This window comes from Arthrobacter sp. 49Tsu3.1M3 (assembly GCF_900168135.1).
GTDB lineage: Bacteria > Actinomycetota > Actinomycetes > Actinomycetales > Micrococcaceae > Arthrobacter.
Window position 1 is genome coordinate 1 of the sequence record NZ_FUZD01000008.1, and the last position, 162,386, is coordinate 162,386.

The window sequence follows — 162,386 nt, forward strand, 5'->3', positions numbered from 1 at the left end:
CCGGTGCGGGGGTTGGTGGCGGTGTTCATCACGGTGATCAGGTGTTCGAACTGGTCCGTGGTGGCGAAGATTTCCAGGTGCTGGAGGCCGTGGCGGGGTTTGCGGAGGAAGGCGCCCTGGAGCTGGCGGAGCAGTTCCTCGGAGGGTTCGGCGCCGTCCTGGTCCAGGGCCTCGGCCCAGCTGCGGCTGACGCGGGCGAGGAAGTCGGCGTCGTTCTCGGCCGCGGTGCGGGTCAGGGCGTGCTCCATCGCCGCCGCGGCCTCGGGGAGGCAGCTGTGCCGGACCCGGTCCAGGGCGAGCGTGATGACGGTCGCGGCCCGGGACGCGACCTCGCCGGCCGCGACGGCGGCTCCGAGCTCCGGGTGCACGGGCGGGACCGGCTGGCCGGCGAGTCCCTGCCGGGGCAGCAGCGCGTCGGCCAGGCAGAGCCGGCGCCTGGCCTCCGCGGCGCCGATCCGCAGCCGCGCCCGCAGGAACTCCACCGTGTTCCGGTACCCGTCATCCAGCACCGATTCCGGCACCGCAGGCGCCGCCGCAACGGACGTGCCGGCGTGAGCCGAGGGGAAGGGGATTCCGGCGGAAGCCGCCCCAACAGGCGTGCCTAGGGGCGCCGCCGCGACAGCCATGCCGGCAGGAGCCGAGGCCAAAGAGTCACCGGCGGGTTCCGCGGTTCCGGGTGCGCCGGTCTGCCACCCGCCGGGGCTTTCGCGCCAGCCGGTGGTCCACGCGGTGACCGCCCCCGCCGCAACCCCAGCCGCAGCCCCCGCGGCCGCGGCGGCGGATCGCTTCCTGGTCCGGTCCACGGCGGCCGCCGCGACGAGCTGCAGATACTCCACCGTGCGGGAGAGTTCCTCCACGCTGCCGGCGAAGTCCGACGCGGCCTGGAATCCCCACGAGCCCGCATCCTGCGCCGCCGTCGAACCCACCGCCCGCAGAGCGGCCAGGGCGGCGTCCATACCGGATGGCCGGGCTGGGGCTGCACCCCGGTCCGTGCCCTGCGCCCCGTCCCCGCAGGCGGTGAATTCCCCGATGAAATCCCTGACGGCTTCCATGGCTCGAGTCTATTTGAGGGCTCCGACAGTATTACATGGACATCATTTCGTACGGCTCACTCGGCCGGACCCCAAACGAACTGTGACCACGCACCCTGTAGGGTGCGTGGTCACAGTTGCGGGCGGAAAACGGCTGCGCGGGCTAACGAGCTAGAGCTTCAGGATGCTGGTGAGCCGCTCGGTGTCCTGCCGCGTCCGGGCCTTGCCGAGATACACCACGGCCGCGATCGAGGCCGCCGTGCCCAGGACCATCGGCAGGATCCACGGGATCCAGGTCAGGCCCGGCTGGTAACCGAATCCAGCCGCTATGAAGATGATCCAGCTGAGCATTCCGACAGATGCAGCAACTCCCGCGGGGACGGCGACGCCGTACTTCTGGTGCCGCTTGTCGTTGGCCCACACCACGAAACCTGCAGCAACGGTCACCATGGCGACCACAATCAGGGAAAGCATTCAGGACACCTCACGCTGGTGAAGAAACGACGATGGAGAAACTGCGATGAAGAAACAGTCGTGGGAAAAACGGGGCTAGAGGGCACCGAAGCCGACGCGGCGGGCCTCTTCTGCGCCGATTTCCACGTAGCCCAGAACATTGGCGGGGACGATCACCAAGCGGCCTTTGTCGTCCGTCAGCCGCAGTTCGCTGCCCTTGGCGATCGCGTCGCCAACTACCTTGGCGACGGCTTCGGCGTCCTGCGCCGATTCGAGGACAATTTCGCGGCCAATGTTTTGAATACCAATCTTTACTTCCACAGCAAGGCCTCCCAGCCAATCAACGTCCAAAAAATGTCTAAGGTCAATCTCTAGTTGTAGTCTAGGTCTCTTTGGGGAAGCGGGAGATTCCGCGCCAAGCTAAACGGTAGATGAGGTCGCTGGCTACATCGAGATCCAGGTTCCCGTCCGTTTCCAGCCAATACCGGGCGCTCACGTGCGCCATTCCGGCGAGTCCGCGGCCCAGCAGCTGGGCCTCCAGTTCAGGCAGTTTGGTGTCCTCAGCGATGACGTGCGCGACGGCGTCGGCAAAGGTCTTGTTGAACGTTTCCAGCCGCGCGCTGACATCGGGATCGTTAATCAGGTCCGATTCGAAGACGAGCCGGTGGGCCTGGTCGTCGTGGGCGATGAAGCGGAAGTAGGCGCGCATGACGGCCTGGACGCGCTCGTCATTGTCGGTGGTGGAGTTCAGGGCGCCAAGCAGGAGGTCGGTCAGCTTGCTGAGGTGGCTGTCCAGCAGAGCCAGGTAGAGGTCCCGCTTGGAGGGGAAGTGCTGGTACAACACCGGCTTGCTGACGTGGGCGGTCTCGGCGATCTCGTCCATGGCGGCACCGTGGTAGCCGTTCGCCACGAAAACTTCCTGCGCGGCCGCCAGCAGCTGCGCCCGGCGTTCGTCGCGGGGGAGGCGGGCCGAGCGCTGTCCGCTCCGAGTCTGCCCTGCCGTCGGCTTGCCGGACTCGTCCCGCTCCAACGGTGCCTGATGAACCACTGTCGGCCTTCTTTCCCTTTTCACCCCATTGCGCGCAATGGCACTCGTCTGCATTTGTACTGAACTACCTTGCACTCAATTACACCTTACGCGCGGGTAATATGACCTGGCGGTATCTTCGGGCATAGATTGAAGTATGGCTTCCAAGTTCACCGCCGCCGGTGCCCCCGCAACCCCCCAGACGAAGCCGGATCCGCGGCCTGGACCGCTGGTCGACCCGGGTTCGGACCTCAGTCCGGACGAGGTGGAGCGCTACTCGCGCCACCTGATCATTCCGGAGATCGGCGCGATCGGCCAGCGACGCCTCAAGAACGCGAAAGTCCTGGTTATCGGCGCCGGTGGCCTCGGCTCCCCGGCCCTGCTCTACCTCGCCGCCGCTGGGGTCGGCACCCTTGGCATCGTCGATGACGACGACGTCGACCTCAGCAACCTCCAACGCCAGATCATCCATGGCGTCGCGGATGTGGGCCGGACGAAAATCGAATCCGCCCGCGACGCCATTACAGCCCTGAACCCGCTCGTGGACGTCCGGCTCCACAACGTCCGGCTCGACGCGTCCAACGCTCTGGAACTCTTTGCCGGCTACGACCTGATCCTCGACGGCGCCGACAACTTTGCCACCCGCTACCTCGTCAACGACGCCGCCGCCATCCTCGGCAAGCCCTACATTTGGGGATCGATTTTCCGTTTCGACGGCCAGGTCAGCGTCTTTTGGGAACAGTTTGGGCCCACCTACCGGGACCTCTACCCCGAGGCGCCACCGCCCGGATCCGTGCCGTCCTGCGGCGAAGGCGGCGTGTTCGGCATGCTGTGCGCCGCCGTCGGAGCGCTGATGGTGACCGAGGCGGTCAAACTGATCACCGGCGTCGGCCGGTCCCTGCTGGGCCGGCTGGCGCTCTATGACGCGCTGGGCGGCACCTGGCGCGAGATCAAGGTGACCCGGGACCCGGCGGCAGCACGAATCACCGAACTAACCGATTACGAGGCCTTCTGCGGGATCACTCCAACGGCGGATGCCGGTACCGAGCACACGGTGACGGCGACCCAGCTCGCCACCATGCTGGCCTCCCGCAAGGCCGGCCTCAAGGACTTCCATCTGGTGGACGTGCGGGAGCAGGGAGAATACGAAATCGTCCGCATTGAGGGGTCGGAGCTGATCCCGCAAGCCCGCATCCTTGCCGGCGAGGCGTGGCAGGAACTGCCCCAGGATGCCGAAATTGTCTTCCACTGCAAGGCCGGAACACGATCCGCCGCCGTCCTGTCCGCAGCCCGCGCCGCCGGGTACGAGCGCGTCAGCCACCTCGAAGGCGGCATTCTCGCCTGGGTTCGGGACGTGGAACCCGGGAAACCGGTGTACTGAGCCGTGGCGGGCCATATGGCCGGCAAAACCGCGATACCGCACAACACGCTCCGCCGAGCGGCGCCCTAAAACGAAAGGCTTGGTCATGAGCGAGGAAAATGCCGTTAGCCCGGACGACACAGTGACGTCCCAGCGGAAGATTGGCTCCGGGTTCGGCCGGGATTCGACGGCGGCCGACGTCATCGCCGGCATCGACCTGACCGGGAAGACCGCAATTGTCACGGGCGGCTACTCGGGGCTGGGCCTGGAGACCGTGCGGGCGCTGGCCTCCGCCGGCGCCACCGTCGTGGTGCCGGCACGGCGGCCTGAGCATGCCCGCGACGTCCTGGCCGCGGCGGGGCTGACGCCGGCAACGGCTGGGGGCGGCGTCAGCGTCGCCGAGCTGGACCTCGCGGACCTGGCCAGTGTGAAGGAATTCGCCGCCGGCTTCCTGGCCGGCCCGGCCGCCGGAACGTCACCTGCGGCGGCGCCTGACGCGGCGCCTGCAACCGGGCCGGGCTCAGGCCGCAGCCTGGACATCCTCATCAACAACGCCGCCATCATGGCAAGTCCGGAGCGCAGGGTGGGACCCGGCTGGGAATCACAGTTCGCCACGAACCACCTGGGTCATTTTGCCTTGACCAACCTGCTGTGGCCGGCGCTTGCCGCGGCGCAGGGGGCCCGCGTGGTGGCGCTGTCCTCGACCGGCCACAAGCTCTCGGCCATTCGCTTCGATGACATCAATTTCGACGCCGGCTACGACAAGTGGCGTGCCTACGGCCAGGCCAAGACGGCGAACGCGCTTTTCGCCGTCCAGCTCGATGCCCTGGGCCGGAACTTTGGCGTGCGCGCGTTCGCCGTACATCCCGGCGGGATCATGACGGAGCTGCAACGGCACCTGCCACGGGAAGAGATGATCGCCGCGGGCTGGATGGACGAGCACGGCAAGCTCGACCCGCGGTTCAAGACACCCGCGCAGGGCGCCGCCACCTCGGTCTGGGCCGCGACGGCGCCGGCGCTCCAAGGAATGGGCGGCGTTTACTGCGAGGACTGCGACATCGCCGAAGCCACGGTGCCGGGATCGCCCGAAGCCAGGATCAGGGGAGTGGATGCCCACGCAGTGGACCGTGAGGCGGCCAGACGGCTGTGGCAGGTGTCGGCCGAAATGACCGGGATCAACGCTTTCCCCGGATAATCCAGGGAAAGCCGCGGCGCGGGGAGCCACGTGGAGGCGCGGGGCAGCTACGCGGTTTCGCGGATGTCGCCCGCTGCGGGGCCGAGGTCGCCGGGGTTGTGGGCGCCCGGGCTATGGACAACAGTGTTGTGGTCCACGGGGCACGCGGCCCCGGAACCGGCTGCACCTGCAACCGTTGCGCCGGCGGTGGGCTCCACCGTGATGCCGTACAGCGCCTCAAGACCGGCAATGTAGGCGTCCTGCTGTCCGTTGGAGGCCAGTTCGCGGGCCCGGACGGTGGGGACGTGGAGAAGCTGTTTCACCATGCGGCGCAGGGCAAATTCGACTTCTTCGGCGGCAGCCGTGCAACCGTGCCGGGCCCGGACCTTTTCCATTTCCGCATCCAGGACGTTCATCGTGTGGCGGCGCAAGGCGACGATCGCCGAGTCGACGCTCCTGGCCTCGCGCTCCTGCTCAAAGGCACTGGCCGCCCCGGCCACGATGCTGCTGGCCTGTTCGAGCGACTCGGCCTGTTCCTGCGGTGCGGCCAGCCGGACCGATTCCAGCGTAAGCAGTTCGACGCCGTCGAGGTCGCCGACCGCGGGGTCGAAGTCATGGGTCAGTGCGAGGTCGATCGCGATCAGCGGCTGGGGCGAGTTCGCCCGGATCCGGGCGAGTTCGTCCGCTTCGACCCGGCTGTCGGAGCCGCTGCAGCCGATCATGACGTCGGCCCCGGCAACTGCACCCGGAAGCGTGTCCTCGTCCAGTGCCGTGCCGCCCCGGGTGGCGACGAAGCTGGCGGCGCGGCCGGAGGAGGAATAGACAGAAACGTCGGTGCAGCCGCGTTCGCGCAGCAGGGACATGGTGGCACCGGCGTAGGCGCCGGTCCCGAAGACGACAGCTTTCTTGGCGGACCAGTCCGGGTTTTCCGACAGGTCAGTGGCGAGGTCCAGGGCCACGGAGACGATGGAGAGCCCGCGCGAACCCAACGCCGTCTGGGCGCCGACGTCCTTCGCGGTCTTGGACGCGGCCTGGAACAGCCGGACCAGGCCGGAGCTGGCGGTGCCCTCGTGCTGGGCCGTGATCAAGGCGCGGCGCACCTGCCCGGCAATTTCCCGTTCGCCCACCACGGCGGAGTCCAGCCCGGAGCTGACCGAGAAGAGGTGCTGGCTGACCTCGGCGCCGGTGCGGGTGCTGAAGGCGCGGGATACGAGCTGATCGTTGAGTCCGCTGGCGCCGCTGATGTGGGTGATGAGGGCCGCCCGGGCCGCGGCGACGGCGTCCGGATGGGGGGCTTCACCATAGATTTCAAGGCGGTTGCAGGTGGCAAGGACAACGGCACCCGCCACGGCCGGCGACCCGGCGAGGGCGGATGTGGCGACACCTGAAGCACCGGTGCTCAACTGAGCAACGGTTTCGAGGTCGATGTCGGCGTGTGTAGCCACCAATGAAAAAAGAACCACAGCACCACCATCATAGCTTTTTCGCGCCCGTGTAGAACAACTGTCCGGGCGTGGGCTCAGGCACCCGGGCCTGTGATTCCCGCCACGACGCGGCACTGGGGGCCGGTGTCAGAGCCGGCGTGACAGGCTGTCGTTATCTTTTGGGCGCAAATTTGGGCACAATCGAAGTCATGACTCCAAGCGCTGCGGCACGTGCCGGCACGACCCCATTCAGTACGTCCGACAACGGCGCAGCCGGCAATGCAGCCAACGACGCCGCCGCCACAGACGGCGCCGCCCGCGGCCTCGACGCCAGCCACCCGCTGATGGACGGCCGCACCGCGGATTCCCCACTGATCACCGCCTACCGCGGCGGCAAGCCCTCCCGCCGTCCCGTCTGGTTCATGCGCCAGGCCGGCCGCTCGCTGCCCGAATACCTCAAGGTCCGTGAGGGCGTCGCGATGCTGGACTCGTGCCTGCGCCCCGAGCTGGCTTCCGAGATCACCCTGCAGCCGGTCCGCCGCCATGACGTGGATGCCGCCATCTTCTTCTCTGACATTGTCATCCCGCTCAAGCTGGCCGGCGTCGGTGTGGACATCGTGCCCGGCGTCGGACCGGTCCTGGACAAACCGGTCCGCACGGCCGCGGACGTTGCCGCCCTGCCGCAGCTGACCTCGGAGGCCTTGGAACCCATCCGCGAAGCCGTCCGGCTCACGGTGGCCGAGCTCGGCAGCACCCCGCTGATCGGCTTCGCCGGTGCGCCCTTTACCCTCGCCGCGTACATGGTGGAAGGCAAGCCTTCCCGCGACCACCTCGGCCCGCGCACCATGATGCACGCCGACCCCGGGACGTGGACTGCCCTGGCCAACTGGGCCGCCGATGCCTCGGGGATGTTCCTCCGCGCACAGCTGGAAGCCGGCGCCTCCGCCGGCCAGCTCTTCGACTCCTGGGCCGGTTCGCTGGGACTGGCCGACTACCAGCGCTTCGTTGCGCCGGCGTCGTCCCGTGCCCTGGACCATGTCCGGCACCTAGGCGCACCCCTGATCCACTTCGGCACCGGCACCTCGGAACTGCTCGTCGCGATGCGCGACGTCGGCGTCGACGTCGTGGGGGTCGATTACCGGCTGCCCCTGGACGAAGCCAACCGCCGCCTCGGCGGCACTGTCCCGCTGCAGGGCAACATCGACCCGGCACTGCTTTCGGCGCCGTGGGAAGTCCTCGAAGCCCACGTACGCGACGTGATCGCGGCCGGCTCCGCGGCGCCCGGGCACGTCCTGAACCTCGGCCACGGCGTGCCGCCGGAGACGGACCCCGAGGTGCTCACGCGCGTGGTCGAACTCATCCACTCCATCGCTCCGGAGTAGGGGCGTGGACGCAGGCGCCGCCGGGACTCCCGTGGAAGGCACCGCCGTCGTGATCGGGGGCGGGATTTCCGGACTGCTTGCGGCACGGGAATTCGCCCGGGCCGGGGTCCGCACCATCGTTTTGGAGGCCGGCGAGGCCTGGGGCGGCTGCGTCGGCAGCCATACGGTGGCCGGACTGACCCTGGACAGCGGCGCGGAGTCTTTCGCCACCCGCACCGCCGCCGTAGCCGATCTCGCCACGGAGCTGGGGCTGGCCGGCGAGATCGTCGCGCCGAACCCCGGCGGGGCCTGGGTCCAGTTGCCTGACGGCCCCCGGGAACTGCCCAAGACCGGTGTTCTGGGCATCCCGGCGAGCCCGTGGGACCCGGAAGTCCGCCGGTCGCTGGGCCTGCTGGGGTCCCTCCGCGCCTCCGTCGACGCCGTGCTGCCGGCCTCGCTGGGCACCGCCGACGGGGCAACGAGCGTGTCTGCCTTGGTCCGCCGTCGGATGGGCAGGCGGGTCCTGGACCGGCTCGTCGCACCGGTGGTCGGCGGCGTCCACTCGGCCGATCCCTCACTTCTCGACGTCGACATGGTGGCCCCCGGTCTGCGGGCCGGCATCCGTCAGCACGGTTCCCTCGCCGCCGCCGTCGCGGCCCAGCGCAGGGGAGCGGCAGCCGCCACGGGCGGACCTTCCGGACCGTCCGGATCGGGCCAGGCCGGCGGGCTCCAGAAGGCCGGTTCCGCCGTCGCCGGGCTGCGCGGCGGCATGCACACCCTCGTCGCCGCCCTGCTGGCCGATCTGCGTCAGCGCGGAGTCACCCTGCTGCCCGGCACCGCGGCCCGGTCAGTGCGGCGCACAGCCGACGGCTGGCGCGTGGCCACAGACCAGACCACTTTCGACGCCGGGCTCCTCGCGGTTGCGGTCGAGGGTCCCGACGCCGTCAGGCTGCTTGAGGAGTCCCTGCCGGAACTTGCCGGCCACTGCCCCGATGCCGGACCCGACGTCAGCCTTGTCACGCTCGTAGTGGACCTCCCGGCCCTCGACGCGGCGCCACGCGGCACCGGCGTGCTTGTTGCGCCGCAGAGCCCGGGGGTGCAGGCCAAGGCGCTGACGCACGCCACCGCCAAATGGGCGTGGCTGGCGGAGCAGGCAGGCCCGGGGCGGCATGTGCTCCGGCTGTCCTACGGGCGGAGCGCAGCTCCCGGGGCTGTTACTCCCGGTCCGGCGCCGGACTCCCGCCTCGGCGGACTGGCCGCGGCGCCGCGCTCTGACGATGAACTTTTCCGCGCTGCCCTAGCTGATGCGTCGGCCCTTCTGGCGGTGCCAGTCGGCGCCGGGGACGTGGCCGATTGGGACGTGGTCCGCTGGGCCGGCGCGCTGCCGTTTGCGTCCCTGGGCCACAGGCAGCGCGTCGCGGCCGTCCGGAGCATCTGCGCCGCGGACGGCACGCTTGCCGTAGTGGGTGGCTGGCTGTCCGGCAATGGCCTGGCAGCGATAGTGGCCGACACTCCGCAGCAGGTCCGCACCCTGCTGTCCTGACCGTTGTCCTGAACGCGGCTGCCCTGGATTTGGTGGCCCTGAATTTGGCTGTCGCGAACGAGGCTTCTGAGTCCCAAGCGCACCTTCCGTCACTGGAATCACAGCGGTTTCAAAGGCACCCTGAACCCCTCCGGTCCCGGCGGTTTCGTGCCGGAAATTCGCGGTTTTTGCAAGTTTTTCCTGCTGGTCGATTCCGGCTAGGCTCGATGACCATGTTTATTTTCAGGTCCAAGGTGTCAACAACGAAGACCGGCCGCCTTCGGGGCCTTCGAAGCGGCGCGGCGGCGGTCGTGCTCGGGGCGGCACTGGCTGGCACCGCCGGGGCTCCTGCCTCGCAGGCGGCCACCGGGTTGTCCCCGGCGGCGTCCACCGCACCTTCGGCGCAGGGTTCGCTGACCCTCGGCCTCGACGACGTGCTGAACAGCCTGCTGGGCTCGTCGACGACGCCGGGCCCCTCGCCGTCCTCCGGCTCGGGCGAGTCCTCCCCGTCGCAGCCGTCGCCCTCGCATGGCAGCAGCCCGGAACCCAGCGACCCCGAGCCCAGCGAGCCGGAACCCAGCGACCCGGAACCCAGCGACCCCGAACCCAGCACTCCCGAACCCACGGCCCCGCGCACCAGTACCCCGCCGCCGTCGAGCACCCCGCCCGCGAAGGCTGCGCCGCCCGCCGGGCCGCAGGACCCCGCCGCGCCGCCCGCCGCCCCGGCTCCGGGAGCTCCCGCTGCAGGCGGAGCCGCCGGTTCTGCTCCCACCGGGCAGGCCCCCGACCGTCCGGCACCGGGCAGCCCGGCTGCCGAGCCACGGTCCGGCACCGCGGTGCCGGACGCGGGCAACGGTGCCGGCGCGTCGACGTCGGCCTCGAAGTCGGCCACACCGCAGCCGTCCCCAACCGGTTCCAACGCGGCCGGCTGGACCCAGGCGCCGGCTCCGGCCAAGGGCCACTCCGGCAACTCCTCCCTCGAGGCAACCTCGACGTTGGAACCGGCCGGGCTGTCCCCGCTGGTCGGCTGGGGCATCGGCCTGGTGGCGCTCTCGCTCGGCGCCGGCGCCGCGGTCCTCCGGATGCGCCGGAGCTGACACGACCCGCCTCCCGCGGACCCGCCCCCGCCTGCAGACCCGCGTCCCGCGGACGGCACCCTGCCACGCGCCCCCGCCACCCGCGGATCCGCCACCCGCGTACGTGTCCCCCGCATGTGAAATAAAGCACTTCTACGCGTTGTAGAAGTGCTTTTTTTCGACTTAGCTGGGGAGAGGGGGCAGACTGGTATGCATGAGCCACACTTCTGCCGAATCTGTCACTAAAACCGGAATGTCAGCCCCCGGAGAATCAGTCGCCGGGGCATCGGCGCCCGAAGATTCAACTGAGCAGTTCTTCACCCTTTGGACCGTATTCAAGCGGTCAGCGGACATCCTGCGCGGCGCCGATGCCGCTGAGGACTTCGACGCCTTGATGAAAAGCCTCGCCGACGCCGGAGTTGTCCACCGCGGCAGCTACGACGTCTCGGCGATGCGGGCCGACGCGGACATCATGGTCTGGCTGCACGGTCCCCGGCCGGAAGCGCTGCAGCGGGCAGTGCGGGACATCCGGCGCAGCAAGCTGTTCGCCGGCACCGAGATCGTCTGGTCCGCCATGGGCGTGCACCGCGAGGCCGAGTTCGCCAAGAACCACACCCCGGCGTTCTCCCGCGGCGTGGAACCGGCGGAATGGCTGTGTGTCTACCCGTTTGTCCGCTCCTACGAGTGGTACCTGCTGCCGGACGCCGAGCGCGGCGCCATGCTCCGCGACCACGGCCTGCTGGGCCGCGACTTCCCCCAGGTCATCTCCAACACCGTCTCCTCCTTCGCCCTCGGCGACTGGGAATGGATCCTCGGACTGGAAGCCCCCGAGCTCGTGGACCTGGTGGACCTGATGCGCCACCTGCGCGCCACCGAAGCCAGGCACCACGTTCGGGAGGAAATCCCGTTCTACACCGGCCGCCGCGTCAGCGCCGCCGAGATCGCCGAGGTCCTCGCATGAGCCCGCTAGATCCGCAGGAATCCGCCGCCTCGGTTACCGCCGTGAACACCGTCACCGAGGCCGGCCGGATGGCCCCCAAGGAGTACGACGCCGTACTCCTGGCCTCGTTCGGCGGCCCCGAAGGCCAGGAGGACGTGATCCCGTTCCTCCGCAACGTCACCCGCGGCCGCGGCATCCCCGATGAACGGCTCGAAGAGGTCTCGCACCACTACCGCGCCAACGGCGGCATCAGCCCCATCAACGAACAGAACCGTCAGCTCAAGGCCGGCCTCGAGGCCGAACTTGCCTCCCGCGGCATCGCGCTGCCGGTGTTCTGGGGCAACCGCAACTGGGACCCGTACATCCCGCAAACCCTGCAGGAGATCTACGACGCCGGCCACCGCAAGGTGCTCATGCTCACCACGAGCGCCTACTCCTGTTACTCCAGCTGCCGCCAGTACCGCGAGGACATCGGCATGGCGCTGACCGAAACCGGGCTCGATGGCAAGCTCGAGGTCGACAAGGTACGCCAGTACTTCGACCACCCCGGCTTCGTGGAGCCCTTCATCGAGGGCACCGCCGCAGGCCTCGCCGACGTCCGTGCCCAGCTGGCCGCGGCCGGCACCCCGGACGCCCCCGTGCACATCCTGTTCGCGACGCACTCCATCCCGACCCGCGACGCCGAGGCCGCCGGCCGGTCCGAGGGCGAGCCGCGCACTTTTGAGGAAGACTCCGCCTACGCCGCACAGCACCTGGCCTCCGGCACGGAGATCATCCGCCGGGTGGAAGACGAGACGGGCCTGACCGCACCCTGGTCCCTCGTCTACCAGTCCCGCTCCGGCGCCCCGCACGTGCCGTGGCTCGAACCGGACATCAACGACGCCATCGAGGACCTCGCAGGCCAGGGCGTCAAGGGCATCGTGATTGTGCCGCTGGGCTTTGTCAGCGACCACATGGAAGTGGTCTGGGACCTGGACACCGAGGCGCTTGAGACCTGCGCCCGGCTGGAACTGGCCGCAACCCGCGTCCCCACGCCAGGAACGCACCGCAAGTTCATCGCCGGGCTCGTGGACCTCATCTGCGAGCGGACCGTCGCGAACAACATTGCCGAGCGGCCGCACCTGACCAAGCTCGGCCCCTGGTACGACGTCTGCCGTCCCGGCTGCTGCGCGAACTTCCGCGGCGAAAAGCCCACCATCGCAGGGGCCGACACCACCGTCGGGACCGGACACGATCTTTACCCGGCCGCATCTGTTGCTTCGGGCACGGCGGCGGCCACGGCTGCTACGGCGGCGGGCCAGGGGACCGCATGAGCGTCCGGATCGGCACGCGCGCCAGCAAACTCGCCCTGACCCAGACCCAGCAGACCGCGGACCAGCTGGCCGCCGTCGGCGGGTTCCCCGTGGAGCTCGTCCATATCCGGACCGACGGGGACGTCCTCAAAGGCTCGCTGTCCCAGATGGGCGGTACCGGCGTCTTCGTCGCCGCGCTCCGCGACGCCCTGTTGCAGGGGACCTGCGATATAGCCGTGCATTCGCTCAAGGACCTCCCGACCGGCCCGGCCCTCGGCCTGAGCCTCGCGGCCACGCCCCAACGCGTTGACGTCCGGGACGTGCTGTGCGCCCGCGACGGGCTGAAGCTCGCCGACCTGCCGAGCGGCGCGAGCGTCGGCACCGGCTCCCCGCGCCGCGCTGCCCAGCTCCGCGCCGTGCGTCCGGACCTGGACATCCGCGACATCCGCGGCAACGTGGACACCCGGCTGGGACGCGTTCCCGGGTTGTCGGGCAACACGAACGATGCCGTCGTTGTCGGCAAGTCAAACGACCTCGACGCCGTCGTTCTCGCAGCCGCCGGACTGCACCGGATCGGCCGGCTCGACGCGGTCAGCGAATACCTCGAGACGGACATCATGCTGCCGGCCGCCGGGCAGGGTGCCTTGGCGATCGAATGCCGCACCGCCGACGCTCCCCGCAGGGCCGGGTCCACGGAAGGCTCCCAGGGCGTGCTGGCGCAGGCCCTCGCGGCCCTCGATGATCCGGACACCCGGCTCGCCGTCACAGCTGAACGGGCTTTGCTGGCCCGGCTGGAGGCCGGATGCGCCGCCCCGGTGGGCGCCTACGCCTACCGCAAGGGCAGCATGCTGTATCTCGAAGCGGTGGTCTGCGCCGTCGACGGCACAGCAACCGTCCGCGACAAGAAGGCCACCGACGGCCTCACCGAGGTCGGGGCAACGCTGCTCGGGATCGAGCTGGCGGAAGTCCTGCTGGCCCGCGGCGCCGCGGACATCGCAGACCTGGCAGCTTCCTGAACCGCGGATCCACCACCTCATGGCACGGCACAGCGACCGCAACCACACGGCCGGCCCAACCGGCATGAGGGTGCCGGAGGGCGCCCGCGTGCTGGTTGCCCGCAGCCCGGACCGCGCGGGGGAGCTCGTCACGGCCCTCCGCCGTGTCGGTGCCGAGCCGTTGCTGCTCCCGCTGATTGACTTTGAGCAGGCCAGCGACCAGCACTCCCTCGACGTCGCCTTCGACGCACTCGGCGCGGGGGCCTACACGTGGCTCGTGATCAGCAGCGTGACCACGGTCCAGGCACTTGAGGCGAAAGCCGCGGAACGCGGCGCCTCCCTCAGCAGCTGGCTGCCCGGCAGCATCCTTGTGGCCACGATCGGCCCGGCGACCCGCCGTGAGCTGGAGTCCCGGGGCATCAGCGTCGACCTTGCACCTACGGGCCAGCAATCCGGCACGGGCCTGCTCGACATCTGGCCCGCGAACCAGGGCAGCGTGCTCCTGCCCCAGGCGGACATAGCAGACCCGCGGCTCCGCAAGGGCCTCGAGGGCCGCGGTGCGGCCGTCCAGGCCGTCACCGCGTACAACACCGTCGACTATCCTGCCGATCCGCGCCGGGCCCTGCCCGCATTCCCGCCGGCTGCGCCGCAGGCGGCCTTGACGCAGGGGAGCAGTCCGGCCGGGCAGGGCGCGCCGCCGCCCACCGTGCTCACCACGGCCGAGGCGAAAGCCGAAATCGGTGCCGGACGGCTGCACGCCGTCGTCGCCGCCTCGCCCAGCGCCGCCCGCCGCATCCACGCGGACCTTGCTCCGCTGGGCACCTGCCGTTTCGTCGCCATCGGACGCTCGACGGCGGCCGAGGCGGCCTCCCTCGGACTCAGCGTCGACGCCGTCGCCGAAGAGCCGACGGCGTCCGGCCTGGTTGCCGCCGTCGTCCGGTCCCTTGACCACCAGCAGGCCCCACCTCATCCGTCAGCCGCAGAGCCCTCAGCAAAGGACACCATATGAGCTTCCCGACCCACCGCCCCCGCCGGCTCCGCACCACCCCGGCCATGCGCCGGCTGACGGCCGAACACCGGCTCTCAGCCTCGGAGCTCATCCTGCCGGCCTTCATCCGCGAAGGCCTGAATGAGCCCAACCCGATCGCCTCGATGCCCGGCGTGCAGCAGCACACCACCGATTCGCTCCGGCGTGCCGCGGCCGAGGCTGTCCAGCTGGGCGTCGGCGGCATCATGCTGTTCGGCGTCCCCGCCGTCCGGGACGCGCGCGGGACGGCGTCGCTGGACCCCGACGGCGTGCTGAACAAGGCCATCCGGGACGTCCGCGCCGAAGTCGGCGACGAGCTCGTGGTCATGAGCGACGTGTGCCTCGACGAATTCACCGACCACGGCCACTGCGGTGTCCTGGACGCCAACGGCTACGTCGACAACGATGCCACCCTGGAAATCTACGGCCAGATGGCGGTCGCCCAGGCCGACGCCGGCGCCCACGTCCTGGGACCGTCGGGCATGATGGACGGCCAGGTCGCCGTGATCCGGCAGGCGCTGGAGGACGGCGGGCACGCCAACACCGCGATCGTGGCCTACGCCGCGAAATACGCCTCCGCGTTCTACGGCCCGTTCCGCGAGGCCGTCGACTCGCAGCTGACCGGCGACCGCCGCACCTACCAGATGGACGCCGCCAACCGCCGGGAGGCCATCCTCGAGGTGGACCTGGACCTGGCCGAAGGCGCCGACATGGTCATGGTGAAGCCTGCCATGAGCTACCTGGACATCCTCGCCGACGTCGCCGCCATGAGCCCGGTCCCCGTGGCCGCCTACCAGATTTCCGGCGAGTACTCGATGATCGAGGCTGCCGCCGCAAACGGCTGGATCGACCGCCGGGCCGCCATCACCGAGTCCGTCCTGGGCATCAAACGCGCCGGCGCCAACATGGTGCTGACCTACTGGGCAAGCGAGCTCGCCGGCTGGCTGAAGGAAACCCGATGAGCACGGCTCCCGAATCCGCGAACGCCCCGCTCAATTCCACACCCACAGCGCCGGTGGGGCCCAACCGCATCCTCCTGGGCCTGAACACCTTCGGCGACGTCGGGGTCTTCCCGGACGGCCATCCCGTCCCGCACGCCCAGGTGCTGCGCCAGCTCCTGGAACAGGCTGAACTCGCGGACCAGATCGGCCTGCACGCCTTCGCGGTGGGGGAGCACCACCGCCGCGACTTCGCGGTCTCCGCCCCGGAGGTGTTCCTGGCCGCGGCGGCCGCCCGCACCAAGAACATCCGGCTCGGCTCGGCCGTGACAGTGCTCAGCTCCGATGACCCGATCCGGGTGTTCCAGCGCTTTGCCACCGTGGACGCCATCTCCGGCGGCCGGGCGGAGGTCATGCTGGGCCGGGGGTCCTTCATCGAGTCCTTCCCGCTGTTCGGCCTCGACCTGGCGGACTACGAGGTCCTGTTCGAGGAAAAGCTCGAGCTCTTCGACAAGGTCCGGGCGCAGAAACCGGTCCACTGGGAGGGACGTACCCGGCCGGCCATCAGCGGCCTGAGCGTCTATCCGCCGCTGGAACACCACCTGCTGCCGACCTGGATCGGTGTCGGCGGGACCCCCGAGTCGGTGCTGCGCTGCGCCGAGTACGGCTACCCGATCATTTTCGCGATCATTGGCGGGCAGCCGCGGTCCTTCGCGCCCCTGGCCAACCTTTACCGTGAGGCCATGGGCAAGTACGGGCATCCGATGCAGCAGATGGCCACGCATTCGCCCGGCCACGTTGCCGCCACGGATGAGGAAGCCCGCGAGGAGTTCTTCCCGCACTGGCTGCAGCAGCGGAACCGGATCGGGGCCGAACGCGGCTGGGGCCCGGCCAGCCGGGGCGAGTTCGACGCGATGTGTACGCCCGAGGGAGCCCTCTACGTCGGGTCGCCGGAAACCGTGGCCGCGAAGATCGCCCTGCTCAAAAAGAACCTGGGCGTGGACCGCTTTGATCTCAAGTACAGCAACGGCACCCTGCCGCACACGGCCATGATGCGCTCCATTGAACTGTTCGGCACCGAAGTGGCGCCCCGCGTGGCCGCGCTTCTGGCCGGGAACTGAACTGGCCGCGAACTGACCTCGCCGCGAACTGAAAGAATAGGAACCATGACTTCCAGCATGCCTCGCAACGAGGAACTCTTTGACCGTGCTCGCCAGCTGATGCCGGGCGGCGTGAATTCACCCGTGCGCGCCTTCGGCTCCGTGGGCGGGACGCCGCGGTTCATGGTGTCCGCCAAGGGTGCCTACCTGACCGACGCCGACGGTGCCGACTATGTCGACCTCGTCTGCTCCTGGGGTCCGGCGCTGCTGGGGCACGCCCACCCGGAGGTCCTGGCAGCCGTGCACGCCGCCGTCGACCGCGGTCTCTCCTTCGGCGCTTCCACGCCGGACGAGGCCAACCTTGCCGCAATCGTCAAGGAGCGCGTCCCGGCCGCCGAGCGCGTCCGGATGGTCTCCACCGGCACCGAGGCGACCATGACGGCCGTCCGGCTCGCCCGCGGCTTCACCGGCCGCAACCTCATCATCAAGTTCGCCGGCTGCTACCACGGCCACCTCGACGGCCTCCTCGCCGCCGCAGGCTCCGGCCTGGCGACCCTCGCGCTGCCCGGCTCGGCCGGTGTCACCGCCGCGACCGCCGCCGAGACGCTCGTGCTGCCCTACAACGACCTCGGCGCCGTCGAAGCCGCCTTCGCCAAGCACGGTGACAGCATCGCCGCCGTCATCACTGAAGCCGCGCCCGCCAACATGGGCGTGGTCACCCCCGGCGAGGGTTTCAACGCCGGCCTTTCCCGCATCACCCGCGAACACGGCGCCCTGCTGATCCTCGACGAGGTCCTGACCGGCTTCCGCACCGGCTACTCCGGCTACTGGGGCCTCACCGGAGGCGCCGCCGACGCCGCCGAGCCGTGGACCCCGGACCTGCTGACGTTCGGGAAGGTCATTGGCGGCGGCATGCCGACTGCCGCCCTCGCCGGACGCGCGGAGGTCATGGACTACCTGGCGCCCCTGGGCCCCGTCTACCAGGCCGGGACGCTGAGCGGCAACCCGGTGGCCATGGCCGCCGGGGTCGCGACCCTCACGCACGCCACCCCCGAGGTCTATTCGTTCGTGGATGCCCGCTCGCTGGAACTCTCCGCGGCGCTGTCCTCCGCACTCGATGCGGCCGGCGTGGACCACTCCATCCAGCGCGCAGGCAACCTGTTCTCCGTGGCCTTCGGCACGGGCGCCCGGGGTGTCCACAACTACGAGGACGCCCAGGGCCAGGAAGTGTTCCGCTACGCCCCGTTCTTCCACTCCATGCTGGACTCCGGGGTCTACCTGCCGCCGTCGGTCTTCGAGGCCTGGTTCCTCTCCGCGGCGCACGATGACACCGCGATGAACCGGATCTTCGACGCCCTCCCGGCCGCGGCGAAGGCGGCGGCCGGCGCCAAGCCGGAGCCTGCAGCTCTTTAACGAGTTAATGACTGATGGCACCCGCCGCGGCGGGTGCCATCAGTCATTTAAGCTGCCTTGGCGCTGGCGAACTACAGAACGTCCGCGAGGAACCCCTGCAGCCGCTCGGTCCGCGGGCTGGTAAAGATCTGTTCGGGCGGACCGGACTCGACGACGACGCCCGCGTCCATGAACGTCACGGTGTCCGAGACATTGCGGGAGAAGCCCATCTCGTGGGTCACCACCACCATGGTCATGCCGCCCTTGGCGAGGTCGGCCATCAGCGCCAGCACACCCTTGACAAGCTCCGGGTCGAGGGCGGAGGTGGCCTCATCGAAGAACATCACCTCCGGCTTCATGGCCAGGGCGCGGGCAATGGCGACACGCTGCTGCTGGCCGCCGGAGAGGTTGGCAGGACGGGCGTCGGCCTTGTGCTTGAGCCCCACCAGGTCGAGCTGCTCAAGTGCCTCGGCCCGTGCCTGCTCGGCCGGCAGCTTGCGCAGCTTCCGCAGCGCCAGCGAGACGTTGTCCACCACGGTCTTGTGCGGGAACAGGTTGAACTGCTGGAACACCATGCCGATCCGCTGGCGCAGCTCGTCCGGGTTGTCCTTCAGGACCGAGCGGCCATCGAGCAGGATGTCGCCCTGGTCCGGTTCGATCAGGCGGTTCATGACACGCAGCAGCGTGGACTTCCCTGAGCCGGAGGGACCGATGACCGAGGCCGTGGTGCCCGTCGGGACGTCCAGGTCGATGCCGCGGAGGACATGGTTTGAGCCGAAGGACAAGTGCAGGTTCTTGCCGGTCAGCGAGCCGGAGGCGAATTCGCTCATGGCTGTGCTCCCTTCCCGATCAGGGCCGCGGCGTCGTCAGGCTGACGTTTCTCCGGACGGCCGGTGCGCAGTCGCTTGTCGATGTAGTTGACCAAGTGGGTGAGCGGAACGGTCAGGATGAGGTACATGAACGCGGCGGCAACCAGTGGCGAGAGGTTTCCCGTGTTGGCGGCGGCGTCGTTACCGATCCGGAAGATCTCGCGCTGGCTGGCGATCAGGCCCAGCAGGTAGATCAGGGACGAGTCCTTGATCAGCGCGATGAACTGGTTGACCAGGGCCGGGAGCACGCGCCGGACGCCCTGTGGAATCACCACGAGGCGCATGGACGAGCCGTAGCTGAAGCCCAGGGCCCGGGAGGCCTCCAGCTGGCCCTTTTCCACGCTCTGGATGCCAGAGCGGAAGATCTCGCCGATGTAGGCCGCCGCCATGAGCGTCAGGGCGAAGATGGCGAGCGGGAATGGGTTCGTGGATCCGGTCGCTACCCGGACTATGGGTCCGAGCCCGAGGCCGATGAGGAGGATGATGACAATAGCCGGAACGCCGCGGAAGATGTCCGTGTAGATCCGGGAGAGCCACCGCAGGGGCGTCAGGCGGGACGTGCCCATGACAGCCAGGACCATGCCCAGGATGCACCCGAGCACACCCGAGGAAACCGCCAGGATCAGGGTGTTGGGCAGGCCGAACATAATCATGTTCGGCAGGACGGCTGCCATCGCCTCCCAGTCAAAGAAGGTCTTTACGAGTTGATCGAGTGCATCCATGGACTAGGACTTCGGAACGGTGACGGCCTTGGAACCCGGGGACCACGTGGCCGGGGTCTCGCGGTCCGGGTACCATTCCTTGGTCAGCTTGGACCAGGTGCCGTCAGCAATCACGGCGTCGAGGCCGGAGTTCAGCGCGTCAATGAGCGGCTGGTTTTCCTTGTTCACGGCGTACGCGGTGAAGTTCTGGGTGTTCACAACCGACTCGGCGATGACCGTGCCGTCGCCTTCCTTGACCTGGCCGGTGGCCTGCTGGGACGGAGCGACCCAGGCGTCAACCTGGCCGTTCTTCAAGTTGGCATACGCGGTGTTGTAGTCCTCGAAGCGGACGGGTTCGATCTGGAGGGTGTTGGTGACGTAGTCATCCTGCACCGTGCCCTGGACCACGGCGATGCGGGTGTCCTTGGTCAGGTCCTTGAACCCCTTGATGTTGGAGTCCTTCTTGGCGACCACGGCCATGTAGCCGAAGTCGTAACCGTTGGTGAAGCCAACGGTCTTTCGGCGCGCGTCGGTGGTGGAGATCGAGGAGGACCCGAGGTCGAACTGCTTGTTCTGGACCTGGGCGAGCAGCGAGGCGAAGCCGGTCGCCTTGAACTCAACCTTGAGGCCCAGCTTGTCCGCAATGGCGCGCAGGAGCTCGTTGTCGTAGCCGGTGAACTTGCCCGACTTATCGATGTAGATGTTCGGCGGGGCGTCCGAAAGGGTGCCCACAGTCAGGGTTCCCTCGCTGATCAGGCCGAGCTTGGACTTGTCAATCTTGTCCAGGGGAGTGACGTCCTTGGTGGTGTACTTGTCCAGGGACTTCTGGTCGCTGCCCTGGAGGGCATCCGTCGATGACGCCGTTGACTGGGCCGAACCGCCGCCGCAGGCTGCAAGGGAAACCGCCACGGCGATGGCCACGGGAACGGTGGTCAGCCACTTCAAGGCTTTGCTTTTCATCACGCAATCACTTTCGTCTGAAATTCAGTGGGTCGCGGGAGGCTCATCGGGTCCCCGGCCGCTGGCTTGGGCGCCGGGTGGAGCAGACACGCCGCGAAAGATAATTGTGTCATCCGACGCGGACGCCCATTCAATCCGAACAAATCAGAGCTGGCGTGTGCAATCTGCGAACTATCTTCAGGTTCATGCCTGATTGGCGGTGATCCTGATAGTGCTGGCGGGGTGACGCGGAATCATCGGCGCCGGAGCGGGCGGCAGGCGGAAGTCGCGGGCGGTGTGACCTCCGTCGCAATCACTGGATTTGCGCTCAGCGGGGGACTAGTTAAGTCGTTTCGCCGGCGAACGTTTCGTTTTAAGAAGTTACCGCGCCGGCGCCCGGGCACCCGGAGTCCCGGCGTTCCGAAATCCTAGAAGTCGCCCCGGCTGGCGTCCTCGGGAGGCAGGACGGGCCAGTCGCCTTCGATCACGGCGGCCGGCTTCGTCTTGCGCAGGTAGCTTTGGAAGTCCGCGGCCTGGGCAGAGGCCCATTCGACCTGGAGCTGGTGCAGGTTGCTCGCCGGCATCCTGAGCTTGGGGAATTTTCCGGCCATGGCATCGAGCATCCGAAGGGTTGCCAGAGCATCGGCCGCGGAGGTGTGCGCGTTGTCCAGATTGACGCCGTACTCCTCGCACAAGGCGGTGAGCGTGCGCTTACCTTTGCGGTACCGGTCCACCTGTTTGTTCATGACGTACGGATCCAGCACGGGGAAGCGGCTCAACTGCGGGACGCCGTAGCGGGCCGACTCGGCGGCGAGCACCGTGAAGTCGTAGCTGGCGTTGAAGGCGATGACCGGCACACCCGTGTCGAAGAGCTCCTGGAGCACGGCTGCGACCTCGCGCGTGACTTCCGCGGCGGGGCGGCCTTCGCTGCGGGCCTTCTCGGTGGTGACGCCGTGGATATCGCTGGCCTCGGTAGGAATCTCGACACCGGGGTCGGCGAGCCACTCGTGTTCCTGGACGATCCCGCCGTCGGAGTCCACCACGGTGATGGATGCTGTGACAATCCGCGCCGCGCGGGAATTCCGCCCGGTGGTTTCGAGGTCGAAGGCTGCGCGGGGGAGGGTGTTCCAAGTGCTCATGCTTCAACGGTAACTGCTGCCACTGACAGTTCCTGACCGCGTGCCGCGTGCCGCCCGGGCACAGTTCCGGAGTCCGGAACGGCTAGGCTGGACCGATGCGGACGGAGTATGTGGAGGCGGTGCTGGAGCTCGTGGCGTTGATCCCGGCCGGCACTGCTGTGGCCTATGGCGACGTCGCGGAACTCCTGGGCGCCGGCGGCCCGCGCCAGGTCGGATCGGTCATGAGCCACTATGGCAGCAGCGTGCCCTGGTGGCGCGTCCTGAGATCCAGCGGGGACGCCCCGCCCGGCCTGGAGCACGAGGCATTGGGCCTTTATCTGCAGGAGGGGACGCCGCTGCTGGGCCGCTACGAGGACTTCCGCCGGACCGGCGAGGGGCGCTGGCGTGTTGACCTGGCCTCCGGCCGGTGGGCACCCACCGACGCCGATTTCGACCTGATCGATGCCATCGCGGAGCGGCTCGAGCGGGAGTCGCATAAATTGTCGGTACCCGATGATGAAATGACTGTGTGAGTACGCCCAGCCACCTCGAACCAAGCCTGCAGCGGTCCGGGTCCCGTCCCCTTCCCGGGGCGGGACGCGCAACGGGAACAGGGCTGCGCCTGTTGCCGCCCCGGACCCAGCACAGCACGGTGCCGGTGCTGTCAGCGGACCAGCTCGCCGCCGTCGAGGTCCCGCCCGGCTCCGGCCCCGTCCTCGTGCCCGGCGCGCCCGGCACCGGTAAGTCGACGGTCCTTGTCGAGGCCGCCGTCCGCCGCACCCTGCGCGATGGCCTGGATCCGGAGCGGATGCTCATCCTGGCTCCCGGTCGGCTCGCCGCGGATACGCTCCGCGACCGGTTCACTGCCCGCCTGGACCGGAGCCTGAGCACGACGCCGGCGCGGACCTGGGCGTCATATGCCTTCGATCTGATCCGCCGTGCCAAGGCCGAAGGCCTCCTGCCGCTTCCGCGCCAGCCGAAGCTGCTCTCCGGCCCGGAACAGGACCTGATCCTCAAGGAACTGCTGGAGGGCCATGCGCTGCCCGGCCTCGAGCTGCCCTGGCCCGAGGACCTGGACGCCGCCCTGCAGACCCGCGGTTTCCGGCAGGAAGTGCGCCAGCTCTTTGACCGGATCATCGAATCCGGGCGGACCGCCGAGGACCTTGTGGCCTTGGCCCGGCAGTGCAACCGGCCGGACTGGATTCCGGCGGCCGCCCTGTATTCCGAGTACCGCGATGTCCTGGACCTGCGCATGCCCGAGGCCTTCGACCCCGCCGGCATCATCACGGCCGCGCGCCAGATCTTCCAGGACTCACCCGATTTCCTCGCCGCCGAACGCGACCGCCTGCAGCTGATTCTCGTGGATGACATCCAGGAGGCGAACCCGGCGGTCTTCGAATTGCTCGCAGACATCGCCGCCGGCAAAGATGCCATCATCACCGCCTCGCCGGACACCGTGGTTCAGGGCTTCCGCGGGGCACGCCCCGATCTCGTGGCGGAGCTTCCCGGCCTCCTGGCCCCTGACGGGACGATCCTGGAACGGTCCCTGTGGACGGCGCATCGGCAGGACCCGGCCGTGGCAGAAGCATGGCTGTCAGTGGCCGGGCGCATCTCCCGCAGGTCCGGCGGCCAATCCGCCCGCCGGCTCGAACAGCCCGGACCAGTGCCGGCGCCGGACGGGCAAGCTGTCCCGACACCGGAAGGAGCCGCCGGCGGCCGCGCGGGGACGGTCGAGGCCCATCTGCTGCCGTCCCCGGTCCACGAGCTGCGGTATGTGGCCCAGCGGATCCTCGAAGCCCAGCTGAACGACGACCGGGAACTCGGGGACATCGCCGTGATCGTGCGCAACGGCGGCCAGCTCAGCCAGTTGCAGCGGTACCTGGCCGGCCAGGGGATCCCGGTCCGGATTCCCGTCGCCGAATCCGCCGTCCGGGACGAGGTCGCGGTCCGTCCGCTGCTCGATGCCTATGCGGTGGCCCTGGACCCTGCCGTGCTCACACCCGAGTCAGCGGTGTCCTTGCTGACGTCCCGGATCGGCGGCGCCACCGCGATTGAACTGCGGAGGCTGCGGCAGTCGCTGCGCCGGGAGGAACTCCTGGGCGGCGGCGGCCGCACCAGCGACGCGCTCCTGGTTGAAGCCCTGCTGGAGCCGGGAGCGCTCACAACGCTGGGCATCGAGGGTCACTCGGCCCGCCGGATTGCCCGGATGATCGCAGCGGGCCGGGACGCCGCCGGTGCCCCCGGCGGCAACGCCGAGACGGTGCTCTGGGCGCTCTGGCATTCCACCGGCCTGGCTTCCCGCTGGACCGACGCCGCCCTCGCCGGAGGACCAGCCGGTGCCCGGGCCGACCGTGACCTTGATGCCATGATGGCGCTGTTCCATACCGCGGAACGTTTTGTGGACCAGCTGCCGGGTTCAGGCCCGGAGCAGTTCCTTGAATACCTGCTCAGCCAGGAACTTCCCATGGATACCCTGGCCGCCCGGGCGCAACTGGAAGACGCGGTGGAGCTCATGACCCCTGCCAGCGCGGCCGGCCGCGAATGGCCGGTGGTAATTGTGCCCGGACTCCAGGAAGGCGTGTGGCCCAACACCCGGTTGCGCGGCGAGCTGCTCGGCAGCACGTTGTTCGCCGACGCCGTCGAGCACGGCGTGGAATATGCCTTGCGACTGGATCCGCAGAGCCGGCTGCGTGAAATCCGTTATGACGAGCTCCGGAGCTTTTCCACGGCCGTGTCCCGCGCCCGGGAGGTGCTGATCTGCACCGCGGTGTCCTCGGAGGATGAGCAGCCGTCCTCGTTCCTGGACTATGTGGCGCCTTTGCAGCCGGGGCAGGACCGCCGGGGGTTTACCCCGGTCGAGCGTCCGCTGACCCTCCGGGCGCTGGTCGCGGAACTGCGGCAATACGCCCAGCTCGACCCGAGGGCGGCCGAAACGGCGGAAGCCGCGGCCGTGCTGGGAGGCCTGGCCACGGCGCAGCCGCCGGTTCCGGGCGCGCACCCCGCGAGCTGGTGGGGTCTGGCGGAGTTGTCCTCGGAGGAGGCGGTGGTTCCGCCGGGCGGTACCGTGTTCGTGTCGCCCTCGAAGGTCGAAACCGTGCAGAAATCTCCGCTGGACTGGTTCGTCCAAGCCGCCGGCGGTGAAGCCGCAACCGACTTTGCCCGCAGCCTCGGAACGCTGGTCCACGCCATCGCGCAGGACCTCCCGGACGCCTCGGGAAGCGAGTATGTCGCCGAACTCGTCCGGCGCTGGCCCACGCTGGGGATGAAGGACAACTGGGAAGGCAAACTGGACTTCCAGCGAGCCGAGTCCATGGTCCGCAAGCTCGCCCAGTATGTCCTCGTAATGCGCAGCGAGGGCCGGAGCCTGGTCGGCGTCGAACAGGACTTTGAGGTGAAGCTGCCGGACGTTCCAGCGGAGGCCACTTCCACACAGGCCGGATCCGATCCCGGCGACGGCGGGAGCACCGGTCCGGCGCGGCCCGCCGTGCTCAGGGGCCAGGTCGACCGGCTCGAGATCGACGCCGAGGGCCGGCTGGTGATCATCGACCTCAAGACCGGCAAACGCCAGCCCGGCAAAGCGGATCTGGACCGGCACCCGCAGCTCGGCGCCTATCAGGCCGCCGTGCTGGCCGGCGGCTTCGCGGGTCCCGACGACGGTCCGCCGCCGCTGCCGGGCGGCGCCGTCCTGGCCCAGCTGGGGACCACAACCAAGAGCCCCGGCATCCAGGCCCAGGCGCCGCTGGATCCGCAGGACAACTGGGCACTGGAGATGGTCGGCGACGCCGCCCGCGTGATGTCCGGCAGTGTTTTCCAGGCCCGCCACGATCCGTCCAAGGGAGGCCACGGCGGCCACGGCTGCCGGCTCCCTGAAGTGTGCCCGCTGTGCGTGCGGGGAAAGCAGGTTACTGAATGAGCCCCGAGGCGCCGGCAAGCGGCCCGACCGACCCGCATCCGGCACCAGCTCCCCTTCCCGCGCCGCGGTTCAGCCCTGAAGAGCTGTCGGCACTGCTGGGGGAGGGGAACAGCCCCACGGCCGAACAGTCCCTGATCATTTCGTCGCCGCTCACGCCGCGGCTCGTGATCGCCGGGGCGGGCTCGGGGAAGACCGCCACCATGGCGGACCGGGTGGTGTGGCTCGTCGCCAACGGCTGGGTCCGGCCGGAGGAAGTTCTCGGCGTCACCTTCACCCGCAAGGCCGCCGGCGAACTCGCCTCCCGGATCCGGGCCAAGCTGGCCGCGCTGGCGCGCATCGCGGCGGCCGACACCGGGAACACGCTCTTCCCGGCCGGGCTGCTGAGCGCGGATGCGCTCGAACCCAAGGTCTCGACCTACCACTCGTATGCGAGCGGCATTGTGTCCGACTACGGTCTCCGCCTCGGCGTCGAACGCGACGTCGTGCTGCTCGGCGGCGCCCAGTCGTTCCAGCTCGCCAGCGAGGTGGTGGAAGCCTTTGACGGGGACTACGAACACTTCCGGTCCGCCAAATCGACGCTCGTCAAGGCCGTGATCCAGCTCGCGGGAGAGTGCTCCGAGCATTTGCAGGACCCGGCCCAGGTCCGTGGCTGGCTGCTGGAACGGGTCGCCGAGTTCGAGTCGCTCCCGTACGTCGCAGAAGCCAGGAAGAACCCCACCCAGGCCGCGGGCGAGCTCAGCGCGATGCTTCGCACGCGGGCCAGCGTCGCGGACATGGTGGGCCGCTATTCCGAGGCGAAGCGCGCCCGCGGCGCCCTGGACTTCGGTGACCTGGTGGCCCTGGCGGCGCGGGTGGCCAGCGAGATTCCGGTCGCCGCCCAAACGGAGCGCCAGCGTTACAAGGTGGTGCTGCTCGATGAGTTCCAGGACACCTCGCACGCCCAGTTGGTGCTGTTCTCCCGGCTCTTCGGCGACGGCCATGCGGTCACCGCGGTGGGGGACCCGAACCAGTCCATCTACGGATTCCGGGGCGCGTCCGCCGGGCAACTCTTCCATTTCGTCCGCGAATTCCCGATCCTCGTCAGCGGCGACGGTACCGACACCGCCCACGGCGGCGAGGGGGACCGGAGCAGCGGGCAGGCCCGGCGCTTTGCCGTGGCGCCCACCTCCTACTTGACTACAGCGTGGCGCAACGGACGCAACATCCTGGCCACCGCCAACCTCATTTCGGCGCCGCTGAGCAAGGCGGCGGCGAACCTCGGGGCCGCCGGCGCCCGGGAAAGCGCCGACGCCGTCGAGGTCCCGCCACTGCAGCCCAGCCCGGCCGCGGTGGACGGCAGGGTGGTGATGGGACGGTTCGCCACGGACGAAGCCGAGGCCGCGGCGATCGCCAGCGACGTGCTGAAATTCCGCGTGACGGACTTCGACGCCGCGCACTCCGCCGACCCGGTCCCGCCGGCCATGGCTGTCCTGTGCCGGCGCCGGGCACAGATGGAATGCATTCGCCGCGAGTTCGAAGTCCGGGGCATTCCCTACGAAATCGTTGGGCTCGGCGGGCTGTTGGACACGCCGGAAATCGTCGATCTTGTCGCTACGCTCCGGGTCCTGGCCGACCCGGGCCGCTCGGACTCCCTCATGCGCCTGCTGGCCGGCGCGCGGTGGCGGATCGGCCCGGCGGACCTGATGGCCCTGCGGGACTGGTCCAGTTTCCTGGCCCGCCGTCGGGGCCGCCCCGGCGGCCCGGACGCCGGTGAAGCCGGACAGGGTGCCGGGGATGACGGGCGTGCCGCCGAGGACGCGATCGACGACGCAGTGATTGAAGGCGACATCACCGATTCGGCCAGCCTGGTCGAGGCTCTGGACTGGCTGCCCCGCGAGGGCTGGATCTCGGCGCACGGACGCGGACTGAGCCCGGAGGCCCGGGACCGTCTGCAGCGGCTCTCGGACGAGCTCCGGCAGTTGCGCAGCTACATGGGGGACGACCTCACCACTTTGCTCGGCGAGGTCGAACGGGCGATGCTCCTGGACATCGAAGTTGCGGCGCGGCCCGGGATCAGCATCCATCAGGCCCGCCGTAACCTGGACGCCTTCCAGGACGCAGCGGCCGGGTTCCTGCACACCTCCCAGCGGGTCGACGTCCTGGCGTTCCTCGCATGGCTGGAAGCCGCGGCGGCCGAGGAAAACGGTCTGGATGCCGCAGCGCCGGAGGTGAACCACGAGGCCGTGCAGCTGCTGACAGTGCATGCCTCCAAGGGGCTGGAATGGGACGTCGTGTTCGTTCCCGGGCTCAATTCCGGGGCGTTCCCCAGCAGCCGGGACTCGCGGTGGAGCAGCGGCAGTGCGGCATTGCCGTGGCCGTTGCGCGGCGACCGCGCCGACTTGCCCCAATGGGATCTGGACCAGCCGGACCAAAAAGGCTGGCTTGACGCCGAAAAGGAGTTCAAGTCTGCCGTCCAGGCGCACGGCGAGGCCGAGGAACGGCGCCTGGCCTACGTGGCGTACACCCGTGCCAAACACGTGCTCTGGCTATCGAGTGCGGCGTGGGTGGGGTCCCGGGCGGGTTTGGCGGAGATGTCTCCCTTCCTTGCCGGGCTCGAGGGCCTTACCGCCGACGGCGCGGCCGAAATCCATCCGCTGTCCGTCAGCGAGGACGCGCTGCCGGCCGAAAGCCCCCTGACCTCCGAACTCGAAGTCGCCGCCTGGCCCTATGACCCGCTGGAGGGCCCGCATGACCCCCGGACGGGTAAACGGCTGCGGCTTGTCCCGGGCCGGCGGGCGGCTATGGAATCCGCAGCGGCCCGCGTCCTGCAGGCAATGGACGCCGGCCCGGATGGCGCGGAGGCCGGAAGACGTCTAGTCCTGCGCGGTCCTGCCGCCGGGTGGGCGCAGGAGGCGGCCACTTTGCTGGAACGCCGCTCCCGGCGTTCGGTGGTCCAGGATGTGCATCTGCCCGGGCACATCTCGGCGTCGACTCTCGTGGACCTGGAAGATGACCCAGGCTCCGTTGTGTCCCGCCTGCGCAGGCCGATCCCGCGCGAACCGGGGATGTCGGCCCGCAAGGGCACGGCCTTCCACGCCTGGGTGGAGGAATACTTCGGCGCCGCCGGGATGCTGGACCTGGGTGAGGCCGCCGGCGCTGACGACCACATCGACGAGGCCTACGGCCTGGATTCCATGGTGGAAACTTTCCGCCAGTCCGAGTGGGCCCACCGCGCCCCCGCCCACGTCGAGGTCCCTGTCGAGACGCGGATCGGCGACGTCGTGGTCCGGGGCAGGATCGACGCCGTGTTCCGCGACGCCGACGGCCGCTGGGATCTTGTGGACTGGAAGACCGGCCGCCGCCCCTCGGCGGCCCAATTGAAGGTCAAGGCAGTCCAGCTCGCCGTCTACCGGCTGGCCTGGGCCCGGCTCAAGGGAGTCCCGTTGGAGGACGTCCGGGCCGCCTTCTACTACGTGGCCGACAACCAGGTGGTCCGCCCCCACGACCTCGGAACGGCGGAAAAGCTTGAGGAAATCGTGGCGGCGGCGCTGGGGAGGACGGCGAAGTACAGCGGCGCCTAACGGATGTCAGCCGGCCGGAGAAAGCCCGCCGAACGAGCCGGCCGGGGCATTACACCTAAACCGGCCGGCAGCCGGCGCTAGCGGGACGCGGAGTCGACCACCGTGATCGCGGCGGTTGACGTGTTGTCACCGGGCCCGGGCTCCGCAGCGGTCTCGGGCTGGACGACAGAGTCGGGCTGAACAACGGAATCGGGCTGGACGACAGAGTCGGGCTGAACAACGGAATCGGGCTGAACGACGGCGATCGATTGCGTCGACGTGTCGGTGCCGGCGGGAACCGCCGCTCCCGCGTCGCTGTCACCGGCCTCACGGACCTCCCCGGCGTCCGCAGCCGCCGCCTGCGGGGCGCCGTCTGGCGCGGCAGCATCGTTGGAGGTCTCGGAGGTCTCGGAGGTCTCGGAGGACTTCGCGGCGCCGGGGATTGCGGTGATGTCGTCGGACCCACCTGCGGCCTGACCGGCGCCCGGCCCGGCGGTTGCCTGCTCGCCTGCGTCAGCGGCAGCGGCTGTGGCTGTGCCTGCGCCAGCGGCTGTGTCTGCGACAGGCTGGGGGACAGCCGCCGGTTCGTCAGCCCCCGTTTCGCGGGGGATAGGCGTGACGTGCACGGCGGGCCGGGCACTGATGCCGGCAGTGGCATCATCAGCCGGAGCGCTGCCCGGGACCGGCTCCATGGGCAGCAGCGTGACCTTGCTGACGGCGGACTCCGTCCCGTTGGCCGCAGGGGCCGGCGGGGCCGGTACCGTCGGTGCATCGACATGAGTACCGGCGTCGGCAATGGCCTGTTCGGTGCCGGGTTCGGGTGCCGCGACCGGCTGCGGCAGCGGTTCGACGCTGATCGGCTGGCCGCCGTGTTCCGCCACGTCCTCGGCCAGTGTGGCGAGCATGGATTCCGCCTCGTCGATCATTTCCTGGTTGCCGGCGGCCATGCCCTTGACCAGATACTGCGCGAGGGCGAATTCGGCGGAGAGCGCGGCCCGCCGCAACAGGTGCGCGTCGGGCACGTCGCGCCGGCTGGAGGTGTAGTGATCCAGGACCGCGTTCACAAAGTCCTGTTCGTTGGAGGCGACCAGCCAGGCCATGTCGTCCGCCGGGTCGCCGATGCGCAGGTCGGTCCAGCCCGTCACGGCGGTCACACGCTCACCCTCGACCAGGAGGTTGTCCTCGTGGAGGTCGCCGTGGACGACGCAGGGATTGAAGCGCCAGAGCGAGACGTCTTCCATGGCGTGTTCCCAGCGCCGCAGCAGCAGCGGCGGGATTTTTCCGGTCGTGGCCGCCTGGTCCAGTTCGTTGAGGCGCCGCTGGCGGAATTCGTTGGGCGTGTAGCTGGGCAGATCGGCGTTGCTCACGATTGACCGCGGGAGGTCATGGATCGCGGCCAGGGCCGCCCCGATTTCGCGGGCCAGCGCGGGCGAGCCGGTGCTGAGCTCGTCCAGGGAGCGGGTGGCGCCGGCCAGGTGCGAATAGACAAACGTGCTGAGCTGGCCCTGGCGGACCGTTCCCGCCACTGTGGGCATGAGGAACGGGAGCTCGGCCCGGATGCCGGGAGCGAAGGCCCGCAGCACCAGGAATTCGGTTTCCAGCCGGGCGCTCGCTTCGGCATGCCGGGGGGAGCGGACGCGCCAACGCTTGCCTTCAGAGTCCAGCAGGAGGGCCGCGTCGAAGTCCGCCGGATCGTCGGGCGCAGAGCTGACGGCGGTCGGGGTCAGGCCGGGTACCGCCGCTGTTGCTACAGCTGCCAGTTCGATTGGTTTCCTTCTCACCCTTCCACGGTAGATTGAGCGGCGCCCAAGTCGGCGATGCACTCCGGCGAGTCTTGAGATCGGGGACAAATCGGAGGGAAAAGGCGCTGAATCCGGGGCAAGCGGCCTGTCCCGCACACGCTGTGGAGCACCCGGCGGCAGGGTCGGCAAATGTCAATTGTCTGCCCGAGTCAGTACGGTGGGTGTATGAGTCTTGCGGAGTCAGCGGCATCTTCATCGGCATCACAGCAAACACCCTCCGAATCCCCGGCACCCGACGGTGCGGCCCCGCGGGTACAACTTCTGCCGGCAAACCACCTCATGGAGACTGTCCTTCCCGTGCGCCCGGCCCTGATCGACCGCGGATCCGCGGCGCGGGTGAAACCCGGAATGCTCGCGGAGCTGGTCCGTTCAGGCGCGGCGCGGGCCGTGGTGCTCTCCGGCCGGCAGGCCCTCGTCAGCGGCAACAGCCTCGTGCTCCTCAACGCGGCCGAGCTCTCCGGGCACCTGGCCAACACCCCGTACGCCCCCGAACACATGATTTACCTCGGTTCCGCCCTGGCCGGTTCGGACCTCGACGCCGGCACCGAACTTGTCCTCTTTGTCCTCCCGCTTCAGTTCGAAGTCCAGGCCGAGGAATTCGAGGCCCACGTGGCCGGCGTTCCCAGCGATGCACAGTGGGTGGGTTTCCGCGAAGTCGCGGCACGCCTGAATGCCACGGACACTGCGCTGTTCATCGAAGCGAGCGCCATCGCGAACTGGCACTCCACCCATACGCACTGCCCGCGCTGCGGCACTCCCACGCAGCCGGAAGCCGGCGGCTGGGTCCGGCGCTGCCCGGCCGATAACTCCGAGCACTTCCCCCGGACGGATCCGGCCATCATCGTCACCGTGGTCGGCCCCGACGGGAGATTGCTGCTGGGCGGAGGCGGCCCGCCCGACGCCCGGAACTATTCGACCCTCGCCGGCTTCGTCGAACCGGGGGAGTCGCTCGAACAGGCCGTGCAGCGTGAAATTGGCGAGGAAGTCGGGGTCCGCGTCACCGCGTCCCAGTACCTTGGATCGCAGTCCTGGCCGTTTCCCGCCTCCCTGATGCTCGGCTTCACGGCCACCACGCCGGACACCGAAGCCCGGCCCGACGGCGTCGAGGTCACCAGGGCACGGTGGTTCAGCCGGGGCGAACTGCAGGACGCCGTCCTCAGCGGCGAGATCGTCATTTCCAGCAGGCTCTCCATCGCCCGGTCCCTTATTGAACACTGGTACGGCGGCGTCATTCAGGACGCCGCGGACAGCGCCTGACCAGGCCTGCCCCTATCCGCAGGACACCGACTACCGACTGAGCAGCAAAAGTGACCACAGAGAAATTGAACTTCAGCACCATCGCCGGCGGGGAACCGTCGGGCGGCCCGACGTCGGGCGATGCCCCCGAACCCGACGGCCGCTCGCTGGAGGAACGGATCCTCGGCGGCCTCGACGCCGAGCAGCGCGAGGTCGCCAGCACCCTGCAGGGGCCCATGTGTGTCCTGGCCGGTGCCGGCACCGGCAAGACCCGCGCCATCACGCACCGGATCGCCTACGGCGTGCACTCAGGGGTGTACAGCCCGCAACGGCTCCTCGCTGTCACCTTCACGGCCCGGGCTGCCGCCGAGATGCGCAGCCGGCTCCGCGACCTCGGCGTCGGCAACGTCCAGGCCCGCACCTTCCACGCCGCGGCGCTGCGCCAGTTGCAGTTCTTCTGGCCGCAGGCGGTCGGCGGCACGTTGCCCAACCTGCTGGACCACAAGGCACAGATGATTGCCGAGGCCGCGCGCCGGCTCCGGCTCAGCACGGACCGCGCCTCCATCCGGGACCTCGCCTCCGAAATCGAGTGGGCCAAGGTATCCATGCTGACCCCGGCGAACTATCTGGAGAACGCCCAGGGCCGGGGCAATCCGGGCGGTTTCGACCTGACGGCCGTGGCACGGGTCTTCCAGTCCTATGAGGACGTCAAGACCGACCGCAACGTCATCGACTTCGAGGACGTGCTGCTGATCACCGTGGGGATCCTGCAGGAGGACCCAAAGGTGGCAGCGACCGTCCGGGAACAGTACCGGCACTTCGTCGTCGACGAGTACCAGGACGTCTCGCCGCTGCAGCAGCGGCTCCTGGAGCTGTGGCTCGGCGGACGCGACGAGCTCTGCGTCGTGGGCGACGCCAGCCAGACCATCTACTCCTTCACCGGCGCCTCCCCGAAGCACCTGCTCGGGTTCAAAGCGATGTATCCCGAGGCCCACGTCGTCAAGCTGATCCGGGACTACCGGTCCACGCCCCAGGTAGTCAGGCTCGCCAACGACCTCCTTGCCGGCCGGCGCAGCGGCGGCCCGGTGGCGGACGCCGCCTGGGCCACGCCTCTCCAGCTCGTGGCGCAACGGCCGGCAGGCCCGGTGCCGCGGTTCACCGAATGCTCGGATGACGAGGCGGAAGCCGCCACTGTCGCCGCACGGATCCGCGAACTCCTCGACGCCGGAACTCCGGCGAGCCAGGTCGCCGTACTTTTCCGCACCAACGGGCAGTCCGAAGCCTACGAACAGGCGCTGGCCTCGGCGGGGATCGGCTACCAGCTGCGCGGCGGCGAGCGGTTCTTCGCGCGGAAGGAGGTCCGGGACGCCATCCTGCAGCTCCGGGCCGCCACCCGGGCGGTGGCTGAAACCGCCACGCCCGAGCCGCTCGGGCAGCTGGTCCGGGACATCGTCGCCTCCCTCGGCTACACGGACGCGGCGCCGCACAGCGGCGGCGCTCTCCGTGAACGCTGGGAATCGCTGGCCGCACTCGTGGCGCTGGCCGACGAACTCGTGATCAGCAGGGGCCCGCAGTTCTCGCTCCCGGACTTTGTCAACGAGCTCCAGGAACGGTCCCTGGCCCAGCACGCACCGACCGTGCAGGGCGTTACCCTGGCATCACTGCACGCCGCCAAGGGCCTGGAATGGGACGCCGTGTTCCTGGTCGGGCTGAGCGAGGGCCTCGTGCCGATCTCGTTCGCGGACACTCCGGAAGCCGTGGACGAGGAACGCCGGCTCCTGTACGTCGGAATCACCCGCGCCCGCGAACACCTGTCCCTGTCCTGGTCCACTGCCCGGACACCCGGGGGACGCGCCAACCGCAAGCCCTCCCGCTTCCTCGACGGCCTGCGCCCCGACTCGGTGGCCAGCTCCCACCTGCGGGGCAAGGGCCCGGCGCCGCGGCGGAAAGCGGCCGTTCCGGCGTCGTGCCGGGTCTGCGGCAGCATGCTCTCCAGCGGCGCGGAGCGCAAGGTGGGCCGCTGCAACCAGTGCCCGCCCACTTACGAGGAACAGACGTTCGACGCGCTCAGGCAGTGGCGGAAGGACGTGGCCCTCGAGGCCGACGTCCCGGCATTCGTCGTGTTCACCGATGCCACCCTGACCGCCATCGCCGAGGCACGCCCCGAGTCGCTGGAGCAGTTGGCCAAACTCGCCGGCGTGGGTCCATCCAAACTGGAGAAGTACGGCGAGGCCGTTCTGACGGTCCTGGCCGAAAGCACGGTTCAGTGAAGTCTGGGGGTTCAGTGATACCTGGTTCAGGGAAGTCCGGCGCAGTTCCGGCGGCCACACCGCTGACCACCGCCGACGGCGCCCCGGTAGTGGTCCGCCGCTCTGCGCGCCGGCGCCGCACGGTCGCCGCGTTCTGGGAGGACGGCACCGCCGTCGTCGCCATCCCCGCGTCCTTCAGCAGGGCGCAGGAACGGGAGTGGGTCCATCGCATGCTGGAAAAACTCCGGCGCCAGGGGGACCGGGCGGCGCGGGGTTCCGGCCCGCGCCGCCCCCGCAGCGATACCGACCTTGCCGCCCACGCCGCGGATCTGTCGGCGAAGTACCTGGGCGGCAGGGCGGTGCCCTCCTCGGTCCGTTGGGTCACCAACCAGAATTCGCGCTGGGGTTCCGCGACGCCGTCCGAAGGCACCATCCGGCTCTCGGCGAAGCTGCAGCCCATGCCGCAGTGGGTGATCGACTACGTGCTGCTCCACGAACTGGCCCACCTCCTGGTGGCCGGCCACGATGCCGCCTTCTGGCGGTTGCTGACGGCGTACCCGCAGACTGAACGCGCCAAGGCCTTCCTGGAAGGGGTCTCCTTCGCGACCTCACGCGGCCTTGCGCCCGACGGCGGATACGACGAAGCCCCGGACGGAACCGAAATCCCGGCCGGGGCCCACTAGCGTTCGGCTAGGCCTTGGGCGTGCCGCCGTCGTCCGGTCCGCCGTCCTGACGGTCGTCGTCGTCCTTGGCCGCCGGTTCGTCCGTGCCCCCTGAATCCGGGGCGCCCCCTGAATCCGCCGTGCCCTCTGACTCCGCGGTGCCCGCGGTATCCGTGGCGGCGTCGTCGCCGGTCGGCTCATCGAACCCTCCGCTCAGCAGCTTCTGCAGGGCATCATCCACTTCGCTGTCGCTGGCTTCGGCGAGTTTGCGGCGTTCGCTGAAGCCTTGCGGATCTTCCAGGTCCTCTGCCGTGGGCAGCAGGTCGGGATGCTGCCAAACGGCGTCGCGGCCGTCCACCCCGCGCTCTTCCTTGAGCAAGGCCCACAGCGTGGCGGCCTCGCGGAGCCTGCGCGGCCGCAGTTCGAGTCCCACGAGGGAGGAGAACGCGTGCTCAGCGGGACCCCCGGTGGCCCGGCGCCGCCGGACGGTTTCGCGCAACGCGGCGGCGGACGGCAACATCTTCTCGGTCGCACCCCAGGTGAGTTCGTCCACCCAGCCCTCCACCAGGGCCAGTGCAGTCTCCAGCTTTTCGAGGGCCTGTTCCTGGGCGGGAGTGCGCTGCGGCATGAAGACACCCTGGGAGAGCGCCTCCTGGATGCCCTCGGGGTTGCTGGGGTCGATCTCGCGTGCCAGTTCTTCGATCTTGGACGTGTCGATGTGGATGCCGCGGGCGTAGGCCTCGATCGCGCCGAGCAGGTGCCCGCGCAGCCAGGGGACCTGGACGAAGAGGCGGGCGTGCGCCGCCTCGCGCACGGCCAGGAACAGGCGGATGTCGTTCTCCGGCAGGCTGAGGCCCTCACCGAATTTCGCCACGTTGGCCGGCAGGAGAGCCATTTCAAGGTCTGCCAGAGGTACGCCAATGTCCGTCGAGCTGACCACTTCGGCCGAGAGCGCGCCGATCGCCTGGCCGAGCTGCATGCCGAAGATCGCCCCGCCCATGTTCTGGATCATCGAGGAGGCGCCGCCCATCATGGACTTCATTTCCTCGGGCATCTGCTCGGTCATGGCGGCCGAGAGCGCATTGGCAATGCTGTTGGCCACGGGCTCGGTCAGCCGCTTCCACGTCCCAAGGGTTTCCTCGACCCATTCGGCGCGGGACCACGCCCGGCCGATCAGTCCCGTGGCCGGAAGCCCGGTGACCTGGTCGAGCCACAGTTCGGCCAGCCGAAGGGCCTCATCGACCTCCCGCGACTGATGCGCCGTGACCGAGGGATCGGATCCGCTGGCGGCGACGCGCCGGGCGTTGTCGTGTGCCAGTTGCCAATTGACGGGCCCCTCCGAGGGGGCGCTCATCATCGCCTGCACCTGGGAGAACATCTGGGCCAGGAGGTTTGGATCGTCCGGCAGGCCTGCTGCCTTGGCGAGCTCGGCGGGGTCGATATTGCCCATGCCCTGCCCGCCCATCAGGTTTTTGAGCATTTCGGCCAAGGGATCCTTGGGTTCCTCGTCGCCATTGGACGGATTGAGTGGGTTGGAGGTCATGATCCCGCCGATCGTCGGTGTGGCTGCTTCTCAACTTCACGGTACCCCTGTGCAAGAGTGGCTGTCTGCCGAAACGGCGCCACGTTCGCTGTAGGCAAAGAGCGGTCCGGGGTCCTAAGCGCGTAGGCTTGGAAGTTGGAATATTTGCACGCGGCAGCCTCGGGTTTGGCTGCAGCCCTGGTGCGTGGTCGCGGTGTCCTCTCGGGCTTGTCCCGGCAGGGCCGCAGCCCCTCGTGCCGGCACGGAGAGGTCTTTCAATGACAATCACCCACGGTGAGCAGCCCGCCAGCGACCCAGCGGCCGGCCCTGCCCGGGGCAGGAGGGCGCGACTGGCTGGCGCCGGCGTGCGGCGCCCGCGCAACAACCGGTCATCAGCCATGCTGGTTTCGGGGCTGCTTGCCGCCGCGCTGGGCATCACTGCGGTGAGCCTGCCCGTGCCCTACGTGATCGAGTCTCCCGGCCCTACCTTCAACACCATCGGCCAGGACAACGGCAAACCTGTGATCAGCGTCAGCGGCCATGAGTCATTTCCCGCCAAGGGCAGCCTGGACCTGACCACTGTCTATGTCGACGGCGGTCCCAACGGTCCGGTCAGCGTCTTCGAGGCATTCTCGGCATGGCTGAACGGGACCAAGGCCGTCTACCCCCAGGAACTGCTGTTCCCCACCGGCGTCACCAAGGAACAGTCCCAGCAGGAGAGCGCCACTGCGATGACCACCTCCCAGGAGAACGCCATCGCTTCGGCACTGAAGGAACTGAAGATTCCGTTCGGGCAGAAAATGCAGTTGGCCGGGCTCCCGGACGACTCTGCCTCGAAAGGACTGCTGCAGGCGGGGGACGAACTTGTCTCCATCAATGACAAGCCCATCACTTCGCTCGGCGTGGTCCAGGCGGAACTGGCCGCCGGCAACGGCAAACCCGCCAAAGTCATCGTGGAACGCGCCGGCGCCCGGGTGCCAGTCACCATCACGCCGGCCAAGAACAGCGCGGGCCGCTACATCCTCGGTGTCTTGCTGCAGTACAAATTCACCTTCCCGTTTGATGTCACCATCTCGCTCGACAAGGTCGGTGGCCCCAGTGCGGGCATGATGTTCGCGCTTGGCATCATTGACACCGTCACTCCCGGGGACCTGACCGGCGGCAAGCACATCGCCGGAACCGGAACCATCACCCCCGACGGTGCCGTAGGACCCATCGGCGGGATCGCCCAGAAGATGCAGGGGGCGCGGTCCGGCGGGGCCACGCTGTTCCTGGCCCCGGCGGCCAACTGCGAAGACGTCCTGAGGCACATCCCCGACGGCCTGCAGGTGGTCCGGGTGGAGAACCTCACCGAGGCCCGCAAGGCAGTTGAGCTGGCCGCGTCAGGCGGCGACACATCGGGCCTGCCGGTCTGCACCAGCAACTAGACTGGCCGCGGAACTAAGCGCCGGTCCCACTCGTGGCACTAATTGACGGCCGCGCCGTCCCGCCGGGACCCTGCTGCAGGGCCCTGACGGAACGGCGGTGACGGCCGTTAGAATGCATCAACCTGCAACACCGGCACTTGGTCGCCAGACTGAGCCACAGCAGCGACTGATAACTAAAAACCAGCAGTAGACGACCAGCTATGAGGTACCGAGTTTGTCCCGTCCCGCCAGCACTGTCCCGCCCGGAAGACCCCAGACACGACGCGGCGCCCTGACGCCGACGCTGATCATCGTGGCCCTGATCGTGGTCGGATTCATCTTCTTCGCCAATGTCTGGACTGATGTCCTCTGGTACCAGCAGCTGGGCTACTTCGAAGTGTTCCTGACCGAGAACCTGGCCAGGATCGTGATCTTCCTGACTGGTTTCGCTGTCATGTTCCTGGCCGTCTTCTTCGCCATCCGGATTGCCTACCATGCGCGGCCGGTGTACGCCCCCGATTCGGAAATCCGGGACAACCTCAACCGCTACCAGGCGCAGCTCGAACCGATCCGCCGCGTCGTAATGGTGGGGCTTCCCATCCTCTTTGGCCTGTTCGCCGGCAGTGCCGCGGCCAGCCAGTGGCAGAAAGTCCTCCTGTTCCTGAACCAGGAGGCATTCGGCCAGAACGATCCGCAGTTCGGGCTCGACATCAGCTTCTATCTCATGACTCTCCCCTTCCTTGGCTTCGTCACCGGGTTCCTCATCAGCGTCACGGTGATCGCCGGCCTTGCCGGCATCCTCACCCACTACCTCTACGGCAGCATCCGGATCATGGAACGCGGGATCTTCACCAGCCGCGCCGCGCAGATCCACCTGGCTGTCACGGGTGCCGCCTTCCTGGTGCTGATGGGCCTCAACTTTTGGCTGGACCGCTACTCCACGGTGCAGAATAACGGCGGGCGCTGGGCCGGTGCGCTGTACACGGACGTGAACGCCGTCATCCCGACCAAGGCCATCCTGGCCGTGGCCGCGGCCATCGTCGCCGTGCTGTTCATCGTCGCTGCGGTCATCGGCAAGTGGCGGCTGCCGGTGATCGGCACCGCCATGCTCATCATCACGGCCATCCTGGCCGGCGGGGTCTACCCGTGGGTCATCCAGCAGTTCCAGGTCCGGCCCTCTGAGCAGACCCTGGAGAACGAATACATCAAGCGGAACATCGCGATGACCCGTGCCGCCTACGGCCTGGATAAGGTCCAGGAAAAGCGGTACAACGCCACCACCAACGCCACCACCGGCGCGCTGGCCCCCGATGCGCAGACCACCGCCAACATCCGGCTGCTGGATCCGAACCTGATCTCCGATGCGTTCTCGCAGCTCGAACAGTACAGGCCCTACTACCAGTTCCCCAGCGCCCTGAACGTGGACCGCTACGAGATCGACGGCAAGATCCAGGACACGGTCATCGCCGTCCGCGAACTCAACCCGGACGGTCTCGCCACGAACCAGCAGTCCTGGCTGAACCGGCACGTGGTCTACACCCACGGCTACGGCGTCGTCGCCGCCAAGGGCAACAAGTTCACCGTGGACGGCAAGCCGGACTTCCTGCAGGCGGGCATCCCGTCCACGGGCGCGCTCGGCAACGATTCGACCTATCAGCCCCGCGTCTACTTCGGCCAGGACTCGCCCGACTACTCGATCGTGGGCGCCCCGGACGGTGCACCGCACCGTGAGCAGGACCGGCCCGCGGCCAAGGAAGGCGACGGCGAGACGCAGTACACCTTCACCGGCAACGGCGGCCCGAACGTGGGCAGCTTCTTCAACAAGATCCTTTACGCGATCAAGTTCCAGTCCTCGGACCTGCTGCTTTCCGACGGCGTGAACGCCGAGTCCCAGATCCTCTACGACCGCAACCCGCGGGACCGCGTCGAAAAGGTGGCGCCCTACCTGACTGTTGACGGCAATCCGTACCCCGCCGTCGTCGACGGCAGAGTGAAGTGGATCGTGGACGGGTACACCACCAGCCCGTACTTCCCGTACTCCCAGCAGGAGCAGCTCTCCGCCGCCACAGCCGACTCACAGACCGCCGCGAACCGGACAGTAGCCCTGCCGAACAGTTCTGTGAACTACATCCGCAACTCGGTCAAGGCCACTGTGGACGCCTACGACGGTTCCGTGACGCTGTACGCCTGGGACGACCAGGATCCGGTCCTGAAAGCCTGGCAGAAGATTTTCCCGACGTCGGTGAAGCCGTATTCGGAGATGTCCGGTGCGCTCATGAGCCACGTGCGCTACCCGGAGGATCTGTTCAAGGTCCAGCGCGAGCTTCTGGGCCGCTACCACGTGACCAACCCGGACAGCTTCTACACCAACATTGACGCCTGGTCCGTTCCCAACGACCCCACCGTCAAGGACGAAGTCAAGCAGCCGCCGTACTACATGTCGCTGAAGATGCCCGACCAGGACAAGCCGGCGTTCCAGCTGACCTCGTCGTTCATCCCGCAGGTGGTCAACGGCAACGCCCGCAACGTGCTCTACGGCTTCCTGGCCGCGGACTCCGACGCCGGCAACCAGAAGGGTGTCAAGGCGGACAGCTATGGCCAGCTGAGGCTCTTGCAGATCCCGCCGGAGACCCAGGTCCCCGGACCTGGGCAGGCGCAGAACAAGTTCAACTCCGACCCCACTGTGTCGCAGGCCCTTAACCTGTTGCGCCAGGGTGCGTCGGCGGTGCTCAACGGCAACCTCCTGACCCTGCCGGTCGGTGGCGGCATGGCGTACGTCCAGCCCGTCTATCTGCGCTCCACGGGGGAGACCTCCTACCCGACGCTGCAGCGGGTCCTGGTGGCGTTCGGCGACAAGATCGGGTTCGCGCCCACGCTGGACGAGGCCCTGAACCAGCTGTTCGGTGGAAACTCGGGTGCCGCAGCAGGTGACTCGGCGAACAAGGGACAAACACCGGCCACTCCCACTACGCCAGGTGGGGCCACCCCGCCGCCTGGCACTACGGACGCGAAGGCAGACCTGAAGGCCGCGCTGGACGAGGCCAATGCCGCGATCAAGGCCGGCCAGGACGCCCTCGCGAAGGGCGACTTCGCGACCTACGGTGACCAGCAGAAGAAGCTCGCTGCCGCCTTGCAAAAGGCACTCGAGGCCGAAGCGAAGCTGGAAACCCCGGCCGCCCCGGCCGCCCCGGCGGCCACCGCCACACCGACGCCCACGCCGTCGGCGACGGCGGGCAGCTAACGCTGCGCAGCTGACGCCGGCAGGTCCTTACGCGCTGCGAGAGGGCCGGGCACAGCCTGTGAACGGTGCAACAGGCCGGGTTTGCCTCCTACGGAGGGGGCAAACGCGGCCTGTGGCGTCGACGGAGCGGATTCGATCTCGGTGCGCCCTTGTGCGGGAGGGCCGGGGGACCAGGGCGGACGCTCCCGCGGGCGGCGAGATACACATCACGTCGCCTCGATTTGGCCTCAAGTTCACCGGCAGGTAGAGTTGATCTTGCGACGCGGGGTGGAGCAGTTCGGTAGCTCGCTGGGCTCATAACCCAGAGGTCACAGGTTCAAATCCTGTCCCCGCAACTGGAGAAAAAGGTCCGGAACACTGGAAACAGTGTTCCGGACCTTTTGCTTTAAGCCGCCGGGGAAGGTGCGGAAGCCGGGAACCGGGAAACCGGGTCATAGGACAAAAGGGGGCGACCGGCTCGCCCCGCAGTCCAGAGACCTGAAGGGGCCGGGCTGCACGGGTCGGGCTGGACGGCAGCTGGGCCCGACTGGGTAAGTGGTCAGGGCGGTCCGGAAACTAGGGTAGAGTTGATCAAGCGACGCGGGGTGGAGCAGTTCGGTAGCTCGCTGGGCTCATAACCCAGAGGTCACAGGTTCAAATCCTGTCCCCGCAACTGGAGAAAAGGTCCGGAACACTGGAAACAGTGTTCCGGACCTCTCGCTTTAAGCCCGCGGCGGCGGCCCCCGGCGGGCAAGGCACCCAACGCACCCAAGGCCCTGAGCCCCAGCCCAAGCAGCCAGCCGGCCAGCGGCAGCCCTGAGCCTCCGGCCGCCAGCTACGGCCGTCAGCCCCAGCCCCCGCCTGCGGCCCGCCCCTGACCGCCCTAAGCCGGCTCTCACCCGTCCTTGAGCCGCTGATAGGTTGCCAGCGCCCGCGCCCGGGACTCGGCAAGATCCACGATCGGTGCGGGGTAGCCGGGGGCGGCGCTGCCGGCCTTCCAGGGCTCATGGACGGTTTTGTCGTCCAGCGCGGAGAGCTCGGGAATGTATCCGCGGAGGTAACGACCGGCGGCGTCGAACTTCTTGCTCTGCGTGACCGGGTTGAAGATCCGGAAATACGGCGACGCGTCGGCACCCGAGCCCGCGACCCACTGCCAGTTGGCCGGATTGCTCGCGGCATCGGCGTCCACCAGCGTGTCCCAGAACCAGGCCTCGCCCAACCGCCAGTCGGCCAGCAGGTTCTTTACCAGGAAGGACGCGGCCGCCATCCGCACGCGGTTGTGCATCCAGCCGGTCTGCCAGAGCTGGCGCATGCCCGCGTCCACCATCGGGTAGCCCGTACGGCCCTGCTGCCAGGCCTGGAGCTCGTCGCCCGACGCCGGCTGCCACTGAAAGCGGTCGAACTCCGGCCGGTAGTTCTGTGTCGCCAAATCCGGATTCTCGTACAGCAGCTGCCAGCAGAATTCCCGCCAGCCAAGTTCGGAACGGAAGATCCCGACGTCGGCCGGCGCCCCTGCCGCAAAGCTGTGGCGCAGCGTGTGCCAGATCCGGAAGGGGCTGATCTCGCCAAAGCGCAGATGCGGGGAGAGCCGGCTGGTGCCCTCGACGCCCGGGACGTCGCGGCCGGTGCCGTATTCTGCGGCCGGGCCGTCCACGAAGTCCTCGAGGCGGCTGAGGGCGCCGGCTTCTCCCGGCGTCCAGGTGTCGGCCAGCCCCGGGCTCCAGTCCGGGCTCCGGGGGAGCAGGCCCCAGCTTTCGAGCGTTTCGCTCGCCGGCAGGCCGCCGCTGCGGGTGCGTGCAGGGCCCGGCAGCTGGTCCGGTGCCGCCAGGGGCTGCCGGGGCTCGGCACCGGCCAGGCAGGCCTTCCAGAATGGCGTGAAGACCTTGTAAGGGCCCCCGCTGCCGGTGCGCACCGTCCACGGCTCGAACATGAGGTTCGCCTGGAAGCTTGTGGCGTTGAGGCCTTCGCCGCTGGCCCAGCCCTTCAGGCCGGCGTCGACGGCGCGTTCAGGGCCGCCGTAGCGGCGGTTCCACAGCAGGGCGTTTGCCGACGTTTCCACCGCGAGGCCCTGGATGACCCGGGCGGCGGGGCCGCAGCGGAGCACCAGCCGCGAGCCAGTGGCCTCCAGCGCGGCGGCCAGGGCGGCCAGCGAATGGTGGAGCCACCACTTCACCGCGCCGCCCAGCGGCCGGATGCCGGGTGACTCCTCATCCAGGACATAGACGACGGTCAGGGGTTGGTGCAGGGCAGCGGCCTCCGCCAGGGCCGGATTGTCATCCAGCCGGAGGTCATCACGGAGCCACACAAGGGTCGCAGACATGGATCCACGGTACACGCGCCGCCGCCGCGGGTGCCGGTGCGGTCAGACATGGGGCCACACAGGGCACAACGAGGGCCGGGCCCCGGCGGGCATACCTGAGGTGTCAGGTTTGCCCGACGGGGCCCGGCCCGGGCCTGGAGCGTGCAGCAATCCTGCGGAAGGGCCGGACCGTCGGGTCAGAGCTTGTCGAAGTCGGCCTCGTCGACCGTGGAACCGGACTCGGCGTTCTTCTCGCCGGTGCCGATGGCGGCGGGGGAGCCGCCGGACTTCAGCGCTGCCAGCCGGGCTTCGATCTCGGTCTGCTCGCCAAGATCTTCAAGCGAATTGAACTGGGCGTCCAGGCTCGACTCGGCGAGCTCCTGCTGGCCGCGGACCTTGGCTTCCTCGCGGCGGATCTTCTGTTCGAAGCGGCCCACCTCGGAGGTGGGGTCCATGATGTTGATGCTCTTGAGGGCGTCGTGGACCTGGCTCTGGGCCTGCACGGTCTTGGACCGGGCCACCAGCTCATTGCGCTTGCTGGTCAGTTCGTTGAGCTTGCCCTTCATCTGGTCAAGGCCGTGCTTGAGCTTGTCCACCACCTCGGTCTGGGACGCGATGCTCGGTTCGGCGGCCTTGGCCTCGTTCTCGGAACCCATCTGGCGCTGTAGGGCCACCTTGGCCAGGTTGTCGAACTTCTCGGCATCGCCGACGTCGCCCTTCGCCCGGTACTCGTCGGCCTTGCGCGAGGCTGCGAGGGCCTTTCTGCCCCAGTCCTGGGCGTTGCGGACGTCCTCGTTGTAGTCGTCCTGGAGCATGCGCAGGTTGCCGATGGTCTGGGCCACGGCGGACTCCGCCTCCGCGATGTTGTTCGTGTAGTCACGGACCATCTGGTCCAGCATTTTCTGCGGATCTTCGGCCTGGTCCAGCAGCGAATTGATGTTTGCCTTCGCCAGCTGCGCCATGCGGCCGAAAATGGACTGCTTAACCATGGTGTTACCTTTCGTCCTGCTCCGTTGTCTCACTGATTCCAGTGATCGATGATGTATCGCATCTATCCGCTGTCCGGGCCGTTACGGCCGGCGCGTGGTCTGTAGAGTTTCCCGCTACTGCTTCCCGCCATTGTTTCTTGGGGGCGGACAGGCTAGAAACTTCCGGAGTCCCCGCCGCCGAAGTCTCCGCCGCCGCCAAAGTCGCCGCCGCCCCAGCCGCCGCCGGAGTCATCGCCGCCTCCGCCGCCCCAGCCGCCTCCGCCGCCGCCCCAGCCGCCGCCTCCTCCGCCGTGGAGGATCGAGTTGATGAGGATTCCGCCGAGGATCGCACCGCCGAGGCCGCCCCCGCCGCTGCCGCCGAACATGCCGCCCCGACCGTAGCCTTGGCCCTGGTTGGCGTAGCCGCCGAACTGGTCGACGTCGGACTGGGCCAGCTGCGCGGCCTGTGCCGCCAGCGCGTAGGCCTGCTGCGCGTACTGCAATGCCGTGACGGGGTCGGTGCGGGAAATGGAGAGCGCATAGTCCAGGTTCCGCTGGGCTTCCGCCAGGCGTGTGCGCGCATCGGTGCCCACGCCGCCGCGGCGGGCGGTGATGTAGTCCGACGTCGCGCTGATCTGGGCCTGGGCCGACATGATGCTCTGCTGCAGTGAGGCCTGGGCCCGGCGCGCCTGGTCCTGCTGGTCGCGGATTCCGGCCAGAGACTGGTCGAGTGCCTGATGGGCCGAGACGACCCGTTCCAGCGTCGCGATCGGATCAATCTTGCCGCCCTGGATTTCCGCCTTGACCTGGGCGAGCGCGGCTTCCGCCGCAGCCACGGGGCCGGCAAGTTCCGGATGGGCGCCGGACTGGATCATCGCCTTCGCCTGGGCCAGATCCTGCGCAGTATCGACGACGGCGGCTTCCAGGCTGTTGCGTGCCTCGTCGAGGCTGCCGGCCACCTTGGTGATGGCGCCGATCAGCACGTTCGTCTGGTGCAGGCTCTCCTCGGCGGCACGGACGGCGACCGCGGCGAGGCTGCTTTCACCCGCGGCGAGCTTTTCCTGCGCCGCTGTGGAGGCATTCTGCACGAAGTCGAGACGTTCCTTGGCCTGTTTGATGTTGTCCGCGACCTGGACCAGGGCGCTCTCGGCGTACTTGGCCCGCAGATCGGTCAGCGACTGTTCGGCGGCGGCAAGCTTTGCCTGGGCGTCCGCGGCGCCGGCGCCTACGGCGGCGAGCGCCTGCGGGGCGTTCTTTTCCAGCTCCCGGAGGGAATCGAAATCGGCTTTCTGTTCCTGCAGCGATGCCAGCGCGGCTTCGGAGCGGCCGATGATTTCCACGAGCCAGCTCCGTTGCTGCTCCTCGGTGTCGGGGATGTGGTCGTCAAGCTGCTGCTGCAGCTTGAACGATTCCGTCATGTGGCCCTTGGCCTCCTGCAGAGCCTTGGTGAAATTGCCCACCGCGGCGTCCCCGTATTGGGCCTGGGCGAATCCCAGCTCCTGCTCGCTGGACTTGATGGCGTCATCGGCCTCGATCAGCAGCGAATCGCTCTTCCGGCGCAGCTCGGCCACGCTGAGCCCTGCCAGCGGGTCCGGCTGCGCGTCCTGGGCCCCGGCTGACGCCCCCGAACTTTGCAGGGCCTTCTTCCGGCGGCTGCGCAGGTACAGGTACGTTCCCGCACCGCCCATAGCCACGACGCCGACTCCCACGAGGACCGCGCTGCCTGCTCCGGCGCCGGACGGCACCGTTCCGCTGCCGCCGCCCGCTGCGTCGCCCACCGCAGCGGCAGTATCAATGGCTGCCTGGGCGAAGTCGCGCTTTCCGCCGGCCAGGTTCGGCACGATGGCGTTCTGAACGATGTTGGACGTCTTGGGATAGATGGCGCTGGCCGAGCTGGGGGAGAAGTAGTACTTGCCGTCGTCGGACATGGTCAGGATGACGTCGGCTTTGCCCATACCCTTGTTCGTCGCGACGGCCTGGGCCCATCCCTTGGGGTCGGCCGGATTCTCGAACGTCTTTGCTGTGATGACGTAGAGGTTGTACTTGTGGTCCTTGAGGAGCTTCTGGATGGCGTCCTGGACTTCGGCCTTGCGGCTGCCGAGCACGTTCGCGCTGTCCACGATGTTCTGCCCGGACGGAATGGTCACCGGATCTTCGGCCAGGGCTGGAGCGGCGGGGAGCGCCAGCAATCCAGCGACGCCAAGGACGGCGAGGAAACGATTCAACTTAGACCGCATGTGCAACCCTTCAGCACTTCTGGGACCGGTTCGGTCGAACCAGCCGTCACAGAATGCAGCAGCGCCCCCACGCAGATGTAAAGCCGCAGGTCGCTGTGGCATTTCCATTTGATTCTATGGTGCACCCAAATGGCAGTCCACCTAGGGGAATATGCCACCAGCGAAACGCGCTTAACCAGGGAAACACCAGTTCGCGGCCCGCATACTGTCCGTTCAGGAACCTCCCAGCAAATGTCCGCTCTAGTGTCAGCCTGAGCGTCCATAGTTAAGGGCAGACGAGGATGAAAGGAAGTCTCATGACTGAGAACCCAGTGCCGGGTGTGTCACCGGAGCCGACACCACAGAACCAGGAACCGGCGGGAGCGCAGGAGGGCTCGCCGGAGCAGCCGCATGCCGGCCGCACGCCTGAGGCGGCACCGGGAAGCCCGGTATCCGAAAGCCCGGCGCCCGGGAACCCGACCCTCCGGCTGGACCGTGCCGAGGACGGCGCGCCGCGTCCGGTGTACCAGCAGAACCAGCCCTCCGCGACGGACACCCAGCAGATCGGCGCCCCGGCCCAGCACGCAGGCCCCTATGGCGGAGCAACGCAGCCCGGCCAGGGCCAGCCTGCCCAGCCCGGCCACCCGCCGTACGGCCAGTCCCAGCAAACCCAATACGGCCAGTCGCAGCAAGCCCCGTACGGCCAGTCCCACTATGGCGCCAACCCTTACGGCGTCCACTCCGGCGGCCAGCCGCAGCCGGGTCCGTCCTACCCTGCCGGTCCCGGCTTTGCGAACGACCCGGCGCACGCCCCCAAGCGCAAGGCGGCCTTCGGCGTCCCCACCCTCGTGGCCAGCATCGTGGCCGCCGGCCTCATCGGCGGCGGCGTGGTGGCCGGCAGTAACGCCCTGCTGGGCGACCGCCTCTCCCCGTCCGCCGCCAGCAACACGAGCCAGGCGGGTCCGGTGATCGTCAACAACAGGGAAGACGTCAACGCCATTAGCGCCGCAGCCCTTAAGGCGTCCCCCAGCGTCGTGACCATCAAAGCGACCAGCGGCAGCGACGGCGGCACCGGCAGCGGGATCATCCTCGACACCCAGGGCCATGTGCTGACCAACACCCACGTGGTGACGCTCGACGGCAAGGCCGCGAACGCCACCATGGAGGTCCGGACGAGCGACGGCAAGGTCTACTCCGCGAAGATTGTCGGTACCGACCCGCTTTCCGACCTCGCCGTGATCAAGATCGACAACCCCTCGGGGCTGGTCCCGGCAACTCTCGGTGACTCGGGCAAGCTGAACGTCGGTGACACCGCCGTCGCCATCGGGTCGCCGCTGGGCCTCACCGGCACAGTCACGGACGGCATCGTCTCAACCCTGAACCGGACCATCAGCGTGGCATCCTCGGCTGCGCCGAAGGGCGGTGCGGACAACTCCCAGGGCGGTGACCAGGGCTTCCAGTTCGCGCCCCCTGGCGGCGGCGAGACTCCGAGCACCGCGGATCAGGGATCCATCTCGATCAACGTCATCCAGACGGACGCGGCCATCAACCCGGGTAACTCCGGCGGCGCGCTGGTGAACACCAAGGGCGAAATCATCGGCGTCAACGTCGCGATCGCCTCCGCCGGCGGCGACGCGGCCAGCGGAAGCAGCAGCGGCAACATCGGTGTGGGCTTCAGCATCCCCATCAACAACGCCAAGCGCGTGGCCCAGGAGATCATCAGCGCCGGCAAGGCGACCCACGGGCAGTTCGGCGTGAGCGTGAAGCCGAAGGCCGCAGGCTCGTCCTCCTCCGGGTTCTCCGTGGGCGCGGAGGTCGCGACCGTCGAGTCCGGCTCGGCCGCAGACAAGGCCGGCATCAAGGTCGGCGACGTCGTGACGAAGTTCCAGAACCTGACCATCAGCGATCCCAACCAGCTGACCGCGGCGGTGCGGGAACAGGCCGCCGGGGCCACGGTCAAGGTGACAGTGCTGCGCGGCGGCCAGCTCAAGGACGTCGACGTGACGCTCGGCGCCGCAGCCGAGCAGTAGGGCTGGGCGGCCGGAAGCCAGCGCAGCAATAAACGGAGCAACTGTAAATCGCAGCTGTAAATCAAAGCAGCAACAGATATCGCGCAGTACAGGCAGGCCGGGCGGCACCGAAAAGGTGCGGCCCGGCCTTTGCCGTCCCGGGCCAGTCCACTGACACAGACGTTAACCGTGGCCGCGCTGCCCGGCGGCTATATGGTTAGCTAGGAACAGCCCGGCTGCCGGGCATTCCGTGGCCATGACCCCGTCAGGGGCGGCTGTCCACCCGCATGGAAGGCTGCTGTAGACACAGTGGAAGAAACTCTGAAAATCATTGTGCTGGTCAAGCACGTCCCGGATGCGCAGTTCGACCGCCACCTCGCAGGTGAGGCCAACACGGTGGACCGCTCCGAAAGCATCCTGTCCGAACTGGATGAATACGCCCTGGAAGCTGCGCTGCAGCTGACCGAGGCCCGCGGCGGAGAAGCAGCCGGCAACAAGGTCATTGCGCTGAGCATGGGTCCGGCCGGGGCGGTCAATGCGGTGAAGAAGTCCCTCCAGATCGGCGCCACGGAAGGCGTGCACCTCAGCGATGAGGCCCTGGCCGGTTCGGATGCCGCGGCCACGTCGCTGGCGCTGGCCGCCGCGATCCGCCACCTGGGCGCGGACGTCCCCGCGGACCTCATCCTCACCGGAATGGCCTCCACGGACGGCGAGACCTCGCTGGTTCCGGCACAGCTCGCTGAGCGGCTGGGCCTCCCACAGGTAACCTTCGCCGCGTCCCTCGAGCTTGACGCCGGCAAGCTCACCGCCCGCCGCGACGGCGACACCCACGCGGACACCATTGAGGCCACACTGCCGGCCGTCGTTTCCGTCACCGACCAGATCAATGATCCGCGGTACCCGAACTTCAAGGGCATTATGGCGGCCAAGAAGAAAACCATCACCACCTTGAGCCTTGCCGACATCGGCGTGGACGCGGCCCAGGTGGGCAAGTCCGGTTCCTGGACCGCCGTCGAGACGGCAGAGGCCCGCCCGCCTCGGACGGCCGGCACCATCATCACCGACGAAGGCGACGCCGGCATCCAGCTGGTCGAGTTCCTGGCCGCCCAGAAGCTGCTCTAAAGGGGATTATCCGAACATGGCAAAAGTACTCGTTTTCATCGACAACCCCGGTGCGGCGCTGAAGAAGTCGAGCCTGGAACTGCTCACCATCGCCCGGTCCCTGGGCGAGACCGTCGCGGCCGTCAACGGCGAACTGCACGACGACGCCGCCTCGACCCTGGCCGCGTACGGTGCCCAGGCACTGTACCGCCCGTCCGCCGCGGACCTCGACGACTACCTCGTCGGACCCAAGGCGGCATTCCTGGCCGCGGCCGCCGACGCCGCCGGTGCGGGCGTGGTCCTGGCCGAGAACTCGGCCGAGGGCAAGGAAATCGCCGCCCGGCTCGGCATCAGGCTCGGCGCCGGTGTCATCACCGACGTCGTGGCCGTGGACCCCGACGGAACGGCGCACAAGTCGGTACTGGCCGGGTCCTACACCAGTACCGCGAAGGCGGTGACACCCGTTTCCGTGCTGACCGTGAAGCCGAACAGCATCACGCCCGAGCCCGCGGTCACGGGCACGGCACCGGAGAGCATCACTGTCCAGGTCCCTGACGTGACCGCGGCCGCCGCCCGGGTTACGGCGCGCACCGACAAGCCTGCCAGCGGACGCCCCGATCTGTCCGAGGCACGGATCGTCGTGGCCGGCGGCCGTGGCGTGGACGGCAACTTTGGTCCGCTGGAGGAACTCGCCGACGCCCTCGGCGCAGCCATCGGTGCCTCGCGGGCTGCCACGGATGCCGGCTGGATCGGCCACGACGCGCAGATCGGCCAGACCGGCAAGACCGTCGCGCCGCAGCTCTACATCTCTGCGGGCATTTCCGGAGCCATCCAGCAGAAGGCCGGCATGCAAACCGCGAAGGTGATCGTGGCCGTGAACAAGGACGCCGAATCGCCGGTTTTCGAGATCGCGGACTTCGGCATTGTGGGCGACCTCTTCCAGGTCCTGCCGCAGGCCACCGCCGAAATCAAGAAGCGCAGAGGCTGAGCGCATGAGCACCACCGCCGTCCCGGCACAAAGCCCGTTCGACCCGGAGACCACCCGGATTGAGCGGGTGCTTTGTTTCACGGCCCACCCGGACGACATCGATTTCGGCGCCGCCGGCACGGTTGCGGCCTGGACCGCCGCCGGAGTCCAGGTCAGCTACTGCATCATGACCGACGGCGACGCCGGCGGCTTTGATCCCGAGCAGCGCGAGGAAATCGTGCGGCTGCGCGTCGCGGAGCAGCAGCGCGCCGCCGCCCTGGTCGGCGTCACGGACATCCATTACCTGCACCAGCGTGACGGCTACCTCGAACCCTCGCATGAGGTGATGCGCGAAGTGGTGCGCCTGATCCGTCAGCTCCGGCCCGACGTCGTGCTCTCCATGCATCCGGAACGCAACTGGGACCGGATCCAGAAGAGCCATCCGGATCATCTGGCTGTGGGGGAGGCGGTGACCCGTGCCGTGTATCCCGCGCTGGAAAACCCATTCGCATACCCGGAACTGGCCGAGTCCGGGCTGGAGGCCTACAAATTGCCCTGGCTGTGGCTCTTCGCCGGGCCGGAAGAGCACGAAAACCACTTTGTGGACGTCACCGAGCATGTGGAGAGCAAGCTGGCAGCCATTCACATCCACGTCAGCCAGCACCCCGACGTCGACGCAATGGAGCGTACGGTCCGCGGCCTCATGCTCGGCACTGGGGCCCGCGCCGGACTTCCCGCCGGGCGCAGCGCCGAGGCCTTCCATGTCGTAACAGTCAACGGCCAGGGGACCATCGCCGGCTTCTAGTGTTGCTGCAGCACAACCTCTGCCATATGCTGGCCTCTGTTTAAATCATATTTATTTGATGGAAGGCAGACTTTGATGGCGAAGACTGCGCAACACCCCGTTCTTGTGATCATGGGCGTCTCCGGATCCGGCAAATCAACTGTCGCGGGACTTCTGGCCGGCAGGCTGGGCTGGGACCTGGCCGAGGGCGACGACCTGCACCCCGAGTCAAACGTCGCGAAGATGCACGCAGGACAGCCGCTGACCGACGAGGACCGGTGGCCCTGGCTCGAAAGCATTGCCGACTGGATCCGGGCCCACACCGCGGCAGGGAATCCGGGCGTCGTGACCTGTTCGGCGCTGAAGAAGCGCTACCGGGACGTTCTGCGCGGCGAAGGCGTGGTTTTCGTGTTCCTCGAGGGATCACGGGACAAGATCTCCGACCGGCTGGCCTCCCGCCACGGGCACTTCATGCCCCCGGCCCTGCTGGAGTCCCAGTTCGACGCGCTCGAAGCCCCCACGGCAGACGAAAACTTCATCTCCCTGTCCGTCTCCGCAACGCCGGCGGAAGAGGCACAGGAAATCATCACCCGACTTAATCTCGACGCCGCCGACGCCAGGCCCTGAGCCTTCCCGCGTTTCGCCGCGACCAAGGAATTTTTGTGAAATCACTGATAGCAATGCAGCTTCCGGCTGCCGTTGAGGCCGGGACCGGCGTCAATACCCAACTACTGATCATTGCGGGCCTGGGCATCGCCCTGCTCGTGGTCCTGATCGCCAAATTCAAGTTCCACCCCTTCCTGGCCCTGATTCTGGGGTCCGGATTCGTCGGCCTCGCCGCCGGCGTGGAACCGGCCAAGGTGATCGCCAACTTCGAAGACGGTGTGGGCGGCGTCCTGAAGGAAGTCGGCCTGCTGGTCGCCCTCGGCGCGATGCTGGGCAAGCTGCTCGCCGACTCCGGGGGCGCCAACCGGGTGGTCGACACCCTCCTGGCCAAGGCCACCGGAAACAAGCTGGTCTGGGCCATCACCCTCGTGGCCGTGATCATCGGCCTGCCGATGTTCTTCGAGATCGGGCTCGTCCTGCTGCTGCCGGTGATCGTCCTGGTCACGCAGCGCTCCAAGATGCCCCTAATGCGCATCGCCATCCCGGCGCTGGCCGGTCTGTCCGTGCTGCACGGGCTGGTGCCGCCGCACCCGGGACCGCTGATCGCGATCAGCGCCGTCAAGGCGGAACTGGGCACCACCCTGGCCCTCGGCATCCTGATCGCCGTCCCCACGGTGATCATCTGCGGCCCGCTCTTCTCCCGACTGGCGGCCCGGTGGGTCCCGGTGGGCGCCCCCGCCGTCGCCGGCGGCGTCGACACCGTGCACGGCGCGGACATGGAAGGCGTCAAGCGCCCGCCGAACTTCATCGTCACGCTGCTGACCATCATCTTCCCGGTCGTCCTCATGCTGCTCAGGGCCGTCGTGGACATCATCTGGCCGGACCCCAGGACCGCCCCCGCGATCCGGATGTTCTTCGACTTCGTCGGGCAGCCGCTGGTGGCGATGACCCTGGCCGTCCTGCTGGCCATGGTGACCTTCGGCTACGCCGTGGGCCTGAACGGCGCCAAGATTACAAGCAAGATCGCCGCCAGCCTGGGCCCGATCGCGGGGATCATCCTGATCGTCGGCGCAGGCGGCGGCTTCAAGCAGACGCTGATTGGTGCCGGCGTGGGTGACTCGGTGAAGGCTTGGGCCGAGGGGACCAACATGTCCGTGCTGTTGCTCGGCTTCATCGTGGCCGTTGCCCTGCGCCTGGCGACAGGCTCGGCCACCGTCGCCACCGTGACGGCGGCGGGCATCGTGGCACCGCTGGCCAGCTCGCTGTCGCCGACGCACGCCGCACTCCTGGCCCTCGCGATCGGCGCGGGCTCGCTGTTCTTCTCGCACGTGAACGACGCCGGGTTCTGGCTGGTCAAGGAGCTGTTCGGACTCACGGTGGGCCAGACCTTCAAGACCTGGTCCGTCATGGAAACGCTGATTTCCGTGGTGAGCTTCGGCCTGGTCATGCTGCTCTCGCTGGTCATATAGCCGGGCATGACATCGGCCGGACAGGACGTCCGCCGGTCACAACACAAAGCCGCCCGGGCCTTGAATCCTTCTACGGAAGGAGCCAAGGCCCGGGCGGCTTTGTGTATGCGGGGCTTGCTGTGTCCTGCGGGTGGCTAGGCGTTCAGCGGTGCGGCGGCGACGGTCGGCAGGGTAGGCGACGCGGATCCGCCTGCGGGTTCCACGGTGATGCCCAGCGCGGCCGCGGAACCGATGCCCTTGACCACCGCGGGCTTGGACAAGGCTTCAGCGTCCATGAGGCCCTGGGAGACCGGGGCAGAGCCGTCCTTGGGGATCAGCCACATCTGGTAGACCTTGCCCGCGGGCGGGGCCGGGACGCCGTTCATTTTGACGACGGCGGCATCCTTGGACGGGGAAATCGACACGGTGGCGGTGCCGCCGCCGTTGACGTCGACGGTGGCCTGGCGGACGTCGCTGGCCTGCATCACCTGATTTAGCGGATCGTTCTGGTTGGCCACGTAGGCTCCGACGCCCACACCGCCCAGGGCGATCACGGCTGCGGCGGCGACGCCGATAAGCCAGTTCCGCATGCCCTGCGGGCGGCGGCGCTCTTCCCTGCGCTGGCGGGCCGCACCGAGTTCGTCGGTGGCGGGCAGCGCGGAGCCGTCGCGTGCCGGATGCGGCAGCACCGGCGTCGCGTGCGGACCCGTGCCGGGAAGCGGCACTGCGGCGCGGGACTGCGCTGCGGCCTGCTCTGCCGTCTGCGCAGGCAAGGATGACATGATCCGGTCCAGCAGCCCGGGCGGAGGCTCTTCCTCTGCGGTGAAGCTGGTGGCCAGGGTCTCCCGGGCCTGCCGGACCCGCTCGTTGAAGGCAGCCCTGTCTGCTGCCGGTGCGGAGGCGAGGAACTGTTCGATTGCGGCGCGTTCGGCGTCGTCCACCGCGTTGAGGGCGTAGACCTCGGCAAGGTCCACCACGCGGCCGGACGACAGGTCGGTGGCGATCTCGGCAGTGAAGCCGCCGGGGAGGCGGTTGTTGTTCTCAGGTGCGTTCATATCGGTCAATTCAGCTCACCCCCAAGCAGGTCTTCAGTCGGATGAGTCCATCGCGGATGCGGGACTTGATGGTAGGTACCGCGGCATTCAGCCGCTCGGCCACTTCCCGGTAGGTGAGGCCCCCGTAGTACGCCAGCCGGACGGACTCCTGCTGCGTATCGGTCAGCGTCTCCATGCACCGGACCACCGCCTCGGCCTCGAGCCGGCTGCCGACTTCGTCCGAGACGGAATCGTGGTCGATCTCCTGGCTGCTGGCACCGTATCTGGCTTCGCGGTCGGTGGCGGACTGCGAGGACCGGACCTTGTCAACGGCGCGGCGGTGCGAGATCGTCATGAGCCAGGCGAGCGGACTGCCCGCGGCGGGATTGAATTTGGCGGCGTTCTGCCACACCTGCAGGAAGACCTCCTGGGTGGTGTCCTCACTGAGTTCGGTATCGATCAGGACCCGGCGTGCCATGCCGAAGACGCGCCTGGAGGTGAGGCTGTAAAATTCCGCGAACGCCGTCTGGTCGCCCTGGGCAATCAGTGCCAGCAGGCTGCTGAGCCGGCCGTTGATGTCGGCTGAGGTGCCCGCCGGTGCGGCGGCCTCGGGGTTCGGGGCATTCGGAGTTTCCATCACTCCCAAGCATAGGGCGCTTGCAGCCCAACGCGGGCCAATCGGTGCGGCATGCGGCGAGGGGCCGGCCCCTGCCACGCGGGCAGAGGATCTGTCCAGATGTACTGTTCTCACCTGCCGCTCCTCGCTCCCTTCCGTTTCTCCCCACCATGACCGGTACGCAAAGTGAGTGGGCGGATTGGTGTCCGCCTTCAGAAGTGATTCGGCGCGGCCCGGCACCTGGATGGGCGCGCCGGGCGGGAATTCCTTCCCGCGGGCCGCCCATCGGGCCGCCGCAGGGCCTGGCGGGCCTCCTCGGCGGACCGCTACAACTTGGCCCCTGCGAACCCGTTCTGGCGCCACGCCTCGTAGACGGCGATGGATGCCGCGTTGGCCAGGTTCAGTGACCGGAGGGCTGGGAGCATCGGCAGGCGCACCCGGGACGTCACCCGGGGACTGTGTTTGACTTCCTCGGGCAGGCCTACGGATTCAGGACCAAACAGGAGGACGTCGCCGGCACGGTAGCGGATGTCGGTGTACGTGGTCTCGCCGTCGGAGGTGAAGGCAAATACCCGTTCCGGCTCGAGCGCGGCCCACGCCGCGTCGATGTCCGGGTGGACGGTCACGACGGCGAGGTCGTGGTAGTCGAGGCCCGCCCGCCGGAGTTTGGCGTCGGAAAAGTCAAAGCCCAGGGGCTCCACGAGATGCAGTTCGGCCCCCGTGATGGCAGCGAGCCTGATGGCGTTTCCCGTATTGCCGGGGATTTCTGGGGTGTGGAAGAGGATGCGGAACACCGTCCCATCCTAGCGAGCCGCCGGCGTCGAACGCGCCCCGGGCCTGCCGGCCTGGGGGCGCAGGGGGAGCGCCCGGGCGGAATCTAGTGCATTCCGCGCAGCAGGCGGGCCAGCACCGGAACGTTGACGATGTTGGGCGCCGGTCCCGAGCCGAGGAACAACTTCAGGCCGCGGGCCAGGCCCGCGGCGTTGACCACCTCGACAAGTCCCGAGCCTTCCCCGTACCCGCTTCCCTGGCCGCCGGGGGCGCGGCGGTGCCGGTCGATGACCGGTTGATGCAGATTGCCGTCCGTGCTGTGGATGACAATCCAGCCGGTGACATTGAGCTCGGGAAATATGTCCTGCATCCGGCGCACGATGTGGCCCAGCTGGGGCGGGGCGACGGAGCGTCCGCCGTGGGTCAACGTGCTGCCGTTCCATGCATAGGCACCCGGCGGCAGGAGCATGGATCCGACAATCGCGAGACGGTACCCGGCAAGGACCGCGTGGTCGATGTGGCTGTTGTCCGCCGGCGACTGCAGCCCGTTGACAAGGCGCGCCGCCGGGATGGTGGTCAGGATCTGCCTGCTGATGAGCTGCACGGTGCGCATCTCGCGTTGGATCCGGGCTTCGGCGCCGAAGATCCCGCGCTTGCGGGGCATGCCGTGGACCTGTTGCCGGGCCACGCTGGCGGGAATCAGCGGCACCGCCGACCCACCGTCAAACTGCTCGAACGGGGGAACATAGACGGGCGGATCTGCGGCCGTATTCCGCGGCGTGTTCGGCCGGCGCACGTTTGCTGAGGCCCGGCTGCCCGCGGCCGGTGCGTCGAAGTGGGCACCCTCATCGCCGGCGGGAGACGAATACGCGCCGCCGGATGCGCTGCCGTAGGAGCGGTCGTAGTCCGCGCGGCGCCTGGTGTCGATGAGTGTCTCGTAGGCGAGCGTGACGCGCCGAAACGCTGCAGGGTCGCCGCCATGGTCCGGGTGGGCCGTCCGGGCGGCCTTGCGGTACGCGACTTTGATGTCCTTCTCCGTCGCCGTCACGGGGATCCCGAGGACCTGGTAATGCGAGCTGCTGCCCTGCGTCAAACAGAGATCCTTTTCGTTGATGGTGCCGGCGGTGGAAATGCCGGACCGTTCGCGGGCGTCCGGCGTGCCCAGTTTAACCGGCTGGAGGAATAACGACTGCGTGCACAGGGATGGTTCCCGGCGGCTGGCATAATTCAGCGCATGCTGATCGCCGTCGCCGTCAACCCGCGCGCATCCTTTGGCCGGGCGCGGCACGCCGGCAAGGACGCGGCGGCGCACTTCCGTGCAGCCGGGGCGGAGGTCCTGCTGCTGTGCGCGGACAGTTATGCCGGGCTCGCGCAGGCAGTTGAGGATGCGCTGGAGCAGGGCGTGGATGCCCTCGTGGTGGTGGGCGGCGACGGCATGGTCCACCTCGGGCTCAACGCGATAGCAGGAGCGGGTGCCGGTGCCCGCCGTCGGGTTCCGCTGGGCATCATTCCCGCCGGGACGGGCAACGACACGGCCCGGGCGCTGGGCCTGCCGCTGCACAACCTCCCGGCGGCTTGCGAACGGGCGCTGGAGTCTTGGGCCGGCGGCGGCCGGATGATCGACGCCGGCAGGATCACCGCCGGCGGAACCTCCCGCTTGTTTGCGGGCGTGGTCTCGGCCGGGTTCGATGCCGCCGTCAATGAGCGGGCCAATGACTGGCGCTGGCCGCGCGGCAAGATCCGCTACCAGCTCGCCATGCTTCGGGAACTGGCGTCCTTCCGGGCCATTGATTACACGGTGACGGCCGACGGCGAGCAGTGGCAACAGGGCGCCATGCTGATTTCCGTCGCCAACGGCCAATCGATCGGCGGCGGGATGAGGATCGTCCCGGAAGCCGCCCTTGATGACGGCTACCTGGACCTCTTCATTGTCAACCGGCTGTCCCGGACCCGGCTGCTGGCCGTATTCCCGAAGGTCTTTGCCGGCAAGCACGTGGGCCACCCCGCCGTGCAGCTTCGCCGGGTCCGCACCGTGGAACTGTCGGCCGGCAACATCGTGGCCTACGCCGACGGCGAGCGGATCGGGGCGCTCCCGATGACCATTGAGGTCGTTCCGCGGGCCGTTTGCGTCCTGGCGTAGTGGCTAGGCCCGGCGTCGTCGCCCGGCTGACAGGACCAGCCGCCGGGCCCAGCCGTGTGGCCTAGCTGGCCGGCGTAGCCGCCGGCACGGCCTTGCGCGGGGACAGCCTGTTCAGGGCCAGGGCACCCACGAACAGCCCGAAGTCACGCAGAGCGACATCGTAGAAGCCGCCGAGGATGACCAGGTTGATGATGATGCCCAGCAGCCAGGCGGCCACGAGCGCCGATCCGAAGCGCGGGCGCAGCGCCACCGCCACGCCGGCGACGATTTCCACCACGCCAACGATGTACATGATCGTCTGGGCCGGCAGCGGGACCACCTGGGTCACCACGGGGGCCAGGTACATCGTCCAGTCGGTCAAGAGGTTCGTGAACTTGTCCAGGCCGAACAGGATTGGCGCAACCGTAAAGACGGTCCGCAGCAACAGGAAGGCCTGGTGGTCGGCCGTGAGCTTCTGGGCGGGAGTGGCGAGGGCTGGGGAAACTTTCATGGCTCTGCTCCTTCTAAAAATAGATAGCTCGATTTTAGAGCCGCCGGTGAGGATTAAGCAATGATTCTTGTTTTTAGAGATATTCTTGTGTCATGACCAAGCTTCCGTGGAACCACAGACTGGCGGCGGTCGCGTCGTTGGGAGACGAGAGCCGCAGGAGGCTGTTTGACTTCGTCGCCTCAGCGGCAGATGCCGTTGGCCGGGACGATGCCGCCCAGGCCGTGGGCCTGGCGCGGAGCACTGCCTCGTTCCATCTGGACCGGCTCGTGAAAGACGGTCTGCTGGCCGTGGAGTTCCGCAAGCTCGGAGGGCGGGAGGGGCCGGGTTCCGGCCGGCCCGCCAAGCTGTACCGGGCCGCTGTGGACGAGGTCGCGGCCTCGGTGCCCGACCGCCACTATGATCTCGCCGCCGAGCTGCTGGTGTCCGCGATCGAGGACGCAACAAGCGGCGGCGGTTCGCCGCGGGAGGCCCTGCTTCGGGCTGCCCGCGCCAGGGGGCAGTCAGCGGGTGAGTCGGCAGCCCGCGCAGCCGGCCGGGAGCCGGCGGGGGCCACCGGGGCGCGGCATGCGGACTTCGCCGGCAGTCCCGACGGCGCCGGCGGTCCCGATGGCCCGGGCCCCTTCGCGAACTTCCTGGCGGGGCAGGGCTACTGCCCGGCGGACGACGGCGGCGGGGGACTGGTGCTGCTGAACTGCCCGTTCCATCGACTCGCCGCCGGGCACGCAGACGTGGTGTGTGCCATGAACGGAGCCTTTCTCGGCGGGGCCTCCATGGCCCTGGGGATCGACCCGACCCGGATCGAAGCGCTCGCCATCGAAGATCTCAGGGAGCAGGGCGCCGCGCGGCCCGGGCAGTGCTGCGCCCGTATTCTTCCGTCGTGACCGGGTTGCCACCCTGACCCTCCCGGCCTGACGCGGCGTCGTTCGCCCCGGCCTGGGCCCTGCCGCTGGGGTGGCCGGCGTTGCGGGCCTGGCCCTTGATTCCGGTCAACAGCACGCCGGCGATCACCAGGAGGCCGCCTACGACCTGCACGAGGGTGAGCGGCGTCCCGAACAGCACGGTGATGATCGCGGTGAAGACCACCATCAGGTTGAGGTAGTTTCCCGCGGTCCCGGACGGGGTGGTTTTCAGCGCCAGGTTCCAGAGGAGATAGGAACCAAGCGACGGGAACAGGGCGATATACGCCATCGACCAGCCTTCGGCCGCGGTGTCGGGAAACCGCACGTTCATGGCGAGCGCGAACGGCGCCAGCGTCACGGTTGCGATCACCACCTGCACCGCTGTGGCCGCGATGGGCGGCACAGCCAGCCGGCGGGCAATAATCGTGTAGAAGCCCCAGACGATGATCGCGCCGATCATCATGAGCTCACCGGTGTTGAAGGCGAGGCTGACCACGCGGGCCAGCTCGCCCTGGGTCAGGACCAGCAGCACACCCAGCAGGCCAAGGCAGATGCCGAGCCAGCCCAGCCGTGTGGTCTTCTCGCCGAGCAGGACAATCGCCATGACCACGATGAGGGCCGGGTTTGCGGCCGTCACCAGGGAGGCGTTCATCGCGGACGTGAATCCGAGCGCGGCGTAGAGCAGCAGCGTGTAGCCGCTCATGCCCAGGACACTGAGCAGCAGAAGCACGGGCCAGCGGCGCAGCACCGCGCCCCAGTCTGGCCGTTCGATGAAATGGGCCAGAATGAGCAGCGGCACGGCGGCCAGGGCCCAGCGCCAGAAGGTCAGGTCCAGCGGGGTCATGGAGGCTCTGGCGGCCTGTCCGACGACGAAATTGCCGGACCAGAACAAGGTGGCCAGCACAAGGCAGAGTGGCGCTTTCACCGCTTGAATGTACACCAATGCCGTGCTCTTCCCCGTCCCTTCTCCGTGCCCTGCACCGTCCCTTCACCGTGCCTCCGGGCGGTGCCTTTGCCCTGGCACCGTGCCTTCGTCCGGCCGCCGTGCCTTCGCCTGGCACCGCGGCGGCCCGGGCGCGCGCAGGTAGAATTGGGCTGTGCCTGTCTACCTCGATCACGCCGCCACCACCACCCTCGCCCCGGAAGCGCTGGCCGCACTGACGCGCGAACTGGCCCGGACCGGCAATCCCTCCTCGCTGCATGGGTCGGGCCGCCGTGCCCGGCGCTCGGTGGAGGACGCGCGGGAAGTACTCGCCGCGGCCGCCGGCGCCCATCCCTCGGAGGTCATCTTCACCTCGGGCGGGACCGAGGCGGACAACCTGGCGGTCAAGGGCCTGTACTGGGCCCGCCGTGCCGAGGACCCGGCGCGGACCCGCATCCTCTGTTCCGCCGTCGAACATCACGCGGTGCTGGACACCGTCGAATGGCTCGAACGGCATGAAGGCGCCGACGTGTGCTGGCTCCCCGTGGACGCCGCGGGCGTCGTGGACCTGGCCGTGCTCGAAGCCGAACTGTCCCGGGATCCGGGCTCGATCGCACTGGTGAGCGTCATGTGGGCCAACAACGAGGTCGGCACCATCCAGCCCGTCGCCCGGGTTGTGGAACTCGCGCACGCCGCCGGCGTACCCGTCCACTCCGACGCCGTCCAGGCCTTCGGCTCCGTGCCCGTTGACTTCCGCGGAACGGGCCTGGACGCCATGTCCGTCTCCGGGCACAAAATCGGCGGACCGGTCGGCGTGGGCGCGCTGATCCTGGGCCGGGCGGTGAAGCTGACGCCGGTCCAGCATGGCGGCGGGCAGGAACGCGACGTCCGGTCCGGGACGCTGGACACCGCCTCGATTGCCGCTTTTGCCGCGGCCGCCGAGGCCGTTGCCGCGAAACTCCCCGAGGAAGCCGCCAGGATCGCGGCCCTTCGGGACCGGCTGATCGAGGGGGTCCGTGCGGCCGTCCCCGAGGCCGTCCTGCGGGGCGCCCCGGGCCCCGGGCGGTTGCCCGGCAATGCACACTTCACGTTCCCCGGCTGCGAAGGAGACTCGCTGCTGTTCCTGCTGGACCTCGCCGGTGTCGAATCCTCCACGGGCTCCGCCTGCACCGCGGGTGTTCCGCGGCCCTCCCATGTGCTGCTGGCGATGGGCCTGGACGAGGACACGGCGAGGGGGGCCCAGCGCTTTACGCTCGGGCATTCCTCGGCCGACGCCGACGTCGATGCCTTGCTCGCCGCGTTGCCGGGCGCCTACGCGCGGGCCCGCCAGGCCGGCATGGCCGGGCACGAGTCCAGCATTCAGACCGCCGGAACGGTGGCGCGCGAGGCTGCCCGTCAGGCTTCCGCAGGGAGCTAATCCAGGAGTTAGTCCAGGGGCTAATCCAGGAGCTGATCCAGGGGTAGCGAAGAGTCGGCAAGCAGGTCCGGGCTCACGGCGGTGCGGGCGTTGATGAGCGCCTTGATCGCCTTCTGCGGCTTGGCAGCGCGGGGCCAGTTGACATTCATTCCGGCGATCACGTGGCCTTCGCGCTGCCAGAACGCAATGAACTCCTTGTCCGCGAGCGAGCCGCGGATGACCGGCGGGCCGGCAACGAGCGTCGGGAAGCCCGAGTACTCCATGCTGACGTCGTATTGGTCCGTGTAGAAGTACGGGATGGTGTCCAGTGCGGCGTCGAGGCCGAGCATCGCCTTCGCTGCCACCTTGCCGCCATTGAGGGCATTGGACCAGTGCTCGCTGCGGTGGTGTTCCCCGGTGAACGGGTGCAGGGCGTTGGCGACGTCGCCGGCGGCGAAGATCCCGGGCGCCGAGGTCCGCAGCGACGCGTCGGTGAGGATGCCGTTGCGGATCCCGAGGCCGGCAGCCTCGGCCAACCCGACCTCCGGCGCAACGCCGACGGCGATGACCACGAGGTCGGCGGGCAGGACTTCGCCCGAATCGGTGACCACTGACGTCGCCCGTCCAAACCACCCCTGAATCTCGGCAGCGGACGCCGGAAGCCTGAACCGAACCCCGTGGGCCTCGTGCAGATCGCGGAAGAAGGCGCCCAGGTCCGGGCCTATCGCCGCGCCCAGCGGTACGTCCTCCAGTCCCATCAGGGTGACGGTGTTTCCAAAGGTGCTGGCGGCAGCGGCCAGTTCCATCCCGATCCACCCGGACCCGACCATGACCACGTGCAGACCACCGCCGGCAAGGCGGGCGTGCAGGCGCCGGCTGTCCTCGACCGTCCGGAACGTGCTGACGCCCTCGAGCCCGCTGCCGGGCAGCGGGATGGTCCTGGGCCGCGCTCCCGTGGCAAGCAGGAGCGAGCCGTACTCCAGCCGCCGCCCGTCATCCAGAACCACAGCCCGGGCGGCCGGGTCCAGCGCCGTGACCTGGACGCCGAGCCGGAGGTCGACGTCGTTCGCGTCGTACCAGTCCTCGGGTACCACCGGCAGGGCGTCCTCGCCTGCCTTGCCCAGCAGGTATTCCTTGGACAGCGGCGGGCGCAGGTACGGCTGGTGGGACTCGGCGGCCACCAGCACCACCGGACCGCTGAAACCCTCCGCCCGCACTGTTTTGGCGGCGGTGGCGCCGGCCAGTCCGCCGCCCACGATCACGATGTTCCCGACAGCCATGTCCGCTCGTTTCCCGCGTCGGCGCGCTTCCGTTTTCTAAAACCGCTTGTCCTGACGCTAGAAGGGGGAGACGGTCCCGTCAAGGCCTTTTGGGGAGGATTCGGCGTGGCGATAGAATGGCGGGGCAGGCATTGTGCTATTTCCGGAGGCCAGCAGCAGCACTGCGGTCAAACCCAGTAGTGAAAGCCCGGCAGTAAAATCCCGGCAGCACCGCAGCTGCGAACAGCAACCCCGGAGCCTGTGCCACCCCGAACCCTAGAGAAAGCCAGTATGCGAGTTCTTGCAGCCATGAGTGGCGGCGTCGATTCCGCCGTTGCCGCCGCCCGCGCCGTCGAGGCGGGGCACGACGTCGTCGGCGTCCACCTCGCGCTGTCCCGGATGCCGGGCACCCTGCGAACCGGCAGCCGCGGCTGCTGCACGATCGAGGACTCCCGCGACGCCTGGCGTGCGTGCGACATCCTCGGGATCCCGTACTACGTCTGGGACTTTTCCGAGCGGTTCAAGGAAGATGTCGTCCAGGACTTCATCGATGAGTACGCCGCGGGCCGCACCCCCAATCCCTGCATGCGCTGCAACGAGCGGATCAAGTTCGCGGCCCTGCTGGAGAAGGCCATCGCCCTGGGCTTCGATGCCGTGTGCACCGGCCACTATGCGAAGGTCATCACGGATGCCGACGGCAACCCCGAACTGCACCGCGCTGCGGACTGGGCCAAGGACCAGAGCTATGTGCTGGGCGTGCTGACCCACGAGCAGCTCAAGCACTCGATGTTCCCGCTGGCCGAGACGCCGTCCAAGGCCGAGGTCCGCGCGGAGGCGGAGCGCCGCGGCCTCTCCGTGGCGAACAAGCCGGACAGCCACGACATCTGTTTCATTCCCGACGGCGACACCGCCGGCTGGCTCGCCGAGAAGATTGACATGACCACGGGGGACATCGTGGACGAATCCGGCGCGAAGGTCGGCGAGCACCCGGGCGCCAACGCGTTCACCGTGGGCCAGCGCCGCGGGCTGAAGCTCGGCACCCCGGCCGCGGACGGCAAGCCGCGGTTCGTGCTGGAGATCCGGCCCAAGGAGAACAAGGTGGTGGTGGGCCCGGAGGCCCTGCTCGCCATCGACGAAATCCGGGGCATCAAGGTCTCCTGGGCGGGGCTGCCCATCGCCGAGGTGGCGACCGGCGAGGAGTTTGACTGCTACGCCCAGGTCCGCGCCCACGGCGACCCCGTCCCTGCCCGCGCGCACATGGCGGACGAAGAGCTTGTGGTCACCCTCACCGAGCCGCTGCGCGGCGTGGCCCCCGGCCAGACGGTGGTGCTCTACCAGGGCAGCCGCGTGCTCGGCCAGGCCACGATCGATGCCGCGCGCTCACTGCAGCGGGCCGCGCTCTAGCCGCCCGCCCCACCGAATTCAGCGAAGGGTCCCGCCAGATGGCGGGACCCTTCGTCGTTGTGCCCACGGCCGACAGGCCAGCGACCCTGCCGAAGATCCGGGCGGAATCCTGAAGAAAATGAGAGAAACCTTCGAATCGTGTAAATTTTGTGTCTCAACTCACAAAATGCAACGTTTTACCGAATGATTGTCTGGTTGAATCTAGGGATCAGCAAAGCGTGCCGCCCGACGAGTCCTTCGTTTCACTTTGGGCTGCGCTAGAACGCATCGAACAGAAAGTTCACAGATGGCAATGAACAAAAAGGCCTGGCAGAGCGTCATCGCGCTGGCCGGGGTTTCCGCCTTTGCACTGACGGCCTGCACCGGGCCGACCGGCGGCTCTGGCGGGTCATCAGCCGCGGCAAGCGGTCCGATCGCCTACGGCACCACGGACAAGGTCACAGCCTTGGATCCGGCTGGCGCGTACGACAACGGTTCGTTCATGGTGATGAACCAGATCTACTCCTTCCTCCTCAACTCGAAGCCCGGCGGCGCAGATCCCGTGCCCGACCTGGCCGAGTCCGCGTCCTTCACCTCTCCGAACGAGTACACGGTCAAGCTGAAGCCGGGCCTCAAGTGGGCCAACGGTCACACGCTCGACTCCAAGGACGTCAAGTTCTCCTTCGACCGGCAGACCAAGATCAACGATCCCGCCGGTCCCGCCAGCCTGTTGACCAACATCGAAAGCATCACCGCCCCCGATGCCAACACCGTGGTCTTCAAGCTGAAGCAGGCGAACGACCAGACTTTCGCGCAGATCCTCAGCAGCCCCGCCGCGCCGATCGTCGACGATGAAGTCTTCCCGGCCGACAAACTGCTCGATGACGACTCGATCGTCAAGGCCAAGGCCTTCTACGGCCAGTACACGATCGACACGTACAAGAAGAACGAGCTGATCAGCTTCAAGGCCTTCCCTGACTACCAGGGAGTCCTCGGCAAGCCGGCCAACGACGCCGCCACGATCAAGTACTACGCCGATCCCACCAACATGAAGCTGGACATCCAGCAGGGCAACATCGACGTCGCGAACCGCAGCCTGAGCGCCACCGACGTCGATGACCTCAAGAAGGACTCCAAGGTCAAGGTCAACGTTGGCCCCGGCGGCGAAATCCGCTACATCACGTTCAACTTCGACACGATGCCGTTCGGTGCCAAGGCTGCCGACGCCGATCCGGCCAAGGCGCTCGCCGTCCGCCAGGCCATCGCGAACCTCGTTGACCGCCAGTCCATCGCGGACCAGGTCTACAAGGGCACCTACCTGCCGCTGTACTCCAACGTTCCCAGCGGCTTCCTCGGTGCCAACGAATCGTTCAAGGACGCTTACGGCGACGCCGGCAAGCCGAGCCTGGACAAGGCCAAGAAGGTCCTGGCCGACGCCGGTGTGACGACCCCCGTTTCGATGAACCTGCAGTACAACCCGGACCACTACGGCAAGTCCTCCGGCGACGAGTACGCCATGATCAAGGACCAGCTGGAGAAGTCCGGTTTGTTCAAGGTCAACCTGCAGTCCACCGAATGGGTCACCTACAGCAAGGCCAGCCGCGCCGACGAATACCCGCTGTTCCAGTTTGGCTGGTTCCCGGACTTCAGCGACGCCGACAACTACCTGACCCCGTTCTTCCCGGAGGGCGGCTTCCTGAAGAACCACTACAACAACCCGACCGTCAACGACCTGATCAGCAAGCAGCTCACCACCGTCGATAAGACTGAACGCGAGTCCACGATCAAGGATGCGCAGAATGCCCTCGCCAAGGACATCTCCACGCTTCCGTTGCTCCAGGGCGCGCAGGTTGCCATTTCCGGCAGCGGTGTCAAGGGTGTCGATTCCACCCTCGATGCCTCCTTCAAGTTCCGTTTGGGAACTATTTCCAAGTAAGGCTGCACCTGTGCTGTCCTGACCAGCCTGCCAGGCGGGGCGCCCTCGAGGCGCCCCGCCTTTGCTGGTCATTGCCGCACCCTGCAGTTCACGCCGGCCCGCCCAAGGCCGCGACAGCACAATCTTAGGTACCAATGACAACATTGACTGAGGCGCCGCTCAACGACGCCGACGGACTTCTTCCGTCCAAGAAAAAATCCTCGGGTGGGGGCTTGGGGACCTACATCCTGATCCGGTTCTTCCTGATCATTCCGACCATATTCATTCTGGTGACGTTGGTCTTCTTCCTGATGCGGGTCATCGGCGACCCCATCACCGCCGCCCAGGGCGGCAGGCTTCCCCCGGAGGCGCTCGCCCAGCGCATCCACGACGCCGGCTACGACCGCCCGATCCTCGTGCAGTACCTCGAATACGTGGGCCAGGTGGCGACCGGCAACTTCGGCACCACCATCACCGACCGCCGGCCCGTGGTCGAAATGATCATCACGTTCGGCACGGCAACCCTGGAACTGGCCATCAATGCCCTCATCGTGGCGCTCCTGGTCGGCATCCCGCTTGGGCTTATCTCCGCCTACAAGCGGGATAAGGCACCCGACGCCGTCCTGCGGTTCTTCGCCATCCTCTGCTACGCCACCCCGGTGTTTTTCGCCGGCCTGCTCATGAAGCTGGCCTTCTCCGTCTGGCTCGGCTGGCTGCCCGTCGCGGGACGTGCCTCCACCAGGACCGAACTGGCCATGGGAAGCCTGGCCGCACCGACCGGGATCTACTGGCTGGATGCCTTGCGCAGCGGCAACATGACCGCGTTCGGCGACGTCGCGGCCCATTCAGTCCTCCCCGCACTCACCCTCGGGCTTCTGACGGCAGGCGTCTTCCTGCGGCTGGTCCGCACCAACGTCATCGGCACGCTCGGCAAGGATTACGTCGAGGCCGGCAGGTCCCGTGGCGTCAGTAATTACCGGCTCGTGACCAAGCATGCCTACAAGCCTGCCCTCATCCCGATCATCACCGTCATGGGGCTCCAGATTGCCCTCCTGCTCGGCGGCGCCGTCCTCACGGAGTCCACCTTCGAGTGGAAGGGCCTTGGGTACCAGCTGGTGCAATACCTGAACGCCCGCGACTTCGTCGCAGTCCAGGGAATCGTCGTAATGCTGGCGGTCATCGTTGCCGTCACGAACTTCATCGTGGACGTCGTCGCAGCCCTGATCGACCCGCGAGTGAGGTACTAGCCATGAATGCAACCAAAGTAAGTGGGCGCAAGCAGCCCCTCATCTACCGGCTGCCGGTGATCTCGCATTTCCGCTCGAGCGTCGGGCTGCAGCGCGGCATGCTCGTCACGGGCATGGTGCTGGCCGCCGTCTTCCTGCTCGTCGCCGTGTTTGCGCCGTGGATCGCGCCCTACGGGTTTGCCCAGCTCAGCGACGCCGCCGGTCCCTTCCCGACGCAGCAGCCCCCCAGCCCGGCCCACATCTGGGGCACCACGGTTGGTGGCTATGACGTCTATTCGCGGGTGCTCTGGGGTGCCCAGACGGCCGCCGTGGTGATCATCGTCGCCGTCGCGATGTCGATCTTCCTCGGCGTAGCCCTCGGACTCGTCAGCGGCTACTTCGGCGGCTGGCTCGACCGGGTGTTCGTGGTGGTCGCCGATGCGATCTACGCTTTCCCGTCCCTGCTGCTGGCCATCGTGATGTCAATCGTCATCAGCCACGGCCAGTCCAGTTTCTGGGGAGGCATTGTTGCCTGCTCCATTTCCATCTCGGTGGTGTTCGTCCCCCAGTACTTCCGCGTCATCCGGGCCGAGACCATCCGGCTGAAGGCGGAGCCGTACGTCGAATCGGCCAAGGTGGTGGGTGCCTCCAGCATCCGCATCATGGGCCGGCACATCTTCAAGAACGCAACCCGCACGCTGCCGCTGATTTTCACGCTGAATGCGTCCGAGGCCATCCTGACCCTGGCGGGCCTTGGCTTCCTGGGGTTCGGCATCGAACCGACCTCCGCCGCCGAGTGGGGCTATGACCTGAACAAGGCCATTGCAGACGCCTCCTCGGGCATCTGGTGGACCGGTGTCTACCCCGGTACGGCGATCGTCCTGACCGTGCTTGGACTGACCCTCGTCGGTGAGAGCATCAACGACCTCAACGACCCCCGCCTGCGGGGCCGCAAGAAGGCTGTCGCTGGCAAGGGCGGACCCGACTCCACCGCCGGCGCGCAGGCCGCACCCGAAGCAGAAGTGAGACTTCCATGACCACCAACATCGACAAGCCCGGAACGGGCGCAGGTCCGGTCCTGGACATCGACCATCTCAGGGTCACGTTCGCAACCGACGCAGGGGATGTGTACGCCGTCAAGGACGTCAGCCTCGAGGTCAACCCCGGCGAAGTCGTCGCCATTGTTGGTGAGTCGGGATCCGGCAAGACCGTGACGGCCAAGACCATCCTGGGACTTCTACCGGAGACGGCCATCAGCCAGGGCGCTGTCCTGATCAACGGCAACAACGTCATCAGCGTCAGCGAAGCCAAGCTGCGGGAGATCCGGGGCCGGGACGTGGCCATGGTGTTCCAGGAGCCATCCACCGCCCTCAACCCGGTCTTCACCGTGGGGTGGCAGATCGCCGAAGGCATCCGTGCACACGCCGGCAGCGGCGGCCGCAGCAAGGTCTCGGCCAAGGAAGCCAAGGCGCGGGCCATTGACGCCCTCCGCAAAGTTGGCATCCCGGACCCGGAAACCCGGGTCAACTACTACCCGCACCAGTTCTCGGGCGGCCAGAAACAGCGCGTCGTGATTGCCGCCGCGCTGGCCCTGAACCCTGGCCTCATCGTGGCCGACGAGCCCACGACCGCCCTGGATGTCACCGTGCAGGCCGAGATCCTTGAACTGCTGCGGGACCTGCGCGACAACTACGGGACCTCCATCGTGCTGATTACGCACAACATGGGCGTCGTCGCCGACCTCGCCGACCGCGTCGTGGTCATGTACCAGGGCGACGTCGTGGAGGAGGCATCCTCACGGGTGCTGTTCGCCGAGCCCAGGGAGGACTACACCAAGAAGCTCCTCGCCGCCGTCCCGCACCTGGGCCGCAACTCCGCCTCGGAGGGCATGGTCGAACGCGCCCACCAGGGCGGCAAGGTGCTGGTCGAGGCAAAGAACCTGACCATCGAGTATCCGGGGCGGCTCGGCAGCCCGGCGTTCAAGGCCGTCGACGGCGTCAGCTTCACCGTCTCCGAAGGCGAAGTCTTCGGCCTGGTGGGGGAGTCCGGCTCCGGCAAAACCACCATCGGCCGGGCAATCGCCGGCCTGAACCGCACCACGGGCGGCAGCCTGAATGTGCTGGGCTACGAGATGCTGAACTTTAAGGAGCGCACCTTCAAGCCGCTCCGCAAGGAGATCGGCTTCGTGTTCCAGGACCCGGCGGCCTCGTTCAACCCGCAGCTGACCATCGGCGATTGCGTGGCGGAACCGCTCATCATCCACTCCAACCCGACCGCGGCCGAGGCACGCAAGAGGGTCGGCGAGCTGCTCGAGTCCGTGCAGCTGCCGGCGTCGTACGCTGACCGGTTCCCGCACGAACTCTCCGGCGGCCAGCGCCAGCGCGCCTCCTTGGCGCGGGCGCTCATCCTGAACCCGAAGCTGCTCATCGCCGACGAGCCGACGTCGGCCCTGGACGTGTCCGTGCAGGCCGTGGTGCTGGAGCTGTTCAAGGAGATCCAGCAGGAGTTCGGCTTCGCGGCGCTGTTCATCAGCCACGACCTCGCCGTGGTGGACATGCTCTCCCACTGGGTCGGCGTGCTCTACAAGGGCAAGATGGTGGAGCAGGGCCTCGGCAACCAGGTAATGGGGAACCCGCAGCACGACTACACGAAGAAACTCATCGCGTCGCTGCCCGTTCCGGACCCCGACGAACAGGCCAGGCGCCGCGAGGCATTCAAGGCCGTGCTCCACAGCTAACTGCCAGAAGCGGGCACCGGCCCGATTGAGCGCGGCCCGATCCTGCGCCGGCCCGGACTCCGGCAGGGCCACAACCACTGGGCATGCCCACCGTTCGCTACGAACGGTGGGCATGCCCAGTTGTGTCTCCGCGGGCACCTGCAACGGTGCTTAACAGCGGGAGGCATTGGCCGCCGAACCCCTAGACTGGGTCAATGACCGAGCAGAACCCCACTCTTCCCGAAACCGATACCTACGACCCGGCGGCAAGCTCGCTGGCCGGTTCCGTGGATCCCGCGGTCATGGCGGAGCTGTTGTCGATCCGCTCCAGCATCGACAACATCGATGCCACCCTGGTCTTCCTCCTCGCCGAACGCTTCAAAGCCACCCAGAAGGTCGGCTTCCTCAAGGCCGCGCATCAACTTCCGGCCGGTGACCCGGGCCGTGAAACGGCGCAGATCGCCCGGCTGCGGCACCTCGCCGCCGAGGCCCACCTGGACCCGGCCTTCGCGGAGAAATTCCTGAACTTCATCATCGGCGAGGTCATCCGCCACCACGAGGCCATCGCCGAGGACCACCAGGCCGCGCAGGCCTCCGGCTCCGCGGACGCCGCCCGCGGCGCAGACGCCTAGCCATGGCAGCACCAGACGAGCCCGCACCGGGCCAGGTAACCGCGACCGCCCTTGGCCCCTGGCCGGGCGAGGACCCGGCCGAGGCCGCCCGCATCATCCGCGGTGAGCTTGGCAGCCCGCACCTGCCGTTCCTCGCCGAACTCCCGGATCGCGGCGTCGGCTCCGATGCCCTGGGCCGGACCGCCTCTTTGCTCGTGGAACTTTCCGTCGACGTCCAGCCGCATGGATGGCGGTTCGTGGACCGGCCCGGCAAGGACCTGCAGCGGGCCAAGTCGGCCCTGTCCACCGACATCAACATCCTCGCGGACGTGATCGGCGTCGAGGAAGTGCCGTCGGACGATATCAAGATCCAGCTGCGCGGGCCGCTCAGCCTTGCCGCCGGGCTGCACCTGCACAACGGAGAGCGGGCCCTGATCGACTACGGTGCCCGCCGGGACATCGCGGACTCGCTCGCAGCCGGCGTGGAAGGCTACCTCAAGCGGGTGGCCGCGGCTGCCCCCGGTGCCCGGATCGTCGTCCAGATCGACGAACCTGAAATTGCGTCGGTGCTGGCCGGCACCATTCCCACCGCCAGCGGTTACCGGACCCTGCGGTCGGTGCCGGGCCGGGAAGTCACCGAGTCCTGGCAATTGGTGATCGACGCGCTCCGGGCCGCCGGCGCCGTCGAGACCGTTGTGGCCGTCTCCGAGGTCGAGGCGCCGTTCGAACGGATCCTGGCGGCAGGCGCGGATGGAATCGCCGTGCCGCTTCGGGCCCTGACCTCGCGCCAGTGGGAACAACTCGCGGGCGCGGTGGAGGCCGGCAAGCGGCTCTGGGCCGGCGCGCTGGACGTGGCCGATCCTGCCGCGTCGCTGCCAAAGGTCCGCGATGTCGTCGAAAACGTATGGCGCCCATGGCGGCAGCTCGGACTGCCCGCGTCCACGCTGGGGGCGCTCCGGGTCACGCCCTCGGAGGGCCTGGCGCGGCACTCACCCGCCACCGCGGCGGCGGTCCTGACCCGGCTGACCCAGGTGGCGGACGGGCTCAACCAGCTCGCCCTCGGCTAGCCCGGCACCGTCGGCCGCCGGCGGCCCGTTCCGCGACCGGGCCCGCGGTGCCCACGCTGGCCCCGGTCAGACCCTGCTTTCCCAGCCGTCCGGTCGGGCGTGCCCTGGCAGGTAGCCCGGCGCCGCAATACCGGAGGGGTAGGGCTCGAGCCGGTAGTCGAAATGGCCGGCATAGACCAGCACCAGACCGAGCTGGGGCTGGATCACCTTGACCTGGATCCGGTGCCGGCCGCCGTCCTGCGGCTCCCACCACTGCTCGGCGTAGGCCTTGGCGTCGAGGGCCGCCGGCAGCGGAATCCGGAGCGGTCCCAGGAACAGCCGCGAGGCCTCGGACACGCCGCGGAGCCGGCCCTCCGGCGTGACGCTGAGGTTGAGGTCGGTGACGAGCCGCCTGTACCGGCCCACGTAGTCCACGAGCCCGGGCCCGCGCCCGCGCCCGCCGTCATCAAAGCTGGTGGTGTCCTGGAACAACCGGGTGGTGTCCGGGAAGAAGATTTCCCGGCGGGCCGTCAGGCTTGACCTGCCGAACGGGTCCAGGTGGGCGTGGTTCTCGATCCGGAAGCGGACGCCCTCGCCGTACTCGGGGAAGAAGGCCTGCTCGCCGGTGGTGAGCCGCAGCAGGGGACGCAGCCAGGCCTGCCGGCAGCCGACGACGTCGAACACCCCCTCGCCGACGCCGTAGTGGCCGGATCCCGGTGCCAAAGCAAAGTATTCTTGAAGCTCCGGCTGAAGCCGGGCAAAGTCGCTGCCCAGGGCACGCTGGTAGATCGGGGTATTCACGGGTTCCTCCTGCGGTCCGGGCCGGTTCACTGGGCCTGTCCACAGCATGCAGGACAACGCGGCAATTGTCACAGCGGCCCGCGCTCCGGCCCAGTTCCGGCGCGGTCCGGGGCCGGTTCCGGCGGGGTTCCGGCAGCGGTGGCAGGCCCGTTTGCACCATGCCGGTGGGCCGCCCGATACGACAAAGCCAATTCAATGGGGGAATATATAACTATGAAGGCACGCATTCTGGTAGTGGATGATGACGAGGCTCTGGCCGAGATGATCGGTATTGTGCTGCGCAATGACGGCTTCGAACCCGTCTTCTGCGCGGACGGCGCACAGGCGCTGGACGTGTTCCGCTCCTCCAAGCCGGACCTCGTCCTACTCGATCTCATGCTTCCGGGGATGGACGGCATTGAAGTCTGCCGCCAGGTCCGTGCCGAGTCCGACGTCCCGATCGTGATGCTCACGGCCAAGGCGGATACCTCGGATGTGGTCCGCGGCCTCGAGTCCGGGGCCGATGACTATGTGCCCAAGCCGTTCAAGCCCGCCGAGCTGGTCGCCCGGGTCCGGGCCAGGCTCCGCCCGGGTGACCAGAAGGCACCGGAAACCCTGCGGATCGCCGATGTCACGATCGACGTGGCCGGCCACCTGGTCAGCCGCGGCAACGACCGGATCTCCTTGACGCCGCTGGAATTCGACCTCCTCGTCGCCCTGGCCCGCAAGCCGTGGCAGGTATTCACGCGCGAACTGCTCCTGGAGCAGGTCTGGGGCTACCGGCACGCCGCAGACACCCGGCTGGTCAATGTCCACGTCCAGCGGTTGAGGTCCAAGATCGAACGCGACCCGGAAGCCCCCGAAGTTGTATTGACGGTCCGTGGTGTCGGCTATAAAGCAGGTTCCTGAGCCTGCGGACCGCAGTGTCCGGCAGTCCATAGCAACGGAGACGGCGCCGCCGGCCGAGTCGTCCGTGGCGGCGCCGGCCGAGTCGTCTGTGGCGTCATCGCCAGAGTCATCCGCGGCGCCGGCTGAATCGTCCGCGGCGTCATCGCCCGGGTCGTCCGCGCCCCGGGCGCCCGAAACGCCCGGCGGCGGACCGGCCCCTTGGCGGCGTCTGGCCTTCCGGACCCGCTTGTGGGCCAAACGCGCGAGGATCGTTGGCGTCCGGGTCGCGCGGCTGGTCCGCACCGGCATGCAGCGCCTGTGGCCCGGCATCCTGTACCTGCTCCGGGCGTTACAGCGGAAGTGGCGGCGTTCGCTGCAGTTCCGGACGGTCCTGACCACGCTGATGCTGGCCATGGGCTCGTTCGCGGTGGTGGGCGCCTACCTGTCCAACCAGATCGCCAACAACCTGTTCCAGGAACGGCTCGCCCAGGCCGAATCGGAGACGCGCTACAACGTCAAGCAGGTCCAGGACACGTTCGACGGCGCCCAGGTCACCGACCAGTCCAGCGTCATCACCCTGGTCTATGACACCCTGAACGCCGTCGAAGGCCGCGGATCCGTGATCCAGCGACGCTACGTCTTCGAGGCGATGCCGGAGCAGACCAAACCGCGCAACCGTTGGGTTGAATCCCGGGCCTCGGACCAGCTCACCATCGGCGTCATCCCCCCGGACCTGCGCAAGGCTGTGCAGGACTCGGGCAAGGACCAGTACTGGGCGTCCACCCAGTTCCCGGTAGGGACCGAAGACCGGCCCGGCATCGCCGTCGGCAACAAGGTGACCTTCAACGGCACCGTCTACGAGCTCTACCTCATCTATGACCTCAACACGGCGCAGAAGACCCTCGACGAGATCCAGAATGTCCTGCTGGCCGGCGGTGCGCTGCTGGTGCTCATGATCGGCGGCGTCGCCTGGTACGTGACCCGCAACGTGGTCAGCCCGGTCAGCCATGCCGCCGTCGTCTCCGAGAAGCTCGCCGCCGGCCAGCTGCAGGAGCGCATGGTGGTCAAGGGCGAGGACGAGGTTGCCCGCCTGGGCGCGTCGTTCAACCACATGGCCGCAAGCCTCCAGGAGCAAATCACCCAGCTGGCCACGCTGTCGCAGATGCAGCAGCGGTTCGTCTCCGATGTCTCCCACGAGCTCCGCACCCCGCTCACGACGGTGCGCATGGCCGCCGAAGTCCTTTATGACGCCCGCGAGGACTTCGACCCCATCAACAAGCGCTCCGCTGAGCTGCTCTACAACCAGGTGGAACGCTTCCAGTCGCTCCTGGCGGACCTGCTGGAAATCTCCCGCTTTGACGCCGGCGCCGCCACCCTGGACGCCGAGCCCACCGACATCGTGCAGCTTGTCGCGCATGTCATCGAGGGGGTGGCGCCCGTCGCCGCCGAATACGGGTCCGCCGTCACCCTCAACGCCCCGGCCGGCAGCGTCATTGTCGACATGGACGACCGCAGGATCGACCGGATCCTGCGCAACCTGATCCTGAACGCCCTCGAACACGGCGAGGGCCGGCCGGTGAACGTTTCCGTGGCCGCCAGCGGCACCGCCGTGGCCGTGGCCGTACGGGATCACGGAATCGGCATGACACCGGCTGAGGCGGCGCGCGTCTTCGACCGCTTCTGGCGCGCCGATCCGGCCCGGGCCCGCACCACGGGCGGCAGCGGGCTGGGACTGTCCATTGCCGCCGAGGACACCAAGCTCCACGACGGCTGGCTGCAGGCCTGGGGGAGCAAGGGGCAAGGGTCGAACTTCCGCCTGACACTTCCCCTGCGCCGGGACGAGCCGATCACCAGATCTCCGCTCCAGCTCGAACCGGTCAACGTCGGGCTCCCCGAGGCAGGCCGCCAGCGGACCGTGGTGTTGCTGGACCCGCTCCGGACCGCGGGCCGCGGGACCGGTGTTGAGGGGTCCGCGGACGGTTTCGATGACGGTTTCGATGACGACTTTTCTGGCGACGGCGGCAGCGGTGCCGCCGGCGGGGCTATCCCGGACGGCGGCTCGGCCGGCCCCCGGGGGACCGGGACGGAGGGCAGGGCATGAGTGGGGTTTCGGGCAGGTTTACCCGCGTGGGGGCTGCGCTGCTGGCGCTCATCCTGCTTCTGTTGACCTCGTGCGCCCAGATTCCGCGCTCAGGGCCGGTGGGCAAGAGCACGGACGAGAGTGCGGGAAACCCTAACGCCCCGGTCTTCTTTCCGGCCGCGCCGCGTCCCGGCGCCGGACCCGAAGCGGTGATCGAAGACTTCTACCTCGCCGGCAGCGGCTACGAGGACGACTACGCCGTGGCCCGGCAGTACCTTACCCAGGGTTCGTCGGTGACGTGGAAGCCGGACCAGCGGGCGCTCGTGTTCCGCAAGGCCACGGTGGTGGCCACCGGCGTCGAAAATGTCTTCAACTACCAGCTCGACCTCGCCTATTCGGTGGACGCCGACGGCGTGGCCACGCAGCTTCCCGAGGGCACCACCGAAAACATACCCGTCACCGTGACCCAGGTGGACGGCGAGTGGCGAATCTCCGATCTTCCTGACGGCACGGCCATTCCGGAAGAGACCTTCAAGGTCATTTACGGCGCGTACCCGATCTACTTCTATGACCCCACGTTCACCTACGCGGTGCCCGACGTCCGGTGGTTCATCCGCAAGAAGACCGTCAAAGCCATGACGAGCGCGCTCCTGGGCGGACCCGCCCCCTACCTCAAGGGCGCCGTCGTCAGCGCATTCCCTTCGGGCATCAAGCTGGCCCGCGAATCAGTGCCCGTGGTATCCGGGGCCGCGCAGGTGGACCTCACCGCCAAGGACCTGGTCGAGGCCTCCAACGAGGACCGGCTGCGGATGCAGACGCAACTGGCCCTGACGTTCCGCAGCCAGCCGGATGTGATCAACGTTGAGCTCCGGGCCAACCAGGACCTGGTGCGCGTCGAGGACAACGGCACGGTCCTGCCTCCGGTCCAGGACGAAAGCGTCCCGGCTTACCAGATCGCCGTCAGCAACAATGACCTGGTCCGGTACGAAAACAACAGGATTTCACCGCTCCCGGATGTCCGGTCCGTCGCAGCCCTCTCACCCCGGGCGCCTGCGGAGTCCACCGAGTCGCAGGCGGCCGCGTTCCTCAACGCCGCCCGCACCACGCTGTACTCGATCGTTCCGGGCCAGCCCGCCAGGGCGCTGACCACGCGGGCCGCGCTGTCCCGGCCTTCGTTCGGCCGCTATGACTGGGTCTGGACCGCCGGGCCGGGTGCCGGCGGCGCCACCGAGGTGGTGGCCTACCGGCCGGTCGGTGTGGCGGAGAACGCCAGCGTGCCCACGGTGACCCTGTCGCCTGGATGGCTCTCGGGCCGGACGGTCAAGGAGTTCCGGATTTCCCGGGACGGCACGCGTGCCCTCGTCATTTCGCAGCAGAACGGCAAGAGCAAGGTCCAGATCACCGGGATCATCCGGAACGCGGACGGCACCCCGAGGGACCTGACCGTGCCCCTGACCCTCCTGACTCCCCGGGATCCGGACCAAGGCGTCTGGGTGGATGACACCACAGTCGCGGTCATGAAGGCCTCAGCCAGCGATGCCGTCACCCCCGAGCTGTTGTCGCTGACCTCGGCACAGCCGCAGCAGCTGGCGCCGTGGCCGGGCCTGACCGCCCTCAGCGCAGGCAACGGACCGGCCGAGATCTACGGTCAGTCCGCGGAAGGGATCTTCCAGCGGCTGGGCAACGGCTGGTCACCGCAGCTCAAAGGCCCCATCGACCCCTCGTTCCCCGGCTGACCGAGGCCCCCTCGTTCCCCGGTCAGCCGGGGCCCCCTCGGACCACGGCTGACCGGGGCCCCTCGGACGTCGGCGACGACGACGGCGGTGCCGCCGTCACACGGATCCGGTGAAGGTTCCGCGAAGGTTCCGGCCGCGGTGTTGTCCACATAGCGGCCCGCCAGGCTACTGCCGGAGGCGCACCCGGTCCAGGATCGGAGCATGGGCAGCCACACCACCCGCGTCCAGGCAGCGGACCCTGACCTCGCCCCGGCCGCGGCCAGGGCGGCGCGACACCGCGGGAGCTACGCGCGGCCGCTGGCGAGGCTGGGCGACAGGACAGCCGAAGCGGCGGCTGAGGTGCTCGCCCTGGCCATTCCAGTGGACTGCGTCTGCTGCGGGGCGGAGGACTCGGCACTGTGCGGCGCGTGCTCCCGGAAGCTGCGCCTGCTGACGCTCCGGCCGTTCCGGGCAGAGGCCCAGGCGCCGGCCCTGATGGACATGGACGGCTCCGTGCTGCTGCCCGTGGTAGCGGCCGGGGCATACCGGGCCGAGCTCGCGCAGTGCCTGCTGTCCTTCAAAAGCCACGGGCAGGGCAGGCTGGGCGCCGAGCTGGCCCGGAGCCTGGCGCGCGCCCTCCACGCCGCGTCCGGGCCCGGGCAGGGACCCGTCCTCGTCCCCGTGCCCACGAGCGCCGCCGCCTACCGCAGGCGGGGTTTCAGCCCCGTCCATCTCCTGCTCCGTCGGCTCGTCCGCGGCGATGAACTCCCAGAATTTACCGTCGCGGACGCGCTGAGGAAATCCGTGCCGCCCGCGCGGAACACGAAACCCCCGGCTTTGCCCCTGTGGGGCCGGTTGCGGAGCGGCCCCACAGGGGCCGGCACCCTGTCCGGCGGACAGAGCGGACAGGGCGGACAGAAGGGACTGGGCCGGGGTGAGCGCGCCCGGCGCGTGCGCGGATCCATGCGGGCCAGGTCCGGTCCGTGGCCTGCACGGGTCGAAGGACGTGTCTGCATCATCGTCGATGACGTGCTGACCACCGGCGCCACCCTGGCGGAGGCGGCCCGTGCGCTCCGGGCCGCGGGGGCCATTGTCGGCGGCGCTGTTGTGCTGGCCGCGACACGCCCGCCGGCCGCCACCGATGTCGGCGCCGGCAGCCCCGCGGCGGCGCGGATGATCGGCGGGAGCCAAAAAAATAAACCGTAAAAGGATGAATAACAGGTGTCTATGAACTAACGTCGAAGATGGGTACCAAGAACAGATGTACCTGTCGATAGCGGCTCGGAAAGGGGCTCGACTGTCAGTCAGATCGGCCCCCGGGAAGTACCGCCGTCGTGTCACCGAAGTCATTTGGAGGGCACCATGGAGTTCATGATCAGCGGACGCAACTTGACGGTCTCAGACCGGTTCCGCGAATATGCCGACGACAAGATCTCAAAGATCGCGTCGTTGGGAGACAAGGTCCAGAGGGTAGACGCGAAGGTCACCAAAGAGACCAAAGCCCGCCAGACCGCCGAATCGCTCACGGTTGAGTTGACAGTCCTGGGACGCGGCCCAGTAATCCGCGCAGAAGCGAGTGCCGCCGACAAGTTCGCTGCGTTCGATCTCGCTTACAACAAGCTTCTTGAACGCCTGCGCAGGGCCCGCGACCGCAGAAAGGTCCACCACGGCCGGCATACCCCGAAGTCCGTCACCGAGGCGACGGCAGCCCTGGAGCCGGCCAGCCCCAGCGAACCCCTCTATGTGGAGGCGGCGCAGCAGCAGGAGACCCAGGCGACGGCGGCAGAGAGGTCGCCGTATGAGGTCGAGAACGATATTCCGGCTGGCGACTCGCCGGTGCTGATCCGCCGGAAGGTGTTCGCCGCGTCCCAGCTCACCCTCGATGACGCCGTCGACAACATGGAACTTGTGGGTCACGACTTCTATCTTTTCGTGGACAAGGAGACCAAGGCGCCGTCGGTCGTCTACCGCCGTGACGGCTGGACCTACGGGGTCATCTCCCTGGACCAGACGTGCGAGCCCGGACATTCGAGTCTGGAAGACAAAATCCTGGCCTACCGTTCAGAGGATGAGCCCGCCAGCGCATAAGCTGGTGCAGACTTTTCCGACGAAGGGACTAACGTGCAAGCATCGCTGAGCCTGGCACAGGCACGGCGGATCGCGTTGGCAGCCCAGGGACTGGAGAAGGAACGGCCCGCCGGACCCGTGAGTGCACGGGCGGTGGGCCGTACCTTTGCCCGGCTGCACCTGGTTCAGATCGACTCCGTCAATGTCGTCTCCCGCAGCCATTTCCTGCCCTTCTTCTCGCGGCTCGGCAACTACGACCGCACCATCCTGGCGCGCATGGCGGGAACCCACCCGCGCCGGATGATGGAGTACTGGGCCCACGAGGCCTGCTTCATCCGCCCGGACCACTTCCACGACCTCGTGCAGTGGCAGAGCCGCAAATGGGTGGGGGCGCACGCGATGGACCCCGAGCTGCGCAACGGGGTGGCGGCCAAGATCCTCGACACCCTGGCCGGCGGGAAGCCGCTGACCGCCGCCGAACTGACAGCCCGGCTCGGCCACGTGGAAGACCAGCAGCGGGACAACTGGGGCTGGAACTGGAACGCCGTCAAAAGGGTGCTGGAACATCTCTTCGAAGAGGGACTTGTCTCCGCATCCTCGCGGACCGATTCCTTCGAACGGCGCTACACCCTCACCGCCCGGGTGCTCCCCGGACCGGGCCAGGAAGCGGCGGCACCCGAACCGGATGCGGCCGCCGCCATGGACCGGCTGATCGACGCCGCGGCCCAGGCCCACGGTATCGGGACGGTGCGATGCTTCGCCGACTACTTCCGGACACCGCAGAAGGACGCCGCCGTCGCCGTCCGGAACCTCGTGGACAGCGGCCGGCTGCAGCCGGTCACGGTCACCGGCTGGGACCGGCCCGTCTACCGCCACGTGGAGGCGAAAATGCCGCGTTCGGCCACGGGCCGGGCGCTCCTGAGCCCCTTCGACTCCCTCGTGTTCGAACGCCGGCGGCTCGAGGAGCTCTTCGGGTTCCACTACCGGATCGAGATCTACACGCCCGAGCCGAAGCGGAAGTACGGCTACTATGTGCTGCCGTTCCTGCTCCGCGACGCGATCGTCGCACGGGTCGACCTCAAAGCGGACCGGGCCGGCGGACGGCTCCTTGCCAGGGCCGCCCATGCCGAACCCTGCGCGCCGGAGGACACCGCCGTCGAACTCGCCGCGGAACTGCAGCTCATGGCAGAGTGGCTGGGACTGGACGACGTAGTTGTCTCGCCAACGGGGAACCTTGCGCCGGCGCTCGCCGAAGCCGTGGCTGCCCGCTAAACCGCACTATCCGCTGTGAGGGAACAGGCGCCACCGGCCTTGCGTCTCTCCCGTAGACTAAACACGCCAGAATTCGGCAGCTTGAGACTGGGAGCAACTTCACGTGGCATCACTTATCGAAAAACTTCTCCGCACGGGTGACAAAAAAACCCTGCGGCAACTGCGGAACTATGCCGATTCCATCAATGCCCTGGAGAGCTCCTTCCAGACCTTCACGGACGCCGAGCTCCGGGAAGAAACCGACCGGCTGCGCGAACGCCACCAGGCCGGCGAGAAGCTCGACGATCTGCTGCCCGAAGCGTTCGCGGCCGTGCGCGAGGCCTCGTCCCGTACCCTCGGCATGCGCCACTTCGATGTCCAGCTCATGGGCGGCGCCGCCCTGCACCTGGGCAACATCGCGGAAATGAAGACCGGTGAAGGCAAGACCCTGGTGGCCACCGCTCCGGCCTACCTCAACGCCCTCACCGGCAAGGGCGTCCACGTCGTCACCGTGAACGACTACCTCGCCGAATACCAGTCAGACCTCATGGGCCGCGTCTACCGCTTCCTCGGCCTCACCAGTGGCTGCATCCTCTCCAACCAGGACCCTGCGCTGCGCCGCGAGCAGTACGCTGCGGACATCACGTACGGAACGAACAACGAATTCGGCTTCGACTACCTGCGCGACAACATGGCGTGGGACAGCTCGGAACTCGTCCAGCGCGGCCACCATTTCGCCATCGTCGACGAAGTGGACTCGATCCTCATCGACGAGGCCCGCACCCCGCTCATCATCTCCGGTCCGGCCCAGGGGGACACCAACCGCTGGTACAGCGAGTTCGCCAAGGTGGTCACCCGCCTGCAGGCCGAGACCGACTACGAGGTCGATGAGAAGAAGCGCACCGTCGGTGTCCTCGAGGCCGGCATTGAAAAAGTCGAGGACTACCTCGGCATCCACAACCTTTACGAGTCCGCCAACACGCCCCTGATCGGCTTCCTGAACAACGCCATCAAGGCCAAGGAGCTGTTCAAGCGCGACAAGGACTACGTCATCCTCGACGGCGAGGTGTTGATCGTCGATGAGCACACCGGCCGCATTCTCGCCGGCCGCCGCTACAACGAAGGCATGCACCAGGCCATCGAAGCCAAGGAAGGCGTCGAGATCAAGGCCGAGAACCAGACCCTCGCCACCGTGACGCTGCAGAACTACTTCCGCATGTACGACAAGCTCGCGGGCATGACCGGCACGGCCGAGACCGAGGCCGCCGAGTTCATGAGCACCTACAAGCTCGGCGTCGTTGCCATCCCGACCAACCGCGACATGACACGGATCGACCAGGCCGACCTCGTCTACAAGAACGAGACCGTCAAATTCGACGCAGTCGTCAAGGACATCGCCGAACGCCACGAAAACGGCCAGCCGGTCCTCGTCGGCACCACCAGCGTCGAGAAGAGCGAATACCTCTCCCGGCTGCTGGCCAAGGAAGGCGTCCGGCACGAGGTCCTGAACGCCAAGAACCATGCCCGTGAAGCCTCCATCGTGGCCCAGGCCGGCCGCAAGGCCGCCGTCACGGTCGCGACCAACATGGCCGGCCGCGGTACCGACATCATGCTTGGCGGCAACGCAGAATTCACCGCCGTCGCCGAGATGGCCAAACGCGGCCTGGACCCGGAGGAGAACTCCGAGGAATACGAGGCCGCGTGGCCCGAGGTCTTCGAAGCCGCCAAGCAGGCCGTCAAGGACGAACACGAGGAAGTCCTGAACCTGGGCGGACTCTACGTCCTCGGCACCGAACGGCACGAGTCCCGCCGCATCGACAACCAGCTCCGCGGCCGTTCCGGACGCCAGGGCGACCCCGGCGAGTCCCGGTTCTACCTCTCCCTGACCGATGACCTGATGCGCCTGTTCAACTCCGGCGCAGCCGAACGGCTGATGAACAGCTCGGTGCCCGACGACGTCGCACTCGAATCCAAGCTCGTCTCGCGCGCCATCGCCTCGGCCCAGGGCCAGGTGGAAGGCCGCAACGCCGAACAGCGCAAGAACGTGCTGAAGTACGACGACGTCCTGAACCGCCAGCGCGAGGCGATCTACGGTGACCGGCGCCGCATCCTCGAGGGCGATGACCTCCACGAGAAGGTCCAGTACTTCCTGGAAGACACCATCAACGCCTTCATCGACGAAGCCACAGCCGAGGGCACCGGCGATGACTGGGACTTCAACCTCCTGTGGTCCAACCTCAAGACCCTGTACCCGGTGAGCTTCACCCCGCGCGACGTCATTGACGAGGCCGGCGGCAAGTCCCGGATCACGGCCGAGTTCCTCCGGGAAGAGATTCTTTCCGACGCCCGTCTGGTCTACCAGGCCAGGGAACAGGCGATTGGCTCCGAGAGCATGCGCGAACTCGAGCGCCGGGTGGTCCTGTCCGTCATCGGGCGCAAGTGGCAGGAACACCTCTACGAGATGGACTACCTCAAGGAGGGCATCGGGCTGCGCGCCATGGCCCAGCGTGACCCCCTGGTGGAGTACCAGCGCGAGGGCTTCATCATGTTCCAGGCCATGATGGAGGCCATCCGCGAGGAGAGCGTGGGCTTCCTGTTCAACCTCGACGTCGAAGTGACGCCGGCCGAGGATGTTGTGGTGGCGGACGCCGAGGGCCAGCACACCGAACACCACGAGCCGCAGATCCATGCTGCCGGGCTCGAAGCCCCGGAGAAACCCGCGCAGCTGCAGTACACCGCCCCTGGCGAGGACGGTGCCGCCCAGACCCGGGTCGAGGCGAAGGCCTCCGGGCGTTCGGGAAACCCGGCCAAGGCCGCGGCACAGGACATCGGCCGCCGCGCTGCGAAGAAGAAGCGGCGCTAGGCACGACGCCGAGACGGGAGGACCGGAGCATTGGCTCCGGTCCTCCCTTGTTTGCGCCTCCTTTCCCTTACCGGCCGGGCCTTCCCTTGCAGACCGGGCCAGGTTCCGCAGGTTCGTGCCCGTCGCTGCCTTCGGCCGGCTACTGGCTTCTGCGGACTCTCTGCCTGTCTTCGGCCGGCTCTCTGCGTGTTTTCTGCCTCCGGCGGCCGCGCCGTTCAGCCGATCTCCAGCACGGTGACGCGCCAGGCCGCCGTGCCGCGCTCCAGCCTCAGCGCGACCGCGCGAACCCGTGATTCCTCGACCACCACCGCGCTGGCCTCGTAGACGTCATCCGACACGCGGCAGGCCCGGACGGACCTGACGGACGGGTTGCGGTGCAACCTGCCCGCCGTCGGCGAAGTGCCGGAGGCAACCCGCCGGGTCAATGCGGCGCGGTGCTGCAGGGCCGCCAGGCAGCGCGGGTCCAACCGCCGGGAGAGCTGCTGTGCGGGCCGCGTCCCGGCCAGCACTTCGATCGCCGCCTGCACGGTGCTCCGGGAAATCGCACAGATCTCGCGGGCCTCGTCGACAACGCGCAGCGGCGGCCGGGCCGCAGTCGGGTGGTTGGCCGGTGGATTTGCCGTGCCGGACACAACCCGGAGGGCCGGGGCGTGCGGGACGGGGGTCGCCGCTGCTGAGCGGATCCCGGTGACTGCGTTCATGACGGTTCCTTTGCTGATAGCTGGTGCGGGTGACTGAAGGTCGGTGAGGGTGGCGGATGCGGGTGGCTGGTGCCGGGCGAATCTTCCGACCGGCTTCTCCTGTGGTCTGCGGTGGGGCCGGGGCTGGAGTTGCCCGGCCCGTGGTGAGGCGGCCCCCTAGTTCGGCGGCGGGAGGACCAGGACCTGTCCGGGCCGCAGGAAGTGCGGGTCGGCACCGATAGCGTCGCGGTTGCCCGCATAGAGCCGGGGCCACTCTCTGGCGATGTCGGCGTCGGAAGCCAACGGCCCCAGCGCCGCCGCGGCGATGCTCCACAGCGAATCGCCGGACCGGACCGTGACCTCCCTGCGGGCGCCGGGGATGTCTTGTGCGCGCACATGGCGGGCAGCCAGCGGTCCGGCATCCACGACCGGGCTCAGCGGCTTCCACCGCGGATCCAGCGCTGGACCGGCTCCCGGCCGTTGTGGGTCCGGTGCCAAGGCCTGCACGGGTGACGGGGTCCACGAAGCCGATACTGCTGCCGGGCCGGGTCTGTCCGGGCCGGGCCCGCCAGTGGCCGCGCTGGCCAGCGGCGCCGTCAGCAGCTGCAGTCCTACGGCGGCGAGCACGAGCCGCCGCATGAACGCCGGGCTGAACCGTCCCGTGGCGGCCGCCGCGCGGGTCCTGCCGAGGCGGTCCAGCAGTGCCGCTGCGACGGCGAAGGCGAGCGACATCACCCACCAGGTGATGACAATCAGCCCGGTCGTATTGGCCACGATCCCGAGCTGGTCCTCGAAGGACAGCGACTGCCGGCGTGCCGAGCCGGACTGCCAGCGCTGAATCAGGAAACTTCCCGTGGCCGCGAGGAAGATCCCGAGCAGCAGGATGGCGGCGGCCATGGCGGCGTCGGCCCGGACTGTTTGCCCGGGCGGCGGGACGGGCAGGGGCCGGGCTCCTGGGTGCGGCGTCGCTCTCCGGTGCATGGCTGTTCCTCCAGTCGAACTGCGTACAGTTTGATAATGTTTGATGCCATTTGAATACTTTAAATGCTGTTTAATGAAGTCTGATCCTGTTGTGCTTCGTTTGTCTAGATGCCGTCCTTGCCTGTGGATAGGGGAGGCCAGCGGATTGACCAGTGCGGGAGGCCGGCCTACGCTGGCGCCATGCGGTGGGACGCCTTGTTTGAGGACATGGAGGCACAGCTGGCCGCGCGCCAGCGGCTGGAATTAGAGGCTGAAATAGCCGAGCGTGCACTCGTGGACTCTGCGGGAGTGCAGCTCGCGGACCGGCTCCGAGGGTCCCTCGGCCTCGGTATCCGCGTGCATCTGTCCTCGGGGCGGGCGTTCGAGGGAGTGCTGAGCCACGCGGGCAGCGAAGCCCTGGTCCTTGACGAGCCCCAACACCAGGTACTCATTCCCTACGCAGCGGCCGCGCACTATGGGGGTCTTTCGCGGGTGGCGGTCTCCGAACCGTCAACCGTCCGCCGGCGGCTAGGTTTGGGCAGCGCCCTCCGGGGACTCGCCAGGAACCGTGCACGGGTGACTATCTTCGCCGGTCACGGGAGGGCGGATTCCGGGCTCCACGGCATCATCGACACGGTCGGCAGGGACTTCCTGGACCTGGCCGTGACACGGGACGGCGGGGAACAGCCTCCGGCGAACGCCCGGCAGGTGATTGCCATCCCCTTCAGCGCCCTCACGGGCATCAGGTCCGTAGGTGCCGCGGGCGGCTAGTCAGCCCGCCAGGCTCAGCTTCCGGCGGACTTCGCCTTGGCCTCTTCGATCATGCGGCTGGCCTCCGCATAGCGCTCCTGGATGTACTGCTCGAGCATCTTCTCCTCGACGCGCCACTGGCCGCGTCCGCCCACCTGGATTGCCTTCAGCTCGCCGCTGCGAACGAGCGCGTAGGCGGCCGGAGAGTTGATCTGGAGCTGCTCGGCAACGTCAGCGAGAGTCAGGAATCGGGGCATGAATCCATTTTGCCACCGTTGAGGCCTACTGGTGCCGTTGTCCACAGTTTGCACCCGTTTGGCTCCGGATCTTCCACGCGGGCGGCCCGGGCGCAACAATAGGGGTGCCCGGCATCCCGGGAATGGACGGCGACGACAGGGGGGAGCGGACGCATGAGTGGAAGCGCGGCAGCCGAAGGGGCCCGTTTGAAAAGGCCGTCCTGGAAAGACCCCCGGCTCCTCGTCGGAATCCTGCTGGTCCTGGCATCCGTGGCGGGCGTGGTCTCGCTGGTCGGCGCCGCGGACCAGACCACGGAAGTGTACGCAGCGCGGGAGCCGATCGCCGTCGGCGAGACGCTGACAACCGACAAGCTGCACCGGGTCAAGGTACGGCTCGGCGAGGTGGAACAGCACTACCTGACCCCGGAGACCGGCCTGGATGCCGGGCTCGTGGCCGTGCAGCGGATCGGCAAGGACCAGCTGCTGCCGCGTGAGAGTGTCGGGCAGCTCGACGGCCTGGACCGCAAGCCCGTGGCTGTCACCGTCGAGGAGACCCTTCCCGCCCAGGCCGTGGCGGGCTCGCGCGTGGATGTCTGGGTGGCGTTGCCGGATACCCGCAACGGCTTCAGCGAGCCCTCCCTGCTCCTCTCCGGCGCCGAAATTGCCCAGATCACCCCGGGAAGCGCAGCCCTGGGCTCCTCACGTTCCACGGTGGTCATGGTGCTCGTCCCCGACGCCCAGATGCCCAAGTTGCTTGGGGCCCAGGCCAACAAAGCAAAGATCGCGGTCGTGTGGAATCCGGGCGGTACCTCGCGATGAGCATTCCCGTGGTGACTGTGGGGGACTCCCATGATGACCTGGTCGGCGGACTGGAGCGGCTGCACGGGCCTGTGTCCGTTGTCCGGCGGTGCAGCGAGCTGGCGGAACTGCTGGCCGCCTGCCAGAGCGGGTTGGCCCGCGCCGCCGTCGTAGCGGCCGGCAGCGAAGAGCTGACGGCCTCGCTGGTGGACCGGCTGTCCGCCGTCGGGGTCGTCGTCATCGCCTTGACCGACAATCCGGAGGAAATTGTCCGCCTGCGGACAATTGGCGTGGCAGCGGAAGCCCGGGCCGTTGACGCCGCGGCCCTGGCGGCGAGAATTTCCGCAGCGGTGGCGCAGCTCAGTGGCACCGGAGAGGGGCCCGGGCCGGCCGCGGGTGACGGCGCGGCGTCCGTCGCCGCCGCAGGGCAGGTGCCGCGGTCTTCCGGGGCGCAGACCGTCACCGCAAGCCCAGGCGCGAAGGGCCGGATCATTGCGGTCTGGGGTCCGGCCGGCGCGCCGGGCCGGACCCTGGTGGCCGCCAACATAGCGGGGGAGCTGGCCGCGGAAGGGCATTCCGTGCTGCTGGTCGACGCCGACAGCTACGGTGCCAGCGTGGCCGCCCTCCTGGGTCTGCTTGACGAGGCCGCCGGGCTGGCCCAGGCCTGCCGGCTGGCAGACCAGGGCCTGCTTGACGCCGATGCCCTGCTCAGGATCGCCACGACCGTGCCGACCAGGGCCGGCTCGCTGCGGGTGCTCACCGGGATTACGCGGGCAGACCGCTGGACGGAACTGCGCGCCGCCGCCCTCACGCTGGTGCTGGAACGGGCCCGGGAGATTGCGGATGTGACTGTGGTGGACACCGGCTTCTGCCTCGAAGCCGATGACGAGCTCGGCTTTGACAGTGGCGCGCCACGCCGCAACGCCGCGACCCTGCGAAGCCTGGAGCTGGCCGACACGGTCTTTGCCGTCGGGGCGGCGGACTCCATCGGGGTGCCGAGGCTCGTCCGCGGCCTTTCCGAGCTCCGGACGGCCGTCCCGCAGGCGGCGCCGCAAGTGGTCCTGAATAAAGTCAGGACCTCCGCCGTTGGACGCTCGCCCGAACGCCAGCTGCGGGCCGCCTGGGAGCGGTACGGCCCCTCGGCGCCATTGACTGCGTTCCTGCCCTCCGACCCCGCGGCGAGCGACGCCGCCCTCCTGGCCGGGGCACTTTTGCTTGAATGCGCCCCTGAATCCGAGTTGAGGCACGCGATCGCCATTTTGGTTTGTGCACCTGCCCAGCGAAATAAGAAATCCTTTGTCTTTTATTCCACAGCACGACGCCGGGCAAAGGGTTAGTGTCAACGTAAGGGCCGCAAAGAGGCGGCTGTGAACTTCTTTTATGGAGGCGTTTCGATGTCGTCTGGGTCCAGCGTGGAGGATCAGCCCGTTTCGATCGGTAGCAGCGAAAGCTACCTCGGGGATTACTACGAGCACCTCGCGGAGGAGGATTTCCGGGCCTATCCCCAGGAAGTCCTGACGGCAAGGACCGAAACCCACCGCCAGATCGCGGCGGCGAGGAAGCCAGGCATCGCGAACATCGACCTTCGTGACGAGGCAGACTGCAGCGTCCTGTACATCGTCACCGACGATATGCCCTTCCTCGTGGACTCCGTCAACGCCGAGCTGGTCCGCCAGAACGCGCCCATCCACCTCGTGCTGCACCCGCTTTTCGTGGTGACCCGCAACCGGGAGACCGGAAACCTCGTCAAGGTGGCCCGCGTCCCCTCCCACCTTGGCATTTCCAGCGGTGACACGGCGGCCATGCCAAACTTGTCGCACCTGATCGCCGAGGGCGACAACGCCTCGCACATGGAATCCTGGATCGCCGTCGAGATCGACCTCGTCGACGAGGAGAAGCGCGCGGAGCTGGTCAAGGGAATCTCCCGCGTGCTGGGCGACGTCCGCGCCGCCGTCGAAGACTGGCCCAAGATGCGCACGAAAGCCCTTGAGATTTCCGCGGATCTGGACCGGGTGGCCAACCGCGCGCAGATTGCCGAGCTGCGCCAGGCCCAGGACCTGCTCCGCTGGCTCGATGACGGGAACTTCACCTTCCTCGGCTACCGCGAATACGACCTCGTGAACGAATCCGGCGAGGATGTCCTGGAACTGCGCGAGGAAAGCGGCCTCGGCCTGCTCCGCGCCGGCGCGGACACCCGCCAGGTCCAGCACCTCACCGAGGCCGGCCGGAAGAAGGCCCGCGAGAAGCGCGCGCTCGTGATCACCAAGGCGAACTCCCGCTCCACCGTGCACCGCCCGGCGTACCTGGACTACATCGGCGTCAAAAGCTTCGACGCCGCCGGCAACGTCAACGGGGAACGCCGCTTCATCGGCCTGTTCGCCACGACCGCCTACGCCGGTTCCGTCCGCGATATCCCCGTCGTCCGGGAGAAAGTGGCTGCTGTTCTCAGCGACGCCGGCTTCCCGCCGGACTCGCACTCGGGCAAGGACCTGCTGGGCATCCTTGAAACCTATCCGCGCGATGAGCTCTTCCAGATCGAAATCCCGGACCTCGCCGCCATCGCCACCGGCATCCAGCGGCTGCAGGAACGCCGCCGGACCCGGCTCTTCCTCCGCCCGGACATCTACGGCCGCTTCATGTCCGCCGTCGTCTACCTGCCCCGCGACCGCTACACTACCAATGTCCGCCTGCGCATTGAGCAGGAACTGCGGGAGACCTTCAACGCCGTCTCCATCGACTACGAGGCGCGCATGACAGAGTCCGCTCTGGCCCGCCTCTTCTTCCGGATCCGGCTGCCCAAGGACGCCGACGTCAGCAACGTCAACAGCGACGAACTGGAGAAGCGCCTGGTCCGGGCCGCCCGTTCCTGGGGCGAAGGCATTTCCGAAGTTCTGCGCGCCCGCGGCGACGGCGGCACCAAGGAGGACGGCGCCAAGGAACTGGCAGCCATCTGGGCCGAGGCGTTCCCGGCCGGATACCGGGTGGACTACGAGATCGAAGACGCGCTGCAGGACATCGACCGCTTCGAAAAGTACGGTGCCGCGGCCGAACGGGCCGGCGAAGCCGTCAAGGAGCACCCCGGCGTTCACGTGTACCTCCCCGACGGCGCCGGAGCCACACTGGAAGAGGACGCCCGGGTCAAGCTCTACATGCTGGAGCCGAAGAGCCTGAGCCAGATCCTGCCGTACTTCCACAACCTCGGCCTCGAGGTCCTGGACGAACGCCCGTTCGAGATCGAGACCGCGGATCACCGGGACTTCTTCCTCTACGACCTCGGCCTCAAGTACCCCGCCGGCGTGGATCCCCAAGCAACGGGCCAGCTGCTGGGCGAGTTCTTCGGCGCGGCCGTGACCGGCGCCGTGGAATCCGACAGCTTCGACCGGCTGGTGCTGCGGGAGCGTATGCACTGGCGCCAGGTTGTCGTGCTGCGCGCTTACGCCAAGTACATGCGCCAAATGGGCAACACCAACTCCTTCGGATTCCTGGCTGACACCCTGCTGGCGAACCCGGATGTCACCCGGGGACTCAGCGACCTGTTCACAGCACGGTTCGACCCGGCGCTCAGCGACTCCGACCGCGTGCTCAGGGAGGTAGAGGTCCTCGCCGGACTGGATGCAGCGATCGAGCAGGTCGCGACCCTCGACGCCGACCGCCTGCTGCGCACGTTCAAGAACCTGATCCAGGCCACACTCCGCACGAACTACTTCCAGAACAAGCCCCACCTGAGCTTCAAACTGGATCCGTCCCTGATCGAGGGCCTGCCGTTCCCGCGGCCGATGTTCGAGATCTGGGTCTACTCGCCCCGGGTCGAGGGCGTGCACCTGCGCTTCGGCAAGGTGGCCCGCGGCGGCCTGCGCTGGTCGGACCGGCGCGAGGACTTCCGCACCGAGATCCTGGGCCTGGTGAAGGCGCAGACCGTCAAGAACGCCGTCATTGTTCCGACAGGCGCCAAGGGCGGCTTCTACGCCAAGCAGCTCCCGGACCCCGCAGCAGACCGCAGCGCCTGGATGGCCGAAGGTGTTGAGAGCTACAAAACGTTCATCCGCGGACTCCTGGACATCACGGACAACCTGATCGTGACGCCCGAGGGCGAAACCGTCCAGCCCCCGGCCGACGTCGTGCGTCATGACGACGACGATTCCTACCTTGTGGTCGCGGCCGACAAGGGTACTGCGTCCTTCTCCGACATCGCCAACGGACTGGCCGGCGAATACAGCTTCTGGCTCGGCGACGCCTTCGCCTCCGGCGGCTCCGTCGGCTATGACCACAAGGCCATGGGCATCACCGCCCGCGGCGCGTGGGAGTCGGTCAAGCGCCACTTCAGCGAACTGGACCTCGACACCCAGGCCGAGCCGTTCACCGTGGTAGGCGTCGGCGACATGTCCGGCGACGTGTTCGGCAACGGCATGCTGCTCTCCAAGCACATCCGCCTGCTGGCTGCCTTCGACCACCGGCACATCTTCCTGGACCCCACCCCTAACGAGGCAACGTCCTACGCGGAGCGCCAGCGGCTCTTCGAACTGCCCCGGTCCTCCTGGGATGACTACGACAAGTCGCTCATCAGCGAAGGCGGCGGCGTCTTTGCCCGGCAGGCCAAGTCGATCCCCGTGTCCGCACAGGTCCGTACCGCCCTCGGCCTCCCGGAGGGCACCACGGAACTGAGCCCGCCGGAGCTCCTGCGCGCCATCCTGCTCGCCCCGGCCGACCTGCTCTACAACGGCGGCATCGGCACCTATGTCAAGGCCAGCACCGAAACGAATGCCGAGGTCGGCGACAAAGCCAATGACGCCATCCGCGTTGACGGCCGCGAACTGCGGGTCAAGGTGGTCGGGGAAGGCGGAAACCTGGGGATGACCCAGCGCGGACGCATCGAGGCCGCGCTGCAGGGCGTCATCCTCAACACGGACGCGATCGACAACTCGGCCGGCGTCGACTGCTCGGACCACGAGGTCAACATCAAGATCTTCGTGGACCGGATGGTGGCGGCAGGCAAGCTTGAGCCCGCCGAGCGTGCGGACTTCCTGGCCTCGATGACCGACGAGGTCGGCCGGCTCGTGCTCGAGGACAACATCGACCAGAACATCCTGCTCCTCAACGACCGGATGCGGGTCTCCGAATGGAGCCCGAGCTACGAACGGCTCATGGACTGGCTGGAAAAGTCGGCGGACCTCAAGCGGGACCTCGAGGCCCTGCCCACCACGGAGACGCTGCGCGAGCGCCTGGAACAGGGCCAGGGGCTGACCTCCCCGGAGCTGTCGGTCCTGGCCGCCTACGCCAAGATCGAACTTGCCACCGCCTTGCGCGACAGCGACCTCGCCGATGACCCGTGGTTCCGCATGACGCTGCGCGCCTACTTCCCGGAGCAGCTGCGGGAGAGGTTCGACGCCGAACTGGACACCCACCCGCTGCGCCGCGAGATCATCGCGACCGTGGTTGCCAACGACATGATCAACCTCGGCGGCATCACCTTCGCGTTCCGTGCCATCGAGGAGACCTCGGCCACGGAGGCCGCCGTCGCCAAGGCGTTTGTGGCCCTGCGCGAGGTCTACGAGCTCGACATCATGGTCAAGGAACTCAACGAACTGCCGGCGTCGTTCCCGACCGAACACTGGAGCACCGTCCACCTGGACATCCGGCGGCTGCTGGACCGCGCCGTCCGGTGGCTCCTCGGCCAGGGCTCGGCGTCCCGTCCGATCGCGGAGATCGTGGCCGAATTCAAGCCGCTGATGGATCCCATGCGCGCCCGGCTGCTCGACTACCTCCGGGGCGACGACCGCGCCCGGGTGGCCGAATGGCTGGAGAAGGCGCGCAGCTGGGACCTGCCGGAGGACCTGGCACACCGCTGGGCGGAACTGTTCGAGAGCTTCGTGCTCCTGGACATCGCCAAGATCGTCCACGGCAGCAAGGAATCCGTGGCCGATATTGCCCACGTGTACTACACGGTCTTCAACCGCTTCCATGCGGATTCCCTGCTCGAACGCATCACCAAGCTGCCGAGGGAGGACCGCTGGCAGGCCCTGGCCCGCGCAGCCCTGCGCGATGACCTCTACTCCACCGTCTCGGACATGACGACGGCGGTGCTGGAGTGCACCCCGGCCGGGACTCCCGCGGAGGAGCGTCTTGCGGTCTGGGAAGGCCAGAACGCGGAGCAGCTGGGCCGGGCGAAGTCAATGTTTGACGAGGTCAATGCGCTCGAGGCCGATGACATGGCCTCACTGTCGGTAGCATTGAGGCTCTTGAGGTCAATCGTCCGACGCTAAGGGGCTGCCGTCCCTGGCGTCGCAAATGGAGGTGCTGTGGCAATCTTTACGGACCCAATCAGGGAACATGCTGATTTTGGCCCGGGGGATGCCGAATGGCTGCATCTCCTGGTCGGCGACTGGCAGATGGTCGCCGACCTCGCGTTCGCCGACCTAGCCCTGTGGTTTCCGCACCCGGAGTTCGGCTATGTGGCCCTGGCCCACGTCCGCCCCTCCACCACGCACACGGTGTTCCACGCCGACTTCGTGGGGGAGGGGATTCGGTCGGACCTGCAGCCGCTGGTCGACAAGGCGTGGGAGAGCCGCGCGATCGAGCGCTCCAACGAGACCAACTGGAGCAGCGACATGGCCCTGCGGGTCGAGGCGGTCCCGATGGTCCGCAACGGCCGCACCCTGGCGATCGTGACCTCCCACATGGACCTGTCGAGTTCGCGGATGCCCTCCCGGCTCGAGCTCACCTACCGGCAGTGCGCCTACGATCTGCTGCGCATGGGGACCCTGGGCCTGTGGCCGGACTTCGCGTCGCCCACAGGCTCGCGCCGCGGCGCGCCCCGTGTGGGTGACGGTTTGATCAGGCTCGACGCCGAGGGGATCGTGCAGTATGCCAGCCCCAACGGGGTCTCCGCGTTCCGCCGCCTCGGCGACGGCGAGTCCCTTGAGGGCCGGTCCCTCGCCGAGGTCACGGCCGGGCTTCTGCGGGACCGGCGCATGGTCGATGAAACACTGCCGCTCGTCGTCACGGGCCGGATGCCGTGGCGCAGTGAAATCGAGTCACGCGGCGTGAGTCTTTCGCTGCGCGCCATCCCGCTGCGCGACGAGCAGCAGCGGTTCGGCGCCTTGGTACTGTGCCGGGACGTCTCGGAGCTGCGCCGCCGGGAGATGGAGCTGGTCACCAAGGACGCCACGATCCGCGAAATCCATCACCGGGTGAAGAACAACCTGCAGACCGTCGCCGCACTGTTGCGGATGCAGTCGCGGCGCATGGTCAGCGACGAGGCCAAACAGGGGCTCGAGCAAGCCATGCGGCGGGTGGCGACCATTGCCCTCGTGCATGAGACGCTCTCGCAGGGCCTGACCCAGAGCGTTGATTTTGACGAACTCATCGGCCGCCAGTTCCGGCTCTCTGCCGAGGTCGCCTCGCCCTCGCAGCAGGTCAAGACACAGCGTTCCGGCCTCTTCGGCGAACTGCCGAGCGACTTCGCCACCCCGTTGGCCCTGGTCATCAACGAGCTGGTCACGAACGCCGTCGAGCACGGGCTGGAGGGGCGCACCGGTACTGTCTGGCTCGTCGCCGACCGGTCGGAGAGCGAGGACGGGGATGAACTTCTCACCGTGACGGTGGAGGACGACGGCGTAGGGCTGCCGGACACGCCGTATGTCGAGGGCCTGGGGCTGCAGATTGTCCGCACGCTGGTCATGAGTGAACTCGGTGGCACCATCCACTGGCAGGGACGGGACGGCGGGGGAACCGCAGTCCAGATTGTCCTGAGCCTGACGCCGCGCTGACAGCCTGACGCCGCACTGATGCCGGGCGCACCGGCTTAAACGGGCAATGGCCGCGGACTGTGGGTCCGCGGCCATTGCTGCAGGGTCGTGCCATCGCTGCCGGCACTGTAGCTGCCGGTGCTTGGGCAGCAGAATCAGGAAGCGCGCCGTGCCCGTGCTGCGCGGCGCTTGAGGGCGCGGCGCTCGTCCTCGCTCATGCCGCCCCACACTCCGGCATCCTGGCCGGACTCCAATGCCCACTGCAGGCAGGTGTCCACGACCGGGCAGCGCCGGCAAACACTTTTCGCTTCCTCGATCTGCAGGAGGGCAGGTCCGGTGTTTCCTACAGGGAAGAACAGCTCCGGGTCCTTGTCAAGGCAGGCTGCGCGGTTACGCCAATCCATGCTGATCAGTCACTCCATTCCTGGGAACTCGTTAAATGCCTTTGTGAAATTATTCACTAGAGGCTTCATAAGAAAAGGGCCCATTGGGGCCCCCTCGGTCATCTGGATTAAGCGTGTCATGTTAACGCTGTGTAAACAAGGGGTAATAGAGGTCAAGATGCCTCGAGACCGTGAGCGATGCATCACATTCAGTGGCGGCTTCCTCACATCTAGACGACTATGTCCGGTAGTGTGCCAGTGTGTCAAGGCCCCCTGTGAACCCTGAAGATCCCCGTGAAAATGCCGGCGAAAACCCCGGTGAGAATCCCCGCGAAAACGCCGGTGACAGTCTCCGTGAAAATGCCGGCGGCCCTCCCGACGCAAATTCGCAGGCGAACCCGGGCGAAGCCCCAGCCGGAGGCCCTGTGCGGCCTCGGGGAATTGTTGTCATCGCCGTAGTCGTGGCACTGGAAGCCACTGCGCTGCTCGTGGCGGCCGTCTGGTACGGGACCCAGCTTCTGACCGGGGCGCCGGTGCTCTCTTTTTGGGGTGCCGTCTTTACGCTCTGCCTGCTGCTGGCCTTCTCCGTGTGGCTCTTTGCCGTCGCACGCTTTCTGCTGCGGGGGTTCCGCTGGCCGCGGGCCGGTGCCCTGGTGGCCCAAATCTTCGTGCTGACCATTGGCTTCCCCACCCTGACCGGCGGCTATCCGTTGGCCGGACTGGCCATGCTGATCCCCGCTGTGACGGCGATCGTGCTTCTGTTCGACAAGCGGGTCATAGCGTTCGCCTCACGGGCAGCCGGAGCCCCTCCCGCCCTGTAGAGGTCCGTCCCGTGCGGCGTGCCGCCCGGGGAAGAGGTGGTCCGGCCCGCCGGAGGGGCGCAGGAGGTCCGGCCGGCCGGCAGGGCAGAGCGCAGCCAGCTGGACCGGCGTCGCGCGGCCGTCGGAGATGACGACGGCGCGTCCCGGCGGAGGACTGGGCTCCGGTTCGAACCGGATCCCGAACGGCTCACTGTCCATGAGCCCCCGCGGACGTATCAGGACCGCCCGCCCCTGGCCGCGCGCGATGGCAGCGAGATCCACCCGCTGCCCAAAGCCCGGGCCAAATCCCGCGGTGAGGATCACCCTCCAGCCCAGGCTGTTCAGGGACGCCAAAGCCCTGTTGGCCTCGGGTGAGAGCAGATCGGCGTCGTCTGCGAGCGCAATCGCTGTCCGGTCCAAGGTGCCCGCGAGCGCGCTGGCGTGGAGCCCGGACCAGTACTGGCCGGAAGCGGTTCCCGGCGGCGGCGGCGCGAGCCAGACGCAAGCAGGGTTCATCCCCGGCAGCGCGGCCAGCAGCGTGCTCTTGCCCGAGCCGGGGCCGCCGAGGACGGCGAGAACGCTGCCGGAGGGCAACTGAATTCCCTGCGGCCGCAGTTCGTCACCGCCGACACCGAGGACCAAAACAACCGCGGGGACCGGGACATCCGCCGGGCCGGGGATGGCGCCGGGCGCGGCAGCAGGCGCCGGAATCCTCTGACCTGGACCGGAGCCGCACCGGGCCAGCACCTCGTCCACGGTCACCGAACCGGGCAGCGCGTCCACCCGGAAGGGCCTCGTCGAAACGGCCCCACTCGCGGGACGCCGCCCGCCCGCGGCTGCTGGTTCGAACAGCTGGGCCGCATGCCCGGCCGCCAGAGGCGTGGGGACAAAGGCGCCGAACACGGCTACGCGGCCGGGGACCGGCTCCAGCGCCGGAAGCCGCGGCCAGGCGAGGCGGCCTTCGTCGGTAGACCCTAAAGGGAAGAAAATCCGGTTGGGCAGGCCAGCGAAGAACCTCGCGGTCACGAGTTCACGCCCGCCCGAGACGAGGACGGTAACCCCTGCCCGGGAACCGTCCCGCACGATGTCATGAACGAGGTCTTCGGCCCAGGCCAGCGGCCCGGACCGGAATGCCGAAACCCAGGCGCCCCAGCCGCTGACCACCAGGACCAGCCCGGGCCTGGGCCCGCCCGCAGGCGCACCCAGCCGTGATGTGGCTTCCTCGGCGACCCGCCGCAGGACCCTGGCAGCGCGGCGCACTTCGTGCAGGCCGGCTACTGCGCCGACCCGGGTTTCCGCTGCGGCGCCGCTGAAGGCGCCGGCGGCATCGAGGATGTACAGGTGCGACTCCACACTGCCGGCCAGAAGCTGATCAACTGCGAGGGCCAATACCCGGTCGGCGGCGCCGGTTTCAGAGCCGACAAGGCCCAGATGCCCATGCCCGGAGGGACTCCAGCCCAACTCCGTGACGCGTTGCAGTTCCGGCAGGTCCACCCGCCCCAGCCGGACCATGTCCCGCCCGGCGCGCCCGAAACCTGGGTGCGGCAGCAGGGCCGGCAGCGGATCTGCCACCGGCCGGCGGGGCCTTCGTGTGCCGAGACCCTGCCACACAGCCGCAGCGGCGTCGATGAGCGCCGCCGCCCCCTGCGCCGGAGTCAATGCCGGCGTCAGTGCCGGGGCCGGAACCATTGCCGGCCCCGGGGCCGGAACGGGTGCCAGGGCCGCGCCGTCGTCTGCTTCGCGTCCGGCGGAGCCGTCGGCCTGGAAGCCGGCGGAGCCGTCGTCTGCTTCGCGTCCGGCGGAGGCGTCGGCCTGGAAGCCGGCGGCTGCCGGTGGCCGGGTCAGCTCGTCTGTGGCCGTGCGAACCGTGACCGTCCCATGTGTCCGCGGGTCGGCCCGGGGCGTCAGGGTGGCGGTCTGGAATTCCTCCGGAGCTTGTGCACCGCGGATCAGGAACGCCCGCCCGGGGCGTGCGATGGGAATCGCGGCCGCGAGCCCGGAGTCCATAACGTCGAAGGATTCGGGGCCGGACTGGACCCGGAGCGCGATGCGGGTGGTGACATTGGCTCTGATGTCGGCGTTCAGGGCTCCCTGCGGGCGCTGGGTGGCCATGATGAGGTGGATCCCCAGTGACCGGCCGATGGCGGCGATCCTCATGAGTTCGCCGAGGGCGCCGGGAGCTTCGTCCACCAGGATCCTGAACTCGTCAACGATAATAACCAGAGAGGGGACGCGCGGTCCGGCAGCCGGTGATGCCTCGTAGGCCGCGAGATCCGGGGCATTGTCCCGGGCCAGCAGTTCCTCCCTCCTTCGAACCTCGGCCCGCAGGGAAACCAGTGTGCGCTCCACCTGCGCAGCGCCCAGATCGGTCAGCATGCCGACGCAGTGTGGGAGGCCGGTGAGCGGGCCCAGGCCGGAGCCGCCCTTGAAATCTATGAAGAGCAAGTTGACCCGGTCCGGTGGATGGCTGGCCGCGAGGCCGGCGGCAAGTGTCCGCAGGAACTCCGACTTTCCGGAACCCGTGGTCCCCCCGACCAGGAAGTGCGGACCGTCAGCCTTCAGGTCGATCTGCACGGCACCCCGCACCGCCGCGCCCACGGGCGTTCCAAGCCCGGCCTCCGCGCCGCTCCGGGACCAGCGCCGGGAGATATCCTGTGCCGCGAGGGGAAGGATGTCGGTCAGGCTGCAATCCTGCGGGATGGCCGGCGGGGGAGTCGCAGGCGTACGCCGTGCGGCAGTGAACCCGCGACAAAAGCGGTCAAAGACTTCGGACGGGACCAGATCCGGCACGAAGTCCACGGGCGGGGAACCAGTCCTGATCAGGGTGCCGCGCCGGCCGAGGACAATGCCGGGGTGTACGCCGGGACCAGGCTCCGGCGAGCACTCGATCACCCTCCATCCGTGCGCCGCCGCCATTGCCCTGAATGCCGGGCCGGCGCCAGCAGCGCCAGGACCGGGCGCGGCCCCCGACTGCGCCGGAGTGTCCCAAAGAATGAGGACGCCGCGGTCGAATCCCTCGCCTGGACCCGGAGGAGCGCCGGGACCGCCGGGACCGCCCGGCTCGTCGGGACTGCCGGGACTGCCTGGACCGGCGGCCAGCACGGCCGCGGTGGTGGCGTCATTTGCGGACAGTGTGACGCCGGGCAGGAAGCGCGCCGGCAACGGCACGGTGTCCGCAGGGCCATGCAGCAGCAATCGGGTGCTGCCCGCCAGGGGATAGGCGGCCAGTTGCAGGATGAACGAGCGCACCAGTCCGGCCGTCGCGGGCGCGGAGCCGTGGACGGTCACCACCGCCGGGACCGGGTCCAAGGTCAGGGGCACCTGGCCGAGCGACGGTGGCCGGAAGCCGGCGTCGGGTGGTTCGGGCCGGATATTCGCGCTCTGCTCCGCTAGACCGAGCCGCAGGCAGATTTCCGGCGGCTCCACGCCAGGTGCACGGGCTGCCGGGGGCGCCGCAGCCGCGCAACCAATGGTCAGGTCGGCCGCGGAAGGTGCGGCGTGCCGGCGTCGTTCGCTGTCCTCCAGGGCGGCCTCCGCCACAGCGGCCCGGAACTCGCGGCGCTGGCGGCGGCCCGAAAGGAACGGGACCAGGACGGACACGCCAGAGACGGCGCTGAAGGCCAGGAACATCCACATGCCGGTGAAAAATGCCAGGCCGACGCCAACCAGGAGCGGCAGCAACGCGGCGAGCGCCATGGCGGCCCGGTGGCCTGGCGCGGCGGTGCCGCGGACAACCAGCGGCGCGGCAACGCTGGAGCCTGCCAGCAACGTCACGGGGTCCGGGGCAGCTCGGGGCACGCCGGTCGGCCCGAGCCGGAGCGAGATAGTGGAGTCGCCGCAGCGGATCGAGGACGCCGTGGTCACCGGGGCCGTGCGCACGCTCCGGCCATCGACGCTGGTGCCGTTCGCACTGCCGAGATCCATGATCGTGACGTCCGAGTCCGCGACGTCCAGGCGTGCGTGCTCCCGGGAGAGCGCGGCATCAGGGATCACGATCTCGGTGCCGCCGCGCCCGATCCGGAACCGTCCTCGCCGCAGCGCGACTAGCGTGCCCGAGCCGGGACCGCTGTCCACGGCGAGCAGCAACGTGGCTGCATGCCGTTGACCCTGCCCGGAGCTGAGTGCCGCGCCCGAGCCTGTCACCAGCCCAGCACCCTCAACCAGCACAGCACCCTGGACCAGGGGCGGCACGCCAACGGTCATGGCGGTGACCGGCGCTCCCCGGACCGACAGCTCACCGGTCCCGTAGCGCCGGGCGACGGCAGCCTCCAGGTCCGCGCCCGGGCACGGGTCGGGGACCTCGACGGACAGCTCAATGAGCTGCCCGTCCGGCGTCGTACCCGCTGCGGGGGCGCTCAGCATCCGGCTGCTGGACGCGAGAGAGCAGTGGTAAATCATCCGCGACATCCTTTCCGACCGGCCGGCCGGTTCCACAGGTCCGGTTCCGGTCCTGTTCCACGGGCCCGGTTCCACGGGTCCGGTTCCACAGTAGGTAGGCTCCGGCCCGGCTGCGCCCGGGAAAATGATCCATGTGGAAAACGCTTTGGAGCGGCGCCGCTGACCCCGCCATGATCGGCTCCCGGACCCTCGACGGGGGTGGAATCTGTTCGCGGGGCCAGCCGCGATTCGCCGGACCCCATCGGGTCTCAGGTAGGCTAGACCAGCAGACAATGCACAACATTGCGCTGCCCGCATTCGAACCAGGAGAGTTTGTGACCGCTGACCTCGTCATCGTAGGGTCGGGCTTTTTCGGCCTGACAATCGCAGAACAGGCCGCCACTGAGCTGGGCTTGAAGGTAGTCGTCATCGACCGCCGGCACCACATTGGCGGCAACGCCTACAGCGAAAAGGAAGAGCAGACCGGTATTGAGGTGCACCGCTACGGTGCCCACCTCTTCCACACGTCCAACGACCGCGTGTGGGAGTACGTGAACCGCTTCACGACGTTCACGAACTACGTCCACAAGGTCTACGGCGTGCACAAGGGCGAGGTGTACTCCCTGCCCATTAACCTGGCCACGATCAACCAGTTCTTCCGGGCCAACCTCACCCCCGGGCAGGCCCAGGAACTGATCAAGGAGCAGGCCGGCGAACTGGCCGGCACCGATCCGCAGAACCTGAACGACAAGGGCATCCAGCTGATCGGCCGCCCGCTCTACGAGGCGTTCATCAAGCACTACACCGGCAAGCAGTGGCAGACGGATCCGAAGGACCTGCCCGCGGGCATCATCTCCCGCCTTCCGGTGCGCTACAACTACGACAACCGGTACTTCAACGACAAGTACGAGGGCCTTCCGACCAACGGTTACACGGCGTGGATCGAGAAGATGGCCGAACACCCCAACATCGAGGTCCGGCTCAACACGGACTTCTTCGATGAGTCCCACGAGTACAGCAAGGGCAAGGTGGTCGGCAACATCCCGGTCGTCTACACCGGACCCGTTGACCGCTACTTCGACTACGCCGAAGGCGATCTGTCCTGGCGCACCATCGACTTCGAAGAAGAGGTGCTCGACGTCGGCGACTTCCAGGGCACGTCGGTAGTGAACTACAACGACGAAGACGTCGCGTACACCCGCATCATTGAGCCGCGCCACTTCCACCCGGAGCGCGACTACCAGACGGAGAAGACCGTCATTATGCGCGAGTTCTCCCGTGCCGCGGAGAAGGGCGACGAGCCCTACTACCCGATCAACACGCCCACGGACCGCGACCGGCTCCTGAAGTACCGCGACCTGGCCGCGGCCGAGCAGGATGTCCTCTTCGGCGGCCGCCTCGGTACCTACAAGTACCTGGACATGCACATGGCGATCGGCTCGGCCCTGACCATGTTCGACAACAAGATCCGCCCGCACTTCGAAGGCGGCGCCAAGATTGAAAGCGGAGGAGTGGACGCATGAGCGCCGCAACCGACACCCAGGTAGATTCCGCCCAGCAGTGGGACACCCTGCAGCGGGTCATCCTGCCCAACGCCAGCCAGATGGACACCGTCCCCCTGTACATGGACATGGGCACCGCCACCGGCATCCAGCTTCCTACGGTCGGCAGCGGCGACGGCAAGAAGGCCCGCGCACAGTCCTTCAGCAGCTCCACCAAGGAAGCCCACGTTGAAGACTTCCTGTCCCGCAGCTCCACCAAGGTCCGTTCGGGGGAGCGGGTATCGTTCGGCAGCTACTTCAACGCCTTCCCGGCGAGCTACTGGCGGCGATGGACTTCGGTTGACTCGGTCCGGCTTCAGGTCCGCACCCAGGGCGCCGGATCGGTCATCGTCTACAAGTCGAACGCCCGCGGGTCCCTGCAGCGCGTCGACACGCGGCGCGTCGAGGGCGCGGCGGAGAACACCTTTGAGCTGTCCCTTGCGCCCTTCGGCGACGGCGGCTGGTACTGGTTCGACCTCGTGGCGGGCTCCGAACCGCTTGTCATGGTCGACGCCGAATGGCAGGGCCCCGCTGTTGATAGCACCCCCGGGTCTGTCACCCTGCAGATCACGACGCTGAACAAGACCGACTTCTGCCTCAACAATCTTCGGCTGCTGGCCGAGAACCCGGATGCCCTCAAGCATGTCCAGGAGATCCTGCTGGTTGACCAAGGCACGCAGAAGGTCGAGGACGCGGACGGTTTCGCCGAAGTCCGTGAATCCCTTGGCGGCAAACTGCGGATCATCAACCAGTCGAACCTCGGCGGCTCCGGCGGCTTTGCCCGGGGGATGTTCGAGGCCGTCGAAAACGGCAGTGACTACGTCCTGCTCATGGACGACGACATCGTGGTTGAGCCTGAAAGCATCATCCGCCTGCTCACGTTCGCGGACCGCTGCAAGACACCGACGATCGTCGGCGGCCACATGTTCGACCTCTACAACCGGACGGTTCTCCACACGTTCGGCGAGGTGGTCAACCCCTACCGCTTCCAGCCGTCATTGCCGAGCGATGACATGGTCCTTGGGCATGATTTCCTGTCCTCGAACCTGCGCCAGACCTCATGGCTGCATCGCCGCTGCGATGTGGACTACAACGGCTGGTGGATGTGTCTGATTCCGACCTCGGTCATCCGGGAAATCGGCCTCTCACTTCCGCTCTTCATCAAGTGGGACGACTCGGAATACGGCCTGCGCGCCAAGGCGCACGGCTTCCCGACAGTTTCCCTGCCGGGTTCGGCCGTATGGCATGTCTCCTGGATCGACAAGGACGACCTCGTGGGCTGGCAGGCCTACTTCCACGCCCGGAACCGGATCGTGGCGGCCTTGCTCCACAGCCCCTACGAGCACGGCGGCCGCGTGGTGCGCGAATCGCAGTATGCGGACATCAAGCACCTCGTGTCGATGCAGTATGCGACCGCTCACGGCCGCGGCTGGGCGCTAGAGGATGTTCTCAAGGGCCCGGCCGACCTGCCGGACCTGCTGCCCTCGAAGCTGCCCGAGATCCGGAAGATGATGGCCGGCTACTCGGACTCGATTTTCCGGGCCGACGCGGACGATTTCCCGACGCCCAAGATGGACAAGCCGCCGCGCCGCGGGCACGGCGTGTCGCAGCCGTCCAGGGTCACGCTCCTTCCCTGGGCTGCCAAGACGGTCGCACGCCAATTGTTCCGCCCGGTCACCAAGACGAGTGCGGAACGTCCGCAGACCAACATTGCGCACCAGGACAACCGCTGGTGGCGGATCGCGCAGTTCGACAGCGCCATCGTCTCCAACGCTGAGGGTACCGGCGCGTCCTGGTACAAGCGGGACCCCAAGCGCGTGCGGGAAATGCTCACCGAGAGCAGCCGCCTCCACGCTGCCCTGCTCAAGGACTGGCAGTCGCTGAGCAAGCAGTACAAGGCGGCGATGCCGGAACTCACGTCCCTGGATTCCTGGAAGAAAATCTTCGAAGAGCACACCCAGAGTGAAGTGAAATAGAGTGACAACCACGATTTCCGGGGAATTGACCCGCCCGGGCCTCGGTGGTGGATTTCGGGATCTTCGCCAGTCCAGTTTTCTGCTGAAACTGCTGGTCCGCAAGGAACTGAAAGTCCGCTACCGCGGCTCCGTTCTGGGTCTCCTCTGGTCCTATGTGAAGCCCGCTGTGCAGTTTCTCGTGTTCTATGTGGCCTTGGGCGTCTTCCTGGGCCTGGAACGCAGTGCGCGGAACCCGGACGGCCTCTCGAACTATGCCGTGTATCTCTTCTCCGGAATCGTGCTGATCAACTTTTTCTCCGAAGCCCTCGGGAACTCCGCGCGATCGATCGTGAACAACGGCAACCTGATTAAGAAGATCTATCTTCCCCGGGAGCTGTTTCCGGTGGCGTCGGTCTGGGTATCGGCCGTGCATTTCTTCCCCCAGCTCGTTGTCCTGGTGATCGGGTGCGTCGTCGCCGGGTGGCACCCGGACGCGTTCCAGCTCCTGGCGGCGGTCGGCGGATTCGCCATTGTGGGCTTCCTGGCCACCGGGCTCGGGCTGTTGTTCGGGGCCGCCAACGTGTACTTCCGTGATTCGGAAAACCTCGTTGACATGCTCCTGATGGTGGCGACCTGGGCGTCGCCCGTCATGTACTCCTGGACGATGGTGGAATCAAAGCTGGGCCCGGGGTTCTTCGCCCTCTACCAGGCCAACCCCATCACGGTGGGCGTCGAGTTGTTCCACTATGCCTTCTGGTACCCCACAACTGACGGATCTGCCGCGATGCCGCCGAACCTGTTCAGCCTATGGCTGCCGGTCGGCATGATCATTTCGCTGGTGGTCCTGGCACTGGGACAGCTAACTTTTCGGCGGCTTGAAGGCCGCTTTGCCCAGGAGCTCTAAATGGCAAACGCGATTGAAGTTTCCAATGTCAGCAAGCAGTTCGTGCTCCGCCACACCCGTTCCATCAAAGAGGCGGTTGTTTGGCTCGTGAAGGGCCGCAAGGGTGATCTTTCCAAGAAGTTCCACGCCCTGAAGGACGTTTCCCTGATGGTGGAGACGGGGGAGACCGTGGCGCTGCTCGGACTCAACGGATCCGGCAAGTCCACCCTGCTCAAGCACATCTCCGGCGTGATGCTCCCGGATTCCGGCAGCGTCTATACGCGCGGCCGCGTGGCCGGGCTGATCGAGGTCGGGGCGGGTTTCCATCCTGACCTGTCCGGCCGCGACAACGTGTACCTCAATGGAGCGATCCTGGGGATGACGGAGAAGCAGATCAACGAACGCTTCGACGCGATCATCGAATTCTCCGAAATCGGCGAATTCATCGACACGGAAGTCAAGTTCTATTCGTCCGGCATGTACCTGCGCCTGGCATTTTCCGTGGCAGTCCACACCGACCCCGAAGTCTTCCTGATCGACGAAATCCTTGCCGTCGGAGATGAGCCGTTCCAGCGCAAGTGCATAGCCAAGATCCAGGAACTGGCCCGGGACGGCAAGACGCTGGTGGTAGTCAGCCACGACCTTGACCTGGTGTCGCGCATCTGTTCCCGGGGTGTCTATCTCGAGCATGGCAACGTATTATTCGACGGACCTATTCATGAGGCCGTTGCCCGGCTGCGGGCCTAGGCAGTACCGCAGCCGGTAACTGCAGCGCATCTGTTGGGACCATGTCCACTGGACATGGTCCCTTCGGGTTCGAGGCAAGCGCACACAGCGCTAAATATCGATGACGTTGTTTGAAAACAGAAAGAGAACTGTGACCTCTGTGCCGTCGGCGGCTGTCCTGCCCCAGCCCCAGGGCTCCCCCGAGCCGGCCAGGCCCGCCAGCAACACGGGCGCTTCCGGCGCGGGAAGGAAGGGCCAGCGACTGGACATCCAGGGGCTGCGAACCCTGGCGGTGGGCGTGGTGATCATCTATCACGTCTGGCCCGGCGTTCTCCCCGGCGGTTTTGTCGGGGTCGACGTCTTTTTCGTCATCTCCGGCTTCCTGATCGTGGGATCGCTCGTCCAGGAACTGGGGCGTACCGGACACATCCGGCTTTCCGTCTTTTACGCGAAACGGATCAGGCGCCTGTTGCCGGCTGCCACCACGGTTCTGCTGGCGACCATGCTGGGCGCCGTGATTCTGCTGCCGCAGAACCGTTGGCAGTCCATTTCCCTGGACGTCATCATGTCCGCCCTTCAGGTGCAAAACTGGAACCAGGCCTTCAGCGTGGACAGTTACGCCGCGGCGACCGCCCTGGTGTCCCCGGTGCAGCACTTCTGGTCCCTGGCGGTGGAAGAGCAGTTCTACCTGATCGTTCCCGTCATCCTGCTGGCGGGAGTGGCCGTCACTGTGAAGCGGCGCCTCCGGATCGAAACCGTCTCCTTAGGGATCCTGGCGGTGGTGTCGCTGGCGTCCTTCGTCCACAGCGTCGCCTTCTCGTCCTCCCAGCACGACATGGCGTACTTTGCGACCACCACGCGGATCTGGGAGCTGGGCGCCGGGGGCATCGGCGCCCTGCTGATTCCCAAATTGCGCCTGGGCCCGGCGCGGGCCTGGCTTTCAGGCTGGATCGGCCTGGGCGTGATCGTCTATTCCGCGATGGCCCTCTCCGTTGCGATGGACTTCCCGGGCAGCATCGCCCTCCTGCCCGTCGCGGGGACATTGCTGCTGCTTACCGCCGGTTCGCCGGCGGCCGCAACGGCCACTGGGGGCAGCCCCGCCGTTTACTCGGCAAGCCGGGTCCTCAGCCTGCGGCCAGTGACTTACATCGGCGATCTTTCATATTCCCTGTACCTGTGGCATTGGCCCGTCGTCGTGATCTACGTCTTCCACCTCGGGCGGGCTCCGGGTGTCATCCAGGGAACCGCCATGGTGGGCATCAGCCTGGCCCTGGCGGTCGCGTCCTACCACCTCGTCGAGCAGAAGTTCCGGCATGGAACCCCAGCCGCCCAAGGATCGCCGCCACTTGGCCGGTGGGGATTGCTGCGCCGGAATGCCTTCGTCCTGGCAGCAGGACTGATCGTGGCGTCAACGGTGGCAGCTGCGGTGCCGTGGGGCGTCGTCGAAGCCAAGTCGCAGCAGCTGAACGCGGCCTTGGACCTGCGCGACTATCCTGGCGCGACGGCGTTTGATCCCGTCCGCCCCGCCGCCGTCCCCGACGGCATGCCCGTCCGGCCCGATCCCGCCGTCGCCATGAAGGACGTGCCACTGACCTGGACGGAGACATGCGGGAAGTTCAACCCGGCCGTCACCGGGGCTGATCAATGCGTTTTCGGCGCGCCGGACGCCACCCAGACGGTCGTCGTCGTCGGGGACTCACACGCCGCGCAGTACGTGGATCCGCTCGTGATTGCCGGCGCGGCCGGGGGCTGGAAGGTACAGGCCATGGTCCGGAACGGGTGCCCCTTCACGGCAGCGCCGGCCGCCAATGGCGCCACGGTGTACCGCAGTTGCTCCGAACAGAACAAGGCCACGCTGCAGCGCATCCTGAAGCTGCGTCCACGGTTGGTGGTGGTATCGGGAATGGCGCCGGCCGGCTACCGGGAAGCCCTCAACTGGACGTGGGGCAGCCCGGAAGAACTCGTCAGCGGCTATGTCCAGCTCTTGAAGCCGCTCCGGGAAGCCGGGATCCGCGTGGCCGTCGTGCCCGACACGCCGTATCCGGAATTTTCGGCACCGGACTGCGTCCAGGCCAATGGACCAGGCTCGCCCGCGTGCCAGTTCACAACATCCGACGCCGGCACCGCCGCCGACCCCCTGCAGCTGGCCGGCGCACGCGTGCCCGGCGTCGAGGTTCTGGATATGTCCGCCTATTTTTGCCGGCAGGGGATCTGCCCGGCCGTCATCGGCAACGTGCTCGTGTACCGGGACAACCACATGACCAACACCTTTGCCAAGACGCTGGCACCGGCGCTGGCCCGGCAGCTCAGCTTCTAGGCAGCGGCCGGGTTCAGTTCCCGCAGGCGGTGACCTTGTAGAGCTTGGCCTCGCCCTGGCTGTCGATGAGCTGCACGCCGGGGTTCGCTGCGAGGTTGCGCAGCCCGGCGGGAGTGTGGTCTCCGCCGTGGACTTCGACCGGGCCGAAGTCCAGGATGTAGTAGGCGTTCGCCGCGCGGACTGCCTGGCAGACGCTGGCGTCCGTCGTCACGTTGCCCATCGAATCGTAGATCCGCTTCACCTCCGGGGAGACGTAGCTCATGACATGCAGCTGGGCGGACTTGCGCTCGCCCAGGGCATAGGACAGCGCCGCACCCGTGTAGGGATTGTCGATCAGCAGGGCATTTTCGGGGACAGTCTGGGGCAGGCGCTTCATAAGCTGGAGCTCATCGGTGGAGACCAGCGGCGAATCGGCGGCGAGCCTGTAGTTCCTCGAACCCTGCTCAACCTCAAGCTCCAGGCCGCCCTGCTGTCCCAGGGCGATGGCGGCCAGCACGACGGCGGCGATGCCCGCGGTCCGGTAGGCCGCGGTTCCGGCGCGCCCCCAGCGCGGAGAGCCGTCAAGGGCGACCGCGAGGGCCTTGGACCGGCCGCGCATCGCCAGGATGCGGCGCCCTGCCCAGTCAATGCCGACGGCGACCAGCAGGACCGCAATCAGCGGCAGCAGGGCCGCAATCCGGTAGCTGTCGTTGTACCAGACGCCGGTGAGGAGGTCCCGGGTTTCCGACTTGGTAAAGCCGGAGACCACAACGAACAGATAGGTGAACAACGCGAAGACGGCAGCGATCCACACGCGCTGCCAGCGGTCCTGGAAGCAGGCCCAGAGGCCGAGGAATACCAGCGGGGCCACGAGCCAGGCCAGTGCCAGGCCATCGGGGGAGATGGTGATGGCTTCGCCAATGGCCTTCGGAATGCTCTGGTAAGGGCCCCAGAACGAAGCCTCGGGGGGTGGGCGCAGATTGGTCCACAGCAGGTCGAATGCGACGGCGTACCCGGCGACCGGCAACGCCAGCCTCAGGACGTACGAGCGGGCGCGGGCCTGCTTCCGACGAAGGGCAGCCGCAGAGCACCACACCAGCGTCACCACCATGGGCAGGGTCCACGTCAGCCAGGCCATGAACGTCGTGGGATGGGCGACAATCAGGCCGGTGAGCGCCAGCAGCAGGGCAAGGGTCGAGGCGAGGTCGCGGCGGACAAGTCCGGGCGTCAACCCGGCACACGCCGCAGCCAGGGCGACACTGGAGGGCAACACGCTGATGGCCAGCAGGTTGGGATACAGGACCCCAAAGTCCATCATGAGCAGCGGGAAGGCGCCCAGCGATGCCGCCGCAATGCCTGCGGCGACCAGCGCGGCCGGGCGTCCCCCCACCACGGACCGCGCCAACAGGAGGCATCCCAACGGCCAGAACACGGCCGCAAGGACGATGCTGGTGATATTGACGGCGAGCGGCACGCTCGCGCCCGTTGCCATGGCGACGAGGGTGGCGACAGCGTTCCAGCCGGCCGGGTAGGCGCCGCCGTCGGTCATCGCGCCCAGGGTCAACGACGACGCCTGGCCGGTATCCAGGGCAAACCTGACCGAATTCAGGTGGAAGACGGCGTCATAAGTCTGGGAAATGGCCTGCGGGCTGCCGATGAGGTGGACGGTGTGGACGGCGAGGAGCCCTCCGGCGATGACGGCTCCGGCCAGCGCCGCGAGGTCGCCGCGGACGTCCGGCACCCTCAACGGATTCAGTCCGGTTGCGGCCGGGCCGGAGGGACGGAACCGTGCCGCCCACAAACCGAGCAGGGACAGAGCCACGGCCACCACGGCCACGGGGAGCAGCCCGAACCTCACGTTCAGGAACGGGGCCAACGTGGAGGTGATGACCACAACGCCCACGGTCAACGCGGGGGCGAGCGCCAGGGCGCTGAATCCCCTGAATCGCAGGGCAATGGAGATGATCAGCCCGGGCAGGACCAGGACAGCGCAGGCGATCAGGACCTGCGGTAAGACGGACATCCACATGGAGGGTTACGGCTCCAGGAGTTCGAGGAGGTACGCGCCGTACCCGCTCTTGACCAGCGGCTCGGCGCGCTGGCGGAGTTCATCGTCGCTCAGGAAGCCCTGGCGCCAGGCGATCTCCTCCGGGGCGCCGATCTTCAGGCCCTGCCGGTTTTCGACCGTCCGGATGAAGTTCGACGCGTCGTTGAGGTCATCGAAGGTTCCGGTGTCCAGCCAGGCCGTGCCGCGGGGCAGGATTTCGACGCGGAGCTTGCCCCTTTCGAGGTAGGTCCGGTTGACGTCGGTGATTTCCAGCTCGCCGCGGGGCGAGGGCTTCAGGTCCTTGGCGATCCCGACGACGTCGTTGTCGTAGAAGTACAGGCCGGGCACGGCGTAGTGGGACTTGGGCCGCTCCGGCTTTTCCTCCAGCGAAACGGCCTGGCCGGCGTCGTCAAACTCCACGACACCGTAGGCTTTGGGGTTCTTGACCCAGTAGCCGAAAACGGCACCGCCGTCGATGTCTTTGTGCTTCCGCAGCTGGGTTCCCATCCCCTGGCCGTAGAAGATGTTGTCACCCAGCACCAGGGCAACGGTCTCGTTGCCGATGTGTTCCTCGCCGAGGATGAAGGCCTGCGCCAGTCCGTCGGGGGAGGCCTGCTGGATATAGCTCAGGCTGATGCCGAACTGTGAACCGTCGCCGAGGAGGCGCTTGAACTGCTCGGCGTCATGCGGGGTGGTGATGATCAGGATGTCCCGGATGCCGGCCAGGATCAGCGTCGACAGCGGGTAGTAGATCATCGGCTTGTCGTATACCGGGACGAGCTGCTTGCTGATGCCGTGGGTGATGGGATGGAGACGAGAGCCGGTCCCGCCGGCAAGAATTATTCCGCGCATGGTATACATCCTCTCCTACCGGTCTGCACTGGGCCAAACCCGTGGAGGGGCCGGTGGCCCCGCGTCCCAGGCGGTGTCAGGCCGAATGCCGGCGCCCGGTCCGTCCGCGGAGTCCGTCGGCGGTGCCGCGGAGCGCCGAGCCGAGCCTGGCAGTGCGGCCGGGCGCCAGCAGGGTCACGATCAGCAGGTGCCGCAGATCGCCCCACATTCCGCCGGCCACCCAGGCGGGATACCGGAGCGCGTAGCGGCGGCCCGTGACGAGGCGGTTCCTGAAGATGTAGTAGTAGCGCCAGGTCGCGGCGGTGCGCACCTGCAGCGGGCGTCCGCCTGCCGGGACGGGCCGGCCGAACACCTTGGCCTCCACCATCGTTCCGAGGGAGTGGTCGAACTCCGCCGCCGCGAGGACGGTGGGCAGGCCCGCGGCGAGGGCGCGGTAATAGTACTCGGTGTCGACCAGGTCGATGAAGAGCTCTTCCCAGAACCCGCCAAGGGCGTCCAGCGTGCCGGCCGGGATCAGGAGGCCCGACTGGATCGGTTCCCGGCCCAGGGCGACGCCGTTCCGGGTCCCGGCGCGCAGCACCGGGTTTCCGTGGATCCTGGACGGGGAGATGAGGCCGGGCTCGACGCCGGCGGCCCGCGCGTCCGCGGCGGCACGGCGCAGCGCCTGCACGTAGCCCGCGGGCAGCAGGGAGTCCTGGTCCACGGTCAGGATGTACTCCGGGTTGCCCTGCCGGCGTGCCGTGCGGATCCCGGCGTTCAAGGCGGCGCCGATGCCGGCGTTCTCCGGGAGGCGCACGACTTCTGCGCCGGCCGCGGCCAGCGCGGCGAAGATCGGCTCGAAGCCGGGGCCGCCGCCGTCGTCAACGACCACGACGGCGTCCACCTGCTTGCGCAGCGATTCGACGTTGCCGATCAGCGCCGCCGTCGGCCGGAACGCGGTGACGACGCCGGTGACGCCCGTGGCGCCCGTGGCAGGGACGGGGGACTCGCCGGTCACGTGGGGTTCGCTCACTTTCCGAAGGAATGCCGCAGGAGGATGCCGAGCGTCCCCGAGGCACTTTGCCGGAGCGTGCCGGCGAGGATCAGGAGAGCGTGGGCGCGGGACGTGAGCCGCAGCCGGGCGGCGCGGGCCGCCTTGCGCCAGCCCTTCGCCGTGCACAGCGCCGCGGCCAGGTCGAAGAAGTCGCGCTCACCGACAAACCGGGACCCGTCGACGAGTTTCGCGGACGACGCGCTGCTGGTGTGCCGGCGGTATTCGAAGCAGATATCCGGGACGATCAGCAGCTCGGCCCCGCCAAGCACCATGTCAATGACGAGGGCGAGATCCTGGATGACGGGGAAACCGTCACGGAAGTCGTAGTCCCGGATCCGGTCGCGGCGGAAGGCCAGGGAGGGCCAGTAGAGCCAGTCGCCGTGCAGGAGGCTGACCGCCAGCCGCTCGCCGCCCACAAGCCGGGACCCGGTGCCGCGCGGTTTGACCAGCCGCTGCTTGACGATGTCCACCAGCGGAACCGAGGGTTTGCCGTCCTCGTCGATGATCTGGACGCCGGGCTGGATAATCCAGGCGTCGGGGAACTCCGCGTGGGCGCGGAGCACGACGTCCACGAAGTTCGGCAGCAGAAGGTCGTCGCATCCCATGACCACCAGGACGTCCTGGCTGGCCAGCGAGACGCAGGTCCTGAAGTTCTCGGTGATGCCCTCGTTCTTTTCCTTGCGGATATACGTGATCCGGGGATCGTCCGCGGCCTCGACGTAGCGTCTGACCTCGTCGCCCGGGTAGGCGTCGTCAACCACCGTCAGGCGCCAGTCCGGGCTGGTCTGGGCCAGGACGCTGTCGACGGCCAGTTTCATGTAGTTAACGTCGCCCCAGTAGGGGATAAAGATGTCCAGTGCCACCGGGGCCTCCTACTTCGTCGTCGGCGTCGCCGGAGCGTCGCCGTCCTGGGAGGACATGTCCTCGACCATGGTCCGGAGGATGGCCACTTCCTCCGCGAGGGTGCGGGTCTCGTCCTCGACCACGGACAGCTCCCAGGACAAGTGCAGGCAGACGCCGAGCAGCAGCAGGATGCTGATGATGAACAGCAGATTGGACGGCAGCTGGACGCCGACGCGTTCGGCCACGATCGTCAGCAGGCTCGGAAAGGCGGCCAGAACCAGCGTGCCGATGCCCACGAAGAGCCAGAGTGCTGCGTATTTCTCGCGAAGCTTCTTCCGGCGGAGCATCTCGAAGACGACGCCGACGATCGCCAGGGCGAGGAAAAAGGCGGGCCAGTTGCCCATTAGACGGCTCCTTTGGCGGCCAGCGCGGGGTCGGAAATGGTGGACCGCTTACGGGTCAGAGCGAACATGAGGGCGAAGACGGACCGGCCGAGGTAGACGGCGGACTTGACGGGGTTGTGGCTGGGAGTCCCGCCTTGGCGCGGGCGCATTTCGACCGGGACCTGGGTCACCCGGCAGCCGGAGCGGATCGCCACCACCAGGGAGTCGATGGTGTCACCCAGATACTCCGCAGGGTAGTGGTCCAGGTACTGGTTGATGGCGCGCCCGTTCGCGGCACGGAAGCCGCTGGTCACGTCCGTGAGCCGGGTCTTGGCCAGTGCTGAGATGACCTTGGCGAGGAGCTGCATGGCCCACTTGCGCGGGCCGCTGACCGAATAGTCGCCGCGGTCGGCAAAGCGGGCACCGATGGAGATGTCGGCGTGCTCCAGGCCTGCCAGGACCTCGTGGATATTGCGGGGATCGTGCTGTCCGTCGGCGTCCACCTGGATCACGCGCTGGTAACCGAGGCGCTGGGCGTACTTGAAGCCGGCCCTCATGGCACCGCCGACCCCCAGGTTGAACGGCAGCGTCAGGACGGTGGCGCCAGCGTCTTTCGCGACCGCGGCGGTGGCATCCGCAGAGCCATCATTGACCACCAGGACATCGTAGGGCCGGCCGACGCTGAGCACTTCCCGGACGGTATTCCCCACGGACTCGGCTTCGTTCCACGCCGGCATTATGACCAGCACACGGGTCGAGTCAAGAATTTTCATAGTTCTCCAATATATCAACGGCCCGGAGGCGGCTGAGGGAGTGGGCGGCGTCCGGCTCGGGATTCGTGATCACCCGGGGGAATGCGGTGTTGACGGCGGCGACCGGCCGCGGGCATCTGGCAATCACGCTGCTGATCCTACCTTCCGGCCCCGGCCGCGGGCGCCCGCGGGCAGGATCCGGAGGGAAGGACGCAGCAGGCCCAGGAACAGGAGGGCCTCGCTCACTGCCATGCCCAGGGCGACGCCGGGAACGTTGGCCGCCAGCCCGGCCGCCACCATGAGCAGCACGCCGACGACGGCGGAAACAGCGGTCCACATCAGCACCGACTTCTGGCGCTGGGCGGGGATCAGCAGATTCCGGATCAGGGGCGTCGATGAGGAGATGAAGAAGAAGGACACCCCGTAGAACAGGCAGGTCAGGGTGTCCGCGCGGACAGCTTCGCCGAACATCACGCCGGAGACCCACGGGCCGAACAGCGTGAGGAAGATCCCGCCCGCGAGCCCCAAGGCCGCGTGGGCAGCCATGGCCGCGAAGTGGCGGCGGCGCGGGTCGGCGGCATCGTGCTCCAGGGTCCAGCCCTGGAAGGTGTTGCCGAGCGCCACGATCGTGAAGAGCCCCAGGCGGTAGATGGCGTCCGCCGAGGCGAAACCGGCCGTGGCCGCGGCCGACGGCACCGTCGCGGTGGCGATCGGAACCGGGGACGAGCCGTAGGCGCTTCCCGTGAAGTTAATGCCGGCCGTGCCGGCGGTGGGAACGATCTCGCGCACGACGGTCCGCGGGCTGCGGGGCAGCCAGGTCCGGGGTTCGCCGAACCGGCGGTGGAATGCGATCAATGCCACGAGCGTCGTAAGGACCGAGACCAGCCCGTACGTCCAGACTTGTCCGGTGAGCAGGATGACCGGGGCGCTGATGATGGCCGCGAAGAAGCGGGGGAGGGTGTCGTAGACGGCGAGAATCCGGGGCTGGCCGGTGCCGATGCCGTACCACGCAGGCGAGAAACCCGTCAGCGCCGTGGCCCAGGCCATGGTGATGGCATCGAGGCGGAAACCCTCGCGGGCCACGAGCGCGACGATCACGCTCATGACGGGCAGCACGACGACCGCGAGCAGGATCCGCGAACGGACGCTCCTGGAATAGAGTGCCGCCCGCAGCGGGAAGGCTCCGGCGCGGGCAATCTCGACCGGGCCGGAGATGTTCCAGCTCCAGAGAATGATGGTCGACGCAAAGATGCCAATGGCTTGGCCAGAGGTGATGCTGGACCAGCCGGCGGCCCCCACGACGCGCGAAACGACCGGGAGGAGCAGGAACGGCAGGACCAGTGCCAGCAGCGGCAACAGGGTGAAGCCTGCAAGCCTGAACAGAACGGGTCTCATGCGGTACGGTCCTCGTGCTGGGGGGCTTGACCTAACGATGATACGTGATTGCCCCGCCCCGGCCCCTGGCCCGGCAGTCGCCTAGAGTGGTTCGCATGAACGACGAGAACGGCCCCGGCGTGCCAAAGATCAGGGCCAGCGTGTGCATGGCCACCTACAAGGGTGCGGCCTTTGTCCGCGAGCAGATAGCGTCCATCCTCGCCGAGTTGGGTCCCGACGACGAGCTCGTCGTGGTCGATGATGCGTCCCCCGACGAGACTGCCGCGATCGTGGAGGGGATCGATGATCCGCGGATCCGCCTCGTCCGCTCGCCTGTCAACCGGGGGTACGTGCGCAGCTTCGAGGAAGCGATCCGGCTGAGCCGGGGGGAGTACGTATTCCTGTCCGACCAGGACGATGTCTGGATTCCGGGCCGGCTGGAGCTGATGCTCGCTGCCTTGTCCGGTTCAATGGTGGTCGCCAGCAATTTCGACATGCTGGGCGGCGGAAACCGGCCCTGGATTCCGCGGCTGAAGTCCGCGGACTCGCGGCGGCACGTGGCAAACTTGTTCGCCATCCTGATCGGGTACCGGGCGTACTACGGCTGCGGCATGGCCTTCCGCCGGGAGGCTGCCCGCTACTTCACCCCGATTCCCGCCTACGTCCGGGAATCACACGATCTCTGGCTGGCCATCTGCGGCAATGTCGCCGGATCCATAACCCACCTTGACGAGTCGACCATTTACCGCCGGATCCACGAATCGAACCAGACGCCTGCCGGCCTGCGGTCGCTGCCCAAGATCGTCGCGGCCCGCGTGATGCTGGTCCGGCTCATGGTCGAAGCCCTCCGGAGGACCCGCCGGCGGGTCTGAGCCGGCAACGGCCTTTCGGTAAGCTGGCCTCATGCAGAAACTCCTCGTCACCGGCGGCGCCGGCTTCATCGGCTCCAATTTCGTCCACTACGTACTGGAGAACACCGACCACCACGTCACAGTCCTCGACAAGCTCACCTACGCGGGCAATGTGGAGTCGCTGGCGGGCTTGCCTGCAGACCGGTTCACGCTGGTGCAGGGCGACATCTGCGACGCCGCCGTGGTGGAGCGCCTGGTTGCCGGGTCCGACGTCGTGGTGCACTACGCCGCGGAATCCCACAACGACAACTCGCTGCACGATCCGCGCCCGTTCCTGGACACCAACATCATCGGGACCTACACCCTGATCGAGGCCGCGCGGAAGCACAACAAGCGTTTCCACCACATCTCCACCGACGAGGTCTACGGCGATCTCGAGCTCGATGACCCGGAGCGGTTCACCGAGAGCACGCCCTACAACCCCTCCAGCCCGTATTCCTCCACCAAGGCGGGATCGGATCTGCTGGTCCGCGCCTGGGTGCGGTCCTTCGGCCTGCAGGCGACCATCAGCAACTGCTCCAACAACTACGGTCCGTACCAGCATGTGGAGAAGTTCATCCCGCGCCAGATCACCAACGTGATCGACGGCATCCGTCCCAAGCTGTACGGCAAGGGCGAGAACGTCCGCGACTGGATCCACGCCAACGACCACTCGTCCGCTGTCCTGGCGATCATCGCCAAGGGCCGGATCGGGGAGACCTACCTGATCGGTGCCGACGGCGAGAAGAACAACAAAGACGTCGTCGAACTGATCCTCAAGCACATGGGCCAGGCGCCGGACGCCTACGACCACGTGGTGGACCGGCCCGGCCACGACATGCGTTACGCCATCGACTCCTCCAAGCTGCGCGAGGAACTCGGCTGGAAGCCGCAGTTCTCCAACTTCGAGGCCGGCATCGAAGACACCATCGCCTGGTACCGGAACAACGAGGACTGGTGGCGGCCCCAGAAGGCCGCCACGGAAGCGAAGTACAAGGAACAAGGCCAGTAGATTATGTCGATCGAGTTCTCGAAAAAGCTCACAGCGCACGAAACCCCGATCCCCGGCGTCGTCCTCTACGACCTTCCCGTCCACGGTGACAACCGGGGCTGGTTCAAGGAGAACTGGCAGCGGGAAAAGATGGTGGCGCTTGGCCTGCCCGACTTCCGCCCGGTGCAGAACAACATCTCGTTCAACGAATCCGCCGGCACCACCCGCGGCATCCATGCCGAGCCGTGGGACAAGTTCATCTCCGTGGCCACCGGCAGGATTTTCGGCGCCTGGGTGGACCTGCGCGAAGGCCCGACCTTCGGCGCCGTGTTCACCGCCGAGATGGACCCCAGCCAGGCCATCTTCATTCCCCGCGGGGTGGGAAACGCCTTCCAGACGCTGGAGGACAACACCGCCTATACCTACCTCGTCAACGACCACTGGTCCGCCGACGCCCAGGGCCAGTACACGTTCCTGAACCTCGCCGACGAGACCGCGGCCATCAGCTGGCCCGTGCCGCTGGACCAGGCCGAGCTCTCCGACAAGGACAAGGCGCACCCGCGCCTGGCGGACGTCACACCGATGCCGCCGAGGAAGGTCCTCGTGGTCGGCGCCAACGGCCAGCTCGGCAAGGCGCTGCGCCGGCAGTACGACGGCGACCCGTCCGTTGAGTTTGCCGGCCGGGACGAGTTCGACCTCGGCAGCGAGGACGCCTTCGCCGGACGGAACTGGAAGAACTACTCCACGATCATCAACGCCGCGGCCTACACCGCCGTGGATGCCGCCGAGTCGGCCGAGGGCCGCGCGGCCGCCTGGGCGGTCAACGTCACAGCCGTGGCGCGCCTGGCCCGCACCGCTGTCGAACACGACCTCACCCTGGTGCACGTGTCCTCGGATTATGTCTTCGACGGCACGCGCGCCACGCACGACGAATCGGAGCCGGTGGCGCCGCTGGGCGTCTACGGCCAGACCAAAGCCGCGGGCGACGCCGTCGTCAGTGTGGTGCCCCGGCACTACATTGTGCGCACCAGTTGGGTGATCGGCGAGGGTAACAACTTTGTCCGCACCATGGCCTCGCTGGCCGAGCGCGGCATCGAACCGTCGGTGGTTGATGACCAGATCGGGCGGCTGAGCTTCACTGAAGACATCGCCGCCGGCATCCGGCACCTGCTGGAATCGGGCGCCGAGTACGGCGTTTACAACCTCAGCAACGACGGCGAGCAGCAGTCCTGGGCGGACATCGCCGCGGACGTCTACGAACTCTCCGGCAAGCCGCGGGAGGCCGTGACCGGTGTGAGCACCGAGGAGTACTTCAAGGGCAAGTCCGTCTCGCCGCGGCCGCTGAACAGCGCCCTCAACCTGGACAAGATCAAGGCGACCGGGTTCACCGTGCCTTCCGCGGCTGAGCGGCTGAGCGACTACCTCGGTTCCTGATTTACGGTCTTTCAGGCACCACAACACAGACCGGCCCCCGCATGTGCGGGGGCCGGTCTGTGTTTTTGCGTTGTGCGCCGTCAGCCAGGACGGGCTAGTAGGTGAGCGTTTGGCACCCCAGCAGGGAGTTGTTCAGGCTCAGCATCGAAACCGCAACGCCGTAGGCGCACACCCGGTACTGGCCGCGCTGGGTGATGGGGACCGGTGACGTGAAGCCGTGGTTGCCGACCGTGTCGAGGGCCCGGTTGACGTCCGGGCGCTTCTGGTCGGCCATGAAGGCGTACCCCTTCCGGATCCCGTCAGGGGAGGTCACGTAGACGTGGTCCGGGATCGATGAGGCCGGGAAGGACGGATCCAGGGTCCAGCCGGAGGCCCGGATGGAGGCTTTACCGCTGATGACCTGGATCGAGGCCGCATCCAGGTACCCCATGGTGGCGGGGGTCGGGGCCGCGCTGATGGACTTGCAGCCCAGCAGGGTGTTCCCTGCCGTGACCGGGGCGATGCCGATGGCATAGGCGCACACGGTGTACTTCCCGGCCCGGGTCAGCGGGACCGAGATCTGGAAGCCGTGGTCACCGACCGTCTGCAGCGCGGCGTTGACGTCCGGGCGCGGGCGGTTCGCGGTGAAGGCGTAGCCGGGATTGGTTCCGTCGGGCGACTGGACGTAGACGTGCACGGGCACGCTCTTGCCTGGCTGCACCGGATCCAATGCCCATCCGCTCACCTGGAAGTTCGCGGCGTTGGGCGCCTGGGTGAGGGACACCGAATCGTAGGAGCCGAACGGCGCGGGGTTGGCCTCGACGTTTGTGGTCTTGCAGGACAGCAGCACGTTGGCGTTCCGGCCGATCCCGTAGACGCACGCACGGTACGCTCCCGGAACGGTGGCCTTGACCTGGTAGTCGAAGCCATGGGCCAGCCCCAGGCCGGTCGCGTCCGCGACATCCTTCCGGGCGACGTTGGCCGTCATCCGGTACCCGGTGGTCTTCCCGGCCGGGTCGGTGACGTAGGCGTCCGCATAGCTGGAGGCCGAGGGGTTGGCGAGGTCGGCCGCCCAGCCCCTGAGCTGCAACGTGACCTTGTCGGCCGTGCGGACCTGGCCGAAGCTGTCGAAGGACCCCGTCGGTGCCTCCACCCCGGTGGCCCGGAGCGACTTGCAGTCCAGGAGCGTGTTGCCGAAGGACCCGATGGCGTAGGCACAGACCTTGTACGTGCCCGAAGCCGTGATCCGGACCGTGCCGTCGAAGCCGTGCAACGGACCGTAGCCGAGGGCCTGGTCAACATCGGGCCGCGGCTGGTTGGCCTGCCAGGCGTAGCCCTTGGTGGTCCCGGACGGATCAGTCACGTAAATGTGGGTCTGGATCGAGGACGACGTCCTGGCCAGGTCTGCCGACCAGCCCCGGGCGCGCAGGGAGACCGCGGCGCCGTCGCGGGTTACGGAGAGGTCGTCGAAGGACCCGGTGGGCAGCGGCGTCCCGGCGAAGCGCTGGAGTGAGGCATAGTCGCCGTTCCAGATATTGGAGTCGCCCACGAACGGCCCAGTGCTGCTGTATTGCCACATGCTGAAGACGCTCCAGCTGGAGGGGACGGGCCCGGCGTTGTCTGTGGCGGAGAGCGGGTAGGACGCGACCCACAGCGGGTAGTCGCCGAAGCCCGCCGCGTTGGCCGTGCACTGGTTCCACCACGATGTGTTGGTGTAGATGACGGGAAGGCGGCCGGTGAGGGCCCGCATGGTGTTCCCGAAGTCGCGCACCCAGGACGTCAGCTGCGAGGGGGACATGCCGTAGCAGGTGTTGCCGAAGTAGAAGCCGTTGATGGTGCGGCCGGCGTAAGGATTGAATTCGAAGTCGAGGACCGGGGGCATGGTCCGGCCGTCGGCACTCCAGCCGCCGCCGTTCTGGACGAAGAAGCGTGCCTGGTCGGCTCCCGAGGACCAGTTAGGGATCGCGAAGTGGTAGGCGCCCCTGATCATGCCGACGCTGCGGGCGCCGTCGTACTGGGCGCCGAAGGAATCGTTGGTGAAGTAGTTTCCTTCGCTGGCTTTGACGTAGGCGAAGCGGGCCCCCATGTTCCACTGGCTCTGCCAGTTGACGCTGGTCTGGTGGCCGCTGACGTCCAGGCCTTTGACCCCGTACGACGGCGACCACGTGCCCTGCGTGGTGAGCGATTCAATCGCGGCGGACTGGGTGGTCGCCTTCAGTAGTGGCGACGGAGCGCTGACCCGGGCGGAGCGCTGGCCCATCTCGGCACCACCGGGGCCGACGGCCGCGGCCATGGCCGCCCGGTCCTTGACGCCGCCCGGCGCCGCCGCGGACTGTGCCGCTGCCTGCGTCGCGGTCGGTGAGGGTGCGGGGGCAGGGGCTGGTGCCGGGGCCTGTGCCGGTGCCGGGGCGGCCGTGGCGGCCGGGCGGGCCGTTGCGGACGGCGCCGGAACGGAGCTCGTGACCGCCGGCGACGGGCTGGCAGACGCCGTGGAAGACGCCGGGGGCGTGGCCGGCGGTTCGACGGCGGTCGCCGGCGACGGGACGCCGGTGATGGCCAGCAGGGTGGCGGCCACGAGAATGGCCCCTGCCCGGCGGCATCGGTGGCTGGTGGGGGGATATAGGGTGCGCTTCATGTTCCGCTCCGGGGCAATGGCACGCTGTGGGAGCCGCGCCACACGGTCTCGCGCCCGAGGGGCTACGAGGAGAGCTGGCCGGGCTGAGAGAATGTCTGACTTAACGCGCTCACCCTAACATCGGCCGACATCTGAGACCAGTGATTCAAGTGTTACCAAAGTGAAAGTTGTCATGTTGAAACCAGGCGGTTATCCACATACACCTTTGGCACCCCTTGCCGGGCCGGTGGCCCGCCCCTAGTTTTAACCCCATCGCGCCGGCACAGGGGCGGCAGTCATATGGGGGTCCAGGTGGAGGCTGTACGCATTGTTGAGGACGAGGTCCGTGAGCTGATCCGGCGGCGGGGCCTTGACCCCCTGCGGGAGTCCGGGGAGGTCCGGCGCCTGGTCGAGGCGGCGGTCAGCGACTACGACGAACGGGCCCTCCTGGCGCCGCTGCCCCCGCTGGGCCCGTTGGAGTCGGCCCGGAGATTCGTCTTCGACGCTGTGGCGGGCTTCGGTGCGCTCCAGCCGCTGCTGGACGATCCAGGCATCGAGGAAATCTGGCTCAACGCGCCGAATGAAATCTATGTGGCGCGCAACGGCGAATCGGAATTGACCTCCGTTTCGCTGACGGACCAGCAGGTCCGGGACCTTGTGGAGCGGATGCTGAAGAGCTCGGGCCGGCGCCTGGACATGTCCTCTCCGTTCGTGGATGCGGCGCTCCCGGACGGTTCCAGGCTGCACGTCGTGATCCCGGACGTCACCCGGCGTCACTGGGCCATCAATATCCGCAAGTTCGTGGTCAAAGCCAGCCGGCTCGAGCACCTGGTGGAGTTGGGGACGCTCACCCCGCAGGCGGCCAGGTTCCTCGGTGCCGCCGTCGCCAGCGGCCTCAACATCCTCGTCTCTGGCGCCACCCAGGCGGGCAAGACCACCATGCTCAATTGCCTCGCCGCCAGCATCGGCACCCGCGAACGGGTCATCACGGTGGAGGAAATCTTTGAACTGCAGTTGCCGCTCCGCGACGTCGTTGGTCTTCAGTGCCGTCAGCCGAACCTCGAGGGGCAGGGGGAGATTCCGCTGCGCCGTCTGGTCAAGGAGGCCCTGCGCATGCGGCCGGACCGGCTGGTGGTCGGGGAAGTCCGGGAGGCCGAGAGCCTGGACATGCTCATCGCTTTGAATTCCGGGCTTCCCGGGATGTGCACCGTGCATGCGAACTCCGCCCATGATGCCGTGACAAAAATCTGCACGCTGCCGCTGCTCGCCGGCGACAACATATCTAGCGCGTTCGTAGTGCCCACCGTCGCGTCCTGCATTGATCTGGTGATCCATTGCAGCAGGCACGCCGGCGGGCGCCGACAGGTCACCGAGATCCTGTCCCTGGGCCGCCGGGTGGAAAACGGGATCATCGAGTCTTCCATGGTGTTCACGATGTCGGACGGTCAGCTTATGCCCAAGGCCAACTCCATGCCCGCCGCGGAAAAGTTTGCCCGCTCCGGGTACGACGTCGCGGCGCTGCTGGAGCAGCGGTGATGGCGCCGCTGGTTGGGATGCTGGGCGGCGCCGGCCTACTGCTGATCTGGTGGTCCGCGTGGGAGACGCCTGAGAGCGGGCGGCGCCGGCCCCGGACCAGCCGGCTTGAGGACCTCCTGCGGTCGGCGGGCATCGAAAAGGTCAGCGCGGCAGGGCTGCTCGCCTCGTGCATTGGACTCGGGGCGTTCACGACGCTCGCGTTCTTCGCGGTTACCGGGTCATGGCCGATCTCGGGATGCTTTGGCCTCTTTGGCGGCTGGCTGCCGATGGCGATGGTCCGGTGGCGTGCCAGAAAGCGCACGGCTGTCCTCCGCCAGCTCTGGCCGGACGTCGTTGATCATTTGCGCTCAGCCATCAGGGCCGGTCTGTCGCTGCCGGAGGCCCTTATCCAGCTGGGCGACAAGGGTCCCGTGGAGCTTCGCCACGTGTTTGTGGACTTTGGCTCGGACTACCGGTCGGGAGGCCAGTTCGATCCCTCACTCACGCGGCTCAAGGACCGTCTGGCCGATCCCGTGGCGGACCGGATCGTCGAAGCCCTCCGGCTCACCCGGGAGGTGGGCGGTTCGGACCTTGGGAGGCTGCTGGGCACCCTCGCGGAGTTCCTGCGGGAGAGTGCCAGGACCCGGAGTGAGCTGGAGGCAAGGCAATCCTGGACCGTCAACGCCGCACGCCTGGCCGTCGCTGCGCCCTGGATTGTCCTGGTGTTGCTGGCCAGCCGTCCTGAGGCTGTGATGGCGTACAACACCCCGCTCGGCGCTGCCGTCCTCTTGGGCGGCCTTGCCGTCTCCCTGCTGTCCTACGCCATCATGCTGCGTATCGGGGCGCTGCCGGAAGAACAGCGGGTCCTCCGATGACCGGCCTGATGGCCGGCGCCACGGTGTGCGGGGCCGTGCTCGGGGCGGGCCTGTGGCTGTTCCTCGTCCGGCTTCCCTTCATGCGCCCAACGACGTTCGTCGAACGTATCGAACCCCAGCTGAGAACCCACAACCTCGAATCCCGGCTTCTGCGCACCGCCCCGCGGAATGTCACACCGTTTGGGCCGCTGGAACGGATCCTCCGCCCGGCGCTCCGGGACGGTGCCAGGTCCCTGGGCCGGATCAACCTTGGCGCGACGGCGTTAAACCGCCGGCTCGCCCGCGCCGGCAGCGCCAAAACAGCCGTGGACTTCCGGGCTGAGCAACTCCTCTGGGCGGCTGGCGGTTTCGTTCTCGCCGTCGGCATTGTGGCGCTCGCCGGCTCGATCGGCCGCTTCAGCCCGTTCGTCGCCGTCGTGGCCGTCGTGGGCAGCGCCGTCGGCGGATTCCTGTTCCGGGACTACCTGTTGGGCGCGCACATCAAGAAGCGTGAGACGCGGATGATGTCGGAGTTTCCGAGCATCGCCGAACTCATGGCCCTGGCCGTCAGCGCCGGCGAAAGTGCCACCGGTGCCCTGGACAGGGTCTGCCGCAGCGCGCGGGGTGAGCTCTCGCAGGAATTCGGCCGTGTCCTCGCCGAGACCAGGTCCGGTAAGCCCCTCGTGGAAGCCCTCCACGAGTTCTCGTCCAGGACCGATCAAGGGCCGCTGCTCCGTTTCGTGGATGGCATGATCGTGGCCGTCGAACGTGGAACACCCCTCGCCGACGTTCTCCGGGCGCAGGCACAGGATGTCCGGGACACAGCCAAGAGGGAGCTCATGGAGTCCGCCGGCAAGAAGGAAATCGGCATGATGGTGCCGCTTGTCTTTGGCGTCCTTCCGCTCACGGTCATCTTCGCCGTCTTCCCAGGTCTGGCCGCCATCAGTCTCGGACTCTAGGAACCCGGCGAGCGACGACGTACAGCCGGCGGCGGTCCACCGGCAGACAGTCGACGGCTGCCCGCCGGGCGGCACGGGCAGGACCCAAGAAAAGTCATACGAGGAGGGAACAGGATACGAAGGACGCCCTGCAGCTGGCCGGCCGGTCTGGGGTACACGGTGCACGATCTGCCGGCGACACGTCACGAACCATCAGATCCAAAAACAGGACTCCGGAAAACGAGAGAACCAGAAAACCAGGAAAGAGGACACGGTGAAAAACTTCGGAACCCGGGCGGCATTGGCGGCCTGCACGCTCAGCATGTTGACCTGGTGGTCTGCTCCGTCGCAACCGCGGGCGGGGGACCACTCTGACGTGGGAGTAGCCCATCCCCAGCGCGGGGACGTCCCCGGCTGGGTCATGATCACCCTCATGTCGGCAGTCCTCGTGGCCGCCCTGCTCGCCCTCGCCGGTCCTGCGCTTGAGGGCCTCTTCAACCAGGCCATGGACAAGGTCGGACAGTAGGCAATGGCAGGCCAGGGCGGGGGGACCGGGCGCCAGGTCGATAGCGGGGAAAGCCGCAGGGGCGCAGAGCGGGGCGCTGCAGTGGTGGACTTCGTGCTGATCGGTGCGTTGCTCACCTTGCTCTTCCTCGCGATCGTTCAGCTCACCCTGGTACTTCACGTCCGGAATACGCTGATCGACGCCGCCGCCTCGGGCGCCAGATACGGCACGTTGGCCGACCGCAACGACGGGGACGCCAGGGAACGGACTGTCCAGCTGATCACCGCGGCGCTCAATCCGGATTTCGCGCGGGACGTGGGGACGAGCGAATCGACGTTCCAGGGCATCCGCACACTCGAGGTGACCGTCCGGGCACCCCTGCCAGTGATTGGGTTCATCGGGCCCCGGGCGCTCTTGGAGGTGAAGGGTCATGCGGCCATCCAGCGTTGAATGGCCGGAGCACGGCGCCTCACCGGAACAGGGGAGTGCCGTGGTCGAGTTCGTCTTCCTGTCCGCGCTGCTGATGGTGCCGCTGGTGTACTTCATCATCACAGTGGGCCAGATCCAGGGCGGCTCGTTCGCAGTCGTGGGCGCCGCCGACCAGGCTGCCAAGGTCTACGTTACCCAGCCGGACGCGGCAAGCGGCCGGGCAGCGGCAGAGCAAGCCGTGCTGCTGGCGCTCGCCGATTACGGCCAGCCGGCGGGAAACGCCAGCGTCGACACCCGCTGCGAGCCTGCCGACTGCCTGGCGCCCGGCTCGGCGGTGACAGTCACCGTCCGCCTCACCGTGCCCCTGCCGTTTGTGCCGTTCAGCGACGCACTGCATCTGAACGCGAGCCAGCTCAGCGCGTCGGCAACCCAGCTGGTGGGCAGGTTCCGGTGAGGGGCCGGGCCGGGCCCCGCCGGCAGGAGGGGCAGGTGCTGGTGCTGAGCATCGGTTTCATGCTGATTGCCCTGCTGGCCGCCACCGTCGTGATGGCGGCCTCCAGCGTTTACCTGGAACACAAGAAACTGCTCTCCCTCGCTGACGGCGCCTCGGTGGCCGCCGCGGACAGCTTCACCCTGGGCCAGCTGGGCAACTCCGGCGGCACACCGTCCGCCGTCCTCAGCGGGGCGAGGGTTCGCAGCGCCGCCGTCGACTATCTGGGCCGCAACGGCGCATTCGGCCACTTCAGCGCCCTGGCGGTGGCGCCGGCGACGGGCAGCCCGGACGGCGCCACCGCCGTCGTGGTGCTGAGCGCCGCCGTCCACCCGCCGGTGGTGAACTTCCTCGTGCCGGACGGCATCCGGATCGAGGCGACGTCGACGGCGCGGTCCCGCCTCAGCCGCTGAGCTGCCGGCCCACCACTTCGGTTGCCCTATCAGTAGATGCTGCCTACCAGACCGCCAGGCAACCCAAAGGACAGGGCAACCCCAAAGGACAGGGCAACCCCAAAGGACAGGGCAACCGGCAGGGGTCAGGGGGCTAGGACACATAGCGTAGGCTTAAAAAACCATGGCAAACATTGATTTTCCCGCTGAAATCCGCGCGCTGCGGGCCACCTATGCGTCCATCGAGAACGTCTCGAACGTCGAGGCGCTCAAGGAAGACATCGCCGAGCTCAGCGAGCGGGCCGGTGAACCCAATCTGTGGGACGACCCCGCCGCGGCGCAGGTCATCACCTCGAAGCTCTCGCACAAGCAGACCGAGCTCGAGCGGCTCAACAAGCTCGTGGCCAGGATCGACGACCTCGAGGTCCTCGTGGAACTCGGCCAGGACGAGGACGACGCGGACTCCATGGGCGAGGCCGCCGCGGAACTCGAATCGGTCCGCAAGGCGCTGGCCGACCTTGAAGTCGTCACCCTGCTCTCCGGCGAGTTCGACGAGCGCGAAGCCGTGGTGACCATCCGCGCCGGCGCCGGTGGGGTGGACGCGGCGGACTTCGCCGAAATGCTGCTGCGCATGTACCTGCGCTGGGCCGAACGCCACGGCTACCCGACCACCATCATGGACACCTCCTACGCCGAGGAAGCCGGGCTGAAGTCCGCCACCTTCGAGGTCAAGGCGCCGTACGCCTTCGGCACGCTCAGCGTCGAGGCCGGCACCCACCGCCTGGTCCGAATCAGCCCGTTCGACAACCAGGGCCGCCGCCAGACCTCGTTCGCGGCCGTGGAAGTGATCCCGCTGATCGAGCAGACGGACTCCATCGACATCCCGGACAACGAGATCCGCGTGGACGTCTTCCGCTCCTCCGGCCCCGGCGGCCAGTCGGTCAACACCACAGACTCCGCGGTGCGCCTGACCCACATCCCCACCGGCACCGTGGTGTCGATGCAGAACGAGAAATCGCAGCTGCAGAACCGCGCCGCCGCCCTGCGGGTGCTGCAGTCCCGGCTCCTGCTGTTGAAGAAGGAACAGGAGGACGCCGAGAAGAAGGCGTTCGCCGGCGACGTCAAAGCCTCCTGGGGCGACCAGATGCGCTCCTACGTCCTGAACCCGTACCAGATGGTCAAGGACCTCCGCACCGAGCACGAGGTCGGCAACACCTCGGCCGTGTTCGACGGCGAAATCGACGACTTCATCGACGCCGGGATCCGCTGGCGGACGGACAACCGCAACGCCGAGAAGTAGGCCCGGCGCCCGGCCGGGCGCCTCCACTGGGAGGTCCCTGACAATCGCGCGACACACCCCGCCGTTCCGGCGGTTCCGCCGTTACCCGTGCGTATAGTCGAGGGGCCGGAGCTCTACTTCCCCCAAACGAAAGCCCTTGCGCCGGCAGCAGAACCGGGCCCTCGCGGCCATGTCCTGCAGGGTACTAAGGGCCATGATCCGTTTCGAAAATGTCACCAAGGTCTATGACCAGAAGGCGCGGCCGGCGCTGGATTCGATCAACCTTGAGATCGACCGTGGCGAATTCGCCTTCCTCGTCGGCGCCTCCGGCTCCGGCAAATCGACCTTCCTGCGCCTGGTCCTCAAAGAGGACCGCGCCTCCTCCGGCGCCGTCTACGTGGCCGGCCAGAACGTCGCCAACATTTCCAGCTGGCGGGTGCCGCGCCTGCGCCGCGGGATCGGCGTCGTCTTCCAGGACTTCCGCCTGCTGCCGCAGAAGACCGTCTTCGCCAACGTCGCCTTCGCCATGCAGGTCATCGGCAAGAGCCGCAGCGTCATCCGGGACACGGTCCCCGAGGTCCTGAAGACCGTCGGCCTGGAAGGCAAGGAAAACCGTCTCCCGCACGAACTCTCCGGCGGCGAGCAGCAGCGCGTGGCGATCGCCCGCGCCGTCGTGAACCGCCCCGGCATCCTGCTGGCCGACGAGCCGACCGGAAACCTGGACCCCACCACTTCGATGGGCATCATGGGCGTGCTGGACAAGATCAACCAGAACGGCACCACCGTGGTGATGGCCACGCACGACGACGACATCGTCAACGAAATGCGCAAACGGGTGGTGGAACTGAAGAACGGGGTCGTGATCCGGGACGAGGCCAAGGCCCTCTACACCTCCATGATTCCCGTCGTGGGCCAGTCGCGCCGCCTGCGCGACGCCAGCGGACGGGACGAACAGCCGCAGGTTATCCCGCCCCGGGCCGGCTCACGCGCCGAAGCCCGCGCCGAGTTCCGCACCGCAGGGGAGGGCCAGGCGTGAGGCTTGCATTCGTCCTGGGCGAGATCGGCAGCGGCCTGCGCCGCAACCTGTCCATGGTGATCTCCGTGATCCTGGTGACCTTCGTGTCGCTGACCTTCGTCGGTGCCGCCGGCATGCTGCAGCTGCAGATCAACCAGATGAAGGGCTACTGGTACGACAAAGTCCAGGTGGCCATCTTCCTCTGCAGTGACGGTTCGACGGCGCCCGGCTGCGCCACCGGTCCGGCGACGCCGGAGCAGGAGGACAACCTGCGCACGCTGCTGAAATCGCCCGCAGTGGCGCAGTACGTCAACGACTTCCAGTACGAGTCCAAGGACGACGCCTACAAGCACTTCAAGGAACAGTTCTCCAATTCCCCGATCGTTGACTCCGTGACCCCGGACCAGCTGCCGGCATCCTTCCGGATCAACATGAAGGACCCGGAGAAGTACGAGATCATCAGCGAGACCTTCTCCTCCCAGGCCGGCGTGGAGACCGTGATCGACCAGCGGCAGCTGCTGGAGCGGTTGTTCTCGGCCATGAACGCCGCGTCACTTGTGGCCGTCAGCATTGCCGGCGTCATGATCATTTGTGCCATCCTGCTGATCGCGACCACTATCCGGCTCTCCGCGTTCAGCCGCCGCCGGGAAACAGGCATCATGCGCCTGGTGGGCGCGTCCAAGATGGTCATCCAGCTGCCGTTCATCCTCGAAGGCGTGATCGCCGCGGTGATCGGTGCCGCCCTGGCCTCCGGCACCCTGTGGGCCGTGGCCCGCTTCTTCCTCGAAGGGGTCCTGTCCAAGCAGTATCCAGACACGGCGTTTATCTCGCCCGGGCAGACCCTGATCCTGGTACCGGCCCTGATTGGCCTGGGCGTTGTCCTGGCCGGAATTTCCTCCCTGCTGACCCTCCGCCGGTACTTGCGGGTCTAGCTTTGCGCAACGAAAAGGGAATGCTTATGACACCGATGGCCCGCCGCCCCCTCCGGCAATCCCTCCGGCTCCGCCTGGTGGGGCGCCGCAGCCGGATGATCAGCGCCACCCTGGCGCTGGTCCTGGCCGGGACCATGGGGGCCTCGAGTCCGGCGGCGTTCGCCGACGACCTTGAGGACCAGCAGGCCGCGCTGCGCGACGAGGCGGCCCGGGTCCAGCACTCCCTCGAGTTCGTGGACGGCCGGATCGCCCAGGCCGCGGCGGACCTGGTCCTGTACCAGGGCCAGCTCCCGGGCGCCCAGCAGGCGCTCACGGACGCCCAGGGCCGGGTGGCCGGAGCGGTCCAGGAAGTGCAGGCCCTCGCGGCCCGCGTGGACCTGGCGCAGCAGAACAAGGCGAAGATCACGCAGCAGCTGGAAGCGGATAAACAGAAGATCGCGGACACCCGGAAGCTGATCGGTCAGATCGCCACGCAGGCCTACAAGTCCGGCGGCGTCCCGTCCAACCTGTCCCTGTTCTTCGGCTCGAACCAGGGCGGCAGCCTGACGGACACCATCGACCTCGCGGACCAGGCCCTGCGCAGCCAGAACTCCGCGATGGACAAGCTCACCCAGCAGAGCGCCACCAACGTCAACGCGCAGGCCCGGCTGGCCGCCGTCGAGGCTGAAATCACCGACCTCAAGGCCAAAGCCGACGCCGCACTGGCCCGGGAAAAGGCCGCCCGGGACGAGGCCGCAGCCAAGAAGGCCGCCGTGGACAAGCTGATCGCCGACACCACCCGGCTCGACGCCCAGCTCCAGGCTGCCAAGCCCGGCATCCAGAACCAGCTCGCGCAGGTCAAGGCCCAGCAGGACGCCGTCGCCGCCGAGATCGCCGAACGCGACCGGAAGCTGAGGGAGGCGTGGGAAGCGGAGCAGCGGCGCATTGCCGAGGCCGCAGCGGCCGCCGCCCGGGCGCAGGGACAGGCGGTCCAGCCGTATGTCCCGCCGGCCCAGGGCTCACCGTCGGCCTTCGGGCTGCAGCACCCGTTCCCCGGGAATATTCCGATCACCTCAGGGTTTGGCTGGCGGGCGACGCCGCCGGGCACCATCGACTTCTACGGCCAGGGCGGCTATATGCACACCGGCATCGATTTCGGTGCCGCCTGCGGCACGCCCGTCTACGCCGCGGCTGCCGGAACCGTCTTCTCGGCCGGCTGGGCCAACGACGGCGGCGGCAACAACGTGAAGATCTCCCACGGGGTGGTCCAAGGCAACTCGCTGACCACGATTTACTACCACAACACGTCCGTGGCGGTCTCGGTCGGCCAGCACGTCAACCAGGGGCAGCTGATCGCCTATTCAGGCACCACCGGCAACTCCACCGGCTGCCACTCGCACTTCGAGACCTGGCTCAACGGCCGGGCCGTGGACCCGATGAACCTGCTGTAGTCCTGCCCGGGCCATCCGGCGGGCCATCCGCTGAGGCGGGCGGCCTGCCGTAAACTGGAAAGACTCCGTACCACCTGGCCGGAGTGAACCACCAACAAACCAAGGAGTCCTACCGTGCCCAAAGAAAGTGGCCGTAAGGTAGTGGCCACCAACCGCAAGGCCCGGCACGACTACCACGTCCTTGACACTTATGAAGCCGGCATCGCACTGATGGGCACGGAAGTGAAGTCCCTGCGCGAGGGCCATGCCTCGATGGTGGACGGCTTCTGCACGTTCTACAACGACGAGTTGTGGATGGAGGGCATCCACATCCCCGAGTATCACCAGGGGAGCTGGACGAACCACGCCGCCCGCCGCCGCCGCAAGCTGCTGCTGCACCGCGAAGAGCTCACCAAGATCTCGCACAAGATCCGCGAGTCGGGCTTCACGATCGTGCCGCTGCAGCTGTACTTCGTGGACGGCCGCGCGAAGGTCGAAATCGGCGTCGCCCGCGGCAAGAAGGAATACGACAAGCGCCAGACGCTGCGCGAACAGCAGGACAAGCGTGAAGCGCAGCGCGTCATGCGCGAACGCAACCGCCGCTAGCGCGCCGCAGGCTGTCACCGTCCCCGGGAATGTTTCCGGGAGGCGGTGCGTTATGATTGGTAGTCCGGGAAGGATCCGAAAGTATCCGGTCCGGGTTTGATAAAAAAATACGGGGATGATCGGTTTCGACGATGTTAGTCGCGACAGGTGAAGCGGGCCGAGGATGCAGAATTATCTCGTAAACGCTGTCTGCAAACCAATAAGTGCCGAATCAAAACGCACTGACTTCGCTCTCGCTGCCTAAGCAGTAAGACAGTCCGTCAGCCCGAGGTTGCTATTGCCCCGGATCCTGGCGTCATTTAGATAGCCACTGCTGTTTACCTCCGTCATCGGGGTAAACGGGACTCTTAGATGACTGGGCCCGGATCAGCCAGCTGTTTGCAGCATGGCTGGGGCCGAGAAAATCCAACGCAAACTGCGCCCGGAGAAGCCCTGACAACACGACATCGGACGGGGGTTCAATTCCCCCCATCTCCACATAGGGGCCCGGCAACGGCGCTCCACCCCGTATTGGGTTCACAAAACTCCCCGCCGGCTTCTGCCGGCGGGGAGTTTTGTGCGTTAAGCGGGAAGGGAAGCGCCGGCAGGCACTTCCCTTCCCGTCCGCGATACGCCAACGTCAGGTGCCGAGGACTTTCGCCTTCTGGGCCGCAAACTCCTCTTCGGTGAGGATCCCTTGCTCCTTCAGCGCCCCGAGCTGTTTGAGCTGCTCGAGCGCTTCGTTGGATATGCCGCCGGCGGCCGGAGGAGGGGGCGGTGGCTGCTGGTAGACAGGCTGCTGGTATTCCTGCGGCGGTGGCTGCTGCTGGCCCATCTGCGCATCGTAGGCCTCCTGCTGCTTGGCCGCGGTCGCGGCGTCCTTCTCGGCAAACTTGTTGGCCTGGCGGCGCTGAACCCGGCCGCTGACTGCACTGGCCGTCCCGGCAACGACTGCCGTCCGCGCCACACCCCTAAGAAGTCCCATAATTCTTCTCCTTCACATCTCGTGTTCTGCGTCAGGTCTCAGGCGTCGGCAACCGGAGGTGCGGCGGCGTCAAGGGCATCCAGTGCTTCCATCACGTCCGGCGCAGGGATCCGCGTGCTCGCGATGAGCTCGCCCCCGCTGTCCCGAACAGCCGCTACGAACGGTGCGGCCCAGGTGTTCTCGTAGACGATCAGCGCGGCCACCGTCCCGGGGAGCAACGCGGCCGAGGCCTCGGCGATGTCATCGTCGCCCAAAAGCCCGGTCCGGGCCCCCTCGAAGTAGGAGAACCCCGCCGCGGGACCGCCTGGGTCGGTAAGTTCGAGCACCTCGACAGATCCGTCGTCGTTCTTCATGACGACGAGGAGATCGAAGAGGCGGATCACGCCCTGCTCGACGAGCTTAACGAGTTCCTCACTCGCCTGTCCCGTTAGTCCCGATACGGGGAACTCCAGGAGTACGAAGTCGACCGGCCCGTGGGCCTCAGTCTCCGGTGTGGTTGTCACTGGTATTCCTCCGGTCTGTGTCGAGCACGCTGTCTGGCGCACTGGTCTTAGTGTGGGCGTTCCCCGCCGGGCCGTCACCACCCGCGTCGAATGATTCCGATGGCGGGCCGCGCCGCTCAACGGTTGGAACTGCCCCGCGGACATGGCCCCGGGATCTGACCTCTCGGTCGGATCCCAAGACCACTAAACCGCCAACGGGAGATTGTCACATCATCCATTTCGGGTGAGCCCCCAGCCCGCCGGGACGTGTCAGGGCAACACAACGAGAGGCCGGAAGCAACGGCTTCCGGCCTCTCGATTTTTCAGCGCTTCTTGATGTGTGCCACTGGGTCGGTGTGGGCATCTACGATGTGTTTCGCCTTTTTCTCTGCCCGTTTTTCCTTGATGGTTTTAACCGACTTCTTCGACACGCTCTGGTGCGGCGTCTTGTCAGGCATGGTGCTCTCCCTCACGGCAGGGGCCAGGGGTAGCCCCGTCTTTTAAGCTACGCCTCGGGAACGGCGGCGTCCACGATGCCTGCGAAACGGCTGCCGACGCCGTCGTACACACTGCGCACGAGCCCGGGCCCGAGCACCGGGATCTCGCGTGCCTCGTGGTGCGCGCAGCAGACGTAAGTGAACTCCGGCCACCATTTTTTGGGCCGGGCCGCTTCGGAGAATCCGCAGACGGCACAGGTGAGCTGGACCCAGACGGGCCGCTTGCCGGTGCGGTTTGCCTTGGACTGGACCAGCCACGCCGGCGGGTTGTCCAGCAGCTCGCCCAGCTCGGCCTCGGACAGCCGGGGCGGGATGCCGTGACGGTGCGCCATTTCCAAGGGAATGTCGAGGATCTGGGCTGCTTCACGTCGGGTAACCATCCTTCAACGATACGGGAACGACGGCGGCCCAAAGCCACCAGAACGCCCCGGTGTAACGCTCAACACACCGGCGGCTGGCTGAGGTTTTCAGCCCGCGAGGGCAAGTCCCAGCGCCGCGGCCGCGAGCCCCGCGAGGAGGTTCGAGCCGATGTTGAGCGCCGCCGCCCGGTACCGCTCTTCGCTGACCAGGCGGACCGTCGCGGTGGTCCATGAGCTGAAGGTGGTCAGGCCCCCGGCGAGACCGGTTGCGATCGCGGCGTGCCAGTCGGCGCCCAGCTCCAAGTGGCCGGTCAGGCCGACGGACCAGCCGATGATGAAGGATCCGACGACGTTGACCGTAAAGGTCGCCCAGGGCCAGTGTGGTCGGGAGCCCTGATGGTGCGCAAACCAGGAGTCGACGGCGAACCGCAAGAGTGCTCCCGCCACCCCGCACGCCCCGACCACGAGTGCGGTCATCATTGCGCACCGCCGCGGAGGTCGGCTATCGCCTTGCCGGTCTTCCAGCCGGCCGCCGCCGCTCCGAGGCCCAGGACGAGCGAGAGCCCGAGGTAGGCCAGCCACGTGGCGTGGAAGCCGCCGCGGATCTGCTGGTCAATGGCGATCACCAGCGCCGAAAAGGTGGTGAAGGACCCCAGAAGGCCGGGGCCGATGCCGGCGCGCAGCCAGAAAGCCGTCTGTGGCCGCGCGATCCAGAGGGTCGTCAGGGTGGCCAGGACGAAACTCCCGAAGACGTTGATCGTCAACGTTGTCCACGGCACCGCGCCGGCGCTTTCCGGAAAAATCAGGCCGGCGCCGAAGCGCAGCTCGGTTCCGATCAGTCCGCCGACGGCGACGGCGGACCAGGCCTTCCAGCTCGGGACGCCGGGGCGCGGCACAGCCCGGCGCTCGTCCAGCGCACCCTTCACTCAGCTCTCCGTGACGCTGCAGCCGGCGTGCCCGGCATCGCTGTGGACCCAGAGGGCCGAGGCGACCTCGTCGGCGAAATCGAATTCACGCGGTGCCGCGGCGGAACCGATCCGCACTACCATGGGGCCGCCGAAGGGACGCCGGCCCACCACCTCGACTTCGGCGTCGAGGTCGATGTCCTCGGCGGCGAGATAGCGCAGGAGCTCCGGGTTCTCGTCGCTGATCCGGGTGATCCGGCCGGTGTGGCCGTCGTCGAGTTCGCTCAGGCGGTGGGCGGCGGGCATCAGCACCGAGCCGTCGGCTGCCGGGATGGGATCGCCGTGCGGGTCCCGGGTGGGGTTCCCCAGCTTGGCCGCCATGCGTTCAATGAAGGTGTCCGAGACAGCGTGCTCCAGGAGCTCGGCTTCGTCATGGACCTCGTCCCAGCGGTACCCCAGCTCGCGGACGAGGAAAGTCTCGATCAGCCGGTGGCGCCGGACCATGGAAAGGGCGAGCCGGACTCCATCGCTGGTGAGCGTGACGGCGCTGTAGGGCTTGTGGTCTACGAGGCCCTGGTCCTTGAGTTTGCGGACCATTTCCGAAACCGAGGAGTTGGCGACGCCCAGGCGCTGCGCCAGCTGCGTGGAGGTGATGGGCTTGCGCTGCCACTCGGTGAACGAATAGATGACCTTGACGTAGTCCTCGATCGAGGAGGAGGGCGTACTGGTCTTCACAGACCTAAGCCTACCGTCAGCTGCCTCCGGAGAAAGTGAGCCACAGCAGGACCAGGTTAAGAGCCACGACGAGCACCACGCTGATGATGGCGGCGATTCGGAGGGCCGGGCCGTCGGCAAACCGGCCCATCAGGGCCTTGTTGCTGGTCAGCACCACCAGAGGGACCAGGACAAAGGGAATCCCGAAGCTGAGGACCACCTGGCTCAGGACCAGCGCCCAGGTGGGGTCGAAGCCCACCGCCAGCAGCACGACGGCGGGGATAAGGGTCACGACGCGCCGGGCCATGACGGGGATCCGGATCTTGAGCAGGCCCTGCATGATGGTGCCGCCGGCATAGCAGCCCACTGAGGTCGATGCCAGGCCGGAGGCGAGCAGCCCGACCGCGAAGATCACGCCGACGACCGGGCCGAGATTGGCGGTGATGGCGGCGTGCGCGCCCTCGATCGTGTCCGTGCCTTCTTCGCCACCGAGGGTGGAGGCGGCCAGGAGCAGCATGCCGATGTTGACCAGTCCGGCGATTGCGAGGGCGGCCACGACGTCGAACCGGGTGGCCCGGACCAGGCGCGCGATGGCCGCCGGGGGAACATGCAGGTGTTCGTCCGGCCGGTGCCGGTCCCGGGACAGGGCCGAGTGGACGTAGATGGCGTGCGGCATGACGGTGGCCCCGAGCATGCTGGCGGCCAACAGGACGGTGTCCGGGCCCTGGAAGCCGGGCACGAGCCCGGCCAGGGCGGCCCCCGGATCGGGCGGGCTGATGAACAGTCCGGCCAGGAAGCCGACCGTGATGATGCCGAGCAGGAACATGATGATGAATTCGAACGGCCGCTGTTTCTGCCGGGCCTGGACGGCGAGCAGGAGCATGGACACGGCGCCGACAATCACGGCGCCAAGGGGGAGGGGCAGGCCGAAGAGCAGGTACAGGGCGATTGCGCCGCCCACCACCTCCGCGAGGTCGGTGGCGGCGGCGACGACTTCGGCCTGGACCCAGAAGGCGCGGCGCCACAGCGGCTTGAGCCGTTCGCCGAGGATCTCCGGAAGGCTCTTTCCGGTGACGATCCCGAGCTTGGCGGACTGGTACTGGACGAGGACTGCCATGACGTTGGCGGCCACGAGGACCCACACGAGCAGGTAGCCGTACTGCGCCCCGGCGGTCAGGTTGGCGGCCACGTTTCCGGGGTCCACGTAGGCGATCGACGCCACGAACGCCGGCCCCAACAGGCCGATCAGCGCCCTCCGGGCACCCGGGTGTTTGTAAGTGGGGGCGTCCTGCGCCGGTTGCCCGTGTCCCGTTACCTCCAGCACTGCAAGCTCCTGTGATTGGCGCGTCGGCGGTGACGCGATGATCGGCGCCGGCCGGAAAACAGCCGGTGTCAAAGTTTCATGTGCCTATAAGAAATTATTAGGCATACCGAAACAATAGGCCCGGCGGGCGCTGCGTGCAATCCGGGGGAGTCCGGGGTGAGCGTGCATCAGGCCCGGAAGGCCCGCCACGTCTGGGTCAGGTAGGGCAGCCGGAGCACCTCGCCCGGGGTGTGCCCCAGGTGCTCGTGCAGGTACCAGGCGAGGTTGGCTGTGACCTTGGCCCGGGTGGAGTCCGATGCCGCGAGATAGTAGCTGCGGGACTTGGCCAGCTCCTGGATGTCCTCCGTCGTGACGGAATCCTCCCAGCGCGTCAGGTGGCTCTCCAGCCCGGTGAACTCGGCGCCCACGGCCGGACGGAAGTGCGGTTTGTGCACGTCCCCGGCGTGCATGATCCGGGAGAGCCTGTGCACCCAGGGCACGCTGGTGTCCAGCTGGTTCCAGATCAGGCCCAGCACGCCGTGCGGCCGCAGGATCCGGGCAATCTCGGTGCTGGCCAGGCCGGAGTCGCACCAGTGCCACGCCTGGGCGACCGTGACCAGGTCAAAGGACTCCGGCTCGAGACCGGTGTCCTCGGCGCTGCCCTCGATGGCCGTGACGTCCGGCAGGGTCCGGCGCAACTGCCCGAGCATGTCGGCAGAGGGGTCCACGGCCACCGTGCCCAGTCCGCGTTCCGCCAAAAGGGAAGTGAACTTCCCGGTGCCCGCGCCAATGTCCGCGGCGTCCCTGGCTCCCGCCGGGACCAGCCAGTCGGCCGACTCCTGCGGATAGCCGGGGCGGACGCGTTCGTAGTGCTCGCCGCCGTCCTGGAAGCTTTGTCCGAGTTCCTGGCGCCGCTCGCTGTGCAGTTTTGGTCCGTTGTGCAGCTTCGGTCCGCTGTGCAGCCTGGGGCCGGCGCTTGCCACGTGCGATCTCCTTCGGGAAGGTCCTGCTGGTTTCAGATACCCTTCGAATTTACCGCACCCGCGCCGGGCCCTGGTCCTGCCCTAGTCGAGGGTGCAGGGCGCAGCGCCGGCGGTGCCCGGGGTGTTCGGCGCCCAGTGCGGGTAGCTGCGGGTATCGTTGGCCGGCACCCAGCGGCCGGCGTCCACCACGTAATCCCAGCCGAGTCCGTTCTGCCGCAGCTGCTGCAGTCCGGCCAGCAGGCGTTCGGCGTCCTCCAGCCGTGAGCCGAGGCCGAAGCTGGCCCGCAGGGAACCGGCGGGCAGGCCGAGCCGCTTGAGCAGCGGGTGGGCGCAGAAGCGGCCGTCGCGCAGGCCAATGCCGTGTTCGGCCGACAGGTAGGCGGCGACCAGTCCGGCGTCGTAGCCTTCCACGGAAAAGTTCACGACGCCGATCGTGCCGGTGTCCGGGTGATCGCTTCCAGCGGAAGAAGCAGAGGAAGACCCGGACGCCGAATCGGCAAAGATCCGGTGCACGGTTACTCCCTCGATGCCCTGGAGGCCCTCGACGAGGAAGGACCGGATGGCGTCCTCGTGGGCCTGCCACTGCTCCGGGTCCAGGGCCGCAATGACCTGGGTGGCGCGGGCGAGGGCCGCCGCGCCGAGGACGTTCGGCGAGCCACCCTCGTGCCGGGCAGGCCCTGTGGTCCAGCTGACGGAGTCGAGCCGGGCATCGCGGACCGCGCCGCCGCCGGCCAGGTGCGGGGTGCCGGCGTCGAGCCAGTCCGTCCGCCCCACCAGCACGCCGGCGCCGAACGGGGCGTACAGCTTGTGCCCCGAGAAGGCGAGGTAGTCGACGTCGTCCGCGGCGATATTGATCCGCCGGTGCGGGGCGAGCTGCGCGGCGTCGACGACGATCCTGGCGCCGTATTCGTGCGCCAGGGCGGCCAGGGTGCGGATCGGGAGGATCTCGCCGGTGACGTTGGAGGCGCCGGTGACGGCCAGCAGGCTGACGCCGCCGCGGGCGAGTTCGTCGCGCAGGCGGTCCACGGTGGCCGCGAGGGTGGCGGCGGCCACGACGCTGCGGTGCGGGACATTCTGCCAGGGCAGGAGGTTGGCGTGGTGTTCGATGTCGAGGTAGAGGACCTCGCCCGCGGCCCGCCCGTCGCGCAGCGGCAGGCAGCCGGCCAGCAGGTTCAGGGAATCGGTGGTGTTGCGGGTGAAGATCACGGAATCGTCGGGCCGGCCGCCCACGAAGTCCCGCACGATGTCCCGGGCGTTCTCGTAGACGGAAGTGCTGATCTGCGATGCGTAGCCGGCGCCGCGGTGCACGCTTGCGTAGTACGGCAGGATTTCATTCAGGTAGGCCGAGACCACGGACAGGGCCGGGGCGGAGGCGCCGTAGTCAAGGTTGGCGTAGCGCGCGTGGCCGCCGGTGATCAGCGGTGCCTGGATTTCGGCCCCGGTGACGGCTGCCAGCGGGCGGGCCGCGAGGGCCTGGCGGCCATCAGCCTGCCCTGCGGACTGTTCTGCACCAGCAGCATGGAATTCAGTGGCAACGGGAAAAATGGCAGTTGTCATGGGACCTCACTCGAACAGGACCCCACACCGTGGGAATCCGCGCTTGCCGGGTCCGTTCCGGACCGGCCAGGTCGTCACCCGGGGCACCCCACCGCGACTGGAGGGTTGCCGGCCAGCAAACCGGGGTTTAGCGCTGGCACTCGTGACCTGCATCGAGCGTAGGACATCGGCGCAGCCGGGGAAAAGGCGGGCACCGATTGTGAAGCGGATTATTACGGGCGCGGTTCAGTTGTTCGGGTGCGCCTGGAAGAGGTCGTCGAGCCCGGGGTTGAGCCGCTTGAGGACTTCCGAGTGCAGGATCGAATTGGTGGCCAGGGCGTTGCCGCCGAAGGGACCGTCCTCGCCTTCGAGCGAGGTGAAGCGGCCGCCGGCCTCGGTCACGATCGGCACCAGGGCTGCCATGTCGTACAGGTTCAGCTCGGGTTCGCAGGCGATGTCCACAGCGCCCTCGGCCACGAGGCAGTATGACCAGAAGTCACCGTAGGCGCGGGTCCGCCACACTTCCTCGGTCAGACCCAGGAACTCATCCAGGTTCCCGCGTTCCTTCCAGCCGCCAAGGCTGGAGTAGGACAGCGAGGCGTCCTCGAGATTGGAGACGTTGGATACCTTCAACCGTGTGGCGGCGGCGAGCGAGCGGCCCGTGTAGGCGCCTGCACCCTTGGCGGCCCACCAGCGCTTGCCCAGTGCCGGCGCGCTGACGACGCCGACCACCGGCTCGCCCTCGTCGACGAGGGCGATCAGGGTGGCCCAGACCGGGACACCGCGGACAAAGTTCTTCGTGCCGTCGATCGGGTCGATGATCCACCGGCGGGAGCCGTGGCCCGAGCTGCCGAATTCTTCGCCCAGGACTGCGTCACGCGGACGTGACCGGGAGAGCTGGCCGCGGATGGCCTCTTCCGCGGACTTGTCGGCATCGGTGACGGGTGTGAGGTCAGGCTTCGTCTCGATCCGAAGGTCGAGCGCCTTGAAGCGGCTCATGGTCTGGGAATCGACCGAATCTGCCAGTACATGGGCAAGGCGCAGGTCATCGTTGTAGCTCGAAGCGGGTTGGCTCATGGTTCCAAACTACCGTCAAACCTGGCTGCCGGGCGGGAGGCCGCGGCACGGCGCCGCCGCCCCGCCGCCGGTCCGGCTAGGAGACGGTGCCCAGTTCCTTGGTTTCCTGCGCTTCCATCCGCGGGTCCGTGCCCAGCAGCCGGCGCAGGGACGCGAGCCTGGCCGGTCCCGAGGGCCCCGCGTGCCCGGCCGCAACCCACTTGTCGACGCCGCAGTTGACGGCCGTGGAGTCGTGCTTGCAGCCGCGTTCGCAATCATCGGTGCCGGGTTCCAGGTCCGGGAAGGAACGCAGGATCCGGTCCGGGTCCACGTGGGCCAGGCCGAAGGACCGGATGCCGGGGGTGTCGATGATCCAGCTGCCGGCCGGGGCATCGTTGACTTTGAGCGCCAGTGCCGAGGAGGACGTGTGGCGGCCGCGGCCGGTTACCGCGTTCACGCCTCCCGTGGCCCGCTCGGCGCCGGTCAGGGCGTTGACCATGGTGGACTTGCCGACGCCGGAATGGCCCAGCATCACGGTGACCTTGCCGTCGAGGTAGTCGCGCAGCTGGGACACCGCGTCCTTGTCGAGCCGGGCCGAAAGTCCGTCGTCGGAGCGGGCGTCGATGCCGGAAGCGGCGGAGTCGGCGGTCTTGGAGATGATGACGGGGAAGTCGAGGTGCTGGTAGTTGGACAGCAGCTCGGCGGGATCCTTGACGTCGGCCTTGGTGACGAGCAGCAGCGGCTCAATGCCGGCGTCGTACGCGGCCACCAGCGCACGGTCGATGAAACCGGTCCGCGGCTCGGGGTTGGCGGCGGCGACCACCACAACCAGCTGGTCGGCGTTGGCCACGACGGCGCGTTCGATCGGGTCCGTGTCGTCGGCACTGCGGCGCAGCAGCGTCTTGCGGTCCTGGATCTTGACCAGCCGCGCGAGGGTGTCGGGCTCACCGGTGACATCCCCGACGAGGGAGACGAAGTCGCCGGCAACCACCGGGTTGCGGCGCAGCTCACGGGCCCGGGCCGCGATGATCTTGCGTTCGTCCGCGGTCCCTTCGCCGACGACGGCGGTGTAGCGGCCGCGGTCGACGGTGATGATGCGTCCGGTGACGGCGTCGTCGTAGCTGGGCCGGTCCTTGGTGCGGGGCCGTGTGCCCTTCTTGTTCGGCCGGATCCGGACGTCGGACTCGTCCCAGGAATCAGTGCTGCGTGCCACCGGCGGTGTCCTCATCTGCGGCGGGTCCCTGGGCCAGCATCGCTTCCCAGAGTTGCGGGAAATCGGGCATGGTCTTGGCCGTGGTTGCGATGTCCTCGACTTCCACCCCGCGTACGGCAAGGCCCAGAATGGCGCCGGCGGTGGCCATGCGGTGGTCCGCGTAGCTGTGCACCACACCGCCGTGCAGCGGGGCCGGGCGGATGATGAGGCCGTCGGGGGTTTCTTCGGCGTCGCCGCCGAGGCGGTTGATTTCGGCGACGAGGGCGGCGAGCCGGTCCGTTTCATGGCCGCGGAGGTGGGCGATGCCGCCCAGCCGCGAGGGGCCGGCGGCGAGGGCGCAGAGCGCGGCCACGGTGGGGGCGAGTTCGCTGGTCTCGTCGAAGTCGCCGCCCTTGATCTCCGGTCCACCGCTGACCGTCAGGGTCCCGCCGTCAATCGTCACCGTGGCGCCCATAGCGGTCAGGATGCCGCGCCAGAGATCACCCACCTGGGTGGTTTCCGCGGGCCAGTTCGGGATCCGCACGGTGCCGCCGGTGGCCAGGGCCGCCGCGAGGAAGGGTCCGGCGTTCGAGAGGTCCTGCTCGATCCGGACGTCGAAGGCGCGGATCGGGCCGGGGGTGACAATCCAGTGGTTCGGCACCGAGTCGTCGACCGCCACGCCCACGCCGCGCAGCACCGCCACGGTCATGTTGATATGGTCCAGGCTCGGTACGGGCTTGCCGACGTGTTCCCGGCTTTGATGTTCCAGGTGGAGTCCCTCGGTGAAGCGCGCCCCGGCCAGCAGCAGGGCGGAGACGAACTGGGACGAAGCGCTGGCATCAATGACCAGGTGGCCGCCGCGCACTTCGCCCGAGCCGTGCACCGTGAACGGCAACGACGACGCCGGACCGCCGTCGCGTGCGGTCACTGCCACGCCCAGGCCGGCGAGGGCCTCGATGATGGTGCCCATGGGGCGTTTGCGGGCGTGCGGGTCGCCGTCGAAACGGGACTCACCGCGGCGCAGCGCGGCCACCGGCGGCACAAAGCGCATGACCGTACCGGCCAGGCCGCAGTCGATCGCCGTGTCCGCCGCCGCGGTGTCCATGCTGATCGGGACGATTTCCAGGTCGGGGCCGAAGGCTCCGTCGCCGGGCACTTCCGTGACGGTGGCCCCCAACTGCCGCAGGGCCTCAATCATCAGCGCGGAGTCCCGGGAGTGCAGGGGAGCCCGCAGCCGGGAGGGTCCGTCCGCGAGGGCGGCGAGCACCAGGTACCGGTTGGTCAGGGACTTGGATCCGGGAACGGTGACAGTGGCATCGACCGGCCGTGCGGCGAAGGGGGCGGGCCAGTGCGGACCGGCGCCGGCAGGGTGGGACGGGGCAGCTGCAGAGGGGGTGGTGCCAGTCATTACCGTCTTAGGCCCCGGCCGAGTGGTCTACGGCCTTGCGGACGACTTTGTCGGCCTTCTTCAGCTGCTTGTTGGTGGTCTTGCGGGCATCGGCGGCGAGGTGTCCGGCGCTCTTCTTGGCATCGGCGGCCAGGTGCCCGGCGCGCCAGGCCAGGCTGGGCTTGCCGGCAGTATCGACTGCGGCGAGGAGCACGCCGCCGGTGAGGGAGACGTTTTTCAGGAGCTGTTTGCGGCGGGCGTCGCGGGCTTCTTTCGAGGAGATGTCCGCGCTGCGCCATTCGACGTAGCCGTTCAGGAGCGAAATGACGGCGAGCAGGGTGGCCGCCAGCCGGGCGGACTTGCCGAGGGCGAAGCAGACGCCGGCACCGATCTGGGTGCCGCCGATCACGCGTGCCACGACTTTTTCATTTGGCTGGAACGGCAAGGCGTCGGCCGCGCGGCGCAACAAGGGGGACAGCTGCGCCGCAGTGTCATCCGCGTTCTTGAGCTTGTCCATGCCGGCGAGGACGAAACTGGAGGCGAGCATGGGCCGGGCGAGAAAGCGGACAAACGACATGAATTTCCTCCTGGATGGACGAACAGCGGCTTCACTGCGGGAGAACCGGTTCTAGTCTTGCACTTTTGCGGAATATTTGCCCGCAGGACGTGGTTGTGAAAGGCAGATCCCAGCAGGCTAACGAAGGCGAAGAATTGACTCTGGTCAAAGACAGGGCGGAACCGGAAGCCGGTTCCGGGCAATCATGGACCCTCGCGCTTCCGTCGGTTCCGGGTGCCCGGCGGAAGGTGACAGTAGACTTGAACGCAATGAGCACCATGGACCCGGCCGTTGCGGCCATGCACGAGGTTGCCGGAAACGACGCCACGCCCACTAAGACACCTGATGCCGGCACTGCCGCCGCGTTGGAGACCGAGGTGGACGGGAAGCCCCTTGATGTCTCCACCGAGTCCGCGGAAGAGCGCCGGGTGCGCTTTGAGCGTGACGCCATGCAGTACGTGGATCAGCTGTATTCGGCGGCCATGAGGATGGCCCGGAACCCCTCCGACGCCGAGGACCTGGTCCAGGAGGCGTATACGAAGGCGTTTTCCGCGTTCCACCAGTACAAGCCGGGGACCAATCTGAAGGCCTGGCTGTACCGCATCCTCACCAACACGTACATCAACCTGTACCGGAAGCGTCAGCGCGAGCCGCTGCAGTCGAATTCGGACACCATTGAGGACTGGCAGCTGGCACGTGCCGAGTCGCATACGTCCTCGGGACTGCGTTCGGCGGAGGCTGAGGCCCTTGACCACCTGCCCGATTCGGATGTGAAGCGTGCCCTCCAGTCGATTCCGGAGGAATTCCGGCTGGCCGTGTACTTCGCCGACGTCGAGGGTTTCGCGTACAAGGAAATTTCGGACATCATGAACACCCCCATCGGGACTGTGATGTCCCGGCTGCACCGTGGCCGGAAGATGCTGCGGGACATGCTGGCGGACTATGCCGCCGAACGAGGATTCAGGGCCGCCACCGAGTCAAGCGCCGCGGCCGACAGCAACAAACAGGAGAACAGGAAATGAGCGACTGCCAGGGACTGGGCGATTGCGATGACGCCCGGATGCAACGTATCTATGAATATCTGGATGGTGCGCTCACGCGTGCAGACATCGCAGAGATCAAGGACCACCTGGACAGTTGCCCGGAGTGCCTGGAGCAGTACGACCTCGAATGTGTCATCCGCGTGATGGTCAAGCGTTCGTGCACCGAAGCAGCTCCGGAAAACCTCAAGAACTCCATCCTGGACCGGATTCACTCGATCCGGACTGTGGAAGCCTGAGCCGGACCGAGGAAGCCTGAACCGACATAAACGAATGACCCCGGAATCCGTGAGGATTCCGGGGTCATTCGTTTAAAGCTGTCATTCCAAGCTTTGCTTAGGCGTTGGGGCGCTTACCGTGGTTCGCGCCGCCACGCTTACGGTCACGACGTTTACGTGCACGTTTGCTCATAGCTGGCCTCCTTAATCTTGGTACTCAAAAGAGCTGCCCTCAAGTCTCCCACATCGCGGCACCCGCCGCGAACCGGAGGCCCGTGCTACGGGCAGTGGCCGGTCGGGCCCGGCCTCAGCCCTCCAGCGAATTCCGGATCGAGATCCGGGCCTGGTCCAGCACGGTCCTGACCGTCTCAAGCGTCACGGCGGTGACAGGACGGCTCCCGGCATGACGCCGCAGTTCCACCCGCATGTCGTCGCGGAACGCCTGCACCAGCATTTCCGCCTCCTTCAACCGCCGTTCGCCCTCCGGGGAGTACCAGGGGCTTCCCGCGCTGCCGGCAGTGCCCGTCCCGCCGGCAGAACCCGCGGCGCGGGCCGAGGTCCGGGCCGCCTCCGCCGTGGCTGCAAGATCGGCCCGGAGGCCGCGCATATTGACGCGGATGTCCTGGCGCAGGTTGTCGGCAAGCCGGCGGACCGACGCCGAGATGTCGTTCTCGACGCCGGCGAGTTCGTCCCGCCGGCTGTTCAGTTCCGTCAGACCGGCCGCAGTGATGCTGTAGTTCGTGCGGCGGCCCTCCGTGCGGGTGGCGACGAGCCCTTCCTCCTCAAGCTTGCCCAGGCGCGGGTAGATGGTTCCGGCACTGGGGGAGTACGTGCCGCCGAAACGCTCGCTGAGCGCCTTGATCAGCTCGTAGCCGTGCTTGGGGCCCGATTCGAGCAGGGCGAGCAGGTACAGCCGCAGCGCCCCATGGGCGAAGACCGGAGGCATCAGAGGGCCGTTTCGGTGTCCGGGCTGGGCTGGCCGTGGAAAAGCGACGTTTTTCCCGAGACCGAGTTGGTCCGGACCAGCATCAGCTTGGCGTCCGGTCCCGCGATGGTCTGCACCGTGCCGCCGGGCTGGACGTACCTCGTGTCATCGATGACCACCGCGCCGCTGGCGGACTTGGCCACGATGTCCACGCCGATGTCGTGCGGCAGCCGGATGGTGACGTCGCCGGAGACCGAATTGGCGCCAAAGTCATGGGTAAAGCCGTGCAGGTCGAAGTTCAGGTCGCCGCTGACGGTGTTCGCCCGGATGTTGCTGAATTCGCCCGAGGCCGTCACTTCGCCGGAGACGCTCTTGGCGGTCAGGACGCCGCGGTGGTTGCGGGCGATCACCTCGCCGCTGACCGTGTTGACCGACAGGTTCCCGGCGGTGCCGTCGGCCAGCACGGACCCCGAGACGGTGTTGAGCCGGGTGTGGCCGCTGAGCCCGGAAACCATGCCGTCGCCGCTTACCGTTCCGGCCTCGACCTCGACGCCGGCCGGCAGGGCGATGCTGATGACCACCGAGTTGCTGCTGCCGTTGTTGACGGTGCTCATCAAGTTCTTGAACCAGCCCTGCGGGCCGTGGAGCTGGTGACGGACTTCCAGCCGGCTGTTGACGATCGAAACCGACAGCGGATCGCCCTCGATTTCGGAGACCTCGATCCTGGCAACGTCCTCGTCATGGGTGACGATGTCGAAGCGGCCGCGGACAATCCCGAGTTTGAGGGAGTGGACGCCGTCGACGTCGATGGTCTGCGGGCCGGTCACGGTCCACGTGTTCTCTGACATGGTTCCTCCGGAAAGGCGAAAGGGGCTGGACAAACTAACGATATATCGCGACTATGAAGTCACGATATATCGCACTTGCCGGCAGGTCAAGATATATCGCGAAATCCCCGGAGAGTGGGTTCCGGCTCGGCCGTTTGCCTGCTTGCCCCTGCTTGCCCGCCTATTCCGGGGTGTCGAGGCCCAGCCACTGGAACCAGCCGCGGTGCAGCACGAGCCAGGCCATGAGGCCATAGCCGGCCTGGCCGGGCGTGCCGCCGTTGGCCGCGAGGTCCTGGCGCCACTGCTCGTGGTTCAGCAGCGGCGAGAACGTGTCGACGTAGAGGTGCTTCCGGCGCGTCGTGACGTCGGCGAAGGCGGTGTTGAGCTCGCCGAGCCTGCGGTTCTGGGCGGGGTCAAGCGTGGGGGGCGGGCCCACGACGAAGACCTCGATCTTGTTCTGGGAGGCGGAGTCCAGGATGTTGGCCAGGTTCAGGCGGCTGCGGGCCGTGGACAGGCCGAACTCAATGTCGCGTCCTGACAGGCCGATCACCAGGCGGTTTTCGTGGTGGTTGCCGAATCGTCGGCCCGCCTCCTCGAGCCAGCGGGCCGCAATGCCCTCGGTGCCTTCTTCCGGGCATGGCAGGGAGTAGCACTCCAGGGCGACGCTGTCCTGCGGCGTGCGGGCCAGGACCCGGCCCAGCCAGCCCAAGGCGCGCGGATCACCAAGCCCGGCCAACAGCTCGTCCCCAACGGCTGCGATCCGCAGCTTCCGATCTTCCACGACTACCTCTTCACTTCAACGCTGTCCATCAAGCTGACCACTAATAGTCCATTAAACAGAACCGCCCGGCCGGAGTGTTGTTGTTTCAGTCTCCGGCCGGGCAGTAATGCCGCTATTTACGAGCGAATGCCTGCTTGAGCAAGGCGTCCTGTTCTGCCGCGTGGCGCTTCATCGACCCTGCCGCGGTGGAGGCCGAGGCGGGGCGGGAGATGAGGCGGACCCGGCGGTCCAGAGCGTCCGGCAGGTTCAGGCCGATGAACGGCCACGGACCCTGGTTGGCCGGTTCGTCCTGCGCCCAGACCACTTCCGCGTTCGGGTACTTGGCCAGCTCCGCGGCGATCTCGTCGGCCGGCAGCGGGTACAGCTGCTCGACGCGGACGATCGCCGTGGTCTTGTTCTCGGTCTTCTGCCGGGTGGACAGCAGATCGTAGTACAGGCGTCCGGAGACCAGCAGCACCCGTTCGACGGCGTCGGCCTGCAGCTGCGCGTGTTCCGGAATGACCGGGCGGAACGTGCCGGTGGTGAAGTCCTCCACGGAGGACGCGGCGGCCTTGAGGCGGAGCAGCTGCTTGGGCGTAAAGATGATAAGCGGCTTGCGCGGCCTGCTGTACGCCTGGCGGCGCAGCAGGTGGAAGTGCGAGGCCGACGTCGTGGGGTTGGCCACGATCATGTTCTCTTCGGCGCACATCTGCAGGAAACGCTCGATGCGGGCGGAGGAGTGGTCCGGACCCTGGCCCTCGTAGCCGTGCGGCAGCATGAGAACCAGCGAGGACCGCTGGCCCCATTTCTGCTCGGCCGAGGAGATGAACTCATCAATGATGGTCTGCGCGCCGTTGACGAAGTCACCGAACTGCGCTTCCCAGAGCACCAACGCATCCGGGCGTTCCACCGAGTACCCGTATTCGAAGCCCATGGCGGCGTATTCGGAGAGCAGCGAATCGTAGATCCACAGCTTCGCCTGGTTATCCGAGAGGTGGGCCAGCGGAAGCCACTCGTCGCCGTTGGCGCGGTCGTGGAAGACGGCGTGGCGCTGCACGAAGGTGCCGCGGCGCGAGTCCTGGCCGGCGAGCCGGACGGGGACGCCTTCCATGATGAGCGAGCCGAACGCGGCCAGTTCACCGAAGCCCCAGTCGATGCCGCCTTCACGGGACATCGCCTCACGCTTCTCCAGCAGCTGCTTGAGCTTGGCGTGGACGGTGAAGCCGTCCGGGATATCGGTGTGGGCCTTGCCGATGCGGGCCAGGGTCTCCGCGGAGATCGCGGTGGAGACCGGCGCGCTGACGCCGGAATCGGACTGCTGGGCCATGGGGCGTTCCAGGTCCGACACTGCGGCCGAATCGGCCGTGATGATCGGGATCGGGGACGTCTGGGCCGCGTGGGTTTCCGCGAAGACGCGTTCCAGGCGTTCCTGGTAGTCCCGCAGCAGCTGCTCGGCTTCTTCCTCGGTGATGTCACCGCGGCCGATCAGCGATTCGGTGTACAGCTTGCGGACCGAGCGCTTGGCCTCGATCAGGTTGTACATCAGCGGCTGGGTCATCGAGGGGTCGTCGCCCTCGTTGTGGCCGCGGCGGCGGTAGCAGACCATGTCGATGACTACGTCCTTGTGGAAACGCTGACGGAACTCGTAGGCGAGCTGGCCGATGCGGACCACGGCCTCCGGGTCGTCGCCGTTCACGTGGAACACCGGTGCCTGGATCATCTTGGCGACGTCCGTGGAGTACGTGGAGGAACGCGAGGACGACGGTGCGGTGGTGAAGCCGACCTGGTTGTTGACCACGATGTGGATGGTGCCGCCGGTGCGGTACCCGCGCAGCTGGGAGAGGTTGAGCGTTTCCGCGACCACGCCCTGGCCGGCGAAGGCGGCGTCGCCGTGCACCATGATCGGCAGCACGGGGAACGCCTCGCCCTGGTCCAGGCGGTCCTGCTTGGCACGGACGATTCCTTCGAGGACGGAATCGACGGCCTCGAGGTGGGACGGGTTCGCGGCGAGGTAGACCTTGGTCTCCTTGCCGTTGTCCGAGGTGAAAGTGCCCTCGGTGCCCAGGTGGTACTTGACGTCACCGGAGCCCTGCACGGAGCGCGGGTCCTGGGTGCCTTCGAATTCGCGGAAGACCTGTGCGTAGGTCTTGCCCGCGATGTTGGTCAGCACGTTGAGCCGGCCGCGGTGGGCCATGCCGATCGCCACTTCGTCGAGTTCGTCGTCGGCGGCGTCGGAGATGATCGCGTCCAGCAGCGGGATCAGGGACTCGCCGCCCTCGAGCGAGAAGCGCTTCTGGCCGACGAACTTCGTCTGCAGGAAGGTCTCGAAGGCCTCGGCGGCGTTGAGCTTGGAGACGATGCGCAGCTGCTCGTCGCGGCTCGGCTTCGAGTACGGGTGCTCCAGCTGGTCCTGGAACCACTTGCGCTCGGCCGGGTCCTGGATGTGCATGTATTCGATGCCGGCAGTGCGGCAGTAGGCATCACGGAGGACGCCGAGGATGTCGCGGAACTTGAGCATCGGCCTGCCGCCGAAGCCGCCGGTGGGCCACTCGCGGTCCAGGTCCCACAGCGTCAGGCCGTAGGTCAGGACATCGAGGTCCGGGTGCTTGCGCTGGACGTACTCGAGCGGATCGGTGTCCGCCATGAGGTGGCCGCGCACGCGGTAGGCGTGGATCAGCTGCTGGATCCGGGCAACCTTGTTGATCTCGTCGGCCGGGTCCACCTGCAGGTCGGGGCTCCAGCGCACAGGCTCGTAGGGGATGCGCAGGGACTCGAAGATCTCGTCATAGAAGTTCTGCGCGCCCAGCAGCAGCTGGTGCACGAGCTTGAGGAACTCGCCGCTGCCGGCACCCTGGATGACGCGGTGGTCATAGGTGGAGGTCAGCGTGAGGACCTTGCTGATCGCGTTCTGCGCGATGATCTTCTCGCTGGCACCCTGGAACTCGGCCGGGTAGTCCAGTGCGCCGACGCCGATGATGGCGGCCTGGCCCTTGGACAGGCGCGGCACCGAGTGGACGGTGCCGATGCCGCCGGGGTTGGTCAGGGACACGGTGGTGCCGGAGTGGTCGTCCGCGGTCAGCTTGCCGTTGCGGGCACGCTTGATCAGGTCCTCGTAGGTGTGCCAGAACTCGGAGAAGTTGAGGGTCTCCGCCTTCTTGATGTTCGGGACCATGAGCAGGCGGGTGCCGTCGGGCTTGGGCATGTCGATCGCGATGCCGAAGTTCACGTGCGCCGGCTGGACAGCCACCGGCTTGCCGTCGATCTCGTCGTAGTAGACGTTCATCGACGGGAACTGGGACAGGGCGCGGATGACGGCGTAGCCGATCAGGTGCGTGAAGGAGACCTTGCCACCACGGGCGCGGGCCAGGTTGGAGTTGATGACCACGCGGTTGTCGATCAGGAGCTTCGCCGGGATGGCGCGGACGCTCGTGGCGGTCGGCACTTCCAGGCTGGTGACCATGTTCGAGGCGATCGCCTTGGCCGGGCCGCGCAGGACGGAGACGACGTCTTCTTCGGGCGCCGTCGGGGCCTTGAGGTTCTTGGGCAGCTGCGCCGGGATCGGCGCGGTGCCGGGGCCGGCGTCGGAAGTCTTGGAGCCGTCCCGGGCGACGGTGGCCGGGGCTTTCTTGGCGGCGGGCGCAGCCGGAGCGGGCGCAGCCGGAGCGGGCGCAGCCGTGGCGGCGGGTGCTGCGGGCGCAGGTGCTGCCGGAGCGGCGGCGGGCGCTACAACGGGAAGTTCACGGGTGGCAGGATGCACAGCTGTCGCGGTGCCGGACGTTCCGTTGGCGGGAGAGGCGTCACTAGCTTTGAAGGATTCGAACAGGGGCCACCACTTGGAGTCGACCGTGTTCTTGTCCTGCTGGTAACGCTCATACAGTTCGTCAACGAGCCACTCGTTTCCGCCAAATTCCTCTGGTAGACGGTGGCTAGGCTGCTCTGGCACTTGAAATACGCCTCTTCCATGAGTTTGATTCCCTCTGGCTTCCACGGTGCCTCGGCACAACGATTGAGCCAGTCTCTGCGTCCAGTGAACCCAGACCCATGCCAGTCTAGTGAGGATTCTTGCCAAACCGCCAATAAGCGTGACCCAAATCATGATCCGCCCCGGCAGCCGCCGAAATGCGGTGAAGAAGAGTTGCAGAACCGGCCCCGGATAGGGCCCTCATGCGGTGCCCTGCGCGAGGCCGGACGCGGTGCCGGGCCCCGCCGGAAACCGCCCTAGAATCAAGTGAGAACCCGTTTGTCGCCGACGGTGCCAGCTGCGGGTGCCAGCAAAGGAGCAGCAGTGCGATTCCTGAATGAACCCACCACCGATCTGACCTACTCGGACCTCTTCCTGGTCCCGTCCCGGTCCGATGTGACCTCCCGCCTGGACGTTGACCTCGCGGCCGACGACGGGACCGGCTCCGCGATCCCGCTGGTGGCGGCGAACATGACCGCGGTCACGGGGAAGCGGATGGCCGAGACCATGGCCCGCCGCGGCGGCCTTGGTGTCCTGCCGCAGGACGTCCCGCTCGACGTCATCCGTGACGTCACAGCCTGGATCAAGGGACGCCACCCGGTCCTGGAAACCCCCGTCACGCTCGCACCCACGGACACCGTCATTGACGCCCTCCACTTGATGGGCAAGCGGCCGCACGGAGCTGTTGTGGTGGTGGACGACTCCGGCGCGGTCACCGGTGTTGTCCGGGCCACCGACTGCGAGGGCCAGGACCGTTTCGCGTCACTGGCCTCCGTCATCCGCCACCAGCCGCTGGTGCTCGACGCCGGACCGCTCGCCGGCGGGTTGTTTGGGGGCGGGTCGGCGGCCGATGCTGCGCAGGCCCTCCGCCGCGCCTTTGAAGCGATGGACGCCGCCGGAACCGACTACGCACCGGTGCAGCAGGCCGGCGTCCTGGCCGGCGTGCTCACCCGTAAGGGCGCCCTGCGCTCCACGCTCTACCGGCCGTCCCTGGACGACGACGGCCGGCTGAAAGTCGCTGCCGCCGTCGGAATCAACGGTGACGTGGCCGGACGGGCCGCCGAATTGCTGGCGGCCGGCGTCAACGTGCTGGTCCTCGACACCGCACACGGGCACCAGCAGAAAATGTTCGACGCCCTCGCCGCCGTGAAGGGTCTCAACCCCGGCGTGCCGGTGGTCGCCGGCAACGTCGTCACCGGCGACGCCACACGTGAGCTCATCGAGGCCGGGGCGGACATCGTCAAGGTCGGCGTGGGCCCCGGCGCCATGTGCACCACGCGCATGATGACGGCCGTGGGCCGCCCCCAGTTCAGCGCCGTCCTGGAATGTTCCGCCGCAGCCCGGGAAGCCGGCGGCCGGGTCTGGGCCGACGGCGGGGTCCGCTACCCGCGCGACGTCGCCCTGGCCCTGGCCGCGGGGGCCAGCCAGGTCATGATCGGCTCCTGGTTTGCCGGAACGCACGAGAGCCCCGGGGACCTCCAGCTCGACGCCTCGGGCCGGCAGTACAAGGAGAGCTTCGGCATGGCGTCCGCCCGGGCGGTGCAGAACCGCAACCAACGCGAGGGCGCCTTTGAAAAGGACCGCAAGGCCCTCTTCGAGGAAGGCATCTCCACCTCCCGCATGTACGTCGACGCAGCCCGGCCCGGCGTCGAGGACCTGCTGGACATGATCACCGCGGGCCTGCGCAGTTCCATGAGCTACGCCGGCGCTGCCGATCTCGCCGCTTTCCGCGAACGCGCCGTGGCAGGCATCCAGTCCGCGGCCGGGTACGAGGAGGGCCGGCCCGTCCCGCAGAGCTGGTGAATCCGGCGCGGCCGGTGACGCCGGCGGTCCGGGGCCGGCGTCGGTTGCTCCTGTAGACTGAAATTCTTATGGACAGTAAATCTAGGTGCCGGCCTGGGGGCTGTCAGCGGAGTACGGAAACCGTTCCCGCCCAGTCCACCCGCAGAGCCGGCAAACCCCGTTCACGCGCCCATCACTCTCCGGCCGCACGCCATTCCGGAGCTATCCAGGAAACAGGGTCGGCCGCCGCCGACCATCCTCCGCGAGGCCGGGCCTTCCCGCATTTGCGTCCCCAGACGCGGCACCTGCCGTGCGCTGCTGCGGAAGCAGGCCGCTGACATGGAATGGCTACTCCTCGCAGCAGGCCTCCTGCTCATCCTCGGCACCGGCTTCTTTGTCGCCGTGGAATTTTCCCTGGTCGCCCTGGACCAGGCCACCGTGCAGCGCGCCGTTGACACCGGCGACACCGCCGCCGAGCCGTTGCTCAAATGTCTCAAGTCACTCTCCACCCAGCTTTCCAGCTGCCAGCTGGGCATCACTATGACCACGCTGCTGACCGGCTATGTCATGGAACCGTCCGTGGGCAAGCTCCTGGAAGGCCCCCTCACCGCCCTCGGCGTCCCGCCTGCGGCAGCTGCCTCGCTGTCCCTGGTCCTGGCAATGGCGGTGGCCACCCTGCTCTCCATGGTGATCGGCGAGTTGGTGCCCAAGAACATGGCCATCGCGCTGTCCTTCCCGATCGGCAAAGCCGTGGCCCGGCCCCAGCTGGTGTTCACCGCCATCTTCAAGCCCGCCATCGTGGTGCTCAATGGCTTCTCCAACAAGGTCCTCAACGTCTTCGGCCTGGAGGCCAAGGAAGAAATCTCCGGCGCCCGCACCCCGGCCGAGCTGGCCTCGCTTGTGCGCCGCTCCGCGGCCATGGGCACCCTCGACGCCGGAACGGCCAACTTCATCGCCCGGACCCTGAAGTTCTCCGGGCGGACCGCCGCGGACGTCATGACCCCCCGCATCCGCGTGGAGACCATCGACGCCGACCAGCCGGTCTCCGATATCGTCGAGGCCGCCAAGCGCACCGGATACTCCCGGTTCCCCGTGATCGGCGAGTCCTCCGATGACATCCGCGGCGTGGTCCATATCAAGAAGGCCATTGCCGTGCCCGCGGACCGCCGCGCCAAGCTGCAGGCGGGGGCCATCATGACCGACGTGCTCCGGGTCCCCGAAACCATCCACCTGGACGCCCTCCTCGCCGAACTGCGCGAGGGCAACCTGCAACTGGCCGTGGTCCTGGATGAATACGGTGGAACCGCCGGCATCACCACGCTGGAGGACCTCGTGGAGGAAATCGTCGGGGAAGTGGCCGATGAGCATGACAAGGTCCGGCCCGGCCTGCTCCAAAGCGCGTCGGGGGACTGGTACTTCCCGGGCCTGCTCCGGCCCGATGAGCTCTCCGAACAGATCCCGGGCCTGACCGTGCCCGACGAGGCTGCCTACGAAACGGTGGGAGGCTACGTCATGAGCCAGCTCGGCCGCATCGCGGCAGTCGGCGACACAGTCGACGTCGTCGGCGGGACACTGAGCGTGACCCGCATGGACGGCCGCCGGATCGACCGGATCTGTTTCCGGCCCATCCGGGTGTCCGGCGACGGCCAGCCCGCCAGCCAGGCAGGTGCCGCATGAGCGACTGGGCAGGAATTCTCTGGCTTGCGTTCCTCCTGGTGGGCAACGCCTTCTTCGTGGCCGCCGAATTCGCCGTCATGTCGGCCCGCCGCAGCCAGATCGAGCCGCTGGCCGAGGCAGGCTCCAAGCGCGCGCAGACCACACTGCGGGCGATGGAAAACGTCTCCCTCATGCTCGCCTGTGCCCAGCTCGGCATCACCGTCTGCTCGCTGCTGATCCTGCAGGTGGCCGAGCCCGCGATCCACCACCTCCTGGCCGTGCCGCTGGAAGCGGCGGGCGTCCCTGTGGAGGTCGCGAACATTGTGGCCTTCGCCGTCGCCCTGCTGTTGGTGACGTTCCTGCACGTCACGTTCGGCGAAATGGTGCCCAAGAACATTTCCGTGTCCGTCGCGGACAAGGCGGCGCTGCTGCTGGCGCCGCCGCTGATGTTCATCGGACGGCTCGTCAAGCCCGTCATTGCGGCGCTTAACTGGTCCGCGAACCACATCCTGAAGCTGATGCGGATTGAGCCGAAGGACGAGGTGACCTCCACCTTCACCCTTGAAGAAGTGCAGTCGATCGTGCAGGAATCCACCCGCCACGGACTCGTGGACGACGACGCCGGACTCATCACCGGAGCGCTCGAGTTCTCCGAACACACCGCGTCCCATGTGATGGTTCCGCTGGGCAAACTCGTCATGCTCAAGGCGGCCACCACGCCGGTCGAATTCGAAAAGGCAGTGAGCCGGACCGGGTTCTCGCGCTTCCCGATGCTCGACGACGACGGCATGCTGGCCGGTTACCTCCATATCAAGGACGTGCTGTCCATCCCGGACGCCGGGTACCACCAGCCGATTGCGGAAAGCCGCATCCGGTCGCTGGCGAACCTCGCCATGGATGACGAAATCGAGCAGGCCATGTCCGTCATGCAGCGCACGGGCTCGCACCTGGCCCGCGTGATCGGGCCCGACGGGCTGACCCAGGGAGTGCTGTTCCTCGAAGACGTGATCGAGCAGCTCGTCGGCGAAATCCGGGACGCGACGCAGGCGACCGGCTACCGCAGGCTGGGCCAGGACCAGTAGCGGGCAGCCCAGTACCGGGCAGCCCAGTAGCGGACGGGCGCCGGCGGGGCACGCCATGTATCCCTAAATAGGAATGATTCCTATTTAGGGATACACTCGGGCTGTTGCTATTGCTCCTGATTCTCAATAACAGATCCGAGGTTTTCCGTGCGTCGTCCTGCTGCCCGAGTCCTGCTGGCTGGTCTTGCCGGCGTGGGCCTCCTGCTCACCGCGTGCAGTCCGACGTCCGGCAGCCCGCGGGGGACGGCAGGGGACGGTGTGGTCAACGTCGTCGCATCCACCAGCGTGTACGGCGACATCGTCTCCAGCATCGGCGGCGACAAGGTCCGGGTCAGCTCGATCATCAACCGGACCAGCCAGGACCCGCACTCCTACGAGGCCACCACGCAGGACAAGCTGGCAGTCTCCAAGGCCGAGCTCGTGGTGGAGAACGGCGGGGGATACGACGCCTTCATGGACACGCTGGCGACCGACACCGGACTCGACCGCGGCAGCGTCATCAGCGCCGTGGACGTTTCCGGCCTTGCCAGCGAAAGCCCGGCAGCGGCGAGCCCCGACTCCGCCGGCCACACCCACGGGTCCACGGGGCTGAACGAACACGTCTGGTACAGCCTGCCTGCCATGTCCCGCCTCGCGGACGCCTTCGCCGAGAAGCTGGGCTCGCTGGAACCGGCCTCGGCGCAGACGTTCCGGAGCAACGCGGCCGCCTTCAAGGACTCGCTCGGCGGCCTGGAAACGAAGCTCGCCGCCATCAAGTCCTCGGCAGGCCACGCGCCCGTGGCCGTCACCGAGCCTGTACCGCTGTACCTGCTCGAGGACGCCGGCCTGGAGAACGAGACCCCGGCCGAGTACACGGCGGCGATCGAGGAGGACGCCGACGTCCCGCCCGCCGTGCTCAAGACCACCGTCGATCTCGTGGCATCCCGGGGCGTAAGGCTGCTGGCCTACAATACTCAGACCGAGGGACCGCAGACGGCGGCGGTGAAAAAAGCCGCCGAGAACGCCGGCGTCCCGGTCGTGAACTTCAGCGAGACCCTCCCGGACGGCCAGTCCTACCTGCAGTGGATGGCCGGAAACGTGGAGAGCATCGGCAAGGCCCTAGGATGATCGCAACAGCGGGAGCAGCCATCTCCGCGGAAAATCGAGGAAACCCCTTTTGACACCGGTAGTGAGTTTGCGCGGCGCCTCCCTGGCGTTCGGCCAACGGACTCTCTGGGAGGGCCTGGACCTGGACATCAACCCGGGTGAATTCTTTGCCGTGCTCGGGCCCAACGGCAGCGGCAAGACCACCTTCCTGAAGGTTCTGCTGGGGCTGCAGGAACTGAGCACGGGAACGGCAGTGCTCGACGGCCACCCTGTTGAACGGGGAAGCCGCCGGATCGGCTACGTGCCCCAGCAGAAATCATTCGACCCCGATACGCCCCTGCGCGCCCGCGACCTCGTGGCGCTCGGCGTCGACGGCCACCGCTGGGGCATCCGCCTCGGCGGCGCCAAGGTGAACCGTAAAGTCGATGAACTCCTGGAGCTTGTGGGCGCCACCGACTACGCCAAGGTGCCGGTGGGGCAGCTTTCCGGCGGTGAGCAGCAGCGCCTGCGCGTGGCGCAGGCCCTCGCGACCGATCCCAAGGTGCTGCTGTGCGACGAGCCGCTGCTCTCCCTTGACCTTCAGCACCAGCAAGGCGTCAGCGCGCTGATCAACAGGCATTGCCGCGACGCGGACAGTGCCGTGGTGTTCGTGACCCACGAGATCAACCCGATCATGGACTACGTGGACCGGGTCCTGTACCTGGCTGGCGGAAAGTTCCGGGTGGGCACACCCGCGGAGGTCATGACTACCGAGGTGCTCTCCGATTTGTACGACAGCCGTGTTGAAGTCATCCAGGCCAACGGACGGCTGATCGTCGTCGGGCTGCCGGATGCCGCGACGCACCACCATCTGGACGCGCATTCAGTCGCGGGCGAGGTGGGCTAAGTGGATCTGGGCGACCTGCTGCATTCAATCTTCAACTTCGAAAACTACGGCGAGCTGCTGGTCCTGGTGCAGAACTCCATCTGGGCCGGCGCCGTCCTCGGGCTGCTCGGCGGAATCATGGGGACCTTCGTGATGAAACGCGACCTCGCCTTCGCCGTCCACGGAATCTCCGAGCTCTCCTTCGCCGGCGCGGCGTTCGCGCTGCTGATCGGCGCCGACATCATCCTCGGCTCGCTGGCAGGATCCGTGCTGGCAGCCCTGGTGCTGGGCGTGATGGGGGTTCGCGCCCGGGACAAGAACTCGATCATCGGCGTCATCATGCCCTTCGGGCTTGGCCTGGGCATCCTCTTCCTGTCCCTGTACGAGGGCCGGGCCGCCAACAAGTTCGGCCTGCTCACCGGGCAGATCGTGTCGGTCGGAACCGTCCAGCTGCAGGTTCTGGCGGTCGCCGCCGTCGTGGTGATGCTGGCGATGGCCGCCATCTGGCGGCCGTTGACCTTTGCCAGTGTCGACCCCGACGTCGCCACCGCCCGCGGCGTGCCGGTGCGGGCCCTCGCCCTTGGTTTCATGGTGCTGCTGGGGATAAGCGTGGCGCTGTCCATCCAGATTGTGGGCGCCCTGCTGGTGCTGGCCCTGCTGATCACGCCCGCGGCCGCGGCCATGCGCGTCACGTCCTCGCCCCGGCTGGTGGTCACGCTGAGCATCGTCTTTGCGATGACGGCGACCGTCGGAGGCATCCTGCTGGCCCTCGGCGGCCGGCTGCCGATCAGCCCCTACGTGACCACGTTGTCCTTCCTGATCTACGTGGCCTGCCGGATGATCGGTGACGCACGGGCCAGGCGGGGGCTCAACGGCCGGGTGGTGCGGAGCGCGGCAGCTGCGGCTTAGACGCTCTCACGCTGTGGCGGAATTTCCCCAGGGTTGCCGCCGGCCGCCGGCGGGTCCCTGCGCCCCGCCGGTGAATTCCGGGGTCACGAGATCAAAGGTGGGGAATTTCAGCAGCTTCGGCTACGGGCCTGGCTGACTGGCTGTGCATTCGGGGCACAGGCCGAAGATTTCCACGGTGTGCTCCACCGCGGTGAAGCCGTGCTCATTCGCGATCCGCGCGGCCCAGGCTTCGACCGCCGGAGCTTCGACTTCCACGGCCTTGCCGCAGTTCCGGCACAGCAGGTGGTGGTGGTGCCCGGTGACGGCGCAGCGCCGGTACACCGCTTCGCCGTCGGCGTTGCGCAGGACATCCACCAGCCCGTCGTCGGCGAGGGACTGCAGGATCCGGTAGGAGGTCGCGAGGGACACCGCGGTGCCGCGCTCCTGGAGGATTCGGTGCAGTTCCTGGGTGCTGACGAAGTCCGCCAGCTCGTCCAAGGCGGCGCTGACGGCGAGGCGCTGCTTGGTGACGCGCTGTTCCTTGCCCTGCACGGGTGCCGCGGCCGGGGTCCGGCTGCTGCCGGTGGTAGCGCCTTGGGACATCGTGGAACTCGCTTCGTCAAAAGAATTCGCGGGTGGGACTCGCTGAGGGGGCAATGTCCAAGATTACCAGCAGGGCTTCGTGGACACTGTGACGGCTGGTGCCTAGGCTGGCCGGATGAAGCTGACCAAATTTACTCACGCCTGTGTCCGCCTCGAACAGGACGGCCGGGTGCTGGTGTTTGACCCGGGTACTTTTTCGGAGACGGACCAGGCCTTGGCCGGAGCACATGTTGTGCTCATTACCCACGAGCACGCGGACCATGTGGACGTCGACGCCGTCACCGCGGCGTTGCAGTCGAACACCGCCCTTGACCTTTTCGCCCCGGAGGCCGTGGCCGCGACGCTCCGCGGCAAGGCGCCCGACGCCGGAAGCCGCATCCATGCGGCGGGCGCGGGCGAGGATTTTGAAACGTCGGGCTTCGCCATCAGGACATTTGGCGGCCAGCACGCCCTCATCCATCCGCAGATCCCCGTGGTGGCCAACGTCGGCTACCTAGTCAACGGCAACGTCTACCACCCCGGGGACTCCTTCGCGATCCCCGACGGCGTCGAGGTCAAGACGCTGCTTGTACCCATCCACGCTCCGTGGAACAAGGTGGGCGAAGTGGTGGATTTTGTCATCGGCGTCCGCGCACCACAGGCCTTCCCGATCCACGACGCGCTCCTGAACGAGCTGGGCCGCGGCCTGGTGGAGGGGCACGTGACCCGGATCGGCGCCAAGTACGGCACCGAGTACCGGCACCTCTCCAGCGGCGATACCGCGGAGGTTTAGCCTCCGGGGCGCCTTGGCGCGCCTCAGGCCGGCGTGTTGGCGGGCGGCTTAGGCTGGCCGGCTTGGGCGTGTTGGCGGGCGGCTTAGGCCGGCCAGGCGCCGGTCCGGAAGAACTCGCGCAGCACGGCCTCGTGGGGTTTGGGATCCAGGCCGTGGGTCTCCAGCCATTCCGGGTTGTAGTAATTTCCGGCGTAGCGGTCCCCGGCGTCGCACATCAGGGTCACAACACTGCCCCGGCGGCCCTCCGCGATCATCCCGGCGATGAGCTGCCATGCACCCCAGAGGTTGGTCCCGGTGGACGGACCCGCGTGCAGACCGGCGTGGTCCCTCAGATGCCGCATGGCCGCCACCGACGCAGCGTCGGGAACCTGGATCATGTGGTCGATCACGGCGGGCACAAAACTCGGCTCCATCCGCGGCCGGCCGATGCCCTCGATGCGGGACGGCAATCCCGCCGCGGGCGCGGCAGCTGTGCGGGCAGTGGCAGTCCCGCCTCCGGCGACCGTCCCGGCATCGGGCAGGCTGTTCCGCCAGCCCGGATAGAACGCGGAATTTTCCGGGTCGACGACGGCGAGGCCCGTCTCGAAGCGGTGGTAGCGCAGGTACCGGCCAATCGTGGCGCTGGTCCCGCCAGTGCCGGCACCGACCACCACCCAGCGGGGGACCGGGTGCTCCTCCAGCGCCAGCTGGCCGAAGATCGATTCGGCGATGTTGTTGTTCCCGCGCCAGTCCGTGGCCCGTTCGGCGTACGTGAATTGGTCCATGTAGTGCCCGCCCGTGCTGCTGGCCAGATCCGCGGCAGCGTCGTAGACCTCGGAGGCGTGGTCCACCAGATGGCAGGAGCCGCCGAACTGTTCTATCAGGGCGATTTTTTCGCGGCTGGTGGTCCGGGTCATCACGGCGATGAAGGGCAGTCCCAGCAGCTGCGCAAAATAGGCTTCGGAGACGGCGGTGCTGCCGCTGGATGCCTCCACGATCGTGGTGCCTTCGCGGATCCAGCCGTTGACGAGGCCGAAGAGGAACAGGGACCGCGCCAGCCGGTGCTTGAGGCTGCCAGTGCGGTGGGTGGATTCGTCCTTCAGGTACAGCTGCACGCCCCAGTGCTCCGGAAGCGGCACCGAATACAAGTGAGTGTCGGCAGAGCGGTTGTTTTCGGCGTTGATCCGGCGGACGGCCTCGTCGGCCCAAGCCCGGTCCTGCTGATGCGTGGTGTTCACCGCTACAGCCTACCGGGGGCGGCGGGACGCCAAAGATAGAGTGGGGAAATGGACACCCTTCTCGATGCTGCTGCCCTCAAGGACCGGATGGACGGCGCCCGCGCGGCCGCCCAGCGCACAGTACTCCTCGACGTGCGCTGGGCGCTGGGGGATCCCCACGGTCACGACCACTACCTGACCGGACACATCCCCGGGGCCGTCTTCGTGGATCTCGCCACTGAACTTGCCGGACCGGCGGAACCGGAACGCGGAAGGCATCCGTTGCCGCCGCTGGAGCAGTTCCAGGAGTCCGCGCGCCGCTGGGGCATCAACGACGGCGATGCGGTCGTAGCGTACGACGACAGCGGCAACATGGCGGCCGCCCGGCTGTGGTGGATGCTGCGCAACGCCGGCTTTAGTTCTGTGTACCTGCTCGATGGCGGCCTGGCCGCGTGGCGGGCGGCCGGCTTCGAGCTGGCGGCCGGACCCGAACAGCCGGCACCCGGAAACGTCACCCTGTCCGACGGCGCCATGCCTGCGATCGACGCCGGACAAGCAGCCACTTGGGGCCAGCGGGGGCTGCTGTTGGACGCCCGGGCGGGGGAACGGTACCGCGGGGAAATCGAACCCGTGGATCCCCGCGCTGGCCATATTCCTGGGGCCGTCAGTGCCCCCACGACCGGGAACCTTGGCGCTGACGGGCGCTTCCTGGCCCCGGCGGAGCTGCGGGATCGCTTCGAACAGCTCGGTTACCGGGACGGCGTCCCCACTGCCGTGTACTGCGGCTCCGGAGTGACGGCGGCACATGAAATCGCCGCCCTCGAGATTGCCGGCTTTTCCGCTGCCCTCTATCCGGGGTCCTTTTCGGAGTGGTGCCACGGTCCTGCGAACGATGTTGTCACCGGGCCGGAACCGTACGGCGAGGATGCGGCTTCACGCTAGGGCCCGCACGAGCACGGGACGGCCCGGACAGGCTACTCAGAGCGCCTCCAGTTCCTATTCGGGCAGTCAATGATTCCTAGGCTGCGGCTGGCACTTTGGGCTTGTCGCGCCTGAGCGTTTTGGCTTGGTGCCGGAGCTGGCGGCGGTGGCGGGAGCCCGGCTGGGACCCTGGCTGTTCTGCGGCTGCTGGGCGAAGCGGTGTCCCCGGCAGGGGTGGCGCGGTGGAGTGGTAGGTGTGGCCGGTGGGGGTGGTGAGTTCGAGGGTGTGCCTGCTGCGCCTGCCGTTGCCGGGTTCGGCTGCAGGGCTGGGGCGTGCTTTCCAGCCGGGGGTTTCTTTGGTGTGGTTGCAGGCTTCGCAGAGTCCGGCGGCGTTGTCCGTGGTGGTCGGGCCGCCGGTGTGCCAGGGAAT

Annotated in this window: 134 protein-coding genes, 2 tRNA genes, 1 other RNA gene, 2 pseudogenes and 1 riboswitch; of the genes and pseudogenes, 82 read left to right on the forward strand and 57 right to left on the reverse strand. The window is 67.8% G+C overall.

The window, feature by feature from the left end; all coding sequences use genetic code 11:
* From B5X90_RS10825 to B5X90_RS10840, 4 genes are all read right to left on the reverse strand, one after another.
* Positions 1-1,052 (reverse strand): DUF222 domain-containing protein (locus B5X90_RS10825; protein ID WP_143264717.1); only part of this gene is annotated, 1,052 nt, incomplete at its 3' end.
* Between the two features lie 150 nt (positions 1,053-1,202).
* Positions 1,203-1,505 carry a hypothetical protein gene (locus B5X90_RS10830; protein ID WP_079552845.1) on the reverse strand — a complete coding sequence of 101 codons (303 nt, stop codon included), beginning with the start codon at positions 1,503-1,505 and terminating at the stop codon, positions 1,203-1,205.
* Positions 1,506-1,580: 75 nt separating this feature from the next.
* Positions 1,581-1,805 (reverse strand): DUF3107 domain-containing protein, encoded by a 225-nt coding sequence (locus B5X90_RS10835; RefSeq protein ID WP_028278253.1) that lies wholly within the window; start codon positions 1,803-1,805, stop codon positions 1,581-1,583.
* A gap of 61 nt (positions 1,806-1,866) precedes the next feature.
* Positions 1,867-2,586: a TetR/AcrR family transcriptional regulator gene (locus B5X90_RS10840; RefSeq protein WP_372702886.1), complete on the reverse strand. Its 720-nt coding sequence runs from the start codon at positions 2,584-2,586 to the stop codon at positions 1,867-1,869.
* A gap of 82 nt (positions 2,587-2,668) precedes the next feature.
* Here B5X90_RS10840 and moeB point away from each other — a divergent pair, with 82 nt between their 5' ends.
* A complete protein-coding gene (gene moeB / locus B5X90_RS10845; RefSeq protein ID WP_079552849.1) occupies positions 2,669-3,892 on the forward strand; it encodes a molybdopterin-synthase adenylyltransferase MoeB in 1,224 nt (407 codons plus the stop codon).
* 85 nt (positions 3,893-3,977) lie between these two features.
* Positions 3,978-5,066 (forward strand): SDR family NAD(P)-dependent oxidoreductase, encoded by a 1,089-nt coding sequence (locus B5X90_RS10850; protein WP_079552851.1) that lies wholly within the window; start codon positions 3,978-3,980, stop codon positions 5,064-5,066.
* Between the two features lie 47 nt (positions 5,067-5,113).
* Here B5X90_RS10850 and B5X90_RS10855 read toward each other — a convergent pair whose 3' ends face one another.
* Entirely contained in the window at positions 5,114-6,508 is a 1,395-nt protein-coding gene (locus B5X90_RS10855; RefSeq protein WP_256860180.1) for a glutamyl-tRNA reductase, read from the reverse strand.
* A 305-nt stretch (positions 6,509-6,813) separates the two neighbouring features.
* Here B5X90_RS10855 and hemE point away from each other — a divergent pair, with 305 nt between their 5' ends.
* The 10 genes from hemE (at position 6,814) to hemL (ending at position 18,133) form a co-directional block, all read left to right on the forward strand.
* Positions 6,814-7,851 (forward strand): uroporphyrinogen decarboxylase, encoded by a 1,038-nt coding sequence (hemE, locus tag B5X90_RS10860; RefSeq protein WP_372702887.1) that lies wholly within the window; start codon positions 6,814-6,816, stop codon positions 7,849-7,851.
* Positions 7,852-7,855: 4 nt separating this feature from the next.
* Positions 7,856-9,373 carry a protoporphyrinogen oxidase gene (gene hemG, locus B5X90_RS10865; protein WP_079552858.1) on the forward strand — a complete coding sequence of 506 codons (1,518 nt, stop codon included), beginning with the start codon at positions 7,856-7,858 and terminating at the stop codon, positions 9,371-9,373.
* 212 nt (positions 9,374-9,585) lie between these two features.
* Positions 9,586-10,449 (forward strand): hypothetical protein, encoded by an 864-nt coding sequence (locus tag B5X90_RS10870; protein WP_143264718.1) that lies wholly within the window; start codon positions 9,586-9,588, stop codon positions 10,447-10,449.
* Between the two features lie 193 nt (positions 10,450-10,642).
* On the forward strand, positions 10,643-11,389 hold the full coding sequence (hemQ, locus tag B5X90_RS10875) for a hydrogen peroxide-dependent heme synthase (RefSeq protein ID WP_079552863.1): 747 nt from the start codon (positions 10,643-10,645) through the stop codon (positions 11,387-11,389).
* Complete coding sequence (locus B5X90_RS10880; RefSeq protein ID WP_079552865.1) at positions 11,386-12,681, forward strand: ferrochelatase; 1,296 nt, start codon at positions 11,386-11,388, stop codon at positions 12,679-12,681. Before hemQ ends, B5X90_RS10880 begins: the two co-directional genes overlap by 4 nt.
* Positions 12,678-13,676, forward strand: coding sequence for a hydroxymethylbilane synthase (hemC, locus tag B5X90_RS10885; protein WP_079552868.1), 999 nt, complete (start codon positions 12,678-12,680; stop codon positions 13,674-13,676). The genes B5X90_RS10880 and hemC overlap by 4 nt, the downstream gene beginning before the upstream one ends.
* Before the next feature lie 19 nt (positions 13,677-13,695).
* Positions 13,696-14,664 carry a uroporphyrinogen-III synthase gene (locus tag B5X90_RS10890; protein WP_079552870.1) on the forward strand — a complete coding sequence of 323 codons (969 nt, stop codon included), beginning with the start codon at positions 13,696-13,698 and terminating at the stop codon, positions 14,662-14,664.
* Positions 14,661-15,644, forward strand: coding sequence for a porphobilinogen synthase (hemB, locus tag B5X90_RS10895; protein WP_079552872.1), 984 nt, complete (start codon positions 14,661-14,663; stop codon positions 15,642-15,644). Before B5X90_RS10890 ends, hemB begins: the two co-directional genes overlap by 4 nt.
* Complete coding sequence (locus B5X90_RS10900) at positions 15,641-16,741, forward strand: LLM class flavin-dependent oxidoreductase (RefSeq protein ID WP_079552874.1); 1,101 nt, start codon at positions 15,641-15,643, stop codon at positions 16,739-16,741. Before hemB ends, B5X90_RS10900 begins: the two co-directional genes overlap by 4 nt.
* 45 nt (positions 16,742-16,786) lie before the next feature.
* On the forward strand, positions 16,787-18,133 hold the full coding sequence (gene hemL, locus B5X90_RS10905) for a glutamate-1-semialdehyde 2,1-aminomutase (protein WP_079552876.1): 1,347 nt from the start codon (positions 16,787-16,789) through the stop codon (positions 18,131-18,133).
* 71 nt (positions 18,134-18,204) lie between these two features.
* Here hemL and B5X90_RS10910 read toward each other — a convergent pair whose 3' ends face one another.
* The 4 genes from B5X90_RS10910 to B5X90_RS10920 form a co-directional block, all read right to left on the reverse strand.
* A complete protein-coding gene (locus B5X90_RS10910) occupies positions 18,205-18,942 on the reverse strand; it encodes an amino acid ABC transporter ATP-binding protein (protein WP_026538379.1) in 738 nt (245 codons plus the stop codon).
* Positions 18,939-19,703: an amino acid ABC transporter permease gene (locus B5X90_RS21410; RefSeq protein ID WP_028277188.1), complete on the reverse strand. Its 765-nt coding sequence runs from the start codon at positions 19,701-19,703 to the stop codon at positions 18,939-18,941. Before B5X90_RS21410 ends, B5X90_RS10910 begins: the two co-directional genes overlap by 4 nt.
* A gap of 3 nt (positions 19,704-19,706) precedes the next feature.
* A complete protein-coding gene (locus tag B5X90_RS21415) occupies positions 19,707-20,642 on the reverse strand; it encodes an ABC transporter substrate-binding protein (protein ID WP_218670195.1) in 936 nt (311 codons plus the stop codon).
* Between the two features lie 407 nt (positions 20,643-21,049).
* Positions 21,050-21,760: a 3'-5' exonuclease gene (locus tag B5X90_RS10920; protein ID WP_018773857.1), complete on the reverse strand. Its 711-nt coding sequence runs from the start codon at positions 21,758-21,760 to the stop codon at positions 21,050-21,052.
* Between the two features lie 95 nt (positions 21,761-21,855).
* Between B5X90_RS10920 and B5X90_RS10925 the strand changes: the two genes are divergently transcribed.
* Genes B5X90_RS10925 through B5X90_RS10935 form a run of 3 tightly spaced genes read left to right on the forward strand, consistent with a single transcriptional unit; the run spans position 21,856 to position 29,212 of the window.
* On the forward strand, positions 21,856-22,272 hold the full coding sequence (locus tag B5X90_RS10925; protein ID WP_079552878.1) for an MGMT family protein: 417 nt from the start codon (positions 21,856-21,858) through the stop codon (positions 22,270-22,272).
* A gap of 26 nt (positions 22,273-22,298) precedes the next feature.
* Positions 22,299-25,652 carry an ATP-dependent helicase gene (locus B5X90_RS10930; protein ID WP_372702888.1) on the forward strand — a complete coding sequence of 1,118 codons (3,354 nt, stop codon included), beginning with the start codon at positions 22,299-22,301 and terminating at the stop codon, positions 25,650-25,652.
* On the forward strand, positions 25,649-29,212 hold the full coding sequence (locus B5X90_RS10935) for an ATP-dependent helicase (protein WP_079552880.1): 3,564 nt from the start codon (positions 25,649-25,651) through the stop codon (positions 29,210-29,212). The genes B5X90_RS10930 and B5X90_RS10935 overlap by 4 nt, the downstream gene beginning before the upstream one ends.
* Positions 29,213-29,730: 518 nt before the next feature.
* On the opposite strand, the pseudogene B5X90_RS10940 reads toward B5X90_RS10935, so the two are convergent.
* Positions 29,731-30,972 (reverse strand): annotated as a pseudogene (locus tag B5X90_RS10940) (phosphotransferase); the annotation flags it as partial.
* Between the two features lie 186 nt (positions 30,973-31,158).
* On the opposite strand from B5X90_RS10940, the gene nudC reads away from it, so the two are divergent.
* The 3 genes from nudC (at position 31,159) to B5X90_RS10955 (ending at position 35,161) form a co-directional block, all read left to right on the forward strand.
* Complete coding sequence (gene nudC / locus B5X90_RS10945; protein ID WP_079552882.1) at positions 31,159-32,250, forward strand: NAD(+) diphosphatase; 1,092 nt, start codon at positions 31,159-31,161, stop codon at positions 32,248-32,250.
* A gap of 146 nt (positions 32,251-32,396) precedes the next feature.
* Positions 32,397-34,499 carry an ATP-dependent DNA helicase UvrD2 gene (locus tag B5X90_RS10950; RefSeq protein WP_143264724.1) on the forward strand — a complete coding sequence of 701 codons (2,103 nt, stop codon included), beginning with the start codon at positions 32,397-32,399 and terminating at the stop codon, positions 34,497-34,499.
* A gap of 17 nt (positions 34,500-34,516) precedes the next feature.
* Entirely contained in the window at positions 34,517-35,161 is a 645-nt protein-coding gene (locus B5X90_RS10955) for a M48 metallopeptidase family protein (RefSeq protein WP_079553067.1), read from the forward strand.
* A 7-nt stretch (positions 35,162-35,168) separates the two neighbouring features.
* Here the strand turns inward: B5X90_RS10955 and B5X90_RS10960 are convergent, their stop codons facing one another.
* Complete coding sequence (locus B5X90_RS10960) at positions 35,169-36,683, reverse strand: zinc-dependent metalloprotease (protein ID WP_079552884.1); 1,515 nt, start codon at positions 36,681-36,683, stop codon at positions 35,169-35,171.
* Positions 36,684-36,940: 257 nt separating this feature from the next.
* On the opposite strand from B5X90_RS10960, the gene B5X90_RS10965 reads away from it, so the two are divergent.
* From B5X90_RS10965 to B5X90_RS10980, 4 genes are all read left to right on the forward strand, one after another.
* On the forward strand, positions 36,941-38,089 hold the full coding sequence (locus B5X90_RS10965) for a YlbL family protein (RefSeq protein ID WP_079552887.1): 1,149 nt from the start codon (positions 36,941-36,943) through the stop codon (positions 38,087-38,089).
* Between the two features lie 214 nt (positions 38,090-38,303).
* Positions 38,304-41,309, forward strand: a complete 3,006-nt coding sequence (locus tag B5X90_RS10970) for a UPF0182 family membrane protein (protein WP_079552890.1) — start codon at positions 38,304-38,306, stop codon at positions 41,307-41,309.
* A 261-nt stretch (positions 41,310-41,570) separates the two neighbouring features.
* Positions 41,571-41,644, forward strand: a tRNA-Met gene (locus tag B5X90_RS10975).
* Positions 41,645-41,887: 243 nt separating this feature from the next.
* Positions 41,888-41,961: transfer RNA gene (locus B5X90_RS10980), tRNA-Met, on the forward strand.
* A 222-nt stretch (positions 41,962-42,183) separates the two neighbouring features.
* Here the strand turns inward: B5X90_RS10980 and B5X90_RS10985 are convergent.
* The 3 genes from B5X90_RS10985 to B5X90_RS10995 form a co-directional block, all read right to left on the reverse strand.
* Positions 42,184-43,608, reverse strand: coding sequence for a cryptochrome/photolyase family protein (locus B5X90_RS10985; RefSeq protein ID WP_079552892.1), 1,425 nt, complete (start codon positions 43,606-43,608; stop codon positions 42,184-42,186).
* A gap of 176 nt (positions 43,609-43,784) precedes the next feature.
* Positions 43,785-44,576 carry a PspA/IM30 family protein gene (locus B5X90_RS10990; RefSeq protein WP_079552894.1) on the reverse strand — a complete coding sequence of 264 codons (792 nt, stop codon included), beginning with the start codon at positions 44,574-44,576 and terminating at the stop codon, positions 43,785-43,787.
* Between the two features lie 152 nt (positions 44,577-44,728).
* Complete coding sequence (locus B5X90_RS10995) at positions 44,729-46,792, reverse strand: TPM domain-containing protein (protein WP_079552896.1); 2,064 nt, start codon at positions 46,790-46,792, stop codon at positions 44,729-44,731.
* Positions 46,793-47,088: 296 nt separating this feature from the next.
* Between B5X90_RS10995 and B5X90_RS11000 the strand changes: the two genes are divergently transcribed.
* The 6 genes from B5X90_RS11000 (at position 47,089) to B5X90_RS11025 (ending at position 53,707) form a co-directional block, all read left to right on the forward strand.
* Positions 47,089-48,801 carry a S1C family serine protease gene (locus B5X90_RS11000; RefSeq protein WP_079552899.1) on the forward strand — a complete coding sequence of 571 codons (1,713 nt, stop codon included), beginning with the start codon at positions 47,089-47,091 and terminating at the stop codon, positions 48,799-48,801.
* A gap of 300 nt (positions 48,802-49,101) precedes the next feature.
* The gene (locus B5X90_RS11005) at positions 49,102-49,902 is read left to right on the forward strand and encodes an electron transfer flavoprotein subunit beta/FixA family protein (protein ID WP_079553069.1); all 801 of its coding nucleotides are present in this window, start codon (positions 49,102-49,104) and stop codon (positions 49,900-49,902) included.
* A gap of 16 nt (positions 49,903-49,918) precedes the next feature.
* On the forward strand, positions 49,919-50,869 hold the full coding sequence (locus B5X90_RS11010; protein WP_079552901.1) for an electron transfer flavoprotein subunit alpha/FixB family protein: 951 nt from the start codon (positions 49,919-49,921) through the stop codon (positions 50,867-50,869).
* A 4-nt stretch (positions 50,870-50,873) separates the two neighbouring features.
* The gene (locus tag B5X90_RS11015) at positions 50,874-51,653 is read left to right on the forward strand and encodes a PIG-L deacetylase family protein (protein ID WP_079552903.1); all 780 of its coding nucleotides are present in this window, start codon (positions 50,874-50,876) and stop codon (positions 51,651-51,653) included.
* A gap of 75 nt (positions 51,654-51,728) precedes the next feature.
* Entirely contained in the window at positions 51,729-52,259 is a 531-nt protein-coding gene (locus B5X90_RS11020) for a gluconokinase (RefSeq protein ID WP_079552905.1), read from the forward strand.
* 53 nt (positions 52,260-52,312) lie between these two features.
* A complete protein-coding gene (locus B5X90_RS11025) occupies positions 52,313-53,707 on the forward strand; it encodes a GntT/GntP/DsdX family permease (protein ID WP_079552907.1) in 1,395 nt (464 codons plus the stop codon).
* A gap of 134 nt (positions 53,708-53,841) precedes the next feature.
* On the opposite strand, the gene B5X90_RS11030 is transcribed toward B5X90_RS11025, so the two are convergent.
* The 4 genes from B5X90_RS11030 to B5X90_RS11045 all read right to left on the reverse strand — a co-directional run bounded on the left by B5X90_RS11030 (position 53,842) and on the right by B5X90_RS11045 (position 57,200).
* Positions 53,842-54,741 carry an anti-sigma factor gene (locus B5X90_RS11030; protein WP_079552909.1) on the reverse strand — a complete coding sequence of 300 codons (900 nt, stop codon included), beginning with the start codon at positions 54,739-54,741 and terminating at the stop codon, positions 53,842-53,844.
* Positions 54,742-54,751: 10 nt separating this feature from the next.
* Positions 54,752-55,357, reverse strand: a complete 606-nt coding sequence (sigK, locus tag B5X90_RS11035; protein WP_018775186.1) for an ECF RNA polymerase sigma factor SigK — start codon at positions 55,355-55,357, stop codon at positions 54,752-54,754.
* Positions 55,358-55,662: 305 nt separating this feature from the next.
* Positions 55,663-56,130 carry a tRNA (cytidine(34)-2'-O)-methyltransferase gene (locus B5X90_RS11040; RefSeq protein WP_026538402.1) on the reverse strand — a complete coding sequence of 156 codons (468 nt, stop codon included), beginning with the start codon at positions 56,128-56,130 and terminating at the stop codon, positions 55,663-55,665.
* A gap of 83 nt (positions 56,131-56,213) precedes the next feature.
* A complete protein-coding gene (locus B5X90_RS11045; protein WP_079552911.1) occupies positions 56,214-57,200 on the reverse strand; it encodes a J domain-containing protein in 987 nt (328 codons plus the stop codon).
* A gap of 141 nt (positions 57,201-57,341) precedes the next feature.
* Between B5X90_RS11045 and B5X90_RS11050 the strand changes: the two genes are divergently transcribed.
* Complete coding sequence (locus B5X90_RS11050) at positions 57,342-58,247, forward strand: diacylglycerol/lipid kinase family protein (protein WP_079552913.1); 906 nt, start codon at positions 57,342-57,344, stop codon at positions 58,245-58,247.
* 61 nt (positions 58,248-58,308) lie between these two features.
* Here B5X90_RS11050 and B5X90_RS11055 read toward each other — a convergent pair whose 3' ends face one another.
* Positions 58,309-58,737, reverse strand: coding sequence for a hypothetical protein (locus B5X90_RS11055; protein ID WP_079552915.1), 429 nt, complete (start codon positions 58,735-58,737; stop codon positions 58,309-58,311).
* Between the two features lie 92 nt (positions 58,738-58,829).
* Between B5X90_RS11055 and B5X90_RS11060 the strand changes: the two genes are divergently transcribed.
* Positions 58,830-59,618, forward strand: a complete 789-nt coding sequence (locus tag B5X90_RS11060) for a helix-turn-helix transcriptional regulator (RefSeq protein ID WP_079552918.1) — start codon at positions 58,830-58,832, stop codon at positions 59,616-59,618.
* Here B5X90_RS11060 and B5X90_RS11065 read toward each other — a convergent pair.
* A complete protein-coding gene (locus tag B5X90_RS11065; RefSeq protein ID WP_079553072.1) occupies positions 59,560-60,561 on the reverse strand; it encodes a DMT family transporter in 1,002 nt (333 codons plus the stop codon). The two genes, B5X90_RS11060 and B5X90_RS11065, sit on opposite strands and share 59 nt — an antisense overlap.
* A 172-nt stretch (positions 60,562-60,733) precedes the next feature.
* Between B5X90_RS11065 and B5X90_RS11070 the strand changes: the two genes are divergently transcribed.
* Positions 60,734-61,975, forward strand: a complete 1,242-nt coding sequence (locus B5X90_RS11070) for a cysteine desulfurase family protein (protein WP_079552920.1) — start codon at positions 60,734-60,736, stop codon at positions 61,973-61,975.
* Positions 61,976-61,995: 20 nt separating this feature from the next.
* Here the strand turns inward: B5X90_RS11070 and B5X90_RS11075 are convergent, their stop codons facing one another.
* Positions 61,996-63,234 carry an NAD(P)/FAD-dependent oxidoreductase gene (locus B5X90_RS11075; RefSeq protein ID WP_079552922.1) on the reverse strand — a complete coding sequence of 413 codons (1,239 nt, stop codon included), beginning with the start codon at positions 63,232-63,234 and terminating at the stop codon, positions 61,996-61,998.
* Positions 63,235-63,504: 270 nt separating this feature from the next.
* Between B5X90_RS11075 and mnmA the strand changes: the two genes are divergently transcribed.
* The 7 genes from mnmA to B5X90_RS11110 all read left to right on the forward strand — a co-directional run bounded on the left by mnmA (position 63,505) and on the right by B5X90_RS11110 (position 72,131).
* Complete coding sequence (gene mnmA, locus B5X90_RS11080) at positions 63,505-64,617, forward strand: tRNA 2-thiouridine(34) synthase MnmA (protein ID WP_079552924.1); 1,113 nt, start codon at positions 63,505-63,507, stop codon at positions 64,615-64,617.
* Between the two features lie 286 nt (positions 64,618-64,903).
* Positions 64,904-66,532: an ABC transporter substrate-binding protein gene (locus B5X90_RS11085; RefSeq protein WP_079552926.1), complete on the forward strand. Its 1,629-nt coding sequence runs from the start codon at positions 64,904-64,906 to the stop codon at positions 66,530-66,532.
* A 134-nt stretch (positions 66,533-66,666) separates the two neighbouring features.
* Complete coding sequence (locus B5X90_RS11090) at positions 66,667-67,758, forward strand: ABC transporter permease (protein ID WP_079552928.1); 1,092 nt, start codon at positions 66,667-66,669, stop codon at positions 67,756-67,758.
* Between the two features lie 2 nt (positions 67,759-67,760).
* Complete coding sequence (locus tag B5X90_RS11095; protein ID WP_079552930.1) at positions 67,761-68,774, forward strand: ABC transporter permease; 1,014 nt, start codon at positions 67,761-67,763, stop codon at positions 68,772-68,774.
* A complete protein-coding gene (locus tag B5X90_RS11100; protein WP_079552932.1) occupies positions 68,771-70,474 on the forward strand; it encodes an ABC transporter ATP-binding protein in 1,704 nt (567 codons plus the stop codon). Before B5X90_RS11095 ends, B5X90_RS11100 begins: the two co-directional genes overlap by 4 nt.
* 194 nt (positions 70,475-70,668) lie before the next feature.
* A complete protein-coding gene (locus tag B5X90_RS11105; protein WP_079552934.1) occupies positions 70,669-71,085 on the forward strand; it encodes a chorismate mutase in 417 nt (138 codons plus the stop codon).
* A 2-nt stretch (positions 71,086-71,087) separates the two neighbouring features.
* Positions 71,088-72,131, forward strand: a complete 1,044-nt coding sequence (locus B5X90_RS11110; protein ID WP_079552937.1) for a hypothetical protein — start codon at positions 71,088-71,090, stop codon at positions 72,129-72,131.
* 66 nt (positions 72,132-72,197) lie between these two features.
* Here B5X90_RS11110 and B5X90_RS11115 read toward each other — a convergent pair whose 3' ends face one another.
* A complete protein-coding gene (locus B5X90_RS11115; protein WP_079553074.1) occupies positions 72,198-72,911 on the reverse strand; it encodes a DUF4166 domain-containing protein in 714 nt (237 codons plus the stop codon).
* Between the two features lie 213 nt (positions 72,912-73,124).
* Here B5X90_RS11115 and mtrA point away from each other — a divergent pair, with 213 nt between their 5' ends.
* From mtrA to secA, 7 genes are all read left to right on the forward strand, one after another.
* Positions 73,125-73,799, forward strand: coding sequence for an MtrAB system response regulator MtrA (mtrA, locus tag B5X90_RS11120; protein WP_026538469.1), 675 nt, complete (start codon positions 73,125-73,127; stop codon positions 73,797-73,799).
* 208 nt (positions 73,800-74,007) lie between these two features.
* Entirely contained in the window at positions 74,008-75,879 is a 1,872-nt protein-coding gene (mtrB, locus tag B5X90_RS11125; RefSeq protein WP_256860186.1) for an MtrAB system histidine kinase MtrB, read from the forward strand.
* The gene (locus B5X90_RS11130; RefSeq protein WP_079552939.1) at positions 75,876-77,594 is read left to right on the forward strand and encodes an LpqB family beta-propeller domain-containing protein; all 1,719 of its coding nucleotides are present in this window, start codon (positions 75,876-75,878) and stop codon (positions 77,592-77,594) included. Before mtrB ends, B5X90_RS11130 begins: the two co-directional genes overlap by 4 nt.
* A 201-nt stretch (positions 77,595-77,795) precedes the next feature.
* Entirely contained in the window at positions 77,796-78,779 is a 984-nt protein-coding gene (locus B5X90_RS11135; RefSeq protein ID WP_079552941.1) for a ComF family protein, read from the forward strand.
* A gap of 156 nt (positions 78,780-78,935) precedes the next feature.
* Complete coding sequence (gene hpf, locus B5X90_RS11140) at positions 78,936-79,661, forward strand: ribosome hibernation-promoting factor, HPF/YfiA family (RefSeq protein WP_079552943.1); 726 nt, start codon at positions 78,936-78,938, stop codon at positions 79,659-79,661.
* Between the two features lie 33 nt (positions 79,662-79,694).
* A complete protein-coding gene (locus B5X90_RS11145; RefSeq protein ID WP_079552945.1) occupies positions 79,695-80,912 on the forward strand; it encodes a winged helix-turn-helix domain-containing protein in 1,218 nt (405 codons plus the stop codon).
* A gap of 103 nt (positions 80,913-81,015) precedes the next feature.
* Complete coding sequence (secA, locus tag B5X90_RS11150) at positions 81,016-83,754, forward strand: preprotein translocase subunit SecA (RefSeq protein ID WP_079552947.1); 2,739 nt, start codon at positions 81,016-81,018, stop codon at positions 83,752-83,754.
* Positions 83,755-83,969: 215 nt separating this feature from the next.
* On the opposite strand, the gene B5X90_RS11155 is transcribed toward secA, so the two are convergent.
* Together B5X90_RS11155 and B5X90_RS11160 are read right to left on the reverse strand one after the other, a co-directional pair.
* Positions 83,970-84,455, reverse strand: coding sequence for an Rv3235 family protein (locus B5X90_RS11155; RefSeq protein WP_079552949.1), 486 nt, complete (start codon positions 84,453-84,455; stop codon positions 83,970-83,972).
* A 156-nt stretch (positions 84,456-84,611) separates the two neighbouring features.
* The gene (locus B5X90_RS11160) at positions 84,612-85,415 is read right to left on the reverse strand and encodes a LysM peptidoglycan-binding domain-containing protein (RefSeq protein ID WP_079552951.1); all 804 of its coding nucleotides are present in this window, start codon (positions 85,413-85,415) and stop codon (positions 84,612-84,614) included.
* 180 nt (positions 85,416-85,595) lie between these two features.
* On the opposite strand from B5X90_RS11160, the gene B5X90_RS11165 reads away from it, so the two are divergent.
* A complete protein-coding gene (locus B5X90_RS11165; RefSeq protein ID WP_079553078.1) occupies positions 85,596-86,165 on the forward strand; it encodes a hypothetical protein in 570 nt (189 codons plus the stop codon).
* A 14-nt stretch (positions 86,166-86,179) separates the two neighbouring features.
* Here B5X90_RS11165 and B5X90_RS11170 read toward each other — a convergent pair whose 3' ends face one another.
* A complete protein-coding gene (locus B5X90_RS11170; RefSeq protein WP_018775212.1) occupies positions 86,180-86,401 on the reverse strand; it encodes a helix-turn-helix domain-containing protein in 222 nt (73 codons plus the stop codon).
* A 153-nt stretch (positions 86,402-86,554) separates the two neighbouring features.
* Between B5X90_RS11170 and B5X90_RS11175 the strand changes: the two genes are divergently transcribed.
* Genes B5X90_RS11175 through B5X90_RS11190 form a run of 4 tightly spaced genes read left to right on the forward strand, consistent with a single transcriptional unit; the run spans position 86,555 to position 94,944 of the window.
* Positions 86,555-87,199, forward strand: a complete 645-nt coding sequence (locus B5X90_RS11175) for a hypothetical protein (RefSeq protein WP_079552953.1) — start codon at positions 86,555-86,557, stop codon at positions 87,197-87,199.
* Entirely contained in the window at positions 87,196-88,515 is a 1,320-nt protein-coding gene (locus tag B5X90_RS11180) for an AAA family ATPase (protein WP_079552955.1), read from the forward strand. The genes B5X90_RS11175 and B5X90_RS11180 overlap by 4 nt, the downstream gene beginning before the upstream one ends.
* Positions 88,516-88,572: 57 nt before the next feature.
* Positions 88,573-93,438 carry an NAD-glutamate dehydrogenase gene (locus tag B5X90_RS11185; RefSeq protein WP_079552957.1) on the forward strand — a complete coding sequence of 1,622 codons (4,866 nt, stop codon included), beginning with the start codon at positions 88,573-88,575 and terminating at the stop codon, positions 93,436-93,438.
* A 36-nt stretch (positions 93,439-93,474) separates the two neighbouring features.
* Entirely contained in the window at positions 93,475-94,944 is a 1,470-nt protein-coding gene (locus B5X90_RS11190; protein ID WP_079552959.1) for a sensor histidine kinase, read from the forward strand.
* 134 nt (positions 94,945-95,078) lie between these two features.
* On the opposite strand, the gene B5X90_RS11195 is transcribed toward B5X90_RS11190, so the two are convergent.
* Positions 95,079-95,327 (reverse strand): WhiB family transcriptional regulator, encoded by a 249-nt coding sequence (locus B5X90_RS11195; protein ID WP_003804966.1) that lies wholly within the window; start codon positions 95,325-95,327, stop codon positions 95,079-95,081.
* A 404-nt stretch (positions 95,328-95,731) separates the two neighbouring features.
* On the opposite strand from B5X90_RS11195, the gene B5X90_RS11200 reads away from it, so the two are divergent.
* A complete protein-coding gene (locus B5X90_RS11200; RefSeq protein WP_079553080.1) occupies positions 95,732-96,127 on the forward strand; it encodes a hypothetical protein in 396 nt (131 codons plus the stop codon).
* On the opposite strand, the gene B5X90_RS11205 is transcribed toward B5X90_RS11200, so the two are convergent.
* Positions 96,095-100,504 (reverse strand): FtsK/SpoIIIE domain-containing protein, encoded by a 4,410-nt coding sequence (locus tag B5X90_RS11205; RefSeq protein ID WP_179129114.1) that lies wholly within the window; start codon positions 100,502-100,504, stop codon positions 96,095-96,097. The genes B5X90_RS11200 and B5X90_RS11205 overlap by 33 nt on opposite strands.
* A 314-nt stretch (positions 100,505-100,818) precedes the next feature.
* On the opposite strand from B5X90_RS11205, the gene glf reads away from it, so the two are divergent.
* The 5 genes from glf to B5X90_RS11230 all read left to right on the forward strand — a co-directional run bounded on the left by glf (position 100,819) and on the right by B5X90_RS11230 (position 107,905).
* On the forward strand, positions 100,819-102,006 hold the full coding sequence (gene glf, locus B5X90_RS11210) for a UDP-galactopyranose mutase (RefSeq protein ID WP_026538428.1): 1,188 nt from the start codon (positions 100,819-100,821) through the stop codon (positions 102,004-102,006).
* Entirely contained in the window at positions 102,003-104,000 is a 1,998-nt protein-coding gene (locus tag B5X90_RS11215) for a glycosyltransferase (protein WP_079552964.1), read from the forward strand. Before glf ends, B5X90_RS11215 begins: the two co-directional genes overlap by 4 nt.
* A 1-nt stretch (position 104,001) precedes the next feature.
* Complete coding sequence (locus tag B5X90_RS11220; protein WP_079552966.1) at positions 104,002-104,883, forward strand: ABC transporter permease; 882 nt, start codon at positions 104,002-104,004, stop codon at positions 104,881-104,883.
* Positions 104,884-105,609, forward strand: a complete 726-nt coding sequence (locus B5X90_RS11225) for an ABC transporter ATP-binding protein (protein WP_079552968.1) — start codon at positions 104,884-104,886, stop codon at positions 105,607-105,609.
* Positions 105,610-105,739: 130 nt separating this feature from the next.
* On the forward strand, positions 105,740-107,905 hold the full coding sequence (locus B5X90_RS11230; protein ID WP_079552970.1) for an acyltransferase family protein: 2,166 nt from the start codon (positions 105,740-105,742) through the stop codon (positions 107,903-107,905).
* Between the two features lie 13 nt (positions 107,906-107,918).
* Here B5X90_RS11230 and B5X90_RS11235 read toward each other — a convergent pair whose 3' ends face one another.
* The 7 genes from B5X90_RS11235 to B5X90_RS11265 form a co-directional block, all read right to left on the reverse strand.
* Complete coding sequence (locus tag B5X90_RS11235) at positions 107,919-109,907, reverse strand: DUF6541 family protein (protein ID WP_143264720.1); 1,989 nt, start codon at positions 109,905-109,907, stop codon at positions 107,919-107,921.
* 12 nt (positions 109,908-109,919) lie between these two features.
* Positions 109,920-110,783: a glucose-1-phosphate thymidylyltransferase RfbA gene (gene rfbA, locus B5X90_RS11240; RefSeq protein ID WP_079552980.1), complete on the reverse strand. Its 864-nt coding sequence runs from the start codon at positions 110,781-110,783 to the stop codon at positions 109,920-109,922.
* Positions 110,784-110,859: 76 nt separating this feature from the next.
* Positions 110,860-111,795 (reverse strand): glycosyltransferase, encoded by a 936-nt coding sequence (locus B5X90_RS11245; protein ID WP_256860182.1) that lies wholly within the window; start codon positions 111,793-111,795, stop codon positions 110,860-110,862.
* Positions 111,792-112,679, reverse strand: coding sequence for a glycosyltransferase (locus B5X90_RS11250; RefSeq protein WP_079552986.1), 888 nt, complete (start codon positions 112,677-112,679; stop codon positions 111,792-111,794). Before B5X90_RS11250 ends, B5X90_RS11245 begins: the two co-directional genes overlap by 4 nt.
* A gap of 9 nt (positions 112,680-112,688) precedes the next feature.
* Complete coding sequence (locus B5X90_RS11255; RefSeq protein WP_079552988.1) at positions 112,689-113,063, reverse strand: DUF2304 domain-containing protein; 375 nt, start codon at positions 113,061-113,063, stop codon at positions 112,689-112,691.
* Positions 113,063-113,815, reverse strand: coding sequence for a glycosyltransferase family 2 protein (locus B5X90_RS11260; protein WP_043435191.1), 753 nt, complete (start codon positions 113,813-113,815; stop codon positions 113,063-113,065). Before B5X90_RS11260 ends, B5X90_RS11255 begins: the two co-directional genes overlap by 1 nt.
* Before the next feature lie 123 nt (positions 113,816-113,938).
* Positions 113,939-115,189 carry a polysaccharide biosynthesis protein gene (locus tag B5X90_RS11265; protein WP_079552991.1) on the reverse strand — a complete coding sequence of 417 codons (1,251 nt, stop codon included), beginning with the start codon at positions 115,187-115,189 and terminating at the stop codon, positions 113,939-113,941.
* 95 nt (positions 115,190-115,284) lie between these two features.
* Between B5X90_RS11265 and B5X90_RS11270 the strand changes: the two genes are divergently transcribed.
* Genes B5X90_RS11270 through B5X90_RS11280 form a run of 3 tightly spaced genes read left to right on the forward strand, consistent with a single transcriptional unit; the run spans position 115,285 to position 118,483 of the window.
* Positions 115,285-116,040, forward strand: a complete 756-nt coding sequence (locus tag B5X90_RS11270; RefSeq protein WP_079552994.1) for a glycosyltransferase family 2 protein — start codon at positions 115,285-115,287, stop codon at positions 116,038-116,040.
* A gap of 31 nt (positions 116,041-116,071) precedes the next feature.
* Positions 116,072-117,070: a dTDP-glucose 4,6-dehydratase gene (gene rfbB, locus B5X90_RS11275; protein WP_079552996.1), complete on the forward strand. Its 999-nt coding sequence runs from the start codon at positions 116,072-116,074 to the stop codon at positions 117,068-117,070.
* Positions 117,071-117,073: 3 nt separating this feature from the next.
* Entirely contained in the window at positions 117,074-118,483 is a 1,410-nt protein-coding gene (locus B5X90_RS11280) for a sugar nucleotide-binding protein (RefSeq protein WP_079552998.1), read from the forward strand.
* A gap of 94 nt (positions 118,484-118,577) precedes the next feature.
* On the opposite strand, the gene B5X90_RS11285 is transcribed toward B5X90_RS11280, so the two are convergent.
* Positions 118,578-121,097, reverse strand: coding sequence for a lysozyme (locus tag B5X90_RS11285; RefSeq protein ID WP_079553000.1), 2,520 nt, complete (start codon positions 121,095-121,097; stop codon positions 118,578-118,580).
* A 291-nt stretch (positions 121,098-121,388) separates the two neighbouring features.
* On the opposite strand from B5X90_RS11285, the gene B5X90_RS11290 reads away from it, so the two are divergent.
* The 13 genes from B5X90_RS11290 to ssrA all read left to right on the forward strand — a co-directional run bounded on the left by B5X90_RS11290 (position 121,389) and on the right by ssrA (position 131,920).
* A complete protein-coding gene (locus B5X90_RS11290) occupies positions 121,389-122,612 on the forward strand; it encodes a CpaF family protein (protein ID WP_079553085.1) in 1,224 nt (407 codons plus the stop codon).
* Positions 122,612-123,466, forward strand: a complete 855-nt coding sequence (locus B5X90_RS11295) for a type II secretion system F family protein (RefSeq protein WP_079553002.1) — start codon at positions 122,612-122,614, stop codon at positions 123,464-123,466. Before B5X90_RS11290 ends, B5X90_RS11295 begins: the two co-directional genes overlap by 1 nt.
* A complete protein-coding gene (locus tag B5X90_RS11300; protein ID WP_079553004.1) occupies positions 123,463-124,404 on the forward strand; it encodes a type II secretion system F family protein in 942 nt (313 codons plus the stop codon). The genes B5X90_RS11295 and B5X90_RS11300 overlap by 4 nt, the downstream gene beginning before the upstream one ends.
* A 301-nt stretch (positions 124,405-124,705) precedes the next feature.
* On the forward strand, positions 124,706-124,909 hold the full coding sequence (locus B5X90_RS21790; RefSeq protein WP_079553006.1) for a hypothetical protein: 204 nt from the start codon (positions 124,706-124,708) through the stop codon (positions 124,907-124,909).
* Between the two features lie 3 nt (positions 124,910-124,912).
* A complete protein-coding gene (locus B5X90_RS11310; RefSeq protein WP_079553008.1) occupies positions 124,913-125,338 on the forward strand; it encodes a TadE family protein in 426 nt (141 codons plus the stop codon).
* Complete coding sequence (locus B5X90_RS11315; RefSeq protein WP_079553010.1) at positions 125,319-125,771, forward strand: hypothetical protein; 453 nt, start codon at positions 125,319-125,321, stop codon at positions 125,769-125,771. Before B5X90_RS11310 ends, B5X90_RS11315 begins: the two co-directional genes overlap by 20 nt.
* Before the next feature lie 35 nt (positions 125,772-125,806).
* Positions 125,807-126,220: a pilus assembly protein TadG-related protein gene (locus B5X90_RS11320; protein WP_079553012.1), complete on the forward strand. Its 414-nt coding sequence runs from the start codon at positions 125,807-125,809 to the stop codon at positions 126,218-126,220.
* A gap of 163 nt (positions 126,221-126,383) precedes the next feature.
* On the forward strand, positions 126,384-127,499 hold the full coding sequence (gene prfB / locus B5X90_RS11325; RefSeq protein ID WP_018775243.1) for a peptide chain release factor 2: 1,116 nt from the start codon (positions 126,384-126,386) through the stop codon (positions 127,497-127,499).
* Positions 127,500-127,692: 193 nt separating this feature from the next.
* Positions 127,693-128,514 (forward strand): cell division ATP-binding protein FtsE, encoded by an 822-nt coding sequence (ftsE, locus tag B5X90_RS11330; RefSeq protein ID WP_043435207.1) that lies wholly within the window; start codon positions 127,693-127,695, stop codon positions 128,512-128,514.
* Complete coding sequence (gene ftsX, locus B5X90_RS11335) at positions 128,511-129,425, forward strand: permease-like cell division protein FtsX (protein ID WP_028276034.1); 915 nt, start codon at positions 128,511-128,513, stop codon at positions 129,423-129,425. Before ftsE ends, ftsX begins: the two co-directional genes overlap by 4 nt.
* A gap of 26 nt (positions 129,426-129,451) precedes the next feature.
* Positions 129,452-130,855 (forward strand): M23 family metallopeptidase, encoded by a 1,404-nt coding sequence (locus B5X90_RS11340; RefSeq protein WP_079553014.1) that lies wholly within the window; start codon positions 129,452-129,454, stop codon positions 130,853-130,855.
* A 114-nt stretch (positions 130,856-130,969) separates the two neighbouring features.
* Positions 130,970-131,440 (forward strand): SsrA-binding protein SmpB, encoded by a 471-nt coding sequence (gene smpB / locus B5X90_RS11345; RefSeq protein WP_026266743.1) that lies wholly within the window; start codon positions 130,970-130,972, stop codon positions 131,438-131,440.
* A gap of 111 nt (positions 131,441-131,551) precedes the next feature.
* Positions 131,552-131,920: a transfer-messenger RNA gene (ssrA, locus tag B5X90_RS11350) on the forward strand.
* Positions 131,921-132,059: 139 nt separating this feature from the next.
* On the opposite strand, the gene B5X90_RS11355 is transcribed toward ssrA, so the two are convergent.
* The 14 genes from B5X90_RS11355 to B5X90_RS11415 form a co-directional block, all read right to left on the reverse strand.
* Entirely contained in the window at positions 132,060-132,404 is a 345-nt protein-coding gene (locus B5X90_RS11355; RefSeq protein ID WP_256860184.1) for an SHOCT domain-containing protein, read from the reverse strand.
* Between the two features lie 38 nt (positions 132,405-132,442).
* Entirely contained in the window at positions 132,443-132,907 is a 465-nt protein-coding gene (locus B5X90_RS11360; protein ID WP_018775273.1) for a DUF6325 family protein, read from the reverse strand.
* A 302-nt stretch (positions 132,908-133,209) separates the two neighbouring features.
* Positions 133,210-133,344: a hypothetical protein gene (locus tag B5X90_RS21630; protein ID WP_018775274.1), complete on the reverse strand. Its 135-nt coding sequence runs from the start codon at positions 133,342-133,344 to the stop codon at positions 133,210-133,212.
* Between the two features lie 47 nt (positions 133,345-133,391).
* The gene (locus B5X90_RS11365) at positions 133,392-133,763 is read right to left on the reverse strand and encodes a hypothetical protein (RefSeq protein ID WP_079553018.1); all 372 of its coding nucleotides are present in this window, start codon (positions 133,761-133,763) and stop codon (positions 133,392-133,394) included.
* An 87-nt stretch (positions 133,764-133,850) separates the two neighbouring features.
* The gene (locus B5X90_RS11370) at positions 133,851-134,219 is read right to left on the reverse strand and encodes a fluoride efflux transporter FluC (RefSeq protein ID WP_026538448.1); all 369 of its coding nucleotides are present in this window, start codon (positions 134,217-134,219) and stop codon (positions 133,851-133,853) included.
* On the reverse strand, positions 134,219-134,668 hold the full coding sequence (locus B5X90_RS11375; RefSeq protein ID WP_079553021.1) for a fluoride efflux transporter FluC: 450 nt from the start codon (positions 134,666-134,668) through the stop codon (positions 134,219-134,221). The genes B5X90_RS11370 and B5X90_RS11375 overlap by 1 nt, the downstream gene beginning before the upstream one ends.
* Positions 134,669-135,382 carry a metal-dependent transcriptional regulator gene (locus tag B5X90_RS11380; protein ID WP_079553023.1) on the reverse strand — a complete coding sequence of 238 codons (714 nt, stop codon included), beginning with the start codon at positions 135,380-135,382 and terminating at the stop codon, positions 134,669-134,671. It abuts the gene before it with no gap.
* 16 nt (positions 135,383-135,398) lie between these two features.
* Positions 135,399-136,685 (reverse strand): Nramp family divalent metal transporter, encoded by a 1,287-nt coding sequence (locus B5X90_RS11385; RefSeq protein ID WP_079553025.1) that lies wholly within the window; start codon positions 136,683-136,685, stop codon positions 135,399-135,401.
* 167 nt (positions 136,686-136,852) lie between these two features.
* Positions 136,853-137,647 (reverse strand): class I SAM-dependent methyltransferase, encoded by a 795-nt coding sequence (locus B5X90_RS11390; RefSeq protein ID WP_079553027.1) that lies wholly within the window; start codon positions 137,645-137,647, stop codon positions 136,853-136,855.
* A gap of 81 nt (positions 137,648-137,728) precedes the next feature.
* Positions 137,729-139,204: an aminotransferase class V-fold PLP-dependent enzyme gene (locus tag B5X90_RS11395; protein ID WP_079553030.1), complete on the reverse strand. Its 1,476-nt coding sequence runs from the start codon at positions 139,202-139,204 to the stop codon at positions 137,729-137,731.
* A gap of 34 nt (positions 139,205-139,238) precedes the next feature.
* A riboswitch (SAM riboswitch) is annotated at positions 139,239-139,352 on the reverse strand.
* 77 nt (positions 139,353-139,429) lie between these two features.
* Complete coding sequence (gene hisN, locus B5X90_RS11400) at positions 139,430-140,260, reverse strand: histidinol-phosphatase (protein ID WP_028277489.1); 831 nt, start codon at positions 140,258-140,260, stop codon at positions 139,430-139,432.
* Positions 140,261-140,336: 76 nt separating this feature from the next.
* Positions 140,337-141,452 carry a ribosome small subunit-dependent GTPase A gene (locus B5X90_RS11405; RefSeq protein WP_079553032.1) on the reverse strand — a complete coding sequence of 372 codons (1,116 nt, stop codon included), beginning with the start codon at positions 141,450-141,452 and terminating at the stop codon, positions 140,337-140,339.
* Positions 141,436-142,839 (reverse strand): 3-phosphoshikimate 1-carboxyvinyltransferase, encoded by a 1,404-nt coding sequence (gene aroA / locus B5X90_RS11410; RefSeq protein ID WP_079553034.1) that lies wholly within the window; start codon positions 142,837-142,839, stop codon positions 141,436-141,438. Before aroA ends, B5X90_RS11405 begins: the two co-directional genes overlap by 17 nt.
* Before the next feature lie 7 nt (positions 142,840-142,846).
* Positions 142,847-143,395, reverse strand: a complete 549-nt coding sequence (locus tag B5X90_RS11415) for a DoxX family protein (protein WP_028277492.1) — start codon at positions 143,393-143,395, stop codon at positions 142,847-142,849.
* Positions 143,396-143,643: 248 nt separating this feature from the next.
* On the opposite strand from B5X90_RS11415, the gene B5X90_RS11420 reads away from it, so the two are divergent.
* Together B5X90_RS11420 and rsrA are read left to right on the forward strand one after the other, a co-directional pair.
* A complete protein-coding gene (locus B5X90_RS11420) occupies positions 143,644-144,396 on the forward strand; it encodes a sigma-70 family RNA polymerase sigma factor (RefSeq protein WP_143264722.1) in 753 nt (250 codons plus the stop codon).
* A complete protein-coding gene (gene rsrA / locus B5X90_RS11425) occupies positions 144,393-144,653 on the forward strand; it encodes a mycothiol system anti-sigma-R factor (protein WP_018775287.1) in 261 nt (86 codons plus the stop codon). Before B5X90_RS11420 ends, rsrA begins: the two co-directional genes overlap by 4 nt.
* A 97-nt stretch (positions 144,654-144,750) precedes the next feature.
* Here rsrA and B5X90_RS21850 read toward each other — a convergent pair whose 3' ends face one another.
* The 5 genes from B5X90_RS21850 to B5X90_RS11445 form a co-directional block, all read right to left on the reverse strand.
* On the reverse strand, positions 144,751-144,825 hold the full coding sequence (locus tag B5X90_RS21850) for a 50S ribosomal protein bL37 (RefSeq protein WP_104061284.1): 75 nt from the start codon (positions 144,823-144,825) through the stop codon (positions 144,751-144,753).
* 114 nt (positions 144,826-144,939) lie between these two features.
* Complete coding sequence (locus B5X90_RS11430) at positions 144,940-145,578, reverse strand: PadR family transcriptional regulator (protein ID WP_079553036.1); 639 nt, start codon at positions 145,576-145,578, stop codon at positions 144,940-144,942.
* Entirely contained in the window at positions 145,578-146,405 is an 828-nt protein-coding gene (locus B5X90_RS11435) for a DUF4097 family beta strand repeat-containing protein (RefSeq protein ID WP_079553038.1), read from the reverse strand. Before B5X90_RS11435 ends, B5X90_RS11430 begins: the two co-directional genes overlap by 1 nt.
* 160 nt (positions 146,406-146,565) lie before the next feature.
* Positions 146,566-147,165, reverse strand: a complete 600-nt coding sequence (locus tag B5X90_RS11440; protein ID WP_079553040.1) for a GDSL-type esterase/lipase family protein — start codon at positions 147,163-147,165, stop codon at positions 146,566-146,568.
* Positions 147,166-147,277: 112 nt separating this feature from the next.
* Positions 147,278-151,087 (reverse strand): multifunctional oxoglutarate decarboxylase/oxoglutarate dehydrogenase thiamine pyrophosphate-binding subunit/dihydrolipoyllysine-residue succinyltransferase subunit, encoded by a 3,810-nt coding sequence (locus B5X90_RS11445; protein WP_079553042.1) that lies wholly within the window; start codon positions 151,085-151,087, stop codon positions 147,278-147,280.
* Positions 151,088-151,429: 342 nt separating this feature from the next.
* Between B5X90_RS11445 and B5X90_RS11450 the strand changes: the two genes are divergently transcribed.
* The 6 genes from B5X90_RS11450 (at position 151,430) to B5X90_RS11475 (ending at position 158,485) form a co-directional block, all read left to right on the forward strand.
* Entirely contained in the window at positions 151,430-152,908 is a 1,479-nt protein-coding gene (locus B5X90_RS11450) for a GuaB1 family IMP dehydrogenase-related protein (RefSeq protein ID WP_079553044.1), read from the forward strand.
* Between the two features lie 318 nt (positions 152,909-153,226).
* Positions 153,227-154,564: a hemolysin family protein gene (locus B5X90_RS11455; RefSeq protein ID WP_018775293.1), complete on the forward strand. Its 1,338-nt coding sequence runs from the start codon at positions 153,227-153,229 to the stop codon at positions 154,562-154,564.
* Positions 154,561-155,625 (forward strand): hemolysin family protein, encoded by a 1,065-nt coding sequence (locus B5X90_RS11460; RefSeq protein WP_079553047.1) that lies wholly within the window; start codon positions 154,561-154,563, stop codon positions 155,623-155,625. Before B5X90_RS11455 ends, B5X90_RS11460 begins: the two co-directional genes overlap by 4 nt.
* 147 nt (positions 155,626-155,772) lie before the next feature.
* Complete coding sequence (locus tag B5X90_RS11465; protein ID WP_218670194.1) at positions 155,773-156,732, forward strand: metal ABC transporter solute-binding protein, Zn/Mn family; 960 nt, start codon at positions 155,773-155,775, stop codon at positions 156,730-156,732.
* Between the two features lie 61 nt (positions 156,733-156,793).
* Positions 156,794-157,597, forward strand: a complete 804-nt coding sequence (locus B5X90_RS11470) for a metal ABC transporter ATP-binding protein (protein WP_079553049.1) — start codon at positions 156,794-156,796, stop codon at positions 157,595-157,597.
* Positions 157,598-158,485 (forward strand): metal ABC transporter permease, encoded by an 888-nt coding sequence (locus tag B5X90_RS11475; RefSeq protein WP_079553051.1) that lies wholly within the window; start codon positions 157,598-157,600, stop codon positions 158,483-158,485. It abuts the gene before it with no gap.
* Positions 158,486-158,605: 120 nt separating this feature from the next.
* On the opposite strand, the gene B5X90_RS11480 is transcribed toward B5X90_RS11475, so the two are convergent.
* Positions 158,606-159,067, reverse strand: coding sequence for a Fur family transcriptional regulator (locus B5X90_RS11480; RefSeq protein ID WP_079553053.1), 462 nt, complete (start codon positions 159,065-159,067; stop codon positions 158,606-158,608).
* Positions 159,068-159,182: 115 nt separating this feature from the next.
* On the opposite strand from B5X90_RS11480, the gene B5X90_RS11485 reads away from it, so the two are divergent.
* Positions 159,183-159,839 carry an MBL fold metallo-hydrolase gene (locus B5X90_RS11485; protein WP_079553056.1) on the forward strand — a complete coding sequence of 219 codons (657 nt, stop codon included), beginning with the start codon at positions 159,183-159,185 and terminating at the stop codon, positions 159,837-159,839.
* 83 nt (positions 159,840-159,922) lie between these two features.
* On the opposite strand, the gene B5X90_RS11490 is transcribed toward B5X90_RS11485, so the two are convergent.
* Positions 159,923-161,056, reverse strand: coding sequence for a PLP-dependent cysteine synthase family protein (locus tag B5X90_RS11490; RefSeq protein WP_079553058.1), 1,134 nt, complete (start codon positions 161,054-161,056; stop codon positions 159,923-159,925).
* Positions 161,057-161,104: 48 nt separating this feature from the next.
* Here B5X90_RS11490 and B5X90_RS11495 point away from each other — a divergent pair, with 48 nt between their 5' ends.
* The gene (locus tag B5X90_RS11495) at positions 161,105-161,977 is read left to right on the forward strand and encodes a sulfurtransferase (protein ID WP_079553060.1); all 873 of its coding nucleotides are present in this window, start codon (positions 161,105-161,107) and stop codon (positions 161,975-161,977) included.
* Positions 161,978-162,053: 76 nt separating this feature from the next.
* Here the strand turns inward: B5X90_RS11495 and B5X90_RS21635 are convergent.
* A pseudogene (locus B5X90_RS21635) lies at positions 162,054-162,386 on the reverse strand (HNH endonuclease); the annotation flags it as partial.

What these genes read in the sequence shown, in the direction of transcription:
- B5X90_RS10830 (WP_079552845.1), bottom strand. Translation starts at nt 1,505, where the DNA reads ATGCTTTCCCTGATTGTGGTCGCCATGGTGACCGTTGCTGCAGGTTTC.
- B5X90_RS10840 (WP_372702886.1), bottom strand. Translation starts at nt 2,586, where the DNA reads ATGCAGACGAGTGCCATTGCGCGCAATGGGGTGAAAAGGGAAAGAAGG.
- moeB (WP_079552849.1), top strand. Translation starts at nt 2,669, where the DNA reads ATGGCTTCCAAGTTCACCGCCGCCGGTGCCCCCGCAACCCCCCAGACG.
- B5X90_RS10850 (WP_079552851.1), top strand. Translation starts at nt 3,978, where the DNA reads ATGAGCGAGGAAAATGCCGTTAGCCCGGACGACACAGTGACGTCCCAG.
- hemE (WP_372702887.1), top strand. Translation starts at nt 6,814, where the DNA reads ATGGACGGCCGCACCGCGGATTCCCCACTGATCACCGCCTACCGCGGC.
- B5X90_RS10870 (WP_143264718.1), top strand. Translation starts at nt 9,586, where the DNA reads ATGTTTATTTTCAGGTCCAAGGTGTCAACAACGAAGACCGGCCGCCTT.
- hemQ (WP_079552863.1), top strand. Translation starts at nt 10,643, where the DNA reads ATGAGCCACACTTCTGCCGAATCTGTCACTAAAACCGGAATGTCAGCC.
- B5X90_RS10880 (WP_079552865.1), top strand. Translation starts at nt 11,386, where the DNA reads ATGAGCCCGCTAGATCCGCAGGAATCCGCCGCCTCGGTTACCGCCGTG.
- hemC (WP_079552868.1), top strand. Translation starts at nt 12,678, where the DNA reads ATGAGCGTCCGGATCGGCACGCGCGCCAGCAAACTCGCCCTGACCCAG.
- B5X90_RS10890 (WP_079552870.1), top strand. Translation starts at nt 13,696, where the DNA reads ATGGCACGGCACAGCGACCGCAACCACACGGCCGGCCCAACCGGCATG.
- hemB (WP_079552872.1), top strand. Translation starts at nt 14,661, where the DNA reads ATGAGCTTCCCGACCCACCGCCCCCGCCGGCTCCGCACCACCCCGGCC.
- B5X90_RS10900 (WP_079552874.1), top strand. Translation starts at nt 15,641, where the DNA reads ATGAGCACGGCTCCCGAATCCGCGAACGCCCCGCTCAATTCCACACCC.
- hemL (WP_079552876.1), top strand. Translation starts at nt 16,787, where the DNA reads ATGACTTCCAGCATGCCTCGCAACGAGGAACTCTTTGACCGTGCTCGC.
- B5X90_RS10910 (WP_026538379.1), bottom strand. Translation starts at nt 18,942, where the DNA reads ATGAGCGAATTCGCCTCCGGCTCGCTGACCGGCAAGAACCTGCACTTG.
- B5X90_RS21410 (WP_028277188.1), bottom strand. Translation starts at nt 19,703, where the DNA reads ATGGATGCACTCGATCAACTCGTAAAGACCTTCTTTGACTGGGAGGCG.
- B5X90_RS21415 (WP_218670195.1), bottom strand. Translation starts at nt 20,642, where the DNA reads ATGAAAAGCAAAGCCTTGAAGTGGCTGACCACCGTTCCCGTGGCCATC.
- B5X90_RS10920 (WP_018773857.1), bottom strand. Translation starts at nt 21,760, where the DNA reads ATGAGCACTTGGAACACCCTCCCCCGCGCAGCCTTCGACCTCGAAACC.
- B5X90_RS10925 (WP_079552878.1), top strand. Translation starts at nt 21,856, where the DNA reads ATGCGGACGGAGTATGTGGAGGCGGTGCTGGAGCTCGTGGCGTTGATC.
- B5X90_RS10935 (WP_079552880.1), top strand. Translation starts at nt 25,649, where the DNA reads ATGAGCCCCGAGGCGCCGGCAAGCGGCCCGACCGACCCGCATCCGGCA.
- nudC (WP_079552882.1), top strand. Translation starts at nt 31,159, where the DNA reads ATGAGTCTTGCGGAGTCAGCGGCATCTTCATCGGCATCACAGCAAACA.
- B5X90_RS10960 (WP_079552884.1), bottom strand. Translation starts at nt 36,683, where the DNA reads ATGACCTCCAACCCACTCAATCCGTCCAATGGCGACGAGGAACCCAAG.
- B5X90_RS10965 (WP_079552887.1), top strand. Translation starts at nt 36,941, where the DNA reads ATGACAATCACCCACGGTGAGCAGCCCGCCAGCGACCCAGCGGCCGGC.
- B5X90_RS10985 (WP_079552892.1), bottom strand. Translation starts at nt 43,608, where the DNA reads ATGTCTGCGACCCTTGTGTGGCTCCGTGATGACCTCCGGCTGGATGAC.
- B5X90_RS10990 (WP_079552894.1), bottom strand. Translation starts at nt 44,576, where the DNA reads ATGGTTAAGCAGTCCATTTTCGGCCGCATGGCGCAGCTGGCGAAGGCA.
- B5X90_RS10995 (WP_079552896.1), bottom strand. Translation starts at nt 46,792, where the DNA reads ATGCGGTCTAAGTTGAATCGTTTCCTCGCCGTCCTTGGCGTCGCTGGA.
- B5X90_RS11000 (WP_079552899.1), top strand. Translation starts at nt 47,089, where the DNA reads ATGACTGAGAACCCAGTGCCGGGTGTGTCACCGGAGCCGACACCACAG.
- B5X90_RS11010 (WP_079552901.1), top strand. Translation starts at nt 49,919, where the DNA reads ATGGCAAAAGTACTCGTTTTCATCGACAACCCCGGTGCGGCGCTGAAG.
- B5X90_RS11015 (WP_079552903.1), top strand. Translation starts at nt 50,874, where the DNA reads ATGAGCACCACCGCCGTCCCGGCACAAAGCCCGTTCGACCCGGAGACC.
- B5X90_RS11020 (WP_079552905.1), top strand. Translation starts at nt 51,729, where the DNA reads ATGGCGAAGACTGCGCAACACCCCGTTCTTGTGATCATGGGCGTCTCC.
- B5X90_RS11025 (WP_079552907.1), top strand. Translation starts at nt 52,313, where the DNA reads ATGCAGCTTCCGGCTGCCGTTGAGGCCGGGACCGGCGTCAATACCCAA.
- B5X90_RS11030 (WP_079552909.1), bottom strand. Translation starts at nt 54,741, where the DNA reads ATGAACGCACCTGAGAACAACAACCGCCTCCCCGGCGGCTTCACTGCC.
- sigK (WP_018775186.1), bottom strand. Translation starts at nt 55,357, where the DNA reads ATGGAAACTCCGAATGCCCCGAACCCCGAGGCCGCCGCACCGGCGGGC.
- B5X90_RS11050 (WP_079552913.1), top strand. Translation starts at nt 57,342, where the DNA reads ATGCTGATCGCCGTCGCCGTCAACCCGCGCGCATCCTTTGGCCGGGCG.
- B5X90_RS11055 (WP_079552915.1), bottom strand. Translation starts at nt 58,737, where the DNA reads ATGAAAGTTTCCCCAGCCCTCGCCACTCCCGCCCAGAAGCTCACGGCC.
- B5X90_RS11060 (WP_079552918.1), top strand. Translation starts at nt 58,830, where the DNA reads ATGACCAAGCTTCCGTGGAACCACAGACTGGCGGCGGTCGCGTCGTTG.
- B5X90_RS11075 (WP_079552922.1), bottom strand. Translation starts at nt 63,234, where the DNA reads ATGGCTGTCGGGAACATCGTGATCGTGGGCGGCGGACTGGCCGGCGCC.
- mnmA (WP_079552924.1), top strand. Translation starts at nt 63,505, where the DNA reads ATGCGAGTTCTTGCAGCCATGAGTGGCGGCGTCGATTCCGCCGTTGCC.
- B5X90_RS11085 (WP_079552926.1), top strand. Translation starts at nt 64,904, where the DNA reads ATGGCAATGAACAAAAAGGCCTGGCAGAGCGTCATCGCGCTGGCCGGG.
- B5X90_RS11090 (WP_079552928.1), top strand. Translation starts at nt 66,667, where the DNA reads ATGACAACATTGACTGAGGCGCCGCTCAACGACGCCGACGGACTTCTT.
- B5X90_RS11095 (WP_079552930.1), top strand. Translation starts at nt 67,761, where the DNA reads ATGAATGCAACCAAAGTAAGTGGGCGCAAGCAGCCCCTCATCTACCGG.
- B5X90_RS11100 (WP_079552932.1), top strand. Translation starts at nt 68,771, where the DNA reads ATGACCACCAACATCGACAAGCCCGGAACGGGCGCAGGTCCGGTCCTG.
- B5X90_RS11105 (WP_079552934.1), top strand. Translation starts at nt 70,669, where the DNA reads ATGACCGAGCAGAACCCCACTCTTCCCGAAACCGATACCTACGACCCG.
- B5X90_RS11110 (WP_079552937.1), top strand. Translation starts at nt 71,088, where the DNA reads ATGGCAGCACCAGACGAGCCCGCACCGGGCCAGGTAACCGCGACCGCC.
- mtrA (WP_026538469.1), top strand. Translation starts at nt 73,125, where the DNA reads ATGAAGGCACGCATTCTGGTAGTGGATGATGACGAGGCTCTGGCCGAG.
- B5X90_RS11130 (WP_079552939.1), top strand. Translation starts at nt 75,876, where the DNA reads ATGAGTGGGGTTTCGGGCAGGTTTACCCGCGTGGGGGCTGCGCTGCTG.
- B5X90_RS11135 (WP_079552941.1), top strand. Translation starts at nt 77,796, where the DNA reads ATGGGCAGCCACACCACCCGCGTCCAGGCAGCGGACCCTGACCTCGCC.
- hpf (WP_079552943.1), top strand. Translation starts at nt 78,936, where the DNA reads ATGGAGTTCATGATCAGCGGACGCAACTTGACGGTCTCAGACCGGTTC.
- B5X90_RS11155 (WP_079552949.1), bottom strand. Translation starts at nt 84,455, where the DNA reads ATGAACGCAGTCACCGGGATCCGCTCAGCAGCGGCGACCCCCGTCCCG.
- B5X90_RS11160 (WP_079552951.1), bottom strand. Translation starts at nt 85,415, where the DNA reads ATGCACCGGAGAGCGACGCCGCACCCAGGAGCCCGGCCCCTGCCCGTC.
- B5X90_RS11165 (WP_079553078.1), top strand. Translation starts at nt 85,596, where the DNA reads ATGCGGTGGGACGCCTTGTTTGAGGACATGGAGGCACAGCTGGCCGCG.
- B5X90_RS11170 (WP_018775212.1), bottom strand. Translation starts at nt 86,401, where the DNA reads ATGCCCCGATTCCTGACTCTCGCTGACGTTGCCGAGCAGCTCCAGATC.
- B5X90_RS11175 (WP_079552953.1), top strand. Translation starts at nt 86,555, where the DNA reads ATGAGTGGAAGCGCGGCAGCCGAAGGGGCCCGTTTGAAAAGGCCGTCC.
- B5X90_RS11180 (WP_079552955.1), top strand. Translation starts at nt 87,196, where the DNA reads ATGAGCATTCCCGTGGTGACTGTGGGGGACTCCCATGATGACCTGGTC.
- B5X90_RS11185 (WP_079552957.1), top strand. Translation starts at nt 88,573, where the DNA reads ATGTCGTCTGGGTCCAGCGTGGAGGATCAGCCCGTTTCGATCGGTAGC.
- B5X90_RS11195 (WP_003804966.1), bottom strand. Translation starts at nt 95,327, where the DNA reads ATGGATTGGCGTAACCGCGCAGCCTGCCTTGACAAGGACCCGGAGCTG.
- B5X90_RS11205 (WP_179129114.1), bottom strand. Translation starts at nt 100,504, where the DNA reads ATGATTTACCACTGCTCTCTCGCGTCCAGCAGCCGGATGCTGAGCGCC.
- B5X90_RS11215 (WP_079552964.1), top strand. Translation starts at nt 102,003, where the DNA reads ATGAGCGCCGCAACCGACACCCAGGTAGATTCCGCCCAGCAGTGGGAC.
- B5X90_RS11225 (WP_079552968.1), top strand. Translation starts at nt 104,884, where the DNA reads ATGGCAAACGCGATTGAAGTTTCCAATGTCAGCAAGCAGTTCGTGCTC.
- B5X90_RS11235 (WP_143264720.1), bottom strand. Translation starts at nt 109,907, where the DNA reads ATGTCCGTCTTACCGCAGGTCCTGATCGCCTGCGCTGTCCTGGTCCTG.
- rfbA (WP_079552980.1), bottom strand. Translation starts at nt 110,783, where the DNA reads ATGCGCGGAATAATTCTTGCCGGCGGGACCGGCTCTCGTCTCCATCCC.
- B5X90_RS11255 (WP_079552988.1), bottom strand. Translation starts at nt 113,063, where the DNA reads ATGGGCAACTGGCCCGCCTTTTTCCTCGCCCTGGCGATCGTCGGCGTC.
- B5X90_RS11260 (WP_043435191.1), bottom strand. Translation starts at nt 113,815, where the DNA reads ATGAAAATTCTTGACTCGACCCGTGTGCTGGTCATAATGCCGGCGTGG.
- B5X90_RS11265 (WP_079552991.1), bottom strand. Translation starts at nt 115,189, where the DNA reads ATGAGACCCGTTCTGTTCAGGCTTGCAGGCTTCACCCTGTTGCCGCTG.
- B5X90_RS11270 (WP_079552994.1), top strand. Translation starts at nt 115,285, where the DNA reads ATGAACGACGAGAACGGCCCCGGCGTGCCAAAGATCAGGGCCAGCGTG.
- rfbB (WP_079552996.1), top strand. Translation starts at nt 116,072, where the DNA reads ATGCAGAAACTCCTCGTCACCGGCGGCGCCGGCTTCATCGGCTCCAAT.
- B5X90_RS11280 (WP_079552998.1), top strand. Translation starts at nt 117,074, where the DNA reads ATGTCGATCGAGTTCTCGAAAAAGCTCACAGCGCACGAAACCCCGATC.
- B5X90_RS11285 (WP_079553000.1), bottom strand. Translation starts at nt 121,097, where the DNA reads ATGAAGCGCACCCTATATCCCCCCACCAGCCACCGATGCCGCCGGGCA.
- B5X90_RS11295 (WP_079553002.1), top strand. Translation starts at nt 122,612, where the DNA reads ATGGCGCCGCTGGTTGGGATGCTGGGCGGCGCCGGCCTACTGCTGATC.
- B5X90_RS11300 (WP_079553004.1), top strand. Translation starts at nt 123,463, where the DNA reads ATGACCGGCCTGATGGCCGGCGCCACGGTGTGCGGGGCCGTGCTCGGG.
- B5X90_RS21790 (WP_079553006.1), top strand. Translation starts at nt 124,706, where the DNA reads ATGTTGACCTGGTGGTCTGCTCCGTCGCAACCGCGGGCGGGGGACCAC.
- B5X90_RS11310 (WP_079553008.1), top strand. Translation starts at nt 124,913, where the DNA reads ATGGCAGGCCAGGGCGGGGGGACCGGGCGCCAGGTCGATAGCGGGGAA.
- B5X90_RS11315 (WP_079553010.1), top strand. Translation starts at nt 125,319, where the DNA reads ATGCGGCCATCCAGCGTTGAATGGCCGGAGCACGGCGCCTCACCGGAA.
- prfB (WP_018775243.1), top strand. Translation starts at nt 126,384, where the DNA reads ATGGCAAACATTGATTTTCCCGCTGAAATCCGCGCGCTGCGGGCCACC.
- ftsE (WP_043435207.1), top strand. Translation starts at nt 127,693, where the DNA reads ATGATCCGTTTCGAAAATGTCACCAAGGTCTATGACCAGAAGGCGCGG.
- B5X90_RS11340 (WP_079553014.1), top strand. Translation starts at nt 129,452, where the DNA reads ATGACACCGATGGCCCGCCGCCCCCTCCGGCAATCCCTCCGGCTCCGC.
- B5X90_RS11355 (WP_256860184.1), bottom strand. Translation starts at nt 132,404, where the DNA reads ATGGGACTTCTTAGGGGTGTGGCGCGGACGGCAGTCGTTGCCGGGACG.
- B5X90_RS21630 (WP_018775274.1), bottom strand. Translation starts at nt 133,344, where the DNA reads ATGCCTGACAAGACGCCGCACCAGAGCGTGTCGAAGAAGTCGGTTAAA.
- B5X90_RS11365 (WP_079553018.1), bottom strand. Translation starts at nt 133,763, where the DNA reads ATGGTTACCCGACGTGAAGCAGCCCAGATCCTCGACATTCCCTTGGAA.
- B5X90_RS11370 (WP_026538448.1), bottom strand. Translation starts at nt 134,219, where the DNA reads ATGACCGCACTCGTGGTCGGGGCGTGCGGGGTGGCGGGAGCACTCTTG.
- B5X90_RS11395 (WP_079553030.1), bottom strand. Translation starts at nt 139,204, where the DNA reads ATGACAACTGCCATTTTTCCCGTTGCCACTGAATTCCATGCTGCTGGT.
- hisN (WP_028277489.1), bottom strand. Translation starts at nt 140,260, where the DNA reads ATGAGCCAACCCGCTTCGAGCTACAACGATGACCTGCGCCTTGCCCAT.
- aroA (WP_079553034.1), bottom strand. Translation starts at nt 142,839, where the DNA reads ATGACTGGCACCACCCCCTCTGCAGCTGCCCCGTCCCACCCTGCCGGC.
- B5X90_RS11415 (WP_028277492.1), bottom strand. Translation starts at nt 143,395, where the DNA reads ATGTCGTTTGTCCGCTTTCTCGCCCGGCCCATGCTCGCCTCCAGTTTC.
- B5X90_RS11420 (WP_143264722.1), top strand. Translation starts at nt 143,644, where the DNA reads ATGAGCACCATGGACCCGGCCGTTGCGGCCATGCACGAGGTTGCCGGA.
- rsrA (WP_018775287.1), top strand. Translation starts at nt 144,393, where the DNA reads ATGAGCGACTGCCAGGGACTGGGCGATTGCGATGACGCCCGGATGCAA.
- B5X90_RS11430 (WP_079553036.1), bottom strand. Translation starts at nt 145,578, where the DNA reads ATGCCTCCGGTCTTCGCCCATGGGGCGCTGCGGCTGTACCTGCTCGCC.
- B5X90_RS11435 (WP_079553038.1), bottom strand. Translation starts at nt 146,405, where the DNA reads ATGTCAGAGAACACGTGGACCGTGACCGGCCCGCAGACCATCGACGTC.
- B5X90_RS11455 (WP_018775293.1), top strand. Translation starts at nt 153,227, where the DNA reads ATGGAATGGCTACTCCTCGCAGCAGGCCTCCTGCTCATCCTCGGCACC.
- B5X90_RS11460 (WP_079553047.1), top strand. Translation starts at nt 154,561, where the DNA reads ATGAGCGACTGGGCAGGAATTCTCTGGCTTGCGTTCCTCCTGGTGGGC.
- B5X90_RS11480 (WP_079553053.1), bottom strand. Translation starts at nt 159,067, where the DNA reads ATGTCCCAAGGCGCTACCACCGGCAGCAGCCGGACCCCGGCCGCGGCA.
- B5X90_RS11485 (WP_079553056.1), top strand. Translation starts at nt 159,183, where the DNA reads ATGAAGCTGACCAAATTTACTCACGCCTGTGTCCGCCTCGAACAGGAC.
- B5X90_RS11495 (WP_079553060.1), top strand. Translation starts at nt 161,105, where the DNA reads ATGGACACCCTTCTCGATGCTGCTGCCCTCAAGGACCGGATGGACGGC.